The organism is Streptococcus mitis, assembly GCF_002005545.1.
GTDB lineage: Bacteria > Bacillota > Bacilli > Lactobacillales > Streptococcaceae > Streptococcus > Streptococcus mitis_I.
This window is the reverse complement of record NZ_LBMT01000001.1, coordinates 2579-233264: the sequence shown is the minus strand read 5'-3', so window position 1 is coordinate 233264 and position 230686 is coordinate 2579. Positions and strand designations below refer to the sequence as shown.

Below are 230686 nucleotides of genomic sequence, written 5' to 3'. Positions count from 1 at the left end.
GTGCTAGTTTCCGCTTCTATAGTTGAAGAACATCCTGATAAAGAAAGGAATATCCAGCTACAAGAGAGAAAGAATAGTATTTTTTTCATAAGTATCTCCTTTTTTACGAACATTTTCTCTACCTAGATTATTAATGTTTTCAAATTGTAGAGTTCTACAGGATATAATAAAAACCTTAAAGAAATCTAAAACGAAAAATAGGAAATGGATGTCTCGAGCAAGGATAGGTACACTGTAACTGGGATTTCGAGGGTAATCCTCTTCAAAACACGTCACTTTATCTGTGATCTCAAAGCTATGATTTGAGTAGTTAGCACTTTGATTTTTATTGGGTAAAAGTACAAAATAAAAAGATTGCTAGAGTTGAGCAATCCTTTTACATCAATGATTTTTATCCATAAGTTTTAATTCTTTTGGAGAAATATGGAGATACTTTTTAAAAACTTTTGCAAAATATTTATAGTCTGAAAATCCAACTTGTTCAGAGATATCGCTTAAGGGAGAATTAGGGGATTCAGCCATTTTATCTATAGCTTGCTTGAGGCGGTAGCGTAAGATATATTCATTTAGCGTCATTGGGAAGTCTTCTTTGATAACCTTATATAGATAACTTTCGCTATACCCTAGATTCTCTGCAATGCTAGAAATGGTAAAGTGCATGCAGTAGTGTTGGTGCACAAATTCCAGAATTTGCTGAATGATTTGGTTTTGTGTATCAATTTGTTGGATAGAGGTAAGTAAAGTTTGATATTCTTCTAAAAAAGGAGTTTCTTGATAAGTGCTAACTCGTAATCGCAAAACAATTTTTTGAAGACATTCTGTCAACTCCTTGGTATCAATTGGTTTGGATAAGAAATCAACTGCTCCATATTGCATGGCTTTTTTTGCATTTTGAAAATCGTTATAACCTGATAAGATAACTTTTTCATAGGAGAGAGTACGAGTGGCTTCGAACATCATAAAAGCATCCATAATTGGCATTGTGATGTCTGTTAAGACAATATGAGGTTCTTTTTCTTGGATGAGTTTCATTCCCTCTTGACCGTGACTGGCAGTTCCTACGACTTGGATACCTAGGGCAGAGTAGTCTACGGCAATCTCTAGCCATTTTCGAATGAGGTGTTCATCTTCTACGATAATGAGCTTAAACATGAGTTAGTCCTTTCGTTATAAATTTGACCCAAGTTTCTCCATGGCGATTGACTCCTAAATCTAGCTGGACATCAGAAAAGAAATTGCTCAATCGTTTGTAGCTGTTAACGATGCCATGCTGGGTATGAGGGCTTTCTAAAGAGTCTAAAATAGCGAGTCGCTCTTGTTTTGTGAGTCCTCCAGCATTATCCTTGACTAAAAAAGTTAGAGAATCTGCTTCCAAGGTAATTTGGATATCAATATGAAGATCAATACGGTATTGCATCCCATATTTTATAGCATTTTCTACGAGAGGAAGCAAGAAAAGTTTAGGAATAGGCTGATTATCAACAGTTTCTGGGCAGACAATATCATAGGAAAAGTGCTCGAAACGAATCTTATGAATCATAAGGTAATCCTCTATAATCTTTAAATCCTGACAAATGGTTGTTTCTTTTTCTAAATCGGTGATACTGTAGCGAAGAATGCGCGTGAGGTTTTGAATCAGATCTTGTGTGAGATCTGCATCCATTAAAGAAGTGATTTTAATCGTCTCAAGTGTATTGTAGAGAAAATGAGGATTGAACTGAGCTTCCAGCATTTTTCTTTCAAAAATCCACTTTTCTTTTTCGATGGTCAACATTTTTTGATGAAGTTGATCTAATTCGTACAACATATTGTTGATTTTTTCTGCCATAAACTCAAACTCATCACCTGTTTGTAGAGAAAGCCTTTTTTCTGCTTGTTTAGGAATTTCTTGAAGTTGGTAAACCAAACTTTCAATAGGAACAGCATTGTGTGTGGCAATCTTATGAGCAATTCGCCTTGCTTGCCAGAAGTAGAGGAAGAATATACATAAGGTGAGAATGGAGGCTAGACCAAGTAAGCTAGGAATAGGAAAGAAGGATTGAAAAGTATAGATTGAAAAAATAGCACCGACTTTTTCTTTTTGAACAATAAGCGGTTCGTTCGCATACCAGTGGGTGCGAGAGTGTAGGAGTTTTTCATCAAATTTTTCCAGAGTGGAACGAGTAAACTGATTTGTATTGTTGGAAAATATATTTCCAAAGCTATCGGTAATGATGTATTTAGAATTTATCATTGGGAAACTTGAGATGAAATCATTCTCATTTACGAAAGCAATAGTATAGGCCTTAACTCGTTGGTTTTGAAGTAGTGGTTTGATAAAGAGTGTGTAGTGTTGCTTGTCTGAAGAAAGTGCAATTTTTTCTGTAACTTTATCTTGAGAAGGATTTTGAATGAGCAGTTTTAGATAGTAGGGAGATAAAATACTTTCTTGGTGATTTCGATTGGTACTAAATAGTAATTCACCTGTATCACTTAGGATAATGAGGTCAGAACTAAGTTTTAATTTAGCTTTTGTCTCGTAAAATAAGCTAAAGACTTCTCTCTCTGTGTGTTTGCCGTCCAAAAATCCAGGAATCATTTTATGGTTCATGGTAGTCAGGAGCTCACTATTTGCTTCTTTCATCTCTTGAACTTGTTTGACAATCTGTCTCGTGTCTTTGGATAGTTGTTGCTTTTGTAAAACATAGGAAAAACCAAAAAGTAAAATGAGTAGTAAAAGAGAGGTCACAAAGGCTGCGATAGAGCTTCTATGGAGAATTTCTTTTTGGAGAGATTTTTTAAAGGAATGAGACATCCGCTACCTCCTTGGAAGGGTTTTCTGTTATAAGTATAGCAGTTTAAAAATTCTAGAGCAAGGTAAAATAGAAAAGTATAGAATAGAACGAGACCAAATTCTCTCAAAAATGGTATAATAGTAACATCACAAAATTGGAGAGAGACCATGAGTTTTTACAATCATAAAGAAATTGAGCCTAAGTGGCAGGGCTACTGGGCAGAACATCATACATTTAAGACAGGAACAGATGCCTCAAAACCTAAGTTTTATGCACTTGACATGTTCCCTTACCCGTCTGGAGCTGGATTGCACGTAGGACACCCAGAAGGTTATACCGCAACCGATATCCTCAGCCGTTACAAACGTGCGCAAGGCTACAATGTCCTTCACCCAATGGGTTGGGATGCCTTTGGTTTGCCTGCAGAGCAATATGCTATGGATACTGGTAATGACCCAGCAGAATTTACAGCTGAGAACATTGCTAACTTCAAACGCCAAATCAATGCGCTTGGATTTTCTTATGACTGGGATCGTGAAGTCAATACAACAGATCCAAACTACTACAAGTGGACTCAATGGATTTTCACCAAGCTTTACGAAAAAGGCTTGGCCTATGAAGCTGAAGTGCCAGTAAACTGGGTTGAGGAATTGGGAACTGCCATTGCCAATGAAGAAGTGCTTCCTGACGGAACTTCTGAGCGTGGAGGCTATCCAGTTGTCCGCAAACCAATGCGCCAATGGATGCTCAAAATCACGGCCTACGCAGAGCGTTTGCTCAATGACTTAGATGAACTTGATTGGCCAGAGTCTATCAAGGACATGCAGCGCAACTGGATTGGGAAATCAACTGGTGCTAATGTAACTTTTAAAGTTAAGGGAACAGACAAGGAATTCACAGTCTTTACCACTCGTCCGGACACCCTTTTCGGTGCGACTTTCACTGTTTTGGCTCCTGAACATGATTTGGTTGACGCTATCACAAGTCCAGAGCAAGCAGAGGCAGTAGCAGACTATAAACACCAAGCTAGCCTTAAGTCTGACTTGGCTCGTACAGACCTTGCTAAAGAAAAAACTGGTGTTTGGACTGGTGCTTATGCCATCAACCCTGCCAATGGTAAGGAAATTCCAATCTGGATTGCCGACTATGTTCTTGCTAGCTATGGTACAGGTGCGGTCATGGCTGTGCCTGCCCACGACCAACGTGACTGGGAATTTGCCAAACAATTTGACCTTCCAATCGTAGAAGTACTTGAAGGTGGAAACGTTGAAGAAGCTGCCTACACAGAAGATGGCCTTCACGTTAATTCAGACTTCCTAGATGGACTCAACAAAGAAGACGCGATTGCCAAGATTGTGGCTTGGTTGGAAGAAAAAGGCTGTGGACAAGAGAAGGTTACCTACCGTCTCCGCGACTGGCTCTTTAGCCGTCAACGTTACTGGGGTGAGCCAATTCCAATCATTCATTGGGAAGATGGGACTTCAACAGCTGTTCCTGAAAGTGAATTGCCACTTGTCTTGCCAGTAACCAAGGATATTCGCCCTTCAGGTACAGGAGAAAGTCCACTAGCTAACTTGACAGACTGGCTTGAAGTGACTCGTGAAGATGGTGTCAAGGGTCGTCGTGAAACCAACACCATGCCACAATGGGCAGGTTCAAGCTGGTACTACCTCCGCTATATTGACCCACACAATACTGAGAAATTGGCTGACGAGGATCTTCTCAAACAATGGTTGCCAGTAGATATCTATGTGGGTGGTGCAGAGCATGCCGTTCTTCACTTGCTTTACGCTCGTTTCTGGCATAAATTCCTCTATGACCTCGGTGTTGTTCCAACTAAGGAACCATTCCAAAAACTCTTTAACCAAGGGATGATTTTGGGAACCAGCTACCGTGACCACCGTGGGGCTCTTGTGGCGACTGACAAGGTTGAAAAACGTGACGGTTCCTTCTTCCATGTAGAAACAGGGGAAGAGTTGGAGCAAGCACCAGCTAAGATGTCTAAATCGCTTAAGAACGTTGTTAACCCAGACGATGTGGTGGAACAATACGGTGCCGACACCCTTCGTGTCTATGAAATGTTCATGGGGCCACTTGATGCTTCAATCGCTTGGTCAGAAGAAGGTCTGGAAGGAAGCCGTAAGTTCCTTGACCGTGTTTACCGTTTGATTACAAGTAAAGAAATCCTTGCGGAAAACAATGGCGCTCTTGACAAGGTCTACAACGAAACAGTCAAATCTGTAACAGAGCAAATCGAGTCCCTCAAATTCAACACAGCTATTGCCCAACTCATGGTCTTTGTCAACGCTGCCAACAAGGAAGACAAGCTCTATGTAGACTACGCCAAAGGCTTCGTTCAGTTGATTGCACCATTTGCACCTCACTTGGCAGAAGAGCTCTGGCAAACTGTTGCAGCAACAGGTGAGTCAATCTCTTACGTGGCTTGGCCAACATGGGACGAAAGTAAATTGGTTGAAGACGAAATCGAAATCGTCGTCCAAATCAAAGGTAAAGTCCGTGCCAAACTCATGGTCGCTAAAGACTTGTCACGCGAAGAATTGCAAGAGATTGCTCTAGCTGATGAAAAAGTCAAAGCAGAAATTGACGGTAAGGACATCGTGAAAGTAATTGCGGTACCGAATAAATTGGTTAATATCGTTGTAAAATAAGATAGGAATCCTTCAGAGTAGAATCTGGGGGATTTTTTATTTGACAGGAAGTTTCTGTTTTGTTAATATGATTAACAAAGAAAAGAGAGATTATGGATAAAAAAGAATTTATTGCATTTAATAATCGTTTCAATAGATTTATTTTAGCGTTTGACCAGTTAAAAAAAAATCAACATAAAAGTGGTGTTGACAAATCCATTACGTTGAATGAGGTACATTTGATTGTTGTGATTGGGAAAAATCAGCCCTTAAATCTAGTAAAATTATCTGAATTATTAGAAATTTCAAGAAGTGCAATAACTCAAAGTGTTAGGAGATTGATTCAAAAAAATTTAGTTGTTTTTGATTTTGATCCGAATAATGGGAAAAATAAATATTTGAGATTATCTGAAAAAGGCATCGAAATTTTTAAAATCCATAAGGAGCAACAAGAATATATTGAAAAATCAATCTTTTCAGTTTTAAACAACTATAGCGAGGTGGAACTTAAAACAGTTGTGAAATTGATGGATGATATTGAAAAGGTGTGGGGAGAATTACCGTGGTAAAAGTCACGGTAAATTTCAAATATAATTGTTAAGCAGATTAACAAAAAGGAGAAGATATGACTGTAAACATAGAACTGATTTCACAAACAGATTTAGCGGATGAATCTTTTTATATTGCTATTAATGGTTTAGAACCAAGGGCAATGTATTGTGTAGAAATGTACCTGTCTGATTATTACTGTATAAATGCTCCTTTGCTTTTAGATCATGATGTTATATGGAAATCAACCGCAATTTTTTTATCTGATCAGGACGGTATGATTGATACCTCTCAGACAGCATCTATTTCGGGATCTTATAAAGGAGTTTCAGAAATGGGATTATTCTTTAATGCGAAACCGTTGAAGAACAGGAAAAGGAGATTACCGAGTTCTCTTGATAGAATTCCATTACGAGATTGTTTTGGTGTTGAAATTAAAATCAGGCTGGGGAAAGATATGGTCGCGGAGCAAAGTTTTGTAAGGCGTTATATGAATCTGGGAGTAAGATATCAAGATATCTATGACAAGCATTTTCAAGGTCGATTATTTTATGATGAAAAGTTAAGAAGGGCGCCAGCCGTGATTATTGTTAGCGGTAGTGAGGGAAGAATTGAAAAAGCTCAGAATATTGCCCAACTTTTATCTTCTAGAGGCTATATTTGTCTTGCAATAGCTTATTTTGGTTTAGAGGGATTACCCCAAAATTTAGAACGAATTCCAATAGAATGTCTGGAGGAAGCGAAAGATTTTCTATATCATCATCCTCAAGTTGATAATACAAAAATAGGAATATATGGTCGCTCTAAAGGAGCAGAGCTTGTTCTGGCTGGACAAAGTACTTTGGAAGATGTGCAATGTTTGGTACTCAATTCCCCCTCAAATGTAATATTTGAGGGAATAAAGGGAAAACTCAACTCTCATTCATCTTCTTGGACATATTTGCAAAAAGAACTTCCGTATCAAAAATTTCAGTTAGGAAATTATTTGTTAAACAAGTTTTTTGGAAAACACATTCCTGAAGATAGTAGGGCTCAGATTGATGTGAGTAAAATTTCCTCTCCTTTATTATTACTAGGAAGCGATGTTGATGAAATATGGAATGCATCATCCGCGATAGATGATATCATTTCACATTATAAAGGGGAATCCATTTTGTTTAAAAAATACCATGAAACAGGGCATATGTTGACGGTTGCTTATCAACCGAATCATCGTTATCGAAAAGATTGGCGCTTATTAATGAAAGAAAGTGTAGACTCTTGGCTTGTTACGATAAATTTTTTTTATACACATCTGAAGAATTTGTAGATAGTGCTGAACCGTACTATAATAGTCCTAACTAAGATAAAAACACAGTTCTGGTTGGTAGTCCAGTCTACAAAAGCAAACACTAAAACAAGAGAAATTTGAATACAAACAGTAAAAAATAGAGAGAAGCATAAGGGACATTAACTCACTCGTTCCCATATTTGATTATTCCTCCATAAAGTGGATGGATGATTTTTATAAGAGGAGTTTGCATTATTGAATAGAAAACCAAGTGTTTCCTAAAATTTTCATTGAGATATGTTATACTATATTCAATAAGTGAGTAAGGAGAAAGCTATGCCAGTAAACGAATATGGTCAGATGATTGGTGAGTCAATGGAAGGTTATACACCCGGTGCACTGCCTTCTATTGATTTCTTAGAAGGGTGTTATGCTCGAATAGAGGCTCTCTCGGTAGAAAAGCATGCGGAGGATTTATTAGCTGTTTATGGCCCTGATACGCCTCGGGAGATGTGGACCTACCTCTTTCAGGAACCAGTGGCAGACAGAGAGGAACTGGTTACTCTTTTAAATCAGATGTTGGCTCGTAAGGACCGTTTTTACTATGCAATCATAGACAAGGCGACTGGTAAGGCTTTGGGAACTTTTTCTCTCATGCGAATTGATCAGAATAATCGAGTCATAGAAGTGGGAGCTGTCACTTTTTCTCCAGAGCTCAGGGGGACACGGATAGGGACAGAAGCCCAGTATCTACTGGCTCGCTATGTCTTTGAAGTGCTTAACTATCGTCGCTATGAGTGGAAATGCGATGCTCTTAACCTGCCATCAAGACGAGCTGCGGAACGTTTGGGCTTTGTCTATGAAGGAACCTTCCGTCAGGCAGTCATTTATAAGGGGCGTACGAGAGATACGGATTGGTTGTCTATGATTGATAAGGACTGGCCACAAGTCAAAGCTCGTTTGGAAACGTGGTTGAGTCCTGAAAATTTTGATAAAAATGGACGACAGCACAAGAGCTTGAGAGAACTCTAAGAGGTGTTGAGATGATCACTATTAAAAAGCAAGAAATTGTCAAGCTAGAGGATGTTTTGCATCTCTATCAGGCTGTCGGTTGGACAAATTATACCCATCAACCAGAGATGCTGGAGCAGGCCTTGTCTCATTCATTAGCGATTTATGTGGCACTTGATGGCGATGCTGTAGTGGGCTTGATTCGTTTGGTTGGAGATGGATTCTCATCAGTATTGGTTCAGGATTTAATTGTTTTACCAATCTATCAGCGTCAAGGGATAGGCAGTGCTTTGATGAAAGAGGCTTTAGAGGATTACAAAGATGCCTATCAAGTCCAGCTGGTGACAGAACAGACAGAAAGAACCTTGGAATTCTATCGTTCTATAGGCTTTGAAATCTTATCCACCTATAATTGTATAGGTATGACTTGGGTGAATCGTAAAAAATAACAAAACTTGTTTTTTCTTAAGCAAAGTTTAAGGCTGGTCTAGTATTATATAGTCATTAAATAAAGACCTCCTAACTTTATTTAATGAAATCCTAAAACTTTTTTCATCATAATCTCCTAATGAAGTCACCCAATCAGGTGACTTTTTTGTGGGGTGAGGTGATGGTAATAGAAATTTTTTGCAAAATAGTAAAATCTGAGAAAAGTTAAGCTAGTTTTAAGCTTCGTCTTGTATCATATAGTTATTAAATAAAGACCTCCTAACTTTATTTAATAAAATCCTAAACTTTTCTTTTTCATAATAATCTCCCTTAACTCCCCCCAATCAGGTGGAGTTTTTTGGCTCTATTTCAGGCTTTTTGGGACTATTCTAAAAATCATTTTTCGATATTTTTCGGATTTTGGTCGGGGAATTGGCGGGAATCTTTTTAGCGAATATGACTAAGAAATAGGTCTGTTGCTATTTAAGTGAATTCAACCTTAATTTGATTGTAGGTGACTGTTAATTGAAGGAATGGAACTATTGTAATGACGATTTTACTTGTCCAGTAGTGGCGTATTAAATGAGGAGTGACATGTAAGCTTGTCTCTTCGTTTACGAAATCAAAATTTTTATGAAATTGATAGAATCCCTAACTTTCTCTTAATCTTGACCGTTTTGTTGTACAGTGGTTAAAGCTTGAAAAGTCGAGAATATAAACATTTGACAAAATTTGTGAACTGTGGGATAATAAAAAGGAATTGAGTACTAGTTCTATATCATAGGCTAGAAAAGACCCCAAGCTCACGACCAAATAAGCTTGAGGTCTTTTTTGACACTATTTGTCCTTGTTTAGCCATTTATCGACTAATCGAAGAACGACACCGACCACAATTGGTCCGATGATAGTTTTGAGTACTAATTCCATCATGGGCTATCTCACCTCCTTTCGCAGGCGGTGTAGAAGTGCCGTATGATATTATACCACATAAGTGCTAAAGTCGGGAGTTACCCAATCGGGTGGCTTTTTTGTTTGTGGCTTGGATTTTTGATATAATAGAGCCATGAGTAGAATTTTAGATAATGAGATAATGGGGGATGAGGAGTTAGTAGAACGTACGCTCCGTCCTCAGTACTTACGTGAATATATTGGGCAGGACAAGGTCAAGGACCAGCTCCAAATCTTTATTGAGGCTGCCAAAATGCGGGATGAAGCGCTGGATCATGTCCTCTTATTTGGGCCTCCAGGTTTGGGAAAAACGACCATGGCTTTTGTTATGGCCAACGAACTAGGTGTCAATCTCAAGCAGACTTCGGGTCCAGTCATTGAAAAAGCCGGAGATCTGGTAGCGATTTTGAATGACTTAGAGCCTGGGGATGTCCTTTTTATTGATGAGATTCATCGCTTGCCCATGTCGGTGGAGGAGGTGCTTTATAGTGCCATGGAGGACTTCTATATTGATATCATGATTGGGGCTGGTGAAGGTAGTCGCAGTGTTCATTTGGAGTTGCCACCTTTTACCTTGATTGGTGCGACGACTCGGGCTGGTATGCTCTCAAATCCGCTACGGGCACGTTTTGGAATTACAGGTCATATGGAGTATTATGCTCATGCTGATTTGACGGAAATTGTTGAGCGGACGGCAGATATTTTTGAGATGGAAATCACCCATGAGGCAGCGTCTGAGTTGGCTCTACGTAGCCGTGGAACCCCTCGTATTGCCAATCGTCTCCTCAAGCGCGTGCGCGATTTTGCCCAGATTATGGGGGATGGGGTTATCGATGATGTTATTACGGATAAGGCTTTGACTATGCTGGATGTTGACCATGAAGGTTTGGACTATGTGGACCAAAAAATTCTCCGGACCATGATTGAGATGTACGGTGGTGGCCCTGTCGGCTTAGGAACTCTTTCTGTTAATATTGCCGAGGAGCGCGAGACTGTCGAAGACATGTATGAGCCTTACTTGATTCAAAAAGGTTTTATCATGCGGACACGTTCTGGACGGGTGGCGACTGCTAAGGCATATGATCATTTGGGGTATGAGTACAATGAAAAATAAGCAAGAAATTCTAGAGGCTTTTAGAAAAAATTCAGATATGATGGCTATTCTGACTATCATCCGAAATCTGGAGTTGACAGATTCCTGGCTGGCAGCAGGTTCTGTCAGAAATTTCATCTGGAATCTCTTGTCAGACAAATCCCCTTTTGACTGTGAAACAGATGTGGATGTAATTTTCTTTAATCCAGATATTTCTTATGAAGAAACCTTATTACTGGAGAAAAAGCTGAGAGAGGACTTTTCTCAGTACCAGTGGGAATTGAAAAATCAAGTCTATATGCACCAGCATAGCCCTCATACTGCTCCCTATAGCAGCTCTTGTGATGCTATGAGTAAGTATCCAGAACGGTGTACGGCAGTTGGACTGCGCTTGAATGAAGAATTGGATTTTGAGCTCTATGCACCTTATGGTTTGGAGGATATTTTGAATTTTCAAGTTCGTCCAACTCCTCATTTTTTAGAGAACGAAGACCGAATGGAGCTCTATCAAACACGATTATCCAAGAAAAATTGGCAGGAAAAATGGAAAAATTTGATTTTTAAAAATACTTAAGGAAACTTTAAGCTAGGAAGTGTATACTAAGTCCATAAGTTAAGAAGACCTTAACTTAAACTCCTAAAACTTTTTCATAATAATCTCCCTATAAAAAATAGAGTCGCCCAATCAGGCGGCTTATTTTTTTGAAAAATGGGCTTTGTGCCTGAGAATAATACTCAATGAAAATCAAAGAGCAAACTAGGAAGCTAACCGCAGGTTGCTCAAAACACTGTTTTGAGGTTGCAGATAGAGCTGACGTGGTTTGAAGAGATTTTCGAAGAGTATAAATAGCTTAGTGATAGAAGAAAATGGGGAAATATGGTATAATGAAACGATAGATTTTTGAATAGGAATAAGATCATGTTTGGATTTTTTAAGAAAGATAAGGCTGTGGAAGTAGAGGTTCCGACACAGGTTCCTGCTCATATCGGCATCATCATGGATGGCAATGGCCGTTGGGCTAAAAAACGTATGCAACCGCGAGTTTTTGGACATAAGGCGGGCATGGAAGCATTGCAAACTGTGACCAAGGCAGCCAACAAACTGGGCGTTAAGGTTATTACGGTCTATGCTTTTTCTACGGAAAATTGGACCCGCCCAGATCAGGAAGTCAAGTTTATCATGAACTTGCCAGTAGAGTTTTATGATAATTATGTCCCGGAATTGCATGCGAATAATGTTAAGATTCAAATGATTGGGGAAACGGACCGCCTGCCTAAGCAAACCTTTGAAGCTCTGACCAAGGCTGAGGAATTAACTAAGAACAACACAGGATTAATTCTTAATTTTGCCCTCAACTATGGTGGACGTGCTGAGATTACACAGGCCCTTAAGTTGATTTCCCAGGATGTGTTAGATGCCAAAATTAACCCAGGTGACATCACAGAGGAATTGATTGGCAACTATCTCTTCACCCAGCATTTGCCTAAGGAGTTACGAGACCCAGACTTGATTATTCGGACTAGTGGAGAATTGCGCTTGAGCAATTTCCTTCCATGGCAGGGAGCCTACAGTGAGCTCTATTTTACAGATACCTTGTGGCCTGATTTTGACGAGGCGGCCTTGCAGGAAGCCATTCTTGCCTACAATCGTCGTCATCGCCGATTTGGAGGAGTTTAGGAGGAAATATGACACAGGATTTACAGAAAAGAACCTTGTTTGCAGGGATTGCCCTGGCTATTTTCCTACCAATTTTAATGATTGGGGGACTCTTGCTGCAGATAGCAATTGGAATCATAGCCATGCTAGCCATGCATGAACTTTTGAAGATGAGAGGTCTAGAGACCATGACGATGGAGGGCCTCTTGACCCTCTTTGCAACCTTTGCTTTGACCATTCCCTTGGAGAATTACCTGACTTTTTTACCAGTTGATGGGAATGTGGTTGCTTATAGTGTTTTGATTTCAATTATGTTAGGAACGACTGTTTTTAGCAAGTCATATACGATTGAGGATGCTGTTTTCCCTCTTGCTATGAGCTTTTATGTGGGCTTTGGTTTTAATGCTCTATTAGATGCTAGAATTGCAGGTTTAGATAAGGCACTATTAGCCTTGTGTATTGTTTGGGCAACAGACAGTGGTGCCTATCTTGTTGGGATGAACTATGGTAAACGAAAACTAGCTCCGACAGTTTCTCCAAATAAAACCTTTGAGGGTGCCTTGGGTGGTATTTTAGGTGCGATTTTAGTAACCATCATCTTTATGATGTTTGACAGAACAGTTGCTCTTCCGTATGGAATTTACAAGATGTCGGTATTTGCTATTTTCTTTAGCATTGCTGGACAATTTGGTGATTTACTAGAAAGTTCGATCAAGCGTCACTTTGGTGTCAAGGATTCTGGGAAATTTATCCCTGGACATGGTGGTGTTTTGGATCGTTTTGATAGTATGTTGCTTGTATTTCCAATCATGCACTTGTTTGGACTCTTTTAATCAAAAGACGGAGGAAATACTATGCTCGGAATTTTAACCTTTATTCTGGTTTTCGGGATTATTGTGGTAGTGCACGAGTTCGGACACTTCTACTTTGCCAAGAAATCAGGGATTCTAGTGCGTGAATTTGCCATTGGAATGGGCCCCAAGATCTTTGCTCATATTGGCAAGGATGGGACGGCCTATACCATTCGAATTTTGCCTCTTGGGGGCTATGTTCGCATGGCCGGTTGGGGTGATGATACAACTGAAATTAAGACAGGAACTCCTGTTAGTTTGACGCTTACTGATGATGGTAAGGTTAAACGTATCAATCTATCAGGTAAAAAATTGGATCAAACAGCCCTCCCTATGCAGGTGACCCAGTTTGATTTTGAAGACAAGCTCTTTATCAAAGGATTGGTTCTGGAAGAAGAAAAAACATTTGCAGTAGATCACGATGCAACGGTTGTGGAATCAGATGGAACTGAGGTTCGAATTGCTCCCTTGGATGTTCAATATCAAAATGCAACTATCTGGGGCAAACTGATTACTAACTTTGCAGGTCCTATGAACAACTTTATCTTAGGTGTCGTTGTTTTCTGGATTTTAATCTTCATGCAGGGTGGTGTCAGAGATGTTGATACCAATCAGTTCCATGTCATGCCTCAAGGGGCCTTGGCTAAGGTAGGAGTGCCAGAAACGGCCCAGATTACCAAGATTGGCTCACATGAAGTTAGCAACTGGGAAAGCTTGATCCAGGCTGTGGAATCAGAAACCAAAGATAAGACGGCCCCGACCTTGGATGTGACTATTTCTGAAAAGGGTAGTGACAAACAAGTCACTGTTACTCCGGAAGAAAGTCAAGGCCGTTACCTTCTAGGTGTTCAACCGGGAATTAAGTCAGATTTTCTATCCATGTTTGTAGGTGGTTTTACAACTGCAGCCGACTCGGCCCTCCGAATTCTATCAGCTCTGAAAAATCTGATTTTCCAACCGGATTTGAACAAGCTAGGTGGACCTGTTGCCATCTTTAAGGCAAGTAGTGATGCTGCTAAAAATGGAATTGAGAATGTTTTGTACTTCTTGGCAATAATTTCCATCAATATCGGGATTTTTAATCTTATTCCGATTCCAGCTCTGGATGGTGGTAAGATTGTGCTCAATATCCTAGAAGCCATCCGCCGCAAACCATTGAAACAAGAAATTGAAACCTATGTCACCTTGGCCGGAGTGGTCATCATGGTTGTCTTGATGATTGCTGTGACTTGGAATGACATCATGCGACTCTTTTTTAGATAATCGAGGAATATTATGAAACAAAGTAAAATGCCTATCCCAACGCTTCGCGAAATGCCAAGCGATGCTCAAGTTATCAGCCATGCTCTTATGTTGCGAGCTGGTTATGTTCGTCAAGTCTCAGCAGGTGTTTATTCTTATCTACCACTTGCCAACCGTGTGATTGAAAAAGCTAAAAATATCATGCGTCAAGAATTCGACAAGATTGGTGCCGTTGAGATGTTGGCTCCAGCCCTTCTTAGTGCAGAATTGTGGCGCGAATCAGGTCGTTACGAAACCTATGGTGAAGACCTTTACAAACTAAAAAACCGTGAAAAATCAGACTTTATCCTAGGCCCAACTCACGAAGAAACCTTTACAGCTATTGTCCGTGATTCTGTTAAGTCTTACAAGCAATTGCCACTTAACCTTTACCAAATCCAGCCTAAGTATCGTGATGAAAAACGCCCACGTAATGGACTTCTCCGTACACGTGAGTTTATCATGAAGGATGCTTACAGTTTCCACGCTAACTATGATAGCTTGGACAGTGTTTACGATGAGTATAAGGCTGCTTATGAGCGAATTTTCACTCGTAGTGGCTTAGATTTCAAGGCTATTATTGGTGACGGTGGAGCTATGGGTGGTAAGGACAGCCAAGAATTTATGGCCATTACACCTGCTCGTACAGACCTTGACCGCTGGGTTGTCTTGGACAAGTCAGTTGCCTCATTTGATGAAATTCCTGCAGAAGTGCAAGAAGAAATCAAGGCAGAATTGCTCAAATGGATGGTTTCTGGTGAAGATACCATTGCTTACTCAAGTGAGTCTAGCTATGCAGCTAACTTAGAAATGGCAACAAACGAGTACAAACCAAGCAACCGTGTTGTCGCTGAAGAAGAAGTGACTCGTGTTGCAACGCCAGATGTTAAATCAATTGATGAAGTTGCAGCCTTCCTCAATGTTCCAGAAGAACAAACGATTAAAACCCTCTTCTACATGGCAGATGGTGAGCTTGTTGCGGCCCTTCTAGTTGGAAATGACCAACTCAACGAAGTTAAGTTGAAAAACTACTTGGGAGCAGATTTCTTTGACGTTGCTAGCGAAGAAGTGGCGAATCTTGTTCAAGCAGGATTTGGTTCACTTGGCCCAGTTGGTTTGCCAGAGAATATTAAAATCATTGCAGATCGTAAGGTGCAAGATGTTCGCAATGCAGTTGTCGGTGCTAACGAAGATGGCTACCACTTGACTGGTGTGAATCCAGGTCGTGATTTTACTGCGGAATATGTGGATATCCGTGAAGTTCGTGAGGGTGAAATTTCTCCAGACGGACAAGGTGTCCTTAACTTTGCGCGTGGTATCGAAATTGGTCACATCTTCAAACTCGGTACTCGCTATTCGGCAAGCATGGGAGCAGATGTTTTGGATGAAAATGGCCGTGCTGTGCCAATTATCATGGGATGTTACGGTATCGGTGTCAGCCGTCTCCTTTCAGCAGTGATGGAGCAACACGCTCGCCTCTTTGTTAACAAAACGCCAAAAGGTGAATACCGTTACGCATGGGGAATCAATTTCCCTAAAGAATTGGCACCATTTGATGTGCACTTGATTACTGTCAATGTCAAGGACGAAGAAGCACAAGCCTTGACAGAAAAACTTGAATCTAGCTTGATGGGAGCTGGTTACGAAGTCTTGACAGACGACCGTAATGAACGTGTCGGAGTCAAATTCAGCGATAGTGACTTGATTGGGTTGCCAATCCGTATCACTGTTGGTAAAAAAGCAGCCGATGGCATTGTAGAAGTTAAGATTAAAGCGACTGGTGACACCATCGAAGTTCATGCCGATAACGTGCTTGAAACGCTTGAAATCCTCAGCAAGAAATAAAAACTATAATCAGAAGAAAAACAAGGAAAAAATGTAACTAGTTTTTACCTTGTTTTTTCTGTATAATGGGAAAAATGAGTAGATAAAGAGGTAAATGTATGCTAAGATTTCCAAAGGATTTTGTCTGGGGATCCTCCACTTCTGGGCCGCAGACAGAAGGGCGTGTAGCTGGTGACGGTAAGGGAGATAATCTCTGGGATTATTGGTACCAAGTAGAGCCAAATCGTTACTATAATGGAATTGGTCCAGATAAAACATCAACCTTTTATGAAAACTGGGAAAAGGATATCGACCTCTTGTTAGAAACTGGTCACACGGCCTTTCGGACTTCTATTCAGTGGTCACGGATTTTTCCACAAGGGCGTGGGGAAGTCAATCCTCAAGGTGTGGATTTCTATCGTAAGGTTTTTGAGGCTATTAAGGCTAAGGGGATTCGTCTTTTAGTCAATCTTTATCATTTTGATTTGCCTTTTGCCCTTCAAGAGGATGGTGATGGTTGGGAAAATAAGGCGACTGTCTCAGCCTATGAAGACTATGCTCGTTTTTGTTTTGAGACTTATGGAGATTTAGTGGATCAATGGATTACCTTTAACGAGCCCATCGTTCCTGTAGAATTTGGCTATTTTTACGATGCCCATTATCCACATAAGGTGGATGCAGAGGCAGCCATTAAAGTAGCTTATCATACACAATTGGCTAGCAGTCGGGCGGTTAAGGCCTGTCATGAACTCTTGCCAGATTCCAAGATTGGGATTGTCCTCAACTTGACACCGGCTTATCCACGTAGCCAGCATCCTGCTGATGTCAAAGCAGCTCGGATTGCGGATCTCTTTCAGGCCCAATCCTTCTTAGATCCGTCCGTTTTGGGGACTTATCCACAGGAGTTGGTAGAAATCTTGCATGAATACGGTCTCTTGCCTGATACTACAGAGGAGGAGTTGGATCTCATTCGTGACAATACAGTGGATTTCCTTGGTGTCAACTACTATCAACCCTTGCGTGTTATGGCTCCTCGATTTGCTAAGCATCCAGAGAGTCCACTCTTACCAGAACATTTTTACGAGCCTTATGTGATGCCTGGGCGTAAAATCAATCCTCATCGTGGCTGGGAGATTTATGAGCAAGGGATTTATGATATTGCCCAAAATATCAAGGAAAATTATGGCAATATCGAGTGGATGCTGACTGAGAATGGCATGGGTGTTGAAGGGGAAGAAAAATTCCGTCAAGATGGAATGATTCAAGATGATTACCGTATTGACTTTGTAAAAGGTCATCTTCGTGAACTGCACCATGCCATTGAAGATGGAGCCAACTGTAAGGGCTACTTGATTTGGACCTTTATCGATTGCTGGTCATGGCTCAACAGTTATAAAAATCGCTATGGTTTGGTCGAATTAGACTTGGAAACGCAAGAACGTCGTCTGAAAAAATCAGGGCATTGGTTCAAGGAATTAAGCGATAATAATGGATTTTAAAAAGGACTCTGACTGATTATCCTAATTGGTCAGAGTTTTTTGCTTACAGGAGCTTAATTTGAACTATACCAATTTTTACTCTTGACAAGTTAAAGAAACAAGTATATACTGTTTTTGCTGATTCTATAAAAGAGGAATTAGACTATACCAATTTTAAGGAGAAAGCACAGCTGGTCTGTGTCGTATATACTATGTGTGGAATTGTTGGTGTTGTTGGAAACACAAATGCAACTGATATTTTGATTCAAGGACTTGAAAAGCTTGAATACCGTGGCTATGATTCTGCGGGGATTTTTGTCCTAGGTGGTGCTGAAAACCATCTAGTCAAGGCTGTTGGTCGTATAGCAGAATTGTCTGCCAAGACAGCTGGTGTTGAGGGAACAACTGGTATTGGACATACTCGTTGGGCGACTCACGGGAAACCAACGGAAGACAATGCTCACCCACACCGCTCTGAGACAGAACGTTTTGTTTTGGTGCACAATGGGGTGATTGAGAACTACCTTGAAATCAAGGAAGAATACCTTGCAGGTCACCACTTCAAAGGGCAAACAGATACGGAAATCGCCGTTCACTTGATTGGAAAATTTGCAGAAGAAGATGGCTTGTCAGTTCTTGAAGCCTTCAAAAAAGCTCTTCACATCATCCGTGGTTCTTATGCCTTTGCCTTGGTTGACTCACAAGATCCTGAAGTCATCTATGTAGCTAAGAATAAATCACCACTTTTGATTGGTCTTGGGGAAGGCTATAACATGGTCTGTTCAGATGCGATGGCTATGATTCGTGAGACCAACCAATATATGGAAATCCATGACCAAGAGTTGGTCATCGTCAAGGCTGATAGCGTGGAAGTTCAAGACTATGATGGCAACAGTCGTGAGCGTGCTAGCTACACTGCTGAGCTAGACTTATCTGATATCGGTAAGGGAACTTATCCTTACTACATGCTCAAGGAAATCGATGAGCAACCAACAGTGATGCGTAAGTTAATCCAAGCCTACACAGATGAGGTTGGTCAAGTAGTAGTAAACCCAGCTATCATCAAGGCTGTTCAAGACGCAGACCGTATCTACATCCTTGCAGCTGGGACATCTTACCACGCAGGATTTGCTTCTAAGAAAATGCTGGAAGAATTGACAGATACGCCAGTTGAACTTGGAATCTCATCTGAGTGGGGCTACGGTATGCCACTTCTCAGCAAGAAACCACTCTTCATCTTTATCAGTCAGTCTGGTGAAACAGCGGATAGCCGTCAGGTTTTGGTCAAGGCTAATGAAATGGGAATCCCAAGCTTGACAGTGACAAACGTACCAGGTTCAACTCTTTCTCGTGAAGCCAACCATACCATGCTTCTTCATGCAGGTCCTGAAATTGCCGTAGCCTCAACCAAGGCCTATACAGCGCAAATCGCAGCCCTCGCCTTCCTTGCAAAAGCAGTCGGTCAAGCAAACGGCAATGCTAAAGCGCAAGCCTTTGACCTAGTTCATGAGTTGTCAATCGTAGCTCAGTCGATCGAATCAACTCTTTCAGAGAAAGAAACCATTGAAGCCAAGGTTCGTGAGCTTCTTGAAACAACTCGCAACGCCTTTTATATCGGACGTGGTCAAGATTACTATGTAGCTATGGAAGCAAGTCTCAAACTCAAAGAGATTTCTTACATCCAGTGTGAAGGTTTTGCGGCAGGAGAACTCAAGCACGGAACTATTGCCTTGATTGAAGAAGGAACGCCTGTTTTGGCCCTCTTGTCAGATCCAGTCCTTGCCAACCATACTCGTGGAAATATCCAAGAGGTCGCAGCCCGTGGTGCCAAGGTGCTTACAATCGCAGAAGAAAATGTTGCCAAAGATACAGACGATATCGTCCTTACGACCGTACACCCTTACCTCTCACCAATCTCAATGGTCGTACCAACGCAATTGGTCGCTTACTTTGCAACGCTTCACCGTGGTCTCGATGTGGACAAACCACGTAACCTTGCTAAGTCAGTAACGGTAGAATAATCTAAAAAAAGTCTAGTTATCTAGGCTTTTTTCTAATGATCCAATTTATTGAAAGTAAAAATAATTAGTGATAGAATACCCTAAAACTAAAAGAGATAGCGAGGAAACACCATGGTAGAATTGGGAATTTCAACATTTGGGGAAACAACGGAGCTTGAGGGGACTGGGCAAACTTACAGTCATGCTGAACGCATTCGTCAGTTAGTGGCAGAGATTGAGCTGGCTGACAAGGTTGGTTTGGATGTGTATGGGATTGGTGAGCACCATCGAGCGGATTTTGCAGTATCAGCCCCAGAGATTATTCTGGCCGCCGGGGCAGTCAATACAAAGAAAATCCGTTTGACCAGTGCAGTCAGTATTCTCTCAAGCATGGATCCTATTCGTCTGTTCCAACAGTATGCCACTATCGATGCTTTGTCAAATGGACGTGCAGAGATTATGGCTGGAAGGGGTTCTTTCACGGAATCTTTTCCCTTGTTTGGCTATGACTTGAAAGACTACGAAGCTCTTTTTGATGAGAAATTAGACTTGCTTCAATTAGTCAATGAAAAGACTAAGTTAGACTGGAAAGGTCGATTGACTCAAACGATTGCTGGTAAAGAAGTTTATCCTCGTCCAGTTCAGGACAAATTACCCTTGTGGATAGCGACAGGTGGTCATGTAGAGTCAACAGTGAAGATTGCTCAGGCAGGCTTACCGATTGTCTATGCTATTATTGGTGGCAATCCGCGTTATTTTAAAAAGTTGATTCAGGCTTATCGTGCGATTGGGAGCGAAGCGGGTCATGCCAGTCATGAGCTAAAAGTTGGGGCCCATTCTTGGGGTTGGATTGCTGAGGATGGCGAGCAGGCGGTGAAAGATTATTTCCATCCGACCAAGCAAGTAGTGGATGCTATTTCCAAAGACCGTCCTCATTGGCAGGAATTGCGTTATGAACAATATTTGGAGCAAATTGGACAAAATGGTGCCATGTTTGTGGGCAATCCAGATCAGGTGGCAGAAAAATTGATTCGCATGATTGAGGATTTAGGTTTGGATCGCTTTATGTTGCACCTACCTCTTGGTTCCATGCCTCATGAACAAGTCCTAAGAGCTATTGAACTCTTTGGAACACAAGTAGCACCCAAAGTACGGGCTTATTTTGCCATGAAAGAGGCTTAATAAAAAATCCTAATCAAGCTGATAAAAAATCTATATAACAACTATTTTTAAAAAAGTAATAAACAGAAAAGAATCTCTGAAAAGCTAGTAAAATCAAGCTTTCCAGAGATTTTTTTCGTTATTGATATAAACAATCCCAATCAAGTTGATAGTCAATATATATTGGGAAAAGGTCAAAAGGAGTGGTAAGATGGTTTCAATCCAAATGGAAGGAGAAAAGTATGACAAGTAAAAGAGAGCTAGTTTTTAGAGCCATCCGAGGAGAAGAAGTGGAACGAGTTCCTGTAGGCTTTTGGTTTCATTTTGTAACACTGGAGGAAAAAGGGCAAGGATTAAATAACCCACGTATCTTCCAAAAAAGTGTAGAGGGGCATCGACAGTACGTTGAAAGAATTCATCCTGACTTTGTCAAAATAATGAGTGACGGCTTTTTCATTTATCCAAGTAATGTCTATAGTCCTTCGACTGCCAGTGTTCAGGAGTTGGCTTCTATTGAGTCGATTGGTGAAAACCATCTTTGGATTCAACAACAAGTAGAAGTGGTAAAAGCCATTCGAGCGACCTTCACTGAGGAAATTGCTTCATTCTACAATATCTTTTCTCCGATTTCCTACCTGAAAAGGTGGTTTCGTACAGAAACTTCTAGAGGTGATAAGGAGGTTGCAGATCTTTTTCTTGAAAATCCAGAGCTATTCAGGGAGATTTTAGATGTGATAGCTGAGGATATCGCCATCCTAACTAAGAAAATCATTCAGGATGGTGGAGCAGATGGGATTTACCTCAGTACACAAGAAATTCAGGATGAGCGCATCACACCAGACTTGTACCAGACCTATATCGATCCAAGTAATATAAAGGTTTTAGAAGCTGCTAATCAGGCAGGTGGGATAAATATCCTGCATATCTGCGGTTTCCAAGGTGCCAGTAATGATGTGACTATTTTCAAAGATTATCCAGCCCAGGTTTTCAACTGGGCAACCCACCATGAAGCAGTTAGTTTGCCTCAAGGTCAGGAGCTATTTCATGGCAAAGCGGTCTTAGGTGGTTTTGAAAATGGGAAGCAGAGCCTGCTTTATGGAGGTAGAAAAACTGAACTACAAGAGGAAACCAAACGCTTGTTGGCTGAAGCTGGGACTAGAGGAGTCCTTCTTGGAGCAGATTGCACGGTTCCAGATGACTTTGAATTAGAAAGATTGGACTGGATTCGTCAGGCTGCTATTTTAGAATAGGAGGGCCTTATGAAAAGAAAAAAGTGGCTATTAGTAGGGACGGTCCTTGGCTTTGTCATCTTACTTGCAATCAGTCTCACCAAGGGACTTACTTGTAAAGAAGGGACAAGATGCCATGGAGTTCAGGATTTTCAGAAGGGAAGTCTTCCCTTTATTCAAACCAATGATATTGCCAGTGTTTTATTAGTCGAAAAAGAAAGAAATGGAGAATAGAGATGTCAGAAAAAAGAGAATGGGTTTTAAAAGCATTTAGAGGAGAAGTAGTCGATCGTGTGCCTGTTGGTTTTTGGCACCACTTTACATCAGAAGAGGAATGGTTAAAGGGATTTTCAAATCCTGTGATTATTGAAAAGAATATACAAGGTCACAAACAATTTATCCGTGAACTAAATCCCGACTTTATTAAGTTGATGAGTGATGGCTATTTTGCTTATCCAAATCCAGTTATTGCCAAAGGAAAGACACTCCAAGAGTTGGCAGAGATTGAACCTCTGGGAGAAGATCATCCGTGGATTAGAGAGCAAGTAGAATTGGTGAAGAAAATTAAGCAGGAGTTTACGGAAGATATTGTTGCTATTTACAATATTTTTGCGCCTGTGACTTACCTCAAATGGTTACTTGGAGAAGTGTCTGGTGGAGATGATCTCATTGCAGATTTCTTAGTCCAAGATCCTCAGAAATTGAAAAAAGTCCTCGATGTCATTGCGCAAGATATCGCTAGCTTGAGTCAAGCTATTATTAGAGATGCAGGAGCGGACGGTATCTATCTCAGTGTGCAAAGCATTCAGGATGCGCGTGTTTCTGTTGAAGCCTATCAGGAGATTGTTGCGCCGAGTGAACTGACTGTTTTAAATGCAGCTAAGTCGGTTGGTGGGGTAAATATCCTTCATATCTGTGGCTATGAAGGAGCTCGAAACGATATTCATATCTTTGCCGACTATCCAGCTCATGTTTTTAACTGGGCAGTTGGTCCAGAAGGGATTAGTCTAAAAGAAGGTCGTGAGATTTTCAAGGGTCGTACTGTTTTGGGAGGATTTGAAAACGGAAAAGAGGGTCTTCTCTATCGAGGCAGTAAGGAAGAAATCCAAGCTGAAACCAAACGATTGATTGAAGAAACAGGCAAAGAGGGCCTCGTGCTAGGAGCAGATTGTACCATTCCAAGCGATATTGCAGTGGAGCGTATCCAGTGGGTGAGAGAAGCAGTAGCTAAATAAAGGAGAAGAATATGAGTAAGAAAACATGGATTATTGGTGGAGTTGCGGTTGCGGCAGTGCTTGGAGCAACAATTATTGGTAGAACTTTAGCAGGAGCATCTGCTAAAGGTGCAGATGCAGCTTCGTCTGGACAAGTAACAACTTTAAAGGTTGCCCATACTCAAAACTATGTCCCTTATGATTTTATTGATGAAAAAGGGGAATCAGATGGTTATGAAGTCGCTGTTTTAAAGGCAGTTGATGAGAAATTAGCGGATTATAAATTTGAGTATACTGGAACTAGTGATGATGATCTTTTGATTGGACTTGAGTCTGGCAAGTACGATATTGGGACAAAAGGTGCTTGGTATACAGATGAACGGGCTAAGAAATTCATTATTCCATCTGAGCCAGTAGGAGCCAGCATTATTGGTTTTACTGTTAGAAAAGAAGATGAAGCCAAATATAAGAATATTGATGATTTCGCCAAAAACAAAGGAAAATTAGTACCCATCTCTCCTCAAAATGCCCAGTGGAATGTTATCAATAGCTATAATGAGAAACACAAGGATACACCGATTGAATTGACGGCTGCTGAATCCTTCAAAGTGGCAGATGCTTATGCTTGGGTTTTAGAAGGACGTTATGATGCTTTCTTTGACATCAAGCTGTCTTTTGAAAAAGCAGTGACAGCAGAGGATGGTTCTTACCACCAATATGCGGACAAACTTAGCTGGTTCCCTTATAAAGGAATCCCAACCTATCCCTTGATTCACCGTGATGAAAAGGGTGAGAAGTTTGCGAAAGAGTATGAAAAGGCTATTAAAGAATTAAAAGAAGACGGTACTCTAGCTAAACTTTCTCAAAAATACTTTAAAGAAGATGTCTTTAGCTACGTTGATAAAGATTAGATGAGCAATCAGGCATGTTAGAAAGAGGTTTACATGGTTTCATATGATTTTTCAAGAGTGTTCCAATTTTTACCAACCTTATGGCAGGCTCTTCCTATGACCTTGTCCATTCTCTTTTTTACTACAATCCTTGGTTCCCTTTTCGGTGGCTTACTGGCTTGGGCTCAAGTGGGAGAAGACAAGACTTTTGCAGGTCTTTCCAAGGGCTATATTTTCACTCTTCGCTGTACTCCCCCCATTGTTTTACTGTTTTTAGTATTTTATGGTTTACCTGAATTTTTAAAATGGTGGTTGAATTTAGATATCAACAACTGGTCTAAAACGGTCTTTGTCTTATTTACCATGGTCTTGCTATTTGCAGCTATCATTGCAGAGGTGTTTAAGGCTTCTTATCAGGCAATTCCAAAAGGTCAGATGGAGGCTGGAGTCAGTATTGGTCTGACACCTAGTCAGACATTTTGGAGAATCATTTTTCCTCAAGCTTTTCAAGTGGCCCTTCCAAATGTGACGACCGCCATTCTAAATTTAATGCGGGACGCTGCCCTAGCCTATACGATTGGTTTTGTAGATGTCATGGGGGCTGGGAATCTCTTAATCAGTCGCAATTTGGGAAATTACTCTCTTGAAACCTATACAGCGGTTGCCATTCTTTATTGGGGTGTAGCCTTGGCTGTTTCCTTCTTGAGTCGCTTGTTAGAAAAATCTTTGGAAACGAAAGGGAGATAGGATATGGATTTTGACTATATTGCAAAAACCTTTTTAGAGACTTTAAAAGGGGTGCCAACCACCTTGATTATCATGATTGTAGCCATGGTCTTAAGTTTTGTACCAGCTTTGTTTTTAGCTCTGGGGCAAATATACAAAATCAAAGGTGTTCGAACATTCTCCCTCGTGTACCTAGCTTTTATAAGAGCAACGCCTCCGATTTTGCTGATTCTTTTCTTTTATAGCTTGTTTCCGAGTTTGCTCAATCAATTTCTCAAAAGCATAGGAAGTGATGTGGACATCTTTAAACTCAATCCTATCTATTATGCTTTTATTATCTATAGCTTGATGACAACAGGTAGTTTATCAGAAATCTTACGTTCGGCTATTTTGACTGTGGATAAGGGACAATTAGAAGCTGCACAAGCGATTGGTTTAACCACTAGCCAGGCTTATGTGAGGATTGTTTTTCCACAGGCCTTGCGGTCAGCCCTACCCAATCTGGCTAATCTAGTCATCAATATTGTAAAAGGAACCTCTTTAGTCTTTGTGATGACCATTAAGGATATTACAGCCATTGCCCGTGTTGAAGCGTCTTATGGCTATCAGTATTTTGAATCTTATTTTGTGATCTTTTTACAGTACATTCTTATTTGTGGATTGATTCAATGGGGCTTTTCAATCTTAGAGAAACGCTATATTCAAAGAGAAAAGGGACAAGTAGTGCCCAGTACAGGTTTAGCATAGGAGGAGACAATGTTACAAGTAGAACATGTTGCAAAAAAATTTGGAGACAGACAAGTCCTAGAAGATGTTAATCTCAAGGTCAACCAAGGAGATGTTGTTGTAATCTTGGGGCCATCTGGATCAGGTAAAACGACTTTTCTTAGATGTCTCAATCATTTAGAAAAGGCCGATAGTGGTTCTTTGAAACTTGCTGACAAAGACTACGATCTTGGAAAACTGACTAAAAAAGATATTTTAGAAATTCGCCAGAAGACCGCCTTTGTTTTCCAACATTATAATTTATTTGCCAATAAAACAGCCTTGGAAAATATTTTAGAGGGGTTGGTAATTGCTCGGAAAATTCCTAAGGAAGAAGCAACCAAACGTGCGGAAGCTGCCTTAGAAAAAGTTGGTTTACTAGCTTATAAAGATTACTATCCCTCTCAGCTTTCTGGAGGTCAGCAACAACGAATCGGCATTGCGCGTGCCATCGCTGTGAAACCAGAGGTCATTTTATTGGATGAGCCAACGTCAGCCTTGGATCCAGAGTTAGTAGGGGATGTTTTGGATGTTTTAAAACAGTTAGCTAAAGAAGGGGTTACTATGGTAGTAGTGACTCATGAGATGGGCTTTGCCAGAGATGTAGCCAATCATGTCATTTTTATGGATGGCGGGAAAATTGTTGAAGAAAATAATGCCCATGATTTCTTTAGTCGCCCAAAAGAAGAACGAACCAAGCAGTTTTTGGCACGAATACTTTCGGATGCGACCTATAGTGTAGAATATATGATTTGATAGATAGATTTATCAGGTCAAAAATCAATCCCCCGAGCGTCAAGGCTTGGGGGATTGTTCTATAGGAGGGCTAGTTTAGTTCTCTTTTTTGTTTTTTAGCAAGAACCCGAGACCTAGAAAGGCAAGGAGACTAATTCCTGCAAACAGGAGTTTGTGCTCGTTTTTGGTTCCTGTATTTGGAAGTTCAGCATGTTTAACTAGGGGCGCAGCTATATTTTCCTTGCTAGAGTTATCTACCGATTCGTTTTTAACAGATTCTTTTACAGATGCTGGTTGTGCTTCTTGTGCTGGTTGTGAAGCTTGTGAATCAGTTGTAGCTTGGCTAGGTTTATTTTCCGCATCAGCTACTTTTGCATCCGGTTTAGTAGAATCAGGTTTAGCTTGTGGAGCTGGATCTGTATTTTGATGTTCAGGTTTGTTTAATCGATTTGGAATATCGCTTGTACTGTGCTCTTGACCTTGACCTTGTTCTTGTCTAGAATTCGGAAGTTCAAATTCTGGTTTATCTTTCATAGCTGGACGGCTTTGAGAGACTCGAAGAACAGTAGCTGTAAGGGCATTCAATTTCAAGCCTTTTTCAGTCCATTCAAGTCCTTGAGGGTTGGCAATTCCTACTGGTCCTGCTTGGTTTTCATCTGCCAAAACTTCAGCATTTCTGAGGTGGGCAAAGGCAGTTCCCAAATTAAATTCGCGAGCTTTTTCATCCGCATTGACAAAGACTGCGTAGATATCACCGTTTGGAGCAGTAATTTGGTAGCCAATTACTACATCCTCTTTTTCTACACCATTTTGACCTGGGACAGTGATGAGCTGGACACGGTCTTTGATATCTTGGAGACTCTTAAGTCGGAAGGCGTCTGTAGATTGACGGAGGGCAATCAAACCTTTCATATAGTCACGGCTCTTGACATTTTCAGGATATGCTTTTCCATCTGTAGCCTTAGTCCAGTCAAACTTGTTAATAGCATCACTCGAATCGTAAGAGTCATGGATGAAGTAAGGATAGTCAAACGGATTGCCGTCCTTATCACGCAACAAGTGAGATTTGTTTGGTTGTTTGTCCTCTGCTACTGGAGTCTTGTAGGCTGGGTCACGGAATTGTTTGGTGCGTCCGTATTCCTGACCAGAGTGGATAAATGGAGTTCCTTGAGCTGTCAAGACCATGAGGTTTCCAAGTCGCAAACGACGGTGGATTTCAGCATAGTTTTCAGCCTTGCTTGGGTCTTTTTTGATAGACTGGGCAATGATATCAAAGAGGGTCAAGTTATCATGGGCGGCGATGTATTGGATGACATCTCCAGGGCTGTCTGCTTCAAAGTTGGTTGGTTGAGCAATCAGATTTTTGAAGATAGTGTTGATATCACGCTTGCCACCTGTGATAAAGGCAGGTTGACCTTCGTTTGGATAGCCAGACTTGAGGTTATTACGGATGTCGTCTGAGAAGACTGCGACAGTATCGGTATGTTTCATCCAATCTTGGTCAGCAGCTCTAGTAGGCATGTTTTCATCACCAGCATAGGTTCTCCAACCTTCACCCAGCATGATAAGATTTGGATTGAGGGCGCGTGCAGCCTTGTAAGCTTCTTCGATAGAAGCTGCATCATGGTCTCCCATCATATCGAAACGGAATCCATCCACTTTGTAGGTATCAACTAGATATTTGATAGAGTCAACTAGGAGACGTTTGGTCATATGGTGGGTTGTCCCCAAGCGTCCACCACCAAAGCTAGTTCGAGGTGTACCATCAGCATCCATAAAGTGGTAGTAGTTTGGCTCTAAATCTTCAAAGATATTGACTTTGGCTGTATGGTTATACACTACGTCCAGGATAGCTCCCATGCCACGTTTGTGGATCTCGTTGATGAGGTTTTTAAATTCTGCGATTCGTTTTTCTGGATTCTTAGGATCGCTTGAGTACATACCAGTCAAGGAGAAGTAGTTTTGAGGGTCATATCCCCAGTTGTAGTTGCTGTTGCTTGAAGCATAGTCAGACAAGCGTTCATGGTTTTTCAATTCATTGACAAAGTAGTAAGACAAGACTGGAAGGAGCTGGATGTGGGTTACACCCAAGTCTTTGAGGTAGTCTAGTTTTTCGATAAAGGCTTCAAAGGTACCAAATGGTTTGGTCAAGTCTTTTGCAATGGCCGGATCTGAAGTGAAGTCACGCACATGAGCTTCATAGATAACGGCATCTTCACGAGTCTTGAAGTTATGAATTTTACCATAAGTCAAGTCTTGAGGTCCTAGTTTTGCTGGATTTACAAAGGCAGCTTTAGCCACTTTATGGGCATCGTCGATCTTAGCATCGTCACTATTCCAAGCAGCGAGAGATTTAGCGTAAGGATCGAGTGCAAGAACAGTTTTACCCTGACGCTCGATTTGGTATTGATAATAGTAGCCAGTGAAATCTGTGATGCCTAATTTGTTTGTGCTATCTAGAGTTTGTTTCCAAGTTCCTCTTTCCCCTTTTTCAAGAGCGACAGTTCCAACCACTTTTTCAGGGTCATTCTTGTCGTAGATAACAACAGAAACCTTATCAGCACTTGGTGACCAAAGGGTCAAATCAACTTGTTTTCCTTCTTCTTTTAGGTCGGCTCCCAGTTTGCCATCATAGCTGTAAGTCTCATCTTTAAGACGCCAGCTTGTTTTGGTGGTGAAGCGGTCGGAATTGTAGCTAACAGTATATGGATGTTTTGTGTCAGAGAAATCTCCACTGTAGGTCACTTTCTTACCAGCTTCATCGATTGCAACATCGGTGATAGTTACCTTGTTTCCTAGGTGATTAGTGATGTTGGAGTGCTTGAGGATATCCTCTTTTTTAGCACCGACTAGTGTTGAAAAACTACTTTCAATGCTAGAAGTTCCTACGTGCTGAGCCCCTGTCATGCGGATATCGTGGACATAGTATGGATTTGTGTAAATCGATTCGTCATCGTCTTTGAGGAAGATTTGGCTATGATTTTTCAAATCTGTGAACTTATAATCTTCTTTACGGATTTTCACATCGTCTCCTTGTTTGCTTCTGTCTAGTAATAAAAATCCAAGGTCTTTAGCTGCATCTTTGAGTGGAATATCGATATAGCGACCATATTTGCCTGTAGCAGTAAAATCTGTTCCGTTAGGCCATTCACCACTACTTGGCTCCTTCACATCTCCCCAGTACCAGAGAGATTTCTTGTCATAATTTCCATCTGTGCGGTAGTAGTTGACGCGAATAGTACCTGCAGGTTGTGGCTCGTAAGAGAAAACCTTGTAATCTTGGTCCAACCAAGCCTCGTTCATTTTTGGAACTAGTTTTTCGGCCGATTTATCGCCTGTTAGATTTTTTCCAGCTGTATTGTTGATGAGGAAGCTAATTTTCTTGGCTTGTTCTCCCTTTAATTTGACATCTAGGTAGTAGCCGTAGTCGTCTTTTTTGGCATCCTTAAAGGACAGGGCTCCGTTTGGCCAATTTTCAGAAGGTTTTTCAACATCGTCCCAAGTCCATAGTCCTTGAGCATCCTTGTTTTCTTCAGGAAGTTTTTTGACATGGATACGGAAGTAGTTGTCTTCGATGGGCTCTTCTGCCTTAGTTTCAGTCGTTACTGGACTAGTAGAAGTAGTTGTCTCACTTGAACGATCTTGTCCAGTTTGTGGTGCTGAATCGGCTGGAGTTGCAGCAGGAGTTGTTGGCTCTGTTGCAGGTTTTTCTTCTTTTTTCTCTAGGGAAGCGTTTGCACTATCAGGTGAAGAAAAATCGCTTTCGTTCTTGCCAGCGATGTTTGTTGCATCAGTAAGAGGTTGGGCAAGGGCAGTAGTAGTTTCACTATTACTTGCGTTAGTGGTTGGTGTACTTTCGTTGGCTGAGATAGTTGGGGTAGCCATAGCAAGTAGGACAAGGCTTGCGCTGATAAGGACAGAACCAGTTCCATTTTTGAGGGAACGGATGCTGTAGACCATTTTTTTCTCAGTTTGAGCTGGTGTTTTTCTCATGATGATTCTCCAATCAATAAATTTCTATATCAGTATAGCATGTAGTAAAACAATATGCAAGCGTTTTCTCAAAATTAAAACAAAAGAAAATCGCAACAGGTTTTGCTACGATTTAGCTAGTATTTCTTATAGGAAAAGATTTTGTCAAAAAATCGTTAATCCCCTTGAAAAATCTAGCTAAATAGGGTATAATATGAGTAATCATTTGTCGTAGGTTTTGTCTGAAATATTGTCCAGACAAGACTCACAGCAGTTAAATCTTCTGAAAAAGTCAGATTTAGCTGCTCTTTTTGTGCTTTTTTTCAGGATTTTGAGTACTTGTAACAAAGACTTAAAGATTCTGAAAATTTGTCAAGAGGACACGGTGATAGGGGTTTTACAACCATATGACGATTAGAAAGCCTGATTGACAAGGCTTGGAACTTATTTACAAAGGAGAATCATCTTGGCAGGACATGACGTTCAATACGGGAAACATCGTACCCGTCGTAGTTTTTCAAGAATCAAAGAAGTTCTTGACTTACCAAATTTGATTGAAATTCAAACTGACTCATTCAAAGATTTCCTAGACCATGGTCTGAAGGAAGTGTTTGAAGATGTATTGCCAATTTCAAACTTCACAGACACAATGGAGTTGGAATTTGTTGGATATGAAATCAAGGAACCAAAATATACGCTAGAAGAAGCTCGTATTCACGATGCTAGCTACTCAGCACCAATTTTTGTAACTTTCCGCTTGATCAATAAAGAAACAGGCGAAATCAAAACCCAAGAAGTTTTCTTTGGTGATTTCCCAATCATGACTGAAATGGGTACTTTCATCATCAATGGTGGTGAACGTATCATCGTATCTCAGTTGGTCCGCTCACCAGGTGTTTACTTTAACGATAAAGTTGATAAAAACGGTAAAGTGGGCTACGGTTCAACGGTTATCCCTAACCGTGGAGCTTGGTTGGAACTTGAAAGCGACTCAAAAGATATCGCCTACACTCGTATCGACCGTACTCGTAAGATTCCATTTACGACATTGGTTCGTGCGCTTGGTTTCTCAGGTGATGATGAAATCTTTGATATCTTTGGTGATAGCGAATTGGTTCGCAACACTGTTGAAAAAGATATCCACAAGAACCCAATGGACTCTCGTACAGACGAAGCCTTGAAAGAAATTTACGAACGCCTTCGTCCAGGTGAGCCTAAGACTGCTGAAAGCTCACGTAGCTTGCTTGTGGCTCGTTTCTTTGACCCACGTCGTTATGACTTGGCAGCAGTTGGTCGTTACAAAATCAATAAAAAACTCAATGTTAAAACACGCTTGCTTAACCAAACCATTGCGGAACCATTGGTAGACCCTGAAACAGGCGAAATCTTGGTAGAAGCTGGAACAATCATGACTCGTAGTGTGATTGAAAGCATTGAAAGCCATTTGGATGGCGACTTGAACAAGATTGTTTACATTCCAAATGATGCAGCCGTTGTGACTGAGCCAGTTGTTCTTCAAAAATTCAAGGTTGTTGCACCAACTGACCCAGACCGTGTTGTAACAATCATTGGTAATGCTAATCCAGATGACAAGGTTCGTATCGTCACTCCTGCAGATATTCTTGCCGAGATGAGCTACTTCCTCAACTTGGCTGAAGGACTTGGGCGTGTAGATGATATCGACCACCTTGGGAACCGTCGTATCCGTGCGGTTGGTGAATTGCTTGCCAACCAAGTACGTTTGGGACTTTCTCGTATGGAACGTAATGTCCGTGAACGTATGTCTGTTCAGGACAACGAAGTCTTGACACCACAACAAATTATCAATATCCGTCCTGTAACAGCTGCAGTTAAAGAATTCTTTGGTTCATCACAGTTGTCACAGTTCATGGACCAACACAACCCGCTTTCTGAGTTGTCTCACAAACGCCGTTTGTCAGCCTTAGGACCTGGTGGTTTGACACGTGACCGTGCTGGATATGAAGTACGTGACGTGCACTACACTCACTATGGTCGTATGTGTCCAATCGAGACACCTGAAGGACCTAACATCGGTTTGATCAATAACTTGTCATCTTACGGGCACTTGAACAAGTATGGTTTTGTTCAAACACCATACCGTAAGGTTGACCGTGAAACAGGTGTTGTCACGAACGAAATCGTTTGGTTGACAGCCGATGAAGAAGATGAATACACTGTAGCACAGGCTAATTCTCGTCTGAATGAAGATGGAACATTTGCTGAAAAAGTTGTCATGGGACGTCACCAAGGGGTCAACCAAGAGTATCCAGCTAATGTTGTTGACTACATGGACGTATCACCAAAACAGGTAGTTGCCGTTGCGACAGCATGTATTCCTTTCTTGGAAAACGATGACTCCAACCGTGCCCTCATGGGAGCCAACATGCAACGTCAGGCTGTGCCATTGATCAATCCTCAAGCACCTTACGTTGGTACTGGTATGGAATACCAAGCAGCCCACGACTCTGGAGCGGCTGTGATTGCTCAGTATGATGGTAAAGTTACTTACGCAGATGCTGACAAGGTAGAAGTTCGTCGTGAAGATGGTTCATTGGACGTTTACCACATTCAAAAATTCCGTCGTTCAAACTCAGGTACCGCTTACAACCAACGTACTCTCGTAAAAGTTGGTGATGCCGTTGAAAAAGGTGATTTCATCGCTGACGGACCTTCTATGGAAAATGGAGAAATGGCGCTTGGACAAAACCCAATCGTTGCCTACATGACTTGGGAAGGTTACAACTTCGAGGATGCCGTTATCATGAGCGAACGCTTGGTTAAAGACGATGTCTACACATCTGTTCACCTTGAAGAATACGAATCAGAAACACGCGATACAAAGCTTGGGCCTGAAGAAATTACTCGTGAAATTCCAAACGTTGGTGAAGATGCCCTTAAAGATCTTGACGAAATGGGTATTATCCGTATCGGTGCTGAGGTTAAAGAAGGTGATATCCTTGTAGGTAAAGTAACACCTAAGGGTGAGAAAGACCTTTCAGCTGAAGAACGTCTCTTGCACGCTATCTTCGGAGATAAATCTCGTGAAGTACGTGACACTTCTCTTCGTGTACCACACGGTGCCGATGGTGTCGTTCGTGATGTTAAGATCTTTACACGTGCAAATGGAGATGAGTTGCAATCAGGTGTTAACATGCTGGTTCGCGTCTACATCGCTCAAAAACGTAAGATCAAGGTCGGAGATAAGATGGCCGGACGTCACGGAAATAAAGGGGTTGTCTCTCGTATCGTTCCTGTAGAAGACATGCCTTATCTTCCAGATGGAACTCCAGTCGATATCATGTTGAACCCACTTGGGGTGCCATCACGTATGAATATCGGTCAGGTTATGGAGCTTCACCTTGGTATGGCTGCTCGTACTCTTGGTATTCATATCGCAACACCAGTCTTTGACGGAGCAAGTTCTGAAGACCTTTGGTCAACTGTTAAAGAAGCTGGTATGGATAGCGATGCCAAAACAATCCTTTACGATGGACGTACTGGGGAACCGTTTGATAACCGTGTTTCTGTCGGAGTCATGTACATGATCAAACTCCACCACATGGTTGACGATAAATTGCACGCTCGTTCAGTCGGACCATACTCAACTGTTACCCAACAACCACTCGGAGGTAAAGCTCAGTTTGGTGGACAACGTTTCGGTGAGATGGAGGTTTGGGCTCTTGAAGCCTACGGTGCGTCAAATGTCCTTCAAGAAATCTTGACTTACAAGTCTGACGATATCAATGGACGTCTGAAAGCTTATGAAGCCATTACAAAAGGAAAACCAATTCCAAAACCAGGTGTTCCAGAATCCTTCCGAGTTCTTGTCAAAGAATTGCAATCTCTTGGTCTTGACATGCGTGTCCTAGACGAAGATGACCAAGAAGTGGAACTTCGTGACTTGGATGAAGGAATGGACGAAGATGTCATCCACGTAGATGACCTTGAAAAAGCCCGCGAAAAAGCAGCACAAGAGGCTAAAGCAGCCTTTGAAGCTGAAGAAGCTGAGAAAGCAACAAAAGCGGAAGCAACAGAAGAAGCTGCTGAAGAAGAATAAGCAGTTCACTTAGAATAGAAAGGGAAGAAATAGTGGTTGATGTAAATCGTTTTAAAAGTATGCAAATCACCCTAGCTTCTCCAAGCAAAGTCCGTTCATGGTCTTATGGAGAAGTCAAAAAACCTGAAACAATCAATTACCGTACCTTGAAGCCAGAACGTGAAGGACTCTTTGATGAAGTTATCTTTGGTCCTACAAAAGACTGGGAATGTGCTTGTGGTAAGTACAAACGCATTCGTTACAGAGGGATTGTTTGTGACCGTTGTGGGGTTGAAGTAACGCGTACGAAAGTTCGTCGTGAGCGTATGGGGCACATTGAATTGAAAGCTCCTGTATCTCACATCTGGTACTTCAAGGGGATTCCAAGCCGTATGGGCTTGACCCTTGATATGAGTCCTCGTGCCCTCGAGGAAGTTATCTACTTTGCGGCTTATGTGGTGATTGATCCTAAGGATACACCACTTGAGCACAAGTCTATCATGACAGAGCGCGAATACCGTGAGCGCTTGCGTGAGTATGGTTATGGATCATTCGTTGCCAAGATGGGTGCCGAAGCTATCCAAGACCTTTTGAAACAAGTAGATCTTGAAAAAGAAATTGCTGAACTCAAAGAAGAGTTGAAAACAGCTACTGGACAAAAACGTGTCAAAGCCATTCGTCGTTTGGATGTTTTGGATGCCTTTTACAAGTCTGGAAACAAACCTGAATGGATGATTCTCAACATCCTTCCAGTTATTCCACCAGATCTTCGTCCAATGTTGCAGTTGGATGGTGGTCGTTTTGCCTCATCTGACTTGAATGACCTTTACCGCCGTGTTATCAACCGTAACAATCGTTTGGCTCGTTTGCTTGAGTTGAATGCGCCTGGTATCATCGTTCAAAATGAGAAGCGTATGCTTCAAGAAGCGGTTGACGCTTTGATTGACAATGGTCGTCGTGGTCGTCCAATCACAGGACCAGGTAGCCGTCCTCTTAAATCATTGAGCCACATGCTAAAAGGGAAACAAGGACGCTTCCGTCAAAACTTGCTTGGTAAACGTGTTGACTTCTCAGGACGTTCCGTTATCGCCGTTGGTCCAACTCTTAAGATGTACCAATGTGGTGTGCCACGTGAAATGGCAATTGAGCTCTTTAAACCATTCGTGATGCGTGAAATCGTTGCCCGTGATATCGTGCAAAACGTCAAAGCGGCTAAACGCTTGGTCGAACGTGGAGATGAGCGTATCTGGGATATCCTTGAAGAAGTGATCAAAGAACACCCAGTGCTTTTGAACCGCGCACCGACCCTTCACCGTTTGGGTATCCAAGCCTTCGAGCCAGTCTTGATTGATGGTAAGGCCCTTCGCTTGCACCCGCTTGTCTGTGAAGCCTACAATGCCGACTTTGACGGAGACCAAATGGCCATCCACGTACCGCTTTCAGAAGAAGCTCAAGCAGAAGCTCGTATCTTGATGCTCGCTGCTGAGCACATCTTGAACCCGAAAGATGGTAAACCAGTTGTTACTCCATCTCAGGACATGGTTTTGGGTAACTACTACTTGACTATGGAAGAAGCTGGTCGTGAAGGTGAAGGAATGGTCTTCAAAGACCGTGACGAAGCGGTTATGGCCTACCGTAATGGTTATGTTCACCTTCACTCACGTGTTGGTATCGCAACAGATAGCCTCAACAAACCTTGGACAGAAGAGCAAAAACATAAGGTCTTGCTTACAACAGTTGGTAAAATTCTCTTCAACGACATCATGCCAGAGGGCCTACCATACTTGCAAGAACCAAACAATGCCAACTTGACAGAAGGCGTTCCAGCTAAATACTTCTTGCCACTTGGTGGAGATATCAAGGAAGCAATCAGCAAACTTGAACTCAACCCTCCATTCAAGAAGAAAAACCTTGGAAATATCATCGCTGAAATCTTCAAACGTTTCCGTACGACAGAAACTTCTGCCCTACTTGACCGCATGAAGAACCTCGGTTACCACCACTCAACTCTTGCAGGATTGACAGTGGGTATTGCCGATATCCCAGTCGTTGATGACAAGGCTGAAATCATTGAAGAATCACACAAACGTGTAGAACAAATCACAAAACAATTCCGTCGTGGTATGATCACAGACGACGAGCGTTACAATGCCGTTACAGCTGAATGGCGTGCTGCCCGTGAAAAACTTGAGAAACGTTTGATTGCCAACCAAGATCCTAAGAACCCAATCGTTATGATGATGGACTCTGGAGCCCGTGGTAACATCTCAAACTTCTCACAGCTTGCCGGTATGCGTGGTCTGATGGCGGCTCCGAACGGACGTATCATGGAATTGCCAATCCTTTCAAACTTCCGCGAAGGTTTGTCGGTATTGGAAATGTTCTTCTCAACTCACGGTGCGCGTAAAGGTATGACCGATACGGCCCTTAAGACAGCCGACTCAGGTTACTTGACTCGTCGTTTGGTTGACGTTGCCCAAGACGTTATCATCCGTGAGGACGACTGTGGAACAGATCGTGGTCTCTTGATCCGCTCTATCGCAGAAGGAAAAGAGATGATCGAATCACTCGAAGAGCGTCTCAATGGTCGTTACACTAAGAAAACTGTTAAACATCCAGAAACTGGTGCAGTGATCATTGGTCCAAATGAGTTGATTACAGAAGACAAGGCGCGTGAAATTGTCAACGCTGGTGTGGAAGAAGTGACTATCCGCTCTGTATTTACATGTAACACTCGTCATGGTGTCTGCCGTCATTGTTACGGTATCAACTTGGCGACTGGTGATGCGGTTGAAGTTGGTGAAGCAGTTGGTACAATCGCTGCCCAATCTATCGGGGAACCTGGTACACAGCTTACAATGCGTACCTTCCACACGGGTGGGGTTGCCTCAAATACCGATATCACTCAGGGTCTTCCTCGTGTCCAAGAAATCTTTGAAGCCCGCAATCCTAAAGGGGAAGCGGTTATCACAGAGGTTAAAGGACAAGTTACTGCTATCGAAGAAGATGCCTCAACTCGTACTAAGAAAGTCTTTGTTAAGGGCGAAACTGGCGAAGGTGAATACGTCGTACCATTTACAGCTCGTATGCGTGTCGAAGTTGGGGACCAAGTAGCGCGTGGTGCTGCTCTTACAGAAGGTTCTATCCAACCAAAACGTCTCCTTGCAGTTCGTGATGTCTTGTCGGTTGAAACTTACCTTCTCGGTGAAGTACAAAAAGTTTACCGTAGCCAAGGGGTAGAAATCGGTGACAAACACATCGAGGTAATGGTTCGTCAAATGATCCGTAAAGTCCGTGTCATGGATCCAGGTGACACAGATCTTCTCATGGGTACCCTCATGGATATCAATGACTTTACAGATGCTAACAAAGATGTCCTTATCGCAGGTGGGGTTCCAGCAACAGGTCGCCCAGTTCTTATGGGAATTACCAAAGCCTCGCTTGAAACCAACAGTTTCTTGTCAGCGGCTTCCTTCCAGGAAACAACTCGTGTCCTTACAGATGCAGCTATCCGTGGTAAGAAAGACCATCTTCTTGGACTTAAAGAAAATGTTATCATCGGTAAGATCATCCCAGCAGGTACTGGTATGGCCCGTTACCGTAATCTTGAACCACATGCTGTCAACGAAGAAGAATACCTTAATCCTCCAGTAGAGGAAGAAGGAAACGAAGAAACAACAGAAGTAGTTGTGGATACTGCCGTTGAAACTGTGGAAGAAACAGTAGAATAAAAGAGAATGAGAGAGCCCTCGGGTTCTCTTTCTCTTTTTCTGAAAACTTTCTCCATTTTTCCATGAAATGTGGTAAAATAATACTCAATGAAAATCAAAGAGTAAACTAGGAAACTAGCCGCAGGTTGCTCAAAGCACTGCTTTGAGGTTGTAGATAGAACTGACGAAGTCAGTCACATATATACGGTAAGGCGACGTTGACGTGGTTTGAATTTGATTTTCGAAGAGTATAAAAGAAAGAAGCTGACAAAGGAGACAGGTATGGAACAAACATTTTTTATCATTAAACCAGACGGTGTAAAAAGAGGACTAGTAGGTGAAGTGTTAAAACGCATCGAACAACGTGGATTGACAATCGAAAAATTGGAGTTGCGTACACAGCTTTCAGAAGAGTTGATTGACCAGCACTATCAGGACTTGGTTGGCCAAAGTTTTTACCCACCGATTCGTGAATTTATGACTTCAGGACCGGTTCTTGTAGGTATTATTTCTGGTCCCAAAGTAATTGAAACTTGGCGGACTATGATGGGTGCGACTCGTCCAGAAGAAGCTTTACCAGGCACTATTCGAGGTGATTTTGCAAAAGCTGCTGGAGAAAATGAGGTTATCCAAAATGTTGTACATGGTTCAGATTCAGAAGAGTCAGCTAAGCGAGAAATTGCTCTTTGGTTTTAAGAATTGATTGGCTCAATCAATCGGTTAAAAGCTCATAAAAAAGAAAGGACTAACTTCGTCCTTTCTCGTTCTTAGCTTTTCTTCAACCTACTACAGTAGATAAACATACTGAATAGCTACTGTCTTGACTCATTTAATTCTTAAAGCCTTGATAGAGTTGACAAATGGTAGAAAAAAGCTCTTTTTACTAAGTTAAGTATCAACTACAGTTACGATTAGCATTCGTTACTTAGCCCACTCACCATTATAGTTTACGTAGTAACCATCTACTGTGGTATTAACAGCTAGAGCACCTGAACCATAAGCATAGTACCATTTGCCATTAACCTGGAACCAACCTGTCTTCATATCTCCATTACTTGCATTTAGGTAGTACCAAGTTGAACCATCTTGATACCAACCAGTTACCATAGCTCCTGAGGAACGGAGATAGTACCAACGGTTACCAACATATACCCAACCTGTCTTCATATCACCATTTTTATTATCTAAATAATACCAAGTTGAACCATCTTGATACCAACCAATTGCCATTGCACCTGATGAACGGAGGTAGTACCACTTATTGCCAATTTGCTTCCAACCAGTTTGCATGATACCAGTTTCTGAATCTAGATAGTACCAAGCTGAACCATCATTTATCCAACCTACACGTCTTTCACCACCAAGATTCTTATTCCCAGAATTTCCTGTTTTTGCTAGGTAATACCAGTTAGATTGATCATAAAGCCAACCTGTCTTTAAATAATGATCTTGATCAAAGTAGTAGTATGCTAATTTAAGAACTTCGGGACCTTCCCAGCCTTCACCATGTTTTTTCCCAACGGTTAAGGAATATTTTAGCTCTAATTCTTGCCAACCAACAAACTCTTGTAGCACTCCATTTTCGTCAAAGTAGTACCATTCTGGCATTGGGGAACCTTCTAATCTGATACCATTAGGGTAAGGACCAATTGTATATCCTTTAACTGGCATTGGAATGTACTGCCAACCAACAACCATTTCGCCATTATAATCAAAATAATAGGTCTTCCCATCAATCACTCGCCAGTCCGTTTCTTTGAGGTCCCCTTTTTTGTAATAGGTTCTACCGTTTTCTTGGACAAACTGCCATCCTTCAGAGTTATCTGCAAATACTGTATTCGTAGCTAGCAAACCAAAGAAAATTACTGTTAGTCCAGCTTGCATAGTTTTTTTCAAAAGTTTCATTTATATATACCTCCAATATTAAATCCACTCACCAGATGAAGCGAAATTATAAACTTTACCATTTGTCTATTCTTCTGAACAAACTGTTGATAGGGAATTGTATTACCAAATGCAAGAACACTTAGTAATACAAATATAACTATTTTTTTAATTCCACGATTTCTCCTCATCTTATATTATGAACCTCCTTTCTTTCTGCTTAATTCTAACACACATATGAAAATCAGTCAAGTTTTTATGTATATTTTGACTTTTTTGGGGGTTTATTACCATAAAGAATTATTTATTCCTTTAACTTGCTATTTTGAACTAAAAATTTTATAATGAAATTAAGCAAATAGGAAGGTTTATTATCTTTAATGAATACACTCGCAGAGAAATTCAGATTGAAAAGAAAAGAGTTAGGTCTCTCCCAACAAACTCTTGCAGAAGGAATTTGTGAACAAAGCCAGATTAGTAAAATTGAGAGAGGGCATTTCATTCCCTCCGCAGACCTTTTGTTCAAACTCTCGCAACGACTTGAAGTGCCATTAGATTATTTTTTTAATGAACAAATTGAAATTAAATCTAACCTCTCTAATTTCAAGCAATTATCTGTTCGACTATTAGATGATAGAAATTATGACGATTTGGAATATATTTATAGAATAGAGATTGAACGAAGTACTTTTCTAACACTAGAAGACCGAACTTACCTTGAATGGATTAAAGCTATTATTGACTTCTATCAATATGACAGTAAGTGTGAGGCTATTTCTTCATTGGAAAATATATTATTAAAAGTCTCTTCAAATACTCTGATTTATTTAAAGGCGTTGAATACTCTATCTAATTTCTATTCCTTAGTGGGTCGTGAACAAGAATATGAGGCAAACTACTCTCATTTGATGGAGTTATATCAGACAAAAAATTTTGAGCATCAAGAGTTTTTATTTGGCTACATCAGAGTTCGTTACAACTACGCTCACTACCTAGTGTCAAAGGAAAAATATAACGAAGCTATCCAAGAAGCTCTTGAGACGATTGAACTCTGTAAACAAAGACAGACAAGCTACCAACTGGCTCCTCTATTTATTCTTGTAGGAAATGCTGGAGCCAAATTTCTAGACAAAGAACAAGTCAAAAATTATTATATAGAAGCAAGAGAGTTATGTAAGATTTATAACAATCCTTTAATGTTGATGAAGATAGAAAATTATTTGAAGGAATTAGATACTGTTTAGTTAATCTTGACATTATAGTTTTTCTGAAACGTTAAATAACCTGTAAGGCTGATAGTGAAATTAATACTATCAGCCTTATTTTCATTATGTGACTATTAGTCCGTCTCGCTCCGTTAGGTGCGAGACAAAAAAACCACCCGCTATGCGGGTGCGCGTCGAAGGTTATACCAAAAAAACTCCGAACGCGATACAATAAAGGTGTTCAAGCCAATTGTAAAGCGAAAGGAGAAAAATATGGCACAAAAGGCTCATAGTTTATCGCACACAAAGTGGCACTGTAAGTATCACATTGTGTTCACCCCTAAGTATAGACGAAAAGTCATCTATAATCAATATCGAAGTAGTTTAGGCGAAATATTTCATCGCTTGTGTAGTTATAAAGGAGTTGAAATTATCGAGGGTCACTTAATGCCAGACCATGTACACATGTTAGTAAGTATTCCACCGAGGATAAGTGTTTCGAGTTTCATGGGTTATTTAAAAGGAAAAAGTGCACTCATGATGTTTGACAAACACGCCAATCTCAAGTATAAGTTTGGGAATCGGCATTTCTGGGCGGAAGGTTATTATGTGAGTACAGTAGGACTTAATGAAGCCACAATTAAGAAATATATTCAAGAACAGGAAAAGCATGATATAGCACTAGATAAATTAAGTGTAAAAGAATATGAGGATCCCTTTAGGGATAGTGGTAAGTAATACTAAAGCCTCTTTGAGAGGCAAGTGACGAGTCAAGAGCAATAAGGCTTGAACAAAGTGAAAGCCAGCGTCTTTAGGCGCTGGCTGGTAATTTGGGCTTATAGCCCTGGAACAAACCACCCGTTTGACGGGTGGTCATGATTGAGTATTAGTCTCAGGTGTTTGTTTAGCGTCTAAAAGAGACATTTGAGAAGATTGAAAACAGTTCTCTCTTTTCTCCTAGTATAATGATTGGTAGGAAGGGAGAGAAAAGATGAAATCAATGAGAATCTTATTTTTGTTAGCTTTAATTCAAATCAGTTTGAGTAGCTGTTTCCTATGGAAGGAATGTATCTTGTCCTTTAAACAAAGTACAGCTTTTTTCATCGGAAGTATGGTATTCGTTTCGGGAATCTGTGCTGGAGTAAATTATCTTTATACCCGTAAGCAAGAAGTCCATAGTGTCCTAGCCAGTAAGAAGTCAGTGAAGCTTCTTTACAGTATCCTGCTCTTAATTAATTTGTTAGGAGCTGTTCTTGTCCTGTCAGATAACTTGTTCATCAAAAATACGTTGCAGCAAGAATTAGTTGACTTTTTATTGCCATCCTTCTTTTTCCTATTTGGACTAGATTTGCTGATTTTTTTACCCTTGAAAAAATACATGCGCGATTTTCTTGCTATGCTAGATAGAAAAAAGACAGTGTTGGTGACTATTTTAGCAACACTTCTCTTCTTAAGAAATCCAATGACCATTGTCTCACTTCTGATGTATATTGGACTGGGTTTGTTTTTTGCAGCCTATCTTGTCCCAAATTCTGTTAAAAAGGAAGTTTCCTTTTATGGTCATATTTTCCGAGATCTTGTATTGGTCATTGCTACGCTCATTTTCTTTTAGAGAAAGCTTGTTTTTATGGATGTTATGATGGTAAGTTTAGCAGGAAAATAGACACAAAAGAAAAGTTTTTGGTATAATAAGAATATGTACACAAAAAATGAAGAAGAGCTACAAGCCTTAGGGGAGCGTTTGGGCCATTTATTAGAAAAGAATGATGTTTTAATCTTAACTGGAGAACTGGGCGCAGGTAAAACGACCTTTACTAAAGGACTTGCAAAGGGATTACAGATTTCCCAGATGATTAAAAGTCCAACCTATACTATCGTAAGAGAGTATGAAGGAGGCAGACTGCCACTTTATCACCTAGATGTTTATCGAATTGAAGGAGATGCGGATTCTATCGATTTGGATGAGTTTCTCTTTGGTGGCGGAGTGACTGTTATCGAGTGGGGAAATCTCTTAGGAGATGCCTTGCCAGATACTTATTTAGAGTTGGAAATTCTAAAAGAAGAAGACGGTCGCAGATTACATTTCCAAGCAAAGGGTTTGCATGCAGAAAAACTCTTAGAGGAGCTTCAACATGGAGTATGAATTGCTCATTAGGGAAGCAGAGCCTAAAGATGCAGCTGAATTAGTGGCCTTTTTAAATTGTGTAAGTTTGGAGACAGATTTTACCAGCCTAGACAGAGATGGTATTCTCTTGACCAGTGAGGAGATGGAAATATTCCTCAACAAGCAAGCTAGTTCGGACAATCAGATAACCTTACTTGCATTCTTAAATGATAAAATTGCTGGTATTATAAATATTACAGCTGACCAGCGCAAGAGAGTCCGTCATATTGGAGATCTCTTCATTGTGATTGGAAAAAGATATTGGAATAATGGATTGGGAAGTTTGTTGCTAGAAGAAGCGATAGAGTGGGCACAAGCAAGTGGCATTCTGCGTCGTCTCCAGCTGACTGTCCAAACTCGTAATCAAGCAGCAGTTCATCTTTATCAAAAGCATGGCTTTGTCATTGAAGGTCGCCAAGAGCGTGGAGCATATATAGAAGAAGGGAAATTTATCGATGTTTACTTGATGGGTAAACTGATAGATTAGTAGAAATATGGTTAAAAAAATTATTGGAATGGTGCTAGCTTTTCTAGCTGTGACAGTTTTAGGTGTCGGTGTTTTTGCGTATACTATTTATCAGCAAGGCACACAAACCTTATCAAAGACCTATAAAAAAATAGGGGAAGAAACCAAGGTTATTGAAGCAACAGAGCCTTTGACCATTCTGTTAATGGGGGTTGATACTGGGAATGTAGAGCGTACAGATCAATGGGCTGGAAATAGTGATTCTATGATTCTCTTGACTGTCAATCCACATACTAAGAAGACCATGATGCTGAGCTTGGAGCGTGATATCCTGACTAAAATTCAACATAAAGATGGTAGTATTGAAGAAGCGAAGTTAAACGCTGCCTATGCTGGTGGTGGTGCAGAACTTGCTATAGAAACAATTCAAAAGATGATGAATATCCATATCGATCGCTACATTATGGTTAATATGCAAGGATTGCAACAATTGGTCGATGCAGTGGGAGGTATTACGGTCAATAATACACTAGGTTTCCCAATCTCTATCAGTGATCAAGAAGAATTTAACACCATTTCTATCGGTGTTGGAGAGCAGACAATAAATGGAGAAGAAGCGCTTGTTTATTCACGCATGCGTTATCAAGACCCAGAAGGAGACTACGGTCGTCAAAAGCGTCAGCGTGAAGTCATTCAAAAAGTTGTTGAAAAAGTTCTTAGTTTGAATAGTGTCAGTCACTATCAGTCTATCTTAAAAGCCCTAAGTACTAATATGCAGACTAATATCGATTTATCTGCGAAAAGTATTCCGAGCTTGTTGGGCTATAAAGATTCATTTAAAACTATTGAAACACAACAGTTGAAGGGTGAAGGGGAGATGCTACAAGGCGTTTCTTATCAAATTGTTACGAGAAACCATATGTTGGAAATGCAGAATCTTTTGAGACGTTCTTTGGGACAAGAAGAAGTCACTCAGCTTGAAACAAATGTTGTCTTATTTGAAGATTTGTTTGGACGGGTGCCTGTTAGTGACGAAGATAATTAACTTTCTTGATACAAATAAAAAATCAATCGTGGGAAATTTCCTGCGATTTTTTCAAAAAAATACGAATAGATAGGTAGGAGGAAACATGAAAGCAGAAATTATTGCTGTTGGAACAGAGATTTTGACAGGACAGATTGTCAACACCAATGCTCAGTTTTTATCAGAAAAACTAGCAGAGATTGGGGTAGACGTATATTTTCAGACGGCTGTAGGAGACAATGAAGCTCGTCTCTTGTCTTTGCTTGAGATTGCCAGTCAACGTAGTAGTCTGGTGATTTTGACAGGCGGTTTGGGCCCAACTGAGGACGATTTGACAAAACAAACTCTGGCTAAATTTTTAGGGAAGGAATTAGTCTTCGATCCTCAGGCACAAGAAAAGTTAGATGTATTTTTCGCCCAGAGACCAGACTATGCCCGAACACCGAATAATGAAAGACAAGCTCAAATTGTAGAAGGTGCGACTCCACTGCCAAACGAAACAGGACTGGCTGTAGGAGGAATATTGGAAGTCGATGGAGTGACCTACGTTGTCCTTCCAGGTCCACCAAGTGAATTGAAACCCATGGTCTTAAACCAACTTCTACCCAAGTTGATGACAGGGAGCAAGCTGTATTCCCGAGTTCTTCGTTTCTTTGGGATTGGCGAAAGTCAGTTGGTTACGATTTTAGCTGATTTAATTGATAATCAAACAGATCCGACCTTGGCCCCTTATGCTAAGACAGGAGAAGTCACTCTGCGTCTGTCAACAAAAGCTAGCAGTCAAGAAGAGGCGAATCAAGCGCTGGATATCTTAGAAAACCAAATCTTGAATCGCCAAACTTTTGAAGGCCTTTCTTTACGAGAACTTTGTTATGGTTATGGGGAAGAGACTAGTTTAGCCAGTATTGTGGTAGAAAAGCTGAAAAGGCAAGGGAAAACTATCACGGCTGCAGAGAGTTTGACGGCTGGTCTTTTCCAAGCTAGGGTAGCGGATTTTTCGGGTGCTTCAAGTATATTTAAGGGTGGTTTTGTAACCTATAGCCTGGAGGAAAAATCAAAGATGTTGGATATTCCTGTCAAGGATTTGGAAGAACATGGTGTGGTGTCTGAATTTACAGCTCAGAAGATGGCTGAGCAGGCACGAAGCAAGACCCAGTCAGATTTTGGCATTAGTTTGACTGGAGTGGCAGGACCAGATAGGCTCGAAGGGCACCCAGCTGGAACAGTCTTCATAGGCTTGGCACAGGAGCATGGAACTAAGGTCATCAAGGTGAATATTGGAGGCAGAAGTCGAGCAGATGTGCGTCACATTGCGGTTATGTATGCCTTTAACCTAGTTCGCAAGGCTTTATTAAGTGACTAACTTTTGATATAATAGTAGATAGGTCTGAGGACCATTAGAATGTAGGAGAATAGAATGGCGAAAAAACCAAAAAAATTAGATGAAATTTCAAAAAAATTCGGGGCAGAACGTGAAAAAGCCTTGAATGACGCTCTTAAATTGATTGAGAAAGACTTTGGTAAAGGATCAATCATGCGTTTGGGTGAACGTGCCGAGCAAAAGGTACAAGTGATGAGCTCAGGTTCCTTGGCGCTTGACATTGCCCTTGGTTCAGGTGGTTATCCGAAGGGGCGTATCATTGAAATTTATGGACCAGAGTCATCTGGTAAGACAACGGTTGCCCTTCATGCAGTTGCACAAGCGCAAAAAGAAGGTGGTATTGCTGCCTTTATCGATGCGGAACATGCCCTCGATCCAGCTTATGCTGCGGCCCTTGGTGTTAACATTGACGAATTGCTCTTGTCTCAACCAGACTCAGGAGAGCAAGGTCTTGAAATTGCAGGAAAATTGATTGACTCAGGTGCTGTGGACCTTGTCGTGGTCGACTCCGTTGCGGCCCTTGTTCCTCGTGCGGAAATTGATGGAGATATTGGAGATAGCCACGTTGGTTTGCAGGCTCGTATGATGAGCCAGGCTATGCGTAAGCTCGGTGCTTCTATCAATAAAACCAAAACAATTGCCATCTTTATCAACCAATTACGTGAAAAAGTTGGGGTCATGTTTGGAAATCCAGAAACAACTCCTGGTGGACGTGCTCTGAAATTCTACGCATCAGTCCGTTTGGATGTTCGTGGAAGTACACAAATCAAGGGAACTGGTGACCAAAAAGATACCAATGTCGGTAAAGAAACTAAAATCAAGGTCGTGAAAAACAAGGTAGCTCCACCGTTTAAGGAAGCCTTCGTTGAAATCATGTACGGAGAAGGGATTTCTAAGACTGGTGAACTCTTGAAAATCGCAAGCGATTTGGATATCATCAAAAAAGCAGGAGCTTGGTACTCTTACAAGGATGAGAAAATCGGGCAAGGTTCTGAAAATGCTAAGAAATACTTGGCAGATCATCCAGAAATCTTTGATGAAATTGACCATCAAGTCCGTGTTCAATTTGGTTTGATTGATGGAGAAGAAGCTGCTGAAAGCAAAAAAGATGAAGCAACTCAAGTAGACTCTGTGAATGAAGAAGTAACTCTTGACCTAGGCGATGAGCTTGAAATCGAAATTGAAGAATAAGCTGTCAAAGTAGTGGAGAAATCTACTGCTTTTTCGATTCTTTGTTCAAGATTTCAGATTGCCTATAGTTTGCTGTTTCTTGTCGCTCCTCTAGAAAGCTGATATAATAGCCTTATGAATAAAAAACGAACAGTGGACCTGATACATGGTCCGATTCTTCCCTCGCTCTTAAGCTTCACCTTCCCAATCTTGCTATCAAATATTTTTCAACAGCTCTATAATACTGCTGATGTCTTGATTGTTGGGCGTTTTCTTGGTCAAGAATCCTTGGCTGCAGTAGGAGCGACGACAGCGATTTTTGACCTGATCGTAGGTTTTACTCTTGGTGTTGGCAATGGCATGGGAATTGTCATTGCTCGCTATTATGGGGCTCGGAATTTTACTAAGATTAAGGAAGCAGTAGCAACCACCTGGATTTTAGGTGCTCTTTTGAGTGTTGTAGTTATGCTGCTGGGCTTTCTTGGTTTGTATCCTCTCTTGCAATACCTAGATACTCCTGCAGAAATTCTTCCCCAGTCCTATCAATATATTTCTATGATTGTGACCTGTGTCGGTGTCAGCTTTGCCTATAATCTCTTTGCAGGTTTATTGCGGTCCATTGGGGACAGTCTGGCAGCGCTTGGTTTTCTGATTTTCTCTGCTCTGGTTAATGTGGTTCTGGATCTCTATTTCATTACGCAATTGCATCTGGGAGTTCAATCCGCGGGACTAGCTACCATTATTTCGCAAGGGTTATCAGCGGTTCTCTGCTTTTATTATATCCGTAAGAGTGTGCCTGAGCTACTCCCTCAGCTCAAGCATTTTAAATGGGACAAAAGCTTGTACGCTGATCTCTTGGAGCAAGGTTTGGCTATGGGCTTGATGAGTTCGATTGTATCTATCGGCAGTGTGATTTTACAGTCTTCTGTTAATACCTTTGGTGCAGTGATTATTAGTGCCCAGACGGCGGCTCGACGTATTATGGCTTTCGCCCTTCTTCCTATGACCGCTATTTCTGCCTCGATGACGACCTTTGCTTCTCAGAATCTAGGAGCTAAACGACCAGACCGCATTGTTCAAGGTCTTCGAATCGGTAGTCGTTTAAGTATATCCTGGGCAGTTTTTATTTGTATCTTCCTCTTTTTTGCCAGTCCAGCCTTGGTTTCCTTCTTGGCTAGTTCGACGGATGGTTACTTGATAGAAAATGGAAGTCTCTACCTGCAAATCAGTTCAGTCTTCTATCCTATTTTGAGCCTCTTGTTGATTTATCGCAATTGTTTGCAGGGCTTGGGGCAAAAAATCCTTCCTCTGGTTTCTAGCTTTATCGAATTAATCGGGAAAATCGCTTTTGTGGTCTTGATTATCCCTTGGGCAGGCTATAAGGGAGTTATTCTTTGTGAACCCCTAATCTGGGTTGCCATGACTATCCAACTGTATTTTTCACTGTTTCGTCACCCCTTGATAAAAGAAGGCAAGGCAATCTTGGCAACCAAAGTGCTCTCCTAGCTGTATTTGCTAATAAAATCCATTTCCTCTAGTGAAAATCGAAAAAACTTGTGTTATAATAAGAAAGATTAAAATGTGAAAAAAGGAGATTCCTAATGGGACGTAAATGGGCCAATATCGTAGCTAAGAAAACGGCTAAAGATGGAGCTAACTCTAAAGTATATGCAAAATTTGGTGTAGAAATCTATGTAGCAGCTAAAAAAGGTGATCCAGATCCAGAATCAAACTCAGCCTTGAAATTCGTTATCGACCGTGCTAAACAAGCCCAAGTGCCAAAACACGTTATCGATAAGGCTTTGGACAAGGCTAAAGGAAACACAGACGAAACCTTTACAGAAGGACGTTACGAAGGTTTTGGACCAAATGGTTCTATGTTGATTGTTGATACTTTGACATCAAACGTTAACCGTACAGCAGCCAATGTCCGTGCAGCCTTTGGTAAAAACGGCGGAAACATGGGTGCTTCAGGTTCTGTTTCTTACCTCTTTGACAACAAGGGTGTTATCGTATTTGCAGGTGAAGATGCGGACGCGGTCTTTGAGCAATTGCTAGAAGCAGATGTAGATGTGGACGATGTAGAAGCAGAAGAAGGAACAATTACTGTTTACACAGCTCCAACAGACCTTCACAAGGCTATCGTTGCCCTTCGTGAGTCAGGTGTCGAAGAATTCCAAGTGACTGAATTGGAAATGATTCCTCAGTCAGAAGTGGAATTGTCAGGTGATGACCTTGAAACCTTTGAAAAACTTTACAGCGTTCTTGAGGACGACGAAGACGTACAAAAGATCTACACAAACGTAGATGGATTCTAATAGAAAAACGAACAGTTTTACTAGCTGTTCGTTTTTTTGATATTTGAACTTAGACTCAGGTTTCAGAATCGTTTTGTTGCTTGCTTTTTTCTAGACCTAGACCGACTGCATGTTTTTGGACGAGCAAGAGCTGTCCATTGTCATCTTTTGCAAAAGTTAAGGTAACAGTCTTGATCTTGTCTCCAATGGAGATATAGGTGATTTTTTTCGTATTGTAACCCCCAAGAGTGAAGTCAAACTCGGAATCTGGCTTTCCGTGTTTATTGATAATATCCTCGTAGGTGGTACCACCTTTTCCTTTGTTGTCAAGGTCGCCTTCGATTAAGGCGTCGAACTGTTCTTGGGTCCAGGTGAAGGTATCGTCTGTCAAGTCGCTTTTTTCTTCGCGTTCCATTGAGGCACTCGTATCCATGTAGGAACGGTTAAACTCCTTGGCATACTCTTTGTAGACATCAGCGTATAGTGCCTGACTCGTAAAGAAAAGTACAACAGAGGCAACTGCCAGGGATGTTCCGATAATAGCCATTGTTTTCCGTTTTTTGAGGTTGACGATAAGGCCGATAATCCCCAAGATAAATGCGACGATGGCGATGAACAACGATAGATAGTTAATAAACGGGATCCAGGATCCTAAAAGTGCAATGGCTCCAAAAATGGTTGCTAAGATTCCTAAAACTCTTTGTTCTTCTGGTTTCATTTGAAAGTTTTCTCCCTTCATTGAGTGAATGGATTTCTATCCACAGTAGTTAGCGCTTATTATATAAAAGATATTGCCTAATGTCAATTTAAACTAAGATAGTTCTCATGAAAACTTTTTCTTGACATCTTTTCTGAAAATGGTAAAATAGTTCTCATGGAAACTTATTTAGTTCCTAGGAGAACTAAATGTGATGGTTAGAAAGGAGTTAGTATGGATAAACCGATGTTAGTCTTTAAGCGTTTTGGTCATCAGATTCACCTCATGGTGCAAAAGGAAGCCAAACGTTGTGGCATTGAATTTATGGGTGGGCCTCAAGGTCAGGTTGTACGTTTTTTGGATAGCCGTGAGGAAAATCAAGACTTGGTCTTGATTAAAGATATCGAGCAGGAACTCAATATTACCAAGTCTGTTGCTAGTAATCTAGTCAAGCGTATGGTGCAAAATGGTTTGGTGGAATTGGAGGCGAGTCCTGTCGATAAGCGGGCCAAGTTTGTACGTTTGACGGACAAAGCACGTTCTCAAATGCAGCAGGTTAAGGCATTCTTTGAACGCATTGACAAGCAGTTGATAGAAGACGTAGATGAAGATGAATTACTGATTTTTGAGAAGGTCCTTGCTCAACTACAGGAAAATATCAAGAGAATAGGAGGAGAGAATGAAGAAATTAGCAAAACGAATTAGTGGAAAAGAATGGGGGATTGTTTTTCTAGCCATTCTCTTTACCTGCTTTCAAGTTTATCTAGAGTTGGAAGTGCCAACCTATATCTCGAAAATTACGGATTTACTAGGAACTCAGGGTAGCAACTTAGATGAGTTATGGCAGCCAGCAAGCATGATGGTGGGAATGTCCTTTCTGGCCTTCTTGTCCGCAGTTGCAGTTGGATTTTTTGCGTCTAGAGTGGCTGCTTCTTATACTAGTAGGCTAAGAAGTGATATTTTTAATCGAGTTTTAGACTACTCGCAGACAGAGATTAAGAAATTCTCTATCCCTAGTCTCTTAACTCGTACGACCAATGATATTACCCAAGTTCAGATGTTGATTACCATGGGCTTGCAAGTGGTTACGCGTGGTCCGATTATGGCTATCTGGGCCATCGGGAAGATTTTAGGCCATTCAGAATACTGGCTCTGGGCCGTACTTGTGGCAGTGATTGTCAACGTTTTGATGACGATCGTTTTGGTGACGCTAGCCTTTCCAAAACAGTCCTTGATTCAGGGGCTGACAGATAAACTGAACAGTATCACTCGTGAAAGTTTAATAGGTATTCGTGTCGTTCGTGCCTACAATGCTGAAGAATACCAAAATGAAAAATTTGCAGCAGCAAATGATGAATTGACACGCTTGAATTTGTTTGTCAACCGTCTTATGGCTATTTTGAACCCTATCATGATGGGGATTTCAAGTGGCTTGAGTGTGGCGATTTACTGGATTGGGGCCTATGTGATTAACGACGCTGCTCCGATAGCGCGTCTGCCTCTCTTTAGTGACATGATTGTTTTCATGTCTTATGCTATGCAGGTTGTCATGGGCTTCCTTCTCATGGGAGCACTCTTCATCGTTCTTCCCCGAACTATGGTCTCTGCTAAGCGGATTAATCAAGTTTTAGATTTGCATTCTTCTATCCAAACCCCTGCTCAAGTGCAGCTGGCTGATGAAAACCTCAAAGGTCAGGTCGAGTTTAAGGATGTGACCTTCCGCTATGCGGCAAATTCGGAGGCGGTTATTGAGAATGTTAGCTTTAGAGCAGAAACTGGTCAAACAGTGGCCTTTATAGGATCAACAGGTTCTGGTAAATCAACTCTGGTCAATCTGATTCCACGTTTCTACGACGTATCAGCAGGAGAAATTCTGGTGGACGGTGTCAATGTTCAAGACTATGCCTTAGAAGATTTGCGCAACAAGGTTGGTTATATTCCTCAGAAAGCGGTTCTCTTTTCAGGTGATGTCAAGGACAATCTAGACTTTGGACAAAGTCAAGAAACACCACTTAGTGAGCAGGCTATGTGGCAGGCTTTGGAGTTGGCTCAGTCTAAGAACTTTATCGAAGACAAGGAAGCGGGCTTAGCGTCAGAAGTGGCCCAAGGAGGAACCAACTTCTCAGGTGGTCAAAGACAGCGTCTGGCCATTGCGCGTGCCTTGGCTCGGAAGCCAGAAATCCTCATCTTTGATGACTCCTTCTCAGCCTTGGACTACAAGACAGATCGAGTTCTACGCCAAGAGTTAGCAGAGAAAACCAAATCTATGACCAAACTTATCGTTGCACAACGTATTTCAACGATTATGGATGCTGATTTGATTTTGGTCTTGGATCAAGGAAAAGTCGTGGGACAAGGAACCCACAAGGAACTTCTAGCTAATAACGAAGTTTACCAAGAAATTGCCTATTCACAACTATCGAAGGAGGAATTGGAACATGGAAAATAAGAAAATGTCTCTCTGGAAACAGAGTAAACCCTATCTTGCAGGCCTCCAGTTTGCCCTTCTGATAGCCTTTCTAGCAACAATCGTATCCAATATCATTACTGTTTATGGGCCGACTCGCATCAAGGAAATGACCAATATCATTGCCAGTGGTCTGGAAACAAGTGTGAATGTCGCAGCGGTTGCAGCTATTGGTGGTTTTTTGGCCGTGATTTATGTGATCGGACTTCTATCAAATTATTTACAGGCATTTCTGTTTACAACAGCCATTCAACGTTTTTCAGAGCGTTTGAGAACAGCCATTGCAGAGAAAATCAATCGCCTACCATTGGGATATTTTGATGGACACTCTCAGGGGGATACCTTGTCTCGTGTAACCAATGATGTTGACACTGCAGCCCAGTCCCTTAATCAAAGTCTGGGAATGGTTCTTTCATCTAGTTTATTGGTCTTAGCAGTCTTGGTAACCATGTTTGGGATGAACTGGATTTTAGCCTTGGTGACGGTTGTGTCAACTCTTATCGGTTTTGCTTTCGTGTCTGTCTTTATGGGCAAATCACAGGGCTTTTTTAAGAGTCAGCAACAGGATTTGGCAGCTGTCAATGGCTATGTGGAGGAAATGTACTCTGGCCATAATGTGGTGACCAGTTACAATGCTATCGAGAGCACGAAAGAAGAGTTTGCGAAATTAAACAATCGTCTGTATGATAGTATCTGGAAATCTCAATTTATTTCAGGGATTATGATGCCGATTATGATGTTTATTGGGAACTTTAGTTATGCCTTAGTGATTATTGTTGGTGCAGCCTTGGCTCTGAATGGGCACATCAGTATCGGGATTATCGTTGCCTTTATGGCCTACGTTCGTATCTTTTCTCAGCCCCTTTCTCAAATTGCTCAAGGGATTACTAGTTTGCAGCAGGCTAGCGCAGCCATGGGGCGTGTCTTCGAATTTCTAGCTGAAGAGGAAATGGAAGATGAATCCCATAAAGAAAGACAATTGAGCGATATGAAAGGTCAAGTGGTCTTTGATCGAGTTTCCTTTGGCTACACACCAGAGCGAACCATTATCCATGACTTTTCTGCGATAGCTCATGCAGGTCAAAAGGTTGCCATTGTTGGACCGACCGGGGCTGGTAAGACAACTATTGTTAATCTTTTGATGAAGTTCTATGAGATTGATAAGGGAAGTATCCGCATCGATGGCGTGGATACCAAGGAGATGAAGCGTTCGGAAGTACATGATGCCTTTTCAATGGTCCTGCAGGATACTTGGCTCTTTGAAGGTACTATCCGAGATAATCTCATCTATAACCAAGAGGGGATTAGTGATGAGCGCGTGATTGAAGCCAGCAAGGCTGTAGGGATTCACCACTTTATCATGACCCTACCAGATGGTTACGATACCGTCTTGGACGACACGGTGACCTTGTCTGTCGGGCAAAAACAACTCTTGACTATCGCTCGTGCTTTGTTGAAACATGCACCGCTCTTGATTTTAGATGAGGCGACCTCTTCTGTCGATACTCGGACGGAGGAATTGATTCAGAAAGCCATGGACCGTTTGATGGAGGGAAGAACTTCCTTTGTCATCGCCCACCGCTTGTCAACTATCCGAAATGCTGATCTTATTCTCGTCATGAAAGATGGCAATATCATCGAGCAAGGAAATCATGATGAGCTGATGGCGCAAGCTGGTTTCTACGCTGACCTCTATAACAGTCAGTTTACAGAAGACGAAGCAGAAGAATAAATCCAAAGAAGGCTTGACGGCCTTCTTTTTCTGCACTATACTAGAAGATAAGTGTTTCCCTGCAAGCAAAATTTGAGTAAGTAATGAGAAAATATATGAAAAATTATCAAGAATGGTATGACCATATTGCTGCTAATATTGAAAATAAGCCTATCTTTCTGAGATTGCTGAGAGCTTTCAATCGCTTCATGACAGTAGTTATGCCTATAGTTTATTTAATCTTGTTAACTACTACCTATCTCCAAGAAGGACTTGGGAAACAGGTCGGAATCTATTTGTTTATTCCTGCATCAGGTTTTGTGATTTTGTCCTTTCTTCGTAAGAAAATCAATGCCCCTAGGCCTTATGAGGGATGGGATATTAAACCCTTGCTTGACAGAGATAGTCCTGGTCAGTCTATGCCCAGTCGTCATGTCTTTTCAGCCACCATTATCTCCATGGCTTGCTTACATGCTAGTTTATCCGTAGGGGTTATCTTGTTGGTCTTGTCAGCTCTCCTCGGTCTAGTGAGAGTCTTAGGTGGCGTGCATTATCCTAAGGATGTAGTGGTTGGCTATATTTGTGGTCTTGTGTGGGGTGTGCTTTTCTTTCTATTTTGACCTGTAAGTTAAGGTAGCCTTACAACCACTTACGGGTCTAAAGTAACCACTTGCTTTTTTGCTCTTGTTTTCTTATTTTGGCTTTGATATAGTAGAGTCAGAAAGGAGATGGAATGAAGTTACGAATCGAAATTGACAGCAATTTAGAGGAAACTGAAATTGTCATCAAGGCAGCGGCTTTGACAGATGAGATTGCGGATTTACAGCGGCTCTTGCAAGAGTCCAAGTCTCCTCGTTTGATTTTTTACAAGGGGACGGGTGAATATTATCTGGACTTGTCGGAAATTCTCTTCTTTGAAACAGAGGGGAACAAGATTTATGCCCATACCCAGAAAGATGCCTACGAGGTTCGGCTTAAACTCTATGAGTTAGAGTCTATCCTGCCCCGTTATTTCAGTCGAGTATCCAAGTCGACCATTGCTAATATTCGGCAAGTTTACTCGGTGGACAAGTCCTTTTCAGGAACGGGCACCATTTCCTTTTATCAGACCCACAAGGAGGTTCATGTCTCACGACATTACCAATCCCTCCTAAAAGAAAATCTAAGAAACATGAGGTAAGAACATGAAAAAGAAAGCATTTGGTATTGTGTTGCTAGTATTGGCAGCTTTAATATTATTACAAGGAAATTTTGGAATCCCTTCATTCGGTGGGCAAATTTGGCCCTTGCTTGGTATTGCATTTTTTGCCTATCAATCAGTTGGAGCTTTGTTGCGTCGTCACTTAACTTCAGCCTCTTTTACAGCTCTAGTAGCCTTAATGATTGCTAACCACTTTTATGGCATTTTACCAATTCCCAATCAGTCATTGTTCTGGGCAAGTATTTTAATCGTAATGGGTGTCAGCGCACTCACTCATTCTAACAGAACTTGGAATGGAAAAAAATGGTGGTATGATGGTGAAAAGACCATTCTTACAGATAAGGAAGTCGCTTTTGGGACTGGGACTTTCTACAAGCAAAACCAAGAATTGGTAGAAGACCAAGTAGAAGTTGGTTTTGGCAATGCTAAGATATATTATGACAATGCAGAGATTTTAGGAGATACTGCAACCCTGAAAGTAGAAGTTGGTTTTGGCAATGCAGTTATCTATGTTCCCCAACATTGGCGAGTTGATTTAAAGGTAGAAACTTTCTGTGGTGTAGCTAAGGCAGATACTTCTCTAGCCCCAACAAGTAAAACCTTGATTATCCGTGGAGATGTGGCTTTTGGGAAGTTGGGGATTGTCTACGTTAAATAAAAAAATCTTCCAATTCCCTTGCAAAAATGAAGAAAGTGTGATAACATAGTACGGTATGTGGTGCTAGCACATCCGCTATATTAGATCTAATAGGAGGAAAACACAATGGCTAAAGTATGTTACTTTACAGGTCGTAAGACTGTATCAGGAAACAACCGTTCACACGCGATGAACCAAACAAAACGTGCCGTAAAACCAAACCTTCAAAAAGTTACTGTTCTTATCGATGGTAAACCTAAAAAAGTTTGGGCTTCAGCTCGTGCTTTGAAATCAGGTAAAGTTGAACGCGTTTAATAATAAAAGTAAGGAGACCTTAGGGTCTTTTTTCTTTTATTGTGGGTATAAAAAAATAGAGTAAATATCCGCTGATACAGTATTCTGCTTTTACACTTGGGCTGAAATATGATAAAATAGAGTATCAACTAGTTGAGGTAAAAAGGATGACTGTAAAAATTAATACAAAAGATGGTCAAATCGAACTAACAGATGAAGTGATTGCAACTATCGTAGGTGGTGCAACAACTGAGATTTTTGGTGTGGTCGGTATGGCTAGTAAAAAAGCCCTCAAAGATAATTTCCAAGCCCTTCTAGGTAAGGAAAATTATTCCAAAGGTGTCGTCGTAAAAGCGGCCGAAGATGGCAGTATTGCAGTTGATGTATATACCGTGTTGAGCTACGGAACAAAGATTAGCGAAGTGTCAAAAAACATTCAAGAGCGTGTTCGTTTTAGTTTGGAAAACCAGCTTGGAATTACTGCTCAGACTGTAAATGTCTACATTCAAAATATCAAAGTTGTAGGAGAATAACCGTGTCAAAAATTACTACTAGCTTATTTCAAGAAATGGTGCAGGCTGCATCAACTCGCTTGAATAAGCAAGCTGAATATGTCAATTCATTAAACGTCTTTCCCGTTCCAGATGGAGATACTGGGACAAATATGGGAATGACCATTGAAAATGGAGCTAAAGAAGTTGCAGACAAGCCAGCTTCTACAGTTGGAGAGGTAGCGAGCATTCTTGCTAAAGGTCTTTTGATGGGTGCGCGTGGGAACTCAGGCGTTATTACGTCTCAGCTTTTCCGTGGATTTTCACAAGCTATCAAAGATAAAGACGAGTTAACAGGTCAAGACTTGGCCCTCGCCTTCCAATCAGGTGTGGAAGTTGCTTATAAAGCAGTTATGAAACCAGTTGAAGGAACGATTTTGACAGTTTCTCGTGGGGCTGCTATCGGTGCTAAGAAAAAAGCTGAGCAAACAGATGACGCTGTTGAAGTCATGCGCGCAGCTTTAGAAGGTGCTAAAACCGCTCTAGCTAAAACGCCAGATATGCTTCCAGTCTTGAAGGAAGTTGGCGTTGTGGATTCAGGTGGTCAAGGACTGGTCTTCATCTACGAAGGATTCCTTTCAGCCCTTACTGGCGAATATATTGCATCTGAGGACTTTGTAGCGACTCCTGCCAACATGAGTGAGATGATCAATGCGGAGCACCACAAGTCTGTAGCTGGTCACGTAGCGACTGAGGACATCACATTTGGTTACTGTACTGAAATCATGGTAGCTCTTAAGCAAGGTCCAACCTATGCTAAAGATTTTGACTACGACGAATTCCGTAACTACTTGAATGAACTTGGAGATTCTCTCCTCGTTGTCAACGATGATGAAATTGTCAAAGTCCATGTCCATACAGAAGATCCAGGACTTGTTATGCAAGAAGGTCTCAAATATGGTAGCTTGGTTAAGGTAAAAGTTGACAATATGCGTAACCAACACGAAGCACAGGTTGAGAAAGAAGCTGCCCAAGTTAGCAAGCCAGCTGAAGAAAAAGAGTATGCTTTGATTGCTGTAGTGGCTGGTAAAGGTCTAGCAGATATCTTCCGTTCTCAAGGTGTGGATTATGTTATCGAAGGTGGTCAAACCATGAACCCTTCAACAGAAGACTTTATCAAGGCTGTTGAACAGGTCAACGCTCGTAACATTATCTTCTTGCCAAATAACAAGAATATCTTCATGGCAGCTCAATCTGCAGCAGAAGTTTTGGAACAACCAGCAGTAGTGGTAGAAGCTCGTACTCTTCCTCAAGGATTGACTAGTCTTCTCGCTTTTGACCCAAGCAAGTCAATCGAAGAAAACCAAGAGCGTATGACTGCAGCCCTTAGCGATGTAGTTAGCGGAAGCGTCACAACAGCTGTGCGTGATACAACGATTGATGGCTTAGAAATCCATGAAAACGATAATCTTGGTATGGTCGATGGGAAAATTCTCGTGTCAAACCCTGACATGCACCAAACCTTGACTGAAACATTGAAACATATGTTGGATGAAGATAGTGAAATCGTAACCTTCTATGTCGGTGAAGACGGAAGCGAAGAACTTGCCAATGAAATTGCTCAAGAAATCGCAGAAGAATTCGAAGATGTTGAAGTAGAGATTCACCAAGGTCAACAACCTGTTTACCCATACCTATTTAGTGTGGAATAAGATTAATGAAGGACTGAGAAATCAGTTCTTTTTTCTTTTTCAGTAAATGAAATCGGTATCTTTTTAATAAAAACAAAAATAACATTCATAAATAAACGTTAAAATAGAAAATTCAGAAAATTTCTTCTTTTGTCTTGAAAAATTTTGAAAAAGTGGTATGATAGTAACAAGTTATTTTTAAGAGAAGAGAAAGGGGAACAATGGAGAAAATCAGTTTAGAATCTCCTAAGACGGGGTCGGACCTAGTTTTGGAAACACTTCGTGATTTAGGAATTGATACCATCTTTGGTTATCCTGGTGGTGCTGTCTTGCCTTTTTATGATGCGATATATAATTTTAAAGGCATTCGCCACATTCTAGGACGCCATGAGCAAGGTTGTTTGCATGAAGCTGAAGGTTATGCCAAATCAACTGGAAAGTTGGGTGTTGCCGTCGTCACTAGCGGACCAGGAGCAACAAATGCCATTACAGGGATTGCAGATGCCATGAGCGATAGCGTTCCCCTTTTGGTCTTTACAGGTCAGGTGGCGCGAGCAGGGATTGGAAAGGATGCCTTTCAGGAGGCAGATATCGTGGGAATTACCATGCCAATCACTAAGTACAATTACCAAGTTCGTGAGACAGCTGATATCCCTCGTATCATTACGGAAGCTGTCCATATCGCAACTACAGGACGTCCAGGGCCAGTTGTCATTGACCTACCTAAAGACGTATCTGCTTTAGAAACAGACTTCATCTATTCACCAGAAGTGAATTTACCAAGCTATCAGCCGACTCTTGAGCCAAATGATATGCAAATCAAGAAAATCTTGAAGCAATTATCCAAGGCTAAAAAGCCAGTCTTGTTAGCTGGTGGCGGAATTAGTTATGCTGAAGCTGCTGCGGAACTAAATGAATTTGCAGAACGCTATCAAATTCCAGTGGTAACTAGTCTCTTAGGACAAGGTACGATTGCAACGACTCATCCACTCTTCCTTGGAATGGGAGGCATGCACGGGTCTTTCGCAGCTAATATTGCCATGACGGAAGCGGACTTTATGATTAGTATTGGTTGCCGTTTCGATGACCGCTTGACGGGGAATCCTAAGACCTTCGCTAAGAATGCCAAGGTTGCCCACATTGATATTGACCCAGCTGAGATTGGTAAGATTATCAGTGCAGATATTCCTGTAGTTGGAGATGCTAAGAAGGCCTTGCAAATGTTGTTGGCGGAACCAATAGTTCATAACAATACTGAGAAATGGATTGAGAAAGTTACTAAAGATAAGAACCGTGTTCGTTCTTATGACAAGAAAGAGCGTGTGGTTCAACCGCAAGCCGTTATTGAACGAATTGGTGAATTGACGAACGGGGATGCCATTGTGGTAACAGACGTTGGTCAACACCAAATGTGGACAGCCCAGTATTATCCATACCAAAATGAACGTCAGTTAGTGACTTCAGGCGGTTTGGGAACAATGGGATTCGGAATTCCAGCAGCAATCGGTGCTAAAATTGCTAACCCAGATAAGGAAGTAGTCTTGTTCGTTGGGGATGGTGGTTTCCAAATGACCAACCAAGAATTGGCTATTTTGAATATTTACAAAGTGCCAATCAAGGTGGTTATGCTGAACAATCACTCACTTGGAATGGTTCGCCAGTGGCAGGAATCCTTCTATGAAGGTAGAACATCAGAGTCAGTCTTTGATACCCTTCCTGATTTCCAATTGATGGCACAGGCTTATGGCATTAAAAACTATAAGTTTGACAATCCTGAGACCTTGGCTCAAGACCTTGAAGTCATCACTGAGAATGTTCCTATGCTAATCGAGGTAGATATTTCTCGTAAGGAGCAGGTGTTACCAATGGTACCAGCTGGTAAGAGTAATCATGAGATGTTGGGGGTGAAGTTCCATGCGTAGAATGTTAACAGCAAAACTACAAAATCGTTCAGGAGTCCTCAACCGCTTTACCGGTGTCCTGTCTCGCCGTCAGGTTAATATCGAAAGCATCTCTGTTGGAGCAACAGAAGATCCGAATGTATCGCGCATCACCATAATTATTGATGTAGCTTCACATGATGAAGTTGAGCAAATCATCAAGCAACTCAATCGTCAGATTGATGTAATTCGCATTCGTGATATTACGGATAAACCTCATTTGGAGCGAGAGGTGATTTTGGTTAAGATGTCAGCGCCAGCTGAGAAACGAGCTGAGATTCTAGCTATTATTCAACCTTTCCGTGCAACAGTGGTAGACGTAGCGCCAAGCTCGATTACCATTCAGATGACAGGAAATGCTGAAAAGAGTGAAGCTCTATTGCGAGTCATTCGACCATACGGTATTCGTAATATTGCTAGAACGGGTGCAACTGGATTTACCCGCGATTAAAAATCCAACTTAAATTTGTTAAACCAGCCTAAAAGGCAATAAATAATAGAAAAGAGAGAAAAAACTATGGCAGTTCAAATGGAATACGAAAAAGATGTTAAAGTAGCAGCACTTGACGGTAAAAAAATCGCCGTTATCGGTTATGGTTCACAAGGACATGCGCATGCTCAAAACTTGCGTGACTCAGGTCGTGACGTTATTATCGGTGTACGTCCAGGTAAATCTTTTGATAAAGCAAAAGAAGATGGATTTGACACTTACACAGTAGCAGAAGCTACTAAATTGGCTGACGTTATCATGATTTTGGCACCAGACGAAATCCAACAAGAATTGTACGAAGCAGAAATCGCTCCAAACTTGGAAGCTGGAAACGCAGTTGGATTTGCTCATGGTTTCAACATCCACTTTGAATTTATCAAAGTTCCTGCAGATGTAGATGTCTTCATGTGTGCTCCTAAAGGGCCAGGACACTTGGTACGTCGTACTTACGAAGAAGGATTTGGCGTACCAGCTCTTTACGCAGTATACCAAGATGCAACAGGAAATGCTAAAAACATTGCTATGGACTGGTGTAAAGGTGTTGGAGCAGCTCGTGTAGGTCTTCTTGAAACAACTTACAAAGAAGAAACTGAAGAAGATTTGTTTGGTGAACAAGCTGTACTTTGTGGTGGTTTGACTGCCCTTATCGAAGCAGGTTTCGAAGTCTTGACAGAAGCAGGTTACGCTCCAGAATTGGCTTACTTTGAAGTTCTTCACGAAATGAAATTGATCGTTGACTTGATCTACGAAGGTGGATTCAAGAAAATGCGTCAATCTATTTCAAACACTGCTGAGTACGGTGACTATGTATCAGGTCCACGTGTCATCACTGAGCAAGTTAAAGAAAACATGAAAGCTGTCTTGGCAGACATCCAAAATGGTAAATTTGCAAATGACTTTGTAAATGACTATAAAGCTGGACGTCCAAAATTGACTGCTTACCGTGAACAAGCAGCGAACCTTGAAATTGAAAAAGTTGGTGCAGAATTGCGTAAAGCAATGCCATTCGTTGGTAAAAACGACGACGATGCATTCAAAATCTATAACTAATGGATAGAAATTAAGGTGAAGGCGAGTTGGGGGACTAACTCGCTTTTATAATCAATTCATCTCACTTTTAAGAGGATGGATTGCGATAAGTATGAAATAGTCTAGGAGAAAATGATGTTAAGTTCAAAAGATATAATCAAGGCTCACAAGGTCTTGAATGGTGTGGTCGTTAATACACCGCTTGATTATGACCATTATTTATCGGAGAAGTATGATGCTAAGATTTATTTGAAAAAGGAAAATGCCCAACGTGTTCGCTCTTTTAAAATTCGTGGTGCCTATTATGCTATTTCTCAGCTCAGCAAGGAAGAGCGTGAGCGTGGGGTAGTCTGTGCCTCTGCGGGAAATCATGCGCAGGGAGTTGCCTATACTTGTAATGAGATGAAAATTCCTGCTACTATTTTTATGCCCATTACTACACCGCAACAAAAAATTGGGCAGGTTCGCTTTTTTGGTGGGGATTTCGTGACCATTAAACTAGTTGGAGATACCTTTGATGCCTCAGCTAAAGCAGCTCAAGAATTTACAGTTTCTGAAAATCGTACCTTTATTGATCCCTTTGATGATGCTCATGTTCAAGCTGGTCAAGGGACAGTTGCTTATGAGATTTTAGAAGAAGCTCGAAAAGAATCGATTGATTTTGATGCTGTCTTGGTCCCTGTTGGTGGTGGCGGTCTCATTGCTGGGGTTTCTACCTATATCAAGGAAACAAGTCCAGAAATTGAAGTCATTGGGGTAGAGGCTAATGGAGCACGTTCCATGAAGGCTGCCTTTGAAGCTGGTGGTCCAGTCAAACTCAAAGAAATTGACAAATTTGCGGATGGGATTGCTGTACAAAAGGTAGGTCAATTGACCTATGAGGCAACTCGTCAACATGTTCAAACTTTGGTAGGTGTCGATGAGGGATTGATTTCTGAAACCTTGATTGACCTCTACTCTAAGCAAGGGATTGTCGCAGAACCTGCTGGAGCGGCTAGTATCGCCTCTTTAGAAGTTTTAGCTGAATATATCAAGGGGAAAACCATTTGTTGTATCATTTCTGGAGGAAATAATGATATCAACCGTATGCCAGAAATGGAAGAACGTGCCTTGATTTATGATGGGATCAAGCATTACTTTGTGGTCAATTTTCCACAGCGTCCAGGTGCTCTGCGTGAGTTTGTAAATGATATCCTGGGACCAAATGATGATATCACACGATTTGAGTATATCAAGCGAGCTAGCAAGGGTACAGGCCCAGTCTTAATTGGGATCGCTTTGGCAGATAAGCATGATTATGCAGGATTGATTCGTCGAATGGAAGGTTTTGATCCAGCTTATATTAACTTAAATGGTAATGAAACGCTCTATAATATGCTTGTCTGAGGACTAATAAAAAAATATCATATTATTTGCACAACTGATGTATAGGTGTTATAATGAGGGTGAAGAAAGGGGGCGATTCCTATGGACTTAGGAAATCTATCGTGCTATTTCTACTACAACTCACTATAGCACCTATTATTTTTGATTCTGTTTATATTAAGGCGACAGAATTACTTACTATATATAAGGAAATTTTTTGAAATCCCCAATTGTATATATCCCTAATTTGAACTTTCGCTAAATATAATAGGAATCAGAAAAAATAATCAATGTTTGTGAGATGGTTGCTAGGTGAGTCGGCTGAAAAAACTCGTGAGATAAACAATAGTGCTAGACATGAAACAGCTAGTGATACTATTTTTAAATGACTAGCTGGAAAGCGGGTGTGTAATCAGAAGGTGCAAGATTGGACAATGTAAGTAGTACCGGTTGTGAAATAAATAAGATATAGATAAGGACAGGAAAGGAACCAAAGAAGGAGAAAGAAAACGGAATGGTTTAGAGATAGTGTGGAGTGAAAGACTATCTTTAGTGGACTTGTTGATTTAAAAGGAATATATAGAATGAAATAGTAAATCCTGTCTATCCTATTGAGAAACTGGCATTCAGTATACATGAATATTTTTACGAGTTTAAAGTTTAATAATGCAATTGTTTTTTAGGAGCATACTAATGGGTTATAGTAAGCAAAAACCTATATATTATCGGCTTTAAAAAGGAAGTAAGAAGATTCTGGATCATTTATTTTATTGAATATATGTTTTTTTATTGACAAAAGACATAAAAACGTATAGAATAATATAACGTAAAGAAGAAAATAGGAGAAGAACATGGCTAAGTCAAACTTTGAAAAAGTAGAATCAGTTGTTGGCTGGGTTCGTGATAAGAAAATCACAGGCTACCGTATCTCTAAAGAAACGAATGCGCGTGAAATGTCTATCATTGCTCTAGCGCAGGGTCGTGCAAAAGTAAAAAATATTTCATTTGAAACAGCTCTAGGTTTAATTGATTTCTATGAAAAAAATCATGAAAAATTTGAAGATTAATCTTTGGATAATGGCGGATTCTTGAATAAGGTCTGCCTTTTCATTTTGATACTCAATGAAAATCAAAGAGCAAACTAGGAAGCTAGCCGCAGGCTGCTCAAAGCACTGCTTTGAGGTTGTAAATAAGACTGACAGAGTCAGTAACATATACCTACGGCAAGGCGAAGCTGACTTGGTTTGAAGAGATTTTCGAAGAGTATGAGAACAGCAAAAAGACTGCACGATTGATGCAGCCTTTTCTTTTTATTTGAGATAGCGTTGAAGGAATTCTTTTGTACGGTCTTCTTTAGGATTGGTGAAGAGGTCTTCTGGTTTGCCTTTTTCAGCAATCACACCCTTATCCATAAAGATAACACGGTGAGAGACATCACGGGCGAATTCCATTTCATGGGTTACGACAATCATAGTCAAGCCTTCCTGAGCCAGATCTTGCATGATTTTGAGGACCTCTCCAACCATTTCTGGATCGAGAGCTGATGTTGGTTCATCAAAGAGAATAGCGTCAGGATTCATTGAAAGGGCACGAGCGATGGCCACACGTTGTTTTTGACCACCTGAGAGTTGTTTCGGTTTTGCTTGCCAGTAGCGTTCTCCCATGCCGACCTTTTCAAGGTTTTCTTTGGCGATCTTTTCAGCTTCTGTACGTTCGCGTTTAAGGACAGTTGTCTGAGCGACAATTGTGTTTTCAAGTACGTTAAGATTTTCAAAGAGGTTAAAGGATTGGAACACCATCCCTAGTTTTTCACGGTATTGCGTGAGGTCATAGCCTTTTTCGAGGACGTTTTGTCCATGATAAAGAATTTGTCCATCAGTTGGCGTTTCAAGTAGGTTAATGGAGCGTAGGAAGGTCGATTTCCCGCTTCCAGAGCTTCCGATGATAGAGATGACCTCTCCCTTGTGGACAGTGAGTGAAATGTCTTTTAGCACTTCGTTTTGGCCATAGGATTTTTTGAGGTGTTTAATTTCAAGGATTGCTTGTGTCATTATTTCAAATCCTCCGTTTGCATTTGGTTAGCACCTGTAGTATAGGTATCCATGTCCATGCGGCGTTCGATGAAGCGTAGGATACGTGTTACGGTGAAGGTGAGGACAAAGTAAATCACGGCGATGATTGTAAATGTCTGGAAGTATTGATAGGTTTGCGTTGCCACTGTATTTCCTGAGAAATAAAGTTCGACAACAGAGATAACGTTCAATACAGATGTATCTTTGATATTGATGACAAATTCATTACCAGTTGCTGGTAGGATGTTACGGACTACCTGAGGTAGGACAATCTTACGCATGGTTTGGTTATGAGTCATACCAAGAGCAGTCGCAGCTTCAAATTGTCCCTTATCAACTGCTAGGATACCACCACGGACGATTTCAGTCATGTAGGCACCGGTATTGATTGAAACGATGAAGATAGCAGCCAGTGTACGGTCAAGGTTGATCCCGAAAGCTTGGGCAGTTCCATAGTAGATAACCATTGATTGAACAATCATTGGTGTACCACGGAAAATTTCGATATAGACATTGAGAATCCAGCCGACTAGTTTTTGTAGGCCGTAGATAGCTTTATTTTCAGAGAGGGGAGCAGTACGGAAAACACCAATGGCAAGACCGATAATGAGACCTGTGATAGTTCCGACGATAGAGATTAAAAGAGTGACACCAGCACCACGCAAAAGTTGTTGCCAGTTTTCAGAAAGAATTTTAGCGACTTGGCTAAAGAAACTACTGCTAGTTTCTTCAGTTGTTGTAGCTTCGGCAGGTTGTTCCTTGATCATACGATCCATCAAGGCAACTTGATCGTCTTTTGAAATGGTTTCAATGCTGGCATTGATTTGGCTAATACGGTTATCATCTTTACGAAGTCCAATGGCGATAGCTGTATCTTCTTCCCCAGTTTTAAAACCTGTCTCTACTTGAACCATTTTAAACTTAGAGTTAGCAGCTTCGGCAGTCAGTGCTTCAGGGCGTTCAGAAACATAGGCGTCGATGACACCAGCCTCAAGAGCTTGGCGCATTTGAGCGAAGTCTCCCATGGCTGTTTCTTTTTTAGCACCCGGGATTTGTGTAATCAAGTCGTAGAGGTAGACACCTTGTTGAGAAGTGATTTTCGCACCATTAAAGTCATCTAAAGATTTAGCATTTGCGTAGGCAGAATCTTTTTTGACTAGTAGAACTGGTTCGCTAGTGTAGTAACTGCTTGAAAAGGCAATTTCTTGTTTGCGTTCGGCAGTTGGACTCATACCTGCGATAATCATGTCAATCTTACCAGAAGTAAGGGCAGGGACTAGACCTTCCCACTTTGTTTTAACAACCAAAGGTTCTTTACCTAAGTCCTTAGCGATTTTCTTGGCGATTTGAACATCGTATCCGTTAGCATACTGGTTAGTCCCATCGATTTTGACAGCTCCATTGCTATCATCATCCTGAGTCCAGTTAAAGGGAGCATATGCTGCTTCCATCCCGATGCGTAAATATTCATCGGCTTGAGCAACATTGACAAGTCCTAGCATCAGCAAGAGACTTGTGAAAATAGATAAGTATATTTTTCTCATGATTTCTCCTATTTCTAATCTATTAAAAAATAACTGTCTCCTATTTTATCGAAAAAAACTCTATTTTTCAATATAGGTAAGCCCTTACTTGAGAAAAAATGATATAATGATAGCAAAGATAAAAAGGGGGCTTAGTTGATGAAAAAAACTTTTTTCTTACTGGTGTTAGGCTTGTTTTGCCTTCTTCCACTCTCTGTTTTTGCTATTGATTTCAAGATAAACTCTTATCAAGGAGATTTGTATATTCATGCAGATAATACGGCAGAATTTAGACAGAAGATAGTTTACCAGTTTGAGGAGGATTTTAAGGGCCAAATCGTGGGACTTGGACGTGCTGGCAAGATGCCTAGTGGATTTGACATTGATCCTCATCCAAAGGTTCAGGCTGCGAAAAATGGTGCTGAACTAGCAGACGTTACTAGCGAAGTGATAGAAGGAGCAGATGGTTATACTGTTAAAGTTTATAATCCAGGTCAAGAAGGCGACACAGTTGAAGTTGACCTCGTTTGGAACTTAAAGAATTTGCTTTTCCTTTATGATGATATCGCTGAATTAAATTGGCAACCTTTAACAGATAGTTCAGGGACTATTGGAAAGTTTGAATTTCATGTAAGGGGAGACAAGGGGGCTGAAAAACTCTTTTTCCATACAGGGAAACTTTTTAGAGAGGGAACGGTTGAAAAGAGTAATCTTGATTATACTATCCGTTTAGACAATCTTCCAGCTAAGCGTGGAGTTGAGTTGCATGCCTACTGGCCTCGGACCGATTTTGCTAATGCTAGGGATCAGGGATTGAAAGGGAATCGTTTAGAAGAGTTTAATAAGATAGAAGACTCGATTGTTAAAGACAAAGAGCAAAGTAAACAACTCCTTACGTGGGTCTTCCCTTCGATACTTTCTATCTCTCTGTTATTGAGCATCTGCTTCTATTTCATCTATAGAAGAAAGACCACTCCTTCCGTCAAATATGCCAAAAATCATCGTCTCTATGAACCACCAATGGAATTAGAGCCTATGGTTTTATCAGAGGCGGTTTACTCGACCTCCTTGGAGGAAGTGAGTCCTCTAACAAAAGGAGCAGGTAAATTTACCTTTGATCAACTTATTCAAGCTACCTTGTTAGATGTGATAGACCGTGGGAATGTTTCTATTATTTCAGAAGGAGATGCAGTTGGTTTGAGGCTAGTAAAAGAAGATGGTTTGTCAAGCTTTGAGAGAGACTGTCTAAATCTGACTTTTTCAGGTAAAAAAGAAGAAACTCTTTCCAATTTGTTTGCGGATTACAAGGTATCCGATAGTCTTTATCGTAGAGCCAAAGTTTCTGATGAAAAACGGATTCAAGCAAAGGGGCGTCAGCTCAAATCTTCTTTTGAAGAAGTATTGAACCAGATGCAAGAAGGAGTGAGAAAACGAGTTTCCTTCTGGGGGCTCCCAGATTATTATCGTCCCTTGACTGGTGGAGAAAAGGCCTTGCAAGTGGGTATGGGGGTCTTGACTATCTTGTCCCTATTTATCGGATTTGGTTTGTTCTTGTACAGTTTGGATGTTTATGGCTATCTTTACCTCCTCCTGCCAATACTTGGTTTTCTAGGTTTGGTTTTGGCTGTTTTCTATTATTGGAAGCTTCGATTAGATAATCGTGATGGTGTCCTAAATGAAGCAGGAGCAGAAGTCTACTATCTCTGGACCAGTTTTGAAAATATGTTGCGTGAGATTGCACGATTGGATCAGGCTGAATTGGAAAGTATTGTGGTCTGGAATCGCCTCTTGGTCTATGCGACCTTATTTGGCTATGCGGACAAGGTTAGTCATTTGATGAAGGTTCATCAGATTAAAGTGGAAAATCCAGATATCAATCTTTATGTAGCTTATGGCTGGCATAGTATGTTTTATCATTCAAGCGCGCAAATGAGCCATTATGCTAGTGTCGCAAATACAGCAAGCACCTACTCCGTATCTTCTGGAAGTGGAAGTTCTGGCGGTGGCTTCTCTGGAGGCGGAGGTGGTGGCAGTATCGGTGCCTTTTAAAGAGAGCTAAAATATGCTATAATGGAAGATAGAAAAAGGAGTAATCTATGTATCTTATTGAAATTTTAAAATCTATCTTCTTCGGGATTGTTGAAGGAATTACGGAATGGTTGCCGATTTCCAGTACAGGTCACTTGATTTTAGCAGAGGAATTTATCCAATACCAAAATCAGAATGAATCTTTTATGTCCATGTTTAATGTCGTGATTCAGCTTGGTGCGATTTTAGCGGTTATGGTCATTTACTTTAACAAGCTCAATCCTTTCAAACCGACTAAGGACAAGCAGGAAGTTCGTAAGACTTGGAGACTGTGGTTGAAGGTCTTGGTTGCCACTTTGCCTTTACTTGCCGTCTTTAAATTTGATGATTGGTTTGATACCCACTTCCATAATATGGTTTCTGTTGCTCTCATGTTGATTATCTACGGGATTGCCTTTATCTATTTGGAAAAGCGCAATAAAGCGCGTGCAATAGAGCCAAGTGTAACAGAGTTGGACAAACTTCCTTATACGACAGCTTTCTATATCGGTCTTTTCCAAGTTCTTGCCCTTTTACCAGGAACTAGCCGTTCTGGAGCAACGATTGTCGGTGGTTTGTTAAATGGAACCAGTCGTTCTGTTGTGACAGAATTTACCTTCTATCTTGGAATTCCTGTTATGTTCGGAGCTAGTGCCTTAAAGATTTTCAAATTTATAAAAGCAGGACAGCTCTTGAGCTTTGGGCAATTGTTCTTGCTCTTGGTTGCTATGGGAGTCGCTTTTGCAGTCAGCATGATCGCTATTCGTTTCTTGACCAGTTATGTGAAAAAACACGACTTTACCCTTTTTGGTAAATACCGCATCGTGCTTGGTAGTATCTTATTGCTTTATAGCTTTGTCCGTTTATTTGTATAAGAAAAGCCTTGAAGAGTCAGCTCTTCAAGGTTTTAAAATCCAGTCAGGGTAATCCCCAACAGGCGGACCCCTCTTTCTTTCTCGCTTAATTCTTCATAGAGTTGCAGGGCTATTTGGCTTATCTGGCTAGCATCCTGTGTTTTTTGAGCAAGACTTTTTCGTTTAGTAAGAGTTGAAAAGTCCTCGTAGCGGATTTTTAAAATGACAATTTTTCCGGCTTTTTCTTGTTGATGTAGATTGAGAGCGACTCTTTCTGATAGGAGAGTCAGCTCTTTTTTGATGTCTTCCTCAGCACGGAGAATCTTCCCATAGGTTTTCTCCTTACCGATTGACTTACGGATGCGATTGGATTTGACTGGGGAATTGTGGATGCCACGAGCCTTTCGATAAAGGTCATAACCCAGTCTACCAAAACGGTCTATCAGAGTCACTTCAGGAACTTCAAGTAGGTCAGCGCCAGTAAAAATACCCATTTGATGCAGACGTTCTACCGTCTTTTTTCCTACTCCATGAAACTTGGAAATATCCATTTGTTTGAGAAAATCCTCAGCTTGGTCAGGTAAAATCACTGTCAAACCATGTGGTTTTTGATAATCACTGGCCATTTTAGCTAAGAATTTGTTGTAAGAAACGCCAGCAGAAGCAGTTAGATGGAGTTCTTGCCAGATATCTTTTTGAATGAGGCGAGCGATTTTGACCGCTGATTTGATACCGAGTTTATTTTCTGTTACATCCAAATAGGCTTCGTCAATGCTCATGGGTTCAATCAAATCTGTATAGCGCTTAAAAATAGTTCGAATTTGGAGTCCCACAGCTTTATATTTTTCATAATTTCCTGAGATAAAGACGGCCTGGGGACAACGTTCATAGGCTTCTTTAGAACTCATAGCAGAATGGACACCAAAAGCTCGCGCCTCATAGCTACAAGTAGAAACGACACCACGTCCACCTGTTTGCCGAGGGTCGCTTCCGATAATGACAGGTTTTCCTCTGAGTTTAGGATTATCCCTGATTTCTACCGCAGCAAAAAAGGCATCCATGTCAATATGGATGATTTTTCTTGACAGATCATTTAACAAAGGAAAAATCAACATGCCTAGCACCTTTTTTACAGCTTATTTTCTTTTATTATACCCTTTTTTCTGAAAAAAGGAAAAAAGGGTATATTTTTTTCAAAAATATAATACAGTTTAGGGCAAAATATAGACTGTTTTAGAAAAGAAAGTGTAAAAATAGGGATTCTCCACTTGTTGAAAACGATTACTGTGTGGTATACTTGTCTCATGAATGTAACAGATGGTTGTTACTAGAAAGAAAAAAGAGGACATTAACATGGTTGTTAAGACAGTTGTTGAAGCACAAGATATTTTTGACAAAGCTTGGGAAGGCTTCAAAGGCGTAGATTGGAAAGAAAAAGCAAGTGTATCACGCTTCGTACAAGCTAACTACACACCTTATGATGGAGACGAAAGCTTCCTTGCAGGACCAACAGAACGTTCACTTCACATCAAAAAAATTGTAGAAGAAACTAAGGCTCACTACGAAGAAACTCGTTTCCCAATGGACACTCGTCCAACATCTATCGCTGATATCCCAGCAGGATTTATCGATAAAGAAAACGAAGTTATCTTTGGTATCCAAAATGACGAACTCTTCAAATTGAACTTCATGCCAAAAGGTGGTATCCGTATGGCTGAAACTACTTTGAAAGAAAATGGATACGAACCAGACCCAGCTGTTCACGAAATCTTCACTAAATACGTAACAACAGTTAACGACGGTATCTTCCGCGCTTACACTTCAAACATTCGTCGCGCTCGTCACGCTCACACTGTAACTGGTCTTCCAGACGCATACTCACGCGGACGTATCATCGGTGTTTACGCACGTCTTGCTCTTTACGGTGCAGACTACTTGATGCAAGAAAAAGTAAACGACTGGAATGCAATCGAAGAAATCGATGAAGAAACAATCCGTCTTCGTGAAGAAATCAATCTTCAATACCAAGCATTGCAACAAGTTGTTCGCTTGGGTGACCTTTACGGAGTTGATGTTCGTAAACCAGCGATGAACGTTAAAGAAGCAATCCAATGGGTTAACATCGCCTTTATGTCTGTCTGCCGTGTTATCAACGGTGCTGCTACATCTCTAGGACGTGTGCCAATCGTATTGGATATCTTTGCAGAACGTGACCTTGCTCGTGGTACATTTACTGAATCAGAAATCCAAGAATTCGTTGATGATTTTGTTATGAAACTTCGTACAGTTAAATTTGCTCGTACAAAAGCTTACGACCAATTGTACTCAGGTGACCCAACTTTCATCACAACTTCTATGGCTGGTATGGGTAACGACGGTCGTCACCGTGTTACTAAGATGGACTACCGTTTCTTGAACACTCTTGACAACATCGGTAACTCTCCAGAACCAAACTTGACAGTTCTTTGGACTGATAAATTGCCATACAACTTCCGTCGCTACTGTATGCACATGAGCCACAAACACTCTTCTATCCAATACGAAGGTGTAACAACAATGGCTAAAGACGGATATGGTGAAATGAGCTGTATCTCATGCTGTGTGTCTCCACTTGACCCAGAAAATGAAGAACAACGCCATAACATCCAGTACTTCGGTGCGCGAGTAAACGTATTGAAAGCCCTTCTTACTGGTTTGAACGGTGGTTACGACGATGTTCACAAAGACTACAAAGTATTTGACATCGAACCAATCCGTGACGAAGTTCTTGAATTTGAATCAGTTAAAGCTAACTTTGAAAAATCTCTTGACTGGTTGACTGACACTTACGTAGATGCTTTGAACATCATCCACTACATGACTGATAAGTACAACTACGAAGCTGTTCAAATGGCATTCTTGCCAACTAAACAACGTGCGAACATGGGATTCGGTATCTGTGGATTTGCCAACACTGTTGACACATTGTCAGCTATCAAATACGCTACAGTTAAACCAATCCGTGATGAAAATGGCTACATCTACGATTACGAAACAATCGGTGAATACCCACGTTGGGGTGAAGATGACCCACGTTCAAACGAATTGGCAGAATGGTTGATCGAAGCTTACACAACTCGTCTACGTAGCCACAAACTTTACAAAGACGCAGAAGCTACAGTTTCACTTTTGACTATCACATCTAACGTTGCTTACTCTAAACAAACTGGTAACTCACCAGTCCACAAAGGTGTATACCTCAACGAAGATGGTTCTGTAAACTTGTCTAAACTTGAATTCTTCTCACCAGGTGCTAACCCATCAAATAAAGCTAAAGGTGGATGGTTGCAAAACTTGAACTCACTTTCTAGCCTTGACTTTAGTTATGCAGCTGATGGTATCTCATTGACTACTCAGGTTTCTCCACGTGCTCTTGGTAAGACTCGTGACGAACAAGTTGATAACTTGGTAACAATCCTTGATGGTTACTTCGAAAACGGTGGACAACACGTTAACTTGAACGTTATGGACTTGAACGATGTTTACGAAAAGATCATGTCAGGTGAAGACGTTATCGTACGTATCTCTGGATACTGTGTAAACACTAAATACCTCACTCCAGAACAAAAAACTGAATTGACACAACGTGTCTTCCACGAAGTTCTTTCAATGGATGATGCCTTGGATGCATTGAGCTAATCAAGTTCTTAAATAATGAAATAAGGAACCCTCAGTCAGTTGACTGAGGGTTGTTTTTTGGGATCTTCAATTCCTTGAGTCAGGTACTGAAATGTCTGACCGGGATTCAAAGATACTTGTTGAGTTGCGGGAGGTATTTGATACTCAATGAAAATCAAAGAGCAAACTAGGAAGCTAGCCGCAGGTTGCTCAAAGCACTGCTTTGAGGTTGTAGATAAGACTGACGAAGTCAGTTACATATTTCTACGGCAAGGCGAAGCTGACGTGGTTTGAATTTTATTTTCGAAGAGTATGAAAATAAAAACACCACACTTTGTAAGACACAAGGTGTGGTTGTATTTTATCTCTTAGACCAAGTTCTCTTCATAAAGAGAAGTAGGATTGGATAAATCTCCAAGCGCCCTGCAATCATTGCAAAGGAGAGGAGAATTTTTGAGATAGGACTAAAGATTGCAAAGCTAGAAGTGGTTCCTAGAATAGGTCCGATATTATTGAAACAGCTAAAGACAGCACTGGTTACAACCAGAAAATCATTGCTATCTAGGCTGACAATAAAGATAAGCGCTAGCAAAATCATAGAATAGATGACAAAGTATTTGAGAATCTTATGCTGGGTATCTTTGTCAATCACCGTTTTATTAACATGGAGGGTCAAAACACGGTGGGGCGATAGGATTGACAAAATCTGATTTTTAGCAATTTTTGAAAGGATAAGGCCTCGAATAACCTTGAGTCCACCTGCGGTTGATCCAGCAGAGCCACCGATTCCCATGAGGAAGAGGAGGATAAACTGGGAGAAGAGGGGCCAGTTGGTAATGTCTCCATATCCAAAACCAGTCGTTGTAATGATATTGGAAACCTGGAAGAAGGCCATTTCAAAGCTCTTGGAAAATCCTGGGTAGAGATAGAGGGTATTGAGGCTAATCAAGCCTGTAGAAACCAGCACGATGACCAAGTAAGCACGAAGTTCTTCGTCACCTAAGAAGGCCTTGACTCGACGGAGCATGAGGTAGTAGTAGAGATTGAAATTTACCCCAAAAACCAAAACTCCGATACTAACCAGATAGGTAATCAGTGAGCTACCATAGTGGGCGATTCCATCGTTATAGACGGTAAAGCCTCCTGTACCTGCTGTTCCCATGGCAATGACAAAACTATCAAATAGGGGCATGCCAGCTAGATAATAGATGATGACAAAGAGGGAGAAGAGAGCTAGATAAAGGAGATAGAGAATCTGGGCAGTGTTTTTTAGTTTGGATACTACTTTACCAAAAACAGGGCCAGGAACCTCAGCCTTCATCACTTCTAGGTGGCTATTCTTGGCATTGTCCATAATAGCAAGTGCAAAAACAAGCACTCCCATCCCTCCAATCAAGTGGGTAAAACTTCGCCAGAAGAGGAGGGAACGACTGAGAACCGAAACGTCGTTCAGAATAGTTGCTCCAGTAGTTGTAAAGCCAGAGCTGATCTCAAAAAAGGCATCGATAACGCTGGGAATTTGCTTAGCAAAAACAAAAGGGAGACCGCCAAAGAAAGACCAAAGGATCCAACAGAGGGCCACAATCAAGATTCCCTCCTTGGCATAAATCCGTTGATTTTTTGGCTTTTGTAAAATTCCTGAACCGCCTAGTAATACGAGAATCCCAATCGTTGTAAAGAGGGCTGTAAAGACTTGGCTCGATTCACGGTAATAGACAGCGACAGACACAGGAACCAAAAGAAGAACAGCTTCAATCAAAAGTAATTTTGAAAGGAGGTAGCGAATCATACTTTTATTCATTTCTTACCTCGCGATCAAGTCATAAATCTTGGTGATGTTTGGCAACAAAGTTGTTACTAGGAGCTTGTCTCCAACTTCCAACATATCCTCCCCAGTTGGGAAAATGGTCTTGCCCTTTCGAATGATGGCTGCAATAAGAACCCCTTTTTTCAGTTTTAGTTGAGAAAGAGGTTTGGAAGTCATTTTATTAGCTTCCTTGATATGGAATTGCAGGGTTTCGATTTGGCCATTGGCTAGATGGTGCATGGCTTGAAGGTCTGAATACTGGGCATTAACCCGACCACGAATAAAGTGCATGATTGTATCTACAGCAATACTTTTAGGTGTGATGATACTTGAAAAATCAGGCGCATTGATAATCTCGAGGAGACTGGTACGATTGACCTTGGTAATATTTTTCTGTACACCTACCCTGTCAAGGAACATAGAGGTAATCAGATTTTCCTCATCGACCCCTGTTAGAGTCGCAACGGCATCATAGTTTTGAGCACTTTCTTCCAGCAGGATATCTTTTGCGGTACCATCTCCTTGAACGATGTGGAGGTTTGGAAATTTCTCGCTAAAGAAGCTAGCGATTTCAGGATTGATTTCAATAACCTTGGTATCGATACGACTGTCTTTGAGGATACCTAGTAGATAATAGGCAATTCTACCAGCTCCAACAATAAGAAGACTCTTCACGGCACGAGACTTGAAATAATTATGGAAGAGCATCATGTCAACACGGTTACCAGTGACAAAGATTCTATCTTTATCCTGTACAGTCATGTCACCGCTTGGAATGATAATTTGATGATCCCTCTCTATCGCACAGACAATGACATTGCCAAATTTTTTCCGAAAATCAGAAATGGGCATTTGGCAAAGACCACTGGAGGATTTAACAGTGAATTCCATCAAGCTGACCCGTCCACCAAAGAAACGTTCGACAGAGAGGGCGTTGGGGAAGTCAATGATATTCGCGATAGCGCGGGCAGCCAAGAGCTCAGGGTTAACGATAAGAGAAAAACCGAGAATATTCTTTTCCTTGAAATAAGAGTTAGAATATTCAGGGTTCCGCACCCGAACGATGGTCTCTTTAGCTCCCATTTTTTTGGCTAGAACGGCTGCAATCATGTTGACTTCATCGTATTCAGTCAAGGCGATAAAGATATCACAATCCTGGACACTGGCTTGCTCAAGGATGGTAAAATCGGCCCCGTTACCAAGGATACCCATGATATCAAAGCGATTAACAATATGATTGAGAACAGCTTCGTCTTGCTCAATCAGCAAAACATCGTGCTTTTCTGCAACCAAGGAGCGACAGAGGGCAAAACCAACTTTTCCCCCTCCGACAAGGATAATTTTCATATTAAAACCTACTTTTTCATGATGTAACTATCATACCTTTTTTCAAGAAAAAATGCACCTACTAGCTAATAACAAGAACTTTTAGTAGGAAATTTGCTATAAGGTAAAACTATACCCTAACCAATTGAAATAGCTATTAGCGACTTTCTCTGAAATATGGTATGATAAAGGATATACAAGGAGATAAAATGAATAATAATTTACTGGTATTACAATCAGACTTTGGTCTGGTTGATGGTGCGGTATCGGCTATGATTGGAGTGGCTTTAGAAGAATCTCCAACCTTAAAAATCCATCATTTGACGCACGATATCACGCCTTATAATATTTTTGAGGGGAGCTATCGCCTCTTTCAGACGGTGGACTACTGGCCTGAGGGAACGACTTTTGTATCGGTTATTGATCCAGGTGTCGGCTCGAAACGTAAGAGTGTGGTTGCTAAGACTGCAAAAAATCAATACATTGTCACGCCAGATAATGGAACGCTTTCTTTTATCAAGAAACACGTTGGTATTGTAGCTATTCGTGAAATTTCTGAGGTAGCTAATAGGCGTCAAAACACAGAGCATTCTTATACCTTCCACGGTCGTGATGTCTATGCCTATACTGGTGCTAAACTAGCCAGCGGTCACATTACTTTTGAGGAAGTGGGGCCAGAGCTCAGTGTGGATCAGATTGTGGAACTTCCAGTCGTAGCGACCATCATAGAAGATCATCTGGTGAAGGGAGCCATTGATATTCTAGATGTGCGTTTTGGTTCGCTCTGGACCTCTATCACACGAGAAGAATTTTACAAGCTGGAACCAGCATTCGGTGACCGTTTTGAAGTGACTATCTATCACGCTGATATGCTAGTCTATCAAAATCAGGTTGTTTATGGCAAATCATTTGCAGATGTGAGAATTGGGCAACCCATCCTTTACATCAACTCTCTCTATCGTTTAGGTCTGGCTATCAACCAAGGTTCTTTTGCCAAGGCTTATAATGTGGGTGTCGGTTCATCTTGGACCATTGAAATAAAGAAAATAGAAGGATAAAATAGGAGAATAAATAGTATGGAAATCAAATTTACAATTAAACAAGTTGTTGCTGTCGGAATTGGCGCTGCCCTCTTTGTCGTCATCGGGATGATCAATATTCCGACCCCTGTTCCAAATACAAGCATCCAGCTTCAGTATGCGGTACAAGCGCTACTTTCTATTATTTTTGGCCCGATTATCGGTTTGCTTGTCGGGTTGATTGGTCATGCAATCAAGGACTCTCTTGCTGGTTACGGTCTGTGGTGGACTTGGATTATCGCTAGTGGGCTCTTTGGTCTAGCTGTGGGACTATTTAGAAAGTACGTTCGAGTGATCAATGGTGTCTTTGACTGGAAAGATATTCTCATTTTTAACCTCATTCAACTACTTGCAAATGCCCTTGTTTGGGGTGTCTTGGCACCACTTGGAGATGTTGTGATCTATCAAGAAGCTGCAGAAAAAGTATTTGCCCAAGGGATTGTTGCGGGAATTGCTAATGGTGTATCTGTAGCTATTGCAGGAACTCTTCTCTTGCTTGCCTATGCAGGAACTCAAACTCGTGCAGGAAGTTTGAAAAAGGACTAAAATCATGGGGAAGGCTGGGCAACCAGTCTTTTTCGATGTTTATAGATTAGTTAGGCAAGTAAGCTAGGATAGGAATCTTGTTGGAGCTAAGATTTTAAGAGAAGAGACTGCAAGAAGGGGTAAATTTATGATAAAATAGAAGTCTAATACTCTGCGAAAATCTCTTCAAACCGCGTCAGCTCTATCTGCAACCTCAAAACAGTGTTTTGAGCAACCTACGGCTAGCTTCCTGGTTTGCTCTTTGATTTTCATTGAGTAGAAGAAGCGAATGAAGAGAGTAAGATGAAAGAAGCTATAATTGAGTGGAAGGATTTCTCTTTCCGGTATGAAACACAACAAGAACCGACCTTGCAAGGGGTAGACTTGACTATTTACAAGGGAGAGAAAGTCTTAATTGTTGGGCCATCTGGGTCAGGTAAGTCTACCTTGGGTCAGTGTTTGAATGGAATTATTCCCAATATTTACAAGGGTCAGATGTCTGGAGAATTTTTGATCAAGGGGCAAGCAGCCTTTGATATGAGCATCTACGATAAGTCTCATCTGGTCAGTACAGTTTTGCAGGATACAGATGGGCAGTTTATCGGCTTGTCCGTGGCAGAGGATTTGGCTTTTGCTCTGGAAAATGATGTGACAGCTCTAGATGAGATGAAAAGTCGTGTTCATAAATGGGCTGAAAAGCTGGATCTTCTCCCTTTACTAGCTCAGCGGCCTCAGGATTTGTCAGGTGGACAAAAGCAGCGAGTCAGTCTAGCTGGTGTCTTGATTGATGAGAGTCCGATTCTTTTGTTTGATGAGCCACTCGCCAATCTGGATCCCAAGTCAGGTCAGGATATTATCGAATTGATTGACCAGATTCATAAGGAAGAAGGAACGACGACTCTGATTATTGAGCACCGTTTAGAGGACGTTCTGCATCGTCCTGTGGATCGGATTGTCTTGATAAACGATGGCCGTATTCTCTTTAATGGGAGTCCTGATCAATTATTGGCGACTGATCTGTTGACCCAAAATGGAATTCGGGAACCCCTTTATCTAACCACTCTCCGTCAATTGGGTGTGGATTTAGTCAAGGAAGAACAATTAGCGAATCTGGATAACTTGTCTATCTCAAAAGACCAGATTCAGTTGCGGACGGAACTGGTAAAAGAAACACCAGAATTGCAGTCACTCTTTAGACTAGAGGACGTGTCTTTTTCTTATGATGATAGACCTATTTTAAAATCCATTCATTTAGATATTAAAAAGGGTGAAAAGATTGCCATTGTCGGGAAAAATGGAGCAGGGAAGTCAACTCTAGCCAAGGCTTTGAGTAGCTTTATTCAGACTGAAGGTCGCTATCTTTGGGAAGGGCAGGATATAAAAGGAGATTCTGTTGCAGAGCGGGCGGAACGAGTAGGCTATGTGCTGCAAAATCCCAATCAAATGATTTCAACCAATATGATTTTTGATGAGGTGGCTCTGGGACTTCGTTTGCGAGGTGTGGGCGAGCAGGAAATTGAAACGAGAGTCTATGAAACTTTGAAAATCTGTGGTCTCTATGAATTCCGTAATTGGCCTATTTCTGCCCTGTCATTTGGACAGAAAAAACGCGTCACTATTGCCTCGATTTTGGTCTTAGGGGCTGAAATTATCCTCTTAGATGAACCGACAGCAGGTCAAGACCAGAAGAACTATACTGAGATTATGGAATTTCTCGAAGAGTTGCATCAAAAAGGGCATACCATTGTCATGATTACCCATGATATGCAATTGATGCTGGATTATTCTGATCGTGCTCTTGTCATGGTTGATGGAGAATTGATTGCTGATACTGATCCAGCTAGTCTGTTGAGCAATCCTGAGCTGTTAGTAAAAGCCAATCTAAAAGAAACCTCTATCTTTAACTTGGCCAAGAAACTAGACGTGGATCCACTTGCTTTAACGGCATTTTACAAAGAAAGGAGAGAAGGATGCAAGCTAAATTAATTGGTTACCAGCATAGAGATACTGTGATTCATCGCTTGTCAGGAGCTGGTAAACTCCTCTTTTTCATTCTCGTGTCACTGGCTGCTATGATTAGCTATGATACCAGACTGCTTGTTCTGATTGCCATCTTTTCGGTTTTTCTCCTCTATTTGTCAGAAATCCGTTTTAAAGATGTTTCCTTTGTAGCCGTTTTTGCGACGGTATTTGCCGTTTTAAACGTTTTGATGGTCTATCTCTTTTCTCCTGAGTATGGAGTTGGACTTTACGGAGAGAGGAGTGTGATTTGGCAGGGAATCGGTGCCTACACTCTGACCAGTCAAGAGCTCTTTTATCTGCTAAATCTAGTTATTAAGTACCTTTGCACCATTCCTCTGGCTATTATCTTTTTGATGACAACCCACCCTAGTCAGTTTGCTTCCAGTTTAAATCAAATTGGTGTGCCTTACAAGATTGCCTATTCTGTCAGTCTGACCTTGCGCTATATTCCAGATTTGCAGGAAGAATTCTTTACAATCAAGATGTCTCAGGAAGCGCGTGGGATGGAATTATCCAAGAAAGCTTCTCTAATGCAACGAATCAAAGGCAATCTGCTCATTATTACGCCCTTGATTTTTAGCTCGCTAGAACGCATTGATACCATTGCGACCGCCATGGAGCTTCGCCGCTTTGGAAAAGAGAAAAAACGGACTTGGTATAGTTATCAGGCCTTGAAAAAAGGTGATTATCTTACCTTGCTCTTGGCAGCCTTGTTTTTAGTAGCTAGTTTACTACTTATCTTGCAGAATCAGGGACGATTTTACAACCCTTGGAAATAGCTTGAAAAAATTGAAAAAATCAAGTCGTTTCTATTGACAATGATTCTGAAAGTGTTATACTAAGAAAGTAGTTTCGCTGATTTACTTCAAACCTGTTGTGAGGTAAGTTAACGATGCCTTAACCACGCTGTTTGCTGAGCTTGACTCCGGGCAGTGTGGCTATTTTTTTGCAATGGTGAAAGGAAGCAAGTCATGACAAATCACATTGTATTATTTGAACCACAAATTCCACAAAATACAGGCAATATCGCGCGTACTTGCGCTGCGACCAATTCTCCCCTCCATATCATCAAGCCAATGGGCTTTCCTATCGATGACCGCAAGATGAAGCGGGCTGGATTGGATTATTGGGATAAGCTAGAGATTTATTTTTACGAGAGTTTGGAGGATTTCATGTCTCTGATGAAGGGCAAACTCTATCTGATCTCAAAATTTGCTGAGAACGTGTATTCTGAGGTAGATTTATCGACTGACGAAGACCATTATTTTCTCTTTGGACGCGAAGACAAGGGCTTGCCTGAGGACTTTATGCGCGAACATCCTGAAAAGGCTCTCCGTATTCCCATGAATGATGAACATGTCCGCAGTCTCAATGTGTCTAATACCGTCTGCATGATTGTCTATGAGGCTCTTCGCCAGCAGAATTTTGCAGGTCTTGAGCTTGTTCATACCTATGAAGTGGATAAATTGAAATAAAAAATGAAAATGAACAAAATGCTTGCGCTTGCAAGCGTTTTTTGTTATGATAAAAGAGTCTTCAGGGCAGGGTGTGATTCCCGACCGGCGGTGACTTTAACTAGGAAATGATCTTTTCCTTTTATACTTTGTTGACAAGCTTTGCCTAACCAGAAGTTATGCCTACAGCTTGTCGCCTAGTCTAAAAGAAAAATCTCTATTTCCTTCTCTTTAAAGAAGTCCGCGAGCGCAAGCTGATGTGGTGAGATTCCACAACCGACAGTATAGTCTGGATGGGAGAAGACGAAAGAATAGCTTTGTCTGTTCTGATAGATTTATAGCTAAACTGTAACCGCTTGCTTGAATTTCCTTAATAGAGTGAGAGGGAACTTTTGGGATATAAAAAGATAGAATAGATAGAGAAATCCTTTCTAACTTCTTCTGATTTTATAGAAAATTGGAGGAACCTGTTATGACAAACACACGTCGACTTTCGACCATTGCGATTCTATCAGCCATTTCATTTGTGCTGATGTACTTTGACTTTCCGCTTTTACCAGCGGCGTCCTTCCTCAAGATCGAATTTAGTATCTTGCCAGCCCTTGTGGGCTTGGTGGTCATGGATTTGCCTGCTGCTCTAGGAATTCTCTTGCTTCGCTCACTCTTGAAATTGCTTCTTAATAGTCAAGGAGTGAATACTTACATTGGTTTGCCGATGAATATCGTAGCTTTGGGAGTTTTTGTCATCGTATTTGCTTTGATTTGGAAAAAGGAACGGACAACCCTTCGTTTCCTACTAGGCTCTCTAGCTGGAACTATTGGCTTGACCGTGGCTATGTTGGTTCTCAACTATGTTTACGCTGTTCCTTTGTACGCTAAGTTTGCTAACTTTGATATTGGAAAAATTTTGGGACTTTCCAACTACCTAATGACCATGGTATTACCTTTTAACTTGATTGAAGGAGTAATCTTTTCCGTTTCATTCTGGTTGTTGTATATTCTCTTGAAACCAACCTTAAAACATTATGAAAGATAAACAAACATTTTTAATGAAGGGCAGTTTTGCCCTTTTACTTTTCGTTATTCTTGGCTACATGGTCAAATTTTACCCTGAAACGCTGGTCGGTTTTGACCAACCGATACAGACTGCCGTTCGTGGAGACTTACCAGATTACTTGACTATTCTTTTCAGGCTCATCACACGCCTGATTGATATCCCAGTGATTATCACTTGGGTTGTCATTACAGCTTTTGTATTTTATCGTAAGCGGTGGAAGATAGAAAGTTTCTTCATGCTAGGAAATCTGGCTTTGGCAGGACTTTTAATCGTGACCTTTAAAAATATCTATCAGCGCCCACGACCAGCTATTTTACACTTGGTTGAGGAGAAGGGATTTTCTTTCCCAAGTGGCCATTCTCTGGCTGTGACGCTGATGGTAGGGACTTTGATTGTTATTCTTAGTCAGCGGATTAAAGATCCGGTCTGGAGAAAAATCGTACAAATCGTCCTTGGCCTCTACCTAGTCAGTGTGTTGGTATCAAGGGTCTATCTGGGAGTTCATTATCCATCAGACGTTCTTGCCAGTCTCTGTGTGGGCTTGGGAGTCTTGTTTATCGAGTTTCCCTTCTATGACAAGCTGCGCTTCCAATGGCGATTTAAAGGCAAACAGAAGTGAGTATCAAATTCCCTTGAGGAGAAAGAAATGAAAGTCAGTATAGCAGATCTTCATCCGACTCAACTATATTTATCAGAAAAGAAGTTGCAAGATATTCAGATGCTTTATCAGTCTGTAGAACTAAACAATGTTGCTCCAATCAGTATTCTTGCGTTAGGAGATTGCTTGCTGGTTACAGATGGACATCACAGGGCTTATCAGGCTTTATTGGCAGGTCGGGATACGATTTCTGCTGAGTGGGATAGAGATGGTGGTGATGAACTATATCATCTCTATGCGCAAGCCTGCGAAGAAAGAAAAATTTACTCTGTTCTGGATTTAAAAAATCATATCTTACCTCAAGATGAGTATGAAGCAAAATGGTATAACTGGTGTGATGGTTTTAATCAAGCAGGAACTCTTTTGTTGAAAAGGAAAGCAGATGAAACAGACCCTACAAATAGATAATTCACTGCGTCTTGTTCCTTATGATAAGGTCAATCATTGTGAAGAAGCTTTTGCTTGGTATCAGGATGTGAACTTGGTTCACCTCGTAGATGGTGTGAAGAGACCTTATAGTCAAGAAACTTTGGAAGCTATGTATTCCCATTTGGATCAGCATGGTGAACTTTTTTGGATTGAAGTCAAGGAGAAGGGAGAATGGTTTCCAATTGGGGATGTTACTCTATCTCAGGATAATCTCCCCATTGTGATTGGGAATTCCGCTTACCAACATCGAGGACTTGGAAAAAAGATTCTAAGTGCTTTGATTGAATTGGCTCGAGTAAAAGGATGGAAAGAATTGAGAGTCAAGGAAATCTACACCTACAATCATGCTTCTAGGAGGTGTTTCAAGTCGCTTGGATTTGTGGAAAATGGAGCAACAGAAAAAGGAATGAGTTTTATATTGAAATTAGTCTAATCTAACTTGTTTTTTAACTCAAAATCTGATAAACTAAGTAGTAATTGAATAGGAATCCGCAAGACTAGTAACTCAAGGGAAGTATATCAGGGAGGAGAGCCGTGACTGCAAGCTCTCTATATGAAAGCTGGGTGAATTCACTTGCGCATGGATTTAGAAATGAAGGTCTGACTTGTCAGATGAAAACGGATGGTACCGCGTGTCAACGCTCCGAGTGGAGTTTTTGGCATGTGGTTTTCTTTTTATCTACGAGCGACTGATGGAGGAATTATGTCAACTATTGAAGAACAATTAAAAGCGCTTCGTGAAGAAACGCTGGCTAGCTTGAAGCAGATTACTGCTGAAAATGAAAAAGAGATGCAAGATTTGCGTGTCTCTGTCCTTGGTAAAAAGGGTTCGCTCACTGAAATCCTCAAAGGGATGAAAGATGTTTCTGCTGAGATGCGTCCAATCATTGGGAAACACGTCAATGAGGCTCGTGATGTCTTGACAGCAGCCTTTGAAGAAACAGCTAAGCTCTTGGAAGAAAAGAAAGTCGCTGCACAGTTAGCTAGCGAGAGTATCGATGTGACTCTTCCAGGTCGTCCTGTTGCGACTGGTCACCGTCATGTCCTCACACAAACCAGTGAAGAAATCGAAGATATTTTCATTGGAATGGGTTACCAAGTCGTGGATGGTTTTGAAGTGGAGCAAGACTACTACAACTTCGAACGTATGAACCTTCCAAAAGACCACCCAGCCCGTGATATGCAGGATACTTTCTATATCACAGAAGAGATCTTACTCCGTACCCACACGTCTCCAGTTCAGGCGCGTGCTATGGATGCCCATGATTTCTCTAAAGGTCCTTTGAAGATGATCTCACCAGGGCGTGTGTTCCGTCGTGACACAGACGATGCGACCCACAGTCACCAGTTCCACCAAATTGAAGGCTTGGTTGTTGGGAAAAATATCTCTATGGCAGACCTTCAAGGAACCCTTCAGTTGATTGTGCAAAAAATGTTCGGTGAAGAGCGTCAGATCCGTCTGCGTCCATCTTACTTCCCATTCACAGAGCCATCTGTTGAGGTGGATGTTTCTTGCTTCAAGTGTGGTGGAGAAGGCTGTAACGTATGTAAGAAAACTGGTTGGATCGAAATTATGGGGGCCGGTATGGTTCACCCACGTGTCCTTGAAATGAGTGGTATCGATGCGACTGTTTACTCTGGATTTGCCTTTGGTCTTGGACAAGAGCGTGTAGCTATGCTCCGTTACGGAATCAACGATATCCGTGGATTCTACCAAGGAGATGTCCGCTTCTCAGAACAGTTTAAATAATGATTAGAAAAGTAGAAAAGGCAGATGTTGAGGTGTTGGCTAAAATTGCCAAACAAACCTTTCGTGAAACATTTGCTCATGATAATATGGAAGAGCAGTTACAGGAATACTTTGAAGAGGCTTATAGTCTGAGAGTTTTGTCAACTGAGTTGGAAAATCCAGAATCCGAAACCTATTTCATTATGTATGAAGAGGAGATAGCTGGTTTTCTCAAAGTCAACTGGGGAAGTGCTCAGACTGAGAGAGAATTAGAGGACGCTTTTGAAATTCAACGCCTCTATGTGCTAGAAAAATTCCAAGGATTTGGATTCGGTAAGCAACTGTTTGAATTCGCTCTTGAACTTGCTACAAAAAATAGTTTTTCCTGGGCTTGGTTAGGTGTTTGGGAGCATAATACAAAAGCTCAAGCGTTTTATAATCGATATGGTTTTGAAAAATTTAGCCAACATCATTTTATGGTTGGTCAAAAAGTAGATACAGATTGGTTACTGAGAAAGAAATTAAGGTAAGAAGATGATTCTTCTATTGAAATGATAGGAAAGGAAAAGAACCAGAGTGGCAACTGTCATTCTGGAAAACTAAATTATGCTTGTATCTTATAAATGGTTAAAAGAATTGGTGGACATTGATGTGCCATCACAAGAGTTGGCTGAAGAAATGTCAACTACAGGGATCGAGGTAGAAGGTGTCGAATCACCTGCTGCTGGTCTCTCAAAAATTGTCGTCGGTGAGATCTTGTCTTGCGAAGATGTGCCAGAAACTCACCTCCATGTTTGTCAGGTTAACGTTGGCGAAGAAGAAGCCCGTCAAATCGTCTGTGGTGCACCGAATGTGCGTGCTGGCATCAAGGTTATGGTGGCTCTTCCAGGAGCTCGCATCGCTGACAACTACAAAATCAAAAAAGGAAAAATCCGTGGTCTTGAGTCACTTGGGATGATCTGTTCACTTGGTGAATTGGGAATTTCTGACTCAGTTGTACCTAAGGAATTCGCAGATGGCATCCAAATCTTGCCAGAAAATGCCGTTCCAGGTGAGGAAGTCTTCTCATACCTAGACTTGGATGATGAAATCATCGAACTTTCAATCACACCCAACCGTGCGGACGCTCTTTCTATGCGTGGAGTGGCTCATGAAGTGGCAGCCATCTATGATAAGGCAGTCAACTTTAAAGAATTTACTCTAACAGAAACTAATGAAGTTGCGGCAGATGCCCTTTCTGTAGGTATTGAGACAGACAAGGCGCCTTACTATGCAGCTCGTATTTTGGACAATGTGACTATCGCACCAAGTCCACAATGGTTGCAAAACCTTCTTATGAATGAAGGTATCCGTCCTATTAACAACGTGGTGGACGTGACAAACTACATCCTGCTCTACTTTGGTCAACCGATGCATGCCTTTGACTTGGATACCTTTGAAGGGACTGACATCCGTGTACGTGAAGCGCGTGCTGGTGAAAAATTGGTGACCTTGGATGGTGAAGAACGTGACTTGGACGTGAATGACCTAGTCATCACTGTCGCAGACAAACCAGTAGCTCTTGCAGGTGTCATGGGTGGTCAAGCAACAGAAATCTCTGAGAAATCTAGTCGTGTCGTCCTTGAAGCTGCTGTTTTCAATGGAAAATCTATCCGCAAGACTAGTGGTCGCCTCAACCTTCGTTCTGAGTCATCTTCTCGCTTTGAAAAAGGGATCAATGTGGCAACTGTTAACGAAGCTCTTGATGCGGCAGCTAGTATGATTGCCGAACTTGCAGGTGCAACTGTGCGTAAGGGCATCGTTTCAGCGGGTGAACTTGATACCTCTGATGTGGAAGTTTCTTCAACTCTTGCTGATGTTAACCGTGTCCTCGGAACTGAGCTTTCTTATGCTGATGTAGAAGACGTCTTCCGTCGTCTTGGATTTGGCCTTTCTGGAAATGCAGATAGCTTTACAGTCAGCGTTCCACGTCGTCGCTGGGATATCACTATCGAAGCAGACCTCTTTGAAGAAATCGCTCGTATCTATGGATATGACCGTTTGCCAACCAGCCTTCCAAAAGATGATGGTACAGCTGGTGAATTGACTGCAACACAAAAACTTCGCCGTCAAGTTCGTACTATTGCTGAAGGAGCAGGTTTGACAGAAATCATCACCTATGCTCTAACAACTCCTGATAAAGCAGTTGAGTTTACGGCTCAACCAAGCAACCTTACTGAACTCATGTGGCCAATGACAGTGGACCGTTCTGTCCTCCGTCAAAATATGATTTCTGGTATCCTTGATACCGTTGCCTACAACGTGGCTCGTAAGAACAAAAACTTGGCCCTTTACGAGATTGGAAAAGTCTTTGAACAAACAGGTAATCCAAAAGAAGAACTTCCAAATGAAATCAACAGCTTTGCCTTTGCCTTGACAGGCTTGGTTGCTGAAAAAGATTTCCAAACAGCAGCAGTTCCAGTTGATTTCTTCTATGCTAAAGGAATCCTTGAAGCGCTATTTGCTCGTTTGGGCCTCAAAGTAACTTATACAGCAACATCTGAAATTGCTAGCCTTCATCCAGGTCGTACAGCAGTCATTTCACTCGGTGACCAAGTTCTTGGTTTCCTTGGCCAAGTACACCCAGTCACTGCTAAGGCCTACGATATTCCAGAAACTTATGTGGCTGAGCTCAACCTTTCAGCCATCGAAGTAGCCCTTCAACCTGCTGCTCCATTTGTGGAAATCACGAAATTCCCAGCAGTCAGCCGTGATATCGCCCTTCTCCTCAAGGCAGAAGTGACTCACCAAGAAGTTATAGATGCTATCCAAGCTGCCGGCGTGAAACGTTTGACAGATATCAAACTCTTTGACGTTTTCTCAGGCGAAAAATTGGGACTTGGTATGAAGTCAATGGCTTATAGCTTGACCTTCCAAAATCCAGAAGATAGCTTAACGGACGAAGAAGTAGCACGCTATATGGAAAAAATCCAAGCATCGCTTGAAGAAAAAGTCAACGCAGAAGTTCGTTAAATCATCAATCCATCCTCCGGGGTGGATTTTTGCTTTTCAAATAACAATTCAGGATCAAAAACTGACAGTTGAGGAGCAGAGTGGATAAATTAAGTTTGCTACTGTATAATGTACTCATAACCAAAAGTACTCCAAGATTTTTTACTAAAATGAGGATGATAAAATGGACAGAAATCATTGTAAAGGCTATCAAAAAGGAGTATAATGAGTGCAAGACATTTCGGAGGTGAAAGATGCTAGAAGTAAGAAGTCTAGAGAAAAGTTTTGGACCCAAGCAAGTTTTGTTTGGTATTGACTTTCAAGCACGACCAGGTCGTATTTTGGGATTAGTCGGGAAAAACGGTGCTGGAAAAACAACAATTTTCCACAGTATTTTGAAGTTTTTAGAATATCAAGGAGAAATTAGTCTTGATAATCAGGATATTCGTCAGGAAACCTACGCTCGGATTGGCTATCTGCCTGAAGAACGCAGTCTTATGCCTAAATTGACAGTCCTTGAACAAGTGCGTTACTTGGCGACTCTAAAAGGCATGGATGCCAAGGAGGTCAAGGAAAAACTCCCTCAATGGATGAAGAGGTTGGAAGTGAAAGGGAAGCTGACAGATAAAATCAAGAGTCTGTCAAAAGGAAATCAGCAGAAGATTCAGCTCATCATTACTCTGATTCATGAGCCAGACTTGATTATCTTGGATGAGCCTTTCAGTGGATTGGACCCAGTCAATACAGAATTGCTCAAACAAGTCATTTTTCAAGAAAAAGAACGTGGGGCAACCATTATCTTTTCTGACCATGTCATGACCAACGTCGAGGAGCTTTGTGACGATATTCTCATGATCCGAGATGGCCGTGTGGTCTTGCATGGACCAGTTCAGGATGTCCGCAATCAATACGGGAAAACGCGTCTCTTTGTTTCAAGTGAACGAAGCAAGGAAGAATTGGAAAAACTTCCTCATGTTAAACAGGTGAGCTTGACCAAACAAGGCAGTTGGAAATTGATCTTGGAGGATGAGAGCGCTGGAAGGGAACTTTTCCCAATCTTGACTCAGGGGCAATATATCGCAACCTTTGACCAGCAAGCGCCAACAATCGATGAAATCTTTAAACTAGAATCAGGGGTGGAAGTATGAGAAATATGTGGGTTGTAATCAAGGAAACCTATCTTCGACATGTCAAATCGTGGAGTTTCTTCTTTATGGTAATTTCGCCGTTCCTCTTTTTAGGAATCTCTGTAGGAATTGCCTATCTCCAAGGTTCTTCAATGGCTAAAAATGATAAAGTGGCAGTAGTGACAACAGTGCCATCTGTGGAAGATGGGCTCAAGGGTACCAATGGTATCAACTTTGATTATAAGGATGAAGCCAGTGCCCAAGCTGCTATCAAAGATGAGAAAATCAAGGGTTACCTAACCATTGACCAAGAGGACAGCGTCCTCAAGGCCGTCTATCATGGTGAAACTTCTCTTGAAACAGGCATCAAGCTAGCAGTAACTAATAAGCTCAACGAACTGCAATACCAACTCAATCGCTCGGCGGCTAATTTGTCTCAAGAACAGGAAAAACGCCTGAGTCAAACCGTTGATTTTACTGAGAAGATTGATGAATCTAAGGAAAACAAAAAAATTGTTCAAACCTTTGCGGCCGCAGGGCTTGGTTTATTTCTTTATATGATTTTGATTACCTATGCTAGTGTCACTGCTCAGGAAGTGGCTAGCGAGAAAGGAACCAAAATTATGGAGGTGGTCTTCTCTAGTATCCGAGCTAGTCATTATTTCTACGCTCGCATGCTAGCTCTGCTTCTTGTGATTTTGACCCATATTGGCATTTACGTCGTGGGTGGACTTGCTGCCATTCTTCTCTTTAAAGACCTACCAATCTTGGCACAATCTGGTATTTTAAACCATATAGGAGAGGCTTTCTCGCTCAACACCTTATTGTTTGTCTTGGTTAGCCTCTTTATGTACGTTGTTTTAGCAGCCTTCCTAGGTTCTATGGTTTCTCGTCCTGAGGATTCAGGAAAAGCCTTGTCGCCTTTGATGATTTTGATTATAGGTGGTTTTTTTGGAGTGACAGCTCTAGGTGCAGCTGGTGACAATCTCATCTTGAAGATTGGTTCATACATTCCCTTTATTTCGACTTTCTTCATGCCGTTTAGAGCTATTAATGGTTATGCAAATGGGTTAGAAGCTTGGATTTCGCTTGCTATTACGATTGCTTTTGCAGTAACGGCAACAGTCTTTATTGGGCGTATGTATGCTAGTCTCGTTCTGCAAACAGATGATTTAGGACCTTGGAAAACATTTAAACGTGCCTTATCTTATAAATAGAAGAGCCTCGCGAAAGCGAGGTTTTTTAGAGATAAAAAGAGTGGAATTCAGAAAAATATTTTTCATATCTATTGACTTTTAGGGGTGAAATTTGGTATTATAGTAGGCGGTATTGTTTACCCCATTTGAAAGGCCCCGGAACCTTCCAAATACTTTTCGATGGGAAGGAACACCCATCACCGTAAACAAAAATCGAACTATATATAGGAGAAATCATGAACAAAACAACATTTATGGCTAAACCAGGCCAAGTTGAACGTAAATGGTACGTAGTTGACGCAACTGATGTACCACTTGGACGTCTTTCTGCAGTAGTTGCTAGCGTACTTCGCGGAAAAAACAAACCAACATTTACACCACACACTGATACAGGTGACTTTGTGATTGTTATCAATGCTGAAAAAGTTAAATTGACTGGTAAAAAAGCAACTGATAAAATCTACTACACTCACTCAAACCACCCAGGTGGATTGAAACAAATCTCTGCAGGTGAACTTCGTTCTAAAAATGCAGTACGTTTGATCGAGAAATCAGTTAAAGGTATGCTTCCACACAATACTCTTGGACGCGCTCAAGGTATGAAGTTGAAAGTATTTGTTGGAGCTGAGCACACTCACGCTGCACAACAACCAGAAGTTCTTGACATTTCAGGACTTATCTAAGGAAAGGAACAATAAAGTATGTCACAAGCACAATATGCAGGTACTGGACGTCGTAAAAACGCTGTTGCACGCGTTCGCCTTGTTCCAGGAACTGGTAAAATCACTGTTAACAAAAAAGATGTTGAAGAGTACATCCCACACGCTGACCTTCGTCTTGTAATCAACCAACCATTCGCAGTTACTTCAACTGCAGGTTCATACGACGTTTTCGTTAACGTTGTAGGTGGTGGATACGCTGGTCAATCAGGAGCTATCCGTCACGGTATTGCTCGTGCCCTTCTTCAAGTAGACCCAGACTTCCGCGATTCATTGAAACGCGCAGGACTTCTTACACGTGACTCACGTAAAGTTGAACGTAAGAAACCAGGTCTTAAGAAAGCTCGTAAAGCATCACAATTCTCAAAACGTTAATCAATACGATTATATCAACGTTTCAAAGCACTCAAAAGTTTACCTTATGGGTGCTTTTTTCGTGTTTTTTTGAAAAGTTCACCTCAAAGTTTACCTTATTTTTACCTTATTGTTTTAGAGACTTTAAGGCAAATTCACCGACTGCCATAGGAACTACATTAGAAGTATTGACATAAATCTATGTTGTACCTGTGTCGCTATGTGTTAGAGCTTCAGAAATAGCTTCTAAGCTCATTCCTGCTTGTTTAGCAAGTGTTGCTCCTGTATGTCGCAGTTTATGAGGTGTAGCATGTGTCAGCTCTTTATGTCGCTTTCTAATACTTTTCATTTTGTTGTTTAGATAGTCAGCATGTAAAGGCTTATTGATGTTTCCTTTTGTGTCGATATATGTAAAAATAAATTGTTCTGGATTACTGATGATGCCAAATTTTGCCAGTTCATATTTTTGTTGTTCTTTCCAAGAGGTAAGGAGTTGAAGTAAGTCATTAGAAATAGAGAAAATAGTTTTCTTATTTCCCTTAGTAGATTTCACTTGTCCATATCTATCTAAAGCTTGAATTAGCTGAATCTGTGATTTTGAAAAATCGATATGTTTCCATTGAAGAGCATAGGTTTCAGATTTTCTATCGCCTAAGAAAAAAGTGAGATAAAATAGGACATAATCTTTAAGGGTTATTTTATCATTCTCTAAATCTTCTTGAAATGCTGAGAACCACTCTTGGAGTTGTTCATGAGTTAGATATAAATCTTCCTCTCTCTTTGACTCTGCAAGTTGAATCTTTTTAGTGGCCTTTATTCTTCTTAATATTTTTGCAACCTTATTAGCTTCTATATATTCAAGTTCTTCTGCCCAGTCAAAAATAGAAATCACATAGCTACGTAAAGATTTGAAGTTTGCATATTCATTAGCCTTAGACGTCATTAGATTTAGGATAACCTGCTTGTTTTGATTTAGAAACTGTATCGTATAGTTTCCAAGAAGTGGTAGTATATGTTTTTCAAAACAGGTTTTGGTATTAGCAACTGTTGACCTACTTGGTGGTTTAGAAGTAGATGTAGTTTGTCCTTCTTTATAAGATTCCCACCAGATATTGTTATAGAAGTCTGAGAAAAGAATATCTCCTTTTGCTAGTCCTGTAAATTCATTCTCTTCTATTTGATTTAACTTGGTAAGCAAGTCTATCTCAGCTTGTCTTGCCTCCTTCCTTGTTTTAAATCGCTTATCGTAATAGTTGCTATTAACGATACCAAGTGGCATTCGTGCTTCTATTGGGATATAGATTTTTAAGCGAAAAGTACCGTTCTTTGTCTTACTGATAGGCATGATATTCTCCTTGTGTATCGAACCAGAAAATATCATGACTATTATAAAACAAAAATATAGATATTTCTAGTTTTGTGAGTAAAGCCATGAATTAATGGCTTCTTTATTAAATCGTATAGTCTTGCCTATTTTTATTGTAGGCAGTCCTTTCTTGATCCAACTATCTAGAGTATTGTTTGAGATGCCTAGATAGTGGCAAGCCTGCTGTTTGTTTAAAAATGGGCTTTCAAGGTTACTATGGTGCAGTTTCTTTTCAATTTCTTTTGTGATAAGTTCAGCGAGTAGGTGCTGAATTTGTTGAACTTGTTCGTCTGGTAGAATTACTTGCATAAGTTATTTCTCCCTATTGTGCTATAATTGAAGTATCAGTTGATTTTTAATCATCTGTATTTGCCTCATCAGTATTGCTCGCCAAAGTATCTTCTGATGAGGTTTTTTTGTTGTTTTGGGGATTATAACGTCTAGAATCTAAAAATTTTGTAAAAAAGTAGGTTCGTTCAATTATTAATCCCAGTAGTGAAATATCTTTATTTCTAGCGTAGTGAACTAAGTCTTCGAACTCGGTAAAATCGTTATCGGTGATTACATCGATAACAGTTTCTAGAAATAAATTTGAATTTTGCTCTATCAAGAACTTATCAAGTTCGAATCCGCAACCTGATTCAATATCCTCTATATTGTATAAAGTTTTTTCAGGATTTTCTGCATGTATGAAATAATCATACATACCTTTTGGTGACATGACAACTTCAACGTGGGAAGGTGTATTGAGTTTCTCAGTAAGAAGCTCTGATACTTGGGAATAACTTTTTAGCGATTCAAAAAATAAGACTCCGTGCTTGTGCGATTTTTTAAATTCCCCAGTTTCCCTGTTAATGTCCTTATTATGCCAAGGACTTAGAATAAATGGAATGTGTAACTCTTCGAGAATTTCTAAATAATTTTCTGGGGCACTTTCCTTATAGAATAGGAATGCCCATTTATTTGAACGTTTTTCTTTAGCCATTTTATCGTCTTTCTATGATTATTGATTATTGATTTATTGGGGGTCGTAGTAACCCCAATAAATCTTCTCTTGGGGCTTTGCCCCAAACCCTAGCCTCTCCTGCCCGATGAAACCCCATCGAACCGAAAACGCTTGCCAATTCAGCAAGGGATGGGGTAGTATTTTTTGGCGCTTCACTCTCTGCCGTTGGCATTCGTTGCGCTTAAAAAATCTCCACCCCTCAAGCCCTTGCGAATAGGCATTTTCCTGCTAATGAGGTCGTGCCGACACCTATACCGATGAAACTATTTGTAAGGCCAGTGTCGCATCAAACAAGTGTAGCAGAAAAATCGCTAGCTATATCTTGAAAATAGCTCCTGCATCCGTTGATTTAACCGTTCCTCGTCCCTTACTTGAATCGTACGAAACATCTTAACAGGTTCTCCCTCAAGTTGGAAATAGCCATATCCTCTCGGTTTTACTACAACTTCATCTTTTTCCATATCAGGAAAAAGGAGTTGTCTGTTGTTTGCTGCTAGCAGAAAGCTAGTAGACAAAGATATAACACAGTTAAAGTTATATCGTCCGGGCAAATCTACTAATAAGAACCGCTGACTGGATAAGATTAGCCTATGACCTAGACTTCTGCCCATACTATTCATCATTAGCATTTTAGACAGTATTTCCTTGTGCTTTTTTTTATCAATTTGTTCAAGATAAGCTAGGAATGCCTGCCACTCGTCAAAGATAAGATAAATATTATGAGTTTTTTCTTCCGATTTATTAAGTCTGGCTTGAAAGCGATCATAAACAGTCTCAAACAACTCAAGGCATTCAAAACCTCTAGCAACATGATTGCCGGTCATTGAAAACATATCTTCATCAGCTTTAAAATCCATGAAATATGCTTCAGCAGTTTCGTCATAAAAGGAAATCAATCCTACCAGCCTGCGCAAGAACGTTGACTTTCCTACCCCTGATGGGCCTGCAATAATCCAGGCATGGTATCGGTTTATGTCAATAGAAACAGGAGTGGGTTGACCTCTGTTGTTGACTTCAAAAACGTTTTTAATCATATTAGAAGTCCTCTTCTTGCTTGATTTCAGTCTGTCTTGCCATACGATTGTATGTTGCCTCTTCAATTGTTTTGACATCGAATTTAGCAATCCAACCAGCACCAGCGTTCATCTCTATGTGCATATAGTCAAGAGCAAATTCATTTGTGTATTTAGCCAACACCCCCATAAAATAATCTTCAAGCTCTTCTTGAGAGTTTATGTCAAGATTATTAGCAAGATAAACCCAAATATCTACACCACCAGTGGTAGCAGGATTTATAGTTTTTAACTGTAAATCATGAGATAAGTTTTGATTGAGATGATTGACTACATTTTGTAAGATAGTAGTTTTTCGAGCTTGTAATTGTTCATCAGCTTTCTTCTTCAACAACCAAATAGTGACATTTCGGAACAATGTGGTTATAATCTTAACTTGCTTGCCTGTCAATAAGAGAGATTGTTCCCATAATTTTTCATTTCTCTTAACAACCTCATCTGACACAATGAGAAACTGTCGTTTTAGAAAAATGTATAGAGTATTAAAACCTTGCCATACAAATAATGCAAGAATAAGATAAAAGGATATTTTTATCAACATATATGTTACCTCGTCATATAGTGAGTAGTTATCATCTACATAATGCAGATGATAACTCACTATTTTTAGCACTTATTTTAATGAAATATCAGCAAGCTCAGTGACAAGAGCGAGTCCGATCGGTTGCTTCAACTTGTCAAGAACAAATGACAAGTCATACTTGTTAAGTACGATATCAGAGTTAATCAAACTGTCTAAACTTTCGTTTTGATAGTTCTTCAGCTTGATTTTAAAAGTTGGACAGTAGTCTTCTTGTTCAATGCTTGCGAACTGTTCATAGAGTTCGACATCTACGCATGTAAGAGATGCCCACGCACGTTGATTTTCTTGACCTTCGTTGATGATGCCATTGCTAGTGTCAACGACTTTGATAGTTTCTGGTATGCTAGTAGAAGCTACATGAGCATCTAAGAATGATTTTGCGCTGTTGTAGTTTCCTACGATTAGTTTTTTCTCTTTTGACATATGAATGCCTCCTTTGCTAATCTTCCGTCTGACTAGCAATTTTAACTTTGAATGATAGGACGGTCTATATTTGAATTAGTTAGCTAACTTATGACACTAGTATATATTTTTTTTATTCCATGAGCAATGTGAGGGATTAATATAGTTGGTGTCTCTTTTTTGACACCATTCTTTAAAGAATCTTCTTTATGTAAAATATATAAATTATGATTAATATTTTCAATTAAATTGGCTTTTTATGTATATTGTTTCTAATAAGTGATTTGGATATTAATAATTGAACAACTTATCATTTAAAGTTTTTATCTAACTTTTGATACTATTTTATATTTTTTTTATAACTAAAAAAGGATTCTAATTTTATGGTTAGAATCCTTTTTTTGACACTATTATTGAAAGGTGCTATAATGTTTTTAAAAGGAGGTAAGATATGATTAATTTTGAAGATTTAAAGTTAGAAATACAAGATGAGTTTATTTCTTCTAATATTTCTGAAATATTGTACAGACAAAGAAAAAAAGATAAATTATCACAAGAACGTTTTTTAGAAAAATATTTTGAATACAATATTTATACAAAAACAGCAGGGTCTTTATCGCTCTCGCAGTTAAAAAGATATGAGAAAAATTATCGAGAAAAATCTTCCACTATTAAGCCTCAAAAAAGTAGCGAAATTTTTAACATTATTCGAAGATTTTCTGTTACTAATGATTTATATCAAAGGGAGATATATAACGACTATTTAAAAGAAGATTCATTTATGTTAGTTGAACGTCTAGAAGAGTTAGGTTTATTGGATTGCATTGAAAAAGCAACTAATGGACTAGCGGGGATGAATGAATTTAACATTAAATTTGGAAAAACTTATGATAAATTTGTTTTACTAAATTGGCTATTCAATAATGCTAAGAAATCATTGAATGGTGAAGATATACCTAAATTTATTCACAGTCAGACTAAAACAGAGCATGATATAAAGAGAGAAACTAAAAATTAAATTAAAAAGCCAAGTTCAAAAATACTTGGCTTAATTTATTTGTTTTAATATATCTCGGAGAGCCTTTATAGTAGGTTCTCTTTTTTCTGTCGGTAGATTTCTAATATCTTCAATGAGTTGTGAAAACTCTCCGCTTTGATTTTGATTTTCAATATTAAAAAAAGTATTCATGTCAACTTCAAGTGCTTGTATAATTTTTTCAATGGTTTCAAGCTTAACGTTTAATTGTTTATTTTCTAACCTATATATATAGTTAAAACCCAAATCAGCTTTTTCTGCTAGATATTCTTGCGTCATCCCACTTTTCAGTCTTAGAAGTCTGATTTGTTTTGCAACAAATTCTCTTAAATTTATTTTTTCCGTCATGATAGTACCTCATAACTATCATACAAGTTTATCTCATTAAACAAATCATTATCAAAAGACTGAAATAGTTTCGAAAATAATATTTAAAAGACTGTAAAGTATGGTATAATATTATTTATAAAACAGTCTTTTAAGACATAAAGGAGTTTATACGATGGAATTCAACACACAAGGTCACGGCACTATCAAAAAATTGCGTACTGGCGCAGTCGTTTCTACTTTAGCACTTACAGCTTTTGGGGTATCTACTACGGTATCAGCTAACGAGACTGAGGTAGCCGTTAATGAGCCTGCAACTAGGGTAGTTGCTCAGGACGAGGTAGTCCCTAAAGTTCCTAGTCAAGCTGATGTTGATAAGGCTAAGGCTGAATCTGATAAGGCTAGTCAGGACGTAGCTAAACAAAAAGAAATTGTTTCAACTACTGAAGCAAACATTGCTAATGCTGAAAAGACTATTGCTGACACTACTAAAAAGGTAGAAGAGGCTAAGTCTGTTACACCTGAAAAGGTAGCTGAGGCTAAGGCTGAAGCTGACAAGAAGGCTAACGAGCTTGCTACGGCTGAAAAGACTGTAGCTGATGCTGATAAGTCTGTTTCTGCGACTGCTGAAAAGGTTGCTGACCAGACTAAGTTAGTATCTAATGCTGAGAAAACTGCCACAGCTACGGCTAACAAGGTTGCTGACGCTCAGAAAAAAGTAGATGCTCTTTCATCTACTACTGACACCACCCAACTTGAAAAAGAGGTAGATACGCTTACTACTCAGGTCGCTGAAGACACTCAAGCCGTAGAAACTGCTCAGACTAACCTTGATAATGGTAAAAAAGCTCAATCTAATAAAGACCAAGCTATCAAAGACGCTCAAACTGGGGTATCTAGCGCTGAGTCTAATCTCACTCAAGCTACTACAGCCCTTGCTAGTGCTAAAGCTGACCAATCTAACAAAGACCAAGCTATTGCTACAGCTAAGGCTGACCTAGACCGTGCCAAAGAAGAGCTTGCAGACTCAAAAGCTGGAAACTATACTATTAACTTAGGTTCAGAGTATGTTTCTCTTCTTAAAGAGTACTTTGCTAACCCAAGTCAAGAGCTTTCAGACAAACTTAAAGCTATTGCTTATAAAGAGTATGAGAACTTCGGAAAGATTACTTATTCTAAGGACGGAGACATTTACCGTTACGATTTAACTTACCCTAAAGCGTCTAAGAAAGACCAAAACACTAAGGTAGATATTAACAATCTTGACTACGAAACTCGTAAAGAGTTATCATTATTTGCAGCAGACCTTATTAACCAGATCCGTAAACAGTTTGGTACTGGTGATGTTAAGGTAACAGAAGACTCAATCCGTATTGCAGATGAAGTTGCTCGTAAATCTACTAAAGAGTACGGTCATGACTTCAAAGCATTGGATGAGGTAGGAAAAGCTAATGGTGTACTACTAGGTGAGCTTGCAGGGTTTAGTGATGAAGCTACAGATACTGTTGCAGACCTTAAAAACCGTATTTATGATGACGCATTGTCTATGCTATTCAACGACTCTCACGCTAAATGGGGTCATGCTACAAGCTTGAGTGGGGTACTGCCTAAAAATAACAATGTGGGTTATATGCAATACACAGGTTTAGGTTTCCGTTCTAACAACACCTTTACCTCAGTTATTCAGTACTCTAAGATTTCTGATAATGTTATATCAGAAAATGCAAAATTCGACAAAACCAAAGTCGTAACAGCTCCAAGCACTGCTGACAAAGTTGCTAAACTCCAAGAAAAACTAGACTTGGCTCAATCAACTTATGATAATGCAGTTAAAGCCTCTCAAGAAGCTAAAACAGCCGTCCAATCAGCCCAAACTGCCTACACTAACGCTGAGACAGCACTTGCTAATGCTCGTAAACAGCTCTCTGATTTGGTAGGTAACAAGATTGATGTTCCAGCACTTGAAAAGGCTCTTGCTGACGCTAAAGATAAACTAGCGCAGGACACTAAAGCTTTGCAAACTGCTAAGGAATCGCTTGCTTTAGCTAAGTCAAATGCTACTGACAAAGCTAAGGCGCTTGCTGAAGCTAAAACAGCTCTTGAGACTGCTAAGGCTGAACAATCAGATGCAGACAAGGCTCTTACCTCAGCTAAAGGTGAATTGGAAGTTCTTACTAAAGCTCATGATGTAGCAGTCTTGGCTCGTAAGTCAGCTGGTCAAGACCTTGCTCGTAAACGTGAAGCATCTAAAGAGGCTACTGACACTCATACAGTACTTGAACTTGCTCTTACACACCGTGATGAAGTCCTTAAGGCTTTGGACAAAGAGCTTACTGATACTAATGCTAAACTCGGTGTACTCCGTGCTGAGTTGGAGACTGCTAAGGACGAGTTGGCTCGTCTCGAGGGTATCGCAGAAGTTGAGGCTCGTGGGTATGAGAACTTCAAGCAACTCAAAGCCGACCATGACGCATACCTTGCTAAACAACAACGCTTGCAAGCTTTGAAAGACAAAGAAGATGCAATCCGTAAAGCAGGTGGGGAGGTTAAACCTGTCCTTGACGCTGACAGTAAAGTAGTTGATATTGTGGATGGGAAGGCTCAAAACAAGACTGTAAACGTGGCTACAGTGGGAACTAAAGACGATAAAACATATCAAGCTCCTGCAAAAACTACAAATGCAAAAGCAGAACTGAAGAAACAACTTCCAAATACAGGAACTAAGGATTCAGGACTTTTAGCATTGCTTGGAGCAAGTGTTGGACTACTAGCTTTAGCAGGAAAACGAAAATATAATAGATAAAAAGAAAGAGAGCGGTGGCTCTCTTTTCTAATGGAAACAAATTAGTATACATGTAAAAATTTTATATAAGGTAAGCTTTTGATATTCTGGTTCGATTTTTGCTTATTTTTTATGAAAGTTTACCTTATTTTAATGAAACTGATTGAAATTAGTTGAAATTTTATTTTTTGAAAACTTATGAAAACGTTGATTTTAAAGCACTTTGAAATTAGATGAAATAAGTGGTGCCCCAACCAGGTCTTAAGAAAGCTCGTAAAGCATCACAATTCTCAAAACGTTAATCAATACGATTATATCAACGTTTCAAAGCACTCAAGAGTTTACCTCATGGGTGCTTTTTTATATTTTTTGAAAAGTTCACCTCAAAATTTACCATATTTTCACCTCATTATTTTAGAGACTTTAAAACAAATTCACCAACTGCCATAGGAACTACATTAGAAGTGTTGATATAAGTCTTTGTTGTTCCTGTGTCACTGTGTGTTAGAGCCTCAGAAATAGCTTCTAAGCTCATTCCTGCTTGTTTAGCAAGCGTTGCTCCTGTATGTCTTAATTTATGAGGGAATGCTGGAGCAAGTTCAGGGTGTCTTTTTCTGACTGATTTCATTCGATAATTCAGATAGTCAGTATGGAGTGGAATATTGATGTTATTGGTTCGATCGTTATATGTGAATACAAATTGTTTCTGTGTTTGTCGCAGTCCAAAAAGTTTCAGTTTTTCTTGTTGTTTGATTTTCCATTTTTCTAGTATTTCTAGTAGTTCAGTTGGAGCTTTAAAAAGAGTTTTTTTGTTTCCTTTAGTTGATTTTACATTACCAAAACGGTCTAAAGCTTGTTCTATAAGTATTTCTTTGATTGAAAAGTTGATGTGTTTCCATTGCAAAGCATAACTTTCTGATTTTCGGTCAGATAAGAAGAAGGTAGTATAAAAGAGAGTGTAGTCTTTTAGGTCAATGATTCCTTCCTTTAAATCAGTGTCAAAAGCTTGTAAGCATAATTTTAGCTCCTTTTTATCGAGAGAAAGATCTTCTTTACGTTTACTCTCTTTAAGGAGAATTTTTTATTTGCTTTAATTCTACTAATTGTTTTTCGGAGTTTATTTGATGGAATATATTCAAGCTCTTCAGCCCAATCGAAAACAGAATTTACATAGCTCCTAATTACCTTGAAATTAGCATAACTATTTGCTTTTGGAGTAAGTAGTGATAGTACAAGTTGTTTATTATTAATCAAATGTTCTATTGAGTAATTACCTAAAATTGGAATGATATGAAGCCTAAATATATTTTCTGTTTGAAATACGATTGCTTTAGTAGGAGGTTTTAATGTAGTGGTAGTTTGACCTGCTTTGTATGGTTCCAGCCAAATATCTTTATAAAAGTCTTTGAATAAGATATTACCTTTATTCTTTGAATTAACAGGGACTCTACCCAATCGAGCATTCTTAATATCAATAGTTAACTTTGTTTCTGCTTCTTTTGCTTCTCTACGAGTTTTAAATCTTTTTCGTATCTTTTTCCTAGACCAAGTTTTCCTTGAACTTCATCAGGTATATAAACTCTTAGTCTAAACGAACCGTTTTTAGTCTTTGAAATTCCCATGATTCTCCTATCTAAGTACTAATTTCAAATCTTGTCATCCATTGATTGATACTTTCTTTACTGAAACGAATAGATTTTCCGATTCTAATATATGGTAGTCCCATTGCAATCCAAATATCTAAAGTGTTATTGGACACACTTAGATAATTACAGGTTTGCTTTTTATTAAGGAATGGACTATCTGCTCCAATACCTTCTTTGAAATACTTTTGAGGAAGAACCCGTAGTTCCCCTCGCCGACCAGCTCGCAGAGATTGATAAAGAGATTGGAGAGGTAGAAACCAGACTCGCACACATGCGTAGCCAGCTAGTAGGCACAACACCAGAAGCCCAAGCAGAATTAACCGCCTATCTTGAAAAATTGAAAGAGATTTAGAGAGTAGGGGAAGAATGAAAACATCTCGTATGAATTGTACGAGGTGTTTTTGCATTTCTCAATATTCCAGAAAAACATTGACAGTATCGAGTATCCTTTTAATGAATGTGATAGAATATCTATTGGAGATTAAAATTATAGTATGTAATTAGCAAGATAGGAGATATATGGCTACTGTTAGGAATAGCAATGAAAAAAAGAAAAATTATGATGAGTTTAACATTGTATTTATTGGACACCCAATTCGTCAGAAACAAGAATTAGTAATTGATAAAGAAAAATACAAGATTAGTTTTGATGGATTTAAAGATGAAAAAAATAATGAAGATCCTTTTATTTGGAATAAAAATTTCTTGTATTCTTTTTGTCATGCCAATCATGCTTTATCGCCAGAAATTCGTCAAAGAATTAAAGAAGATGTTTATTTAGTATTTGTTGCTCCAACGAAAGAGAACCCTGAAATAGTTGAAATAGATACAATCATAAAAGCTGAACAAATCTATAAGTGGCCCCCAAAAAATAAACGTTTCGAGGAGAATCTTTGTAGTCAAATTTTTAACGAAAATGTAGTAAAATATCATCTTCCTGACTTGCCAGGTGACGGGACAATTTCTGAACATGATAATGTGAATTTATATACCTGTGTTGGCAAGGCTGATGGCTCATTTTTACCAATGGTAAAAGGTAAAAAGGAAGATGAAGGTAAATTTATTCCGTTTATATTTGATAAAGATCGGTCTAAGGATCTTCTAGATTTGATACAAATAAAAAATAGTAATCGTTATTATGTTGCTAAAAAAACATCTCCAAGAATATTTAATAATGAAACTAAAAAAGAAATTTTTGAAAGTATATCGAAAATAGTAATTGATCTAATTAAAGAGGAGTGTGAAAATAGAAATAAAATAATTGATGATAAGAGATTTCTTAAAGCTAAACAAATTTATAATTTAGACGAAGATTACAGAAATCAAGACCAATCTGAATAGGTCAATAAATAGTGAGATAGTTAACCATATTTTTGGGAGTAACGTTAGTATGCTAGATTTCTTTTGCATAAGATTGAAGTTAGATTCTTACTGGTTCAAATATTTTTTTGTTATCTGACGAAGAAATAGGTAAACTTCATTTCAATAATCTTAGCATCGTTAATCCATTTCTTAATGAGATTACTGTAATAAGTCTGCATTAATGTAGTTTCTGCTATTAAATGATACTATGCCCAAACAATCATCTGGGTAGTTTAAGTTAAAATAAATCGAATTTTATTGCTTTTCAATTGACCATAAGGCAGGAAGCTAGGTAGATTGTCCTTGATCTTATCATCTAGTCTATAGTTTTTTATACTTGGTATTAAATTTAGACTATCTGAAGTTACATCAATTTTTTAAAATCTAAAGATTCATTTAAAGATTCGGTAAATTATACTAGCCAAGTCACAGGTAAGCCATATTCAAAATCGTTCATGATAAATAAAGTCGCACTACGAGTGTTTATTAAAATACGTTTTGTACTATAATGAACAATCAACTTCTTTCAGGAAAATATAAATTTTTCGGAAAGTTTTTATTATCCATTAGTTATTTAAGATTTGCAAAGGAAAATCTTTAAAAATAAAGTTAAATGATAACGAATTTTATTTATATGATATAATTATTGTATGAAATATAAGGATTCTGAATACTGTTTGTGATTAAGAGATTTCTATTACTAATGTAAAAAGGAGTATACGATGGAAGGAAATGTATCAGAAGAAAGTCTGTTGGCAAGAAATTTATCTAAGGGAGTAATATTAGATGAGTATGTAATTAAATTTTTTAGAGAAAATGACTTAGGTAGATTCGCTAGCTTAGCTGAGTTTTCAAATGAGGTGGTTAAGGAACTTGAGAATATTTTATTTTTGTTAGATTCAAATGAAACAGATTTGATAGAGGTTGTTCTTAAACTACAGGATGAATTACGATATTTTCAACTTATTGATTTCGTCGATAATTTTGATAATAAAGATCTTCAGAAGTTGTTGGATGAAATTTCATTATGGTTAAAGAAGAAAGAGAAGTTACTGGCAGAGATTGAATTATTAAGTAATAATGAAAAAAAATTGGAGGAACAGTCTTTATCAGTTAAGAATAATGCTGAAAAAAGGAGTAGTATTGAAAATAAAAAAAGAAAAATAAAGATAGATATTAGAAGAATCATTTCGAAAGTATTGGATACTATTACCGAACTTCAAAATGAAAAAATTAAAGATATAGGTATAGATGTTATTGTTAAAATTATTAGAGAAAATGATAAATACAAAGACTTAGAAAACAAAAATCGAGTTTTTCTTTCTCATGCTTTTGTAGATAAATTATATACTTTAGGGCTGTTTTTATATTTTTATGACCAAAATGTTTACTTATACGTAGATTGGATGCATCAACCTAAAAATTCAAAAACTAAAAAACTTAAAGATAATCTAATTCAAGAAATTAAAAAGTCTGATCAATTACTTTTTCTAAGAACTTTAAATAGTGAATTAGCCCTTCAGGGAGGTAAAAGGCAAATACGGGAATGGTGTGCATGGGAAATTGGCACTTTTGACTATAAGACAAATGGGTTAGATGAAAGTCGATTTTATATTGATAGATTTAGACAGAATAAACAATCAAAAAGTAGAAGTCAATTGATTCAAGATTTTCAACCTCTTGTGGGAATTAAAAATGGGAGTCTGTATTAGAAAGAGTAGGATTTATAATGGACAAGGAACTATTTATAAAGGAGTTTTCAAAAGCTATTCATGAAGGGAACGCAGCTATTTTCGCAGGTGCAGGAACATCTGTGAGCGCTGGTTTTGTTAATTGGAAAGAACTAGTACGCCCGTTCTCCGAAGAAATTAAGCTGGATATTGAGAAAGAAACAGACTTAATAGGTGTGACTCAATATTATATCAATGCTAAACGACACAGAGCGAATATTAATCAGGCAATAATCGACAATTTTTTAAGCCAAGAGGCAGAAACAGATGTTATGAATCTGTTAACACGTCTTCCTATTTCAACTTATTGGACAACTAATTATGATACAGTAATTGAAAAAGGTTTGGAGAATAACCATCGTAAGGCTGATGTAAAGAGGAAGGAGACCAATTTAGCATACAGTGTTCCTAATAGAGATGCGGTGGTTTATAAAATGCATGGAGATGTAATGTTACCTGAAGAAGCTGTCATTTCAAAGGATGATTATGCAAGATACAGTAATGATCACTCATTATTTATAACAGCTTTGCATGGTGATTTGGTTTCTAAAACCTTTTTATTTGTTGGGTTTAGTTTTGAAGATCCTAATTTAGATTCTATCTTAGGGAAATTACATGTTTTACTAAAAGAAAATACAAGAGAACATTTTTGTATTCAAAAGAAAGTTTTAAAGTCTGATTTTAATGCTCCAGGAAAAACTGAAGAGGTTATTAATGATGAGTTTACTTATGCTTTAATCAAACAAGATTTAAAAATCAATGACTTGAAACGTTATGGTATAGAGACAGTTTTAGTTGATGAGTACTCTGAAATACCCCAATTAATACTAAAAATTGAGGAGGAGTACTTGAAAAAAACAATATTTATTTCAGGTAGTATTTCAGGATATAATACAACTTGGAGTGAAGAAAATGTAAATAAATATTGTTATAATTTATCTAATTTTCTTATTTCAGAAAACTATAAGATTATATCAGGATTTGGTTTTGGTATAGGGAGTAGCATTATTAATGGAGCTCTTGATAAAATTTATGAAAGCAAATATAGACATGTAAATGAGTATCTTGGTTTGTTCCCTTTTCCACAATATGAGATTGGGGGAAAAAATTTAGCTGAACGTTGGACGGAGAATCGTAAAGAAATGATTAGTTCGGCCGGAGTATGCATATTTATATTTGGTAATAAAGCAGATTCTAATGGAAACATAGTAGATGCAACTGGCATGTTGGAAGAATTTGAAATAGCTAAAAAAACAGGAAAAATAATAATTCCAATAGCATCTACAGGATTTACTGCAAAAAGAATTTTTAAAGAGATGAAAGAATCGAAAAAATTTAGATATCTAGATAATTATTGGGATATATTAGAGTCTGAAGCTGATTCAAAAAAAGTTTTTTCTGCAATTAATAGTATTATTAAAGGAACACGATAATGGCAACAAAAGTATTTATTTCATTTCGTTTTAATGATGGAAAAGAGATTAAAGATGAACTAGTTGAGTTATTTGATGAATCTACTGAGGTAATTAATAGATCAGAAGATGTTGATAGAAGTCAAATGAGTGATGAATCTATTCAGGATTATTTGTATGAGAAACTAAAAGACACATCAGTTACAATAGTGTTGCTGACACCCAAAGCCGTTGATTATAACAAAAATTTCTGGGGGGAATATGATGACTGGCTTTATGATGAACTAAGATATTCTTTGGAAGATAGAACTAACAATAGAACGAATGGTGTAGTTGCTGTGTATACTGATGATGCTAGAGACATGATACTAGAAAGCAGTTCACACTATTGTTCTTATTGTCAACAAACTAAATCATGTAGAACTTTAAAATATTTTGACAATTTAGCTCGTAAGAATATGCTAAATATTAAATCTAACTTTAAGAAAGATCCATGTAATAACCTTTATAGTGATGAGTATGATTCGTATATTTCTTTGGTGAGTTTAGAGAATTTTAAAGGAAATTATAAAAAATATATTGATAATGCAAAAGAGAAAAGGAATCGACTAGATGAGTTTGAAATAAAGAAGAGAATGGATTGATGAATGAAGTAGAAAGTATTTGAGAGACCTTAGCAGAATTTAGATATATATTTTTGAATTCTACTTCTTAATGTTATGCTCGGGATAGATTCTAAAGTATAATCTATTTTCATAGTTAGAATGTATTTTATATGACTATAATAAAATTGTGTGGAAGGTATAAATATGACCGATAATGTGATATTTGTGTTGGATACTAATGTAATATCCGATATTTTTGAATCGTCTCCTAACTATTATAATTTTATCATTCAATGTCTAGAGATGGAGAGAGATCGTATTTATTTAACTGATACGATACATCATGAGTTATCTCCTATTAAAGATAAACCTTACAAACTACCATCGGTTCAGAAATATAAGGAAGAATTTTTGGATTTATTGAATAAAAATAAAGAGAAAGAATATCTATTTGTTAGACGACTGAGACAATTTGAAAATCATTTTTCTGATGAAACTATTTTAGATGATATTGTTTCCATACTTGATAATGGAAAAGCTCAAATTGAAAAACTATTGGATGATATTGATTTTTCAATTTTATTTGAACCATCATTATCAAAAATTGATGAAGATTATATAAAGAACTTCATTAGAAATTTGGAACAGCAAAGTAGAATCGGAAATCCTTTATCAAGAGGAACTCTTGATAAAGTTTCTTATGATGCTGATAAAAAATTGAATCCTGATAAAAATAAAAAAGGGATAGCAAAGTTTAATGATTATTTTATAATAGAGGAGCTAAAGAATCTATCTAAAAAAGAATCAAAAAATATTATTTTTGTAACTTCAGATGTTAAGGGAAATTTTCAAGAGGAAATGGTAAAAGAGTTGTTTAGAGAAGAAACATCTCGAGAGTTGATTATTAAATCGAGTAATGAATTTTATACCTCTATTGCAGAAGAACATAATATATCTCAAGAAAACATAATTGAAGTATTTATTGCCAATGATAAGTTCGATTTTTTAGAAGAATTGGATAGAAATAGTCAGCTAGACAGATTTGTTGAAAATTATTTATTAAATGATATTGAAGGAGAAGATGAAGAGTTAGAAAATTATGATTTATCTTTGCAAGATATTAAAGTTGCTTTTTATGATGAAAACTCAGTAACTTATCTAGTGACTGCAAACTTGGAATCAGAAAAAATATTTTATGATTATTGGGGAAGGGATGATGATACAAAAGAAATTATTACCTCTCCAGCTAATTATAAAACGTATACTGGTAAAATTAATATTTTCGTGACTCGCAATTTTGAAGTAATAGGAAAAGTTCTTAAAACAAAATCATTTAATTTGGAACATATAGATACCAGCGAACTTGAAATTGAAATTAATACCTGGGAAGAGTTTTAGTATAAAATTAAATATGAATCAGATGGAATCTTTCAATGTTAATACACATTTAACTTATTTCCCAGAGATATTTTTAAAAATTAAATAAATTATTACGTAATATCAATTGTTTTGGGATATGGATCTGCTTATTTCATATTTGCTCATCATTTATCTTAATTGATAATCATTTGAGATATGATATTTGGTGATAATGTGTATCATTGAATATATAGCCTATTTCTTAGATGGAAAATCCTCTTTTTAAAAAAATAATAAAATTTTTTGAAATATATAATAGTAAAATAATAGAGCGAATTCCAAATACGCTAAAATGATCTCTGTCAATGCAGGGATAATAAGAGTGGCATTAGAACAAAAATCTGGAGAGAATAGCTTTCAATATACTTCCTCCCTATCCAAATTTGGATAGGGCTTTTCATTATGTGACTATTAGTCCGTCTCGCTCCGTTAGGTGCGAGACAAAAAAACCACCCGCTATGCGGGTGCGCGTCGAAGGTTATACCCAAAAAACTCCGAACGCGATACCATAAAGGTGTTCAAGCCAATTGTAAAGCGAAAGGAGAAAAATATGGCACAAAAGGCTCATAGTTTATCGCACACAAAGTGGCACTGTAAGTATCATATTGTGTTCACCCCTAAGTATAGACGAAAAGTCATCTATAATCAATATCGAAGTAGTTTAGGCGAAATATTTCATCGTTTGTGTAGTTATAAAGGAGTTGAAATTATCGAGGGTCACTTAATGCCAGACCATGTACATATGTTAGTAAGTATTCCACCAAGGATAAGTGTTTCGAGTTTCATGGGTTATTTAAAAGGAAAAAGTGCACTCATGATATTTGACAAACACGCCAATCTCAAGTACAAGTATTTCTAGGAGGAAGGTTATTATGTGAGTACGGTGGGACTCAATGAAGCCACGATTAAGAAATATATCCAAGATTAAAGAAATTATCCAGTGGATGATTTCTTCACGAGTATGAAAATTTGAGAACGAGTAAAGCATGATACAGCACTAGATAAATTAAGTGTAAAAGAATATGAGGATCCCTTTAGGGATAGTGGTAAGTAATACTAAAGCCTCTTTGAGAGGCAAGTGACGAGTCAAGAGCAATAAGGCTTGAACAAAGTGAAAGCCAGCGTCTTTAGGCGCTGGCTGGTAATTTGGGCTTATAGCCCTGGGACAAACCACCCGTTTGACGGGTGGTCATGATTGTTCAAAATTCGACTTAGTGTTTCAATGTCAATGCTAGATTTTAAGTGAAATAACTCAGTTTTACTGTATCCACTTTCGTGATTATTTTCTATATTTTTGCAATGGCGCTCAATATGCCATAATGTCTTGCGGATATTGTTTTCTTTAATATTTTTCATAGTTATATCGTAACAAAGAAAAATATAAAGAGGCATTAAAAATTCTCAAATGATTAAAAATAACCTGAACTGCATTTAAAAATTTCAATCAGAACAAAAAAATATTCTGATTTGACAATGTTTAATATTTTTAGTATCATTCAATCAGAACAAAAAAATGTCTCGATTAAAAAAGAAAGAGGTAGAATATGTACACTATTTCAGAATTATTACCACCAGCTGTTGAAGGTCAAAAAGCATTTATTTTGGATCATGGGAAAATAGAAGATGATGGCCAATTGAAATATGCAGATGATGCAACTAGTTATGGATGGAATATTCATCAATATGGAAAATTAAAGGTTGGAGCAGTTGTCTTAAACCGCCACCCTGGTAAAATTACTAAAGATCGTAAATGGGAAATTTATGGGGGAGGTTATGTTGAGAGCATTTCTGAACCAGATGAGAACGGTAATGTTATTGCAGTAATTTCACATGCTTTTAAGATTGAACCTCCGATTAGACAGGGTGATTACTTTATTGAAAATTATCAATGGAAAACACCGAGTAAGAAAAAACGTAAAAAGCCAAATTCATGGTTGCATTTTTGGGATCAATATGGAATGAATGAAATCTCATATGAAGACTTTGTAGCACTAATGGAAGATCGTCCAATTATTTCTATTGATTCTATTGAATCTATCTATCGCACGTCAGTTAATCCTGATTTTACAGCTGCTGAATGCAAAGAATTTGAAAATGTAGAGGATTTTACAGTACTTATTGATGAAGATGGACCTAGACGTTCAACCAAACCTAAGAAACATAAATTTACTGGGCGTAAAATTGATTGGGAACTTGAAAATAAATTAAAACAGAGGACTGGTGTCGCAGGTGAAGAAATCGTCTTTGATTTACTATGTAAGGAAGCCGAGGAGAAGGGGTTGAAACTACCTGAACATGTATCAAAAACAAAAGGTGATGGTCTTGGTTATGACATTTGTTTTTGGGATGAAAATGGAGAAGAAGTCCATATTGAAGTGAAAGCATCAAAACTAAAGTTTTCGGATGGTTTTGAACTGAGTTCTAATGAATTAGAGGCATCTCGCGCTGGATTTCCATATAAAATATATTTTGTTTATGACTTAAATATTGAATCAAAACAGTGCAAAATTAAAATTTATGATGGACCTATTACGGAAAATTCATTTAAGCTAGTTCCTAGTTCTTATAAAGTTTATCTAAATTATTGATGTTCTATACTATGTATAATTGGGCTAGTAATTTAATTTTTAGGGATAATTGCAATGTGGATCGTAATTTTAGAAATTAAGTAAGGATGATATTTTAAAATGGAGAAATTAAAGACTATATATCAGTGTGAAGGTTTTGGTGATTATTATAAAAGTGTGTTAAATGGTGGCAAATACGTTGATCCCGACTGTATAGATGATATCAATACACCTTATTATAATTTTTTAACAGAATTTCTAAAAAAGAGAGAGAGTGAAAGTTGTTATGAAAATAAATTCTCTTTTGTTCCTCCTAAAAATGCTAAACTAACCACTGATGATGAGAAAAACTTAAAAGACAATGACGAGTATAAAATTGTTGTGAAACAAGATGATGAGGAGTTATTCAGACTAACTTCAGATCAATTTGGTTTCTCCGGGAATGAAGGTATTTATCAGCAAACTTATGGGCATCTCAAGTATCCCTTAGCTAGAATTAATTATTTATCTAAGAGTGAATCTAACGAATCTAAAGTTGAGAGAAAGCAAGTTTTAAACATTTTAATTGATTATGTTCAAAATACCAGAACACTTGGTGGATCTTTTATTTGGCCTGTACCGAAGAAAAGTGAAGGATATCGGAATAGTAAATATAATTTAAATCGTGGGGTAGGTTCTTATATAGAAGATAGAGTGGATTTAACACTATTAGAAATAAAACATGCTTTAGATGGAGAATATAACAAAGAACAATATAAGGATGATATCTTATTTACTCTTTATCAAAATAACACAGACGGGATACGAACTTGGCTTGAACATTTTGAGACATTTGAGAAATTTATTGAGTATTTTATGTTTGATAATTTTGTTGAAAACGGTATGCCTATTAATATCTTGACTGGTAAAGCTATTTGTGAAGAAGAGGTGGAAAAATACAAAAATAGGACAAGCCAGATCAAGAAACTCAATCTAAACGAATTGTTAAATATGATTGAGAGATTAGAAAACATGATAATAAAAAGGACATGTTTAATGGAAGAATACATACAGGATTATAAAGAAGAGAGAAGTAGTAGGGATTGATTTCACTTGCTTATTATAGGAAATAAAAAGTATTAAGAAATTACCCTGTTGCAACCAAATTTTTTCAAATTTTCTTAAGAGTCTGGGACAAAAGTCTAACCTTAAATATAAAAAGCGAACCAAACGAGTTATCTGACAATCAGAATTCTGTATTGTTCGATTTTTTACCTAATCTATCGATTTTTAAAATTTATAATAAAGAATTCCTAAAATCAAAATCTTTTTGTCCCAGACTCTAAATATTGATATCAAGTTATTTTCAAACACTTTAATGTAAAATTATATTAAACAATGCTTGAAAAAAGCTCGTAAAGCATCACAATTTAGTAAACGTTAATTTGAAAGAATTACTGTACTTACAAATGCGGCTGCAACCGGACAAGACCAGTTGCCTCAAAACGTTAATCAATACGATACTATCAATGTTTCAAAGCACTCAAGAGTCATCTCTTGGGTGTCTTTTTTGTTTTGCTTAAAAATTTAAAAACTATGGGAAGCAGCATGATATCGGTACTTTTCAAAGTTTTCATTATGTAGTCTTCAATCTCTAAATCTGAGATATTAATACTTTTAATAAAGTTTGTTTCTTGCGCACCAAAAATGGTGTGTTTCTATTTTTTTTGCTATAATAGAAATAAATAAAAGGAGGGCTCTCATGATTGGAGAAAATATAAAAACATTACGTAAAACACATGATCTCACCCAACCTGAATTCGCAAAGATTATTGGCATCTCTCGAAATAGCCTGAGCCGTTATGAGAATGGAACAAGTTCAGTTTCGACAGAATTAGTAGATCGTATCTGCAAAAAATTTAATGTTTCCTATCTCGATATCGTAGGGGAGGAAAAAATGCTCAAACCAGTAGAAGATTATCAGTTAACATTAAAAATAGAATTGATAAAGGAACGAGGAGCGAATATCTTAGCGCAACTTTATCGTTTTCAAGATGAACAAGGAATTAAATTTGATGATAGTTCTAATCCTTGGGTTCTAATGAGCGATGATCTTTCTGATTTGATTAACACGAAGATTTATCTTGTTGCAACTTTTGAGGATGTAGAGCGATATAATGGCTATTTGGATGGCATTGAACGTGTGCTAGAACAAGCTAGTCATCTAGTGGTGGCTTAATGAAATTAGATAAATTTAGTCAGGATGACTTTATTAAAGCCTCTAATCGACTCGTTCGTTCTTTAACTCGTGGAAAAACAACTTCATCTCATCCCAAGGCTATTTTGCTTGGTGGACAGAGTGGTGCTGGTAAGACAACGATTCATCGAATTAAACAAAGGGAATTTCAAGGAAATATTATTATCATTGATGGAGATAGTTATCGCTCTTTTCATCCGAACTATCTTGGTCTACAGGAAAAGTATGGTAAAGATAGTGTGGATTATACCAAAGTATTCGCGGGACAAATGGTTGAATATCTTGTAGATGAGTTGAGTAAGCAAGGTTATCATTTATTAATCGAAGGTACCTTGAGAACGACCGAAGTCCCTCGGAAAACAGTACAATTATTGACAACTAGAGGCTATCAAGTCTCACTTGCACTGATTGCGACTAAGCCAGAATTGTCCTATCTCAGTACTTTGATACGTTATGAGGAGCTCTACGCCATAGATCCTAGTCAGGCTAGAGCGACTCCTAAAGCACACCATGATGGAATTGTAGAACATTTGGTTGATAACTTACGGGAGTTAGAAAAGAGTGAACTTTTTAGACAAATTCAAATTTATCAAAGAGATCAATCGTGTGTTTATGATTCGCAAGTAGACGAAATCTCAGCAGCAGAAGTTTTACACGAATGCCTATTTGGAAAATGGAACACGGTGGAAAAAGAGATGTTGAAGATAGAGCAGGAAAGGTTAAGGGAGTTAGGTGATTATTGATAAGTGATGAAGGGGTAATTTATTTCGATGAATCGACAGCAATAGATTTTTTACAAATTGAATCCAAGGGAAAGTTAACGAAAACAACTGAACTCATGACCACATTGGAAGGTGAAACAGGTGTGACCATTGATGCTGAGGGATCAATTGGTAAAAATAGTGCTTTAAAAACAATTTTTGAAAAAATGACAGGGTTAAGTGGTTCATTTACTCTTTCCACTACTAGTTCAGGAGGGATTCAAGGAAATAAAATAGCAAAGACAATACTTGAAAATTCCTTATTGTATGATTTTCTGGATACTGTAGAGTTACGTAAGAAGAATTATCTTGTTGATATTACAGAAAATTATACTTTAGAAATAAGTGAGAATTCGATGTCTTATTTTGCTATGATTGCGCCAATTTCAGAAATGATGGAAGGTTCCCAGAGTATAGAAGGAATGGAAAATGTATCGATGTCATTTTCTAAACTTAATTCAGGAATTAGAGAGATTAAGGGATATTTTGAACTTATAGGGTATAATAAAAACCATGAAATTAAGAGGATTTTCCGTTTTAATATCAATTCTTTTAAAAACAATTATCGAATTCACGATTTAACAAAAATGACTCTTAAACTTTATTCAATAAAAGTTGGCGAAACAACTATTAGTGACTTGAATTTTGATACACAGTTTAATTTACAACAGAAAAATCTATCTTTTACCGGAATTTCAGAAAATGCTAAGACTTGCTTAGAACAGAAATATCCAGTTTATGATGTAATACTTGCAGGAGTGAACTAAATGGATAGTATTTTACTTTTTAAAGGTTCTAAGAGAGATTTTAATACATTATTAAATGAGAGGGCCGTTGAAGACTTTACTCCGTTTATGGAGCTTATTAGACAATATAATATCACTGTAAGAGCTAATGATATAAACGCCTCACAATATGCTCCAGATGGATTTGGCGAACAACAAATTGAGAATGTTGTTATTTTTGCTGATGATTATGCTTCTGTAACGGATCACGTTATATCAAATTTTAACAATATTGTACTTTTAGGACATGACATTAAAAATCTTTATATACAAAATCCTCCCAAGAGAGTTGAGACTTCCTTAAGAGTTCAGTTCGATGACATTATAGAAGAACACTATTCAAACTATCATGTGATAGATAATGATGAAATTATTGATTTCTATAATCATATGATCTCTTCTAATGTTGTAGGCCAAGAGCATGCTAAAAAAGATATTTCAATTGGTCTATTAAAGAAAAGTACCCTAACAAATAAGTCTCCTCTTGTCATGTTGTTTTACGGTAATTCAGGTATCGGTAAAACTGAGTTGGCTAAAACTATGAGCGAATATTTTAATGGAAAATTGACTCGAATACAGTTTTCGATGATGCAAACAGAAGAAGCATACAAGTATATATTTGGAGATGCTCATGGTAAAAGTTCATTAGCTAAAGATTTATTGTCCAGAGAAACTAATATTGTTTTAATTGATGAATTTGATAAAGTAAATGCTGCTTTATACAATGTTTTTTATCAAATGTTTGATGAGGGAGAGTTGGAAGATACAAATTACTTGGTAGATGTTTCTAACTGTATATTTATTTTGACAACAAATTTTAGTAATGATCAAGAAATTGCTGAAAAACTTGGCTTGTCTATCTTTTCTAGGATTGATTTAAAGATAGAATTCCAAAATTTAACCGAAATAGAACTGCTTAGAGTAGTTGATAATATATTTGATAATGTGACTGCCCAACTATCAGAAGTGGATATGAAAATTATAGAAAATTATGGTTTAAAAGAAACGTATAGGAAACATGTAGGTTCTTTTGAGAATATAAGATTGTTAAAGAGTTTTATCGAGAAAGATGTGTTTCAAATTATTTTTGAAGAATTACTAAAACGTGATAAGTTAGCAAGAGTACTTCGTTGAAATTTTCACCTTGGAACAATTGTATGAGAAATTCTTCATTTAATTTCATTATAGAGTTTTGTCCATTAATATGTACAAAACAATAACAATTTAAATGGTGTGAACTTTTTAGTAAATTCTAGCTCAATTCGTGTATTTTTAGGGTAAAATTCACACCATTTAACTGAAACTTATTCAAATTAGATGAAATTAGTTTTCTAAAAAAAGCGAGGAAACGCTGATTTAAAGGGGATTTTGAAACTTATTCAAATATAAATGTATCCAACCAGGTCTTAAGAAAGCTCGTAAAGCATCACAATTTAGTAAACGTTAATTCGCAAGAATTACTATACTTACAAAGAGCACCTTTCGGGGTGTTCTTTTTGTACTTTCTTACTAAATTGGTGCAATTGACACAGTTGTTGCGACTTTAGTCGCTTACAAATGTGGCTGCAACATGACGAAGTTAGTTGCCTCAAAACGTTAATCAATACGATACTATCAATGTTTCAAATCACTCGAAAGTTTACCTTATTGTTTCTTTTTTATACTCTTAAGAAATCAACATAAGTCGTCAGCTCTTTATTATAAAAACATTAATTAGTATTCTAGTATTATCATCAGTCTAAAATTAGTATTTTGAGTTGTACGAGATCAGTTTTTGAATTTTGTCTAGTCTTACTTTATTTTCCCCTGAAGTTAAGTTTTTACTCAGTATCACTAGTAAAAAAGTAAAAAGAACGCGCTTTTATATTTGGATTTAAGATTTATAAAATAGGATAAACGTACTGAAATTTAGATATTACAGACAAAATAAAATGTTTAAAAGCTACAGAGAAACATGGTATAATGTAACTAAAGGAGGTAGTATATGTCCTTAGATATAGATAAAGAAAAGATGACAATCATGGGAGTAGCTTTTGAAAACCGCTCCGTTTTTAAGAGTGTTTGGTATGCTTTAAGTACAAATATGATTGAAGGATGGCGACCTACGGTTAGTGATGTTGAAAAATTACGAGATGAAGCTCTTGCTCTGGGGATGGCTTAATGAAGCGTAAATGTTATGATTCTTATGACTATATTGATCCGAATAATTTATATACCTATCCAGATTCTTCAGTTCTAAGAAATAAGCAGGAAGAACGAGATGAGCAAAAAGCACGCGATCTTGAATATCGTATGGTTGCTAGTAAGAGTTTGAAATTATTTATCAATCCTATCCCAGTTTATAGTGTAAAAGATATATTGAAAATTCATCAATTTTTGTTTGAAGATATGTATCACTGGGCAGGTGAATTTAGAAAAGTCAATATTTCAAAAAGTGGTAATGCTTTTATGCCGATTCAGTCTTTCGATACAGCACTCACTTACCTTAATAATTTGATAGATAGATTTCATGACAATGCTAATAGTAGAAAAGAAGTCATTCAGTTATTGGTCGAAATTTTAGATAATCTCAATTATTTTCATCTATTCCGTGAGGGAAACGGTAGAACGCAGAGGGAGGTTATTCGCTCTTTAGCTTTAATGAAAGGTTATGAATGTGAAATATCAATCGGTGATATGATGAGATTTATCACCTGTATATGGATGGTACAGTTTATGGAGACAAAACTAAATTAACGAAGTTATTTGAAAAAATTCTTTTCAAGTTATGAGTTTATACATTCGACCACCCTGGATAAGAATGCTCTATTGTACTAGAATATTTTATGTAATCTGCACCTTAAAAGTTAGATTTTTTCTATTTAACTTTTAGGGTGCAGTTCATTTTGCTATGGAATGATAGTAAACCTTATGAGGTTTTGTAGCAAGTATTCAAATAAAAAGCGCATACTATCAGGAATAAAAAACTTGATAGTATACGTTTTATCCTAGAAATATTTGCTGGCTGTTTTTCTCAAACTGACTTTTTAAGAAGTTACCTTATCAGCAATTTCAAATAAGTTTATGGAGCTATCTTTGGAAAAATTGTAGAGTGTCAAAGCTTACCACAGTCTTTATCATTTCAATGATTTAGATTGCTTACATTTTGTTTTGATAAGTTTTACGGTAATCTCCAGGAGAAAGTCCAGTTCTTTGTTTAAAAATTTTAGTAAAGTAAGAATAATTATCATACCCTACTTGACAAGATACTTGTGATATCGAGATATTTGTTTGAGATAGGAGAGATTTAGCAGCATTAATGCGTTTATCCGTTATATATTTAACAAGAGTTTCTCCAGTTTCTTTTTTAAAAATTCTAGCTAAATGATCTGCGCTGAGATAAACCATATCTGCTAATATAGAACGATTTATATCTTCATAGTAGTGATGATCTATGTATTCGACGATGCGTTGAATACTATTTTTTTGGTTTTCAATGTTTGTTGCAAATTTCTTAGCATGTGACCAGTAATAATCAAAGTAATCCTGAAAAGATTCAATTGAATGAAAGCGTCGTTGGAATAAGAAATCATGAGTGCTGTTTTGGAATAATTTATGAGCTGAAATTCCATTTTGATCTAGATATATTCCTATTTGTTGAGTCCAATCTAGTAAAATTTGTTGTAGTGTGAAAGTAGGAATTTGAGAATTATAGGCAAGTGAATTAATTTTTTCTCTTAATTCGTATTCACTTAAGGTATCTAAAAAAGTAATTGAAAGAGTTTCTGTTTTAAAGGAAGTTGGAAAACTATGTGGAACACATGTAATAGTATTCCAATAAGAAACATATTGTTCATTATAAGTGTAGAGTTCTTTGGTATGAAATAAAATATCGGATATTTTATGGCAACTCTTATATATAATGTTTGAGTATTTACTAAAGTTCTTAGAAATTTGAGAATGAATCTCATATGCCAATTTGTCACTACGTTTGGATGAGTCTACTCTAAAGAGACAAACATATTGATCAACCTGGCTTTCCATCTTGAATAGACTTATCAGCTTATAAGAAAGTTGTGAAATTCTTTGAAGTTCTCTTTTTAGTTGAGAAGTCCATGATGGAGTTTCTGCAGAATAATCTTCTTCATTAAGATTGATTGTTAAAACTGCAAGAAAAAAATACTGGTGTTTTTGAAGAATAAAATCTTGTTTGCTTGCTATATTTTCTAGCTCATCAATTCGAGAAATTTGAGGTTTTCTAAGGTAATCATACCAGAAATTATCTTCTATTTGTAAAAGTGCATCATTTTTTCCGTTTAAGTTATGATTTTCAATTTTACTAATGGCTTTTTGAATAATAAATTCTAATTTTTCAAAGTTAATGGGTTTTAGATAGTATTCAAAGCTTTGTAATTCAATTGCTTTTTGAGCATAGTTGAAGTCGGCGTAATTGGTTAAAAAAATTGTTTTTATATCATATTTTTCATTTCTAATCCACGATAAGAGTTCGAGGCCACTACCTTGAGGCATTTCTATATCGCTTATCATGAGATCAATAGGATGCTCTCTAATAATATTTTGAGCTTGAGTGAGGCTATAGGCAACATAAACAATGTCAATGTGTAGTTTATCCCAATTTATTTTCTCTCGTAAAGCCTCAATGATAAAGCGATCGTCATCAACTAATAAGATGTTCATTATAACCTCCGTCTATAATCTTGTATGGAATAAGTAAAAGAATTTTAGCCCCACCTTCTTCATTATTTTCAAATGCAATACTATAGTCATTAGGATAGAGAAGATTTAAACGTTCGATGGTGTTTGTGATCCCAATATGATGTCCATCTTCTGTTATTAGAGACTGTTTCTGATTTAGTTTTGATAAAATTTCTTCAGAGAAACCTGGACCATTATCCTCGATACAAATCTGAATATAATCTGAGTTCTCAGTTTTTACTTTTTTTATCGATAGCAAAATTGTAAATAAATCCTGAAATGAAAAACCGTGTTTGATTGTGTTTTCAATAAATGTTTGTAAAAGTAATGATGGGACAAGAGTATTTTGTAGGTCATCATTGTAGTTTAGTGAAAAGTAGATGCTATTTCCATATCGAATTCGTTGTATTTCTAAATAATCTTTAATATGCTGAACTTCATCTTTAAGTTCTGAAAAATCTTGATTAGCCATAAATAAATGACGGAGATAATTTGAAGTTAGGATAGTTAACTCTTCAATTTCCTTATAGTTTTTTGTTTGAAGCATACTATGAATCATTGATAACATATTTAAGTAGAAATGCGGACGAATTTGGTTCTTAAGATAATTAAGTTCTATCTTCTTAAGTTCTAGTTGTGAATGGTATTCCCGTATTTTTAATTCTTGCATGTCAAATATTACTTTATTAAGTTTATCATTTGCCTTATCAATTTCTAGTATACCTTCAGATATAAAAAATTCAGAAGGGGGGATGGAGTCCCCAAGTTGAGAGAGCCGTTCAGTGAGTCTTGTTATCGGTTTAATCATCCACTGACGAATATACAGGATAATGATGATTGATAAAATGGTGATAATAATAGGAACGGCTGACAAAAATACTTCTAAGAGTGTGATATTTCTAAAGACTTCGGCATAATCGACTAAAACATAAATATCGAAAGGTAAATGCGTTTTTTCATTTTGAGCATGAATTAGGTAGTTTTCGGAGGGGATATTGTTAGGCTCTTTTAGGGAAAGTTTACCATTATTTCCAATATTGAGTTTTCTTAGAGGTTTTAGGATATCTTCTGAAGATATGACGGCATAAATGATTTTTCCTTCGTAATGAACAGATTTAACTAAGTATTCGCTGTTTTTAGTAGTTACATTTTTCCATTTACGGTCACTTATATCACTACGCAATGATTTTAGATTTGATTTTAACAGTAGATAATCTTCATATGGAATATAAAGATTGGAGACATTTATAAAATGATCAGTACTATCGGTTTCTAATAAGAATGTCATATGGGTTTCATTTTGATATTCAAACTCTGTAAAGCTAGTTTGAACTTTTTTGAGATTTTCTTGATAGTCAAGAAACGTTTGTACATGATTTAATTTCTCTAAAGATTCATTATGCGTTATTGTTGAGTACATAAAGCGTTCTACAGAATGCAATTTCTCATTAACAGAGTCAGCATAAATTTCAATTGAACTACGCAAGTGTACTATATTTTGGTTTTTAATAAAATTTCTGGTTATGTTACTCATAGCAATATTGATTAAAATATTTATCAATAGTAGTACAAGTAGGAGTTTAAAGAAAAAATGAATGGAATGTTTTTTTGATAAGTCGTGATTTAATTTCATATACTATTCTCCTCTTAAAATTATAGCACTTTGAAAATACGATATCATGTAACAAAACAGATATGTTTTATCAAGATGTCGGAAAAGTAATAGTTTTTAAAATTAAAAAACTGAAAAATTGATAAACCTAGTCCAAAAAGTTCTATTAAGGGAATTCTATATGGTGTAAAATAATCGTAGAAAATCAGATAGGAGGAAAAAAATGAAAGTAGCATCTCAACTTCATAAAATAAAATTAAAACATAGTATTCCATTATATATATTACTTTTTCCTTCAATATTGTTATTAATTTTATTTTCCTATATTCCCATGTTGGGACTAATTATTGCATTTAAAGACTATTCACCAGCCAATGGTATCTTTGCTAGTCAGTGGGTAGGATTTAAGTACTTTACTCAATTTTTCTCATCATTCCAATTCGGGACAACTATGTTCAATACATTAAAAATTTCACTTTATAGTATTGTAGTAGGATTCCCCTTACCTATTATACTAGCTATAATCAGTAATCAGTTAAGAGTTGGGAAATTTAGAAAAATATTTCAAGTGACAACCTACTTACCCCATTTTATCTCTACAATGGTTATGTGTGGGATGATTATCTTATTTTTATCTCCTACTAGTGGTTTGTTAGCGAATGTATTTAAGTCTGTTGGAATTACTATTCCAGATCTTTTATCAAAACCTAGTCATTTTGCAGGTGTTTATGTTTGGAGCGATGTATGGCAACATATTGGTTGGGATAGTATTATTTATCTAGCAGCGCTTTCTGCAATTGATCCTACATATTATGAGGCTGCAACTATGGATGGTGCCTCTAGGTTACAAAAAATTCGGCATATAGAATTACCATTGCTTTTGCCGACTGCTATGATTCTATTAATATTAAGAGCAGGTAGTTTATTAAGTGTAGGGTTTGAGAAAGTGTTACTACTACAGAATCCTCTTAATTTAGCAGGAAGTGAGATAATTTCGACCTATGTTTATAAAGTTGGTATGGTGAATTTTCAGTATAGTTATTCGACAGCTATAGGGTTATTTAACACCGTAGTCAATCTAATAATTTTGTTATCTGTTAACTGGTTCTCAAAAAGATATACTAGAACGGGTCTTTTTTAAAGGAAGGAGTGCTTAAAGTGAGATGGTTTCATAAATCAAGAAAAACAAACTCTGAATTATTATTTGATATAGTTACCTATGGTTTAGCAATTTTCCTTATCCTGTTAATTGTTTATCCGTTATGGTTTGTAGTGATTGCATCTTTTAGTAATCCTTCAGATGTTGCAAACGGGAAGGTATGGTTTATTCCTAGAGAATGGAAATTAGATGGATATTTACGTCTTATTCAACAACCTTTATTTTTGCGTAGCTATCTAAATACCATTTTATATACTGTTGTTGGTACCTTAGTTGCTTTAGTAGTCAATATTCCAGCTGGTTATGCTTTATCTAGAAAAGAATTAGTTGGTAGAAAATGGATGAGTATTCTATACATAATCCCTATGTTCGTATCAGGTGGCTTGATTCCTACCTACTTAACAGTAAAGAATGTAGGCTTGATTGATACATTTTGGGTAATGGTAATACCTTTTGCAGTTTCATCATACAATATTATTGTTGCTAGAACTTTCTTTAATAATAGTATTCCAGACGGGATGTGGGAGGCTGCGCAAATTGATGGCTGTGGTACAATTCGTTATTTTATTAAGATAGTCGTTCCGTTATCAAAAGCTATTATAGCAGTTATTGGACTTTGGACTGCAGTTGGTATTTGGAATTCGTGGTTTAATGCTTTAATTTATTTAACGAATGAAAATTTACAGCCATTGCAATTAATTTTACGACGTTTACTAATTAGTAATCAAATGTTACAATCGCAAGCAACAGGAGAAGTGGCATCAGATCTTCGTATCAAAGCTGATATGATGAAATATGCAGCAATTGTTATTTCAACCGCTCCGATTATGTTGCTATATCCCTTTGTTCAAAAATATTTTAATCAAGGTGTAATGATTGGCGCCTTGAAAGAATAGGAGAAAAACATGAAAAATAAATCATTTACATATTTGTTCTTAGGAACAGTTACCCTTGCTGGCTTAACAGCCTGTGCAAATTCCAATAATGCGAATAAGGACGATAAGTCTGGAGAAGATTCTTATAAAATCACAACTGTTCGTTGGTCTGACTGGGGAGAAGATTATCATAAAGGTTTTCTAACAGATTCTGCCAAGGAAGCAGGTATCGATGTAAAATGGGATACACTTGTAGCGGCAGATTGGGCAGATAAGAAATCTGTTTTGGTTGCTAGCGGAGATTTACCAGATGCATTTTTAGGTTCAAATGCTTTTACAGATTCAGAAATTGCTCAGAACCAATCTTTATTTATTCCATTGGAAAATTTAATCAAGGAAAACATGCCAAATTTAACTAAGGCTATGGAAAAAGAGCCTAAGATTAAGGCTATGATTACTTCGCCAGATGGTCATATCTACAGCCTACCTAAAAAATTACCGATGCGCCCTACTGTAGCAAATCAGCTATTTATTAATAAAAAGTGGCTAGATAATCTAGGATTAAAAGTTCCAGAAACTTATGATGATTTAGTAAAAGTACTACAAGAATTTAAGGATAAAGATGCGAACGGAAATGGAGACGCTTCTGATGAAATTCCATTCGGAGCAGGAAACTTTGATCCAACATTTTCATATATTCTTCCGTTCAATAATCGTTTAGGTGCAGATAATACATATGAAATGTCTGTAAAAGATGGAAAACCAGTCTACCTTCGTACAGAGGAAAGTTATAAACAAGGGATTGCAGCAATGCATGAAGCTTATAAAAAAGGTTTGATTGATCCGGAAATCTTTACAGAAGATACCTCTATGAGTGTTGCGAAACGTATGGATAAGGGAGTATCTAGAGTAGGTGTTTCTAGTGGTTGGACAGCAGATGCAACGTTTGGCTTACATTCAAGTGAGTATATTGCTCTACCTGCTTTAAAAGGTATGGATGGTAAACAATATGTCTTTTCTGATCCAGATCATTACAACTATGGTCGAAATGAAATTTTGATTACAAATAAGAGCAAAAACCCTGCTAAATTATTGAAATGGTTGGATAAATTATATACAGATGAAGCAAGTATTCAGAATTTCTATGGATCATTTGGAATAGCTACTGAAAAGAATGGTGATAAGTTTAAAGTGTTACCTCCTAAAGATGGTAAATCAGCTGATGAATGGGCATGGATTAATTCACTTCGAGATTTTGGTCCTAAATACGTAAGCGATGATATCAATAGTCGCGTAGAAATCGATCAAACACAAGGTGATGGATTGAAATTGAAGATGGACCAAGATTTGAAACAATTTGCGTTGCCAGCTTACCCTAATGTGATTTATTCACAAGAAGAACTTAACAAATTATCATCAATCTATGTGAGTATTGAATCTTATGTCAAACAACAAGCATCTAAATGGGTAGTTGAAGGCGGCATAGAAAAAGAATGGGACTCATACAAAGAAACTCTTAAGAATATGGGATTGGACGAATTTATGAAGATTCAACAGGAAGCATATAATCGTTACCAAAAAGAAGTAAAAGAGTAATACTTTATATGAACTCTTGGTTGTATAAACAAGGGACTAGCTAATTACAGGAAGCGAGACTGATAACATCAAATTATCTCGCTTCCTTTATTCTAATTTTTAAAGAAATTTGGAAATGTTTTTTAAATAATTTAGGTAATATTTTTGTGCAACTGACATTCTAAAATATAGAGTTAAGACGATTGATTTTATGGAGAATATATTATGCAAAAATTATTTTCATTAGATGGAAAAGTGGTTAGAATTTTAACTTTTTTGACAGATTTAATTATTTTAAATACTCTATTTATTGTTAGTTGTATTCCAATAGTTACAATTGGGGCATCATTAACTTCTCTTACGACAATGTGGTATCGTATTTTAAAAGGTAAAGATACCGATATTGCTTATCATTATTTTCGGATCTTTAGACAAAATTTTAAACAATCAACTTTTATTTGGTTGTTTATCCTCCTAATAGAATTACTTTTATATGTGAACTATTGTCTTTGGGGCTATTCAAGTTTACTTTCAGAGTATAGTTTATTGTTAGTGTTGCCCTTTTTATTTGTTATAATACTTTTGATGAGTGTTATTTTTCCCTATATTGGTCTATTTAAAGATAATCTAAAAAATAGTATTGTAAATAGCGTATTAATTTGTATGTTAAATCCAATACAAGCTATCATGTTGGTTTTATTTAATATTTCTGTACTGTATATGAGTTTTAGTAGTCCAGAACGAGTTTTAACAGCTATTTACGTATTTACATTTGGGGGCTTTGCTTTTTGTGGATTGATGAATGTAACGATAACAAATAAAATGTTTGATAAGGTAAAGAAATTTACTAAAAGGAGGAAAACAAAGTGAAAATTTTTAAGGGAGAGTTTTATCGAATCTCTGTATTAACAGACAAGTTAGTAAGGTTAGAATACTCTCAAACTGGAAGTTTTGAGGATAGAACGACACAACTTATCTATAATAGAGATTTTGGCCAAGTTTCGTTAGATTATATCGAGACATCAAACGTACTAGATATTATGACGAACTATTTTCATTTGCACTTTAATAAAGGAGAATTTAACGCCGAAAATTTATTTATAGAATTAAAAGGAAATTTTGCCGTATATGGTAGTCGCTGGTATTTTGGTGAATCTATTGAAACGTTAAAAGGAACAGCTCGGACTCTGGATAAGGCAGATGGAGCAATCTCGTTAGAAGATGGAATTATTAGCCGAAATGGTATAGCCTTATTGGATGATTCTCAAGGATTTATTTGGGATGAACAGTCTGGTTATATTGAGAGAGAAAATCAAATTGACCTCTATTTCTTTGCCTATGGGCATGATTATAGAGGAGCAATCAGAGACTTTTACCATTTGACTGGTTCAACACCCTTGTTGCCACGATATGCTTTAGGAAATTGGTGGAGTAGGTATTGGCCATATACGTCAGATGAATACTTGAATTTAATAGACAGATTTAAAACAGAGAAAATTCCATTATCTATCGGTGTGTTAGATATGGATTGGCATATAACTGAAATTCCAGCCCGTTTTGGAAGTGGGTGGACAGGATATAGTTGGAATAGAAACTTAATACCAAATCCAGAACAGTTATTGCAACAACTTCATGATAGGAAGTTAAAACTTTCCTTAAATGTCCATCCTGCTGATGGTATACGGGCTTATGAAGAAGCTTATCCTCGGGTCGCAAAACGATTGGGGTTAAATGTAGAACTAGAAGAACCTGCTATTTTTGATTTTTTTAATCCATCTTTTAGAGAATCCTACTTTAAAGATGTTCATTATAAGCTAGAAAAGCAGGGAGTAGATTTTTGGTGGATTGACTGGCAACAAGGGACTCAAGGTATCTTGGATCCACTGTGGCTTTTAAACCATTATCACTATCAGGATAGTTGTAAAAATGCAGAAGGTGGCTTAATTTTATCAAGGTATGCAGGTCCTGGTAGTCACCGCTACCCTGTTGGTTTTTCAGGGGACACTATTATTAGTTGGAATTCCTTAAGATTTCAACCTTATTTTACAGCGACAGCATCAAATATCGGTTATAGTTGGTGGAGCCATGATATTGGTGGACACATGCTGGGGGATTATGACGAAGAGCTGCAAACTAGATGGCTACAGTTTGGCGTTTTTAGTCCGATTACTCGCTTACATAGTTCTAGAAGTCCCTTTAATAGTAAAGAACCTTGGTTTTTTTCAGAAACAACATCTAAGATTATGAAGAAATACCTTCGTTTGAGACATCAGATGATTCCATATCTATATACCATGAATGTAAAGACACACGAGGAAGGTGCCCCTTTAATCAGCCCAATGTATTATTTCTACCCAGAGAATGATGAGAGCTATAATGTTCCAAATCAATACTTTTTTGGAACAGAACTGATGGTGGCTCCCATTGTAGAAAAGATGGATTTGGCATTCCAATCTGCAAAAGTAGATGTATGGTTCCCTGAAGGTGAATGGTATGACTTCTTTTCAGAGAAAAAATATACAGGTGGTGTGAAGTTGAGTGTTTATAGAGACATTTCGACGATACCTGTGTTTGCAAAAAGTGGTGCAATCATTCCCTTGGTTGGTTCCGAGATAGATATGGGTGTTGATTTACCTGAAGTTGTAGATTGGTATGTATTCCCAGGCGAACAACATTCTTTTGAAATGATTGAAGATCAAAATGGTCAAAGATATAAAACAAGATTATCAATCGACTGGGAAATGGGGATGGTAGAGCTAACATTACAAGGAGATTCTAGTATCGTTCCAAGTAATAGAAAACATAGAATTCATTTTAAAGGAACGAATGTGTCTATGATTGAATTGCCAAATAAGAATGATACAGCTAGATTTGAATGGAAAGATCATAAAAGGACATCCCTAAATGATGAAGTTTTCAGACTACTAAAGACTGCTTCTCTTCCATATGAATTAAAAGATAGATTGTTAAATCAATTCATCAATGCCAAAAATTCTCATGAGTTAATGAATATCTTGCATCATCAGGATAAGGAATTGAGAGGGCGTTTGTTGGAAATGATATTTACTAGCGAAAACTAATTGAGACATTTCGTACACAATTTCTATTCTTTGATTGCTAATTATTATTTTTTAATGTGTAACAGTTTTACATCTCTATGCTTATTGGCTTGTATTTTAGTAATTACAAGTTTGGCATAGGGATGTTTTTTGTTTACTGAAGAGGAGAGGATAAGTATGTTTCGAGGTTTAAAACATTTTTCAACTAAATAAGAGCAAATTTTTAAAGGTGATTTTTCAAAGTAACTTTCGCTTGCCTGACCGAAGTGGAAGTTAGTCTGAAATGGAGTTTTATGATGGAATTAAGTATGAGACGTGTGATTTTTTCAGAAATTTTCTAAAACAAACAGGATTTGTTTGACATTTATTTGAAAATTCTGTAAAATGAATTATTATATCGTTAAAGGAGAATATATATGGAAAAACAGAAAACATTTTTTGGACATCCTATGGGCTTGTCCACCCTCTTCTTTACAGAAATGTGGGAACGCTTTTCTTACTATGGAATGCGAGCTATCCTACTTTACTATATGTACTATAGTGTGCAAGATGGTGGATTGGGAATGGATAAGACCACAGCTGCATCGGTTATGGCGATTTATGGCTCGCTGGTATTTTTGTCCTCGGTTATCGGTGGTTTTGTCAGTGACCGTATTTTAGGAAGTCGTAAGACTGTCTTTTACGGTGGGATTCTGATTATGCTAGGGCATATTGCTTTGGCAACACCTTTTGGACAAGTGGCTCTCTATCTTTCTATTGCTTTGATTATCTTTGGTACTGGATTTTTAAAACCCAATATCTCAGATATGGTGGGGGGAATTTATGAGAAAGAGGATGATAGACGGGATGCAGGTTTTAGTATCTTTGTCTTTGGTATTAACTTAGGTGCCTTCGTTGCCCCTTATCTAGTGGGTTATCTAGGTCAGGAAGTCAATTTCCATCTAGGTTTCTCATTAGCTGCTATTGGGATGTTCTTTGGTCTAGTGAAGTATGTTTTGGATGGGAAGAAATATCTGCCTGAATCAAGTCTTTACCCCACTGATCCACTTTCACAGAAGGACCAGCAGACCTTGATTAAACGCTTGCTGATTACACTTGTCATGGTTATTCTTGTGGTTATAGGTTTAGTCTTTACTCACCAGTTTAACGTGGATATGATTGTTAATATCTTTACAGTGATTGCGGTAATCATTCCAATCTACTATTTCTTCAAAATTTTATCTAGTCATAAAATAAGTGCCACTGAGAGATCTCGAGTGTTTGCCTACATTCCTTTATTTATCGCTGGAGTACTCTTCTGGTCTATTGAGGAGCAGGGCTCTGTTGTTCTCGCTCTATTTGCGGATGATCAAACTCGACTTTACTTTAATGTATTTGGAAATCAGATTCATTTCCCATCTAGCTTTTTCCAAAGTATCAATCCACTTTTCATTATGATTTATGTGCCGATTTTTGCATGGTTGTGGGGGAAAATGGGTAAAAAGCAACCGTCCTCTTCTAAGAAATTTGCTTACGGTTTATTTGCGGCAGGTTTATCTTTCTTGTGGATGATGTTACCAGGGATGCTCTTTGGGACAGATGTTAAGGTCAGTCCTTTCTGGTTGATTATGAGTTGGGCTATTGTGATTGTGGGGGAAATGCTGATTTCGCCTATTGGTTTATCAGTCACTACTAAGCTAGCACCAAAATCCTTCCAAGCACAAATGATGTCTATCTGGTTCTTGAGTAACGCTGCTGCCCAAGCTATCAATGCTCAAATTGTAAAATTTTATACAAGCGAAACTGAAGTCGCTTACTATGGAATTGTTGGAGGAATTACGATTGTATTCAGTATTATCTTATTCTTCTACGTTCCACGTATTGAAAAACTAATGTCTGGTATCAAATAGAGAAAAACTGGAATTTCTGTAGGGATTTTAAAAGTTAGATCAATTATTTATTTAAAGGATTTAGTTCTGTATTGTACAGGGCTAAGTCCTTTTAGTTTGATTAAAACTCATGATGTTTATGATATTCCTAGTAGACATTTATTCATTTTTTCTATTTAATACTCAATGAAAATCAAAGAGCAAACTAGGAAACTAGCCACAGGCTTCTCAAAACACTGTTTTGAGGTTGTAGATGAAACTGACGAAGTCAGCTCAAAACACTGTTTTGAGGTTGTAGATGAAACTGACGAAGTCAGTAACCATACATATGGCAAGGCGACGTTGACGCGGTTTGAAGAGATTTTCGAAGAGTATAAGTCAAAGCTAATCAAAAAATCTCACTATTCATTAGGTTAAAGGAGACCTAATCAAAGTGAGATTGTAAAATTATAGTAGATTTTGTATTGCCTCTTCAATTTGTTTTGGGTCTGTTTTTGAAGAGAAGCGCTCAAAGACTTGCCCATCACGATCGATGAGAAATTTAGCGAAATTCCATTCGATTCGTTTTCCTAGTGGGCCAGATTTCTGGTCTTTCAACCAGACATAGAGGGGATCTGCTTCCTTACCGTTGACCTTGACCTTGGCAAAACGTGGGAAAGTGGTTTGATAGTGTAGGCTACAGAAGGTGTTGATTTCCTCTGCGCTACCTGGTGCTTGTCCCATAAACTGATTGCAAGGGAAGTCTAAAATCTCAAAACCTTGTTCTTGATAGCGATCATAGAGTTCTTGAAGTCCTTGGTACTGGGGCGTTAAACCACATCCGGTAGCAGTGTTGACAACCAAGAGAACTTTCCCACGATAGGCATCTAGTGGAGTTTCTTGATTGTCTTGATTCAAGACTGAAAAATCGTATAGTGAAGTCATTGTTTGCTTTTCTCCTTCTGTTTGGTATTTTTAGGAGTTTTTTCCTCCTGTAATGATAGAAAGCCGTAGGTCAGGGTTCCAAAAATGCTACCGATAATCAGGTCGTACATTAGGAAAGGACCACTTTTATCGAATTGCATGAGCAACTTCACAAAATCTGAAAGGGACATTTGCTGAACGAAGACTTTATGAAAGATGAGTAGGGTAAAGAGGCCAATCTGAAGACCGATAAACACAATCCAGCTTCGAAATTTGATTTGGGCTTTGCTGTAGGTTTTGAGGATGATTTCTGACTTGTCATCTTTTTCCAGATGGAGTTCTTTGACGGCTCTTTGAGTTTTTAAGGCAATGAAAAAAATGAGTCCAGAGTAAACGTAGGGCATGGCATAGCGAACGACCTCTATGAAGCGTCCAAATAATAGATAAAACAAGAAGAGAAAGAAGGAAGAATAAACGATTTGGACCATGGAACGGGCACAAGCCTTATAGATAATCTCTTGCCGGCATTCATCAAAAGGCCCTTGTATATGAAAGAGATTTCGAAGTAGACGAGTGGTTAAGTCTTCTTTTTTCATGCTAGTAACCTCCTAAATGAGTGGTTTTACTGACTTTCTTTTACGAATTGATAGAGATAATAAAGATAAGTGATAGAAGAAAGGATAGCGATAGTGAGCAGTAAATAATATTTCCAATCGCTTGAGATGAGCATCAGTTGTGGAAAAGATAGAATCATAAAGCACAGTGCTAAGTTGAGTATGCGTGTTTTTTGGGAGTCAATCTTTAGATAAGTTAGTCCTTTGTTGAGGGCTGGAATAAAGACTAGAAGGAGGAATATCTCGCTGAATGGCAAGTTCCCTGAAACGATGATGAAGATGAGCAGAGAACTGAACAAAAGATGATAGGTAAGTAAAGTTAGTAATGATTTCATAGGTACCTCCTAATCCTGGTCTTTTTTAGCTCTTGCAATACGAAGTGAGTCGACAATATGCATCATCACTCCGAAAAAGAAAGCTCCCAGTATAGTTTTAAAAATATGTTTTGTATTTAGAAGAGAAGTGATAAAATTTGGATTTTCACTTGTTAGGGTATCAATGAGTGGAATTATAAAAAATATCACTGTTCCATAAATCGAACCTGCTTTCAGACCAGGATGACGTAACTGTTTCTTTTCTTTTTTCATGAGTTTCCTCCTAATCATTATCCTGATCTTTCTTGGCTTTTGCAATGCGACGGGAGATGAGAATCTGTATAACCACTCCGAAAAAGACAGACTGGAGGATGCTTGAAAAAATATTTTTAAAAGCGAGAAGTGACTGAAGATAGTCCTGACTCTCACCTAGCAGTATAAGGAGAAGAGGGGTTGAAAAAAAACTCATTAATCCATAGACTATTCCAGCTTTCAGACCAGGGTAATGTAGTTGCTTACTTTCTTTCTCACTCAGCATATCTGGTTCAATAGTTGTAATCCCTGTTTTTTGCATTTGGTAGGTGACATAGCCAGCAGCGATGAGGGCAATCACTAAAATCAGAGGAGGATAGATTAGAGCCACTTCTTGAGGGTATTTATAGGCCAGAAGGAGTGGAATAAGATTTCCGAAAATCATCAGATAAAAGAGGATGATAAAGACTTGATTGCCGATACGATCAGCCTCGCGTCGTTTGTATTCGTCAAGTGGATCAGAAATACCGTATGTGCGCTTGATCAGTTTTTCAGTGAAGGTTTCTTTTTTCATGAGTTGGCTCCTTTTTTAAAAATTATCCTCCCAAAAGAGACTGTTGAGGTCAGTTTGGAGGCTGCGGGCGAGATTGAGACAGAGTTCCAGAGTCGGATTGTACTTGTCGTTTTCAATCATGTTGATGGTTTGTCTCGAGACACCGATATCCTTGGCGAGCTCGAGCTGGGAAATGCCCAGTTCCTTGCGAAATTCTTTCACACGATTCATTTGTTCTCCTTTCTGATTTATGTCGCATATATTTGACTATATTATATTCTTCTATAGAGAGAATGTCAAGCATATTTGACATATTTCTTAAAGAAATCTTACTTGTTTTTGGCTGATTTGTCTGACTAGTGCAAGCTAGTCAGATTTGTGGTAAAATAGATAAGATATGACAAAAGAATTTCATCATGTAACGGTCTTACTCCACGAAACGATTGATATGCTTGACGTAAAGCCTGACGGTATCTACGTTGATGCGACTTTGGGTGGAGCAGGCCATAGCGAATATTTATTAAGTAAATTAAGTGAAAAAGGCCATCTCTATGCCTTTGATCAGGACCAGAATGCTATTGATAATGCGCAAAAACGCTTGGCACCCTATATCGAAAAAGGGATGATAACCTTTATCAAGGATAACTTCCGTCATTTGCAGGCACGTTTGCGCGAAGCTGGTGTTCAGGAAATTGATGGGATTTGTTATGACTTGGGAGTGTCTAGTCCTCAGCTGGACCAGCGTGAGCGTGGTTTTTCTTATAAAAAGGATGCGCCACTGGACATGCGCATGAATCAGGATGCTAGTCTGACAGCCTATGAAGTGGTGAATCACTATGACTATCATGACTTGGTTCGTATTTTCTTCAAGTATGGTGAGGATAAATTCTCTAAACAGATTGCGCGTAAGATTGAACAAGCTAGGGAAGTCAAGCCAATCGAGACAACGACTGAATTGGCAGAAATTATCAAGTCGGCCAAACCTGCCAAGGAACTCAAGAAGAAGGGCCATCCTGCCAAGCAGATTTTTCAGGCTATTCGAATTGAAGTTAACGATGAGCTGGGGGCGGCAGATGAATCTATCCAGCAGGCTATGGAGATGCTGGCTCTAGATGGTAGAATTTCAGTGATTACCTTTCATTCCTTAGAAGACCGCTTGACCAAGCAATTGTTTAAGGAAGCTTCAACAGTGGAAGTTCCAAAAGGTTTGCCCTTCATCCCAGATGACCTCAAGCCCAAGATGGAATTGGTATCCCGTAAGCCAATCTTGCCAAGTGCAGAAGAATTAGAAGCCAATAACCGCTCGCACTCAGCCAAGTTGCGCGTGGCCAGAAAAATTCACAAGTAAGAGGAAAAAATGGTAGATAAGAAAGAAACAACCAGTCAATTCTTGCAGAGTCGTATAAAAAAATTCTCCCGTGTGGAGAAGGCTTTTTATCTTTCCATTGCGTTTACGGCTCTCGTCTTAGCAGTGAGTATTATCTTTATGCAGACCCGACTCCTACAAGTACAAAATGATTTGACAAAAATCAATGCACAGATAGAAGAGAAGAAGACAGAGCTCGATGATGCTAAGCAGGAAGTGAATGAATTGATTCGTTCAGAACGCTTGAAAGAAATCGCAAATTCTAAGGACTTAAAATTGAATAACGAGAATATTCGATCAGCGGAGTAAGATATGAAGTGGACAAAAAGAATAACCCGATTTGCGATTAGAAACCGTAAATCTCCAGCAGAAAACCGTAAAATAGTAGGGAAGTACATCAGCTTGTTAGCTGTCGTACTTTTCGCTGTCTTTTTGGTCAATTTTGCTGTTATTATCGGGAGTGGTAGTAAATTTGGAACGGATCTAGTAAAAGAGGCTAAGAAAGTTCACCAAATAACTCGTACAGTCCCTGCCAAACGTGGGACTATTTATGACCGCAATGGAGTCCCGATTGCTGAGGACGCAACCTCCTATAATGTCTATGCTGTTATTGATAAAAAATACAAATCAGCAACGGGTAAAATTCTTTATGTAGAAGATGCCCAGTTTAATAAGGTAGCAGAGGTTTTCCATAAGTATCTGGATATGGACGAGGCTTATGTTAAAGAACAATTGTCTCAACCGAATCTGACTCAAGTTTCTTTTGGTGCAAAAGGAAATGGGATTACATATGCCAATATGATGGCTATTAAAAAAGATTTGAAAGATGCTAGTGTGGAAGGGATTGACTTTACAACTAGCCCTAACAGAAGCTATCCAAATGGACAATTTGCTTCTAGCTTTATTGGCTTAGCCCAACTTCATGAAAATGAGGATGGTAGTAAGAGTTTGTTAGGGACTTCTGGTTTGGAGAGTTCTTTAAATACCATTCTTGCTGGGACAGACGGTATTATTACCTATGAAAAAGACCGTGTAGGAAATATCGTACCAGGTACAGAACTGGTATCGCAACAAACTGTGGATGGCAAGGATGTTTATACAACATTGTCTAGTCCGCTACAATCTTTCATGGAAACTCAGATGGATGCCTTTCTAGAAAAAGTAAAAGGTAAGTATATGACCGCGACCTTGGTCAGTGCAAAGACCGGTGAAATCCTCGCTACCACCCAACGACCTACCTTTAATGCAGATACTAAAGAAGGAATCACTGAGGACTTTGTTTGGCGTGATATTCTTTATCAAAGTAACTATGAACCAGGATCAGCCTTTAAGGTCATGATGTTAGCTTCTTCTATTGATAATAATACCTTCCCAAGTGGAGAATACTTCAATAGCAGTGAATTTAAAATGGCGGATGTGACGACTCGAGATTGGGATGTTAATGGTGGTTTGACTACTGGTGGGATGATGACTTTCTTACAAGGTTTCGCTCACTCCAGTAATGTTGGAACGAGTCTACTTGAACAAAAAATGGGAGATGCTACTTGGTTGGATTATCTAAAACGCTTTAAATTTGGGGTTCCAACTCGCTTTGGCTTGACAGATGAATACGCTGGTCAACTTCCAGCTGATAATATTGTTAGTATTGCTCAAAGCTCATTTGGGCAAGGAATTTCAGTGACACAAACACAAATGCTTCGTGCCTTTACAGCTATTGCTAATGATGGAGTTATGCTGGAGCCAAAATTTATAAGTGCTATTTATGATACTAACAATCAGTCTGTACGTAAGTCACAAAAAGAAATAGTAGGAAATCCTGTTTCCAAAGAGGCAGCAAGCACAACTCGAAATCACATGATCTTAGTTGGGACGGACCCTCTATATGGAACTATGTATAATCACTACACAGGAAAGCCAATTATAACAGTTCCTGGACAAAATGTAGCAGTTAAATCCGGTACGGCTCAAATCGCTGATGAGAAAAATGGAGGATACTTGGTTGGTTCTACCAATTATATTTTCTCAGTTGTGACTATGAATCCTGCTGAAAATCCTGATTTTATCTTGTATGTAACGGTTCAACAGCCTGAGCATTTTTCAGGTATCCAGTTGGGAGAATTTGCCACCCCAATCTTGGAGCGGGCTTCAGCTATGAAAGAATCTCTCAATCTTCAATCTCCAGCCAAAAATTTAGATAAAGTTACGACAGAATCTTCTTATGCAATGCCTAGCATCAAGGATATTTCACCTGGTGAGTTGGCGGAAGCCTTACGCCGAAATATTGTGCAACCAATCGTTGTAGGTACTGGAACAAAGATTAAAGAGACTTCTGTAGAAGAAGGGACCAATCTTGCACCAAACCAACAAGTTCTCCTTTTATCGGATAAGGTAGAAGAAATTCCAGACATGTATGGCTGGAAAAAAGAGACTGCCGAGACCTTTGCTAAATGGTTGGATATTGAACTGGAATTTGAAGGTTCAGGTTCCGTTGTTCAGAAGCAAGATGTTCGGACTAATACAGCTATCAAAAACATTAAAAAAATTAAATTAACTTTAGGAGACTAATATGTTTATTTCCATCAGTGCTGGAATTGTGACATTTTTACTAACTTTAGTAGGAATTCCGGCCTTTATCCAATTTTATAGAAAGGCGCAAATTACAGGCCAGCAGATGCATGAGGATGTCAAACAGCACCAGGCAAAAGCTGGGACTCCTACAATGGGGGGGCTTGTTTTCCTCATTGCTGCAGTTGTGGTGAGTTTCCTCGTCGCTCTTTTTTCAAAACAATTGACCAATAATGTTGGTATGGTTTTGTTTATTTTGGTCTTGTATGGTTTGGTTGGTTTTTTAGATGACTTCCTCAAGGTCTTCCGTAAAATCAATGAGGGCCTTAATCCCAAACAGAAATTGGCTCTTCAGCTGCTAGGTGGCGTCATTTTCTACCTTTTTTATGAGCGTGGGGGCGATATGCTCTCTGTCTTTGGCTACCAAGTGCATTTAGGGATTTTCTATATTATCTTCGCTCTTTTCTGGCTAGTCGGTTTTTCAAACGCAGTCAACTTGACAGACGGTATTGATGGTTTAGCTAGTATTTCCGTTGTGATTAGTTTGTCTGCCTATGGAGTTATTGCCTATGTGCAAGGTCAGATGGATATCCTTCTAGTGATTTTGGCCATGATTGGTGGTTTGCTCGGTTTCTTTGTCTTTAACCATAAGCCTGCTAAGGTCTTTATGGGAGATGTGGGAAGTTTGGCTCTCGGTGGAATGCTGGCAGCAATCTCTATGGCACTTCACCAAGAATGGACTCTCTTGATTATCGGAATTATTTATGTCTTTGAAACAACTTCGGTTATGATGCAAGTCAGCTATTTCAAAATGACTGGTGGTAAACGTATTTTCCGTATGACGCCTGTCCATCACCATTTTGAGCTTGGGGGATTTTCTGGTAAAGGAAATCCTTGGAGCGAGTGGAAGGTTGACCTCTTCTTTTGGGGAGTTGGGCTTCTAGCAAGTCTCCTGACCCTAGCAATTTTATATTTGATGTAAGAATGGCACCCTGATGTTCAGTTTCAGGGTGTTTTTGCATTCTAAAAAACATTGGTCAATTAAAGTCAAAACTCTTGACCTTTTCTGACTAATGTAGTATATTATAAACGTAAGGTAAATGAAAGCCTTACTCGAACACTTATTTAAAGTAAAATAGAAAGAGGTGGGTCTATGTTTAATCTAGAAATCTTCAGAAGTAAAGATAGTCTACTCCTGCTTGAAAAAGAAAAACCAGAAATAGTACCTAGAGTAGCGATTTAGCTAGTCTAAATTTTTTAAAACAAAGGTCAAAGATAGTCAATATCAGTAATCATAACTAAGTAAACAAAAAGAGGTAAAGAATATGAACAACAACTTTAATAATTTTAACAACATGGATGATTTATTTAACCAATTGATGGGTGGTATGCGCGGATACAGTTCTGAAAATCGTCGTTACTTGATTAATGGACGTGAAGTCACACCTGAGGAATTTGCTCACTATCGTGCAACTGGTCAATTACCAGGAAATGTAGAAGTTGATGGCAAAATGCCACAACAGGCTTCAGGTATGAAACAAGATGGTGTCCTTGCTAAACTAGGGCGAAACTTGACAGCAGAAGCTCGCGAGGGCAAGCTGGATCCTGTTATCGGACGAAACAAGGAAATTCAAGAAACATCTGAGATCCTCTCACGTCGTACCAAGAACAATCCTGTTCTGGTCGGAGATGCAGGTGTTGGTAAGACAGCTGTTGTCGAAGGTCTTGCTCAAGCAATTGTGAACGGCGATGTTCCAGCTGCTATTAAGAATAAGGAAATTATTTCCATTGATATTTCAGGTCTTGAGGCTGGGACTCAATACCGTGGTAGTTTTGAAGAAAACGTTCAAAATTTAGTCAATGAAGTGAAAGAAGCAGGGAATATTATCCTCTTCTTTGATGAAATTCACCAAATTCTCGGTGCTGGTAGCACTGGTGGAGATAGTGGATCTAAGGGACTTGCAGACATTCTCAAGCCAGCCCTCTCTCGTGGTGAATTGACAGTGATTGGGGCAACAACTCAAGACGAATACCGTAACACCATCTTGAAGAATGCAGCTCTTGCTCGTCGTTTCAACGAAGTGAAAGTAAATGCTCCTTCAGCAGAGGATACCTTTAAAATCCTTCAAGGAATTCGTGACCTTTATCAACAACACCACAATGTCATCTTGCCAGACGAGGTTTTGAAAGCAGCAGTGGATTATTCTGTTCAGTATATTCCTCAACGTAGTTTGCCCGATAAGGCTATCGACCTTGTAGATGTAACGGCAGCTCACTTGGCAGCTCAGCATCCAGTAACAGATGTTCATGCTGTTGAACGTGAAATTGAGGTAGAAAAAGACAAGCAAGAAAAAGCTGTTGATGCAGAAGATTTTGAAGCAGCTCTAAACTATAAAACACGCATTGCAGAATTGGAAAAGAAAATCGAAAACCACACAGAAGATATGAAAGTGACTGCAAGTGTCAACGATGTGGCTGAATCTGTAGAACGAATGACGGGTATCCCAGTATCACAAATGGGAGCATCAGACATCGAACGTTTGAAAGATATGGCTCATCGTCTGCAAGATAAGGTAATCGGCCAAGACAAGGCGGTAGAAGCTGTAGCTCGCGCTATCCGTCGTAACCGTGCTGGTTTTGATGAAGGCAATCGCCCAATCGGTAGTTTCCTCTTTGTAGGACCTACTGGGGTTGGTAAGACGGAGCTTGCTAAGCAATTGGCGCTCGATATGTTTGGAACCAAGGATGCGATCATCCGTTTGGACATGTCAGAATACAGCGACCGCACAGCCGTATCTAAATTGATTGGTACAACTGCAGGTTATGTTGGTTACGATGACAATAGCAATACCTTAACAGAACGTGTTCGTCGCAATCCATACTCAATCGTACTTTTGGATGAGATTGAAAAGGCTGACCCTCAAGTCATCACCCTTCTCCTCCAAGTTTTGGACGATGGTCGTTTGACAGATGGTCAAGGTAACACTGTCAACTTCAAGAATACGGTGATTATCGCAACTTCAAACGCAGGCTTTGGTTACGAAGCTAACTTGACAGAAGATGCGGATAAACCAGAATTGATGGATCGTTTGAAACCTTACTTCCGTCCAGAATTCCTTAACCGTTTCAATGCTGTCATCGAATTCTCACACTTGAGCAAAGAAGATCTTTCTAAGATTGTAGACCTTATGTTGGTTGAAGTTAACAAGACGCTTTCTAAGAAAGACATTGATTTGGTAGTCAGTCAAGCGGCTAAGGACTATATCACAGAAGAAGGTTATGACGAAGTCATGGGTGTTCGTCCGCTCCGTCGCGTGGTTGAACAAGAAATTCGGGATAAGGTGACAGACTTCCATTTGGATCACCTAGATGCCAAACACCTAGAAGCAGATATGGAAGATGGCATTTTAGTTATTCGTGAAAAAGCCTAAGACAGGATTTTGAGGATAAAAAAGAAGGAGCCAGCTGAAAAACTGGTTCCTTTTTTGTGTTTAAATCACATGACGTTCAAAGGCATCATCTGAAATCCCTTGTTCTAGAATAAGTTTAGCCCATTCTTTAGCAGAAAAGAGGCTGTGATCCTTGTAGTTGCCGCAAGATTCGATGGTTGTTCCAGGGACGTCCTCCCAAGTAGTAGTTTCAGCGATTTCCTTGAGCGAATCCTTGATAACAGCCGCAATTTCAGCGCTGGTATGACGCCCCCACATAATCATGTGGAAGCCTGTGCGACAACCAAATGGTGAACAGTCAATCATACCGTCAATGCGGGTACGGATGAGTTTTGCTAAGAGGTGCTCGATAGTGTGAAGGCCAGCGGTAGGGATTGAGTCTTCGTTTGGTTGTACCAAGCGAATATCATAATTGGAGATGATGTCTCCTTTTGGTCCTGTTTCTTCCCCAATCAAGCGAACATAGGGTGCTTTAACAATGGTGTGGTCAAGTTCAAAACTTTCAACAATAACTTCTTTTGACATGGTAAATCCTTTCAGTTTTCTCTTTTCATTATAACATAAAGCCGGCTCTTGAGACAGAGAGAAAACCTCTCCGAGTGTGGAGAGGTTGAAATCTTTATTTACGATACAAGCGGTCGTATTGGTAGTAAGGGTCAAAGGTTACATTGATACCCAATTTGCGAAGGACATTCTTGTCTTCATCAGTCAAGATGATAGTTGAGTGGGCTTCGCTTCCTTTGAGGTTGCCAAGTTCTTCCATAGCACGAGCAGCATCAGGATTTTCTGTAGCTGTGATAGCAAGTGCAATCAGGATTTCATTTGAATGAAGGCGTGGATTGCGACTACCCAGATGAGCGATTTTAAGACCTTGGATTGGCTTAACAACTTCAGGTTCGATTAGTTTTACTTCTTTAGCGATGTCAGCTGATTTCTTGATGGCGTTGATAAGAGCAGCGGCTGTTGGGCCAAAGAGCTCTGAGTTCTTACCAGTGACAATTTCCCCACTTGGCAATTCAAGGGCTAGGGCTGGTCCGCCAGTTTCTTCTGCTTTTTGACGTGCGGTAACAGCAACCTTGCGGTCTGCAGGTGTGATACCTAGGTCGTTCATAAGCAACTCAATTTTCTTGACAGCTGCTTCGCCCACTTTTTCGGCTTTAAAATCAAGAACAGTCTGATAGTAGCGACGGATGATTTCTTGTTTAGAGGCTTCGATAGCAGCCTCATTATCTGTAATAGCGAAACCAACCATATTGACACCCATGTCTGTTGGAGAAGCGTATGGAGACTCTCCTAGAATGCGTTCCAACATGCGCTTGAGCACTGGGAAAATCTCGATATCACGGTTGTAGTTGACAGTGGTCTCTCCGTAAGTTTGGAGATGGAAGGGGTCAATCATGTTGACATCATCAAGGTCAGCTGTGGCAGCCTCGTAGGCCAAGTTGACTGGGTGATGAAGGGGAAGATTCCAAACTGGGAAGGTTTCAAATTTAGCGTAGCCAGACTTGATGCCATTGATTTGGTCGTGGTACATATTTGACATACAGGTTGCCAATTTTCCAGAACCAGGTCCAGGAGCGGTTACGACAATCAAGTTTCGACTGGTTTTGATGTAGTCGTTTTTCCCCATACCTTCTGGAGAAATGATGTGATCCATATCTGTTGGATATCCTTTGATTGGATAATGAAGATAAGAATCAATTCCGTTTTTCTCAAGTTGGTTGCGGAAGGCATCTGCAGCTGGTTGACCAGCGTACTGTGTGATGACAACGGAGCCGACAAAAATTCCTAATTCATTGAATTTATCAATCAAACGAAGAACTTCTTGGTCATAAGAAATGCCCAAGTCACCACGTGCTTTGGAATGTTCGATGTTGCTAGCATTAATGGCAATTACAACCTCGACTTGCTCTTTCAATTCTTGCAAGAGCTTGATTTTATTGTCAGGCTCATAACCAGGAAGAACACGAGCAGCGTGGAAATCTTCTAACATTTTGCCACCAAACTCCAAGTAGAGCTTGCCGTCAAATTGATTAATGCGCTCCAAGATGTGGTCGCGCTGTAGATTCAAATATTGTTCAGAACTAAAAGCTTGTTTTTTCATTTTTTTACCTCTGACCTCTATTATAATAAAAAATTGGAAGTTAGGAAACTATGGAGTTAAAAAAGGAATCAAAAAGATTAGGCAAACGCTTGCATAAAATTTTAAAAAGCGCTATCATAGACTACAGATTATTAAAATAATGAGGTAAGAAGATGCAAGAAAAATGGTGGCACAATGCCGTAGTCTATCAAGTCTATCCTAAGAGTTTTATGGATAGCAACGGAGATGGAATTGGCGATTTGCCAGGTATTACCAGTAAGTTAGACTATCTAGCTAAGTTAGGAATCACAGCGATTTGGCTTTCTCCTGTTTATGACAGTCCTATGGATGATAATGGATATGATATTGCTGATTATCAAGCGATTGCAGCTATTTTCGGGACTATGGAGGATATGGATGAGCTGATTGCGGAAGCTAAGAAGCGTGATATCCGAATTATCATGGACTTGGTGGTCAATCATACCTCAGATGAGCATGCTTGGTTTGTCGAGGCATGTGAAAATCCTGACAGCCCTGAGCGAGACTACTATATCTGGCGCGATGAGCCCAACGATCTAGATTCTATCTTTAGTGGTTCTGCTTGGGAATACGATGAAAAGTCAGGTCAATACTATCTTCACTTCTTCAGCAAGAAACAGCCTGATCTCAACTGGGAAAATGAAAAACTTCGCCAGAAAATTTATGAGATGATGAACTTCTGGATTGATAAAGGCATTGGTGGTTTCCGTATGGATGTTATTGACATGATTGGCAAAATTCCTGACGAGAAAGTAGTCAATAATGGTCCTATGCTTCACCCTTACCTCAAGGAGATGAATCAGGCTACCTTTGGAGATAAGAATCTCTTGACAGTAGGAGAGACTTGGGGAGCAACGCCAGAGATTGCCAAGCTCTACTCTGATCCAAAGGGTCAAGAATTGTCTATGGTCTTCCAGTTTGAACATATCGGTCTTCAGTATCAGGAAGGTCAGCCTAAATGGCACTATCAAAAAGAGCTGAATATCGCTAAGTTAAAAGAGATTTTCAACAAATGGCAGACAGAGTTAGGAGTTGAGGATGGCTGGAATTCGCTCTTCTGGAACAATCATGACCTCCCTCGTATTGTCTCAATCTGGGGAAATGATCAAGAATACCGCGAAAAATCTGCCAAAGCCTTTGCAATATTGCTTCATCTCATGAGAGGGACTCCTTATATCTACCAAGGTGAGGAGATTGGGATGACCAACTATCCGTTTGAAACGCTGGACCAAGTAGAAGATATTGAATCTCTCAACTATGCGCGTGAAGCTCTTGAAAAAGGTGTTCCGATGGAAGAAATCATGGACAGTATCCGTGTCATTGGACGTGACAATGCCCGTACTCCAATGCAATGGGATGAGAGCAAAAACGCTGGTTTCTCGACAGGTCAGCCTTGGTTGGCAGTCAATCCAAACTATGAAGTAATCAACGTTCAGAAAGCGCTGGCAAATCCAGAATCTATTTTCTATACTTATCAGAAACTGGTTCAAATCCGTAAGGAAAACAGCTGGCTGATTCGAGCTGACTTTGAATTGCTTGATACGGCTGATAAGGTCTTTGTCTATATCCGTAAGGACGAGGACCGCCGCTTCCTAGTTGTGGCTAACTTGTCCAATGAAGAGCAAGACTTGACAGTAGAAGGAAACATCAAATCGGTCTTGATTGAAAACACCCTAGCTCAAGAAGTCTTTGAAAAACAAATCTTAGCTCCATGGGATGCTTTCTGTGTGGAATTACTATAAACATTTTTTACAGAAAAATTTAAAATTGAAATCGTATAAAAACAAGGGAGGACTGTATGAAAGACAGAAATCCTTTGTTTTTTTATGACTAAAGTTTATAAACTTTCATTCTCAAAATTCAATTAACTTTACAAATTCCCACTATTTTGGTAAAATAAACTTATGTTATAAAAACTAACATAAAGGAGAAAGAAGATGAATACAAAAAAGCGTGTCCTTAGTGCAGGCCTGACTTTTGCAGCTGCCCTGCTTTTAACTGCTTGCGGACAATCAGGTTCAGATACAAAAACTTACTCATCAACCTTTAGTGGAAACCCAACTACATTTAACTATCTATTAGACTACTACGCTGATAATACAGCTATTATTACTAACCTAGTTGATGGTTTGCTTGAAAATGACAATCATGGAAACCTAGTTCCGTCTTTGGCAGAAGACTGGTCTGTTTCAAGCGACGGTCTGACTTATACCTACAAATTGAGAAAAGATGCCAAATGGTTCACGGCTGACGGTGAAGAGTACGCCCCAGTCAAGGCACAAGATTTTGTGACAGGTATCAAGTACGCGGTGGATAATAAATCACAGGCTATTGACTTGATTCAAAACTCGATCAAGGGCTTGAATGATTATATTACAGGAGCGGATTCTGACTTTTCTAAGGTTGGGGTGAAGGTCATTGACGACCAGACTGTTGAGTATACTTTGGCACGCCCAGAACCTTACTGGAACTCAAAAACAACCAATAGTATTCTTTTCCCAGTAAACGAAGAGTTTCTAAACTCAAAAGGCAAAGATTTTGGGACCCTATCTCCAGATAGCATTCTCTACAGCGGACCGTACTTGTTAAAAGATTTTACATCTAAATCATCGATCGAGTATGTGAAAAATCCGCATTACTATGATCATGACAAAGTATCGATTGAGCACGTGAAATTGGCTTATTTTGACGGCTCAGACCAAGAATTGACCATCCGTAACTTTGAAAGTGGAGCTTATTCTATCGCTGGGGTTTATCCAAATAGTTCAAACTTTGCTAAGATCAAGGAGAAATATAAGGATAATATCGTCTATAGCTTGCAGGACAAGACTTCTTGGTATTTTAATTTCAACGTCAACCGTAAGGCTTACAATCATACTACTAAAACGACAGATGAACAGAAGAAGTCAACTGAGACAGCTGTCTTGAACAAAAACTTCCGCCAAGCGGTGAACTTTGCCTTGGACCGCACAGCCTATTCTGCTCAGTCAAATGGGGAAGAAGCGGCTAGCAAGACCCTTCGTAACACCCTAGTACCTCCTACATTTGTCCAAGTTGGAGACAAGACCTTTGGAGAAGTAGTCGCTTCTAAATTGGTCAACTATGGCACAGAATGGTCAGGTATTAACTTGGCAGATGCTCAGGATGCCTATTTCAACAAAGAAAAAGCCCAAGCAAAATTTGCGGAAGCTAAAAAAGAATTGGCAAGTCAAGGTGTGACTTTCCCTATTCACTTGGATGTTGCAGTTGATCAGACAAGTAAAAATGCTGTGACAGGCATGAACTCAGTTAAGCAGACCCTTGAATCAGTTTTAGGTGCTGATAACATAGTCATTGATGTTCAACAACTTTCAACAGATGATTTTAATAACGTAGCCTTCTTGGCACCAACACCAGCTGATCGAGACTATGATTTGAACTTTGATGGTTGGGTCGGTGACTACCAAGATCCGTCAACTTATCTTAATCCTTTCAATGCAGAGGATGGGTTCTACCTCAAGATTTTTGGTCTAGATGCTCAAGAAGATAAAGCTAAGATTGCTAGCTTGGGGCTTGATACTTACACCAAGATGCTCAAAGATGCAGATAGTGAAAATAAAGATGTAGCCAAACGCTATGAAAAATATGCTGAAGCACAGGCTTGGATGATTGACAATTCTCTGATTATGTCAGCCATGTCAAGTGGTGGTACAGCATCTGTAACCAAAGTAATGCCATTTACAAGAGGGTATTCATTGGTTGGTATCAAGGGTGATGGCAATAACTACAAGTACATGAAATTGCAAAAAGATACTGTGACAACCAAACAGTTTGAAGAAGCTAAGACTAAATGGGAGCAAGAAAGCAAAAAAGCTATCGGAAAAGCCCAAAAAGAAGCAGAAAATCATGTGAAATAATGATGAGCAGTTCTATTGGATGATTTTTATAAAGTCGTCCTAATAGGGCTGTTTTTTGCTGTACAGTCTAGTAGTTGTCTAGCTGTGTAGAATTGTAAATGAAATACTGTATCGATTTTGATGGTTTAATACTCAATGAAAATCAAAGAGCGACTAGGAAGATATACACAGAATCTAAAAGACTTGTTTTGAGATTGTCTCCAGCAACATATAACTATGATACGGTGATACTGGTATGCTTTGAAGAGGTTTTTGGATAAGACTGGTCAAAAAGTCTTTAAATTTAGAAAACGCATAGTATCAAGTGTTGAAATGAACTGGACCCCAAAAGTTAGATTTTTTCTGTCTAACTTTTGGGGTCCAGTTCAAAATGTCTTAATATTATGCGTTTTATTATGAGAATATTTGATTCGTTTTTCCTGAAATTGAGGTTTGCCCAGCTTTTTTGGATTATTTATGTAACATTTGAGAGTTATCGAATTAATACGAAATAACATTTTTATGTTCTTTATTTTTCCATGTAATTCCAACAAATGGTATGATCCTAGTCATTGGTTTATAGCCATCAATCAGGTCACTTCGAGGAGTCGTACTATCTATATAGACATTAAAATAGAATTTATTATTATTGTATTGGTTCATGCAATCAAAACAACCAATTTCCCACGCACACCATTGTCTTATTTGATTATTCCCTCCTCTCAATTTTAACTCGCTATTCAAGGTTCTAAGAAATAAAATTTGATGAGATGAGTTCAATTCTCTGATTAAACTATCCTTCAATTTAAGTGTTTGCATTTTTGTGTTATGCATCCAATCTACATATAGATATATACCGTTATCATATAAATGCTTAAATAATGAGATCGTGATTGATTGATCAGTATATGCATGCGATAAAAATACTTTCGGCATGTTTTTAGGCTGATATTTAGAATTCAGTTTAGATAACCATTCTGGAAAAGAGTTTTTTGAATATTTTCCATCAATTTCATTTGTCAAAGTATCGAAATTCTTTCCTAAATATTGATTGGTTTGGCTAACTATATTTTCAAATACTCTTCTAATGTCTAGTACACTATCCTTGTTTTTATTCAATACACGGTCAATAATTGCTTTTATAGCAACATCGTTATCTTGATATTCATTTATTGAGTAGTCTCTATCTATTGATAAAAGGATAAGTAGTTCGTTACGTGTCAGAAAGTAATTTCTAGGATTATATTTTGTATTTTCCGACGTTATATCTAGTATTTTATCCTCAAGTTTTTTTATTATTTTGATAAATGTGTCTGTAAAGTCAATGATAGCAGGATGAAATTCAAGTTCATCCATTAGTGGGATTCCGTAATTTTTCAATAAATATGCACGACTTAACTTAACTGAATCAGAGGTATTTTTTCTACCATTTCTGCCTCCTTACTTCGTATTACAAATCAGAATTATTACAGTAATTATAGAAATCAGACCGTACGGTAATAATACTATTTTTCTTGAAAAAGCTACGCAGAAAATACTCTCGTGAAATATTGGCGTCATTTCAAATGTTTCGATTCTATTTCTAGAAATTTTTTCCATTCTAATTTTGTCATATAATTTTCGAAATGCTCTTTCTACCATCAAATAATAAGCATCATGAAACCAAAATAATATTGTAGCGCCTAGTATTATCCATAAGAGGAAATTACTTTTATTTGTTAACCAGTATGCATACATTGCTCCAATTGATGTTATAGCCCATCCTTTCACAATGAATGAGTTTGATGCCATTCTTGATATATTAGCCTGTATCATTTTTAAATGTTCAATTCTTGCAGTAAATTCATTTTTCATTGATGTGTCCTCTGTTATCAAAATATTTATATAAAGAGTTATATATTATACAGAAAGTATATCGAAAAAATTATTTCAAGTCAATAATTGTAGTAAATTTGTGAAAATCTACTGAATTTATTGTCTCAAAAAGATAAAAACATCGTCCCTCTTTTGGGAAACGGTATTAATTGTTATAGGATAAAATCGAAAGTTGATTTGATTCCACCTATATATCGAAGGGTGTTTTTAAACTCTATAAATGTAGAATTTATCGTAAAAAAGTGATATAATAGTAACATTAAATGTATAGGTGTTAATCATGAGTAGACGTTTTAAAAAATCACGTTCACAGAAAGTGAAGCGAAGTGTTAATATAGTTTTGTTGACTATTTATTTATTGTTAGTTGGTTTTTCATTGTTCTTAATCTTTAAGTACAATATACTTGCTTTCAGGCACGTTAATATAGTGGTAGCAGTTTTTGCCTTGATGGTTGCTGTGACTGCCGCACTATTAATAATCTATAAAAAAGCAGAAAAATTCACGATTTTCTTTTTGACACTAGCTGTTTTAGTGAGTTCAGTTTCTTTATTTACTCTGCAGCAATTTATAGGATTTACCAGTCATATTAATGCAACTTCAAATTATTCGGAGTATTCTCTCAGTGTCGTCGTTTTAAAGAATAGCGATATCAATAATGTTGCCCAATTATCTAGTGTTAAGGGGCCAACAGGTACGGATAATGAGAATATTCAAAAGCTAATCGCTGATATTAAGACGAGTCAAAATAAGGAATTGACAGTCGAAGAAAGCAGCTCCTATCTTGCAGCCTATAAGAGTTTATTGGCTGGAGATACGAAAGCGATTATCTTAAACAGTGTCTTTGAAAACATTATCGAATCGGAATATCCTGACTATGCTTCAAAAATTAAGAAAATTTATACCAAAGAATTAACCAAAACGGTTGAAACTCCAAAAGATGTCAAAGGTGACAGTTTCAACGTTTATATCAGCGGAATTGATACTTATGGTCCAATCAGTTCGGTTTCTCGGTCTGATGTCAATATCATTATGACAGTGAATCGCGAAACTAAAAAGATTCTCTTGACAACAACCCCTCGTGATTCCTATGTTCCAATTGCAGATGGTGGCAACAACCAAAAAGATAAGTTAACCCATGCAGGGATTTATGGTGTAGATGCTTCCATTCACACACTGGAAAATCTCTACGGCATTGACTTAAACTACTACGCTCGTTTGAATTTCACCTCTTTCTTGAAATTGATTGATGTCCTTGGTGGAGTTGACGTCTATAATGATCAAGAGTTTAATGCACATACAAATAATGGGAAAAATTATCCAGTAGGTACATTACATTTGGATTCGAAAGACGCTCTTGGCTTTGTGCGTGAGCGCTATTCTCTGGCAGATGGAGACCGGGATCGTGGTCGTAACCAGCAAAAGGTCATTGTGGCTATTTTGCAAAAGTTAACCTCTACAGAAGCTTTGAAAAATTATGACAGTATTATTAAGGGGCTACAAGATTCCGTGCAAACCAATATGCCGCTTGAAACCATGATAAACTTGGTCAATGCCCAACTTGAGAGTGGTGGAACTTATAAGATCAATTCGCAAGATCTTAAAGGAACAGGGCGTATGGATTTGCCATCCTATGCCATGCCTGACAGTAACCTCTACATGATGGAGATAAGTGATAGCAGTTTAGAGTCAGTCAAGGCTGCTATCAAAGATGTGATGGAAGGAAAATAAGACAAAATGATTGATATTCATTCGCATATTGTATTTGGTGTGGATGATGGTCCTAAAACGAAGCAAGAAAGCAAGGCGCTTTTGACAGAAGCTTACAGGCAAGGAGTAAGGACTATTGTATCGACATCACATAGACGAAAAGGAATGTTTGAGACACCTGAGGAGACAATAGAGGCAAATTTCCAAGAAGTTAAGGAGATAGCCAAGGAAGTGGCTCCAGATTTGACCATTCTCTATGGAGCAGAAATTTATTATACTAGTGATATTCTTGAGAAACTAGAAGAGCAGGTGATCCCAAGTCTAAATGGAACGCGATACGCACTCATTGAGTTTAGCATGGCTACCCCTTACAGGGAAATCCATACTGCTTTGAGCAATGTTCTCATGCTTGGGATAACGCCTGTGATTGCCCACATTGAACGCTACCATGAATTAGAGAATAATGAAAAGCGTGTGAAAGAATTGATTGATATGGGCTGCTACACTCAAATCAATAGTTCAAGCATTTTAAAACCAAAGTTATTTGGGGATAAATATAAATTTATGAAGAAACGAGCTCGCTATTTTCTAGAGCGTGATTTGGTTCATTTTGTTGCTAGTGATATGCACAATTTAGACCAAAGACCGCCTTATATGAAAGAAGCTTATGAGATCGTCTCAAAACAATACGGTGAAAGAAAGGCGAGAGAATTATTTGTCGAAAATCCTCGCTTCATCTTAGCTGATCAAATTATTTAGGAGTTGACATGAAAGAAAATAAAGAAATCGCAATTGACGTTGTTCAATTATTTAAAATCCTTTGGAAGAAGAAAATCGCTATTATCCTAACTGCGATTGTAGCAGCTGTCCTAGCTTTTGGTGTAAGTAGTTTTGTACTGATACCTGAGTATTCTAGTACGACACGTATTTATGTGGTCAATCGAAATCAATCGGAAAAAGCAGGGTTGACCAACCAGGATTTGCAGGCTGGGACCTATCTGGTAAAAGACTATAAGGAAATCATCCTTTCGCAAGATGTACTGGAGAAAGTCATTTCAAATCTTAAACTAGAGAAAACAGTTAAGGAATTAAGCAAGAAGATTCAGGTAACAGTACCTGTGGATACTCGTATCGTATCAATTACTGTAAAAAATGCACAACCAGAAGAAGCTAGCCGTATCGCAAATGCTCTTCGTGAAGTGGCTGCTGAAAAAATAATTTCTGTAACTCGTGTATCTGATGTGACAACATTGGAAGAAGCAAGGCCAGCCCTAAGTCCTTCATCACCCAATATTCGTCGTAACACTCTGCTAGCTTTTCTAGCGGGAGGAGCAGTGATGGTCGTTTCAGTCTTGTTACTTGAGTTGTTGGATGATCGTGTTAAACGACCAGAAGACGTGGAAGAAGTAATGCAGATTGCACTTCTAGGGATTGTTCCAGATTTGAATAAGTTAAAATAAGGGAGAAAATATGCCAACATTAGCAATAGCACAAAAACGTTTAGATTTTGCGAAAAAAGCAGAAGAGCATTACAATGCTTTGCGAACAAATATTCAATTGAGTGGTGATAATCTGAAAGTTCTTTCCATCTCGTCTGTCAAACCTGGTGAGGGGAAATCGACAACATCAATAAATATTGCTTGGGCCTTTGCGCGTGCGGGCTATAAAACTTTATTGGTGGATGCAGATATTCGTAATTCTGTCATGTCAGGAGTCTTTAAATCAAGAGAAAAAATTACTGGTTTAACGGATTTTCTGGCAGGTACTACTGACCTTTCTCATGGACTTTGTGATACCAATGTTGAAAATTTATTTGTTATTCAAGCAGGACCTGTATCCCCTAACCCAACAGCACTTTTACAGAGTGAAAACTTTGCCACTATGATTGATACCTTGCGTAAGTATTTTGACTATGTCATTGTGGATACTGCACCGATTGGAATGGTCATTGATGCTACCATCATTACGCAAAAATGTGATGCTTCTATCTTGGTAACGGCAGCTGGGGAGACAAAACGACGTGATGTTTTAAAGGCTAAAGAACAGTTAGAACAAACAGGAATTCCTTGTTTAGGTATAGTTCTAAATAAATTTAACACAGAAGTTGAAAAATATGGAGCTTATGGAGTCTATGGTTCCTATGGAGTTTATGGGAAGAAATAATTAATTAAAAATGTATTTGATTTTAAAAAATACTTTAGATAGATTTTTGGCGTTTTTCCTATTTATTACCTTGATAATCATACCGATTATTCCTATAACGATTCTGGCTATTTGGATAGAAGATCCAGGAGATGTTTTCTATTTACAAGATAGAGTTGGTTTAAATGGAAAAAAAATCAAAGTAATAAAGTTTCGGAGCATGTATAAAGATGCCGATCAGAGAATAAAGGAAAGTATTAATAGTGGTAAAACTGATCGTCTAAATTTTAAAGAACATTCTCAAAGTATGACTACAAAAGTCGGTAAAGTGATACGAAAACTTTCAATTGATGAATTACCTCAATTATTGAATATTATAAAAGGTGATATGGCTATAGTGGGACCCCGTCCATTACAAGAGTTTGAGATAACTCATCATATTCTTACCTGTAAAGAAATGGATATTGCTTTAAAGATGTCTAAAAGATTGTCTGTGAAACCTGGTTTGCTTTGTTATTGGCAAGTTACGCCAAATAAAAATGACATGCCTTTTGCTGACAGAATGGATCTCGATTTATTATACATTGATAATGTATCTTTCAAGACTGATTTTTTGCTTATTTTGAAGGGATTTTATACAGTTTTAATGGGTAATAATAATTAATATAAAAAATATAAAAATATTAGTAGCAACACATAAAAAATATAAAATGCCCAGTGATACAAATATGTATCTACCAATTCATGTAGGATGTGAAGGAAAGAAAAATTTAGGATTTCAAGGTGACAATTCAGGAGAAAATATTTCTAATTTAAACTCTTATTATTGTGAATTAACTGGCTTGTTTTGGGCTTGGAAAAACTTAGATTGTGAATATCTGGGTTTAGTACATTATCGTCGTTATTTTACTAAAACAACTAAAGGGTACAATGAATCAATCAATATTGATGATGTAATTTTAAATAGGTTTGAAGTGGAGAAATTATTAGAGAACTCAGAAGTCATCGTTCCTAAAAGAAGAAAATATTATATTGAAACTCTTTATTCTCATTACGATTATACTTTCGATGGTATCCACTTGGATGAGTATGTGAAGTATACACCTGAATAAAAATGTTGTCTAAACTTTAAACCTGGAATCACAGGCCTTTGGCAGATTAGTGGTAGAAGTAATATTACAAACTTCGATGATATAGTAAAATTAGACGTTACTTATTTAGATGGCTGGACAATTTGGAAAGATATTGAGATTTTATTGAAGACAATAAAAGTTGTAGTAATGAAAGATGGAGCGAAGTAAAAGTATTTAGCCTAATTATTATTTTTGGTGTTCAAATAAAATGATATGAGAGTTAGGTTACGTATGTAGAGAACTTAAACTCTCTTTTATGTATAGAAAAGGATAAAAGTAATGAATATTGTTTATGCAGCAGATAATAACTTTGTAGACGTATTATACGCTTCTATTAAGTCACTTTATAATACTAATCATGATTTGAAGATAAATCTTTGGATTATTGCAGATAATGTCTCTGATGAAAATAAAAATAAAATTAATGATTTATCACAAGAATATGGACAAAGAAAAATTTGTTGGGTTGATAATGTTGAAATACCATATAAGTTACAATTAGACAGAGGTTCAGCGAGTGCATTCAGTAGATTATTGTTAGGGAGTATTCTTCCGAAAAATATTTCTAAAGTTTTATATTTAGATAGTGACACTATTGTAATGAATTCTTTAAAAGAATTGTTTGATGTTGATTTTAAAGGGAATATTGTTTTAGGTGTTGCAGATGTATTTAATAAAGAATATAAGAAGGTTTTGAAGATTCCAAAAGATAAACCTATATTTAATTCCGGGGTAATGTTTATAGATTTAGAAAGATGGCGTAAGGAACAAGTTGAAACTCAATTATTTAAGGTTATCAAGGATTTTAATGGAAAAATAATTCAAGGAGATCAGGGAGTTCTGAATGCAGTTTTATTCAATTCATTTAAACCACTATCTCCGAAATATAATTTTATGACCATATTTGAAGATATGTCTTATGAGGATATGATTACTTTTAAGCAACCTGTAAATTATTATAGCAAGGAAGATTTAGAAGAAGCAAGAAAGAATATAACAATCCGCCATTTCACAACGTGTTTTCTATCACTAAGACCTTGGCAAGAAAGTAGTGAGGTAGCGCATGTGGAAATATTTAAAAAATACTATAGAGGAGAATACAAAGAAGTATCTCCATCTAAGTTATTAAGTGTTTATAAAATTCTACCGAAAAAAATGTCGCTCCATCTACTAGGTTTTATTCAATCAAAAGTGCGTCCAAAACTGTATAGAATTATAAAATAGAGGTGTAAAATGATAAGTGTTAAAAGTATAGAACAAAAAACGATGACAGAAGAAAAGAAAAGAGAAGCAAAAAAAGACATTGTTGCTTTCTATGTAGGTAGACCTCTATCATACATATTGACAATTCCTTTTCTTAAAACAAAAATGACACCTAATCAGATTTCTATATTGTCTATTGTACCTTTAATTATTGGAACAGCTTTGGTAACAATAAGCTCTAATCAGTTTGTACTATTGCTAAGTTGGCTTTGTTTTTTCTTATGGAATTTACTTGACGGTGTTGATGGAAATGTTGCTCGTTTCAAGGGAATTACTTCTCCTATGGGAAGTGTTATAGATGCCATGGCAGGTTATGCTGCAATGTATTTATCATTCCTCACTATGGGAATTATTGCAAGTGATTATAGTCAAACATTGTTCTTTACACAAAAAACATATTTAATTTTAGGATCACTATCTGGTGTTTTTGTTTTGTTCCCTAGATTGATTATGCATAAGGCGATAAATACTGTAGGAAACAAAAATAGTGAACATTACAAAGGTAGAAAGAATTTTGGAATTATAGAAATGATTGCACTTAATGTAACCTCTATAACAGGATTTGCACAAATTTTTATGCTACTTGCAATATTGTTGAAATTAAGTGATTTATTTACACTAGTTTATTTCCTTATTAATTTATTAGTTATGGTGATCTCTATTAAAAAGATAATAAAGTAAGAGCAAGGTGTGTTATGAAAAAAATTGCAATAGTAAGGTATAATTTAAGTAAAATTGGTGGAGCCGAAAAAGTTGCTATAAATATGGCTAATGAATTATCTCAGAATTATAAAACATACTTAATTTCTATTTTACTAGATGAAGACAAAAGCATAAATTATGATATATCATTTGATGTTGAAGTTAAGTCGTTTTTTTATGGTGATTTAAGAGTTCGCCGTGTTATAATTCCTGCTATGATAAAGTTGAGAAAATACTTGATAAATAATGAAATTGATATAGTGTTTTCTATTGCTCCAGCTACTAATATTATAATCTTTTTAGCAACACTAGGATTAAATATAAAAACAGTCTTTTGTGATCATCATAGTTTAGAGTTTCAAGACACGTTCAGTCGCAAGATACAAAGATATATTGGAGCAAAGTTTTTTGACAAAATTGTAACTTTGACTGAGGAAGATAAAAATAGATACCGAAGAGACTTTTCATTAAGAAATGAAAAAGTTACTTCTATTTATAATTGGATTGAAGATACTGATAATATTCTCACCTACTCTAAAAAAAGCAAGAGCATTATAACAGTTGGGAGAATGGAATATCAAAAAGGCTATGACTATTTAGCTCAAATTGCTGTTAAAGTTTTGTCAAAATTTACAGATTGGGAATGGGACATATATGGTTCGGGAAATGAGCAAATAAAACAAGATTTGATAACTGAATTGGATAAAGGTGGCGTTTTGTCACGAGTTCATTTTAAAGGTAATGTAAAAGGAATAGAGAACATTTATCCTAATCATGCAATATATATAATGACTTCTCGTTATGAAGGATTACCCTTAGTACTTTTAGAGGCAAAACAATATGGATTACCAATTGTTAGCTTTGACTGTCCAACAGGTCCATCTGAGATAATATTAGATGGTGAAAATGGTTATTTAATTGAGAATTTTGATGTAAAGCAAATGAGTCAAAAAATAATAGAATTAATTAGAAATGATGAATTGAGATTAAGATTTTCACGAAATGCGATGTTAGATACTGATAAATTTAATAAAAAGAGAATTATTGAACAATGGATTGAATTGATAGAAGAAATGACGGGAGAATGAAATGTACGATAAATTAGTGACAATCATAGTACCAATGTATAATATTGAACAATATATTACTAAGTGCATAGAATCATTTAAACAAGTAGATAAAAAATATTATGCGGATTTTGAAGTGATTGTTGTTAATGACGGTAGTACGGATAACTCACTTCAAGTTGTAGAAGATTTAATTATTAATAGTTGTCTAAATATTAGAGTTATTAATAAAGAAAATGGTGGACATGGGTCAACGATTAATGTTGGTATAAGAGAATCTAAAGGAAAATTTTTTAAAGTTATTGATGGGGATGATTGGATTGATGTACCAAGTTTTGAAAAATTAGTAGAAGAACTTAAAGGTATAGATGTCGATATGGTTATTACAAATTATACTGAACAACATACCTATAATCAGACTGAAATAGAGATTCGTTTTTCTGATATATTAGATTGTAATAAAATATATCAGGGAATACCTTTCAAACGTATTCCCATGCATGCTCTGACATACAAAACATCTATATTGAAAGAATCTAGAATTAATATAAGTGAAAAAACTTTTTATGTTGATATGGAATATACTTTGTTACCTTTACAATATGTAAAAAGTTATGTTTATATTGATTTGAATGTTTACCAGTATTTCTTAGGTAGAAAAGATCAGAGTATGAATTTAAATGTGATGAAACAAAAAGCAGACCATCACAATAGAGTAACAAAAAAAATTCTCGATTATTATGAGGAAATTCGCTTTGATAAGAACATAGAACCAGTAGTCAAAGACGTATTGACATACTTAATCAACAAGCAATGTCAGTTGTTTATAATGAATAAGAATATCGAGGAAGCGAGCCGATTATTTAGTTATGCTCATAAATGTCATTATAGATGGAAATATGATCATTCGAAAAAAACAGTCTCACTAATTTATATAAATTATAGATTGAAAAATATATTTAATCTCATCTTAAAACCGTTAATCAATAAGCAACAAAAAGAATGGAGTGAGATGGATGAATATTAGTGTAGTTATTCCTGTATATAATGTTGAGGATTACCTTCATTATGCTATAGAAAGTTTAGTAAATCAAACTCATAAAAATTTTGAGGTTTTACTAATAAATGATGGTTCTACTGATAATTCAGGAAAATTATGTGATAAATATGCTCAAGAATATGATTGGATTAGGGTATTTCATAAAGAGAATGGTGGCTTATCAGATGCGCGTAATTATGGTGTGTTAAAAGCAACTAATGAGTGGATATTCTTTTTGGATCCGGATGATTATATAGAGCATTTTACATTTGAATTATTGACTCTAATTCAAGAGAAATATCAAGCTGATTTAATCTCGACAAAAGTTCAAACTACAAATGAATATGAAAAATTTAGCAAGGAACAATTTAATTTAGAATCTAGTAAAATAGTTACAAAAGAAGAAGCACTAGAATTAATGCTGGAAGATAAAGTTGCTACGGTATCTGCATGTGCAAAACTTTATAAAAAACAAATTTTAGAAATGAGACCATTTCCTGTAGGAAAAATCTACGAAGATTTTTTCGTTGTAGCTAAACATTTAAGATTAGCTAAAAGGATAGTTATTTCACCTGTTGTTACTTATCATTATTATCGTCGTCCTGGTAGTATCGTTCAATCTCAGTTTACAGATAAGCGATTTGATTTTTTTGATGCAGGTGAGAATAATAGAATTCAAATAAAACAATTTTATGATGGTAATAGTGTAGAAAAGGCGTTAAATTTAAAAATTGTTAGAGGTTCTTTTCCTATATCTGAAGCAGCAGCTTCTACGGACACAAAAGCTTTAAGAAATATTGTTAAAAAAGTACGTTCATTTTACTGGAGTATAATCTTTGATTCTAAAGCTTCTGTAAAATTTAAAGTGAAATATAGTTTATTTTTATTGTTTCCAAGTTTATATTTTAAATTTAAAAATATAGTTCGGAATAAGGGGATATAAAATTGAAAATTAATCTGAAAAGTATCCAAGATGTATTAATGTCGTTATTAATTGTTATAACGACAAATTCTATATATGTAAACACGGGTGATTCAAATAAGTTAATTCCAATATTAGCATTAGTAGTTATAATAGCAACAGTTTTAGAACTAATATCAAGCAAAATAAATTATAATTACTTTAAAATAATCTTAACGACAGTACTAATTTATTTAGTTGTATGTATTACTAACATTTTCATATCATTTAATTCTTTATCAATAAATGAAATATTATTTTATTTTGTGATAGCACCTCTTATGCTTATCTTATTAATGTTTAAGAATTTTAATGACCAATTATTTGATTTTTTAAATACCTTTGTGAAAATTATTTTAATTTTTGCAATAGTTTCTTTAATATTTTGGACTTTTGGAAGTATTTTAAAGGTTGTTCATCCAACAAATGTCGTCATAAATAATTGGAACGGTGGACTTCCAACACCAAATTATTTTAATCTATATTTTGAGACTCAAGGAATTCATTTTTTTGGAACTACGATTATTAGAAATAGTGGCATATTTACGGAGGCTCCAATGTGGAGTTTAATGTTAAGTTCAGCACTTATAATTCAGGAATTATTTTTAGAAAATAGTATTAAACGATTATCTTTATTAACTCTGACTATTTTGACAACAGTTTCTACAACAGGGATATTTGTAATAGGATTACTATTAATTTATAGAGTTTTAATGCTGAAGAAATCTTTATTTAAATATGTAAGTTTGATTACAATTCCAATAGTTATATATGCTTTGTTACAGGTTTGGGAAGAAAAATCTGACTCAATTTCAGCTAGTATTAGGTTTGATGATTATATAGCTGGATTTTTAGCCTGGAGAGCTAATTTCTTTTTTGGTTCAGGATTGACGTTAGGGTTGAAAGCAATTGAATCAAATATGAATACTCTTATTCGTACGAACTTAGGATATAGCAATAGTCTATTTGTTATTTTAGCTCAGGGTGGGGTAATCCTAGGGATATTCTATTTATATCCGGTAATTAGTGTACTAATTAAGAAGGGTGTTTCTATAGATACCAAAATGTTTGCTCTCTTATTTATAATTTTATTATTTACTGCAATTTTTATAGATACACCATTATTTATTCTTTTTATAGGAATATTTTACGCTTTAATTTTGAATAGAGAGAGTACATGAAAAAGGAATACGATATTTTAAAAGTAGTAGCAATCTTAATGGTACTTGTAAGCCATAGTACATATTATATAATTTCAACTAAATATGGAGGGATTGATTATCAACAATATCTAGAACAAAATATGTCATTAGTTTTGTATAAAACTTTTGATAAAGTGAGAGAAATTCTATATTATTTTCATATGCCAATGTTTATGGCTTTATCTGGAGCTTTCTATTACCTGCAGGTTAAACGGGATAAATGGATTAATTTTATGTTAATTCTAAAACAGAAGATTAAGCGATTGGTTATTCCATTTGTTATTTTTACTTTATTATATGTTTTTCCAATAAAATATTTCTCTAATTATTTTGAGTATACAACTTTTTCTAGAGCAGTATTGGGACAATTGTTTTTAATTGGGAATAATCATTTATGGTATTTATTTACTTTATTTATTATTTTTATTATTTCATTTTTTACCTTAAAAAGAGAAATAAAATTTACTACAATTATTGTTTTTTATGTATTACATATTTTAAGTTATAAAGTTGATCCACTTTTATTTAAAGCCCCGTTACAATTTCTATTTTATTTTAGTATGGGATTTGTATTTGAATCAAAGAGAGAAAAATACAATCAATTTATAAGTAAAAAAAGAAATTATGTTTTGATATTGTCTATAGTATTTCTTTTGATTACTTTGTTGAATTTTAATCTTAAATATACTTACACACTAGTTAGTAAAATATTAGTTGAGTTATTAGCTATTTTAGGTTCTCTATTAACATATAGTATTTCCTACCTGATTTCTCGGAAAGAGCGTAGTGGTAGTAGTTACTTTTTTAAGCTGATTTTAATGAATGGATTAGGTATATATATTTTTTCGGATCCATTAAATTATTTAATATTATATATAAGTTATTCATTGAATTCTCAATTTATGTTTTCAACTTTTGGAATAATTTTTATGGTTGTACTACGATTCTTCATTACGTTATTTGTATCTTTAATAGTAACAGTAATATTTAAAAAATGTTTTAAGAAATATACCTGGCTAGTTAATTAGCTAGCATTAAAAAGTTATTTTAATTATGCAAAATATAGATATAATGGAGATGAGAAATAGTGAAAGTATTAAAAAACTATGCATACAACCTTTCCTATCAATTGTTAGTAATTATACTTCCGATTATTACGACTCCGTATGTAACACGGATATTTTCTTCAGATGATTTGGGGACATATGGTTATTTCAGTTCAATTGTAATCTACTTTATACTATTAGCAACTTTAGGTGTTGCTAACTATGGCACAAAAGTAATTTCAGGACATCGGAAAGACATTGATAAAAATTTTTGGGGGATATACTCCTTACAACTGGGAGCAACAATTCTTTCGATATTTTTGTATTGCATGTTGTATATTTTTCTTCAATTTATGCATAATCCAGTTGCACTTATTCTTGGTTTAAGTTTACTTTCTAAAGGTTTAGATATTTCTTGGCTATTCCAAGGTTTAGAGGATTTTCGAAAAATTACAGTCAGAAATATTACAGTGAAACTAATTGGCGTTATTGCTATTTTTCTATTTATAAAATCAGCTAACGACCTACATTTATATGTATTTTTGCTTACTATTTTTGAATTGTTGGGACAATTAAGTATGTGGTTACCAGCAAGAGCGTTTATTGGGAAACCGTACTTTGATTGGGAGTATGCTAAGCAACATTTGAGACCAATTATTTTATTGTTTTTACCTCAAATTGCTATATCGCTCTATGTCACTTTGGATCGTACAATGCTGGGAGCTTTAGCTTCAACAAAAGATGTAGGAATCTATGATCAAGCTTTGAAACTTGTTAATATTTTATTAACTCTAGTGACTTCATTGGGAAGTGTTATGTTACCACGAGTTTCAAATCTTTTATCCTTAGGTGATCATAAAGCAATTAATAAAATGCATGAGATGTCATTTCTGATTTATAATTTGGTTATTTTTCCAATTATGGCAGGAATGTTAATTGTAAATGATGATTTTGTGAATTTTTTCCTGGGACAAGATTTTCAAGAGGCACGTTATGCGATAGCAATTATGATTTTTAGAATGTTCTTTATAGGGTGGACCAATATCATGGGTATTCAAATCTTAATACCTCATAATAAGAATAGAGAATTTATGCTGTCAACAACAATTCCTGCTATTGTTAGTGTGGGCTTAAATCTTCTCTTGCTTCCAAAGCTGGGCTATATAGGTGCGGCAATCGTATCTGTTTTAACAGAGGTACTAGTATGGCTGATACAGTTATTCTATACTCGTTCTTATTTGAGAGAGGTGCCCATTCTAGGTTCATTGATCAAAATTATAATCTCATCTGGAGTTATGTATGGTATCCTACTATTTATAAAACAATTCCTAAATGTATCACCTATGATAAATGTAGCGATTTATGCTGTTCTGGGAGCAATGATTTATCTCGTATTAATTTTGATTTTAAGGGTTATAAATCCAAATGAGTTAAAACAACAATTATTAAAAAATAAAGGAGCATAAAATGTACGATTATCTTGTTGTTGGTGCTGGTCTTTTTGGTGCAGTCTTTGCCCATGAAGCAGCCTTAAAAGGAAAAAAAGTAAAAGTCATTGAAAAACGAAATCATATTGCGGGTAATATCTATACTCGTGAAGAGGAAGGGATTCAAGTTCATCAATATGGTGCCCATATTTTCCATACTTCTGATAAGGAGATTTGGGATTATGTCAATCAGTTTGCAGAGTTTAACCGTTATACCAATTCTCCTGTTGCAAATTATAAGGGAGAGATTTATAACCTTCCTTTCAATATGAATACTTTCAATAAACTCTGGGGAGTTGTAACGCCAGCAGAAGCACAAGCAAAGATTGATGAGCAACGTGCTGTTTTAAATGGCAAAACTCCTGAAAATTTGGAAGAACAGGCTATTTCTCTTGTAGGTACAGACATCTACGAAAAATTAATCAAAGATTATACAGAGAAACAGTGGGGCAAGCCAACTACGGAACTTCCAGCCTTTATCATTCGCCGTTTGCCAGTACGTCTGACCTACGATAACAACTATTTTAATGATACCTATCAAGGGATTCCAATTGGTGGATACACTCAAATAGTTGAAAAAATGTTGGATCATGAAAATATTGATGTAGAAACAAATGTTGATTTCTTTGCCAATAAAGAGCAATATCTGAAAGATTTTCCTAAGATTGTCTTTACTGGTATGATTGATGAATTCTTTGACTATAAGTTGGGTGAACTAGAGTATCGTAGTCTTCGTTTTGAAAATGAGACCTTGGATATGAAAAATTACCAAGGAAATGCAGTTGTCAACTATACTGATGCTGATACCCCATATACTCGCATTATTGAACACAAACATTTTGAGTTTGGGAGTCAAGCAAAGACTATCATTACTAAAGAACATTCCAAAACATGGGAAAAAGGTGATGAACCTTATTATCCAGTTAATAATGATCGTAATAATCATTTGTATAAATCGTATAAAAAATTGGCCGATGAGCAAGGGAATGTTATCTTTGGTGGCCGTTTAGGACACTATCGTTATTACGATATGCACCAAGTAATTGGATCAGCTTTGCAGTGCGTGAGAAATGAGTTAGATTAAATAAGTAAAACTGACCACCAGTTCTCATTTATAAAAGTATTAAAAATTCCTTGACTATGTGATGTAGTTGAGGGATTTTTGATAATATTCATATTTTTGCAAACTTATTGTTTAAAAAATAATTTTCAAAAATTCAGAAAATTCTATTGACAGGACTTGAAAAAGGGTCGATAATGAATAAAAAAACAAAGGAGAATACTATGAAAACAAGAAAAGTATTGGCTCTTGCGGGAGTAACCTTATTAGCAGCTGGTGTTTTAGCTGCTTGTTCTGGTGGGGGTTCAGGCGCTCAAGGTGAAAAAACCTTTGCATTTACCTACGAGACACATCCGGATAATCTCAACTATTTGACAACTGGTAAGGCAGCAACTTCTGAGATTACTAGTAATGTGATTGATGGATTGCTTGAAAATGATAAATACGGGAACCTTGTTCCTTCATTGGCAGAAGACTGGTCTGTCTCTAAGGATGGCTTGACTTATACTTATAAGATTCGTCAGGATGCCAAGTGGTATACATCTGAGGGAGAAGAGTATGCTCCTGTTAAGGCTCAGGACTTTGTAACAGGACTTAAATATGCAACAGATAAGAAAGCAGAAGCCCTTTACTTGGTACAGGATTCAATCAAAGGTCTGGATGCCTATGCCAAAGGTGAAATCACAGACTTTGCTCAAGTCGGGATTAAAGCGCTTGACGACCAAACAATCCAATACACCTTGAACAAACCTGAAACTTTTTGGAACTCAAAAACAACCATGGGTGTGCTTGCGCCAGTCAATGAAGAGTTTTTGAACTCAAAAGGGGATGATTTTGCCAAAGCGACGGATCCAAGTAGTCTCTTGTATAACGGCCCTTATTTGTTGAAATCCATTGTGACCAAATCCTCTGTTGAATTTGCGAAAAATCCGAACTATTGGGATAAGGACAATGTGCATATTGACAAGGTCAAATTGTCATTCTGGGATGGGCAAGATACCAGCAAACCAGCAGAAAACTTTAAAGATGGTAGCCTTACAGCAGCTCGTCTTTATCCAACAAGTGCAAGTTTCGCAGAGCTTGAGAAGAGTATGAAAGACAATATCGTCTATACTCAACAAGACTCTACGACTTATCTAGTAGGAACAAATATTGACCGTCAATCTTATAAACACACATCTAAGACTAGCGAAGAACAAAAGACATCTACTAAAAAGGCGCTCTTAAACAAGGATTTCCGTCAGGCTATTGCCTTTGGATTTGACCGTACAGCTTATGCCTCTCAGTTGAATGGAGAAACTGGAGCAAGCAAAATCTTGCGTAATCTCTTTGTGCCACCAACATTTGTTCAAGCAGATGGGAAAAACTTTGGCGATATGGTCAAAGAAAAATTAGTAACCTATGGGGATGAATGGAAGGATGTTAATCTGGCCGATTCACAAGATGGTCTCTACAATCCAGAAAAAGCCAAGGCTGAATTTGCTAAAGCTAAATCAGCTTTACAAGCAGAAGGTGTGACATTCCCAATTCACCTAGATATGCCTGTTGACCAGACAGCAACTACAAAAGTTCAGCGCGTCCAATCTATGAAACAATCCTTGGAAGCAACTTTAGGAACTGATAATGTCGTTATTGATATCCAACAATTGCAAAAAGATGAATTGCTTAATGTAACTCTATTTGCTGAAAATGCTGCTGGCGAAGACTGGGATTTATCAGATAATGTCGGTTGGGGTCCAGACTTTGCCGATCCATCAACCTACCTTGATATTATCAAACCTTCTGTAGGAGAAAGTACTAAAACATATTTAGGATTTGACTCAGGGGAAGATAATGTAGCTGCTAAAAAAGTAGGTCTATATGACTACGAAAAATTGGTTACTGAAGCTGGTGATGAGGCTACAGATGTTGCTAAACGCTATGATAAATACGCTGCTGCCCAAGCTTGGTTGACCGACAGTGCTTTGATCATCCCAACAACTTCTAAAACTGGTCGTCCAATCTTGTCTAAGATGGTACCATTTACAATACCATTTGCATTGTCAGGAAACAAAGGCACAAGTGACCCAGTCTTATATAAATACTTGGAACTTCAAGACAAGGCAGTTACTGCAGATGAATACCAAAAAGCTCAAGATAAATGGATGAAAGAAAAAGCAGAATCCAATAAAAAAGCGCAAGAAGAACTTGCCAAACATGTCAAATAAAGGTAAGGGAGTTGGTTTGTAGCCGACTCCTTTATATTCTTCGAAAATCTATTCATACTCTTCGAAAATCTCTTCAAACCACGTCAGCTTCCATCTGCAACCTCAAAACAGTGTTTTGAGCAAGCTGCAGCTAGCTTCCTAGTTTGCTTTTTGATTTTCATTGAGTATGATTTGAATTTCCCAATCAATTTGCTTAGTTTTTATTTCAATCTACTTTACTTGATTTCTGTATTTTATTTTGAAAATGAAAAAATCCTGAGTTTAGAGTTCTCAGGATTTTCTTCATCTTACTGTTGTGGTTGTTGTTGGACTTGAGGAGTCTGTGGAGCTGGATTTTGATTGGCTCCGGGTGCATTTGGTGCTTGGTTTTGACCATTAGTACTAGCATCAGGACTTGTTGCTGGTGCTTGGCTAGTAGAGCTTTCTGCACTTGTTGATGAGTTTTCGGTTGAAGATGATTGGGATGTCGTTTCAGTCCAAGTCGGTCTGGCTCCATTTTGGAATACGAACTGCCCGTTTCTATATAATCCTTCAGGCATTGTCCAATCTCCAGGATGGTCATCTTCTGATAGATACGATATCATTGAGCGATAAACTTTAGCTGCAACTAGGAAACCATCTCCAACGATAGGAGTTAAACGATTCGAATAACCTGTCCATACAGCCATAGAATACTTACGAGTATAACCCACAAACATTTCATCTGGAGCTACGTAGCCAGTGTTCTTGATATACTTTTCAATTTCTTCGTCAGTATAGTTAGAAGTACCTGTCTTACCTGCTTGTGGAAGCCATGGTAGGTAGGCTCCACGTCCTGTTCCGTAAGTTAAAACAGTTTTCATCATTTCAGTCATCATATAGGCAGTAGTCTCTTTCATAGCTCGTGTACCAGCATCAGAAAATTCTTTTTCGCTACCATCACTAAAGACGATTTTATTGATATACATTGGTTTGTGATAAATACCACCATTAGCAAAAGCAGCGTAGGCAGCAGCCATTTTTTCACTACTTGCACCATATTTTTTGTTGGATTCAGTTGTGTTACTTGAAATGGCGTTTGCATAATGCATGCTTGGATAGTCGATACCAAGACCATTAAGGAAGGTTTTAGCTCTATCTAGACCGACCTTATTCAAAGTCTCAACGGCTGTGACATTTCGTGATTGTTGAAGAGCATACTGGATTGTAATGTTTCCAAAGTAGACATGATCCCAGTTGTAGAGTGGAGTATCAGTGCCAGGATAGTTATAAGGGACATCATGTACAATAGAAGCAGTAGAGTCATAGACTCCATATTCTAAAGCGGGAGCATAGTCAGTGATTGGTTTCATTGATGATCCCCAGTCACGATTGGTTTCTACGGCCTGGTTGGTACCGAATGAAACATTACTTGCTTGATGACGAGCACCAAGTTGTGCGATGACTTTACCATTTGAAACATCTACGACCGTAGATGCGACTTGCAAATCATCGTCAGGGTAAGAGACGTATTGATCGGAGTTGTAGATATCCCACAGATGTTTTTGAGCTTCTTGGTCTACATTTGTGTAAACATCCATCCCAGTAGTTAGAAGGTTATAGCCAGTTTCTTGTTCTACTTGGTCGATAACCTCTTTGAGATAATTGTCCATATAGGCTGGATAGCTATTGACCGATTTCAAACTTTGGAGTCCATCAGTAATAGGGGTATTAATAGCCTTCTCATACTGTTCGGCAGAAATGTAGCCTTGACCTTTCATCTCTGAAAGTACCAAGTTACGACGGTCAAGGGCAGCTTCTGGATGAGAATAGGGATCGTATTGATTCGGAGCCTGTGGCATTCCTGCTAGTAGGGCAAGTTGAGGTAATGATAGTTCTCGCAAATCTTTGCCGTAATAGTTTTGGGCAGCCGTTTGCATTCCATAGTTTCCGTTAGACATGTAAACTTTATTCACGTAGTAGGTCAGAATTTCTTGTTTTGTGGTTTTTTGCTCTAGTTGAACAGCCAACCAAGCTTCCTGGGCTTTACGTGAAATGGTCTGATCAGAAGTGGAAGTTGAGAAATAGGTCAACTTAATCAACTGCTGGGTTAGGGTTGATCCCCCCTGGAGGGAGTTGTTTTGTAAGTTACGTAAAAAAGCTCCTATAATTCGGATGGTATCGACACCGCGATGATCGAAAAAACGATGGTCTTCGATTGATACGATAGCCTTGATCAAATCAGTAGGAATTTCGTTGGCCTGAGCGTTTACTCGGCGTTCAGAGCCCAGATCGGCAATCAGTTCGTTTTTACTATCGAAAATCTTACTAGACGTGGTTGCGACTAATTTGCTCTCAGATAGGGCTGGGGCTTTGCTGACGTAATAGAGAAATAAGCCTCCTCCCAGCATAACTGCTGTGATAAATAAAGTTAAGAAGCAGATACTCACATACTTAGCTATTCGCAGGATAGTTTGTTTGTTCATCTTGTTTTACCACCTAATAAATGTTCTTTGATAACATTGAGATAGGGAATTTGAGGGAAGGCACCAGCCTTGATTTCATATCCATATTCTCGAATATATCCAAGTGGCATTGATTTTTGTCCCTTATCTTGATGATAGAAGCGAATCAAATCGAATGCCGGCAATAAGTAGGTTTCTTGCTGAGAAGAAAAGTGAAGAAGGACAAAGCAGATTCCTTGTTGGGCAAGGACTTGTTCCATATGCTGAATCTGATGTGGATGAAAATTTTTCATCGGAATCGCACGTTTTTGTTTTGTTTCCTTGGCTTCAAAGTCGATGTAATATCCATTATAAACGCCAGAATAGTCCGTCGTTGAAGCTTGTCGAAAATAGGCCTCAACAATCTTGGCACGACTTCGTTGTGGATAGTCCACTCGTACGATTTGAATAGGAGTTGGTTTCTTGTGTATAACAGCCAAGCCCTGAGACAAATAGTAGTCGTTGGTAGCATTGATCATCTTTTCAAAAGACATTCCTCGATTTGCGAAATTTTTGGGTTGAGAAAGAGATGGTTGTCTTTTTTGTGATGAAAGTTTATGTGGATAGTTGACCATAATTCTCCTTATTGGTACAATAACATCACTCTATTATACCATAAATTTGCACAGAAAGGGTTAAAAATGGCTACAGCTTTGGTTTTGGGCTATTCTGCTTTTGATTTGGGTTTGTTTTCTGATAAGGATCCTCGTCTTAAATTGATAAAAAAAGCAATACGTAAAGATTTAGAGGCTATGGCAGCAGATGGGGTGTCTTGGCTTGTGTTTACAGGAAGTTTGGGTTTTGAATATTGGGTTTTAGAGGTTGCTCAGGAGATGAAAACCGAGTACGGTTTCCAGTTGGCCACCATTTTTGCTTTTGAAACCCATGGGGAAAATTGGAATGAAGGCAATCAGATGAAACTGAGTCGTTTTAAGCAGGTAGACTTTGTCAAATATGCTTATCCTCGCTATGAGCACAAGGGGCAGTTAAGAGATTACCAGCAGTTTTTGCTGGAAAACACGACTAGTTCCTATCTTTTTTATGATGAAGAAAATGAAACGAAACTAGCTTATTTTTACCAAAAGATGAAAAATCAAGAGGACTATTTTATAAAGAGATTAACATTTGATCAATTAAATGAACTTGCTGAAAATTTTTCCGAAAATTGAAGCTTTGACCTTGATTTTTGTTTGCCTTTTTTTATATAATAATACTAGCAAGCGAGAATGGAGAGAGACATGACAAGTATTATTTTTTCAGCAAAAGATATTTTTGAACAAGAGTTTGGACGTGAAGTTCGTGGGTATAGCAAGGTAGAAGTTGATGAGTTTTTAGACGATGTCATCAAGGACTATGAAACCTATGCTGCCTTGGTTAAGTCACTTCGTCAGGAGATTGCGGATTTGAAGGAAGAACTGGCTCGTAAACCGAAACCTTCACCAGTTCAAGCAGAGCCTATGGAAGCGGCAACTACAAGTTCTATGACGAATTTTGATATTTTGAAACGCCTGAATAGATTGGAAAAAGAAGTGTTTGGTAAACAAATTTTAGATAACTCAGATTTCTAAGTAGTTATTTGAGATGTGCAATTTTTGGATAATCGCGTGAGGAGAGTTGCTTCTCATGAGGAAAGTCCATGCTAGCACAGGCTGTGATGCCTGTAGTGTTTGTGCTAGGCGAAACCATAAGCCTAGGGACGAGAAATCGTTACGGCAGTTGAAATGGCTAAGTCCTTGGATAGGCCAGAGTAGGCTTGAAAGTGCCACAGTGACGGAGTCTTTCTGGAAACGGAGAGAGTGGAACGCGGTAAACCCCTCAAGCTAGCAACCCAAATTTTGGTCGGGGCATGGAGTACGCGGAAACGAACGTAGTATTCTGACTGCTATCAGCTAGAGCTGTTAGTGGTAGACAGATGATTATCGAAGGAAGTGGTCCTAGTCACTTCTGGAACAAAACATGGCTTATAGAAAATTGCATATAGGTTGGGGCTGAGAAATTTTCTCAACCTCATTTTTTAAAGTGGACATATAGAAAGGTCTTGCAAGACTGTAACATGAAAAAAGAATTTAATTTAATTGCAACTGTGGCAGCAGGTCTTGAAGCTGTTGTGGGACGAGAAGTGCGAGAGTTGGGCTACGATTGTCAGGTTGAAAATGGACGTGTTCGTTTTCAAGGAGACGTGAAAACTATTATTGAAACCAACCTCTGGCTTCGGGCAGCAGATCGTATCAAGATCATCGTAGGAACGTTCCCAGCTAAGACTTTTGAAGAGCTGTTTCAGGGAGTTTTCGCTCTAGATTGGGAAAATTATTTACCACTCGGAGCTCGGTTCCCGATTTCAAAAGCAAAATGTGTTAAATCTAAACTGCATAATGAGCCGAGTGTACAGGCTATTTCTAAGAAAGCTGTTGTCAAGAAATTGCAGAAACACTATGCCCGCCCAGAAGGTGTTCCTCTGATGGAGAATGGCCCAGAGTTTAAGATTGAGGTCTCTATTCTCAAAGATGTGGCAACTGTCATGATTGATACGACAGGCTCTAGCCTCTTTAAACGTGGTTATCGTACCGAAAAAGGTGGTGCTCCTATTAAGGAAAATATGGCGGCAGCCATTTTACAACTCTCTAACTGGTACCCAGATAAGCCTTTGATTGATCCGACCTGTGGTTCAGGAACTTTCTGTATCGAGGCAGTTATGATTGCTAGAAAGATGGCACCAGGACTTCGTCGCTCTTTTGCTTTTGAAGAATGGAACTGGATTAGCGATCGCTTGATTCAGGAAGTGCGTACAGAAGCGGCTAAAAAAGTAGACCGTGAGCTGGAACTGGATATTATGGGCTGTGATATTGATGCACGTATGGTGGAAATTGCTAAGGCCAATGCCCAGGCAGCTGGTGTTGCAGGGGATATCACCTTTAAGCAGATGCGCGTGCAGGATTTACGTTCTGATAAAATCAATGGTGTGATCATCTCAAATCCGCCTTATGGGGAACGCTTGTCAGATGATGCAGGGGTTACCAAGCTTTATGCTGAAATGGGTCAAGTATTTGCACCGCTCAAAACTTGGAGCAAGTTTATCCTAACTAGTGATGAAGCCTTTGAAAGCAAGTATGGTAGCCAAGCAGATAAGAAGCGAAAGTTATACAACGGAACCTTGAAAGTGGATCTGTATCAATATTTTGGTCAACGTGTTAAACGTCAAGAGGTAAAATAGAAAGGGATACTCATGAGTAAGAAAAGACGGAATCGTCATAAAAAAGAAAACCAAGAACCACGATTTGATTTTGATGAAGCAAAAGAGTTAACAGTTGGTCAAGCCATTCGTAAAAATGAAGAAGTGGAAGCAGGAGTCTTGCCTGAAGATTCCATTTTGGACAAGTATGTCAAGCAACACAAAGAGGAAATCGAAGCAGATAAGTTTGCGACTCGCCAATACAAAAAAGAGGAGTTAATCGAAACTCAGAGTCTGGATGATTTAATCCAAGAAGTGCGTGAAGCTGTAGAGGAGTCGGAAACCTCTTCAGAGGAAGTTCCATCTTCTGAAGCTATCTTACCCCCATTGCCTTTGGACGATGAGGATAAAGACTGGGATCCTATAGTGCTAGAGGATGAAAATTTAGCAGAAATGACTGAGGAGGTGGAAGAGGAGAAAACTTTTTCTCGTCTGGATCAAGAGGATTCAGAAAAGAAAAGTAAAAAAGGCTTTGTTTTGACTGCTTTGGCGCTTGTATCAGTGATTATCTGTGTCAGTGCTTATTATGTCTATCGTCAAGTGAATCGCTCGACCAAGGAAATTCAAACTGCTCAATCAGCTACAGCCAATCAATCAGATGTGGATGATTTTAATACACTTTACGATGCCTTCTATACAGATAGCAACAAAACGGCTTTGAAAAATAGCCAGTTTGATAAGTTGAACCAACTCAAGACCTTACTTGATAAGCTAGAAGGTAGCCGTGAGCATACGCTTGCCAAATCTAAGTATGATAGTCTAGCAACGCAAATCAAGGCCATTCAAGATGTCAATGCTCAATTCGAAAAACCAGCTATTGTGGATGGTGTGTTGGATACCAATGCCAAAGCCAAATCAGATGCTAAATTTACAGAGATTAAAACTGGGAATACTGAGATTGACAAAGTGCTAGATAAGGCGATTAGCCTTGGTAAGAGCCAGCAAACAAGTGCTTCTAGCTCAAGTTCAAGTCAAACTAGCAGTTCAAGCTCTAGTCAAGCAAGTTCAAATTCTTCTACAGAGAGTAGTACAAGTAACACCAGTCCATCTTCAAGCGCCTCATCAAACAATTCAGTTTCTGCGCGTGATGATAGTCATGGCGGTCTATCAAGTTCTGGAGTTAACCTACAAAGAGCTTCAAGCCGTGTGCCGTTCAATCAATCGGCTGTTGATGATAGCAATAACTCTGCTTGGGATTTCGCGGATGGTGTTTTGGAACAAATTTTAGCGACTTCACGTTCACGTGGTTATATCACTGGTAACCAATACATCCTTGAACGTGTCAATATCGTTAATGGCAATGGTTATTACAATCTCTATAAGCCAGATGGAACCTATCTCTTTACCCTTAACTGTAAGACAGGCTACTTTGTTGGAAATGGTTCTGGACATGCGGATGCCTTGGACTATTAAGCAGTCGTTACAAAATTCTTTCTTTTCAAAAGTAAAAATGATAAAATAAAACAAATTAAACAAGAGGAGTGTCAAATGACAAAAGCTAACTTTGGTGTCGTTGGTATGGCCGTAATGGGTCGTAACCTTGCCCTTAATATTGAATCTCGTGGTTACACAGTTGCTATCTACAATCGTAGTAAAGAAAAAACTGAAGATGTAATTGCTTGCCATCCTGAAAAGAACTTTGTACCAAGCTATGACGTTGAAAGTTTTGTAAACTCAATCGAAAAACCTCGTCGTATCATGCTGATGGTTCAAGCTGGACCTGGTACAGATGCTACTATCCAAGCCCTTCTTCCACACCTTGACAAGGGTGATATCTTGATCGACGGCGGAAACACTTTCTACAAAGATACAATCCGTCGTAATGAAGAATTGGCAAACTCAGGTATCAACTTTATCGGTACTGGGGTTTCTGGTGGTGAAAAAGGTGCCCTTGAAGGTCCTTCTATCATGCCTGGTGGACAAAAAGAAGCATATGAGTTGGTTGCGGATGTTCTTGAAGAAATCTCAGCTAAAGCACCAGAAGATGGCAAACCATGTGTGACTTACATCGGTCCTGATGGAGCTGGTCACTATGTGAAAATGGTTCACAACGGTATTGAGTATGGTGATATGCAATTGATCGCAGAAAGCTATGACTTGATGCAACACTTGCTAGGTCTTTCAGCAGAAGATATGGCTGAAATTTTTACTGAGTGGAACAAGGGTGAGTTGGACAGCTACTTGATTGAAATCACAGCTGATATCTTGAGCCGTAAAGACGATGAAGGCCAAGATGGACCAATCGTAGACTACATCCTTGATGCCGCAGGTAACAAGGGAACTGGTAAATGGACTAGCCAATCATCACTTGACCTTGGTGTACCATTGTCACTCATCACTGAGTCAGTATTTGCACGTTACATTTCAACTTACAAAGAAGAACGTGTGCATGCAAGCAAGGTTCTTCCAAAACCAGCTGCCTTCAAATTTGAAGGAGACAAGGCTGAGTTGATTGAAAAGATTCGTCAAGCCCTTTACTTCTCAAAAATCATTTCATACGCACAAGGTTTTGCTCAATTGCGTGTAGCTTCTAAAGAAAATAACTGGAACTTGCCATTTGCAGACATCGCATCTATTTGGCGTGATGGCTGTATCATCCGTTCTCGTTTCTTGCAAAAGATTACTGATGCTTATAACCGTGATGCAGACCTTGCTAACCTTCTTTTGGATGAGTACTTCTTGGATGTTACTGCTAAGTACCAACAAGCAGTGCGTGATATCGTAGCTCTTGCTGTTCAAGCTGGTGTGCCAGTGCCAACTTTCTCAGCAGCTATTACTTACTTTGATAGCTACCGTTCAGCTGACCTTCCAGCTAACTTGATCCAAGCGCAACGTGACTACTTTGGTGCCCACACTTACCAACGTAAAGACAAAGAAGGAACATTCCACTACTCTTGGTATGACGAAAAATAAGTAGGTCTGCCATGGGGAAACGGATTTTATTACTTGAGAAAGAACGAAATCTAGCTCATTTTTTAAGTTTGGAACTCCAAAAAGAGCAATACCGAGTTGATCAGGTTGAGGAGGGGCAAAAAGCCCTCTCCACGGCTCTTCAGACAGACTATGACTTGATTTTATTGAATGCTCGTCTGGGGGATATGACAGCCCAGGATTTTGCAGATAAGCTGAGTAGGACTAAGCCAGCCTCAGTCATTATGGTCTTGGACCATCGCGAAGAATTGCAAGATCAGATTGAAACAATCCAACACTTTGCCGTTTCTTACATCTATAAGCCGGTTATTATTGACAATTTGGTGGCTCGTATTTCAGCGATTTTCCGAGGTCGGGACTTTATCGATCAACACTGCAGTCAGATGAAGGTTCCAACGTCTTACCGCAATCTGCGTATGGATGTAGAACATCATACCGTTTATCGTGGCGAAGAGATGATTGCTCTGACCCGTCGCGAGTATGACCTCTTGGCTACTCTGATGGGAAGCAAGAAAGTTCTGACTCGTGAGCAGTTGTTGGAAAGTGTCTGGAAGTATGAAAGTGCGACCGAAACAAATATCGTGGATGTCTATATCCGTTATCTACGTAGCAAGCTTGATGTAAAAGGTCAAAAAAGCTACATTAAAACCGTGCGTGGTGTCGGTTACACCATGCAAGAATAGAAAAGCAGTTGCAGTTTTTGTAACTGCTGCTTGAGCTCTATACTATCTGTAGTGGGAATTCCTGAATAACAGATAGTATGGGGCTTTTTTTGATGAGGCAAAAATGCAGGTCACTAGACGGCTTGTAATGCTTCAAAGAGATGGTCAGAGAGAATGATTTCTTATTGACCATAGTTTATACTCAATGAAAATGAAAGAGCAAACTAGGAAGCTAGCTGCAGGTTGCTCAAAACACTAGTTTTGAGGTTGCAGATGGAAGCTGACGTGATTTGAAGATATTTTCGAAGAGTATTGGTATCTGATAAGCTTTACTTTCATAGTTCTCTACTTTTTGACACTCAAAAGAGATGAGTTAGCTGTAGGTGAAATCAATATATTCTTTATAAGTATTCAAAAAATGGAATTTATCATAGTTTTGAAGAAAAGAGGTATTTCATTTTTATTGAAACATTATAATATAATAAATGCTTTAAATCCTGGAATATTCTGAAAATAATGGAAAATTATAAATAATAATTAATATAATTGACAAATCTGCTTATATAAATTATAATGTTGAGTGTATGTGTATGTGTATGTGTATGTGTATGTGTATGTGTATTACATGCTATTTTTTAGAAATCAAAAGGAGAAAATGTAATGTATTTTAATCGTAAAAATGCAGAGCAAAAGAACTGGAGAATGATCAAAAAAGGAAAGCATTTCCTATTCGGTTGTTCTCTTGTTTTTGCGGTCGGAGCTAGCTTAGCTACTCAAATGGTCCATGCAAACACGGCAGAGGAAACGACTGTAGAGAGTGGTTCAAAAGCTGAGGAGGCTAAGCCTGGGTACGGTGGAGAAGCAGGAACTTATGAGGCACCTGCTGTAGCAGAAAACAAGCCAGAAGTTGCTGGAACACCAGCAGTAGCGGCAAAACTTGATGGAGAAACTGCAAAAGAAGTTAAAGCTTTAGACAAAACTAAACTAGAAAACTACATTGCAGAAATCGAAGCAAAATTAGCTAACGGAACGTATGATAACAAAACAGAAGAGAGTGTTGCGGTATTAAAAGCTGACTTAGAAGCTGCAAAAGCTACATTAGCAAACGCAACAACTCAAGATGAAATCACAAAAGCTTACAATAAACTTGTAACTACAGCTAACACTAAATTAAAAAATAAACCTGTAGAGAAAAAAGAAACACCAGCAGTAGACACTACTAACGGAAAAGAAACTGTAGGTAAAAAAGCAGAAAATACTGAGAAAAAATCAGAATCTAACTCAATCGAAAACACAGGATCTAACGACCCACGTAACGGTAAAGCATTAGATAAAAATAATGCTTTTAGAGCGGAAGTTGCCTATTCAGAAGGTACAAATGCAGCCGCAAATGGTCATAGTGATGCCTATATCCTTAATGATGTTAATAGATACACGTCTACAGATGACGCTGTTAATGTAGTTTCTAGAGTTACAAATTATAAAGTTAAATATAATAAAGACAATAGTGGGAAGATTACTTCATTAGATTGGCTTGTCTTTTATAATGATCATGCAGAAAATCTAGCTAATACGTATAATACAGATGGAGGAGATGTATATCGAAATTTCATCCAAATTCCTGCAGAAGTTAATATGCCAACTAGCATTACACGTGCAAAATATAACTCTCCAATCAACCCTAAATTTATAAATGGAAAAGTTCAACGTATAAAACCTGATGGTTCAGCGTTGAGTAATTCTGTAACGTTTGAAAATCCAGTACCAGCTACAGCTGCTGGATTACCATTAGACAAAAAAGATACCTTTGCTCTGGCATCTGGTTGGGAAAGTACTCTCTATGGCCGTTCCATCGAAAAACTTGCCGGTCAGGAGGACAGATATTTCAAGAGTGCGTCGTCTGATTCTTCTCCGAGAACTAAACAGTTAGTATACGGTGCTGCCTTGAATGACAAACGTTTGATTGTGGATCGTTCGACTACGGGTGGTTCAGGGTATGATGGCTATGTATGGAGTTTTAGAACTGCAGTTCCTGAAACAACAACTAACGAACAGTTAAAAGATATGAAGGTTGTGTTTGGTATGATGCGTAGCGCCACTGCTGGTGCCAATGCAGGTTTCGCCAACATTGCAACTAACCCTGTGAAAATGTGGCAGTCTGATGTTTCCCCTGAACCAACAGCGAAAAATCAAACTGTAAAAGCTGGACAACAACCAGATGCGACAAAATCAATTGGAAACTTTGACACTCTTCCACAAGGAACAACAGTTAAGTACAAGGATACAGTTGATACAAAAACTCCAGGTGAAAAACCAGCAACAGTAGTTGTAACTTACCCGGATACATCTACAAAAGAAGTTCCTGTAAAAGTAATTGTTGAAAAAGAAGCAGTAGCACCAGCTAAGCCAGTTACTCCAAAACCAGAAGCACCAAAACCAAGCACGCCAGCGGCAGGTGCAGCGACTAACAAACCAGCGGCAGGTGCAGCGACTAACAAACCAGCAGCAGAGGCAGAGACTAGAGGTCCAGAAATTGTCAATGATTTGGCAGGCAAAGCAAGTACTCCAGCTGATGTGACAGTTAAAGCACCAGCAGGTTCAACTGTTAAGCTTTACAACACAGATGGTGTCGTAATCGGTGAAGCTGTAGCTAATGCCCAAGGTGTAGCAACTGTTCACCCTACAAACAGTCTTCCAGCAGGAGAGATTACAGCGACTTCAACACCAGTAGGTGGTAAAGAGTCAGCTAAGAGTGCACCGATTACGGTTACAGCCTCACCAGTGACTGTTAAGGATGGTGGCGTGACTGGTAATGATGATACTAGACTATTGGTAAGTAGGTCAGAAATTACAGTATATCCTGGTGATAAAATTGATGTTGATGTTGTAGCTCAAGCTACAGCTTTAGAGAAATTTTCGGTTGAGAAAAATGCGACAGCTATAAAAGGCGTATTGCCATCAGGGGGATACCTAGGATCTTCAAACGGAGCTACGATTAGACAACGTGATGCTAAATATAGTGGTACTGTTGCAATGGACCAGCCAGCAGGAAGTACAAGTGTTATTTTTCATGCGAAGAATCGAGATAAACCAACAACGATATACAGAGAACTTATAGTAAATGTTCTTGAGACTGCTAAGAAATATGAGCCAGTTGCAGGTACAAAACTAGATGTTTCGGATTCTAATAATCTTAGTGAAGATGACAAGAACAAGGTCATCGCCGCTGTTAAAGCTGCTAACCCAAGTCTTCCAGCAGATTCACAATACAGTGTAGATGAAAAGGGTAACCTTACTATCACTTATCCTGATGGATCAAAAGATAAGATTGCAGCAGCATATCTAGTTAATCCAACAACCCCAGCAGCTCCAGCAGTAGCTCCGACTGTAGAAATCCCATACTCAAATGCAGACAAACGTCAAATCTATGTTTACACAGGTGAAAATACTGACTTAACATTCACAGGTAAAGATGAAACAACAGTTAAAGACTTATACTTACGTGGACCAGGTGGTGTTACAAATGATAACGCTGCAGCGTACGGATTCACAACAGGTAAGATTGATAACGGTGCTGTTACAAATGGAGAAGGAACAGTATCTGCTGATAAGAGAACGGCAACTATTAAGATGACAGGTGTTACAACTCTTAAAGCTCCAAACCAATGGACAAGTTTCATTGAAGCTAAAGATAATGATGATTTAAAATCAATGACAGGTGCAGACTACAATGCTTCAACTGATGATGCAGTACGTCAACAAAAACCAGGATACATTCAATTTGTTGTTAAATCTCAAACAGATAAGTACGATATCAAAGCACCAACAGAAAAAGTTGCCGTAGCAGATCCAGCAAACGTAACAGAAGATGATTTAGCTAAAATCAAAGAAAAATTACAACTTGAGTACAATCAAAATAATGACGATGCGAATATCTCAAAAAATGCTCAAGTTACAGATAAAGATGCTAAAATTGCTTCAGTAACAAAAGATGATAAAGGAAATCTTGTAGTAACATACACAGATGGATCAAAAGACACAAAACCATTATCAGAGTTTGTCGGAGTAGCACCAACAGTAGAAGTTCCATACTCAAATGCAGACAAACGTCAAATCTATGTTTACACTGGTGAGAATACTGACCTAACATTCACAGGTAAAGATGAAACGACAGTTAAAGACTTGTACTTACGTGGACCAGGTGGTGTTACAAATGATAACGCTACACAGTATGGATTTACAGTAGGTAAGATTGATAATGGTGCTGTTACAAACGGAGAAGGAACAGTATCTAAAGATAAAAGAACAGCAACAATCAAGATGACTGGTGTAACTACTCTTAAAGCTCCAAACCAATGGACAAGTTTCATTGAAGCTAAAGATAATGAAGATATCAAGTCAAACATATCTGCAGACTATAATGCTTCAACTGATGATGCAGTACGTCAACAAAAACCAGGATACGTTCAATTTGTTGTTAAATCTCAAACAGATAAGTACGATATCAAGGCACCAACAGAAAAAGTTGCCGTAGCAGATCCAGCAAACGTAACAGAAGCTGATTTAGCTAAAATCAAAGAAAAACTGCAACTTGAGTACAAGAAAGATAACGACGATGCGAATATCTCAAAAGATGCTCCAGTTACAGATAAAGATGCTAAGATCAAGTCATTAACAAAAGATGCTGATGGAAATCTTGTAGTAACATATACAGATGGTTCTACAGATAAAAAACCATTGTCAGAATTTGTAACCAAAGATACAGAAGCTCCAGCTAAACCAGTTGTAGAAACAGATCTAACAGGTAAAGCCGGCACTAAGACACCAGTTAAAGTGACAGCAGAACCAGGATCTAAGGTTGAGTTGTTCGATAAAGACGGCAACAAGCTTGGTGAAGGCGTAGCAGACGAAAACGGAAAAGCTACAATCACACCAACGAAAGAGCTTCCAGCAGGAGACGTAACAGCGAAAGCAACAGATCCAGCCGGAAATGTGTCAGAGCCAAGCACACCAGAAAAAGCAACAGCAGATACAAAAGCTCCAGCTAAACCAGAAATCAAAACAGATCTAACAGATAAAGCCGGCACTAAGACACCAGTTGAAGTGACAGCAGAACCAGGATCTAAGGTTGAGTTGTTCGATAAAGACGGCAACAAGCTTGGTGAAGGCGTAGCAGACGAAAACGGAAAAGCTACAATCACACCAACGAAAGAGCTTCCAGCAGGAGACGTAACAGCGAAAGCAACAGATCCAGCAGGAAATGTGTCAGAACCAAGTGTTCCAGCAACCGCAACTAAGGATACCACAGCTCCAGCTAAACCAGAAGTTAAGACAGATCTAACAGATAAAGCAGGAACTAAGACACCAGTTGAAGTAAGTGCAGAACCAGGATCTAAAGTTGAGCTATTTGATAAAGATGGTCACAAGCTTGGTGAAGGCGTAGCAGACGAAAACGGAAAAGCTACAATCACACCAACGAGAGAGCTTCCAGCAGGAGACGTAACAGCGAAAGCAACAGATCCAGCAGGAAATGTGTCAGAACCAAGTGTTCCAGCAACCGCAACTAAGGATACCACAGCTCCAGCTAAACCAGAAGTTAAGACAGATCTAACAGATAAAGCAGGAACTAAGACACCAGTTGAAGTAAGTGCAGAACCAGGATCTAAAGTTGAGCTATTTGATAAAGATGGTCACAAGCTTGGTGAAGGCGTAGCAGACGAAAACGGAAAAGCTACAATCACACCAACGAGAGAGCTTCCAGCAGGAGACGTAACAGCGAAAGCAACAGATCCAGCAGGTAATGTATCAGAACCAAGTGTTCCAGCAACCGCAACTAAGGATACCACAGCTCCAGCTAAACCAGCGGTAACACCAGTTGTAGATCCAAGTAACTTGACTGAAGCAGAAAAAGCTAAGGTAGCAGACGAAGTTAAGAAATCAAACCCAACAGTAACAGATGTTAAAGTGGGCCAAGATGGTACGACAACTGTAACCTTCCCAGATGGTAGCACAGCCGTTATTCCATCAGGTGATACAGTTAAGAAATCATCAGATAACGCGGTTAAGGATCCAGCGGTAACACCAGTTGTAGATCCAAGTAACTTGACTGAAGCAGAAAAAGCTAAGGTAGCAGACGAAGTTAAGAAATCAAACCCAACAGTAACAGATGTTAAAGTTGGCCAAGATGGTACGACAACTGTCACTTACCCAGATGGCACAACAGCAGTTATCCCAGCAGGTAAGGCAGTTAAGAAATCATCAGATAATGCAGTTAAGGATCCAGCGGTAACACCAGTTGTAGATCCAAGTAACTTGACTGAAGCAGAAAAAGCTAAGGTAGCAGACGAAGTTAAGAAATCAAACCCAACAGTAACAGATGTTAAAGTTGGCCAAGATGGTACGACAACTGTCACTTACCCAGATGGCACAACAGCAGTTATCCCAGCAGGTAAGGCAGTTAAGAAATCATCAGATAATGCAGTTAAGGATCCAGCGGTAACACCAGTTGTAGATCCAAGCAACTTGACTGAAGCAGAAAAAGCTAAGGTAGCAGATGAAGTTAAGAAATCAAACCCAACAGTAACAGATGTTAAAGTTGGCCAAGATGGTACAACAACAGTCACTTACCCAGATGGCACAACAGCCGTTATTCCATCAGGTGATACAGTTAAGAAATCATCAGATAATGCAGTTAAGGATCCAGCGGTAACACCAGTTGTAGATCCAAGTAACTTGACTGAAGCAGAAAAAGCTAAGGTAGCAGATGAAGTTAAGAAATCAAACCCAACAGTAACAGATGTTAAAGTTGGCCAAGATGGTACAACAACAGTCACTTACCCAGATGGTACAACAGCCGTTATTCCATCAGCTGATACAGTTAAGAAATCATCAGATAATGCAGGTAACGATGTGGTTAAACCAGCAGATAAGACTGTGGTAGCGAACCCAGATAAACTTACAGATGCTGAGAAGAAAGCCATCGAAGACAAAGTTAAAGCTGTAAATCCAGGTGCGACTGTAGTAGTAGACGATAAAGGAAACGTTACAGTGACAACGCCAGCAGGAAACACAGCAGTGATTCCAGCAGCAGACTTAACTAAGTCATCAGAAGACGCAGCTAAGCCAAATGCAGGTACGATGTGGTTAAACCAGCAGATAAGACTGTGGTAGCGAACCCAGATAAACTTACAGGTGCTGAGAAGAAAGCCATCGAAGACAAAGTTAAAGCTGTAAATCCAGGTGCGACTGTAGTAGGTAGACGATAAAGGAAACGTTACAGTGACAACGCCAGCAGGAAACACAGCAGTGATTCCAGCAGCAGACTTAACTAAGTCAGCTGAAGATGCAGCTAAGCCAAATGCAGGTAACGATGTGGTTAAACCAGCAGATAAGACTGTGGTAGCGAACCCAGATAAACTTACAGATGCTGAGAAGAAAGCCATCGAAGACAAAGTTAAAGCTGTAAATCCAGGTGCGACTGTAGTAGTAGACGATAAAGGAAACGTTACAGTGACAACGCCAGCAGGAAACACAGCAGTGATTCCAGCAGCAGACTTAACTAAGTCATCAGAAGACGCAGCTAAGCCAAATGCAGGTAACGATGTAGTTAAACCAGCAGATAAGACTGTGGTAGCGAACCCAGATAAACTTACAGGTGCTGAGAAGAAAGCCATCGAAGACAAAGTTAAAGCAGTGAATCCAGGTGCGACTGTAGTAGTAGACGATAAAGGAAACACTACAGTGACAACACCAGCAGGAAATACAGCAGTGATTCCAGCAGCAGACTTAACTAAGTCATCAGAAGACGCAGCTAAGCCAAATGCAGGTAACGATGTAGTTAAACCAGCAGATAAGACTGTGGTAGCGAACCCAGATAAACTTACAGATGCTGAGAAGAAAGCCATCGAAGACAAAGTTAAAGCTGTAAATCCAGGTGCGACTGTAGTAGTAGATGATAAAGGAAACGCAACAGTGACAACGCCAGCAGGAAACACAGCAGTGATTCCAGCAGCAGACTTAACTAAGTCAGCTGAAGATATCTTTAAACAACGTCCATATGTACCATCAAATGGTGGAGGCAATAACAGTGGTAACGGTAACGGAACTTCTGACAATAACGCAGCTAATAACACTGATGCAAAAGTGAATAAAGCTAAGTTAGAAGGTGCTATCCATCAATTAGATGAATTGATCATTAAAGAATCAGCTAAGCTTGATGCAGAAACTGCAAAAGAAGCGAATGACTTATTAGCAGATGCTAAGAAAGTATTTGCCAATGCAGTCGCAAGTCAAGCAGAAGTGGATGCAATGGTTAAACGTATCGAAGACTTCATGGCGAAAGTTTCTCCATCAACTGATCATGCAACTCCAGCTACTGCTCAAGCAGCAGCTAATGCTGGTCAAACAGCATCAGCACAAGCAAATGCGCGTAAAGCAGCTAAAGAATTGCCAAATACAGGTACAGCAGATTCTACTGTAGCTATGGTAGCAGCTGCCGCAAGTGCATTACTTGGTCTTGGTCTTGCAGGTCGTCGTAAAGAAGACGAAGAAGCTTAATTGGTAGATTGTTTGATAATTATCAGATGATAAATCCGATTTTCAAAGCTTAGACAAGTATCTCTCATAAGAAAATCTCCTAGCAGGGAAGCCTGCTAGGAGATTTTACTAGTGAATCAAATGATAGTTCATTATTATATGATTTTAAAGCCGTAATATTGACATACAATTTAATTTTTGCTAGAATCCTTGCAGGAGGATAAGTCTAATGAAAATAATAAAAAAATTGATGCAAATCGCATTAGCAGTCTTTTTCTTTGGTTTGCTAGCGACAAGTGCAGTATTGGCGGATGATGCTGATTCAGAAGGTTGGCAATTTGTCCAAGAAAATGGTAGAACCTACTACAAGAAGGGGGAACTCAAAGAAACCTACTGGCGAGTGATTGATGGAAAATACTATTATTTTGATTCTTTATCTGGAGAGATGGTTGTCGGCTGGCAATATATACCTGCTCCACACGAAGGGGTTACGATTGGTTCTTCTCTAAGGCAAGATATTGCTTTTAGACCAGATTGGTTTTACTTTGGTCAAGATGGGGTACTACAAGAATTTGTTGGTAAGCAAGTTTTAGAAGCAAAAACTGCTACAAATACCAACAAACATCATGGGGAACAATATGATAGTCCAGCAGAGAAACGAGTCTATTATTTTGAAGATCAGCGTAGTTATCACACCTTAAAAACTGGTTGGATTTATGATGAGGGGCACTGGTATTATTTACTGAAGGATGGTGGCTTTGATTCTCGCATCAACAGATTGACTGTTGGGGAGCTAGCACGTGGTTGGGTTAAGGATTTTCCTCTTACATATGATGAAGATAAGCTAAAAGCTGCTCCATGGTATTATCTAGATCCAACAAATGGTATTATGCAAACTGGTTGGCAATATCTTGGTAACAAGTGGTACTACCTCCGTTCATCAGGTGCAATGGCAACTGGCTGGTATCAAGAAGGCTCAACTTGGTATTATCTAGATGCTGAAAATGGTGATATGCAAACTGGCTGGCAATATCTTGGTAACAAGTGGTACTATCTTCGTTCATCAGGAGCTATGGCAACTGGTTGGTTCCAGGTCGGTAGTAAATGGTACTACGCTTATAGCTCAGGTGCCTTGGCAGTGAATACCACTGTAGATGGCTATTCTGTCAATTATAATGGCGAATGGGTTCAATAATGAAAGAGGCGATTGTGAAGGAAACAATCGCTTTTTTTGTGAAAATATAATAAAATAGATAGGAAAGAATAAATACTTGTATGAAAAATGGGACGGCTTTTTCGTCTAGCAAAAGGAAAAAATGACAAAAAAACTTGGTGTCGGTCAGGCACATAGTAAGATTATTTTAATAGGGGAGCATGCAGTCGTTTACGGTTATCCTGCTATTTCCTTGCCTCTTTTGGAGGTAGAGGTGACTTGTAAGGTAGTTCCTGCTGAAAGTCCATGGCGTCTTTATGAGGAGGATACCTTGTCCATGGCGGTGTATGCTTCGCTGGAGTATTTGGATATCAAAGAAGCCTGCATTCGCTGTGAGATTGATTCGGCTATCCCTGAAAAACGGGGAATGGGTTCGTCAGCTGCTATTAGCATAGCAGCTATTCGTGCGGTATTTGACTACTATCAGGCTGATCTGCCTCATGATGTACTAGAAATCTTGGTCAATCGGGCTGAGATGATTGCCCATATGAATCCGAGTGGTTTGGATGCTAAGACCTGTCTCAGTGACCAGCCTATTCGCTTTATTAAGAACGTAGGATTTACAGAGCTTGAGATGAATCTATCTGCCTATTTGGTCATTGCAGATACGGGCGTCTATGGTCACACTCGTGAAGCCATCCAAGTGGTTCAAAACAAGGGCAAGGATGCCCTGCCGTTTTTGCATGCCTTGGGGGAATTGACCCAGCAGGCAGAAGATGCGATTTCACAAAAAGATGCTGAAGGATTGGGACAAATCCTCAGTCAAGCGCATTTACATTTAAAAGAAATTGGGGTCAGTAGCCCTGAGGCAGACCATCTGGTTGAAACAGCTCTTAGTCATGGTGCTCTGGGTGCTAAGATGAGCGGTGGTGGGCTTGGAGGCTGTATCATAGCCTTGGCAGCCAATTTGACACACGCACAAGAACTAGCAGAAAGATTAGAAGAGAAAGGAGCTGTTCAGACATGGATAGAGAGCCTGTAACAGTACGTTCTTACGCAAATATTGCTATTATCAAATATTGGGGAAAGAAAAAAGAAAAAGAGATGGTGCCTGCTACTAGCAGTATCTCTCTGACTTTGGAGAATATGTATACGGAGACAACTTTGTCATCTCTACCGACGGATGCGACAGCTGATGCCTTTTATATCAATGGTAAGCTACAAAATGAGGCTGAGCATGCCAAGATGAGTAAGATTATTGACCGCTACCGTCCAGTTGGAGAAGGCTTTGTCCGTATCGATACTCAGAACAATATGCCTACCGCGGCGGGTCTGTCCTCAAGTTCTAGTGGTTTGTCTGCCTTGGTCAAGGCTTGTAATGCTTATTTTCAGCTTGGATTGACTCGGAGCCAGTTGGCACAGGAGGCTAAGTTTGCCTCAGGATCTTCCTCTCGGAGTTTTTATGGACCATTAGGTGCCTGGGACAAGGATAGCGGAGAGATTTACCCGGTAGAGACAGACCTGAAACTAGCTATGATTATGTTGGTGCTAGAGGACAAGAAAAAACCAATTTCTAGCCGTGACGGGATGAAACTTTGTGTGGAAACCTCGACGACCTTTGATGACTGGGTCCGTCAGTCTGAGAAGGATTATCAGGATATGCTGCTTTATCTCAAAGAGAATGATTTTGCCAAGGTTGGGGAGTTAACGGAGGAAAATGCCCTTGCTATGCACGCTACAACCAAAACAGCATCACCAGCTTTTTCTTATCTGACCGATGCATCTTATGAAGCCATGGACTTTGTTCGCCAGCTACGTGAGCAAGGGGAAGCCTGCTACTTTACTATGGATGCTGGTCCCAATGTCAAAGTCCTCTGTCAAGAGAAAGACTTGGAGCATTTATCAGAAATCTTCGGTCAACGTTATCGCTTGATTGTGTCAAAAACAAAGGATTTGAGCCAAGATGATTGCTGTTAAAACTTGCGGAAAACTCTATTGGGCGGGTGAATATGCCATTTTAGAGCCAGGACAGCTAGCCTTGATAAAGGCGATACCTATCTATATGAAGGGCGAGATTGCTTTTTCAGATAGTTATCGTATCTATTCGGATATGTTTGATTTCGCAGTGGACTTGACACCAAATCCTGACTACAGCTTGATTCAAGAAACGATTGCTTTAGTGGAAGATTTCCTCGTTTATCATGGGCAAACCTTGCGACCTTTTTCTCTAGAAATTCGTGGGAAAATGGAACGAGAAGGGAAAAAGTTTGGTCTAGGTTCTAGCGGTAGCGTCGTTGTTTTGGTCATCAAGGCTCTGCTAGCTCTGTATAAGCTTTCGGTTGATCAGGATCTCTTGTTCAAGCTGGCCAGTGCTGTCTTGCTCAAGCGCGGAGACAATGGTTCTATGGGGGACCTTGCCTGTATTGTGGCAGAGGAATTGGTTCTATACCAGTCATTTGACCGCCAGCAGGTGGCAGCTTGGTTGGAAGAAGAAAACTTGGCGACTGTTTTAGAGAGTGATTGGGGCTTTTCTATCTCACAAGTGAAACCAGCCCTAGAATGTGATTTTCTAGTGGGATGGACCAAGGAAGTGGCTGTATCGAGTCACATGGTCCAGCAAATCAAGCAAAATATCAATCAGAATTTTTTAAGTTCCTCAAAAGAAACGGTGGCTGCTTTGGTAGAAGCCTTGGAGCATGGGGAATCAGAAAAAATTATCGAGCAAGTAGAAGTAGCCAGCCAGCTTTTAGAAGGCTTGAGTACAGATATTTACACGCCTTCGCTCAGACAGTTGAAAGAAGCTAGTCAAGATTTGCAAGCTATTGCTAAGAGTAGTGGTGCTGGTGGTGGTGATTGTGGGATTGCCTTGAGTTTTGATGAGCAATCAACTGAAACCCTAAAAAACCGTTGGGCCGATCTGGGGATTGAGCTCTTATACCAAGAAAGGATAGGACATGACGACAAATCGTAAGGATGAGCACATCCGCTATGCCCTTGAGCAGAAAAGTTCCTATAATAGCTTTGATGAGGTGGAGTTGATTCATTCTTCCTTGCCTCTTTACGACTTGGATGAAATCGATCTGTCGACAGAGTTTGCTGGTCGAAAGTGGGACTTTCCTTTCTATATCAATGCCATGACAGGTGGGAGTGAAAAAGGTAAAGAAATCAATCAAAAACTAGCTCAGGTAGCAGAAGCCTGTGAGATTTTGTTTGTGACGGGCTCTTATAGTGCGGCTCTCAAAGATCCATCAGATGCCTCTTTTTCTGTCAAGTCTAGTCATCCAAATCTCCTTATTGGAACCAATATTGGATTGGATAAGCCGGTTGAACTTGGTTTGCAGACTGTGACGGAGATGAATCCTTTACTTTTACAAGTGCATGTCAATGTCATGCAGGAATTACTCATGCCTGAGGGAGAAAGGAAGTTCAGAAGCTGGCAATCGAATCTAGCAGACTATAGTAAGCAAATCCCTGTTCCGATTGTCCTCAAGGAAGTGGGCTTTGGGATGGATGTGAAGACTATTGAAAGAGCCTATGAATTGGGCGTTCGAACCTTTGACCTGTCAGGTCGTGGTGGCACCAGTTTTGCCTATATTGAAAACCGCCGCAGTGGCCAACGTAACTACCTCAATCAATGGGGCCAGTCTACTATGCAAGCCCTTCTCAATGCCCAAGACTGGAAAGACAAGGTTGAACTCTTGGTCAGTGGAGGCGTTCGCAATCCGCTGGATATGATTAAGTGCTTGGTCTTTGGTGCCAAGGCTGTAGGCCTGTCTCGAACAGTTCTGGAATTGGTTGAAACCTATTCAGTTGAAGAAGTGATTGGCATTGTCCAAGGCTGGAAAGCAGATCTACGCTTGATTATGTGTGCCCTTAATTGTGCCACCATAGCAGATCTGCAAAACGTAGACTATCTTCTTTATGGAAAATTAAAAGAAGCAAAAGATCAGATGAAAAAGGCGTAACCACCGCCTTTTTTCCATCTTCAGACCGAGGCGACTTTTTTGAAGTGTGATAAAATAGAAGGGAGAGGATGAACCTATGAGAAAATTTAAAATCTTTTTATTTATCGAAGCCTGTCTGTTGACGGGAGCTCTGATGTTGATGGTTTCAGAGCATTTTTCGCGTTTTCTGCTGATTCTATTCCTCTTTTTGCTTTTGATTCGCTATTACACTGGTAAAGAGGGCAATAACCTCCTTTTGGTGGTGGCAACCATTCTCTTCTTTTTCATCGTCATGCTCAATCCTTTTGTGATTCTAGCTATTTTTGTTGCGGTCATCTATAGCCTCTTTCTTCTTTATCCGATGATGAACCAGGAAAAAGAGCAGACCAATTTGGTTTTTGAAGAGGTGGTGACGGTTAAGAAGGAGAAAAATCGTTGGTTTGGAAATCTCCATCATTTTTCAAGCTACCAGACTTGCCAGTTTGATGATATCAATCTCTTTCGTCTTATGGGCAAGGATACCATTCATCTGGAGAGGGTCATCCTAACCAATCATGACAATGTTATTATCCTCAGAAAGATGGTAGGAACGACCAAAATCATCGTACCTGTAGATGTGGAAGTCAGTCTCAGCGTTAACTGTCTCTATGGTGACTTGACTTTTTTCAACCAGCCCAAGCGAGCCCTCCGTAATGAACACTATCATCAAGAAACAAGAGACTATCTTAAGAGTAACAAGAGTGTCAAGATTTTCTTGACTACTATGATTGGGGATGTGGAGGTGGTCAGAGGATGAAAAAACAAGCTTATGTAATCATTGCAATTACCTCCTTCCTGTTTGTCTTATTTTTCTCCCACAGCTTATTGGAAATTCTTGATTTTGACTGGTCTATTTTCTTGCACGATGTCGAAAAAACAGAAAAATTTGTCTTTTTGTTGTTGGTATTCAGCATGTCCATGACCTGTCTCTTAGCCCTATTTTGGCGAGGTATTGAAGAGCTTTCTCTAAGAAAGATGCAGGCCAATCTCAAGCGTTTATTAGCAGGACAAGAAGTGGTTCAGGTTGCTGATCCAGATTTAGATGCCAGTTTCAAGTCCTTGTCAGGTAAACTTAACCTTTTGACAGAAGCTCTTCAAAAGGCTGAAAATCACAGTCTTGCTCAGGAAGAGGAAATCATCGAGAAAGAACGGAAGCGGATTGCTCGGGATTTGCACGATACAGTCAGTCAGGAGTTGTTTGCAGCCCACATGATTTTATCGGGTATCAGTCAGCAGGCTTTGAAATTGGATAGAGAAAAGATGCAGACCCAGTTGCAGAGTGTCACAGCCATCCTTGAAACAGCCCAGAAGGACTTGCGGGTCTTGCTCCTGCACTTGCGACCAGTTGAACTGGAGCAAAAGAGTCTGGTTGAGGGAATCCAAATCCTCTTAAAAGAGCTTGAGGACAAGAGTGATCTCAAGGTTAGTTTCAAGCAAAATGTGACGAAATTGCCTAAGAAAATCGAGGAGCATATCTTCCGTATCCTGCAAGAGTTGATCAGCAATACCCTCCGCCATGCCCAGGCCTCTTGCCTAGATGTCTACCTCTATCAGACAGATGTTGAATTGCAGCTGAAGGTGGTGGACAATGGGATTGGTTTTCAGTTGGGGAGTTTAGATGACCTGAGTTATGGACTCCGCAATATCAAGGAGCGGGTTGAAGATATGGCAGGGACGGTTCAGTTATTAACAGCTCCCAAGCAAGGGCTGGCAGTTGATATCCGTATTCCCTTGTTAGATAAGGAATTATAAGGAGTAAAGATGAAAATTTTACTAGTAGATGACCACGAAATGGTTCGATTGGGCTTGAAAAGCTACTTTGACCTCCAAGACGATGTAGAAGTTGTGGGAGAGGCGGCAAACGGGTCTCAAGGTATTGACTTGGCATTGGAATTGCGTCCAGATGTCATTGTTATGGATATTGTCATGCCTGAGATGAATGGGATTGATGCAACTTTGGCTATCCTCAAGGAATGGCCTGAAGCCAAGATATTGATTGTGACTTCTTACTTGGACAATGAAAAAATCATGCCGGTTTTGAATGCTGGTGCCAAAGGCTATATGCTCAAGACTTCTAGTGCAGACGAACTGCTTCATGCCGTCCGTAAGGTGGCTGCTGGCGAGTTGGCCATTGAGCAAGAGGTCAGCAAGAAGGTTGAATACCACCGCAATCACATAGAACTACATGAGGACTTGACTGCGCGTGAGCGAGATGTTCTCCAACTCATCGCCAAGGGCTACGAAAATCAGCGCATCGCAGACGAACTTTTTATCTCTCTCAAGACGGTCAAGACCCATGTGTCCAATATCCTAGCCAAACTTGAGGTCAGCGATCGTACCCAGGCTGCAGTCTATGCCTTTCAGCACCACTTGGTGGGGCATGAGGAGTTTTAGATGAGTCTAACAGATTTACTTGAGGAGCTAGAAGCAGCAAAAGATCCTAAAAAAGCAGGGCCTATGGAGGCCTATATGCGTCATCAATTTTCCTTTCTAGGCGTTGCGGCGCCAGAAAGAAATAAACTCTATAAAAAATACTTTCCAGAAGCGAAAAAAACAAAGATTATTGATTGGGATTTTGTAGATACTTGCTGGGAAAAAGAGTATAGAGAATACCAGTATGTGGCTGCCAATTATTTGAAAGCAATGCAGTCTTATCTAAAGGACAGCGATTTGCCTAAGCTAGAGCAGTTGGTTGTTACCAAGTCTTGGTGGGATACGGTAGATATCCTAGATCGAGTAGTAGGGAGTTTGGTGTATGAGAAGCAGGAACTGGAAAAAATAATCCTCCAATGGAGCCTGTCAGACAATATCTGGTTGAGACGCGTCGCTATTGACCACCAGTTGTTAAGAAAAGAGAAGACCAATGTTCAATTACTGGAAAAGATTCTGTTTCATAATTTGAATCAAACAGAATTCTTTATCAATAAAGCCATTGGCTGGGCTCTGAGAGACTACTCCAAAACGAATCCAGCTTGGGTAGCATGCTTCATTGAGAAAAACAAGGAAAGAATGGCTGAACTTAGTATCAAAGAAGCGAGCAAGTACCTCTCCCATCATTGAAAAGCACATTCATTACTTGAAAAAAGTCGCTCATTTATGTTATAATAGACTGTATTTAAAAAATTTTAAGGAGAAATGACAGAATGTCTGTATCATTTGAAAACAAAGAAACAAACCGTGGTGTCTTGACTTTCACTATCTCTCAAGACCAAATCAAACCAGAATTGGACCGTGTCTTCAACTCAGTGAAGAAATCTCTTAATGTTCCAGGTTTCCGTAAAGGTCACCTTCCACGCCCTATCTTCGACAAAAAATTTGGTGAAGAATCACTTTACCAAGACGTTATGAACGCTCTTTTGCCAAACGCTTATGAAGCAGCTGTAAAAGAAGCTGGTCTTGAAGTGGTTGCTCAACCAAAAATTGATGTAACTTCAATGGAAAAAGGTCAAGATTGGGTTATCACTGCTGAAGTTGTTACAAAACCTGAAGTAAAATTGGGTGACTACAAAAACCTTGAAGTATCAGTAGATGTAGAAAAAGAAGTAACTGATGCTGACGTTGAAGAGCGTATCGAACGCGAACGCAACAACTTGGCTGAATTGGTTATCAAGGAAGCTGCTGCTGAAAACGGCGACACTGTTGTCATTGACTTCGTTGGTTCTATCGATGGTGTTGAATTTGATGGCGGAAAAGGTGAAAACTTCTCGCTTGGACTTGGTTCAGGTCAATTCATCCCAGGTTTCGAAGACCAATTGGTAGGTCACTCAGCTGGTGAAACTGTTGATGTTATCGTAACATTCCCAGAAGACTACCAAGCAGAAGACCTTGCAGGTAAAGAAGCTAAATTCGTGACAACTATCCATGAAGTAAAAGCTAAAGAAGTTCCAGCTCTTGACGATGAACTTGCAAAAGACATCGACGAAGAAGTTGAAACACTTGCTGAATTGAAAGAAAAATACCGCAAAGAATTGGCTGCTGCTAAAGAAGAAGCTTACAAAGATGCAGTTGAAGGTGCAGCAATTGATAAAGCTGTAGAAAACGCTGAAATCGTAGAACTTCCAGAAGAAATGATTCACGAAGAAGTTCACCGCTCAGTAAACGAATTCCTTGGAAACTTGCAACGTCAAGGTATCAACCCTGACATGTACTTCCAAATCACTGGAACTACTCAAGAAGACCTTCACAATCAATATCAAGCAGAAGCTGAGTCACGTACTAAGACTAACCTTGTTATCGAAGCAGTTGCCAAAGCTGAAGGATTTGATGCTTCAGAAGAAGAAATCCAAAAAGAAGTTGAGCAATTGGCTGCAGACTACAACATGGAAGTTGAACAAGTACAAAGCTTGCTTTCAGCTGATATGTTGAAACACGATATCACAATCAAAAAAGCTGTTGAATTGATTACAAGCACAGCAACAGTTAAATAATCTTATACTCTTCAAAAATCTCTTCAAACCACGTCAGCGTCGCCTTACCGTACTCAAGTACAGCTTGCGGCTATCTTCCTAGTTTGCTCTTTGATTTTCATTGAGATTAATAAACAAAAAACCCACCTGATTAGGTGGGTTTTCTTGTGTACTATTTTCCAAAAATCTCTTTGAGGTCTGCGTCTGTAATCCCAATCATGGCGGGGATGCTATCCCAGTTTTCTTCGGTTAGGATGTAGGATTGTTCAGAGTTACTTGATGTGACTGTTTCAGAGACAACTGGTTGCTTTTCTTCAACATTCTCCAATAAATCACTGAAGCGTTCAATCAGATAAGTTTTTCGGGCAGTTCCGATATGTTGAGTAGCATAGTCGAAGGCCTGTAATTCGCCTAGTAAAATAAGCTTGCTTTTGGCGCGTGTAATGGCTGTATAGATGAGATTGCGCTCCAGCATACGCCTACTAGCACTAGTGATAGGTAGGATGACAACAGGGAACTCACTTCCCTGTGATTTATGGATGCTCATGGCATAGGCCAGGCGAATCTTGTACCATTCGTTACGTGGGTAAGAGACCTCGTTGCCATCAAAATCAATGACAATCTCGTCTTGTTTCGACTCGGTATATTTACCAGGAATCAGGTCTGTGATAGCTCCTAGATCCCCATTAAAGACATTGATTTCAGCATCGTTGACTAAATGAATGACCTTGTCTCCCTTGCGATAGTGGCACTGGGGAGCTTCGAAACTGAGTTGGTCTTTTTGTGGTGGATTAAGGAGGTCTTGCATGAGTTGGTTGATGGCATCAATCCCTGCTGTCCCTCGGTACATGGGAGCCAGAACTTGGATATCACGGGCAGGAATGCCACTTCTGAGGGCAGCGCCTAAGATTTTCTCAATCGTAGCAGGAATATGGCCACTAGCAATTTCAAAGTAGGAACGGTCAGCTTTTTTCTGGGTGAAATCAGCTGGCAAGATGCCCTGTCGAATTTGACTAGCTAGGGTGACGATGGTTGATTCTTCGCTTTGCCGGTAAATTTTTTCCAAGCGAGTCTGAGGAATCAAGGGAATATGAAGCAGATCAGCTAGAACCTGTCCAGGGCTGACAGAAGGCAACTGGTCGCTGTCACCTACGATGAGGATCTTGCTGTTAGAAGAGATGTTGGAGAAGAGTTGGTTGGCCAGCCAAGTATCCACCATGGAAAATTCATCCACGATGATAAAGTCGGCATCCAGATAATCTTCCAGATGACTGGTATCATCGTCACCTGTCATTCCCAAGTGGCGGTGTATGGTCGCGCTAGGCAAACCTGTCAATTCATTCATGCGCCGAGCGGCTCGTCCAGTTGGAGCAGCAAGAAGAATAGGTAGGTTGCTTTTTTTCCTGAGGTCAAGTCCTTCTAAAAGGGCATAAACAGCGATGATCCCATTGATAACCGTTGTCTTACCAGTACCAGGCCCACCTGTCAGGATAAAGATCTTGTTTTGTATAGCATCACAGATAGCTTGTTTTTGAATGCTATCATACTCAATCCCTAGTTTTTCCTCGACAGTAGTGATATGTTTTTGAATGATTTCTAAATCTTGGCTCTTCTGTTTTCCTTTTTCAAGGATACGAACCAAGTGACTGCGGATGCCTTCCTCGGCGAAAAAGAGGCTGTTGTCAAAAATCTTGGTATCAATCTGCTGAACCTTGTCTTCTTCAATCAGGTAGGAGAGCTCTTGGGCCACTTGGCTGGGGTTCAGTTCCACGGGGCGGGAAGACTCAAGGAGAGTAAGGGTTTGTTCCAGCAAATCCCGTGCTTCAACATAGGTGTCCCCTGTTTCCATACAGGCTTGAAAAAGACTGTGAACTAGACCGGCACGGAAGCGCTCAGGAGCCTGACTTTCGATGCCTAGTTCTTCCGCTAATTTGTCAGCAATAGTAAAGCCCAAACCCTTGATATCCTCGACCAGTTGGTAGGGATAATTTTCAACCACATCAAGGGTTTCTTCTTTGTAAAAGTCTTGAATCTGGAAGGCTAGTTTGTTGGGAATGCCGTAGTTGGCAAGTTTGGCCAAAACCATCTCCGTTCCGTAGTTGAGGCGGAGAGTAGAGATGAAAGCCTCGCGATTTTTGGCAGATAGTCCTGAGATGCCTTCTAATTTTTCTGGGTGTTGCAGAATTTCGTCAATGGTATTGTCGCCATAGGTGTCGACGATTTTCTGAGCAGTCTTGAGACCAATTCCCTTGAAATGGCTACTTGAAAAGTACTTGACCAAGCCCTTGCTAGTTGGTTTTGAGCGTTCATACCGGCTGATTTGCAGTTGTTCTCCATACTTGGAGTGCTGGACAATTTGTCCCCAAAAAGTATATTCTTCTCCCTCAATCACATCAGCCATAGTGCCCGTGATAATGATTTCAAAATCATCAAAATCCTCTGCGTCTGTATCGTCGATTTCTAGGAGAAGGATACGATAAAAATTGCTGGGATTTTCAAAAATAATCCGTTCAATGGTTCCTGAAAAATAAACTTCCATAAGATTCCTTTGCATAAATAGGTGAGAGTTAATACTCTTCGAAAATCTCTTCAAACCACGTCAGCTTCGCCTTGCCGTATATATGTTACTGACTTCGTCAGTTCTATCTACAACCTCAAAGCAGTGCTTTGAGCAACCTGCGGCTAGCTTCCTAGTTTGCTCTTTGATTTTCATTGAGTATAACTTTGTTTCTATCTTAATCAAACTGGATAGTGAATAATCATCTTCTCACGATAGAAGAAGAGGCTGAGATTGGTGATTCTCGGCCTCTTCGATTTCTTAAAATGTTCCGATACGGGTGATTGGCCAGAAGCGGAATTTAGCTTCCCCTGTGATATCTTTTGCTTTGAAGGTACCTACGTGGCGGCTGTCGCTCGAAACCAAGCGGTCGTCTCCAAGGAGAAGGTATTCACCTTCTGGGACAGTAAAGCTAAAGTTGGTATTGTAGTTGACATCAACTGTGAAGGCTTGGGCTTTTTGAGCGATACTTCTAAAGAAAGTGCCTTTATTTCCTTCAAAGCCCTTGCCTGAGTAGGTGCTTTGGAGTTTATCATCCTTGAAACGTTTGATGTAGTCAGCTAGGTAAGGCTCATCCGTCTCTTTATCATTGATGTAAAGTTTATCGTTTTCGTAACGGATGGTGTCGCCAGGCATTCCGATCACGCGCTTGACGATGTCCTTATTGCCATCTTCCTCATGGGCCACCACGATATCAAAACGGTCAATAGGGAGGTGCTTAACGACAAAGAGAATTTCGCCATCCGCTAGGGTAGGATCCATGGAATGCCCTTCTACGCGGACATTACTCCAAAAAAAGATACGGCTCAAAGCTAGTAATGACAGAATCAGGAGGAACAATCCCCACTCTTTTAGGAAATTTTTAAATGAATTCATAATTTACCTTTCTAAGCGTTTTTTCGCTTTTTCAGTATTTTTAAAGTGCAATTTGGCGCAGAAATTGAGTCCCTGCATACCATAGGCTTGTAAAATCTGGCTAGCTACCTTATCAGAAGCCGTTCCAGCTCCACTTGGAAGTTGATAGCCCAGTTCTCGTCCTAGATTTTCTAGATTTTCCAGAAAGAGGTCACGCGCAATGATAGAAGAAACTGCGACAGCCAAGTATTTGCCCTCAGCCTTTTCTTCTAAGCTGATCGGATTGCCGAAACGATTGGCCTCTTGTGCCAAGTACTTGTCATAATTTTTAGCACTGGTAAAGGCATCAATCACAATTTTCTCAGGCTGAATGCCTTTTTGAAGAAGGAGATAGATAGCCTGGTTATGGAGAGCAACCTTAACCGAAACAGCATTGTAGCGGTCTCCGATGACCTCGTTGTACTTGCTTGGTGAGAGAAGCAGTGCCTGGTGCTGGATTTTTTCCTTGAGGATAGGGGCAATCTGACGAATCTTTTGGTCGGTCAGAGTCTTAGAATCCCCCACACCGAGTTTTCGTAAAAAGTCGTGCTGGTCAGGTGTGACAAAGGAAGCCACAACTGCAAGCCCACCAAAGTAGGAACCATTTCCCACCTCATCTGTCCCAATTAAAGGAAGATTTTGTCCGCTGGTTTCCTCTACAACTTGATAGCCAAAGAAACAGGCGTACTTCTCAGCTTCTTCACCCTGAAGCAAAACCTTTCCAGAAGTATAGATAGAAACCGTTGCCTGAGGTAGTCGCAAAAAGTAGCGGATATAGGGATTCTTACTGGGAGCCAGACTGCTTTGATAGTGTTCAAGGAAAGCCTGAATCTCCTTTTCACTTGGTGTGAGTGTTATACTTGCCATAGTTTCTATTGTACCACAAAAGCAGGCAAATTTGTAAAAACTGACAAAGTTAGCGAATTTTGGTATAATATCGTGAGGTGAATTTTATGGCAAATCTAAATCGATTCAAATTTACATTCGGGAAAAAATCATTAACCTTGACAAGCGAACATGATAATCTCTTTATGGAGGAAATCGCTAAGGTTGCGACAGAAAAATACCAAGCAATTAAAGAACAAATGCCTAGCGCAGACGATGAAACAATCGCTCTTTTGTTGGCGGTCAACTGTTTATCAACTCAGCTCAGCCGTGAGATTGAATTTGATGATAAGGAACAAGAGCTAGAAGAACTCCGTCACAAGCTTGTGACTTGCAAGCAAGAACAGAGCAAGATTGAGGATTCCTTATGATTTCAATCCTTCTTCTATTGGTCTTGGCTTGGGGATTTTATATCGGCTATCGGAGAGGCCTGCTCTTACAGGTTTATTACCTGATTTCAGCCATGGCATCTGCTTTTGTAGCTGGCCAGTTTTATAAGGGGCTTGGAGAACAATTCCATTTATTACTCCCTTATGCAAATCCGAAGGAAGGTCAGGGAACTTTCTTTTTCCCATCGGATCAACTCTTTCAGTTGGATAAGGTCTTTTACGCAGGGATCGGCTACTTGCTTGTATTTGGGATAGTCTATAGCATCGGTCGTTTGCTTGGTCTCCTATTACACTTACTTCCTAGTAAAAAACTGGGTGGCAAGTTGTTTCAAGTTTCAGCGGGTATCTTGTCCATGTTGGTGACCTTATTTGTCTTGCAAATGGCCTTGACCATCTTGGCGACCATCCCCATGGCAGCTATACAAAATCCTCTTGAAAAGAGTATCGTCGCAAAACACATCATCCAGAGTATACCGGTAACAACCAGTTGGCTCAAACAAATCTGGGTGACAAATTTAATCGGATAAAAAGGGCAGGAGTTTTCCTAGCCCTTTGTTTACAGATTGACTAGAATCTATCAGAATGTAAAAAGCTACCACACCTAGACATTCAAAGACAAGGAAATAAAGATGAATAAGAAAATATTAGAAACATTAGAGTTCAATAAGGTCAAGGCCTTGTTTGAACCCCATTTGTTGACCGAGCAGGGCTTGGAGCAATTGAGACAGCTGACTCCGACTGCCAAAGCAGATAAAATCAAACAGGCTTTTGCTGAGATGAAGGAAATGCAGGCTCTCTTTGTCGAGCAACCGCATTTTACCATTCTCGCAACTAAGGAAATTGCAGGAGTCTGCAAGCGGTTGGAGATGGGGGCGGATCTCAATATCGAGGAGTTCCTCCTCTTGAAGCGCGTGCTTCTTGCCAGTCGAGAAATGCAAAGTTTTTATGCTAATCTGGAAAATGTCAGCTTGGAAGAATTATCCCTTTGGTTTGAGAAATTACACGATTTTCCGCAATTACAAGGAAATCTCCAAGCCTTTAATGATGCAGGTTTCATTGAAAATTTTGCCAGTGAAGAATTGGCGCGCATCCGTAGGAAAATCCATGATAGCGAGAGTCAGGTCCGCGATGTTTTACAGGACCTGCTCAAGCAAAAAGCGCAGATGTTGACAGAAGGGATTGTTGCCAGCAGAAATGGCCGTCAGGTTCTACCTGTCAAAAACACTTACCGTAATAAGATTGCAGGTGTTGTTCATGATATTTCTGCCAGCGGAAACACCGTCTATATCGAACCCCGTGAGGTGGTCAAACTGAGCGAAGAAATCGCTAGTCTGCGAGCAGATGAGCGCTATGAAATGCTTCGCATTCTCCAAGAAATTTCTGAGCGTGTTCGCCCTCATGCGGATGAGATTGCCAATGATGCTTGGATTATCGGCCATCTGGACTTGATTCGTGCCAAGGTCCGCTTTATCCAAGAGAGGCAAGCAGTCGTTCCTCAGCTATCAGAAAATCAAGAGATTCAACTGCTCCATGTCTGCCATCCTCTGGTCAAAAATGCCGTCGCAAATGATGTCCATTTTGGTCAAGATTTAACAGCCATTGTCATTACAGGTCCCAATACTGGTGGTAAGACTATCATGCTCAAAACTCTGGGCTTGACGCAGGTTATGGCTCAGTCTGGTTTGCCGATTTTAGCAGACAAGGGAAGTCGTGTTGGTATTTTTGAAGAAATCTTTGCCGATATTGGCGATGAGCAGTCTATTGAGCAGAGCTTGTCTACCTTCTCTAGCCACATGACCAATATTGTGGATATTCTTGGCGAGGTCAACCAGCATTCGCTCTTGCTCTTGGATGAGTTGGGGGCTGGTACAGATCCTCAAGAGGGAGCCGCCCTTGCCATGGCTATTCTGGAGGACCTTCGCCTGCGTCAAGTTAAGACTATGGCTACAACTCACTATCCGGAACTCAAGGCCTACGGTATTGAGACAGCCTTTGTGCAAAATGCCAGCATGGAGTTTGATACTGCAACTCTTCGCCCGACTTATCGCTTTATGCAGGGTGTTCCTGGCCGAAGCAATGCCTTCGAAATTGCCAAACGTCTGGGCCTATCTGAAGTTATCGTAGGGGATGCCAGCCAGCAGGTAGATCAGGACAATGACGTCAACCGGATCATTGAGCAACTGGAAGAGCAGACGCTGGAAAGCCGTAAACGCTTGGACAATATCCGTGAGGTGGAGCAAGAAAATCTCAAGATAAATCGTGCGCTTAAAAAACTCTACAACGAGCTCAATCGTGAAAAGGAAACCGAGCTTAATAAGGCGCGTGAACAGGCTGCTGAGATTGTGGACATGGCCCTAAGTGAAAGTGACCAGATTCTCAAAAATCTCCACAGTAAATCTCAACTCAAGCCCCACGAAATCATTGAAGCCAAGGCCAAGCTGAAAAAATTAGCTCCTGAAAAAGTGGACTTGTCTAAAAATAAGGTCCTTCAAAAAGCTAAGAAAAAACGAGCTCCAAAGGTGGGAGATGATATCGTGGTTCTCAGTTATGGCCAGCGTGGTACCTTGACCAGTCAACTCAAGGACGGCCGTTGGGAAGCCCAAGTTGGTTTAATCAAGATGACCTTGGAAGAGAAAGAATTTGACCTTGTTCAAGCTCAGCAAGAAAAACCAGTCAAGAAGAAACAAGTCAATGTTGTGAAACGGACATCTGGCCGAGGCCCTCAAGCCAGACTGGATCTTCGAGGTAAACGCTATGAAGAAGCTATGAATGAGCTAGATGCCTTTATCGACCAAGCCTTGCTTAATAATATGGCTCAAGTTGATATCATCCATGGTATCGGAACAGGTGTCATCCGTGAAGGTGTCACCAAATACCTACAAAGAAACAAGCATATCAAGAGTTTTGGCTATGCCCCACAAAATGCTGGAGGCAGTGGTGCGACTATTGTCACTTTTAAAGGATAGAAGTATTCCGGGCTTTATAAAGTAAAAACTGTTGAACTAATTTTTACTAATAAACACATTGACAAAAGACAACATTTTTTGTAAAATAAGAATCAATTAAATACCAACACCGAATGAAGTTTAATAGAAGTGGGGAATCGTTTGATTTTCCATGACTGTAAATGGACGGAACTCTGGAGAGACCGTAAAGGCACCGAAGGGGCAAGGCAGGTAACTGCTCAAACTCTCAGGTAAAAGGACAGAGCTAGGATAGACCGCTTTTTAGCATTTATCTAAGCATTCCAGAGTACATGTATCTTGCATGTGCTCTTTCTTTTGGGGTTGAAAAGATAGGAGAAGGAAATGTTAGAATTGCTTAAATCAATTGATGCTTTTGCTTGGGGCCCACCCCTCTTGATTTTATTGGTCGGAACAGGGATTTACCTAACTGCCCGTCTAGGCCTCTTGCAGGTTTTGCGTCTGCCCAAGGCCTTTCAGCTTATTTTTACCAAGGATAAGGGGCATGGAGATGTATCCAGCTTTGCGGCCTTGTGTACAGCCCTAGCAGCGACAGTTGGTACGGGAAATATTATCGGGGTGGCGACGGCTATCAAGGTTGGTGGACCAGGAGCTCTCTTTTGGATGTGGATGGCTGCTTTCTTTGGAATGGCTACTAAGTATGCGGAGGGACTGTTAGCTATCAAATACCGCACCAAGGATGACCATGGTGCAGTGGCGGGAGGTCCCATGCACTATATTCTTCTAGGGATGGGAGAAAAGTGGCGACCACTTGCCATCTTCTTTGCCCTGGCAGGTGTTCTAGTAGCTTTATTGGGAATCGGGACCTTTACCCAAGTCAACTCGATTACAGAATCTATCCAGAATACAACGACTATTTCGCCAGCCATCACAGCTCTTGTTTTGTCTGTCTTTGTAGCAATTGCAGTCTTTGGCGGGCTCAAGTCCATTTCAAAGGTTTCAACTACCGTTGTTCCTTTTATGGCTATCATTTATATTTTGGGAACTCTTACAGTTATTTTCTTTAATATCGAAAAAATCCCTGCCACAATCGTTTTAATCTTGACATCAGCATTTAGTCCTGTTGCTGCGATAGGTGGATTTGCCGGTGCTAGCATTCGGATGGCTATTCAAAATGGTGTAGCTCGTGGTGTGTTTTCAAATGAGTCTGGTCTAGGTTCAGCTCCTATTGCAGCTGCTGCAGCTAAGACAAACGAACCAGTAGAGCAAGGTTTGATTTCCATGACAGGAACCTTTATAGACACCCTCATTATCTGTACGCTGACTGGTTTGACCATCTTGGTAACTGGTGTTTGGAGTGGTGATTTGAATGGAGTTGCCTTGACTCAGTCAGCCTTCTCAACAGTCTTTTCACACTTTGGACCTGCCCTCTTAACAATCTTCCTTGTTCTCTTTGCCTTTACAACGATTCTAGGTTGGAACTATTACGGAGAACGCTGTTTCGAGTTTCTCTTTGGGGTTCGCTTTATCTGGCTCTACCGTGTGGTCTTTGTGCTCATGGTCCTGTTGGGAGGATTTATCGAGTTGGATATGGTTTGGATTATCGCAGATATTGTCAACGCTTTGATGGCTTTACCAAACTTGATTGCCCTCTTAGTTTTATCACCAGTTGTTATTGCTGAGACTAAAAAGTATTTTAATAAATAATGGAATCACACATTGCGTGTGATTTTTTGCTTTCATAAAAAATTTCTATCGGTGCAATTTAAAATATATATTATACACGGTATAGAATCTGTGATAGACTAGATTTCAACAACATGAAAAGAGGTTTTATGATGACAGCATTTACAATTCATACAGTAGAATCAGCACCAGCAGAAGTGAAAGAAGTTCTTGAAACAGTAGAAAAAGACAACAATGGCTTTATTCCCAATCTAATCGGACTCTTGGCTAATGCACCTACTGCCCTAGAAGCCTACAGAACTGTCGGAGCTATCAACCGTCGCAATAGTCTGACACCCGTTGAGCGTGAAGTGGTGCAAATCACGGCAGCTGTGACCAATGGTTGTGCCTTCTGTGTCGCAGGTCACACAGCCTTTTCAATCAAACAAATCCAGATGAATGATGATCTGCTTCAAGCCCTTCGCAATCGTACTCCAATTGAAACAGATCCTAAATTAGACACCCTAGCTAAGTTTACCTTGGCAGTTATCAATACCAAGGGTCGTGTAGGAGATGAAGCCTTGTCTGAGTTTTTAGAAGCTGGCTACACCCAACAAAATGCCTTGGATGTGGTTCTTGGTGTCAGCCTAGCAAGCCTCTGTAACTATGCCAACAATCTAGCTAATACACCAATTAACCCAGAATTGCAACCTTATGCTTAATTCATATCTGAGTAAAATGAAGTCTGAAATCAACGGACTTCATTTTTTATCCCCTCATTTAAGCGCTTTTATGCTATACTGAAACTAACATGATTATTGGAGGTTAGGATGAAAAAACTCCCCTTGGTATTTTCTGGTTGTTTGCTAGGTTTAGCAGGAGCTGGAAATCTTATTTTAGATACGTTGCCAGTTCTGTCACATATACTGAGTTTATCAGGCTTGGTTTTATGGATTTACTTTCTGATTTTGCATCTCTTTAATTGGAAGGAAACCAAGCAAGAATTGACCAAGCCTCCACTTTTGTCAGGAATGGCCACCTTTCCTATGGCTGGGATGATTTTATCGACTTATGTCTTTCGCGTGTTCCCTCATCTTCCTTTGCTAGCGCAAGGACTCTGGTGGTTTTCATTTCTCTTGGATTTGGCCCTGATTGCTGGTTTTACCATCAAGTTTGCTTGTCCAGGGCGGAGGGTTCATTCCACTCCTAGCTGGACGGTTCTCTATGTGGGAATAGCAGTGGCAGCCTTGACTTATCCACTGGTAGGTATTATCGAGATTGCCTATGCGACCTTGAGTTTTGGTTTTCTCTTGACCTTCTATCTCTACCCGCTTATTTATAGTGATTTAAAGAAACATGCACTCCCAGTAGCCTTGCTTGGGCAAGAAGGAATCTACTGTGCTCCTTTCTCTCTACTCTTGGCTTCTCTAGTTCGAGTTGGAGGAGCTAGCCTACCGACTTGGGTCTTGATTGTCATGGTCTTGGCTTCCCAATCCTTCTTTTTCTTTGTTTTGACTCGTCTGCCCAATATTTTAAAACAAGGTTTTCAACCAGCCTTCTCAGCCCTCACCTTCCCGACCATTATCACAGCTACTTCGCTTAAGATGGCTCAGGGAATCTTGAAATTTCCATTTTTGGATTATTTGGTAGTGGCTGAAACTGTTATTTGCCTAATCATTTTGCTCTTTGTATTAGGCGCTTATCTGAATTGGTTACGAAAAAAGGTCTAGCTAGAAATAGCTAAACCTTATTTTTTATGGTTTGATAACTTCAGCTCCACCCATGTATGGACGAAGTGCTTCTGGGATGGTCACAGAACCATCTGCATTTTGGTAGTTTTCAAGAATAGCAGCCACTGTACGTCCAACTGCAAGTCCAGAACCGTTCAGGGTATGGAGCAATTTCACCTTGCCATCAGCTTCATCACGGTAACGGATTTGGGCACGACGGGCTTGGAAATCTTCTGTATTTGAACAACTTGAGATTTCACGGTAGGTATTTTGTGCTGGAATCCAAACTTCCAAGTCGTAAGTTTTAGCAGCTGAGAAGCCCATATCTCCAGTAGAGAGAGCAACGACACGGTATGGAAGGTTAAGTTTTTGAAGAATGTTTTCAGCGTTGGCTGTCATTTTTTCCAATTCTTCGTAAGATTCTTCTGGTTTGGCAAATTTGACCATTTCAACCTTGTGGAATTGGTGCAAACGAATCAAGCCACGAGTATCACGGCCAGCTGAACCAGCCTCAGATCGGAATGATGGGCTCATAGCAGTGAAGTAGATTGGCAGGTCTTTACCGTCCAGGATTTCATCACGGTAGTAGTTTGTTAGGGGAACCTCAGCTGTAGGAATAAGGACATAATTGCTGTCGCTGAGTTCAAAAGTATCTTCCTTGAATTTTGGATATTGACCAGTACCAAACATAGAGTCGTGGTTAACCATGTAAGGCGTGATGACTTCCGTATAGCCTTCCTTTCCATGTTCATCCAACATAAAGTTGTAGATAGCACGTTCCAAACGAGCACCGAGGCCTTTATAGAAGAGGAAGCGAGCTCCTGTTACCTTACCACCGCGTTCCCAGTCAAGGATGCCAAGGTCTTCACCAAGATCCCAGTGAGCTTTTGGCTCGAAATCGAACTCGCGTGGAGTGCCCCAACGACGAACTTCCACATTGTCATCTTCGTCAGCCCCAACAGGAACGCTATCAGCTGGAATATTTGGAAGAGTAGTGGTAAATTCTGTCAATTTAGCATCGATTTCTGCCAATTCAGCATCCAAGGCTTTGACTTCAGCAGATAGGGTTTGCATAGCAGCAATCTTGTCATCTGCATTTTCCTTGTTGCGTTTGGCTTGGGCAATCTCAGCAGAAACTGTGTTTCGTTCTGCTTTGAGAGTTTCAACCTTGACTAAGATGTCACGACGTTTAGCATCGATTTCTTTCATCTCATTCAAGACAGCAGCATCTACACCACGTGTAGCCAATTTTTCTGCGACAGCATCAAAGTCTGTACGAATACGTTTGATATCTAACATAAGAACTCCTTTATGAAAAAAGCACACCTGACAAAGCGTTGGAGTGGCAGGGCCACGGTTCCATCCAACTTCACAGGTGTGCACTTGATTGTGTATGTAATTGTTACTAACGGTAGAATTTCACCTATCCCTCCTATCTGCTCGCAGCATCCGCAGACTTTCTGAAAGAAGAAGATAACCTACTTATCCGTTGCTATGATTATACTAAAGTTTCTACTTTTTTGCAAATAGATTTTTAAATTTTTGGCTAATTGTCTGAATCAGGGTAGGAAGTTTGACGACCTTGTCATTGCCTAGTTTTTCGCGAGCAATTTTAAGAATGGCACCCGAGTCTTTTGAGGCAAAGAGGAATTTTCCTTTGTCTGTAAAGACTTCGAAGTGGCGACTGATTTTGCGACCAGTAACATTAGCTCCAATTTGGTTGATATGGCTCCAAGGAATCTGGATAAATTGTTCGACATTGACATCTGGGTAAAATTCCAAAGCCTGATCTCCGACAAGGAATTTCCCAACTTTCCCAGCTATAGAGAGGTAGGAGGTGCCTGTCGTATTGAGGAGCACTGTTTTGTTAAGTGATTGAGCCATGCTTAGTCTTCCTTACTTTCACCGAAAAAGGCATTGTAGAGGGCTTTAATAGCTGCTTTCTCTTGGTCCTTATGGACAACAAACATAATAGATACTTCACTAGAACCTTGAGACATCATCTGGATGTTGATCTTATTTTCAGATAGAGCACGTGTCGCAGTAGCAGTTACTCCGATATGGCTCTTCATTTTTTCTCCAACAATCATAATGATAGAAAGGTCGTGTTCGATTTCTGCATGGTCTACTTCAGCCTTTTGAACCAACTGACGAAGGATTTCTTCTTCCTTGATAGGAGTTAGTTCACGAGAACGGAGGATGATAGAAAGATCGTCGATACCTGTTGGCATATGTTCCCAACCGATGTTAAGGTCTTCAAGGATTTGAAGAACCTTGCGTCCAAATCCAACCTCACGGTTCATGAGGTATTTAGACATATTAATGCTGACAAAGCCTGAGTCACCAGCAATTCCCACAACTGGGAATTCATCACTACTGTGTTTTAGAACGATACGAGTACCTGGATGGTCAGGATTGTTGGTATTCTTGATAACGAGAGGGATTTTTCCACGGTAGGCAGGAAGAAGGGCTTCGTCATGAAGGACTGAGAATCCTGCATAGGCCAACTCACGCATTTCACGGTAGGTCAACTCAGGGATTGAGTGTGGCTGGTGGATAATACCAGGGTGGGCTGCAAAGATACCATCAACGTCTGTAAAGTTTTCATAGAGGTCGGCCTTAACACCGGCAGCAATGATAGAACCTGTAATGTCTGATCCTCCACGTGAGAAGGTACAGATTTGATTTTCCTTGGTAACTCCAAAGAAACCAGGAATGACAAGGACTTCATTTGCATTTGTCAATTCTTCAATCTTGTCATAACTTGATGGAATGATGCGAGCGTGACCAGGTTCACTTGTGACCACAATACCAGCTTCTCTAGGGTGAACATAGCGTGCATCGATCCCATTTTGATTAAAGTAGGCTGCGATCAATTTAGCATTGTTATTCTCACCGGCTGCTAGGAAGGTATCGTAGAGAAATTCATTCTCTTCAATAGGAAGAGTGGCCAAGGCACGAATGCTTTTAGAGATTTTTTCTAAAACAGCTGGTTTAAGACCTAGTTCACTAACCATAGCAGCATAGCGGTCGATAATCCAGTTTTGGCTCTTGCTAATATCGTTACCAGCAACATAGTCGCGGTAGTATTTAATCAAGGCATCCGTAACCTTAGTATCTTCAGCATTGCGTTTACCAGGGGCAGAAACGACTACAAAACGACGCTCTGAATCGCTTTTGACGATGTTTAAAACTTTTTCTAATTGACTAGCAGAGGCAAGAGAGCTACCTCCAAATTTAACAACTTTCATAAGAACTCCTAAAGTAAGTATTTTATACGATTATAGCAGAAAGAAAGCCTTTTTTCAATGAAGAAAATAAGATGCTTTCTACATTAAAGGGAGCCTGTATTATCAGCTGAGACACTTTTAGCCGATTTTTCCTTGCTTTCAAGTTTTAAAAAAGATATACTTTGAAAATAAAATAATTTAATACTCAATGAAAATCAAAGAGCAAACTAGGAAGCTAGCCGTAGACAGTACTTGAGTACGGCAAGGCGAAGCTGACGTGGTTTGAATTTGATTTTCGAAGAGTATAAACTGCTTATAAAATAAAAAGGAGTCCAGATGGAACACATTATTTATCAGCTTGATGAGGACTTGGCAATCCTTACCTTGAATCGTCCTGAGGTCGCGAATGGTTTTCATATCCCTATGTGTGAGGAGATTTTAGAAGCTCTGACTTTGGCAGAAGAGGATCCGGCTGTGCATTTTATCTTGATTAATGCTAATGGAAAAGTTTTCTCCGTTGGGGGAGATTTGGTAGAGATGAAGCGAGCAGTGGATGAGGATGATATTCCATCATTGACGAAAATCGCAGAGTTGGTCAATGCTATTTCTTATAAAATCAAGCAAATAGGTAAACCTGTTTTGATTGAGGTTGATGGAGCTGTTGCAGGTGCCGCAGCCAATATGGCTGTTGCTGCAGATTTCTGTCTTGCAACGGATAAAGCTAAGTTTATCCAAGCCTTTGTTGGGGTTGGTTTGGCTCCTGATGCGGGTGGGATTCACCTCTTGAGTCGTAGTATTGGTGTGACGCGTGCTGCTCAATTAGCCATGACAGGAGAAGCTTTAACAGCAGACAAAGCTTTAGAGTGGGGGCTGGTTTACCGCGTCTGTGAAGCTGATAAACTTGAAAAAACGAGAGAACAGCTCCTTAAAAAATTAAGACGTGGTTCAAGCAATTCCTATGCAGCCATTAAGAAGTTGGTTTGGGAGAGTCAATTTAAAGATTGGCAAGATTATGCTACATTGGAATTGAATCTCCAAGAGTCTCTAGCTCAAACAGAGGATTTTAAAGAAGGAGTTCGGGCTCATTCAGAGCGAAGAAGACCTAAATTTACAGGAAAATAAAAAAATACTTGCACTGTTCTTTGAAGTTTGATATAATTTTTTTGTCAAATGTTTTGATTGTGAAAGTTTTTTGAAAAGGAGGGAAAAGAGATTGGACTACCAACGAATTAATGAATATTTAACATCTATATTTAACAATGTCCTCGTCATCGAGGAAGTTAGCTTGAGGGGTAGTCGTTTCAAGGATATCTCCATCAAAGAAGTCCATACAATCGATGTAATTGGAAAATTCCCAGATGTGACGCCAAGTCAAGTGTCAAAAGAGTTGATGGTGACTCTTGGGACGGTTACGACGAGTCTGAATAATCTTGAACGAAAGGGTTACATTGAACGCATTCGCTCAGAGCAGGATCGTCGTGTGGTGCATCTACATTTGACAAAGAAGGGTCGCTTGGTTCATAGACTACATAAACGCTTCCACAAGGCTATGGTCGAAAATATTATCGACGGTATGAGTAAGGAAGAAACTGAAGTTATGGGCAAAGGTTTGACTAAACTTTATCAATTTTTGGAGGATTTGAAATAATGGCTTTTGCAAAAATAAGCCAGGTTGCTCATTATGTGCCAGAGCAAGTGGTTACAAATCATGATTTAGCCCAGATTATGGATACCAATGATGAGTGGATTTCAAGTCGGACGGGAATACGACAAAGGCATATTTCAAGAACAGAATCTACCAGTGATTTGGCTACAGAGGTTGCTAAGAAACTGATGACAAAAGCTGGAATCACAGGGGAAGAGTTGGATTTTATCATCCTAGCTACCATCACTCCAGATTCGATGATGCCCTCTACAGCTGCTCGTGTCCAAGCTAATATTGGTGCTAATAAGGCCTTTGCTTTTGACCTAACAGCTGCTTGTAGTGGATTTGTATTTGCATTGTCAACTGCTGAAAAGTTTATCTCTTCTGGTCGTTTTCAAAAAGGCTTGGTGATTGGTAGTGAAACCCTCTCTAAAGCAGTCGATTGGTCAGACCGATCAACAGCTGTTTTGTTTGGAGATGGTGCTGGTGGTGTCTTGTTAGAAGCTAGTGAGCAAGAGCATTTCTTGGCAGAGAGTCTCAATAGCGATGGAAGTCGCAGCGAGTGTCTGACCTATGGACATTCAGGGTTACATTCTCCATTTTCAGATCAAGAAAGTGCAGATTCATTTTTGAAGATGGATGGACGCGCAGTTTTTGATTTTGCCATTCGGGATGTAGCCAAGTCTATCAAACAAACTATTGAAGAATCTCCTGTAGAGGCGACAGACTTGGATTATCTACTACTTCATCAGGCTAATGACCGTATCTTGGATAAAATGGCTAAAAAAATTGGTGTCGAACGAGACAAACTTCCAGCCAATATGATGGAATATGGCAATACCAGTGCAGCCAGTATCCCGATTTTACTTTCAGAGTGTGTAGAACAAGGTCTCATCCCTTTAGATGGTAGCCAGACGGTTCTGCTATCAGGCTTCGGTGGAGGCTTGACCTGGGGCACGCTCATTCTTACAATCTAGGTAATCATGTGGTGAACACATTGTTATAAAAACTATTTATTTTAAAGGAGTCCTATCATGGCAGTATTTGAAAAAGTACAAGAAATTATCGTTGAAGAACTTGGGAAAGACGCATCAGAAGTAACACTTGAATCAACTTTTGATGATTTGGACGCAGATTCATTGGACTTGTTCCAAGTAATCTCAGAAATCGAAGATGCTTTTGATATCCAAATCGAAGCAGAAGATGACTTGAAAACAGTTGGTGACTTGGTTGCCTACGTTGAAGAGCAAACAAAATAAGCAGAATATAAGATAGAAGGAGTAGGGAAACCCGCTCCCTCTTGTTTAGGCAATAGTTTGATTGTCAAATTATGACAGTATCGAACTATTACGTAAGCAAGAACTGATGGAGGCACTATGAAAACGCGTATTACAGAATTATTGAATATTGATTATCCTATTTTTCAAGGAGGAATGGCTTGGGTCGCTGATGGTGATTTGGCAGGGGCTGTTTCCAAGGCTGGGGGACTAGGCATTATCGGTGGGGGGAATGCCCCTAAAGAAGTTGTCAAGGCAAATATTGACAAGATCAAATCATTGACTGATAAACCCTTTGGTGTCAACATCATGCTCTTGTCTCCCTTTGTGGAAGATATTGTAGACCTCGTTATCGAGGAGGGGGTTAAGGTAGTGACAACAGGCGCAGGAAATCCTGGCAAATACATGGAACGCTTCCATGAAGCTGGGATTACAGTCATTCCTGTTGTACCAAGTGTTGCCCTAGCTAAACGCATGGAAAAAATTGGTGCGGACGCTGTTATTGCAGAAGGAATGGAAGCTGGGGGGCATATCGGTAAATTAACAACTATGACCTTGGTGCGTCAAGTGGTGGCAGCTGTATCTATTCCTGTTATTGCTGCAGGAGGGATTGCAGATGGTGAAGGTGCTGCGGCTGGATTTATGCTAGGTGCAGAGGCTGTTCAGGTTGGAACTCGCTTTGTCGTTGCAAAAGAGTCTAATGCCCATCCAAATTATAAGGCGAAAATTTTAAAAGCTAGAGATATTGATACTACGATTTCAGCTCAACACTTTGGGCATGCAGTTCGAGCTATTAAAAACCAATTGACTCGTGATTTTGAAAAAGCTGAGAAAGATGCCTTTAAACAAGAAAATCCTGATTTGGAAATCTTTGAACAAATGGGAGCAGGTGCACTAGCCAAAGCAGTTGTTCACGGAGATGTGGATGGTGGATCTGTCATGGCAGGTCAGATCGCAGGGCTTGTTTCCAAAGAAGAAACCGTTGAAGAAATCCTAAAAGATTTGTATTACGGAGCAGCTAAGAAAATTCAAGAAGAAGCCTCTCGTTGGGCAGGAGTTGTAAGAAATGACTAAAACAGCCTTTTTATTTGCTGGTCAAGGTGCCCAGTATCTAGGTATGGGACGGGATCTCTATGATCACTACCCTATTGTCAAAGAAACGATTGATCAAGCGAGTCAGGTACTTGGTTATGATTTGCGTCATCTCATCGATACGGAAGAAGACAAACTCAATCAGACCCGCTATACCCAACCAGCCATTCTAGCAACTTCGGTTGCTATCTACCGTTTATTACAAGAAAAAGGCTATCAGCCTGATATGGTTGCTGGTTTGTCCCTTGGAGAATATTCTGCCTTGGTGGCCAGCGGTGCTTTGGATTTTGAAGATGCGGTAGCCTTGGTTGCTAAGCGTGGAGCCTATATGGAAGAAGCGGCTCCTGCTGGATCTGGTAAGATGGTAGCAGTTCTCAATACACCAGTAGAGGTTATTGAAGAAGCATGTCAAAAAGCTTCTGAACTTGGAGTGGTTACCCCAGCCAACTATAATACACCTGCACAAATCGTGATTGGTGGAGAAGTGGTTGCAGTTGATCGAGCTGTTGAACTCTTGCAGGAAGCAGGAGCTAAACGCTTGATTCCTCTTAAGGTTTCAGGGCCTTTTCATACCGCTCTCCTTGAGTCTGCTAGTCAGAAACTAGCTGAAACTCTAGCTCAGGTAAGTTTTTCAGATTTTACTTGTCCCCTAGTCGGCAATACAGAAGCTGCAGTTATGCAAAAAGAAGACATTGCTCAACTCTTGACGCGTCAGGTCAAAGAACCAGTTCGTTTCTATGAAAGTATTGCGGCCATGCAAGAAGCAGGCGTAACCAACTTTATCGAGATTGGACCGGGGAAAGTCTTGTCAGGTTTTGTCAAAAAAATTGATAAGACAGCTAAACTAGCCAATGTTGAAGATCAGGCTAGTTTGGAAACTTTGCTAGAAAACAAGTAATCCCTTCTCCCATAAATACAAGAGGAAACAGGAGAAAAGAATGCAACTTAAAAATAAAAATATCTTTATTACAGGTTCGAGTCGTGGAATTGGTCTTGCTATTGCCCACAAGTTTGCTCAAGCAGGAGCCAATATTGTTTTAAACAGTCGTGGGGCAATCTCAGAAGAATTGCTCGCTGAGTTTTTAAACTATGGTGTCAAGGTGGTTCCTATTTCAGGAGACGTGTCAGATTTTGCAGACGCTAAGCGTATGGTTGATCAAGCTATTGCAGAGCTGGGTTCAGTAGATGTTTTGGTTAACAATGCAGGAATTACCCAAGATACCCTGATGCTCAAGATGACAGAAGCGGATTTTGAAAAAGTTCTCAAGGTTAATTTGACCGGTGCCTTTAACATGACACAATCAGTCTTGAAACCGATGATGAAAGCCAGAGAAGGTGCTATCATTAATATGTCTAGTGTTGTTGGCTTGATGGGAAATATCGGTCAAGCTAACTATGCAGCTTCTAAGGCTGGTTTGATTGGTTTTACCAAGTCTGTGGCGCGTGAAGTGGCTAATCGCAATATCAGAGTTAATGCTATTGCACCTGGAATGATTGAATCCGATATGACAGCGGTCCTATCAGACAAGGTAAAAGATGTCATGCTGGCGCAAATTCCTATGAAAGAATTTGGGCAGGCAGAGCAGGTTGCAGATTTAACAGTATTTTTAGCAGGCCAAGATTATCTAACTGGTCAAGTGGTTGCCATTGATGGCGGCCTCAGTATGTAGCAGAAGCTAGGGGTAAAAAAGATGAAACTAAATCGCGTAGTAGTAACAGGTTATGGAGTAACATCTCCAATCGGAAATACACCAGAAGAATTTTGGAATAGTTTGACAACTGGAAAAATCGGAATTGGTCAAATTACAAAATTTGATCATAGTAACTTCGATGTGCATAATGCAGCAGAAATCCAAGATTTTCCTTTTGATAAATACTTTGTAAAGAAAGATACAAATCGTTTTGATAACTACTCTTTGTATGCCTTGTATGCGGCTCAAGAAGCCGTTAATCATGCCAAGTTAGATGTAGAGGCTCTTGATAAAGATCGTTTTGGTGTTATTGTGGCCTCTGGTATTGGTGGAATCAAAGAAATTGAAGATCAAGTTCTTCGCCTAAATGACAAAGGACCAAAACGTGTGAAACCATTGACCCTTCCAAAAGCCTTGCCAAATATGGCTTCAGGAAATGTTGCTATGCGTTTTGGAGCAAACGGTGTTTGTAAATCCATCAATACTGCCTGCGCTTCATCAAATGACGCGATTGGGGATGCCTTCCGATCAATTAAATTTGGTTTCCAAGACGTTATGTTGGTAGGTGGTTCAGAAGCCTCTATCACACCTTTTGCCATCGCCGGTTTTCAAGCCCTAACTGCTCTCTCAACTACAGAGGATCCAAGTCGTGCTTCCATCCCATTTGATAAGGACCGTAATGGTTTTGTCATGGGTGAAGGTTCAGGAATGTTGGTTCTTGAAAGTCTGGAACACGCTGAAAAACGTGGGGCTACTATCCTTGCTGAAGTGGTTGGTTACGGAAATACTTGTGATGCCTACCACATGACTTCACCACATCCAGAAGGTCAGGGAGCTATCAAGGCCATCAAACTAGCCTTGGAAGAAGCAGAGATTTCTCCAGAGCAAGTAGCCTATGTCAATGCTCACGGAACGTCAACTCCTGCTAATGAAAAAGGAGAAAGTGGTGCAATCGTAGCTGTTCTTGGTAAGGAAGTACCTGTATCATCAACCAAGTCTTTCACAGGACATTTGCTGGGGGCTGCAGGCGCGGTAGAAGCTATCGTCACAATCGAAGCCATGCGTCATAACTTTGTACCAATGACAGCTGGAACAAGTGAAGTATCAGATTATATCGAAGCCAATGTCGTTTATGGACAAGGCTTGGAGCAAGAAATTCCATACGCTATTTCAAATACTTTTGGTTTTGGTGGCCACAATGCCGTTCTTGCTTTCAAACGTTGGGAGAATAAATAAGTATGAATTTAAACGATATTAAAGACTTGATGGCTCAATTTGACCAGTCAAGTTTGAGAGAATTTTCTTATAAGAATGGGACGGATGAGTTGCAGTTTAGCAAGAATGAAGCGAGACATGTGCCTGAAGTCGCAGCTCAAGTAGCTCCAGCATCCGTTCTAGCAACACCAAGTCCAGTAGCTCCTACATCTGCTCCAGTAGAAACTGTAGTGGAAGAAACTTCGTCACCAGCAGAAGCAAGTGTGGATGCTGAGGGAGATCTTATAGAGAGTCCACTTGTTGGAGTGGCTTACTTGGCTGCTGGCCCAGATAAACCTGCCTTTGTAACAGTTGGTGATAGTGTCAAAAAAGGCCAAACATTGGTGATTATCGAAGCCATGAAAGTCATGAATGAAATTCCAGCTCCTAAGGATGGTGTGGTAACGGAAATTCTCGTTTCTAACGAAGAAATGGTTGAGTTTGGTAAAGGATTGGTACGTATCAAATGATCGATATTCAAGGAATCAAAGAAGCCCTTCCCCACCGTTATCCTATGCTCCTAGTGGATCGTGTCTTGGAAGTGAGCGAGGATACCATTGTTGCTATCAAAAATGTGACCATTAACGAGCCCTTTTTCAATGGTCATTTTCCTCAATATCCAGTTATGCCAGGTGTTCTGATTATGGAAGCCTTGGCGCAAACAGCTGGTGTCTTGGAGTTATCAAAACCTGAAAATAAAGGGAAACTGGTCTTTTACGCTGGTATGGACAAGGTTAAGTTCAAGAAGCAAGTTGTACCAGGCGACCAATTGCTTATGACGGCAACGTTTGTAAAACGTCGTGGCACAATAGCTGTGGTTGAAGCAAAGGCTGAAGTGGATGGCAAGCTTGCAGCTAGTGGTACTCTTACCTTTGCAATAGGGAACTAAGGAGGTTCTCCATGTTTCGAAAAATTTTAATTGCCAATCGTGGTGAAATTGCGGTTCGTATTATCCGTGCGGCGCGTGAATTGGGCATTTCGACGGTGGCAGTTTATTCAACTGCTGATAAGGAAGCCCTTCATACGCTTTTAGCAGATGAAGCAGTTTGTATCGGTCCTGGCAAGGCAACAGAGTCTTATCTCAATATTAATGCGGTTCTATCGGCTGCAGTCTTGACTGAAGCAGAAGCCATTCACCCAGGTTTTGGTTTTCTCAGTGAAAATTCCAAATTTGCAACCATGTGTGAAGAGGTGGGGATTAAGTTTATCGGCCCATCTGGTCATGTCATGGATATGATGGGAGACAAAATCAATGCGCGTGCTCAGATGATCAAAGCTGGTGTGCCTGTCATTCCAGGTTCAGATGGAGAAGTGCATAACTCTGAGGAAGCTTTGATTGTTGCTGAAAAAATTGGCTACCCTGTGATGCTCAAGGCTTCAGCAGGTGGAGGTGGTAAAGGGATTCGTAAGGTTGAAAAACCAGAAGACCTCGTTTCAGCCTTTGAAACGGCCTCTAGTGAAGCTAAGGCCAATTATGGCAATGGTGCCATGTACATAGAACGGGTTATTTATCCAGCTCGCCATATTGAGGTTCAAATCCTAGGAGATGAGCATGGACATGTGATTCACTTAGGTGAACGGGATTGTTCTCTTCAACGGAATAACCAAAAGGTTTTGGAAGAAAGTCCTTCGATTGCAATCGGAAAAACGCTGCGTCATGAAATCGGTGCTGCTGCTGTTCGAGCTGCAGAGTCTGTTGGTTATGAAAATGCAGGGACCATTGAGTTTCTTCTTGATGAAGCTAGCGGTAAATTCTATTTTATGGAGATGAATACTCGTGTTCAGGTGGAACATCCGGTAACAGAGTTTGTTTCAGGTGTGGATATCGTTAAGGAACAGATTCGCATTGCGGCAGGTCAGCCTTTGTCTGTTAAGCAAGAAGATATTGTTCTACGCGGTCATGCCATCGAGTGTCGTATCAATGCAGAAAATCCAGCCTTCAACTTTGCTCCAAGTCCAGGTAAGATTACTAATCTCCATCTGCCAAGTGGTGGAGTTGGCTTGCGCGTGGATTCAGCAGTTTATCCAGGCTATACCATTCCACCTTATTATGATAGTATGATTGCTAAAATTATCGTTCACGGTGAAAATCGTTTTGATGCCTTGATGAAAATGCAACGTGCCCTCTATGAATTAGAGATTGAAGGGGTGCAGACCAATGCAGATTTCCAGCTTGACCTCATTTCAGATCGCAATGTCATTGCTGGGGATTATGATACTTCCTTCTTGATGGAAACATTCTTACCTAAATATCAAGAAAAAGAATAAAATGACTTTAAGAGTTTAAACCGAAAAGGGGAATCAATGGCTCTATTTAGTAAAAAAGATAAGTATATTCGAATCAATCCCAATCGTTCGGTTAGGGAAAAATCTCAAGCCAAGCCGGAGGTTCCAGATGAATTATTCTCCCAGTGTCCAGGCTGTAAGCATACCATTTATCAGAAGGATCTGGGAAGTGAGCGTATCTGTCCGCACTGTAGCTATACCTTTCGTATTTCTGCCCAAGAACGCTTGGCTTTGACAATTGATATGGGAACCTTCAAGGAATTGTTTACAGGGATTGAAAGCAAGGATCCCTTGCATTTCCCTGGTTATCAAAAGAAACTAGCAATTATGCGTGAAAAAACTGGTCTGGACGAAGCCGTTGTGACAGGAACAGCTCTTATTAAAGGTCAGACTGTGGCTCTTGGGATTATGGATTCCAATTTTATCATGGCTTCTATGGGTACAGTTGTAGGGGAAAAAATCACTCGTTTGTTTGAGTATGCGACTGTCGAAAAATTGCCAGTTGTTCTCTTCACAGCCTCTGGTGGGGCCCGTATGCAGGAAGGAATCATGAGTCTTATGCAGATGGCCAAGATCTCTGCAGCAGTTAAGCGCCATTCAAATGCTGGTCTCTTTTACCTGACCATTTTGACAGATCCAACGACAGGTGGTGTAACAGCTTCTTTCGCTATGGAAGGCGATATCATTTTAGCTGAACCACAGAGTTTGGTCGGTTTTGCTGGGCGTCGTGTCATTGAAAACACGGTTCGTGAAAGCTTGCCTGAGGATTTCCAAAAGGCAGAATTCCTATTGGAACATGGCTTTGTGGATGCTATTGTCAAAAGAAGAGACTTACCAGATACGATTGCTAGCCTAGTCAGATTGCATGGAGGTGGTCCTAGATGAATATTGCAAAAATAGTCAGAGAAGCGCGTGAGCAGAGTCGCTTGACAACCTTGGACTTTGCGGCAGGCATTTTTGATGACTTTATCCAATTACACGGTGACCGTTTTTTTCGTGATGATGGTGCAGTTGTTGGTGGTATTGGCTGGCTTGGAGATCAAGCTGTAACAGTGGTTGGTATCCAAAAAGGCAAGAGCTTACAAGACAACCTCAAACGGAATTTTGGACAACCGCATCCAGAAGGCTATCGCAAGGCCTTGCGTTTGATGAAACAAGCTGAAAAGTTTGGCCGTCCAGTTGTGACCTTTATCAATACTGCAGGTGCCTATCCTGGTGTGGGAGCGGAAGAACGTGGTCAGGGAGAAGCTATTGCTCGCAATCTCATGGAAATGAGTGATCTGAAAGTTCCGATTATCGCCATCATTATCGGTGAAGGTGGTTCAGGTGGAGCTCTGGCTCTGGCCGTTGCGGACCGTGTTTGGATGCTGGAAAATTCTATTTATGCTATTCTCAGTCCAGAAGGTTTTGCTTCCATTCTATGGAAGGACGGCACTCGTGCCATGGAAGCGGCAGAACTGATGAAAATCACTTCGCATGAGCTGCTAGAAATGGACGTGGTGGACAAGGTGATTTCTGAAGCAGGACTTTCTAGTAAAGAACTGATTAAGAGTGTCAAGAAAGAACTCCAAACTGAACTAGCTTTACTTTCACAAAAACCGCTAGAAGAGTTGTTGGAAGAACGTTACCAACGATTTAGAAAATACTAATACCTCAGAATACATAAAAACTAGAACTGGCAGTCAGTTCTAGTTTTTATGTGGTTCTTACTCTGTATCAAGGACGAAGTAAAAGGTGCTTGGAAGACCAAACACCTTTTCGATTATTCATTTTCTTCAGTTACAAATTGACTAAGCAGGCCGTTGATAAAGCGGGCTGATTTTTGATCTGAAAAATTCTTGGCAAGTTCAATAGCTTCATTGACTGCTACCAGCTGAGGTGTATCAAATGAAGTGATTTCAAAGATACCCAAGCGTAGTAAGTTTTTTTCGACCAAGGTCAAGCGTTCAACTGTCCAGCCTGACTTGAGGTGCTGGTTGATTTGTCTATCCAACTCGTCTTTTTGAGCTTGAACGCCAGAAACCAAGTTCAGAAGAAAGGCAGGGATTTGCACATCTGCATCTTCACGGTCATGCGTGTAGGCAAAGTGACAAGCCGTTTCCATATCTGTACCGAATTCAAGGCTCATAAGAGCTTGAAAAGCGCATTTACGAAGTTCGCGTCTAGATTCTAATAATGGGCTAGTCATTGAGGAAGTCCTCGTTAAATAGATCTTTCAACTCAGGTTTTGGTGTTTTATCTGGAACGATTCCTGCAACATGGATGTTAACAGCAGCAAGTTCCACATCAGCCATATCACGGACAGCATCTTTGACTGCTTTTTGAATAGCAAGAGCAACTTTTGGTACTTTCACACCGTACTCAAGATAAAGGTAGATGTCAGCAGTTAGTTCTTCGTTGCTTTCTTTTAAGTAGACGCCACGACCAAGAGAGAGTTTTGATAGGGTATCAGATACGGATTTATTTGAAAATGAATGGACACCATCAACTTTAGCAGTTGCGATGGCAATGATTTTTTCAAGTACACGTGGAGCGATAACGATTTCGCCAAATTGTTCTTCAGTTCCCATAGAATGACCTCTTTCTAGAGATTAGGCACGAGAAACGTAAGTTCCTTCTGCAGTGTTGATGATCAATTTTTGTCCAGCTTCGATGAAGTCAGGAACGTTGACAACAAGTCCAGTTTCCATTGTTGCTGGTTTACCAGAACCTGTAACAGTAGCACCTTTGATAGATGGTTGTGTTTCAGCAACTGTCAATTCAACAGTAGTTGGTACAGTTACACCGATTACTTCAGTTCCGTAGAATTGGATTTTAACATCAGAGTTTTCAAGGATGTAAAGCAATTCATTTTCAACGTTCACGACTGGGATTTCGTATTGGTCGTAAGTTTCAGTGTTCATGAAGTAGGCAGTTTCATCCATTTTGTACAAGTATTGAGCTGGAACAGTTTCGATAATAGCTTGTTCGAATTTTTCTTCTGGACGGTAGCTTGTATCAAATGTAGAACCAGTACGGACATCACGCAATTTCATACGCATGATTGTGTTTCCTTTACCTGGTTTGTGGTGGCTAGCTTCCAAAACGCGGATTAATTTTCCGTCTGCAGTTTCAAATGTCATACCAGCTTTCAATTTGCTTGCTTCAATCATGTTTTTACCTCTTTAATAAATATTATTACTCTTCATTTTACCATAAAATCTTCTGGAAATAAAGCCAAAATAGTTATTGGGACATGGTAGGAGCGAAAAAACCAACCTCAGGGCTGGTTTCTTTTACATATTAATCTTCTTTCAACTTCGCCAATTCTTGGGCAAGAAGTTTAAGGGCAACTTGTGGGTTGGCTTGGCCTTTGGTTGCTTTCATAAGGAATCCTGTGAAGGCCTTGTCTGCGTTACGTTTTCCTGACTTGAAGTCGGCAACTGCGGCTTCGTTGTCCGCAAAGACTTGGTGGATAATTGGAATCAAAACAGCTGGATCTGAGATTTGAACCATGCCAGCTTTTTCCACGTATTCACGCGCGCCACCGCCATTTTTAGCTAGGTGGACAAAGACTTTCTTAGCAATCTTAGAAGAGATCGTGCCGTCTTCGATGATGGCAATCATTTCAACCAAGTTTTCTGGTGTCAATTCGATTTGTTCCAGCGTTTTGCCTTCAGCGTTCAAGAACTGAGCAACTTCACCTTGGAGCCAGTTTGAGACTTGCTTGGCATCGCCACCGAGGGCAACAGCTTTCTCAAAGAAGTCAGAAGTGACTTTATTAGCAGTCAACTGGCTGGCATCGTAGTCTGACAAGCCAAGGTCAGATACGTAGCGCGCACGGCGTTCTTTTGGAAACTCTGGCAATTCAGCACGCATTTCCTCGATCCACTCGTCTGAGATTTCAAAGAGTGGTAGGTCTGGTTCTGGGAAGTAGCGGTAGTCTGCAGCTCCTTCCTTGACACGCATGAGGATGGTTGCCTTGTTAGCTTCATCGTAACGGCGTGTTTCTTGGCGGATTTGACCACCTGAGCGAAGGATTTCAGCTTGACGTTGGACTTCGTATTCAAGCCCCTTACGGACGTTAGAGAAGGAGTTGAGGTTTTTCAACTCAGTCTTGGTACCGAATTTTTCTTGACCATAAGGACGAAGAGAAATATTGGCATCCACACGCATAGAACCTTCTTCCATCTTAACGTCAGAAATACCAGCGTACTGGATGACTTCCTTGAGGGCAATTAGATAAGCGTAGGCTTCTTCTGGTGAGCGCATGTCCGCTTCAGATACAATCTCAATCAATGGCACCCCTTGGCGGTTGAGGTCGACATAAGAGTAGCCATCTGTACCGTGGGTGTTTTTACCAGCGTCTTCTTCTAGGTGGGCACGTTCGATACCGATTTTCTTAGTTGTACCATCTTCTAGCTCGACTTCAATCCAGCCGTTATAACCGATTGGCTCATCAAACTGAGAAATTTGGTAGGCTTTAGGGTTATCCGGATAGAAGTAGTTCTTGCGGTCAAAGTGCATCTTCTTATGGATGTTCATGTTGAGGGCAAGAGCAGCCTTGATACCGGCATCGACAACACCTTTATTGAGAACTGGTAGAACTCCTGGGAAAGACCAGTCAATCACGTTGGTGTTGGCATTTTGGTCATTTCCAAAGTGGGCAGAAGTAGGTGAGAAGATTTTTGAATTGGTGTTGAGCTCTACGTGGACTTCAAGTCCAATGACTGTTTCAAAGTTCATTAGTTGTCACCTCCAAAAATCACGGGTTGTTGTTTGTGGTAGTCTGTTGTTGCTTCAAAAACAGCAGCAGCTTGGTAAATGGTTTCCTCAGAATACTTAGGACCAATCAATTGGAGACCGACAGGTAGACCTTGAGAGAATCCAGCTGGAATCGAAATTCCTGGGAGACCAGCCAAGTTGACTGGGATGGTCAAAAGGTCAGCCAAGTACATGGCAACTGGGTCATGGTTGAGTGAGTCCAAGTCATAAGCAACACTTGGAGCAGTTGGACCCAAAATCAAGTCGTAATCCGCGAAGACTTTTTCGAAATCTTGAATGATGAGTGTACGAACCTGACCAGCTTTCTTATAGTAGGCGTCATAGTAACCTGATGAAAGACTGAAAGTACCCAGCATGATACGACGTTTCACCTCTTCACCGAAACCTTGGCTACGGCTGTTTACATAGATTTCATCAAGGTTTGTCGCATCCTCTGCACGATAGCCGTAACGGATACCGTCAAAGCGTTGCAAGTTTGATGAAGCTTCAGATGAAGCGATGATGTAGTAGACGGCAACACCGTATTTAGAGTGAGGAAGGCTGACTTCTTCGACAATAGCACCAAGTTTTTCAAAGTGTTTAGCGGCATTCAGAATGGTTTCCTTAACCTCTGGGTCAATTCCTTCACCAAGGTATTCCTTAGGCAACGCAATTTTCATGCCCTTAATGTCTTGACCGATTTTTGAAGTGAAGTCAGCGATGCGGATAGGAGCAGAAGTAGAGTCTTTAGCGTCTTGGCTGGCAATAGCGTTGAGCAAGAGGGCATTTTCCTTAACAGTTGGTGCGAAAGGTCCGATTTGGTCTAATGAGCTACCGAAGGCAATGAGACCGAAACGAGAAACCGTTCCGTAGGTTGGTTTGAGACCAACGATTCCGTTGAAGGCAGCAGGTTGGCGGATGGAACCACCAGTATCAGAACCAAGTGACAAGCGGACTTGCCCAGAAGCTACGGCTGCGGCAGAACCACTTGATGATCCACCAGGAACTTTGCCTTGATCCCAAGCATTTTTAGTGGCACCATAGTGAGAAGTCTCACCTGATCCACCCATGGCAAACTCATCCATGTTAGTTTTTCCTACGACAATCATGCCCTTAGCCTTTGCATTGGCAACGGCTGTCGCGTCAAAGATAGGCTCATAGTTGTAGAGCATTTTTGAGGCAGCAGTTGTGAGGATGCCGTCTGTAGAGATGTTATCCTTAACAGCAAGTGGAATTCCTGAAAGGACATTATCAGCATCAATTCCAGCTTCATCAATGGCTTTGGCTTTAGCAAGAGCCTGCTCCTCAGCGATGGTGACAAAAGCGTTGATAGCTGTCTCGCGAGATTGGATATCTTCAAGCGTTGCTTGGGTTAATTCAGTTGCAGAAATTTCCTTAGAAACAAGGAGATTGTGCAAGTCTTCAATGGTTTTATTGTTAAAAGTCATTAGGCATCTCCTCCATCGTCTAGGATAGCTGGTACCTTGATATAGTAGTTGTCTTTTTCAGGTACGTTTTTAAACAAGCGATCACGGTCTGTTCCTTCTTCGGCCACATCAGGGCGGAGTACGGTCTTACGGTCAGCCATGGTTGTAGTAGGTGCGATACCAGTTGTGTCAACTTCGCCTAGCAATTCAACCATGTCAACAATCTTAGACAAGGTAGTCGCAAAGGCAGCAGTTTCTTCTTCAGAGAATCTTAATTTTGAAAGATTGGCAACGTGTGTTACCTCTTCTTGCGTAATTTTCATCTTGCATCCTTTCGTGAAATGATGATTTTTAGTCTGTTCTATTTTACCATATTTTCCTATAAATAAGGGAGGGAAAGGTGAAAAAAGACATCTGGCAAGTCGAGAAAGAGGTTTTTAAAATAGACAAAAAAATAGCCGTCCTAACTTTGGTGAGTTAACGAGCTATTTTTTAGTTATGTAATTACAGCCACCGTCTTAAACGGCTCTGTGGGGTGTTGTTGTCGCAACATCTTTTTCTATATTTATTGTAACATTTATTGAAAAATTGCAAGGGGAATTAGGCTCCCTAGTATTTGGATAAGTTGAGTAGAAACTGAGTAGCAGGCATTAAAATTGCTTGCTAGTTTTGTCTATTGTGCATTAGCAAACTAAGATTTTTTGGTTTTAATATGCACTCTTTTGGTATTCATTCCATAAAGCCTGAAGTTCATCTGCATTTTCTAAAACATATTGCCTGATTATTTTTAGGTCTTTTGCTTTTACTTTACCATCTCTCAGTTCACCGTTCAGAAACATTGAGCCGACCTCTTCTCCGTGGATATAAATGTGAATATGCGCTTTTTGACCTTTATGGTTATGTTCGTTAGGACGAATTTCAATACCATACTTTTATACTCAATAAAAATCAAAGAGCAAACTAGAAAGCTAGGCGCAGGCAGTACTTGAGTACGACAAGCCGACGCTGACGTGGTTTGAATTTGATTTTTGAAGAGTATTAAGAAAGAATATTTAGGCATGTAGTAGTCCAACGTAGTCCTTCCATGTTTCAAGGTAGTTATCGCGATTTAACTCAATTTGCTTTTGAGCAAAACGAATGTCATAGTCTGCCAAGTCCAAATTTTCCAATACTTCTCCAGTTAGAATACTAAAGGTTCCAATTAATTCATCGTCATCATACATGCGCAAAATAGGGTTATTTGGATTCTTGTAAATATCATCTTTTGTCACTTCTAAATTAGTTACACCAAATTCTTTGAACATGATTATATCTCCTTTTTGTTTTATTATATCATTTTTGCTAGAATTGTCACGGTTTTCGATATATTTTACTATAAGGAATAGCTTTTATTCAAGTATAGTCTAACATAAAATAGAAATTGAAAAAAATGCTAAAATTCGATATAATGGAGTGTTGAAAGGAATGGTAAAATCCAATGTAAAAATCATTCTTAGATATCGAAACAAGAAAAATAGAGAATCAAAGAAAGAGAACTTATGAATATTCAAAAAGAAATTAAGAAACGTCGTACCTTTGCCATCATCTCTCACCCGGACGCGGGGAAAACAACCATCACTGAGCAACTGCTCTACTTTGGGGGCGAGATTCGTGAGGCTGGCACTGTAAAAGGAAAGAAAACAGGGACTTTTGCCAAGTCTGACTGGATGGATATCGAGAAGCAACGTGGGATTTCCGTTACTTCATCTGTGATGCAGTTTGACTATGATGGCAAGCGCGTCAATATCCTCGACACGCCAGGGCATGAGGACTTCTCAGAAGATACCTATCGTACCTTGATGGCGGTGGATGCTGCGGTCATGGTTGTGGACTCTGCCAAGGGTATCGAGGCCCAAACTAAGAAATTGTTTGAGGTTGTCAAACACCGTGGCATTCCAGTCTTTACCTTTATGAACAAGCTAGACCGTGACGGACGTGAGCCACTGGACCTCTTGCAAGAATTGGAAGAAGTCTTGGGCATTGCTAGCTACCCAATGAACTGGCCAATCGGGATGGGGAAAGCCTTTGAAGGCTTGTATGACCTCTATAACCAACGCTTGGAGCTCTACAAAGGGGATGAGCGTTTTGCCAGTTTAGAAGATGGGGACAAGCTTTTTGGCAGCAATCCTTTCTATGAGCAAGTCAAGGATGATATTGAACTTTTAAATGAAGCTGGAAATGAGTTTTCAGAGGAAGCTATCCTTGCTGGAGAATTGACACCTGTCTTCTTCGGTTCAGCCCTTACTAACTTTGGTGTGCAGACCTTCCTTGAAACCTTCCTCAAGTTTGCTCCAGAACCTCATGGTCACAAGAAAACAGACGGAGAAATTGTGGATCCTTATGACAAGGATTTCTCAGGATTTGTCTTTAAAATCCAAGCCAACATGGATCCTCGTCACCGTGACCGTATCGCCTTTGTTCGTATCGTATCAGGCGAATTTGAGCGTGGTATGAGTGTCAACCTGCCTCGTACTGGTAAGGGTGCCAAACTGTCTAATGTTACTCAGTTTATGGCGGAAAGTCGTGAGAATGTGACCAATGCCGTGGCAGGTGATATTATCGGGGTCTATGATACAGGTACTTATCAGGTTGGGGATACCTTGACGGTTGGAAAAAACAAGTTTGAATTTGAACCACTACCAACCTTTACCCCTGAAATTTTCATGAAAGTTTCTGCTAAGAATGTTATGAAGCAAAAATCCTTCCACAAGGGGATTGAGCAATTGGTGCAAGAGGGAGCCATTCAGCTTTATAAGAATTACCAAACAGGCGAGTACATGCTAGGGGCTGTAGGTCAACTCCAGTTTGAAGTCTTTAAACACCGTATGGAAGGTGAGTACAATGCGGAAGTGGTTATGAGCCCAATGGGTAAAAAGACCGTTCGTTGGATCAAGCCTGAGGACTTGGATGAACGGATGTCATCAAGCCGCAATATCTTGGCTAAAGACCGTTTTGACCAACCAGTCTTCCTCTTTGAAAACGACTTCGCCCTCCGCTGGTTTGCGGATAAGTATCCAGACGTAGAATTGGAAGAGAAGATGTAGATCGCCAAAGTTACTTGATTGTATAACAATCTAAGTAACTAACGCCAAGTTTCTATGGAACTTGGCTAGGCGCTCCACTAGTAAAGTTTTACGAATAATATCGATTCGTAAAACTTTACGTCGTAACTGGTAGTGAGCAGTCTAGCTAACTGCTTTGCTAACTACGTTTGGCAAATGAAATCGATTTATAAAACTCAGTGTTGTAATCTAATAATAGGTAACCGCTATGGCGGTCTACCTAAACGCTTCACTAGGAAAAATCCACGAATGGTATCGATTCGTGGATTTTTCCGTCGTAAGGGGTAGTGAGTGGTCTAGCTAACTGTCTCATTAACTACGTTTAGCAAATATGATCGATTTGCCAAACTCCGTGTCGTAGTTCAGAAAATTTATTTGATTGTGTAACATTCTAAGTAGCTAACGCCAAGTTTCTATGGATTTTTTCGTCGTAATGGTAAGGAAGCGAACTAGCTAACTGCTTTACTAACTACGTTTTGTAAATGGAATCGATTTGCCAAACTCCGTGTCCTAGTATAACAATCTCTAACCTTTATGTTGGTTGATCTAAATATTCTAATAAGAGAAGTCCAGGAATGCTATATTCATGGGCTTTTTCCTTATGGCATTGTGGGATTTTTTTATAAGAGTTAGTAGGTCGAGCTATTTGCATTACTAAAGTGCAACCTTTTTGCTTGTCAGCTTGCTCAAGAAATATCCTAGATAAACTATATACTTTGAAATTTACTATCTCTTAATCATAATGAAAACAGCGAAGAGTTCTTTGGATAATATATAATATATATGTCTATTCAAAGGAAAATGATGCTCTTTTTAATTTTGGATAAGTATGACGTATTCGTCGGTAAAAATAATGGATTTCTCTTTATTTAGAGCCTAGTCAATGAGGGATTCGGTTTGCTAGTATATTAACTGCATTTATCAATGGAACCTACATGCAAAACCAAGCAGAAAATGCTTTTTTTTTTTAGCAAAATACACTAAAAAACAAGTTGACTTACTATGATAATTTGTGTATAATAGGAAACGATTGCATTAAGCTAACTAATGTAGTACTTTTTTTGGAGGAAAAAAATAAATGTTTTTCAGACGTCAAGAGGGTCAATATCGTGAAACTGATCGCGTGACCCGCTATAAGTTGGTGAAATCCGGTAAGCATTGGCTGCGGGCTTCAACCTCCTTATTTGGTTTGTTCAAGGTTTTCCGTGGTAGTGTTGACACTACTCAGGTTATGACCGAAGTGGTTGAAAACCAAACGAGCAATACGATTACAGGCCTCGATATCATAAGGGGACTGGCAGCTACAGGAGCTGTATTAGGCGGAGCAGTGGCAACACAAACTACTGTTCATGCCAATGATGCAGTTGCCCTTGAAAAGACATTAGAGTCATCGGATGTTCTAGTTGCCAATGATACAGTTGTTCTCGGGTCGGCATCACAAGAAAATTCAGAAAATTCGGTAAGTTTATCACACTCAGAAAGCGAGAGTGTATCTACTTCAGCATCGAGCTCTACTAGCCAATCAGTGAGTATTAGTGCCTCTGCAAGTATGTCAGCAAGTACTTCGGCTTCTGTTAGTGCGTCGACAAGTGCTTCAGCTTCAGCTAGTGTGTCAGCAAGTACTTCTGTAAGTTCTAGTCAGTTGATGGTTAATTCTGGGGGTAGTTCGGCTGCTACTAGCGCTACTAGTGTTGAAACTTCTGGACAATCAGAATCTGCATCGATTGCGAATCAAGGGTTGTCGAATTCTAATTTTTCCGCTCCTGTATTGGATGCGGCTAAGTCAGAGACATCTTTGACAGCTAGAAATGCAGAATTAACAAGTTTGGCGGGAGTAACTGCTGGTGCCATAGCAACATCGGAAGTTTCAGCTAAACAACAGGATGAAAATCGTAAGAAGTTAACCAAACTTTCAGCTGAAATGGGTGAGTACCTAGCAAAAGCAGCTGGTTTACCTAATAGTGATGCAGCTATAGCAAAAGTGAATGCTGCGGTGACTGCTATCGAGACAGCTCTTGCTAATCCTAAGGCAGATTTGACCGAAACTGTAAAACTAGCGACCTCTGCTCGTAATTCGATTGCTAATGCAGTTTTACGTAGCAGATCGGGGGCGAGAGATGCGCGTAATGGAGAAAAACTACAGGACGGCAGTGGTTTTAGAGCTTTTGGACCAGTTCGTAAAAATTTAATTTCTACAGTTTCCGCCTCTAATTATGATCCTCAAACTAAAATTGCTAGATGGACTATCAAACTGAATGCATGGAGTCCGCTTCATATATACCGGTGTTAAGGTGGCAGAAGGCAAAGGAGTTCATGTTCAAAGTGTCACTTTTAATGGTATTTCAATGGAAGAAACTCACCGGAGTGGCTCGGAGGTTACATATAATTACAGACATGCATCAGGGTCGGGTGGTAATTTAGACGGTACGGTAGTTGTTAGCGCTAAACTTGATGACAATAGCAATGGTTCAGGAACTCGAATACAAGTAGGGACAAGTTCAGCACCGATTTCTGAAAGTACTAGCGGAAATTACTCGGAAGTTCATTCTGTATCTGTATCGACTGGTCAAGGTGGAAGAGTTCGAGGTCCCCAATCAAGGGCGGTTTCGAATGCACCAACTATAACAGCTGATAACGAGAATATAACGGTATACAATGATGATAAAATTGAAAATGTTATCCGAATATCCAGAGGGCATTCTAAAACTAGTATAAACTTATGGGATAAGACAGGTGCTGACCCTATCCCTGGTGTGGATGTTGTAGGCCCTAGTAAAGGTGTTCCTGGTTATTACGATAATATAACAGCTGCGCTTTTAGGAACTGTTGGGAACGGAACGGCTTCTGCGACAGTTGGGAAAACCTATTCTTATCAAATTGGTGCAACGAGTCCTAACCCTAACGCAGAAGGGACATATAAGACTATAACTATCACAGTCAAAGGATTTAATGACCGACAAGATCCTGCGAAAGGTGCTAGTGTTGCAGTTAATGATCCGAGAAATCTGAGTCAGAAGGAAAAAGACCAAGTGTTGGCTAACTTTAAAGCGGCCAATGCCGATCTTATTTCAGGTACAGGAACAAGTGACTACAAAAAAGGATCTGAAGAAGGTTCGATCAGTGTAGCTAATAATGGAGATGTTACCATTACTTATCGTGATAGAACCACGGATACAGTCACAAACAATGTTAAGTATGGTGTAGAGAAGACAACGGAGCACTTCTATGCAGTAAGCAATGAGTCGGTGTCTAGTGTGAATCCAAGCAGTCTTGTGCGCCCAGTTGGCGGAGTGGCGAACTTCCCTAAGGGAACAACAGTTGCATGGAAACACGGTCAAGCTCCTACAATGGCAGTAGGGACTCGGACTGCAACAGTAACTGTAACTCATCCAGATAAAACTACCACGGATTTAACATACAACTATACCGTTTATCCAAAGATTGAGACAAAAACCGCGAATGGAGTCACAGGTAAGTTCTTTGCATTTAAAGGAACGCAAGGATCAGGCCTTAGTAAAGTCGACGGAGGCTGGGCTAATCCATATGGTAGAAATATAGAGGGATATACAAATCTCAATGATTTGAAAGCTGAAAGTAGCGAGGTTAAATGGTTCTATAAGTATCGTTTAAATGGTACAGATCCGGAGAAAACAACTGCTGTTGGCAGAGACACGTTTGGTGAAGTATGGTATACAACCAAGGAGAATTCAAGTTGGCCGGATCCTGTAAGTCACAAGACGACCTATACTGTGACAGCTGTCTATCCAACAGGTCGCTTCGGAACTCCATCAGCTAACGATCGGGCTCTGACAAGCGAAACAACATTTGACTATACGGTAGTTGATCCAGTAGCCAAGCAAGAGTATGTTACAACAGTTGGGAATACAGGACCTTTGAATGAGATTATTAATGACCCAGGCAAGGCGATTAAGAATTCTAGAGATGGTGTGTCGATTCCTAGTGGTCCAGAGGAAGCTACCAGAACTACCTACAGATGGGTATCTGCACCAGATGCTAGCACAGTAAGTACTCCAGGGATTTATAAGAAAGATGTCACAGTTACCTTACCTAAAGGAGCTCAAACTGGGGACAATAGTAGTGACACCGTTCCTGTAACCATCAAAGTTAGACCAAAACCACCACAAATCGCAGATAGTCAAGTGAAGCTACAAGGAGGTCTGCCGAACCGTAGTATTACAGTTACAGATGTAACACCAGGAGCGACAGTGACCTTGACAATCGGTGATAAGACATTCACTAAGGAAGCTGGACCTAACGATACAAGGCTGACCTTCACGCCAAAAGATCTCGAAAAGGCTTACAATGCTAATAACGGCTTGCTTCCAACGGGAGACGTAACGGTTAAACAAGAGAAGATTGTAACGACTCCTGCTGGAGGCACAGAGACTCTTACTTCTGACCTAACTTCTACGAGTATTACTAAAGAAGATGTAGCACCAACTGTTACTTACACCGTTAAGGTTAATGGAAAGACACCGGAAAAAGATGGCGCAGGACGCTATAAATTCTATGCGGGTGATACGATTGAAGTAACCTTTACTGGTAAAGATAATAGTGGCAAGCTTGCTTCCTTGAAAATGCGAGGAAATGGTACGGATTTAACAGATTTCTTTGAGGGTAGAGCTGAATGGGGTAGTGGTAAAATTTCAAATATTACTACAACGACGAGTGATGATCGTACGACCATTACTGTGACAGCTACTGCAAATAGTAATCTTACTTATAGAGATGGTAATAGATGGTCTCGTCAGGTTGAGGCTATTGACCCGAGTGGAAATCCTGCTTCTGAAAACTTTGGAATCCAGCAGGATAAATTGGAAAACTTATTCAAGAAACCGGCAATCGCTGTTACTGAAGTGAAGAATAAGAATGCTTTAACGGATGCTGATAAAGAAAAAGTTAAAGAAGAAATTAGAAAAGCTCATGATAAGGTGATTCCAAACGGTCGCGAACGTATTTCAAGCATTGAAGTGGCTCCTAATGGTGTTGCAACGGTCTACTATAAGGATAATGCTAGAGTAGCGTCTGGTAGTCAACCATATGAACCAACTGTTTATAACCAAGATGCAACGGTTTCTGACAAAGTATATAAATCAGAATCAGCAAGCACAAGTGCCGTAGCGTCTACCTCAGCCTCAACAAGTGC

Annotated in this window: 200 protein-coding genes, 1 other RNA gene, 6 pseudogenes and 2 riboswitches (1 of these 209 only partly in view); of the genes and pseudogenes, 156 read left to right on the top strand and 51 right to left on the bottom strand. The window is 39.2% G+C overall.

Going from position 1 to position 230686, the window contains the following annotated elements:
• From QS39_RS01085 to QS39_RS01075, 3 genes are all read right to left on the bottom strand, one after another.
• Positions 1–89, bottom strand: partial view of an ABC transporter substrate-binding protein gene (locus QS39_RS01085; protein ID WP_077804391.1) — the 5' portion only. 952 nt of this gene lie to the left of the window's left edge; only the first 89 of its 1041 coding nucleotides appear in the window; it begins with the start codon at positions 87–89; its stop codon lies off the left edge, out of view.
• A 292-nt stretch (positions 90–381) separates the two neighbouring features.
• Complete coding sequence (locus QS39_RS01080; protein ID WP_077804390.1) at positions 382–1152, bottom strand: response regulator transcription factor; 771 nt, start codon at positions 1150–1152, stop codon at positions 382–384.
• Positions 1145–2794 (bottom strand): sensor histidine kinase, encoded by a 1650-nt coding sequence (locus tag QS39_RS01075; protein ID WP_077804389.1) that lies wholly within the window; start codon positions 2792–2794, stop codon positions 1145–1147. Before QS39_RS01075 ends, QS39_RS01080 begins: the two co-directional genes overlap by 8 nt.
• Positions 2795–2941: 147 nt before the next feature.
• On the opposite strand from QS39_RS01075, the gene leuS reads away from it, so the two are divergent.
• The 5 genes from leuS (at position 2942) to QS39_RS01050 (ending at position 8701) form a co-directional block, all read left to right on the top strand.
• Entirely contained in the window at positions 2942–5443 is a 2502-nt protein-coding gene (gene leuS, locus QS39_RS01070) for a leucine--tRNA ligase (RefSeq protein WP_077804388.1), read from the top strand.
• Between the two features lie 92 nt (positions 5444–5535).
• On the top strand, positions 5536–5991 hold the full coding sequence (locus QS39_RS01065) for a MarR family winged helix-turn-helix transcriptional regulator (RefSeq protein WP_077804387.1): 456 nt from the start codon (positions 5536–5538) through the stop codon (positions 5989–5991).
• Positions 5992–6047: 56 nt separating this feature from the next.
• Positions 6048–7280, top strand: a complete 1233-nt coding sequence (locus tag QS39_RS01060; RefSeq protein WP_077804386.1) for an acyl-CoA thioesterase/BAAT N-terminal domain-containing protein — start codon at positions 6048–6050, stop codon at positions 7278–7280.
• Between the two features lie 297 nt (positions 7281–7577).
• Positions 7578–8273, top strand: a complete 696-nt coding sequence (locus tag QS39_RS01055) for a GNAT family N-acetyltransferase (RefSeq protein WP_077804385.1) — start codon at positions 7578–7580, stop codon at positions 8271–8273.
• Between the two features lie 11 nt (positions 8274–8284).
• Entirely contained in the window at positions 8285–8701 is a 417-nt protein-coding gene (locus QS39_RS01050; RefSeq protein WP_077804384.1) for a GNAT family N-acetyltransferase, read from the top strand.
• Between the two features lie 817 nt (positions 8702–9518).
• On the opposite strand, the gene QS39_RS01045 is transcribed toward QS39_RS01050, so the two are convergent.
• Positions 9519–9611: a type I toxin-antitoxin system Fst family toxin gene (locus QS39_RS01045; RefSeq protein WP_000970382.1), complete on the bottom strand. Its 93-nt coding sequence runs from the start codon at positions 9609–9611 to the stop codon at positions 9519–9521.
• Between the two features lie 133 nt (positions 9612–9744).
• Between QS39_RS01045 and ruvB the strand changes: the two genes are divergently transcribed.
• The 16 genes from ruvB (at position 9745) to QS39_RS00960 (ending at position 26554) form a co-directional block, all read left to right on the top strand.
• Positions 9745–10743: a Holliday junction branch migration DNA helicase RuvB gene (gene ruvB / locus QS39_RS01040; protein WP_077804383.1), complete on the top strand. Its 999-nt coding sequence runs from the start codon at positions 9745–9747 to the stop codon at positions 10741–10743.
• Complete coding sequence (locus QS39_RS01035) at positions 10724–11296, top strand: nucleotidyltransferase family protein (protein ID WP_077804382.1); 573 nt, start codon at positions 10724–10726, stop codon at positions 11294–11296. Before ruvB ends, QS39_RS01035 begins: the two co-directional genes overlap by 20 nt.
• 345 nt (positions 11297–11641) lie before the next feature.
• On the top strand, positions 11642–12400 hold the full coding sequence (locus QS39_RS01025) for an isoprenyl transferase (RefSeq protein ID WP_000466722.1): 759 nt from the start codon (positions 11642–11644) through the stop codon (positions 12398–12400).
• A gap of 8 nt (positions 12401–12408) precedes the next feature.
• The gene (locus tag QS39_RS01020) at positions 12409–13212 is read left to right on the top strand and encodes a phosphatidate cytidylyltransferase (RefSeq protein ID WP_000189852.1); all 804 of its coding nucleotides are present in this window, start codon (positions 12409–12411) and stop codon (positions 13210–13212) included.
• Between the two features lie 21 nt (positions 13213–13233).
• The gene (gene rseP, locus QS39_RS01015; RefSeq protein ID WP_077804381.1) at positions 13234–14493 is read left to right on the top strand and encodes an RIP metalloprotease RseP; all 1260 of its coding nucleotides are present in this window, start codon (positions 13234–13236) and stop codon (positions 14491–14493) included.
• Positions 14494–14505: 12 nt separating this feature from the next.
• A complete protein-coding gene (locus QS39_RS01010) occupies positions 14506–16356 on the top strand; it encodes a proline--tRNA ligase (protein ID WP_077804380.1) in 1851 nt (616 codons plus the stop codon).
• Between the two features lie 98 nt (positions 16357–16454).
• On the top strand, positions 16455–17834 hold the full coding sequence (bglA, locus tag QS39_RS01005; protein ID WP_077804379.1) for a 6-phospho-beta-glucosidase: 1380 nt from the start codon (positions 16455–16457) through the stop codon (positions 17832–17834).
• 191 nt (positions 17835–18025) lie between these two features.
• A complete protein-coding gene (gene glmS, locus QS39_RS01000; protein WP_077804378.1) occupies positions 18026–19834 on the top strand; it encodes a glutamine--fructose-6-phosphate transaminase (isomerizing) in 1809 nt (602 codons plus the stop codon).
• A gap of 111 nt (positions 19835–19945) precedes the next feature.
• Positions 19946–20995, top strand: coding sequence for an LLM class flavin-dependent oxidoreductase (locus QS39_RS00995; protein ID WP_077804377.1), 1050 nt, complete (start codon positions 19946–19948; stop codon positions 20993–20995).
• Positions 20996–21216: 221 nt separating this feature from the next.
• Positions 21217–22224, top strand: a complete 1008-nt coding sequence (locus QS39_RS00990) for a uroporphyrinogen decarboxylase family protein (protein WP_077804376.1) — start codon at positions 21217–21219, stop codon at positions 22222–22224.
• Between the two features lie 9 nt (positions 22225–22233).
• Positions 22234–22437: a hypothetical protein gene (locus tag QS39_RS00985; RefSeq protein WP_077804375.1), complete on the top strand. Its 204-nt coding sequence runs from the start codon at positions 22234–22236 to the stop codon at positions 22435–22437.
• Between the two features lie 2 nt (positions 22438–22439).
• The gene (locus QS39_RS00980) at positions 22440–23438 is read left to right on the top strand and encodes a uroporphyrinogen decarboxylase family protein (RefSeq protein ID WP_077804374.1); all 999 of its coding nucleotides are present in this window, start codon (positions 22440–22442) and stop codon (positions 23436–23438) included.
• 11 nt (positions 23439–23449) lie between these two features.
• Positions 23450–24328 (top strand): transporter substrate-binding domain-containing protein, encoded by an 879-nt coding sequence (locus tag QS39_RS00975; protein WP_077804373.1) that lies wholly within the window; start codon positions 23450–23452, stop codon positions 24326–24328.
• A 33-nt stretch (positions 24329–24361) separates the two neighbouring features.
• Positions 24362–25054 (top strand): amino acid ABC transporter permease, encoded by a 693-nt coding sequence (locus QS39_RS00970; RefSeq protein WP_049501821.1) that lies wholly within the window; start codon positions 24362–24364, stop codon positions 25052–25054.
• 3 nt (positions 25055–25057) lie between these two features.
• Positions 25058–25780, top strand: a complete 723-nt coding sequence (locus tag QS39_RS00965) for an amino acid ABC transporter permease (protein ID WP_077804372.1) — start codon at positions 25058–25060, stop codon at positions 25778–25780.
• A 9-nt stretch (positions 25781–25789) separates the two neighbouring features.
• Positions 25790–26554: an amino acid ABC transporter ATP-binding protein gene (locus QS39_RS00960; RefSeq protein ID WP_023946737.1), complete on the top strand. Its 765-nt coding sequence runs from the start codon at positions 25790–25792 to the stop codon at positions 26552–26554.
• Between the two features lie 75 nt (positions 26555–26629).
• Here the strand turns inward: QS39_RS00960 and QS39_RS00955 are convergent, their stop codons facing one another.
• Positions 26630–30526: a pullulanase gene (locus QS39_RS00955; RefSeq protein WP_077804371.1), complete on the bottom strand. Its 3897-nt coding sequence runs from the start codon at positions 30524–30526 to the stop codon at positions 26630–26632.
• 445 nt (positions 30527–30971) lie between these two features.
• Between QS39_RS00955 and rpoB the strand changes: the two genes are divergently transcribed.
• From rpoB to ndk, 3 genes are all read left to right on the top strand, one after another.
• Complete coding sequence (gene rpoB, locus QS39_RS00950; protein WP_077804370.1) at positions 30972–34583, top strand: DNA-directed RNA polymerase subunit beta; 3612 nt, start codon at positions 30972–30974, stop codon at positions 34581–34583.
• 32 nt (positions 34584–34615) lie between these two features.
• On the top strand, positions 34616–38293 hold the full coding sequence (rpoC, locus tag QS39_RS00945; protein ID WP_000228741.1) for a DNA-directed RNA polymerase subunit beta': 3678 nt from the start codon (positions 34616–34618) through the stop codon (positions 38291–38293).
• Positions 38294–38554: 261 nt separating this feature from the next.
• Positions 38555–38968, top strand: coding sequence for a nucleoside-diphosphate kinase (ndk, locus tag QS39_RS00940; protein ID WP_077804369.1), 414 nt, complete (start codon positions 38555–38557; stop codon positions 38966–38968).
• Between the two features lie 225 nt (positions 38969–39193).
• On the opposite strand, the gene cbpJ is transcribed toward ndk, so the two are convergent.
• On the bottom strand, positions 39194–40177 hold the full coding sequence (gene cbpJ, locus QS39_RS00935; protein WP_077804368.1) for a choline-binding protein CbpJ: 984 nt from the start codon (positions 40175–40177) through the stop codon (positions 39194–39196).
• Positions 40174–40347 (bottom strand): PhrA family quorum-sensing system peptide, encoded by a 174-nt coding sequence (locus QS39_RS11540; protein ID WP_023945399.1) that lies wholly within the window; start codon positions 40345–40347, stop codon positions 40174–40176. Before QS39_RS11540 ends, cbpJ begins: the two co-directional genes overlap by 4 nt.
• A gap of 189 nt (positions 40348–40536) precedes the next feature.
• Here QS39_RS11540 and QS39_RS00925 point away from each other — a divergent pair, with 189 nt between their 5' ends.
• The 10 genes from QS39_RS00925 (at position 40537) to QS39_RS00880 (ending at position 49884) form a co-directional block, all read left to right on the top strand.
• Complete coding sequence (locus QS39_RS00925; RefSeq protein WP_077804367.1) at positions 40537–41400, top strand: helix-turn-helix domain-containing protein; 864 nt, start codon at positions 40537–40539, stop codon at positions 41398–41400.
• Between the two features lie 234 nt (positions 41401–41634).
• Entirely contained in the window at positions 41635–42099 is a 465-nt protein-coding gene (gene tnpA / locus QS39_RS00920) for an IS200/IS605 family transposase (RefSeq protein WP_000057429.1), read from the top strand.
• Between the two features lie 253 nt (positions 42100–42352).
• Positions 42353–42973, top strand: a complete 621-nt coding sequence (locus QS39_RS00915) for a hypothetical protein (RefSeq protein WP_060805194.1) — start codon at positions 42353–42355, stop codon at positions 42971–42973.
• 84 nt (positions 42974–43057) lie between these two features.
• Positions 43058–43504 (top strand): tRNA (adenosine(37)-N6)-threonylcarbamoyltransferase complex ATPase subunit type 1 TsaE, encoded by a 447-nt coding sequence (tsaE, locus tag QS39_RS00910; RefSeq protein WP_077804366.1) that lies wholly within the window; start codon positions 43058–43060, stop codon positions 43502–43504.
• Positions 43494–44012, top strand: a complete 519-nt coding sequence (locus QS39_RS00905; protein WP_077804365.1) for a GNAT family N-acetyltransferase — start codon at positions 43494–43496, stop codon at positions 44010–44012. Before tsaE ends, QS39_RS00905 begins: the two co-directional genes overlap by 11 nt.
• A 7-nt stretch (positions 44013–44019) precedes the next feature.
• The gene (gene lytR, locus QS39_RS00900; protein WP_033678421.1) at positions 44020–45036 is read left to right on the top strand and encodes a glycopolymer--peptidoglycan transferase LytR; all 1017 of its coding nucleotides are present in this window, start codon (positions 44020–44022) and stop codon (positions 45034–45036) included.
• Between the two features lie 85 nt (positions 45037–45121).
• The gene (locus tag QS39_RS00895; RefSeq protein WP_077804364.1) at positions 45122–46378 is read left to right on the top strand and encodes a competence/damage-inducible protein A; all 1257 of its coding nucleotides are present in this window, start codon (positions 45122–45124) and stop codon (positions 46376–46378) included.
• A 54-nt stretch (positions 46379–46432) separates the two neighbouring features.
• A complete protein-coding gene (recA, locus tag QS39_RS00890) occupies positions 46433–47587 on the top strand; it encodes a recombinase RecA (RefSeq protein ID WP_077804363.1) in 1155 nt (384 codons plus the stop codon).
• A 114-nt stretch (positions 47588–47701) separates the two neighbouring features.
• Positions 47702–49072, top strand: coding sequence for an MATE family efflux transporter (locus tag QS39_RS00885; RefSeq protein ID WP_077804362.1), 1371 nt, complete (start codon positions 47702–47704; stop codon positions 49070–49072).
• A 95-nt stretch (positions 49073–49167) separates the two neighbouring features.
• Positions 49168–49884 carry a YebC/PmpR family DNA-binding transcriptional regulator gene (locus QS39_RS00880; protein WP_000532883.1) on the top strand — a complete coding sequence of 239 codons (717 nt, stop codon included), beginning with the start codon at positions 49168–49170 and terminating at the stop codon, positions 49882–49884.
• 55 nt (positions 49885–49939) lie between these two features.
• Here QS39_RS00880 and QS39_RS00875 read toward each other — a convergent pair whose 3' ends face one another.
• On the bottom strand, positions 49940–50581 hold the full coding sequence (locus tag QS39_RS00875; RefSeq protein WP_004249328.1) for a DUF308 domain-containing protein: 642 nt from the start codon (positions 50579–50581) through the stop codon (positions 49940–49942).
• A 213-nt stretch (positions 50582–50794) separates the two neighbouring features.
• Here QS39_RS00875 and QS39_RS00870 point away from each other — a divergent pair, with 213 nt between their 5' ends.
• The 14 genes from QS39_RS00870 to QS39_RS00805 all read left to right on the top strand — a co-directional run bounded on the left by QS39_RS00870 (position 50795) and on the right by QS39_RS00805 (position 64943).
• A complete protein-coding gene (locus tag QS39_RS00870) occupies positions 50795–51265 on the top strand; it encodes a MarR family winged helix-turn-helix transcriptional regulator (protein WP_000360545.1) in 471 nt (156 codons plus the stop codon).
• Positions 51240–53009, top strand: coding sequence for an ABC transporter ATP-binding protein (locus tag QS39_RS00865; RefSeq protein WP_077804361.1), 1770 nt, complete (start codon positions 51240–51242; stop codon positions 53007–53009). Before QS39_RS00870 ends, QS39_RS00865 begins: the two co-directional genes overlap by 26 nt.
• The gene (locus QS39_RS00860; RefSeq protein ID WP_077804360.1) at positions 52999–54759 is read left to right on the top strand and encodes an ABC transporter ATP-binding protein; all 1761 of its coding nucleotides are present in this window, start codon (positions 52999–53001) and stop codon (positions 54757–54759) included. The genes QS39_RS00865 and QS39_RS00860 overlap by 11 nt, the downstream gene beginning before the upstream one ends.
• A 95-nt stretch (positions 54760–54854) precedes the next feature.
• Positions 54855–55358, top strand: coding sequence for a phosphatase PAP2 family protein (locus tag QS39_RS00855; protein WP_000800900.1), 504 nt, complete (start codon positions 54855–54857; stop codon positions 55356–55358).
• Positions 55359–55471: 113 nt separating this feature from the next.
• Entirely contained in the window at positions 55472–55918 is a 447-nt protein-coding gene (locus QS39_RS00850; RefSeq protein WP_020901878.1) for a LytTR family DNA-binding domain-containing protein, read from the top strand.
• 4 nt (positions 55919–55922) lie between these two features.
• Complete coding sequence (locus QS39_RS00845) at positions 55923–56597, top strand: LiaF transmembrane domain-containing protein (protein WP_077804358.1); 675 nt, start codon at positions 55923–55925, stop codon at positions 56595–56597.
• Positions 56598–56702: 105 nt separating this feature from the next.
• Complete coding sequence (rpmB, locus tag QS39_RS00840) at positions 56703–56891, top strand: 50S ribosomal protein L28 (protein ID WP_001140948.1); 189 nt, start codon at positions 56703–56705, stop codon at positions 56889–56891.
• 146 nt (positions 56892–57037) lie between these two features.
• A complete protein-coding gene (locus QS39_RS00835) occupies positions 57038–57403 on the top strand; it encodes an Asp23/Gls24 family envelope stress response protein (RefSeq protein ID WP_077804357.1) in 366 nt (121 codons plus the stop codon).
• A 2-nt stretch (positions 57404–57405) separates the two neighbouring features.
• Complete coding sequence (locus QS39_RS00830; RefSeq protein ID WP_000036655.1) at positions 57406–59073, top strand: DAK2 domain-containing protein; 1668 nt, start codon at positions 57406–57408, stop codon at positions 59071–59073.
• Positions 59074–59273: 200 nt separating this feature from the next.
• Entirely contained in the window at positions 59274–60974 is a 1701-nt protein-coding gene (locus tag QS39_RS00825) for an acetolactate synthase large subunit (protein ID WP_077804356.1), read from the top strand.
• Positions 60967–61443, top strand: coding sequence for an acetolactate synthase small subunit (gene ilvN, locus QS39_RS00820; protein WP_001253803.1), 477 nt, complete (start codon positions 60967–60969; stop codon positions 61441–61443). The genes QS39_RS00825 and ilvN overlap by 8 nt, the downstream gene beginning before the upstream one ends.
• A 66-nt stretch (positions 61444–61509) precedes the next feature.
• Positions 61510–62532: a ketol-acid reductoisomerase gene (gene ilvC / locus QS39_RS00815; RefSeq protein ID WP_000290683.1), complete on the top strand. Its 1023-nt coding sequence runs from the start codon at positions 61510–61512 to the stop codon at positions 62530–62532.
• Between the two features lie 114 nt (positions 62533–62646).
• Positions 62647–63897 (top strand): threonine ammonia-lyase IlvA, encoded by a 1251-nt coding sequence (ilvA, locus tag QS39_RS00810; RefSeq protein ID WP_077804355.1) that lies wholly within the window; start codon positions 62647–62649, stop codon positions 63895–63897.
• 830 nt (positions 63898–64727) lie between these two features.
• Positions 64728–64943 (top strand): capsule biosynthesis transcriptional regulator, encoded by a 216-nt coding sequence (locus QS39_RS00805; protein WP_001130036.1) that lies wholly within the window; start codon positions 64728–64730, stop codon positions 64941–64943.
• Between the two features lie 243 nt (positions 64944–65186).
• On the opposite strand, the gene QS39_RS00795 is transcribed toward QS39_RS00805, so the two are convergent.
• Together QS39_RS00795 and QS39_RS00790 are read right to left on the bottom strand one after the other, a co-directional pair.
• Positions 65187–65927: an amino acid ABC transporter ATP-binding protein gene (locus tag QS39_RS00795; RefSeq protein ID WP_077804354.1), complete on the bottom strand. Its 741-nt coding sequence runs from the start codon at positions 65925–65927 to the stop codon at positions 65187–65189.
• A complete protein-coding gene (locus tag QS39_RS00790) occupies positions 65927–67492 on the bottom strand; it encodes an ABC transporter substrate-binding protein/permease (protein WP_077804353.1) in 1566 nt (521 codons plus the stop codon). The genes QS39_RS00795 and QS39_RS00790 overlap by 1 nt, the downstream gene beginning before the upstream one ends.
• Before the next feature lie 138 nt (positions 67493–67630).
• On the opposite strand from QS39_RS00790, the gene QS39_RS00785 reads away from it, so the two are divergent.
• Both QS39_RS00785 and QS39_RS00780 read left to right on the top strand, forming a co-directional pair.
• The gene (locus QS39_RS00785) at positions 67631–69520 is read left to right on the top strand and encodes a DUF2207 domain-containing protein (protein WP_077804352.1); all 1890 of its coding nucleotides are present in this window, start codon (positions 67631–67633) and stop codon (positions 69518–69520) included.
• Between the two features lie 47 nt (positions 69521–69567).
• On the top strand, positions 69568–70413 hold the full coding sequence (locus QS39_RS00780) for an undecaprenyl-diphosphate phosphatase (RefSeq protein ID WP_077804351.1): 846 nt from the start codon (positions 69568–69570) through the stop codon (positions 70411–70413).
• Positions 70414–70445: 32 nt separating this feature from the next.
• Here QS39_RS00780 and dinB read toward each other — a convergent pair whose 3' ends face one another.
• The gene (gene dinB, locus QS39_RS00775; protein ID WP_077804350.1) at positions 70446–71507 is read right to left on the bottom strand and encodes a DNA polymerase IV; all 1062 of its coding nucleotides are present in this window, start codon (positions 71505–71507) and stop codon (positions 70446–70448) included.
• Between the two features lie 238 nt (positions 71508–71745).
• Between dinB and pflB the strand changes: the two genes are divergently transcribed.
• A complete protein-coding gene (gene pflB, locus QS39_RS00770; protein ID WP_000260631.1) occupies positions 71746–74070 on the top strand; it encodes a formate C-acetyltransferase in 2325 nt (774 codons plus the stop codon).
• 340 nt (positions 74071–74410) lie between these two features.
• On the opposite strand, the gene QS39_RS00760 is transcribed toward pflB, so the two are convergent.
• Together QS39_RS00760 and trkA are read right to left on the bottom strand one after the other, a co-directional pair.
• Entirely contained in the window at positions 74411–75850 is a 1440-nt protein-coding gene (locus QS39_RS00760) for a TrkH family potassium uptake protein (protein WP_077804349.1), read from the bottom strand.
• A 3-nt stretch (positions 75851–75853) separates the two neighbouring features.
• On the bottom strand, positions 75854–77203 hold the full coding sequence (trkA, locus tag QS39_RS00755; RefSeq protein ID WP_077804348.1) for a Trk system potassium transporter TrkA: 1350 nt from the start codon (positions 77201–77203) through the stop codon (positions 75854–75856).
• Between the two features lie 188 nt (positions 77204–77391).
• Here trkA and QS39_RS00750 point away from each other — a divergent pair, with 188 nt between their 5' ends.
• The 16 genes from QS39_RS00750 to rpsI all read left to right on the top strand — a co-directional run bounded on the left by QS39_RS00750 (position 77392) and on the right by rpsI (position 92543).
• The gene (locus tag QS39_RS00750) at positions 77392–78240 is read left to right on the top strand and encodes an SAM hydrolase/SAM-dependent halogenase family protein (RefSeq protein WP_077804347.1); all 849 of its coding nucleotides are present in this window, start codon (positions 77392–77394) and stop codon (positions 78238–78240) included.
• Positions 78241–78258: 18 nt separating this feature from the next.
• Positions 78259–78807, top strand: a complete 549-nt coding sequence (locus QS39_RS00745; protein ID WP_000403160.1) for an ECF-type riboflavin transporter substrate-binding protein — start codon at positions 78259–78261, stop codon at positions 78805–78807.
• A 282-nt stretch (positions 78808–79089) separates the two neighbouring features.
• Entirely contained in the window at positions 79090–80772 is a 1683-nt protein-coding gene (locus tag QS39_RS00735) for an ABC transporter ATP-binding protein (protein WP_077804345.1), read from the top strand.
• Entirely contained in the window at positions 80757–81587 is an 831-nt protein-coding gene (locus QS39_RS00730) for an energy-coupling factor transporter transmembrane component T family protein (RefSeq protein ID WP_077804344.1), read from the top strand. Before QS39_RS00735 ends, QS39_RS00730 begins: the two co-directional genes overlap by 16 nt.
• 192 nt (positions 81588–81779) lie before the next feature.
• The gene (locus tag QS39_RS00725; RefSeq protein ID WP_077804343.1) at positions 81780–82283 is read left to right on the top strand and encodes a tRNA (cytidine(34)-2'-O)-methyltransferase; all 504 of its coding nucleotides are present in this window, start codon (positions 81780–81782) and stop codon (positions 82281–82283) included.
• 53 nt (positions 82284–82336) lie between these two features.
• A riboswitch (FMN riboswitch) is annotated at positions 82337–82571 on the top strand.
• A gap of 163 nt (positions 82572–82734) precedes the next feature.
• On the top strand, positions 82735–83298 hold the full coding sequence (locus QS39_RS00720; protein ID WP_077804342.1) for an ECF transporter S component: 564 nt from the start codon (positions 82735–82737) through the stop codon (positions 83296–83298).
• Complete coding sequence (locus tag QS39_RS00715) at positions 83288–83938, top strand: phosphatase PAP2 family protein (RefSeq protein ID WP_077804341.1); 651 nt, start codon at positions 83288–83290, stop codon at positions 83936–83938. The genes QS39_RS00720 and QS39_RS00715 overlap by 11 nt, the downstream gene beginning before the upstream one ends.
• Before the next feature lie 27 nt (positions 83939–83965).
• The gene (locus QS39_RS00710; protein ID WP_077804340.1) at positions 83966–84385 is read left to right on the top strand and encodes a chromosome partitioning protein ParB; all 420 of its coding nucleotides are present in this window, start codon (positions 83966–83968) and stop codon (positions 84383–84385) included.
• Positions 84386–84389: 4 nt separating this feature from the next.
• Positions 84390–84839: a GNAT family N-acetyltransferase gene (locus tag QS39_RS00705; protein WP_180375042.1), complete on the top strand. Its 450-nt coding sequence runs from the start codon at positions 84390–84392 to the stop codon at positions 84837–84839.
• A gap of 270 nt (positions 84840–85109) precedes the next feature.
• Positions 85110–86156 (top strand): phenylalanine--tRNA ligase subunit alpha, encoded by a 1047-nt coding sequence (gene pheS, locus QS39_RS00700; protein WP_000103743.1) that lies wholly within the window; start codon positions 85110–85112, stop codon positions 86154–86156.
• Positions 86156–86665, top strand: coding sequence for a GNAT family N-acetyltransferase (locus tag QS39_RS00695; RefSeq protein WP_077804338.1), 510 nt, complete (start codon positions 86156–86158; stop codon positions 86663–86665). Before pheS ends, QS39_RS00695 begins: the two co-directional genes overlap by 1 nt.
• Before the next feature lie 76 nt (positions 86666–86741).
• The gene (gene pheT, locus QS39_RS00690) at positions 86742–89147 is read left to right on the top strand and encodes a phenylalanine--tRNA ligase subunit beta (RefSeq protein ID WP_077804337.1); all 2406 of its coding nucleotides are present in this window, start codon (positions 86742–86744) and stop codon (positions 89145–89147) included.
• 233 nt (positions 89148–89380) lie between these two features.
• Positions 89381–90274: an ABC transporter ATP-binding protein gene (locus QS39_RS00685; protein ID WP_077804336.1), complete on the top strand. Its 894-nt coding sequence runs from the start codon at positions 89381–89383 to the stop codon at positions 90272–90274.
• On the top strand, positions 90271–91470 hold the full coding sequence (locus QS39_RS00680) for an ABC transporter permease (protein ID WP_077804335.1): 1200 nt from the start codon (positions 90271–90273) through the stop codon (positions 91468–91470). The genes QS39_RS00685 and QS39_RS00680 overlap by 4 nt, the downstream gene beginning before the upstream one ends.
• 215 nt (positions 91471–91685) lie before the next feature.
• Entirely contained in the window at positions 91686–92132 is a 447-nt protein-coding gene (rplM, locus tag QS39_RS00675) for a 50S ribosomal protein L13 (RefSeq protein ID WP_001044624.1), read from the top strand.
• 18 nt (positions 92133–92150) lie between these two features.
• Positions 92151–92543 (top strand): 30S ribosomal protein S9, encoded by a 393-nt coding sequence (gene rpsI / locus QS39_RS00670; protein WP_000075964.1) that lies wholly within the window; start codon positions 92151–92153, stop codon positions 92541–92543.
• A gap of 106 nt (positions 92544–92649) precedes the next feature.
• On the opposite strand, the pseudogene QS39_RS10965 reads toward rpsI, so the two are convergent.
• From QS39_RS10965 to QS39_RS00640, 6 genes and pseudogenes are all read right to left on the bottom strand, one after another.
• Positions 92650–93867: pseudogene (locus tag QS39_RS10965) on the bottom strand (site-specific integrase).
• Between the two features lie 66 nt (positions 93868–93933).
• Positions 93934–94197, bottom strand: a complete 264-nt coding sequence (locus QS39_RS00660; protein WP_049524413.1) for a helix-turn-helix domain-containing protein — start codon at positions 94195–94197, stop codon at positions 93934–93936.
• 46 nt (positions 94198–94243) lie between these two features.
• On the bottom strand, positions 94244–94873 hold the full coding sequence (locus tag QS39_RS00655) for a replication protein (protein WP_077804334.1): 630 nt from the start codon (positions 94871–94873) through the stop codon (positions 94244–94246).
• 332 nt (positions 94874–95205) lie between these two features.
• Positions 95206–95928: an ATP-binding cassette domain-containing protein gene (locus tag QS39_RS00650; RefSeq protein ID WP_049524415.1), complete on the bottom strand. Its 723-nt coding sequence runs from the start codon at positions 95926–95928 to the stop codon at positions 95206–95208.
• Position 95929: 1 nt separating this feature from the next.
• Positions 95930–96412 (bottom strand): hypothetical protein, encoded by a 483-nt coding sequence (locus QS39_RS00645; RefSeq protein WP_077805498.1) that lies wholly within the window; start codon positions 96410–96412, stop codon positions 95930–95932.
• Between the two features lie 168 nt (positions 96413–96580).
• Positions 96581–96973 (bottom strand): hypothetical protein, encoded by a 393-nt coding sequence (locus tag QS39_RS00640; RefSeq protein ID WP_077804333.1) that lies wholly within the window; start codon positions 96971–96973, stop codon positions 96581–96583.
• 430 nt (positions 96974–97403) lie between these two features.
• Between QS39_RS00640 and QS39_RS00635 the strand changes: the two genes are divergently transcribed.
• Positions 97404–97970 (top strand): hypothetical protein, encoded by a 567-nt coding sequence (locus QS39_RS00635; RefSeq protein ID WP_077804332.1) that lies wholly within the window; start codon positions 97404–97406, stop codon positions 97968–97970.
• A 30-nt stretch (positions 97971–98000) separates the two neighbouring features.
• Here the strand turns inward: QS39_RS00635 and QS39_RS00630 are convergent, their stop codons facing one another.
• Entirely contained in the window at positions 98001–98336 is a 336-nt protein-coding gene (locus QS39_RS00630) for a helix-turn-helix domain-containing protein (RefSeq protein ID WP_047206714.1), read from the bottom strand.
• Between the two features lie 154 nt (positions 98337–98490).
• Here QS39_RS00630 and QS39_RS00625 point away from each other — a divergent pair, with 154 nt between their 5' ends.
• On the top strand, positions 98491–101118 hold the full coding sequence (locus QS39_RS00625) for an SEC10/PgrA surface exclusion domain-containing protein (protein WP_077804331.1): 2628 nt from the start codon (positions 98491–98493) through the stop codon (positions 101116–101118).
• A gap of 388 nt (positions 101119–101506) precedes the next feature.
• On the opposite strand, the pseudogene QS39_RS10960 reads toward QS39_RS00625, so the two are convergent.
• Positions 101507–102719, bottom strand: a pseudogene (locus QS39_RS10960) (tyrosine-type recombinase/integrase).
• Between the two features lie 11 nt (positions 102720–102730).
• Positions 102731–102970, bottom strand: a complete 240-nt coding sequence (locus tag QS39_RS00610) for a helix-turn-helix domain-containing protein (protein WP_077805497.1) — start codon at positions 102968–102970, stop codon at positions 102731–102733.
• Between the two features lie 292 nt (positions 102971–103262).
• Here QS39_RS00610 and QS39_RS00600 point away from each other — a divergent pair, with 292 nt between their 5' ends.
• From QS39_RS00600 to tnpA (QS39_RS00575), 6 genes and pseudogenes are all read left to right on the top strand, one after another.
• Positions 103263–104084 (top strand): hypothetical protein, encoded by an 822-nt coding sequence (locus tag QS39_RS00600; protein ID WP_077804328.1) that lies wholly within the window; start codon positions 103263–103265, stop codon positions 104082–104084.
• Between the two features lie 743 nt (positions 104085–104827).
• Complete coding sequence (locus QS39_RS00595) at positions 104828–105817, top strand: hypothetical protein (protein ID WP_077804327.1); 990 nt, start codon at positions 104828–104830, stop codon at positions 105815–105817.
• A 17-nt stretch (positions 105818–105834) separates the two neighbouring features.
• Positions 105835–107268, top strand: a complete 1434-nt coding sequence (locus QS39_RS00590; protein WP_077804326.1) for an SIR2 family protein — start codon at positions 105835–105837, stop codon at positions 107266–107268.
• Positions 107268–107891: a TIR domain-containing protein gene (locus QS39_RS00585; protein WP_077804325.1), complete on the top strand. Its 624-nt coding sequence runs from the start codon at positions 107268–107270 to the stop codon at positions 107889–107891. The genes QS39_RS00590 and QS39_RS00585 overlap by 1 nt, the downstream gene beginning before the upstream one ends.
• 165 nt (positions 107892–108056) lie before the next feature.
• Positions 108057–109250, top strand: coding sequence for a PIN-like domain-containing protein (locus QS39_RS00580; RefSeq protein ID WP_077804324.1), 1194 nt, complete (start codon positions 108057–108059; stop codon positions 109248–109250).
• Between the two features lie 571 nt (positions 109251–109821).
• Positions 109822–110325 (top strand): annotated as a pseudogene (gene tnpA, locus QS39_RS00575) (IS200/IS605 family transposase).
• Positions 110326–110423: 98 nt separating this feature from the next.
• On the opposite strand, the gene QS39_RS11140 reads toward tnpA (QS39_RS00575), so the two are convergent.
• Positions 110424–110627, bottom strand: a complete 204-nt coding sequence (locus QS39_RS11140) for a hypothetical protein (RefSeq protein WP_077805496.1) — start codon at positions 110625–110627, stop codon at positions 110424–110426.
• A 188-nt stretch (positions 110628–110815) separates the two neighbouring features.
• Here QS39_RS11140 and QS39_RS00560 point away from each other — a divergent pair, with 188 nt between their 5' ends.
• The 8 genes and pseudogenes from QS39_RS00560 to QS39_RS00525 all read left to right on the top strand — a co-directional run bounded on the left by QS39_RS00560 (position 110816) and on the right by QS39_RS00525 (position 118391).
• Complete coding sequence (locus tag QS39_RS00560; RefSeq protein ID WP_077804323.1) at positions 110816–111859, top strand: protein NO VEIN domain-containing protein; 1044 nt, start codon at positions 110816–110818, stop codon at positions 111857–111859.
• 99 nt (positions 111860–111958) lie between these two features.
• The gene (locus tag QS39_RS00555; protein ID WP_077804322.1) at positions 111959–112924 is read left to right on the top strand and encodes a DUF6994 family protein; all 966 of its coding nucleotides are present in this window, start codon (positions 111959–111961) and stop codon (positions 112922–112924) included.
• Between the two features lie 655 nt (positions 112925–113579).
• Complete coding sequence (pezA, locus tag QS39_RS00550) at positions 113580–114056, top strand: type II toxin-antitoxin system antitoxin PezA (RefSeq protein ID WP_077804321.1); 477 nt, start codon at positions 113580–113582, stop codon at positions 114054–114056.
• Entirely contained in the window at positions 114056–114817 is a 762-nt protein-coding gene (pezT, locus tag QS39_RS00545; protein ID WP_077804320.1) for a type II toxin-antitoxin system toxin PezT, read from the top strand. Before pezA ends, pezT begins: the two co-directional genes overlap by 1 nt.
• Positions 114814–115602, top strand: a complete 789-nt coding sequence (locus tag QS39_RS00540; protein WP_077804319.1) for a DUF6414 family protein — start codon at positions 114814–114816, stop codon at positions 115600–115602. The genes pezT and QS39_RS00540 overlap by 4 nt, the downstream gene beginning before the upstream one ends.
• Complete coding sequence (locus QS39_RS00535; protein WP_077804318.1) at positions 115603–116754, top strand: AAA family ATPase; 1152 nt, start codon at positions 115603–115605, stop codon at positions 116752–116754.
• Positions 116755–117604: 850 nt separating this feature from the next.
• A complete protein-coding gene (locus QS39_RS00530) occupies positions 117605–117781 on the top strand; it encodes a hypothetical protein (RefSeq protein WP_000050754.1) in 177 nt (58 codons plus the stop codon).
• A pseudogene (locus QS39_RS00525) lies at positions 117781–118391 on the top strand (Fic/DOC family protein). The gene QS39_RS00530 and the pseudogene QS39_RS00525 overlap by 1 nt, the downstream one beginning before the upstream one ends.
• Positions 118392–118758: 367 nt before the next feature.
• Here the strand turns inward: QS39_RS00525 and QS39_RS00520 are convergent.
• Together QS39_RS00520 and QS39_RS00515 are read right to left on the bottom strand one after the other, a co-directional pair.
• Entirely contained in the window at positions 118759–120297 is a 1539-nt protein-coding gene (locus QS39_RS00520) for a response regulator transcription factor (RefSeq protein WP_077804317.1), read from the bottom strand.
• Positions 120278–121948 (bottom strand): sensor histidine kinase, encoded by a 1671-nt coding sequence (locus QS39_RS00515; RefSeq protein ID WP_077804316.1) that lies wholly within the window; start codon positions 121946–121948, stop codon positions 120278–120280. The genes QS39_RS00520 and QS39_RS00515 overlap by 20 nt, the downstream gene beginning before the upstream one ends.
• A gap of 202 nt (positions 121949–122150) precedes the next feature.
• Here QS39_RS00515 and QS39_RS00510 point away from each other — a divergent pair, with 202 nt between their 5' ends.
• From QS39_RS00510 to QS39_RS11210, 7 genes are all read left to right on the top strand, one after another.
• Entirely contained in the window at positions 122151–123068 is a 918-nt protein-coding gene (locus tag QS39_RS00510; protein WP_000861543.1) for an ABC transporter permease, read from the top strand.
• A gap of 17 nt (positions 123069–123085) precedes the next feature.
• The gene (locus tag QS39_RS00505; RefSeq protein ID WP_001267167.1) at positions 123086–123982 is read left to right on the top strand and encodes a carbohydrate ABC transporter permease; all 897 of its coding nucleotides are present in this window, start codon (positions 123086–123088) and stop codon (positions 123980–123982) included.
• A gap of 9 nt (positions 123983–123991) precedes the next feature.
• On the top strand, positions 123992–125557 hold the full coding sequence (locus tag QS39_RS00500) for a type 2 periplasmic-binding domain-containing protein (protein WP_077804315.1): 1566 nt from the start codon (positions 123992–123994) through the stop codon (positions 125555–125557).
• 204 nt (positions 125558–125761) lie between these two features.
• On the top strand, positions 125762–126406 hold the full coding sequence (locus tag QS39_RS00495) for a DUF624 domain-containing protein (protein ID WP_077804314.1): 645 nt from the start codon (positions 125762–125764) through the stop codon (positions 126404–126406).
• Positions 126403–128616 (top strand): glycoside hydrolase family 31 protein, encoded by a 2214-nt coding sequence (locus QS39_RS00490; protein ID WP_077804313.1) that lies wholly within the window; start codon positions 126403–126405, stop codon positions 128614–128616. Before QS39_RS00495 ends, QS39_RS00490 begins: the two co-directional genes overlap by 4 nt.
• A 395-nt stretch (positions 128617–129011) precedes the next feature.
• The gene (locus QS39_RS00485) at positions 129012–130484 is read left to right on the top strand and encodes a peptide MFS transporter (RefSeq protein WP_049523324.1); all 1473 of its coding nucleotides are present in this window, start codon (positions 129012–129014) and stop codon (positions 130482–130484) included.
• Positions 130485–130649: 165 nt separating this feature from the next.
• Positions 130650–130880: a hypothetical protein gene (locus tag QS39_RS11210; protein WP_077804312.1), complete on the top strand. Its 231-nt coding sequence runs from the start codon at positions 130650–130652 to the stop codon at positions 130878–130880.
• Between the two features lie 30 nt (positions 130881–130910).
• Here QS39_RS11210 and QS39_RS00475 read toward each other — a convergent pair whose 3' ends face one another.
• From QS39_RS00475 to QS39_RS00450, 6 genes are read right to left on the bottom strand one after another with little or no spacing between them, the layout of a single operon-like run.
• Complete coding sequence (locus QS39_RS00475; RefSeq protein WP_077804311.1) at positions 130911–131387, bottom strand: glutathione peroxidase; 477 nt, start codon at positions 131385–131387, stop codon at positions 130911–130913.
• On the bottom strand, positions 131384–131962 hold the full coding sequence (locus tag QS39_RS00470) for a DUF3278 domain-containing protein (protein WP_077804310.1): 579 nt from the start codon (positions 131960–131962) through the stop codon (positions 131384–131386). The genes QS39_RS00475 and QS39_RS00470 overlap by 4 nt, the downstream gene beginning before the upstream one ends.
• Positions 131963–131988: 26 nt before the next feature.
• Positions 131989–132315: a hypothetical protein gene (locus QS39_RS00465; protein ID WP_077804309.1), complete on the bottom strand. Its 327-nt coding sequence runs from the start codon at positions 132313–132315 to the stop codon at positions 131989–131991.
• 9 nt (positions 132316–132324) lie between these two features.
• On the bottom strand, positions 132325–132567 hold the full coding sequence (locus QS39_RS00460; protein WP_077804308.1) for a hypothetical protein: 243 nt from the start codon (positions 132565–132567) through the stop codon (positions 132325–132327).
• Between the two features lie 10 nt (positions 132568–132577).
• Positions 132578–133120: a DUF3278 domain-containing protein gene (locus tag QS39_RS00455; RefSeq protein ID WP_077804307.1), complete on the bottom strand. Its 543-nt coding sequence runs from the start codon at positions 133118–133120 to the stop codon at positions 132578–132580.
• Positions 133121–133135: 15 nt separating this feature from the next.
• A complete protein-coding gene (locus QS39_RS00450) occupies positions 133136–133330 on the bottom strand; it encodes a helix-turn-helix transcriptional regulator (protein WP_001082471.1) in 195 nt (64 codons plus the stop codon).
• Between the two features lie 166 nt (positions 133331–133496).
• Here QS39_RS00450 and rsmH point away from each other — a divergent pair, with 166 nt between their 5' ends.
• The 5 genes from rsmH (at position 133497) to QS39_RS00425 (ending at position 140461) form a co-directional block, all read left to right on the top strand.
• The gene (gene rsmH / locus QS39_RS00445) at positions 133497–134447 is read left to right on the top strand and encodes a 16S rRNA (cytosine(1402)-N(4))-methyltransferase RsmH (protein ID WP_077804306.1); all 951 of its coding nucleotides are present in this window, start codon (positions 133497–133499) and stop codon (positions 134445–134447) included.
• A 9-nt stretch (positions 134448–134456) separates the two neighbouring features.
• Entirely contained in the window at positions 134457–134774 is a 318-nt protein-coding gene (ftsL, locus tag QS39_RS00440) for a cell division protein FtsL (protein WP_077804305.1), read from the top strand.
• A 3-nt stretch (positions 134775–134777) separates the two neighbouring features.
• Positions 134778–137030: a penicillin-binding protein PBP2X gene (gene pbp2x, locus QS39_RS00435; RefSeq protein ID WP_077804304.1), complete on the top strand. Its 2253-nt coding sequence runs from the start codon at positions 134778–134780 to the stop codon at positions 137028–137030.
• Position 137031: 1 nt separating this feature from the next.
• Complete coding sequence (mraY, locus tag QS39_RS00430) at positions 137032–138012, top strand: phospho-N-acetylmuramoyl-pentapeptide-transferase (protein WP_077804303.1); 981 nt, start codon at positions 137032–137034, stop codon at positions 138010–138012.
• Between the two features lie 343 nt (positions 138013–138355).
• Positions 138356–140461 carry an ATP-dependent Clp protease ATP-binding subunit gene (locus QS39_RS00425; RefSeq protein WP_077804302.1) on the top strand — a complete coding sequence of 702 codons (2106 nt, stop codon included), beginning with the start codon at positions 138356–138358 and terminating at the stop codon, positions 140459–140461.
• 60 nt (positions 140462–140521) lie between these two features.
• On the opposite strand, the gene QS39_RS00420 is transcribed toward QS39_RS00425, so the two are convergent.
• Both QS39_RS00420 and QS39_RS00415 read right to left on the bottom strand, forming a co-directional pair.
• A complete protein-coding gene (locus QS39_RS00420; RefSeq protein WP_000032547.1) occupies positions 140522–141004 on the bottom strand; it encodes an S-ribosylhomocysteine lyase in 483 nt (160 codons plus the stop codon).
• A gap of 94 nt (positions 141005–141098) precedes the next feature.
• Positions 141099–142583, bottom strand: coding sequence for a DUF1846 domain-containing protein (locus QS39_RS00415; RefSeq protein WP_077804301.1), 1485 nt, complete (start codon positions 142581–142583; stop codon positions 141099–141101).
• A 152-nt stretch (positions 142584–142735) separates the two neighbouring features.
• Here QS39_RS00415 and QS39_RS00410 point away from each other — a divergent pair, with 152 nt between their 5' ends.
• Both QS39_RS00410 and QS39_RS00405 read left to right on the top strand, forming a co-directional pair.
• Positions 142736–144343 carry a glycoside hydrolase family 13 protein gene (locus tag QS39_RS00410; protein WP_077804300.1) on the top strand — a complete coding sequence of 536 codons (1608 nt, stop codon included), beginning with the start codon at positions 142736–142738 and terminating at the stop codon, positions 144341–144343.
• A 195-nt stretch (positions 144344–144538) separates the two neighbouring features.
• Entirely contained in the window at positions 144539–146497 is a 1959-nt protein-coding gene (locus QS39_RS00405; protein WP_077804299.1) for a peptide ABC transporter substrate-binding protein, read from the top strand.
• 480 nt (positions 146498–146977) lie between these two features.
• Here the strand turns inward: QS39_RS00405 and QS39_RS00400 are convergent, their stop codons facing one another.
• Positions 146978–147832: a hypothetical protein gene (locus QS39_RS00400; RefSeq protein ID WP_077804298.1), complete on the bottom strand. Its 855-nt coding sequence runs from the start codon at positions 147830–147832 to the stop codon at positions 146978–146980.
• Between the two features lie 84 nt (positions 147833–147916).
• Positions 147917–148330 carry a hypothetical protein gene (locus tag QS39_RS00395; RefSeq protein ID WP_077804297.1) on the bottom strand — a complete coding sequence of 138 codons (414 nt, stop codon included), beginning with the start codon at positions 148328–148330 and terminating at the stop codon, positions 147917–147919.
• A gap of 301 nt (positions 148331–148631) precedes the next feature.
• Between QS39_RS00395 and cpsA the strand changes: the two genes are divergently transcribed.
• From cpsA to QS39_RS00315, 17 genes and pseudogenes are all read left to right on the top strand, one after another.
• On the top strand, positions 148632–150080 hold the full coding sequence (gene cpsA, locus QS39_RS00390; protein ID WP_077804296.1) for an LCP family glycopolymer transferase CpsA: 1449 nt from the start codon (positions 148632–148634) through the stop codon (positions 150078–150080).
• Positions 150081–150086: 6 nt separating this feature from the next.
• Positions 150087–150818 carry a capsular polysaccharide biosynthesis protein Cps4B gene (gene cps4B / locus QS39_RS00385; protein ID WP_077804295.1) on the top strand — a complete coding sequence of 244 codons (732 nt, stop codon included), beginning with the start codon at positions 150087–150089 and terminating at the stop codon, positions 150816–150818.
• A gap of 8 nt (positions 150819–150826) precedes the next feature.
• A complete protein-coding gene (locus QS39_RS00380) occupies positions 150827–151519 on the top strand; it encodes a CspC family polysaccharide chain length determinant protein (RefSeq protein WP_077804294.1) in 693 nt (230 codons plus the stop codon).
• 10 nt (positions 151520–151529) lie between these two features.
• Positions 151530–152222, top strand: coding sequence for a tyrosine-protein kinase (locus QS39_RS00375; protein WP_077804293.1), 693 nt, complete (start codon positions 151530–151532; stop codon positions 152220–152222).
• 10 nt (positions 152223–152232) lie between these two features.
• Positions 152233–152865 carry a sugar transferase gene (locus QS39_RS00370; protein WP_077804292.1) on the top strand — a complete coding sequence of 211 codons (633 nt, stop codon included), beginning with the start codon at positions 152233–152235 and terminating at the stop codon, positions 152863–152865.
• Position 152866: 1 nt separating this feature from the next.
• A pseudogene (locus QS39_RS00365) lies at positions 152867–153286 on the top strand (DUF4422 domain-containing protein); the annotation flags it as partial.
• Positions 153281–153502: pseudogene (locus tag QS39_RS10950) on the top strand (sugar transferase); the annotation flags it as partial. The pseudogenes QS39_RS00365 and QS39_RS10950, both read left to right, overlap by 6 nt.
• Before the next feature lie 111 nt (positions 153503–153613).
• Positions 153614–154558: a glycosyltransferase family 8 protein gene (locus QS39_RS00360; protein ID WP_077804291.1), complete on the top strand. Its 945-nt coding sequence runs from the start codon at positions 153614–153616 to the stop codon at positions 154556–154558.
• A gap of 9 nt (positions 154559–154567) precedes the next feature.
• Positions 154568–155278: a CDP-alcohol phosphatidyltransferase family protein gene (locus tag QS39_RS00355; RefSeq protein WP_257617673.1), complete on the top strand. Its 711-nt coding sequence runs from the start codon at positions 154568–154570 to the stop codon at positions 155276–155278.
• A 14-nt stretch (positions 155279–155292) separates the two neighbouring features.
• A complete protein-coding gene (locus QS39_RS00350) occupies positions 155293–156387 on the top strand; it encodes a glycosyltransferase family 4 protein (protein WP_077804290.1) in 1095 nt (364 codons plus the stop codon).
• Position 156388: 1 nt separating this feature from the next.
• Entirely contained in the window at positions 156389–157393 is a 1005-nt protein-coding gene (locus tag QS39_RS00345; protein WP_077804289.1) for a glycosyltransferase family 2 protein, read from the top strand.
• Positions 157383–158348 carry a glycosyltransferase family 2 protein gene (locus QS39_RS00340; protein WP_077804288.1) on the top strand — a complete coding sequence of 322 codons (966 nt, stop codon included), beginning with the start codon at positions 157383–157385 and terminating at the stop codon, positions 158346–158348. The genes QS39_RS00345 and QS39_RS00340 overlap by 11 nt, the downstream gene beginning before the upstream one ends.
• 299 nt (positions 158349–158647) lie before the next feature.
• The gene (locus QS39_RS00335; protein WP_219335913.1) at positions 158648–159547 is read left to right on the top strand and encodes an O-antigen ligase family protein; all 900 of its coding nucleotides are present in this window, start codon (positions 158648–158650) and stop codon (positions 159545–159547) included.
• Positions 159544–160596 (top strand): acyltransferase family protein, encoded by a 1053-nt coding sequence (locus QS39_RS00330; protein ID WP_077804286.1) that lies wholly within the window; start codon positions 159544–159546, stop codon positions 160594–160596. Before QS39_RS00335 ends, QS39_RS00330 begins: the two co-directional genes overlap by 4 nt.
• A gap of 59 nt (positions 160597–160655) precedes the next feature.
• Positions 160656–162080 (top strand): oligosaccharide flippase family protein, encoded by a 1425-nt coding sequence (locus tag QS39_RS00325; protein WP_077804285.1) that lies wholly within the window; start codon positions 160656–160658, stop codon positions 162078–162080.
• A 1-nt stretch (position 162081) separates the two neighbouring features.
• The gene (gene glf, locus QS39_RS00320; protein WP_077804284.1) at positions 162082–163185 is read left to right on the top strand and encodes a UDP-galactopyranose mutase; all 1104 of its coding nucleotides are present in this window, start codon (positions 162082–162084) and stop codon (positions 163183–163185) included.
• Between the two features lie 200 nt (positions 163186–163385).
• Complete coding sequence (locus tag QS39_RS00315) at positions 163386–165368, top strand: peptide ABC transporter substrate-binding protein (RefSeq protein ID WP_077804283.1); 1983 nt, start codon at positions 163386–163388, stop codon at positions 165366–165368.
• Between the two features lie 287 nt (positions 165369–165655).
• Here QS39_RS00315 and pbp1a read toward each other — a convergent pair whose 3' ends face one another.
• Positions 165656–167812, bottom strand: coding sequence for a penicillin-binding protein PBP1A (gene pbp1a, locus QS39_RS00305; protein ID WP_077804282.1), 2157 nt, complete (start codon positions 167810–167812; stop codon positions 165656–165658).
• Entirely contained in the window at positions 167809–168405 is a 597-nt protein-coding gene (gene recU, locus QS39_RS00300; protein WP_000248774.1) for a Holliday junction resolvase RecU, read from the bottom strand. Before recU ends, pbp1a begins: the two co-directional genes overlap by 4 nt.
• 66 nt (positions 168406–168471) lie before the next feature.
• On the opposite strand from recU, the gene QS39_RS00295 reads away from it, so the two are divergent.
• The 20 genes from QS39_RS00295 to tig all read left to right on the top strand — a co-directional run bounded on the left by QS39_RS00295 (position 168472) and on the right by tig (position 192750).
• Positions 168472–168999 carry an SLOG family protein gene (locus QS39_RS00295; RefSeq protein WP_000179549.1) on the top strand — a complete coding sequence of 176 codons (528 nt, stop codon included), beginning with the start codon at positions 168472–168474 and terminating at the stop codon, positions 168997–168999.
• A 69-nt stretch (positions 169000–169068) separates the two neighbouring features.
• The gene (gene gpsB / locus QS39_RS00290) at positions 169069–169398 is read left to right on the top strand and encodes a cell division regulator GpsB (protein ID WP_180374976.1); all 330 of its coding nucleotides are present in this window, start codon (positions 169069–169071) and stop codon (positions 169396–169398) included.
• Positions 169399–169418: 20 nt separating this feature from the next.
• Positions 169419–169799: RNase P RNA component class B (gene rnpB, locus QS39_RS00285), an RNA gene on the top strand.
• Positions 169800–169883: 84 nt separating this feature from the next.
• The gene (locus QS39_RS00280) at positions 169884–171041 is read left to right on the top strand and encodes a THUMP domain-containing class I SAM-dependent RNA methyltransferase (RefSeq protein WP_077804280.1); all 1158 of its coding nucleotides are present in this window, start codon (positions 169884–169886) and stop codon (positions 171039–171041) included.
• A 12-nt stretch (positions 171042–171053) separates the two neighbouring features.
• Entirely contained in the window at positions 171054–172472 is a 1419-nt protein-coding gene (gene mapZ / locus QS39_RS00275; RefSeq protein WP_077804279.1) for a cell division site-positioning protein MapZ, read from the top strand.
• A gap of 75 nt (positions 172473–172547) precedes the next feature.
• A complete protein-coding gene (gndA, locus tag QS39_RS00270) occupies positions 172548–173972 on the top strand; it encodes an NADP-dependent phosphogluconate dehydrogenase (protein WP_000158778.1) in 1425 nt (474 codons plus the stop codon).
• Between the two features lie 11 nt (positions 173973–173983).
• Positions 173984–174673, top strand: a complete 690-nt coding sequence (locus QS39_RS00265; protein WP_077804278.1) for a response regulator transcription factor — start codon at positions 173984–173986, stop codon at positions 174671–174673.
• A gap of 639 nt (positions 174674–175312) precedes the next feature.
• Positions 175313–181822: a MiiA motif-containing surface protein gene (locus tag QS39_RS00255; RefSeq protein WP_077804277.1), complete on the top strand. Its 6510-nt coding sequence runs from the start codon at positions 175313–175315 to the stop codon at positions 181820–181822.
• Positions 181792–181917, top strand: coding sequence for a GTP-binding protein (locus QS39_RS11130; protein ID WP_142761229.1), 126 nt, complete (start codon positions 181792–181794; stop codon positions 181915–181917). The genes QS39_RS00255 and QS39_RS11130 overlap by 31 nt, the downstream gene beginning before the upstream one ends.
• A gap of 13 nt (positions 181918–181930) precedes the next feature.
• Complete coding sequence (locus QS39_RS11205; protein WP_257617672.1) at positions 181931–183208, top strand: LPXTG cell wall anchor domain-containing protein; 1278 nt, start codon at positions 181931–181933, stop codon at positions 183206–183208.
• Between the two features lie 208 nt (positions 183209–183416).
• Positions 183417–184382, top strand: coding sequence for a choline-binding protein CbpF (cbpF, locus tag QS39_RS00245; protein WP_077804276.1), 966 nt, complete (start codon positions 183417–183419; stop codon positions 184380–184382).
• Positions 184383–184503: 121 nt separating this feature from the next.
• The gene (mvk, locus tag QS39_RS00240) at positions 184504–185382 is read left to right on the top strand and encodes a mevalonate kinase (protein ID WP_077804275.1); all 879 of its coding nucleotides are present in this window, start codon (positions 184504–184506) and stop codon (positions 185380–185382) included.
• Positions 185364–186317, top strand: coding sequence for a diphosphomevalonate decarboxylase (gene mvaD, locus QS39_RS00235; protein ID WP_077804274.1), 954 nt, complete (start codon positions 185364–185366; stop codon positions 186315–186317). The genes mvk and mvaD overlap by 19 nt, the downstream gene beginning before the upstream one ends.
• Positions 186304–187311, top strand: a complete 1008-nt coding sequence (locus tag QS39_RS00230) for a phosphomevalonate kinase (RefSeq protein WP_077804273.1) — start codon at positions 186304–186306, stop codon at positions 187309–187311. The genes mvaD and QS39_RS00230 overlap by 14 nt, the downstream gene beginning before the upstream one ends.
• Entirely contained in the window at positions 187295–188305 is a 1011-nt protein-coding gene (gene fni / locus QS39_RS00225; RefSeq protein WP_077804272.1) for a type 2 isopentenyl-diphosphate Delta-isomerase, read from the top strand. Before QS39_RS00230 ends, fni begins: the two co-directional genes overlap by 17 nt.
• A gap of 76 nt (positions 188306–188381) precedes the next feature.
• A complete protein-coding gene (gene liaF, locus QS39_RS00220) occupies positions 188382–189080 on the top strand; it encodes a cell wall-active antibiotics response protein LiaF (protein ID WP_077804271.1) in 699 nt (232 codons plus the stop codon).
• Positions 189077–190075 (top strand): envelope stress sensor histidine kinase LiaS, encoded by a 999-nt coding sequence (locus tag QS39_RS00215; RefSeq protein ID WP_060805227.1) that lies wholly within the window; start codon positions 189077–189079, stop codon positions 190073–190075. The genes liaF and QS39_RS00215 overlap by 4 nt, the downstream gene beginning before the upstream one ends.
• 9 nt (positions 190076–190084) lie before the next feature.
• The gene (locus tag QS39_RS00210) at positions 190085–190717 is read left to right on the top strand and encodes a response regulator transcription factor (RefSeq protein WP_077804270.1); all 633 of its coding nucleotides are present in this window, start codon (positions 190085–190087) and stop codon (positions 190715–190717) included.
• On the top strand, positions 190718–191383 hold the full coding sequence (locus tag QS39_RS00205; protein ID WP_077804269.1) for a DNA alkylation repair protein: 666 nt from the start codon (positions 190718–190720) through the stop codon (positions 191381–191383).
• A gap of 83 nt (positions 191384–191466) precedes the next feature.
• Positions 191467–192750 (top strand): trigger factor, encoded by a 1284-nt coding sequence (gene tig, locus QS39_RS00200; RefSeq protein ID WP_000116487.1) that lies wholly within the window; start codon positions 191467–191469, stop codon positions 192748–192750.
• Between the two features lie 151 nt (positions 192751–192901).
• Here the strand turns inward: tig and recD2 are convergent, their stop codons facing one another.
• The 3 genes from recD2 to rnhC form a co-directional block, all read right to left on the bottom strand.
• Positions 192902–195268 (bottom strand): SF1B family DNA helicase RecD2, encoded by a 2367-nt coding sequence (gene recD2, locus QS39_RS00195; RefSeq protein WP_077804268.1) that lies wholly within the window; start codon positions 195266–195268, stop codon positions 192902–192904.
• 279 nt (positions 195269–195547) lie between these two features.
• The gene (gene lepB, locus QS39_RS00185) at positions 195548–196162 is read right to left on the bottom strand and encodes a signal peptidase I (protein ID WP_001083986.1); all 615 of its coding nucleotides are present in this window, start codon (positions 196160–196162) and stop codon (positions 195548–195550) included.
• Positions 196163–196165: 3 nt separating this feature from the next.
• Positions 196166–197047: a ribonuclease HIII gene (gene rnhC / locus QS39_RS00180; RefSeq protein WP_077804267.1), complete on the bottom strand. Its 882-nt coding sequence runs from the start codon at positions 197045–197047 to the stop codon at positions 196166–196168.
• 86 nt (positions 197048–197133) lie between these two features.
• On the opposite strand from rnhC, the gene zapA reads away from it, so the two are divergent.
• The 6 genes from zapA to QS39_RS00150 all read left to right on the top strand — a co-directional run bounded on the left by zapA (position 197134) and on the right by QS39_RS00150 (position 203773).
• Positions 197134–197436, top strand: coding sequence for a cell division protein ZapA (zapA, locus tag QS39_RS00175; RefSeq protein WP_000002019.1), 303 nt, complete (start codon positions 197134–197136; stop codon positions 197434–197436).
• Positions 197433–197981: a CvpA family protein gene (locus tag QS39_RS00170; RefSeq protein ID WP_077804266.1), complete on the top strand. Its 549-nt coding sequence runs from the start codon at positions 197433–197435 to the stop codon at positions 197979–197981. Before zapA ends, QS39_RS00170 begins: the two co-directional genes overlap by 4 nt.
• A gap of 102 nt (positions 197982–198083) precedes the next feature.
• The gene (locus QS39_RS00165) at positions 198084–200420 is read left to right on the top strand and encodes an endonuclease MutS2 (RefSeq protein WP_077804265.1); all 2337 of its coding nucleotides are present in this window, start codon (positions 198084–198086) and stop codon (positions 200418–200420) included.
• A gap of 163 nt (positions 200421–200583) precedes the next feature.
• Positions 200584–200672, top strand: a riboswitch (glycine riboswitch).
• 90 nt (positions 200673–200762) lie between these two features.
• On the top strand, positions 200763–202085 hold the full coding sequence (locus QS39_RS00160) for an alanine/glycine:cation symporter family protein (RefSeq protein ID WP_077804264.1): 1323 nt from the start codon (positions 200763–200765) through the stop codon (positions 202083–202085).
• Positions 202086–202216: 131 nt separating this feature from the next.
• Positions 202217–202765 (top strand): carboxymuconolactone decarboxylase family protein, encoded by a 549-nt coding sequence (locus QS39_RS00155; protein ID WP_077805493.1) that lies wholly within the window; start codon positions 202217–202219, stop codon positions 202763–202765.
• A 108-nt stretch (positions 202766–202873) separates the two neighbouring features.
• Entirely contained in the window at positions 202874–203773 is a 900-nt protein-coding gene (locus QS39_RS00150) for a TDT family transporter (RefSeq protein WP_077804263.1), read from the top strand.
• A 24-nt stretch (positions 203774–203797) separates the two neighbouring features.
• Here the strand turns inward: QS39_RS00150 and serS are convergent, their stop codons facing one another.
• From serS to QS39_RS00135, 3 genes are all read right to left on the bottom strand, one after another.
• A complete protein-coding gene (serS, locus tag QS39_RS00145; protein WP_033686469.1) occupies positions 203798–205072 on the bottom strand; it encodes a serine--tRNA ligase in 1275 nt (424 codons plus the stop codon).
• Positions 205073–205285: 213 nt separating this feature from the next.
• Complete coding sequence (locus QS39_RS00140) at positions 205286–205657, bottom strand: DUF956 family protein (RefSeq protein ID WP_020901044.1); 372 nt, start codon at positions 205655–205657, stop codon at positions 205286–205288.
• Between the two features lie 2 nt (positions 205658–205659).
• Complete coding sequence (locus QS39_RS00135; RefSeq protein ID WP_049538809.1) at positions 205660–207024, bottom strand: aspartate kinase; 1365 nt, start codon at positions 207022–207024, stop codon at positions 205660–205662.
• 315 nt (positions 207025–207339) lie between these two features.
• Between QS39_RS00135 and QS39_RS00125 the strand changes: the two genes are divergently transcribed.
• The 13 genes from QS39_RS00125 to QS39_RS00065 all read left to right on the top strand — a co-directional run bounded on the left by QS39_RS00125 (position 207340) and on the right by QS39_RS00065 (position 217897).
• Positions 207340–208125, top strand: coding sequence for an enoyl-CoA hydratase (locus QS39_RS00125; RefSeq protein WP_077804261.1), 786 nt, complete (start codon positions 207340–207342; stop codon positions 208123–208125).
• A 91-nt stretch (positions 208126–208216) separates the two neighbouring features.
• Positions 208217–208651 carry a fatty acid biosynthesis transcriptional regulator FabT gene (gene fabT / locus QS39_RS00120; RefSeq protein WP_000386357.1) on the top strand — a complete coding sequence of 145 codons (435 nt, stop codon included), beginning with the start codon at positions 208217–208219 and terminating at the stop codon, positions 208649–208651.
• The gene (locus tag QS39_RS00115) at positions 208651–209625 is read left to right on the top strand and encodes a beta-ketoacyl-ACP synthase III (protein WP_077804260.1); all 975 of its coding nucleotides are present in this window, start codon (positions 208651–208653) and stop codon (positions 209623–209625) included. The genes fabT and QS39_RS00115 overlap by 1 nt, the downstream gene beginning before the upstream one ends.
• A gap of 57 nt (positions 209626–209682) precedes the next feature.
• Positions 209683–209907 carry an acyl carrier protein gene (locus tag QS39_RS00110; protein ID WP_000257838.1) on the top strand — a complete coding sequence of 75 codons (225 nt, stop codon included), beginning with the start codon at positions 209683–209685 and terminating at the stop codon, positions 209905–209907.
• Between the two features lie 117 nt (positions 209908–210024).
• Positions 210025–210999 (top strand): enoyl-[acyl-carrier-protein] reductase FabK, encoded by a 975-nt coding sequence (fabK, locus tag QS39_RS00105; protein ID WP_023945583.1) that lies wholly within the window; start codon positions 210025–210027, stop codon positions 210997–210999.
• Entirely contained in the window at positions 210992–211915 is a 924-nt protein-coding gene (gene fabD / locus QS39_RS00100; RefSeq protein WP_077804259.1) for an ACP S-malonyltransferase, read from the top strand. Before fabK ends, fabD begins: the two co-directional genes overlap by 8 nt.
• Before the next feature lie 40 nt (positions 211916–211955).
• Positions 211956–212687 (top strand): 3-oxoacyl-[acyl-carrier-protein] reductase, encoded by a 732-nt coding sequence (fabG, locus tag QS39_RS00095; RefSeq protein WP_077804258.1) that lies wholly within the window; start codon positions 211956–211958, stop codon positions 212685–212687.
• 21 nt (positions 212688–212708) lie between these two features.
• Positions 212709–213944, top strand: coding sequence for a beta-ketoacyl-ACP synthase II (gene fabF / locus QS39_RS00090; protein ID WP_077804257.1), 1236 nt, complete (start codon positions 212709–212711; stop codon positions 213942–213944).
• A gap of 2 nt (positions 213945–213946) precedes the next feature.
• Entirely contained in the window at positions 213947–214432 is a 486-nt protein-coding gene (accB, locus tag QS39_RS00085) for an acetyl-CoA carboxylase biotin carboxyl carrier protein (protein WP_077804256.1), read from the top strand.
• Positions 214429–214851, top strand: a complete 423-nt coding sequence (fabZ, locus tag QS39_RS00080) for a 3-hydroxyacyl-ACP dehydratase FabZ (protein ID WP_000565509.1) — start codon at positions 214429–214431, stop codon at positions 214849–214851. The genes accB and fabZ overlap by 4 nt, the downstream gene beginning before the upstream one ends.
• 11 nt (positions 214852–214862) lie before the next feature.
• Positions 214863–216230 carry an acetyl-CoA carboxylase biotin carboxylase subunit gene (gene accC, locus QS39_RS00075; protein WP_077804255.1) on the top strand — a complete coding sequence of 456 codons (1368 nt, stop codon included), beginning with the start codon at positions 214863–214865 and terminating at the stop codon, positions 216228–216230.
• A 36-nt stretch (positions 216231–216266) separates the two neighbouring features.
• Positions 216267–217133, top strand: a complete 867-nt coding sequence (gene accD / locus QS39_RS00070) for an acetyl-CoA carboxylase, carboxyltransferase subunit beta (protein ID WP_077804254.1) — start codon at positions 216267–216269, stop codon at positions 217131–217133.
• A complete protein-coding gene (locus QS39_RS00065) occupies positions 217130–217897 on the top strand; it encodes an acetyl-CoA carboxylase carboxyl transferase subunit alpha (protein ID WP_077804253.1) in 768 nt (255 codons plus the stop codon). The genes accD and QS39_RS00065 overlap by 4 nt, the downstream gene beginning before the upstream one ends.
• Positions 217898–218010: 113 nt before the next feature.
• Here QS39_RS00065 and nusB read toward each other — a convergent pair whose 3' ends face one another.
• The 8 genes from nusB to QS39_RS00020 all read right to left on the bottom strand — a co-directional run bounded on the left by nusB (position 218011) and on the right by QS39_RS00020 (position 223722).
• Positions 218011–218436, bottom strand: a complete 426-nt coding sequence (gene nusB, locus QS39_RS00060) for a transcription antitermination factor NusB (protein WP_077804252.1) — start codon at positions 218434–218436, stop codon at positions 218011–218013.
• Positions 218429–218818, bottom strand: coding sequence for an Asp23/Gls24 family envelope stress response protein (locus QS39_RS00055; protein ID WP_070528853.1), 390 nt, complete (start codon positions 218816–218818; stop codon positions 218429–218431). Before QS39_RS00055 ends, nusB begins: the two co-directional genes overlap by 8 nt.
• A 21-nt stretch (positions 218819–218839) precedes the next feature.
• The gene (gene efp / locus QS39_RS00050; protein WP_000568643.1) at positions 218840–219400 is read right to left on the bottom strand and encodes an elongation factor P; all 561 of its coding nucleotides are present in this window, start codon (positions 219398–219400) and stop codon (positions 218840–218842) included.
• A 130-nt stretch (positions 219401–219530) separates the two neighbouring features.
• A complete protein-coding gene (gene gatB, locus QS39_RS00045; protein ID WP_077804251.1) occupies positions 219531–220973 on the bottom strand; it encodes an Asp-tRNA(Asn)/Glu-tRNA(Gln) amidotransferase subunit GatB in 1443 nt (480 codons plus the stop codon).
• Positions 220973–222439, bottom strand: coding sequence for an Asp-tRNA(Asn)/Glu-tRNA(Gln) amidotransferase subunit GatA (gene gatA, locus QS39_RS00040; RefSeq protein WP_077804250.1), 1467 nt, complete (start codon positions 222437–222439; stop codon positions 220973–220975). Before gatA ends, gatB begins: the two co-directional genes overlap by 1 nt.
• Positions 222439–222741 carry an Asp-tRNA(Asn)/Glu-tRNA(Gln) amidotransferase subunit GatC gene (gene gatC, locus QS39_RS00035; RefSeq protein ID WP_045617614.1) on the bottom strand — a complete coding sequence of 101 codons (303 nt, stop codon included), beginning with the start codon at positions 222739–222741 and terminating at the stop codon, positions 222439–222441. The genes gatA and gatC overlap by 1 nt, the downstream gene beginning before the upstream one ends.
• A gap of 384 nt (positions 222742–223125) precedes the next feature.
• Positions 223126–223341 (bottom strand): DUF4160 domain-containing protein, encoded by a 216-nt coding sequence (locus QS39_RS00030; protein WP_031228002.1) that lies wholly within the window; start codon positions 223339–223341, stop codon positions 223126–223128.
• 129 nt (positions 223342–223470) lie between these two features.
• Positions 223471–223722, bottom strand: coding sequence for a hypothetical protein (locus tag QS39_RS00020; RefSeq protein ID WP_000471832.1), 252 nt, complete (start codon positions 223720–223722; stop codon positions 223471–223473).
• Positions 223723–223956: 234 nt separating this feature from the next.
• Here QS39_RS00020 and QS39_RS00015 point away from each other — a divergent pair, with 234 nt between their 5' ends.
• From QS39_RS00015 to QS39_RS10945, 3 genes are all read left to right on the top strand, one after another.
• A complete protein-coding gene (locus QS39_RS00015; protein ID WP_077804248.1) occupies positions 223957–225501 on the top strand; it encodes a peptide chain release factor 3 in 1545 nt (514 codons plus the stop codon).
• A gap of 1096 nt (positions 225502–226597) precedes the next feature.
• The gene (locus QS39_RS11480) at positions 226598–227809 is read left to right on the top strand and encodes an accessory Sec-dependent serine-rich glycoprotein adhesin (protein ID WP_077804247.1); all 1212 of its coding nucleotides are present in this window, start codon (positions 226598–226600) and stop codon (positions 227807–227809) included.
• Between the two features lies 1 nt (position 227810).
• Positions 227811–230686, top strand: a 2876-nt coding sequence (locus QS39_RS10945) for a Rib/alpha-like domain-containing protein (RefSeq protein ID WP_180374975.1), incomplete at its 3' end; no start/stop codon positions are given.

What these genes read in the sequence shown, in the direction of transcription:
- QS39_RS00155 (WP_077805493.1), top strand. Translation starts at nt 202,217, where the DNA reads ATGACAGCATTTACAATTCATACAGTAGAATCAGCACCAGCAGAAGTG.
- QS39_RS00020 (WP_000471832.1), bottom strand. Translation starts at nt 223,722, where the DNA reads ATGTTCAAAGAATTTGGTGTAACTAATTTAGAAGTGACAAAAGATGAT.
- mraY (WP_077804303.1), top strand. Translation starts at nt 137,032, where the DNA reads ATGTTTATTTCCATCAGTGCTGGAATTGTGACATTTTTACTAACTTTA.
- QS39_RS00205 (WP_077804269.1), top strand. Translation starts at nt 190,718, where the DNA reads ATGAGTCTAACAGATTTACTTGAGGAGCTAGAAGCAGCAAAAGATCCT.
- QS39_RS00140 (WP_020901044.1), bottom strand. Translation starts at nt 205,657, where the DNA reads ATGGCTCAATCACTTAACAAAACAGTGCTCCTCAATACGACAGGCACC.
- efp (WP_000568643.1), bottom strand. Translation starts at nt 219,400, where the DNA reads ATGATTGAAGCAAGCAAATTGAAAGCTGGTATGACATTTGAAACTGCA.
- QS39_RS00165 (WP_077804265.1), top strand. Translation starts at nt 198,084, where the DNA reads ATGAATAAGAAAATATTAGAAACATTAGAGTTCAATAAGGTCAAGGCC.
- gndA (WP_000158778.1), top strand. Translation starts at nt 172,548, where the DNA reads ATGACAAAAGCTAACTTTGGTGTCGTTGGTATGGCCGTAATGGGTCGT.
- QS39_RS00625 (WP_077804331.1), top strand. Translation starts at nt 98,491, where the DNA reads ATGGAATTCAACACACAAGGTCACGGCACTATCAAAAAATTGCGTACT.
- QS39_RS00715 (WP_077804341.1), top strand. Translation starts at nt 83,288, where the DNA reads ATGAAAGATAAACAAACATTTTTAATGAAGGGCAGTTTTGCCCTTTTA.
- QS39_RS00530 (WP_000050754.1), top strand. Translation starts at nt 117,605, where the DNA reads ATGTCCTTAGATATAGATAAAGAAAAGATGACAATCATGGGAGTAGCT.
- QS39_RS00655 (WP_077804334.1), bottom strand. Translation starts at nt 94,873, where the DNA reads ATGGCTAAAGAAAAACGTTCAAATAAATGGGCATTCCTATTCTATAAG.
- ilvN (WP_001253803.1), top strand. Translation starts at nt 60,967, where the DNA reads ATGCGTAGAATGTTAACAGCAAAACTACAAAATCGTTCAGGAGTCCTC.
- QS39_RS00450 (WP_001082471.1), bottom strand. Translation starts at nt 133,330, where the DNA reads ATGAATCGTGTGAAAGAATTTCGCAAGGAACTGGGCATTTCCCAGCTC.
- lytR (WP_033678421.1), top strand. Translation starts at nt 44,020, where the DNA reads ATGGTTAAAAAAATTATTGGAATGGTGCTAGCTTTTCTAGCTGTGACA.
- glf (WP_077804284.1), top strand. Translation starts at nt 162,082, where the DNA reads ATGTACGATTATCTTGTTGTTGGTGCTGGTCTTTTTGGTGCAGTCTTT.
- cbpJ (WP_077804368.1), bottom strand. Translation starts at nt 40,177, where the DNA reads ATGAAACTTTTGAAAAAAACTATGCAAGCTGGACTAACAGTAATTTTC.
- pbp1a (WP_077804282.1), bottom strand. Translation starts at nt 167,812, where the DNA reads ATGAACAAACAAACTATCCTGCGAATAGCTAAGTATGTGAGTATCTGC.
- QS39_RS00255 (WP_077804277.1), top strand. Translation starts at nt 175,313, where the DNA reads ATGTATTTTAATCGTAAAAATGCAGAGCAAAAGAACTGGAGAATGATC.
- QS39_RS00110 (WP_000257838.1), top strand. Translation starts at nt 209,683, where the DNA reads ATGGCAGTATTTGAAAAAGTACAAGAAATTATCGTTGAAGAACTTGGG.
- QS39_RS11210 (WP_077804312.1), top strand. Translation starts at nt 130,650, where the DNA reads ATGAAAATCAAAGAGCAAACTAGGAAACTAGCCACAGGCTTCTCAAAA.
- QS39_RS00475 (WP_077804311.1), bottom strand. Translation starts at nt 131,387, where the DNA reads ATGACTTCACTATACGATTTTTCAGTCTTGAATCAAGACAATCAAGAA.
- QS39_RS00395 (WP_077804297.1), bottom strand. Translation starts at nt 148,330, where the DNA reads ATGAAAAATGAATTTACTGCAAGAATTGAACATTTAAAAATGATACAG.
- rpsI (WP_000075964.1), top strand. Translation starts at nt 92,151, where the DNA reads ATGTCACAAGCACAATATGCAGGTACTGGACGTCGTAAAAACGCTGTT.
- QS39_RS00355 (WP_257617673.1), top strand. Translation starts at nt 154,568, where the DNA reads ATGATAAGTGTTAAAAGTATAGAACAAAAAACGATGACAGAAGAAAAG.
- QS39_RS00650 (WP_049524415.1), bottom strand. Translation starts at nt 95,928, where the DNA reads ATGATTAAAAACGTTTTTGAAGTCAACAACAGAGGTCAACCCACTCCT.
- pheT (WP_077804337.1), top strand. Translation starts at nt 86,742, where the DNA reads ATGCTTGTATCTTATAAATGGTTAAAAGAATTGGTGGACATTGATGTG.
- pezT (WP_077804320.1), top strand. Translation starts at nt 114,056, where the DNA reads ATGAAATTAGATAAATTTAGTCAGGATGACTTTATTAAAGCCTCTAAT.
- QS39_RS00970 (WP_049501821.1), top strand. Translation starts at nt 24,362, where the DNA reads ATGGTTTCATATGATTTTTCAAGAGTGTTCCAATTTTTACCAACCTTA.
- QS39_RS01075 (WP_077804389.1), bottom strand. Translation starts at nt 2,794, where the DNA reads ATGTCTCATTCCTTTAAAAAATCTCTCCAAAAAGAAATTCTCCATAGA.
- fabZ (WP_000565509.1), top strand. Translation starts at nt 214,429, where the DNA reads ATGATCGATATTCAAGGAATCAAAGAAGCCCTTCCCCACCGTTATCCT.
- QS39_RS00860 (WP_077804360.1), top strand. Translation starts at nt 52,999, where the DNA reads ATGGAAAATAAGAAAATGTCTCTCTGGAAACAGAGTAAACCCTATCTT.
- QS39_RS01080 (WP_077804390.1), bottom strand. Translation starts at nt 1,152, where the DNA reads ATGTTTAAGCTCATTATCGTAGAAGATGAACACCTCATTCGAAAATGG.
- tnpA (WP_000057429.1), top strand. Translation starts at nt 41,635, where the DNA reads ATGGCACAAAAGGCTCATAGTTTATCGCACACAAAGTGGCACTGTAAG.
- gatA (WP_077804250.1), bottom strand. Translation starts at nt 222,439, where the DNA reads ATGACTTTTAACAATAAAACCATTGAAGACTTGCACAATCTCCTTGTT.
- QS39_RS00500 (WP_077804315.1), top strand. Translation starts at nt 123,992, where the DNA reads ATGAAAAATAAATCATTTACATATTTGTTCTTAGGAACAGTTACCCTT.
- QS39_RS00915 (WP_060805194.1), top strand. Translation starts at nt 42,353, where the DNA reads ATGAAATCAATGAGAATCTTATTTTTGTTAGCTTTAATTCAAATCAGT.
- QS39_RS01055 (WP_077804385.1), top strand. Translation starts at nt 7,578, where the DNA reads ATGCCAGTAAACGAATATGGTCAGATGATTGGTGAGTCAATGGAAGGT.
- QS39_RS00015 (WP_077804248.1), top strand. Translation starts at nt 223,957, where the DNA reads ATGAATATTCAAAAAGAAATTAAGAAACGTCGTACCTTTGCCATCATC.
- ndk (WP_077804369.1), top strand. Translation starts at nt 38,555, where the DNA reads ATGGAACAAACATTTTTTATCATTAAACCAGACGGTGTAAAAAGAGGA.
- QS39_RS00865 (WP_077804361.1), top strand. Translation starts at nt 51,240, where the DNA reads ATGAAGAAATTAGCAAAACGAATTAGTGGAAAAGAATGGGGGATTGTT.
- QS39_RS00880 (WP_000532883.1), top strand. Translation starts at nt 49,168, where the DNA reads ATGGGACGTAAATGGGCCAATATCGTAGCTAAGAAAACGGCTAAAGAT.
- cpsA (WP_077804296.1), top strand. Translation starts at nt 148,632, where the DNA reads ATGAGTAGACGTTTTAAAAAATCACGTTCACAGAAAGTGAAGCGAAGT.
- gpsB (WP_180374976.1), top strand. Translation starts at nt 169,069, where the DNA reads ATGACAAGTATTATTTTTTCAGCAAAAGATATTTTTGAACAAGAGTTT.
- QS39_RS00150 (WP_077804263.1), top strand. Translation starts at nt 202,874, where the DNA reads ATGAAAAAACTCCCCTTGGTATTTTCTGGTTGTTTGCTAGGTTTAGCA.
- fni (WP_077804272.1), top strand. Translation starts at nt 187,295, where the DNA reads ATGACGACAAATCGTAAGGATGAGCACATCCGCTATGCCCTTGAGCAG.
- pbp2x (WP_077804304.1), top strand. Translation starts at nt 134,778, where the DNA reads ATGAAGTGGACAAAAAGAATAACCCGATTTGCGATTAGAAACCGTAAA.
- pezA (WP_077804321.1), top strand. Translation starts at nt 113,580, where the DNA reads ATGATTGGAGAAAATATAAAAACATTACGTAAAACACATGATCTCACC.
- gatB (WP_077804251.1), bottom strand. Translation starts at nt 220,973, where the DNA reads ATGAACTTTGAAACAGTCATTGGACTTGAAGTCCACGTAGAGCTCAAC.
- QS39_RS00065 (WP_077804253.1), top strand. Translation starts at nt 217,130, where the DNA reads ATGAATATTGCAAAAATAGTCAGAGAAGCGCGTGAGCAGAGTCGCTTG.
- QS39_RS00885 (WP_077804362.1), top strand. Translation starts at nt 47,702, where the DNA reads ATGAATAAAAAACGAACAGTGGACCTGATACATGGTCCGATTCTTCCC.
- QS39_RS00680 (WP_077804335.1), top strand. Translation starts at nt 90,271, where the DNA reads ATGAGAAATATGTGGGTTGTAATCAAGGAAACCTATCTTCGACATGTC.
- serS (WP_033686469.1), bottom strand. Translation starts at nt 205,072, where the DNA reads ATGTTAGATATCAAACGTATTCGTACAGACTTTGATGCTGTCGCAGAA.
- pheS (WP_000103743.1), top strand. Translation starts at nt 85,110, where the DNA reads ATGTCAACTATTGAAGAACAATTAAAAGCGCTTCGTGAAGAAACGCTG.
- QS39_RS00375 (WP_077804293.1), top strand. Translation starts at nt 151,530, where the DNA reads ATGCCAACATTAGCAATAGCACAAAAACGTTTAGATTTTGCGAAAAAA.
- trkA (WP_077804348.1), bottom strand. Translation starts at nt 77,203, where the DNA reads ATGAAAATTATCCTTGTCGGAGGGGGAAAAGTTGGTTTTGCCCTCTGT.
- QS39_RS00555 (WP_077804322.1), top strand. Translation starts at nt 111,959, where the DNA reads ATGGAGAAATTAAAGACTATATATCAGTGTGAAGGTTTTGGTGATTAT.
- QS39_RS00760 (WP_077804349.1), bottom strand. Translation starts at nt 75,850, where the DNA reads ATGAATAAAAGTATGATTCGCTACCTCCTTTCAAAATTACTTTTGATT.
- QS39_RS00410 (WP_077804300.1), top strand. Translation starts at nt 142,736, where the DNA reads ATGCAAGAAAAATGGTGGCACAATGCCGTAGTCTATCAAGTCTATCCT.
- QS39_RS00630 (WP_047206714.1), bottom strand. Translation starts at nt 98,336, where the DNA reads ATGACGGAAAAAATAAATTTAAGAGAATTTGTTGCAAAACAAATCAGA.
- QS39_RS00895 (WP_077804364.1), top strand. Translation starts at nt 45,122, where the DNA reads ATGAAAGCAGAAATTATTGCTGTTGGAACAGAGATTTTGACAGGACAG.
- fabK (WP_023945583.1), top strand. Translation starts at nt 210,025, where the DNA reads ATGAAAACGCGTATTACAGAATTATTGAATATTGATTATCCTATTTTT.
- bglA (WP_077804379.1), top strand. Translation starts at nt 16,455, where the DNA reads ATGCTAAGATTTCCAAAGGATTTTGTCTGGGGATCCTCCACTTCTGGG.
- QS39_RS00780 (WP_077804351.1), top strand. Translation starts at nt 69,568, where the DNA reads ATGTATCTTATTGAAATTTTAAAATCTATCTTCTTCGGGATTGTTGAA.
- QS39_RS00210 (WP_077804270.1), top strand. Translation starts at nt 190,085, where the DNA reads ATGAAAATTTTACTAGTAGATGACCACGAAATGGTTCGATTGGGCTTG.
- QS39_RS00870 (WP_000360545.1), top strand. Translation starts at nt 50,795, where the DNA reads ATGGATAAACCGATGTTAGTCTTTAAGCGTTTTGGTCATCAGATTCAC.
- QS39_RS00370 (WP_077804292.1), top strand. Translation starts at nt 152,233, where the DNA reads ATGTATTTGATTTTAAAAAATACTTTAGATAGATTTTTGGCGTTTTTC.
- QS39_RS00330 (WP_077804286.1), top strand. Translation starts at nt 159,544, where the DNA reads ATGAAAAAGGAATACGATATTTTAAAAGTAGTAGCAATCTTAATGGTA.
- rplM (WP_001044624.1), top strand. Translation starts at nt 91,686, where the DNA reads ATGAACAAAACAACATTTATGGCTAAACCAGGCCAAGTTGAACGTAAA.
- QS39_RS00360 (WP_077804291.1), top strand. Translation starts at nt 153,614, where the DNA reads ATGAATATTGTTTATGCAGCAGATAATAACTTTGTAGACGTATTATAC.
- QS39_RS00695 (WP_077804338.1), top strand. Translation starts at nt 86,156, where the DNA reads ATGATTAGAAAAGTAGAAAAGGCAGATGTTGAGGTGTTGGCTAAAATT.
- rseP (WP_077804381.1), top strand. Translation starts at nt 13,234, where the DNA reads ATGCTCGGAATTTTAACCTTTATTCTGGTTTTCGGGATTATTGTGGTA.
- mvaD (WP_077804274.1), top strand. Translation starts at nt 185,364, where the DNA reads ATGGATAGAGAGCCTGTAACAGTACGTTCTTACGCAAATATTGCTATT.
- pflB (WP_000260631.1), top strand. Translation starts at nt 71,746, where the DNA reads ATGGTTGTTAAGACAGTTGTTGAAGCACAAGATATTTTTGACAAAGCT.
- QS39_RS00635 (WP_077804332.1), top strand. Translation starts at nt 97,404, where the DNA reads ATGATTAATTTTGAAGATTTAAAGTTAGAAATACAAGATGAGTTTATT.
- QS39_RS00975 (WP_077804373.1), top strand. Translation starts at nt 23,450, where the DNA reads ATGAGTAAGAAAACATGGATTATTGGTGGAGTTGCGGTTGCGGCAGTG.
- recU (WP_000248774.1), bottom strand. Translation starts at nt 168,405, where the DNA reads ATGGTCAACTATCCACATAAACTTTCATCACAAAAAAGACAACCATCT.
- QS39_RS00850 (WP_020901878.1), top strand. Translation starts at nt 55,472, where the DNA reads ATGAAGTTACGAATCGAAATTGACAGCAATTTAGAGGAAACTGAAATT.
- QS39_RS00335 (WP_219335913.1), top strand. Translation starts at nt 158,648, where the DNA reads ATGCTTATCTTATTAATGTTTAAGAATTTTAATGACCAATTATTTGAT.
- QS39_RS00710 (WP_077804340.1), top strand. Translation starts at nt 83,966, where the DNA reads ATGAAAGTCAGTATAGCAGATCTTCATCCGACTCAACTATATTTATCA.
- mapZ (WP_077804279.1), top strand. Translation starts at nt 171,054, where the DNA reads ATGAGTAAGAAAAGACGGAATCGTCATAAAAAAGAAAACCAAGAACCA.
- QS39_RS00905 (WP_077804365.1), top strand. Translation starts at nt 43,494, where the DNA reads ATGGAGTATGAATTGCTCATTAGGGAAGCAGAGCCTAAAGATGCAGCT.
- recD2 (WP_077804268.1), bottom strand. Translation starts at nt 195,268, where the DNA reads ATGGAAGTTTATTTTTCAGGAACCATTGAACGGATTATTTTTGAAAAT.
- QS39_RS00380 (WP_077804294.1), top strand. Translation starts at nt 150,827, where the DNA reads ATGAAAGAAAATAAAGAAATCGCAATTGACGTTGTTCAATTATTTAAA.
- QS39_RS00160 (WP_077804264.1), top strand. Translation starts at nt 200,763, where the DNA reads ATGTTAGAATTGCTTAAATCAATTGATGCTTTTGCTTGGGGCCCACCC.
- QS39_RS00600 (WP_077804328.1), top strand. Translation starts at nt 103,263, where the DNA reads ATGGCTACTGTTAGGAATAGCAATGAAAAAAAGAAAAATTATGATGAG.
- liaF (WP_077804271.1), top strand. Translation starts at nt 188,382, where the DNA reads ATGAGAAAATTTAAAATCTTTTTATTTATCGAAGCCTGTCTGTTGACG.
- QS39_RS01035 (WP_077804382.1), top strand. Translation starts at nt 10,724, where the DNA reads ATGAGTACAATGAAAAATAAGCAAGAAATTCTAGAGGCTTTTAGAAAA.
- dinB (WP_077804350.1), bottom strand. Translation starts at nt 71,507, where the DNA reads ATGTTGATTTTTCCTTTGTTAAATGATCTGTCAAGAAAAATCATCCAT.
- QS39_RS00925 (WP_077804367.1), top strand. Translation starts at nt 40,537, where the DNA reads ATGAATACACTCGCAGAGAAATTCAGATTGAAAAGAAAAGAGTTAGGT.
- QS39_RS00965 (WP_077804372.1), top strand. Translation starts at nt 25,058, where the DNA reads ATGGATTTTGACTATATTGCAAAAACCTTTTTAGAGACTTTAAAAGGG.
- rsmH (WP_077804306.1), top strand. Translation starts at nt 133,497, where the DNA reads ATGACAAAAGAATTTCATCATGTAACGGTCTTACTCCACGAAACGATT.
- QS39_RS00455 (WP_077804307.1), bottom strand. Translation starts at nt 133,120, where the DNA reads ATGAAAAAAGAAACCTTCACTGAAAAACTGATCAAGCGCACATACGGT.
- QS39_RS00055 (WP_070528853.1), bottom strand. Translation starts at nt 218,818, where the DNA reads ATGGGAACTGAAGAACAATTTGGCGAAATCGTTATCGCTCCACGTGTA.
- QS39_RS00495 (WP_077804314.1), top strand. Translation starts at nt 125,762, where the DNA reads ATGCAAAAATTATTTTCATTAGATGGAAAAGTGGTTAGAATTTTAACT.
- QS39_RS00805 (WP_001130036.1), top strand. Translation starts at nt 64,728, where the DNA reads ATGGCTAAGTCAAACTTTGAAAAAGTAGAATCAGTTGTTGGCTGGGTT.
- accD (WP_077804254.1), top strand. Translation starts at nt 216,267, where the DNA reads ATGGCTCTATTTAGTAAAAAAGATAAGTATATTCGAATCAATCCCAAT.
- QS39_RS00470 (WP_077804310.1), bottom strand. Translation starts at nt 131,962, where the DNA reads ATGAAAAAAGAAGACTTAACCACTCGTCTACTTCGAAATCTCTTTCAT.
- cps4B (WP_077804295.1), top strand. Translation starts at nt 150,087, where the DNA reads ATGATTGATATTCATTCGCATATTGTATTTGGTGTGGATGATGGTCCT.
- QS39_RS00595 (WP_077804327.1), top strand. Translation starts at nt 104,828, where the DNA reads ATGGAAGGAAATGTATCAGAAGAAAGTCTGTTGGCAAGAAATTTATCT.
- QS39_RS00750 (WP_077804347.1), top strand. Translation starts at nt 77,392, where the DNA reads ATGAATAATAATTTACTGGTATTACAATCAGACTTTGGTCTGGTTGAT.
- QS39_RS00425 (WP_077804302.1), top strand. Translation starts at nt 138,356, where the DNA reads ATGAACAACAACTTTAATAATTTTAACAACATGGATGATTTATTTAAC.
- QS39_RS00580 (WP_077804324.1), top strand. Translation starts at nt 108,057, where the DNA reads ATGACCGATAATGTGATATTTGTGTTGGATACTAATGTAATATCCGAT.
- QS39_RS00745 (WP_000403160.1), top strand. Translation starts at nt 78,259, where the DNA reads ATGGAAATCAAATTTACAATTAAACAAGTTGTTGCTGTCGGAATTGGC.
- mvk (WP_077804275.1), top strand. Translation starts at nt 184,504, where the DNA reads ATGACAAAAAAACTTGGTGTCGGTCAGGCACATAGTAAGATTATTTTA.
- QS39_RS00125 (WP_077804261.1), top strand. Translation starts at nt 207,340, where the DNA reads ATGGAACACATTATTTATCAGCTTGATGAGGACTTGGCAATCCTTACC.
- QS39_RS00990 (WP_077804376.1), top strand. Translation starts at nt 21,217, where the DNA reads ATGACAAGTAAAAGAGAGCTAGTTTTTAGAGCCATCCGAGGAGAAGAA.
- QS39_RS00535 (WP_077804318.1), top strand. Translation starts at nt 115,603, where the DNA reads ATGGATAGTATTTTACTTTTTAAAGGTTCTAAGAGAGATTTTAATACA.
- fabD (WP_077804259.1), top strand. Translation starts at nt 210,992, where the DNA reads ATGACTAAAACAGCCTTTTTATTTGCTGGTCAAGGTGCCCAGTATCTA.
- zapA (WP_000002019.1), top strand. Translation starts at nt 197,134, where the DNA reads ATGGCAAATCTAAATCGATTCAAATTTACATTCGGGAAAAAATCATTA.
- lepB (WP_001083986.1), bottom strand. Translation starts at nt 196,162, where the DNA reads ATGAATTCATTTAAAAATTTCCTAAAAGAGTGGGGATTGTTCCTCCTG.
- glmS (WP_077804378.1), top strand. Translation starts at nt 18,026, where the DNA reads ATGTGTGGAATTGTTGGTGTTGTTGGAAACACAAATGCAACTGATATT.
- cbpF (WP_077804276.1), top strand. Translation starts at nt 183,417, where the DNA reads ATGAAAATAATAAAAAAATTGATGCAAATCGCATTAGCAGTCTTTTTC.
- QS39_RS00685 (WP_077804336.1), top strand. Translation starts at nt 89,381, where the DNA reads ATGCTAGAAGTAAGAAGTCTAGAGAAAAGTTTTGGACCCAAGCAAGTT.
- QS39_RS00295 (WP_000179549.1), top strand. Translation starts at nt 168,472, where the DNA reads ATGGCTACAGCTTTGGTTTTGGGCTATTCTGCTTTTGATTTGGGTTTG.
- QS39_RS00280 (WP_077804280.1), top strand. Translation starts at nt 169,884, where the DNA reads ATGAAAAAAGAATTTAATTTAATTGCAACTGTGGCAGCAGGTCTTGAA.
- QS39_RS00510 (WP_000861543.1), top strand. Translation starts at nt 122,151, where the DNA reads ATGAAAGTAGCATCTCAACTTCATAAAATAAAATTAAAACATAGTATT.
- QS39_RS01045 (WP_000970382.1), bottom strand. Translation starts at nt 9,611, where the DNA reads ATGATGGAATTAGTACTCAAAACTATCATCGGACCAATTGTGGTCGGT.
- rpmB (WP_001140948.1), top strand. Translation starts at nt 56,703, where the DNA reads ATGGCTAAAGTATGTTACTTTACAGGTCGTAAGACTGTATCAGGAAAC.
- QS39_RS00875 (WP_004249328.1), bottom strand. Translation starts at nt 50,581, where the DNA reads ATGAAACCAGAAGAACAAAGAGTTTTAGGAATCTTAGCAACCATTTTT.
- QS39_RS00215 (WP_060805227.1), top strand. Translation starts at nt 189,077, where the DNA reads ATGAAAAAACAAGCTTATGTAATCATTGCAATTACCTCCTTCCTGTTT.
- QS39_RS00515 (WP_077804316.1), bottom strand. Translation starts at nt 121,948, where the DNA reads ATGAAATTAAATCACGACTTATCAAAAAAACATTCCATTCATTTTTTC.
- QS39_RS00960 (WP_023946737.1), top strand. Translation starts at nt 25,790, where the DNA reads ATGTTACAAGTAGAACATGTTGCAAAAAAATTTGGAGACAGACAAGTC.
- QS39_RS00340 (WP_077804288.1), top strand. Translation starts at nt 157,383, where the DNA reads ATGAATATTAGTGTAGTTATTCCTGTATATAATGTTGAGGATTACCTT.
- QS39_RS01010 (WP_077804380.1), top strand. Translation starts at nt 14,506, where the DNA reads ATGAAACAAAGTAAAATGCCTATCCCAACGCTTCGCGAAATGCCAAGC.
- QS39_RS00720 (WP_077804342.1), top strand. Translation starts at nt 82,735, where the DNA reads ATGACAAACACACGTCGACTTTCGACCATTGCGATTCTATCAGCCATT.
- QS39_RS00785 (WP_077804352.1), top strand. Translation starts at nt 67,631, where the DNA reads ATGAAAAAAACTTTTTTCTTACTGGTGTTAGGCTTGTTTTGCCTTCTT.
- leuS (WP_077804388.1), top strand. Translation starts at nt 2,942, where the DNA reads ATGAGTTTTTACAATCATAAAGAAATTGAGCCTAAGTGGCAGGGCTAC.
- QS39_RS00995 (WP_077804377.1), top strand. Translation starts at nt 19,946, where the DNA reads ATGGTAGAATTGGGAATTTCAACATTTGGGGAAACAACGGAGCTTGAG.
- QS39_RS00855 (WP_000800900.1), top strand. Translation starts at nt 54,855, where the DNA reads ATGAAAAATTATCAAGAATGGTATGACCATATTGCTGCTAATATTGAA.
- QS39_RS00420 (WP_000032547.1), bottom strand. Translation starts at nt 141,004, where the DNA reads ATGTCAAAAGAAGTTATTGTTGAAAGTTTTGAACTTGACCACACCATT.
- QS39_RS00585 (WP_077804325.1), top strand. Translation starts at nt 107,268, where the DNA reads ATGGCAACAAAAGTATTTATTTCATTTCGTTTTAATGATGGAAAAGAG.
- tsaE (WP_077804366.1), top strand. Translation starts at nt 43,058, where the DNA reads ATGTACACAAAAAATGAAGAAGAGCTACAAGCCTTAGGGGAGCGTTTG.
- QS39_RS01060 (WP_077804386.1), top strand. Translation starts at nt 6,048, where the DNA reads ATGACTGTAAACATAGAACTGATTTCACAAACAGATTTAGCGGATGAA.
- gatC (WP_045617614.1), bottom strand. Translation starts at nt 222,741, where the DNA reads ATGAAAATTACGCAAGAAGAGGTAACACACGTTGCCAATCTTTCAAAA.
- QS39_RS00640 (WP_077804333.1), bottom strand. Translation starts at nt 96,973, where the DNA reads ATGTCAAAAGAGAAAAAACTAATCGTAGGAAACTACAACAGCGCAAAA.
- QS39_RS00265 (WP_077804278.1), top strand. Translation starts at nt 173,984, where the DNA reads ATGGGGAAACGGATTTTATTACTTGAGAAAGAACGAAATCTAGCTCAT.
- QS39_RS00485 (WP_049523324.1), top strand. Translation starts at nt 129,012, where the DNA reads ATGGAAAAACAGAAAACATTTTTTGGACATCCTATGGGCTTGTCCACC.
- QS39_RS00955 (WP_077804371.1), bottom strand. Translation starts at nt 30,526, where the DNA reads ATGAGAAAAACACCAGCTCAAACTGAGAAAAAAATGGTCTACAGCATC.
- QS39_RS01025 (WP_000466722.1), top strand. Translation starts at nt 11,642, where the DNA reads ATGTTTGGATTTTTTAAGAAAGATAAGGCTGTGGAAGTAGAGGTTCCG.
- QS39_RS01020 (WP_000189852.1), top strand. Translation starts at nt 12,409, where the DNA reads ATGACACAGGATTTACAGAAAAGAACCTTGTTTGCAGGGATTGCCCTG.
- recA (WP_077804363.1), top strand. Translation starts at nt 46,433, where the DNA reads ATGGCGAAAAAACCAAAAAAATTAGATGAAATTTCAAAAAAATTCGGG.
- QS39_RS00460 (WP_077804308.1), bottom strand. Translation starts at nt 132,567, where the DNA reads ATGAAAAAAGAAAAGAAACAGTTACGTCATCCTGGTCTGAAAGCAGGT.
- QS39_RS00520 (WP_077804317.1), bottom strand. Translation starts at nt 120,297, where the DNA reads ATGAACATCTTATTAGTTGATGACGATCGCTTTATCATTGAGGCTTTA.
- QS39_RS00980 (WP_077804374.1), top strand. Translation starts at nt 22,440, where the DNA reads ATGTCAGAAAAAAGAGAATGGGTTTTAAAAGCATTTAGAGGAGAAGTA.
- QS39_RS00790 (WP_077804353.1), bottom strand. Translation starts at nt 67,492, where the DNA reads ATGAGAAAAATATACTTATCTATTTTCACAAGTCTCTTGCTGATGCTA.
- QS39_RS00660 (WP_049524413.1), bottom strand. Translation starts at nt 94,197, where the DNA reads ATGCAAGTAATTCTACCAGACGAACAAGTTCAACAAATTCAGCACCTA.
- QS39_RS00795 (WP_077804354.1), bottom strand. Translation starts at nt 65,927, where the DNA reads ATGACACAAGCAATCCTTGAAATTAAACACCTCAAAAAATCCTATGGC.
- QS39_RS00730 (WP_077804344.1), top strand. Translation starts at nt 80,757, where the DNA reads ATGCAAGCTAAATTAATTGGTTACCAGCATAGAGATACTGTGATTCAT.
- QS39_RS00985 (WP_077804375.1), top strand. Translation starts at nt 22,234, where the DNA reads ATGAAAAGAAAAAAGTGGCTATTAGTAGGGACGGTCCTTGGCTTTGTC.
- fabG (WP_077804258.1), top strand. Translation starts at nt 211,956, where the DNA reads ATGCAACTTAAAAATAAAAATATCTTTATTACAGGTTCGAGTCGTGGA.
- QS39_RS00560 (WP_077804323.1), top strand. Translation starts at nt 110,816, where the DNA reads ATGTACACTATTTCAGAATTATTACCACCAGCTGTTGAAGGTCAAAAA.
- QS39_RS00845 (WP_077804358.1), top strand. Translation starts at nt 55,923, where the DNA reads ATGAAAAAGAAAGCATTTGGTATTGTGTTGCTAGTATTGGCAGCTTTA.
- QS39_RS00400 (WP_077804298.1), bottom strand. Translation starts at nt 147,832, where the DNA reads ATGGATGAACTTGAATTTCATCCTGCTATCATTGACTTTACAGACACA.
- QS39_RS00405 (WP_077804299.1), top strand. Translation starts at nt 144,539, where the DNA reads ATGAATACAAAAAAGCGTGTCCTTAGTGCAGGCCTGACTTTTGCAGCT.
- QS39_RS00825 (WP_077804356.1), top strand. Translation starts at nt 59,274, where the DNA reads ATGGAGAAAATCAGTTTAGAATCTCCTAAGACGGGGTCGGACCTAGTT.
- QS39_RS00415 (WP_077804301.1), bottom strand. Translation starts at nt 142,583, where the DNA reads ATGAAAAAACAAGCTTTTAGTTCTGAACAATATTTGAATCTACAGCGC.
- QS39_RS11540 (WP_023945399.1), bottom strand. Translation starts at nt 40,347, where the DNA reads ATGAGGAGAAATCGTGGAATTAAAAAAATAGTTATATTTGTATTACTA.
- QS39_RS00590 (WP_077804326.1), top strand. Translation starts at nt 105,835, where the DNA reads ATGGACAAGGAACTATTTATAAAGGAGTTTTCAAAAGCTATTCATGAA.
- QS39_RS00135 (WP_049538809.1), bottom strand. Translation starts at nt 207,024, where the DNA reads ATGAAAGTTGTTAAATTTGGAGGTAGCTCTCTTGCCTCTGCTAGTCAA.
- QS39_RS00345 (WP_077804289.1), top strand. Translation starts at nt 156,389, where the DNA reads ATGTACGATAAATTAGTGACAATCATAGTACCAATGTATAATATTGAA.
- accC (WP_077804255.1), top strand. Translation starts at nt 214,863, where the DNA reads ATGTTTCGAAAAATTTTAATTGCCAATCGTGGTGAAATTGCGGTTCGT.
- fabF (WP_077804257.1), top strand. Translation starts at nt 212,709, where the DNA reads ATGAAACTAAATCGCGTAGTAGTAACAGGTTATGGAGTAACATCTCCA.
- QS39_RS00170 (WP_077804266.1), top strand. Translation starts at nt 197,433, where the DNA reads ATGATTTCAATCCTTCTTCTATTGGTCTTGGCTTGGGGATTTTATATC.
- ftsL (WP_077804305.1), top strand. Translation starts at nt 134,457, where the DNA reads ATGGTAGATAAGAAAGAAACAACCAGTCAATTCTTGCAGAGTCGTATA.
- ruvB (WP_077804383.1), top strand. Translation starts at nt 9,745, where the DNA reads ATGAGTAGAATTTTAGATAATGAGATAATGGGGGATGAGGAGTTAGTA.
- ilvA (WP_077804355.1), top strand. Translation starts at nt 62,647, where the DNA reads ATGTTAAGTTCAAAAGATATAATCAAGGCTCACAAGGTCTTGAATGGT.
- QS39_RS00735 (WP_077804345.1), top strand. Translation starts at nt 79,090, where the DNA reads ATGAAAGAAGCTATAATTGAGTGGAAGGATTTCTCTTTCCGGTATGAA.
- QS39_RS00230 (WP_077804273.1), top strand. Translation starts at nt 186,304, where the DNA reads ATGATTGCTGTTAAAACTTGCGGAAAACTCTATTGGGCGGGTGAATAT.
- QS39_RS11480 (WP_077804247.1), top strand. Translation starts at nt 226,598, where the DNA reads ATGTTTTTCAGACGTCAAGAGGGTCAATATCGTGAAACTGATCGCGTG.
- QS39_RS00835 (WP_077804357.1), top strand. Translation starts at nt 57,038, where the DNA reads ATGACTGTAAAAATTAATACAAAAGATGGTCAAATCGAACTAACAGAT.
- QS39_RS01050 (WP_077804384.1), top strand. Translation starts at nt 8,285, where the DNA reads ATGATCACTATTAAAAAGCAAGAAATTGTCAAGCTAGAGGATGTTTTG.
- QS39_RS00725 (WP_077804343.1), top strand. Translation starts at nt 81,780, where the DNA reads ATGACAAATCACATTGTATTATTTGAACCACAAATTCCACAAAATACA.
- QS39_RS01065 (WP_077804387.1), top strand. Translation starts at nt 5,536, where the DNA reads ATGGATAAAAAAGAATTTATTGCATTTAATAATCGTTTCAATAGATTT.
- QS39_RS00465 (WP_077804309.1), bottom strand. Translation starts at nt 132,315, where the DNA reads ATGAAATCATTACTAACTTTACTTACCTATCATCTTTTGTTCAGTTCT.
- ilvC (WP_000290683.1), top strand. Translation starts at nt 61,510, where the DNA reads ATGGCAGTTCAAATGGAATACGAAAAAGATGTTAAAGTAGCAGCACTT.
- rnhC (WP_077804267.1), bottom strand. Translation starts at nt 197,047, where the DNA reads ATGGCAAGTATAACACTCACACCAAGTGAAAAGGAGATTCAGGCTTTC.
- QS39_RS00350 (WP_077804290.1), top strand. Translation starts at nt 155,293, where the DNA reads ATGAAAAAAATTGCAATAGTAAGGTATAATTTAAGTAAAATTGGTGGA.
- QS39_RS11140 (WP_077805496.1), bottom strand. Translation starts at nt 110,627, where the DNA reads ATGAAAAATATTAAAGAAAACAATATCCGCAAGACATTATGGCATATT.
- accB (WP_077804256.1), top strand. Translation starts at nt 213,947, where the DNA reads ATGAATTTAAACGATATTAAAGACTTGATGGCTCAATTTGACCAGTCA.
- QS39_RS00315 (WP_077804283.1), top strand. Translation starts at nt 163,386, where the DNA reads ATGAAAACAAGAAAAGTATTGGCTCTTGCGGGAGTAACCTTATTAGCA.
- QS39_RS00115 (WP_077804260.1), top strand. Translation starts at nt 208,651, where the DNA reads ATGGCTTTTGCAAAAATAAGCCAGGTTGCTCATTATGTGCCAGAGCAA.
- tig (WP_000116487.1), top strand. Translation starts at nt 191,467, where the DNA reads ATGTCTGTATCATTTGAAAACAAAGAAACAAACCGTGGTGTCTTGACT.
- nusB (WP_077804252.1), bottom strand. Translation starts at nt 218,436, where the DNA reads ATGACTAGCCCATTATTAGAATCTAGACGCGAACTTCGTAAATGCGCT.